Annotated in this window: 236 protein-coding genes and 4 tRNA genes (2 of these 240 running past the window's edge); 83 read left to right on the top strand and 157 right to left on the bottom strand. The window is 69.6% G+C overall.

Going from position 1 to position 222857, the window contains the following annotated elements:
- Positions 1–427, top strand: the 3' end of a protein-coding gene (gene hrpB, locus FOJ82_RS02105; protein ID WP_143936788.1) for an ATP-dependent helicase HrpB. 2138 nt of this gene lie to the left of the window's left edge; 427 of the gene's 2565 nt are visible here — the last part of the coding sequence; its start codon lies off the left edge, out of view; it ends in the stop codon at positions 425–427.
- A 71-nt stretch (positions 428–498) separates the two neighbouring features.
- Positions 499–1518 (top strand): LacI family DNA-binding transcriptional regulator, encoded by a 1020-nt coding sequence (locus tag FOJ82_RS02110; RefSeq protein ID WP_143936789.1) that lies wholly within the window; start codon positions 499–501, stop codon positions 1516–1518.
- Here FOJ82_RS02110 and FOJ82_RS02115 read toward each other — a convergent pair.
- The 5 genes from FOJ82_RS02115 to FOJ82_RS02135 form a co-directional block, all read right to left on the bottom strand.
- A complete protein-coding gene (locus FOJ82_RS02115) occupies positions 1515–2219 on the bottom strand; it encodes a YesL family protein (RefSeq protein ID WP_143936790.1) in 705 nt (234 codons plus the stop codon). The genes FOJ82_RS02110 and FOJ82_RS02115 overlap by 4 nt on opposite strands.
- On the bottom strand, positions 2201–3436 hold the full coding sequence (locus FOJ82_RS02120) for an arabinan endo-1,5-alpha-L-arabinosidase (RefSeq protein WP_143936791.1): 1236 nt from the start codon (positions 3434–3436) through the stop codon (positions 2201–2203). The genes FOJ82_RS02115 and FOJ82_RS02120 overlap by 19 nt, the downstream gene beginning before the upstream one ends.
- A 1-nt stretch (position 3437) precedes the next feature.
- Complete coding sequence (locus FOJ82_RS02125; protein WP_143936792.1) at positions 3438–4286, bottom strand: carbohydrate ABC transporter permease; 849 nt, start codon at positions 4284–4286, stop codon at positions 3438–3440.
- 3 nt (positions 4287–4289) lie between these two features.
- On the bottom strand, positions 4290–5204 hold the full coding sequence (locus FOJ82_RS02130; RefSeq protein WP_143936793.1) for a carbohydrate ABC transporter permease: 915 nt from the start codon (positions 5202–5204) through the stop codon (positions 4290–4292).
- Positions 5205–5271: 67 nt separating this feature from the next.
- On the bottom strand, positions 5272–6636 hold the full coding sequence (locus FOJ82_RS02135) for an ABC transporter substrate-binding protein (RefSeq protein WP_221932997.1): 1365 nt from the start codon (positions 6634–6636) through the stop codon (positions 5272–5274).
- 259 nt (positions 6637–6895) lie between these two features.
- Here FOJ82_RS02135 and arfA point away from each other — a divergent pair, with 259 nt between their 5' ends.
- The 8 genes from arfA to FOJ82_RS02180 all read left to right on the top strand — a co-directional run bounded on the left by arfA (position 6896) and on the right by FOJ82_RS02180 (position 17345).
- Positions 6896–8392: an arabinosylfuranosidase ArfA gene (gene arfA / locus FOJ82_RS02140; RefSeq protein ID WP_143936794.1), complete on the top strand. Its 1497-nt coding sequence runs from the start codon at positions 6896–6898 to the stop codon at positions 8390–8392.
- On the top strand, positions 8389–9402 hold the full coding sequence (locus FOJ82_RS02145; RefSeq protein ID WP_143936795.1) for an arabinan endo-1,5-alpha-L-arabinosidase: 1014 nt from the start codon (positions 8389–8391) through the stop codon (positions 9400–9402). Before arfA ends, FOJ82_RS02145 begins: the two co-directional genes overlap by 4 nt.
- A 77-nt stretch (positions 9403–9479) precedes the next feature.
- Complete coding sequence (locus FOJ82_RS02150; RefSeq protein WP_143936796.1) at positions 9480–11009, top strand: alpha-N-arabinofuranosidase; 1530 nt, start codon at positions 9480–9482, stop codon at positions 11007–11009.
- Positions 11010–11043: 34 nt separating this feature from the next.
- The gene (locus FOJ82_RS02155; protein WP_143936797.1) at positions 11044–13389 is read left to right on the top strand and encodes a LamG-like jellyroll fold domain-containing protein; all 2346 of its coding nucleotides are present in this window, start codon (positions 11044–11046) and stop codon (positions 13387–13389) included.
- An 870-nt stretch (positions 13390–14259) separates the two neighbouring features.
- Complete coding sequence (locus FOJ82_RS02165; RefSeq protein ID WP_143936798.1) at positions 14260–14628, top strand: bleomycin resistance protein; 369 nt, start codon at positions 14260–14262, stop codon at positions 14626–14628.
- A 95-nt stretch (positions 14629–14723) separates the two neighbouring features.
- Positions 14724–15686 (top strand): AEC family transporter, encoded by a 963-nt coding sequence (locus tag FOJ82_RS02170; RefSeq protein WP_143936799.1) that lies wholly within the window; start codon positions 14724–14726, stop codon positions 15684–15686.
- Between the two features lie 48 nt (positions 15687–15734).
- Positions 15735–16556, top strand: a complete 822-nt coding sequence (locus FOJ82_RS02175) for an ATP-grasp domain-containing protein (protein WP_143936800.1) — start codon at positions 15735–15737, stop codon at positions 16554–16556.
- Between the two features lie 114 nt (positions 16557–16670).
- A complete protein-coding gene (locus tag FOJ82_RS02180) occupies positions 16671–17345 on the top strand; it encodes an SDR family NAD(P)-dependent oxidoreductase (RefSeq protein WP_143936801.1) in 675 nt (224 codons plus the stop codon).
- Positions 17346–17420: 75 nt separating this feature from the next.
- On the opposite strand, the gene FOJ82_RS02185 is transcribed toward FOJ82_RS02180, so the two are convergent.
- Complete coding sequence (locus FOJ82_RS02185) at positions 17421–17621, bottom strand: hypothetical protein (protein ID WP_143936802.1); 201 nt, start codon at positions 17619–17621, stop codon at positions 17421–17423.
- Positions 17622–17849: 228 nt separating this feature from the next.
- On the opposite strand from FOJ82_RS02185, the gene FOJ82_RS02190 reads away from it, so the two are divergent.
- Together FOJ82_RS02190 and FOJ82_RS02195 are read left to right on the top strand one after the other, a co-directional pair.
- A complete protein-coding gene (locus tag FOJ82_RS02190) occupies positions 17850–18224 on the top strand; it encodes a DUF5655 domain-containing protein (protein WP_143936803.1) in 375 nt (124 codons plus the stop codon).
- Between the two features lie 51 nt (positions 18225–18275).
- Complete coding sequence (locus tag FOJ82_RS02195; protein WP_221932998.1) at positions 18276–18764, top strand: VOC family protein; 489 nt, start codon at positions 18276–18278, stop codon at positions 18762–18764.
- A 14-nt stretch (positions 18765–18778) separates the two neighbouring features.
- On the opposite strand, the gene FOJ82_RS02200 is transcribed toward FOJ82_RS02195, so the two are convergent.
- The 3 genes from FOJ82_RS02200 to FOJ82_RS02210 are packed head-to-tail and all read right to left on the bottom strand — an operon-like array spanning position 18779 to position 22011.
- Positions 18779–19774 carry a LacI family DNA-binding transcriptional regulator gene (locus tag FOJ82_RS02200; RefSeq protein ID WP_221932999.1) on the bottom strand — a complete coding sequence of 332 codons (996 nt, stop codon included), beginning with the start codon at positions 19772–19774 and terminating at the stop codon, positions 18779–18781.
- Positions 19774–21282 (bottom strand): L-arabinose isomerase, encoded by a 1509-nt coding sequence (gene araA / locus FOJ82_RS02205; RefSeq protein WP_143936804.1) that lies wholly within the window; start codon positions 21280–21282, stop codon positions 19774–19776. Before araA ends, FOJ82_RS02200 begins: the two co-directional genes overlap by 1 nt.
- Positions 21283–22011, bottom strand: a complete 729-nt coding sequence (locus FOJ82_RS02210; RefSeq protein WP_143936805.1) for an L-ribulose-5-phosphate 4-epimerase — start codon at positions 22009–22011, stop codon at positions 21283–21285. It abuts the gene before it with no gap.
- 176 nt (positions 22012–22187) lie between these two features.
- Between FOJ82_RS02210 and FOJ82_RS02215 the strand changes: the two genes are divergently transcribed.
- Positions 22188–23780: a xylulokinase gene (locus tag FOJ82_RS02215; protein ID WP_143936806.1), complete on the top strand. Its 1593-nt coding sequence runs from the start codon at positions 22188–22190 to the stop codon at positions 23778–23780.
- 25 nt (positions 23781–23805) lie between these two features.
- On the opposite strand, the gene FOJ82_RS02220 is transcribed toward FOJ82_RS02215, so the two are convergent.
- Positions 23806–24654: an acyl-CoA thioesterase gene (locus tag FOJ82_RS02220; protein WP_185975582.1), complete on the bottom strand. Its 849-nt coding sequence runs from the start codon at positions 24652–24654 to the stop codon at positions 23806–23808.
- A 2-nt stretch (positions 24655–24656) separates the two neighbouring features.
- Positions 24657–26483 carry an AMP-dependent synthetase/ligase gene (locus tag FOJ82_RS02225; RefSeq protein ID WP_143936808.1) on the bottom strand — a complete coding sequence of 609 codons (1827 nt, stop codon included), beginning with the start codon at positions 26481–26483 and terminating at the stop codon, positions 24657–24659.
- Between the two features lie 102 nt (positions 26484–26585).
- On the opposite strand from FOJ82_RS02225, the gene FOJ82_RS02230 reads away from it, so the two are divergent.
- Positions 26586–27035, top strand: coding sequence for a MarR family winged helix-turn-helix transcriptional regulator (locus FOJ82_RS02230; RefSeq protein WP_143936809.1), 450 nt, complete (start codon positions 26586–26588; stop codon positions 27033–27035).
- A 5-nt stretch (positions 27036–27040) separates the two neighbouring features.
- On the top strand, positions 27041–29857 hold the full coding sequence (locus tag FOJ82_RS02235) for an FAD-binding and (Fe-S)-binding domain-containing protein (RefSeq protein WP_143936810.1): 2817 nt from the start codon (positions 27041–27043) through the stop codon (positions 29855–29857).
- A gap of 97 nt (positions 29858–29954) precedes the next feature.
- Here the strand turns inward: FOJ82_RS02235 and arfB are convergent, their stop codons facing one another.
- The 7 genes from arfB to FOJ82_RS02270 all read right to left on the bottom strand — a co-directional run bounded on the left by arfB (position 29955) and on the right by FOJ82_RS02270 (position 38316).
- On the bottom strand, positions 29955–30419 hold the full coding sequence (arfB, locus tag FOJ82_RS02240) for an alternative ribosome rescue aminoacyl-tRNA hydrolase ArfB (RefSeq protein ID WP_143936811.1): 465 nt from the start codon (positions 30417–30419) through the stop codon (positions 29955–29957).
- A gap of 10 nt (positions 30420–30429) precedes the next feature.
- Complete coding sequence (locus tag FOJ82_RS02245) at positions 30430–31302, bottom strand: ion transporter (protein ID WP_185975583.1); 873 nt, start codon at positions 31300–31302, stop codon at positions 30430–30432.
- A 35-nt stretch (positions 31303–31337) separates the two neighbouring features.
- Positions 31338–33020 carry an energy-dependent translational throttle protein EttA gene (gene ettA, locus FOJ82_RS02250; protein ID WP_143936813.1) on the bottom strand — a complete coding sequence of 561 codons (1683 nt, stop codon included), beginning with the start codon at positions 33018–33020 and terminating at the stop codon, positions 31338–31340.
- Between the two features lie 77 nt (positions 33021–33097).
- Positions 33098–34699 (bottom strand): GTPase, encoded by a 1602-nt coding sequence (locus tag FOJ82_RS02255; RefSeq protein ID WP_143936814.1) that lies wholly within the window; start codon positions 34697–34699, stop codon positions 33098–33100.
- Positions 34699–36423: a P-loop NTPase family protein gene (locus FOJ82_RS02260; RefSeq protein WP_143936815.1), complete on the bottom strand. Its 1725-nt coding sequence runs from the start codon at positions 36421–36423 to the stop codon at positions 34699–34701. The genes FOJ82_RS02255 and FOJ82_RS02260 overlap by 1 nt, the downstream gene beginning before the upstream one ends.
- Positions 36420–37766 carry a PrsW family intramembrane metalloprotease gene (locus tag FOJ82_RS02265; RefSeq protein ID WP_143936816.1) on the bottom strand — a complete coding sequence of 449 codons (1347 nt, stop codon included), beginning with the start codon at positions 37764–37766 and terminating at the stop codon, positions 36420–36422. The genes FOJ82_RS02260 and FOJ82_RS02265 overlap by 4 nt, the downstream gene beginning before the upstream one ends.
- A 37-nt stretch (positions 37767–37803) precedes the next feature.
- Positions 37804–38316: a DedA family protein gene (locus FOJ82_RS02270; protein WP_143936817.1), complete on the bottom strand. Its 513-nt coding sequence runs from the start codon at positions 38314–38316 to the stop codon at positions 37804–37806.
- 209 nt (positions 38317–38525) lie between these two features.
- Between FOJ82_RS02270 and FOJ82_RS02275 the strand changes: the two genes are divergently transcribed.
- Positions 38526–39122: a 2'-5' RNA ligase family protein gene (locus FOJ82_RS02275; RefSeq protein ID WP_143936818.1), complete on the top strand. Its 597-nt coding sequence runs from the start codon at positions 38526–38528 to the stop codon at positions 39120–39122.
- Positions 39123–39148: 26 nt separating this feature from the next.
- Here the strand turns inward: FOJ82_RS02275 and arsC are convergent, their stop codons facing one another.
- Both arsC and FOJ82_RS02285 read right to left on the bottom strand, forming a co-directional pair.
- Positions 39149–39505, bottom strand: a complete 357-nt coding sequence (arsC, locus tag FOJ82_RS02280; RefSeq protein ID WP_143936819.1) for an arsenate reductase (glutaredoxin) — start codon at positions 39503–39505, stop codon at positions 39149–39151.
- 43 nt (positions 39506–39548) lie between these two features.
- A tRNA-Arg gene (locus FOJ82_RS02285) sits at positions 39549–39621 on the bottom strand.
- A gap of 69 nt (positions 39622–39690) precedes the next feature.
- Between FOJ82_RS02285 and orn the strand changes: the two genes are divergently transcribed.
- The 3 genes from orn to FOJ82_RS02300 all read left to right on the top strand — a co-directional run bounded on the left by orn (position 39691) and on the right by FOJ82_RS02300 (position 43204).
- A complete protein-coding gene (gene orn, locus FOJ82_RS02290; protein ID WP_143936820.1) occupies positions 39691–40320 on the top strand; it encodes an oligoribonuclease in 630 nt (209 codons plus the stop codon).
- 78 nt (positions 40321–40398) lie between these two features.
- Positions 40399–40474: transfer RNA gene (locus tag FOJ82_RS02295), tRNA-His, on the top strand.
- Positions 40475–40666: 192 nt separating this feature from the next.
- Positions 40667–43204, top strand: coding sequence for a polysaccharide lyase family 8 super-sandwich domain-containing protein (locus FOJ82_RS02300; RefSeq protein ID WP_143936821.1), 2538 nt, complete (start codon positions 40667–40669; stop codon positions 43202–43204).
- A gap of 226 nt (positions 43205–43430) precedes the next feature.
- Here FOJ82_RS02300 and FOJ82_RS02305 read toward each other — a convergent pair whose 3' ends face one another.
- Entirely contained in the window at positions 43431–44051 is a 621-nt protein-coding gene (locus FOJ82_RS02305; protein WP_143936822.1) for an alpha/beta hydrolase, read from the bottom strand.
- Positions 44052–44082: 31 nt separating this feature from the next.
- Between FOJ82_RS02305 and FOJ82_RS02310 the strand changes: the two genes are divergently transcribed.
- Genes FOJ82_RS02310 through FOJ82_RS02325 form a run of 4 tightly spaced genes read left to right on the top strand, consistent with a single transcriptional unit; the run spans position 44083 to position 47792 of the window.
- Positions 44083–44598, top strand: a complete 516-nt coding sequence (locus FOJ82_RS02310) for a GNAT family N-acetyltransferase (RefSeq protein ID WP_143936823.1) — start codon at positions 44083–44085, stop codon at positions 44596–44598.
- A gap of 22 nt (positions 44599–44620) precedes the next feature.
- Complete coding sequence (locus FOJ82_RS02315) at positions 44621–45268, top strand: TetR/AcrR family transcriptional regulator (RefSeq protein WP_185975584.1); 648 nt, start codon at positions 44621–44623, stop codon at positions 45266–45268.
- Complete coding sequence (locus FOJ82_RS02320) at positions 45265–46182, top strand: ABC transporter ATP-binding protein (protein WP_143936825.1); 918 nt, start codon at positions 45265–45267, stop codon at positions 46180–46182. Before FOJ82_RS02315 ends, FOJ82_RS02320 begins: the two co-directional genes overlap by 4 nt.
- Positions 46179–47792 (top strand): ABC transporter permease, encoded by a 1614-nt coding sequence (locus tag FOJ82_RS02325; protein ID WP_143936826.1) that lies wholly within the window; start codon positions 46179–46181, stop codon positions 47790–47792. Before FOJ82_RS02320 ends, FOJ82_RS02325 begins: the two co-directional genes overlap by 4 nt.
- Here the strand turns inward: FOJ82_RS02325 and coaBC are convergent.
- Complete coding sequence (gene coaBC / locus FOJ82_RS02330) at positions 47789–49003, bottom strand: bifunctional phosphopantothenoylcysteine decarboxylase/phosphopantothenate--cysteine ligase CoaBC (protein WP_143936827.1); 1215 nt, start codon at positions 49001–49003, stop codon at positions 47789–47791. The genes FOJ82_RS02325 and coaBC overlap by 4 nt on opposite strands.
- 14 nt (positions 49004–49017) lie before the next feature.
- On the opposite strand from coaBC, the gene FOJ82_RS02335 reads away from it, so the two are divergent.
- From FOJ82_RS02335 to FOJ82_RS02350, 4 genes are all read left to right on the top strand, one after another.
- Positions 49018–49758: an NRDE family protein gene (locus tag FOJ82_RS02335; RefSeq protein ID WP_143936828.1), complete on the top strand. Its 741-nt coding sequence runs from the start codon at positions 49018–49020 to the stop codon at positions 49756–49758.
- Positions 49759–49779: 21 nt separating this feature from the next.
- Positions 49780–49852: transfer RNA gene (locus FOJ82_RS02340), tRNA-Lys, on the top strand.
- Between the two features lie 244 nt (positions 49853–50096).
- Positions 50097–50720, top strand: coding sequence for an HNH endonuclease signature motif containing protein (locus FOJ82_RS02345; protein WP_143936829.1), 624 nt, complete (start codon positions 50097–50099; stop codon positions 50718–50720).
- Positions 50721–50833: 113 nt separating this feature from the next.
- The gene (locus FOJ82_RS02350; RefSeq protein ID WP_143936830.1) at positions 50834–51994 is read left to right on the top strand and encodes a hypothetical protein; all 1161 of its coding nucleotides are present in this window, start codon (positions 50834–50836) and stop codon (positions 51992–51994) included.
- On the opposite strand, the gene FOJ82_RS02355 is transcribed toward FOJ82_RS02350, so the two are convergent.
- Both FOJ82_RS02355 and FOJ82_RS02360 read right to left on the bottom strand, forming a co-directional pair.
- On the bottom strand, positions 51991–52287 hold the full coding sequence (locus FOJ82_RS02355) for a GroES family chaperonin (protein ID WP_143937386.1): 297 nt from the start codon (positions 52285–52287) through the stop codon (positions 51991–51993). The two genes, FOJ82_RS02350 and FOJ82_RS02355, sit on opposite strands and share 4 nt — an antisense overlap.
- Positions 52288–52310: 23 nt before the next feature.
- Positions 52311–52652: a DUF3618 domain-containing protein gene (locus tag FOJ82_RS02360; protein WP_143936831.1), complete on the bottom strand. Its 342-nt coding sequence runs from the start codon at positions 52650–52652 to the stop codon at positions 52311–52313.
- A gap of 49 nt (positions 52653–52701) precedes the next feature.
- Here FOJ82_RS02360 and FOJ82_RS02365 point away from each other — a divergent pair, with 49 nt between their 5' ends.
- Positions 52702–53181 carry a peroxiredoxin gene (locus tag FOJ82_RS02365; RefSeq protein WP_143936832.1) on the top strand — a complete coding sequence of 160 codons (480 nt, stop codon included), beginning with the start codon at positions 52702–52704 and terminating at the stop codon, positions 53179–53181.
- Positions 53174–53866, top strand: a complete 693-nt coding sequence (locus tag FOJ82_RS16930) for an IMPACT family protein (protein ID WP_143936833.1) — start codon at positions 53174–53176, stop codon at positions 53864–53866. The genes FOJ82_RS02365 and FOJ82_RS16930 overlap by 8 nt, the downstream gene beginning before the upstream one ends.
- Here the strand turns inward: FOJ82_RS16930 and FOJ82_RS02375 are convergent.
- Together FOJ82_RS02375 and FOJ82_RS02380 are read right to left on the bottom strand one after the other, a co-directional pair.
- The gene (locus FOJ82_RS02375; protein WP_143936834.1) at positions 53824–54312 is read right to left on the bottom strand and encodes an SRPBCC family protein; all 489 of its coding nucleotides are present in this window, start codon (positions 54310–54312) and stop codon (positions 53824–53826) included. The two genes, FOJ82_RS16930 and FOJ82_RS02375, sit on opposite strands and share 43 nt — an antisense overlap.
- Positions 54309–54656: an ArsR/SmtB family transcription factor gene (locus tag FOJ82_RS02380; protein ID WP_143937387.1), complete on the bottom strand. Its 348-nt coding sequence runs from the start codon at positions 54654–54656 to the stop codon at positions 54309–54311. Before FOJ82_RS02380 ends, FOJ82_RS02375 begins: the two co-directional genes overlap by 4 nt.
- Before the next feature lie 118 nt (positions 54657–54774).
- Between FOJ82_RS02380 and FOJ82_RS02385 the strand changes: the two genes are divergently transcribed.
- Positions 54775–55287: a DUF6328 family protein gene (locus FOJ82_RS02385; protein WP_185975585.1), complete on the top strand. Its 513-nt coding sequence runs from the start codon at positions 54775–54777 to the stop codon at positions 55285–55287.
- Here FOJ82_RS02385 and FOJ82_RS02390 read toward each other — a convergent pair.
- The 3 genes from FOJ82_RS02390 to thpR form a co-directional block, all read right to left on the bottom strand.
- Positions 55244–56479, bottom strand: a complete 1236-nt coding sequence (locus FOJ82_RS02390; protein ID WP_143936835.1) for an MFS transporter — start codon at positions 56477–56479, stop codon at positions 55244–55246. The genes FOJ82_RS02385 and FOJ82_RS02390 overlap by 44 nt on opposite strands.
- A gap of 1 nt (position 56480) precedes the next feature.
- Positions 56481–56562: transfer RNA gene (locus FOJ82_RS02395), tRNA-Leu, on the bottom strand.
- A 36-nt stretch (positions 56563–56598) separates the two neighbouring features.
- Entirely contained in the window at positions 56599–57159 is a 561-nt protein-coding gene (gene thpR / locus FOJ82_RS02400) for an RNA 2',3'-cyclic phosphodiesterase (RefSeq protein WP_143936836.1), read from the bottom strand.
- Positions 57160–57272: 113 nt separating this feature from the next.
- Between thpR and FOJ82_RS02405 the strand changes: the two genes are divergently transcribed.
- Complete coding sequence (locus FOJ82_RS02405; protein WP_143936837.1) at positions 57273–58076, top strand: methyltransferase domain-containing protein; 804 nt, start codon at positions 57273–57275, stop codon at positions 58074–58076.
- On the opposite strand, the gene FOJ82_RS02410 is transcribed toward FOJ82_RS02405, so the two are convergent.
- Positions 58046–59392, bottom strand: a complete 1347-nt coding sequence (locus FOJ82_RS02410) for a DNA polymerase IV (RefSeq protein ID WP_143936838.1) — start codon at positions 59390–59392, stop codon at positions 58046–58048. The two genes, FOJ82_RS02405 and FOJ82_RS02410, sit on opposite strands and share 31 nt — an antisense overlap.
- Positions 59393–59483: 91 nt before the next feature.
- Here FOJ82_RS02410 and FOJ82_RS02415 point away from each other — a divergent pair, with 91 nt between their 5' ends.
- Positions 59484–60437 (top strand): SdpI family protein, encoded by a 954-nt coding sequence (locus FOJ82_RS02415; protein WP_143936839.1) that lies wholly within the window; start codon positions 59484–59486, stop codon positions 60435–60437.
- On the opposite strand, the gene FOJ82_RS02420 is transcribed toward FOJ82_RS02415, so the two are convergent.
- Genes FOJ82_RS02420 through clpS form a run of 9 tightly spaced genes read right to left on the bottom strand, consistent with a single transcriptional unit; the run spans position 60412 to position 66030 of the window.
- Entirely contained in the window at positions 60412–61521 is a 1110-nt protein-coding gene (locus FOJ82_RS02420) for an LOG family protein (RefSeq protein WP_143936840.1), read from the bottom strand. The genes FOJ82_RS02415 and FOJ82_RS02420 overlap by 26 nt on opposite strands.
- Before the next feature lie 33 nt (positions 61522–61554).
- Positions 61555–62037 (bottom strand): dihydrofolate reductase, encoded by a 483-nt coding sequence (locus FOJ82_RS02425; RefSeq protein WP_143936841.1) that lies wholly within the window; start codon positions 62035–62037, stop codon positions 61555–61557.
- Positions 62038–62049: 12 nt separating this feature from the next.
- Positions 62050–62865 carry a thymidylate synthase gene (locus tag FOJ82_RS02430; RefSeq protein WP_143936842.1) on the bottom strand — a complete coding sequence of 272 codons (816 nt, stop codon included), beginning with the start codon at positions 62863–62865 and terminating at the stop codon, positions 62050–62052.
- A 1-nt stretch (position 62866) separates the two neighbouring features.
- Positions 62867–63472, bottom strand: coding sequence for an RdgB/HAM1 family non-canonical purine NTP pyrophosphatase (gene rdgB / locus FOJ82_RS02435; RefSeq protein WP_143936843.1), 606 nt, complete (start codon positions 63470–63472; stop codon positions 62867–62869).
- Positions 63469–64197, bottom strand: a complete 729-nt coding sequence (rph, locus tag FOJ82_RS02440; protein WP_143936844.1) for a ribonuclease PH — start codon at positions 64195–64197, stop codon at positions 63469–63471. The genes rdgB and rph overlap by 4 nt, the downstream gene beginning before the upstream one ends.
- Before the next feature lie 16 nt (positions 64198–64213).
- Positions 64214–64336, bottom strand: coding sequence for a hypothetical protein (locus FOJ82_RS16830; protein ID WP_281279915.1), 123 nt, complete (start codon positions 64334–64336; stop codon positions 64214–64216).
- Between the two features lie 28 nt (positions 64337–64364).
- The gene (gene murI, locus FOJ82_RS02445) at positions 64365–65168 is read right to left on the bottom strand and encodes a glutamate racemase (RefSeq protein WP_143936845.1); all 804 of its coding nucleotides are present in this window, start codon (positions 65166–65168) and stop codon (positions 64365–64367) included.
- A complete protein-coding gene (locus FOJ82_RS02450; RefSeq protein WP_143936846.1) occupies positions 65165–65728 on the bottom strand; it encodes a DUF2017 family protein in 564 nt (187 codons plus the stop codon). The genes murI and FOJ82_RS02450 overlap by 4 nt, the downstream gene beginning before the upstream one ends.
- On the bottom strand, positions 65725–66030 hold the full coding sequence (clpS, locus tag FOJ82_RS02455) for an ATP-dependent Clp protease adapter ClpS (protein ID WP_143936847.1): 306 nt from the start codon (positions 66028–66030) through the stop codon (positions 65725–65727). The genes FOJ82_RS02450 and clpS overlap by 4 nt, the downstream gene beginning before the upstream one ends.
- Positions 66031–66099: 69 nt before the next feature.
- Here clpS and FOJ82_RS02460 point away from each other — a divergent pair, with 69 nt between their 5' ends.
- Positions 66100–67452 (top strand): nicotinate phosphoribosyltransferase, encoded by a 1353-nt coding sequence (locus FOJ82_RS02460; protein ID WP_143936848.1) that lies wholly within the window; start codon positions 66100–66102, stop codon positions 67450–67452.
- 226 nt (positions 67453–67678) lie between these two features.
- Here FOJ82_RS02460 and malQ read toward each other — a convergent pair whose 3' ends face one another.
- Both malQ and FOJ82_RS02470 read right to left on the bottom strand, forming a co-directional pair.
- Positions 67679–69832 carry a 4-alpha-glucanotransferase gene (gene malQ, locus FOJ82_RS02465; protein WP_143936849.1) on the bottom strand — a complete coding sequence of 718 codons (2154 nt, stop codon included), beginning with the start codon at positions 69830–69832 and terminating at the stop codon, positions 67679–67681.
- Positions 69829–70539 carry an RDD family protein gene (locus FOJ82_RS02470; protein WP_143936850.1) on the bottom strand — a complete coding sequence of 237 codons (711 nt, stop codon included), beginning with the start codon at positions 70537–70539 and terminating at the stop codon, positions 69829–69831. Before FOJ82_RS02470 ends, malQ begins: the two co-directional genes overlap by 4 nt.
- Positions 70540–70636: 97 nt before the next feature.
- Here FOJ82_RS02470 and FOJ82_RS02475 point away from each other — a divergent pair, with 97 nt between their 5' ends.
- Complete coding sequence (locus tag FOJ82_RS02475; RefSeq protein WP_185975586.1) at positions 70637–71758, top strand: serine/threonine-protein kinase; 1122 nt, start codon at positions 70637–70639, stop codon at positions 71756–71758.
- A 7-nt stretch (positions 71759–71765) separates the two neighbouring features.
- Here the strand turns inward: FOJ82_RS02475 and FOJ82_RS02480 are convergent, their stop codons facing one another.
- Positions 71766–73127 carry an MFS transporter gene (locus FOJ82_RS02480; RefSeq protein WP_143936852.1) on the bottom strand — a complete coding sequence of 454 codons (1362 nt, stop codon included), beginning with the start codon at positions 73125–73127 and terminating at the stop codon, positions 71766–71768.
- Between the two features lie 26 nt (positions 73128–73153).
- Between FOJ82_RS02480 and FOJ82_RS02485 the strand changes: the two genes are divergently transcribed.
- Positions 73154–73396, top strand: coding sequence for a DUF3039 domain-containing protein (locus FOJ82_RS02485; RefSeq protein WP_143936853.1), 243 nt, complete (start codon positions 73154–73156; stop codon positions 73394–73396).
- Between the two features lie 76 nt (positions 73397–73472).
- Here FOJ82_RS02485 and ahcY read toward each other — a convergent pair whose 3' ends face one another.
- The 6 genes from ahcY to FOJ82_RS02515 are packed head-to-tail and all read right to left on the bottom strand — an operon-like array spanning position 73473 to position 78388.
- Positions 73473–74870, bottom strand: a complete 1398-nt coding sequence (gene ahcY / locus FOJ82_RS02490; RefSeq protein WP_143936854.1) for an adenosylhomocysteinase — start codon at positions 74868–74870, stop codon at positions 73473–73475.
- A 45-nt stretch (positions 74871–74915) separates the two neighbouring features.
- Positions 74916–75353 (bottom strand): type II 3-dehydroquinate dehydratase, encoded by a 438-nt coding sequence (locus FOJ82_RS02495; RefSeq protein ID WP_143936855.1) that lies wholly within the window; start codon positions 75351–75353, stop codon positions 74916–74918.
- The gene (locus FOJ82_RS02500; RefSeq protein WP_143936856.1) at positions 75350–76372 is read right to left on the bottom strand and encodes a phosphoheptose isomerase family protein; all 1023 of its coding nucleotides are present in this window, start codon (positions 76370–76372) and stop codon (positions 75350–75352) included. The genes FOJ82_RS02495 and FOJ82_RS02500 overlap by 4 nt, the downstream gene beginning before the upstream one ends.
- A 9-nt stretch (positions 76373–76381) precedes the next feature.
- Positions 76382–76573: a Trm112 family protein gene (locus FOJ82_RS02505; protein ID WP_143936857.1), complete on the bottom strand. Its 192-nt coding sequence runs from the start codon at positions 76571–76573 to the stop codon at positions 76382–76384.
- Positions 76566–77972 (bottom strand): phosphohexomutase domain-containing protein, encoded by a 1407-nt coding sequence (locus tag FOJ82_RS02510; RefSeq protein ID WP_143936858.1) that lies wholly within the window; start codon positions 77970–77972, stop codon positions 76566–76568. Before FOJ82_RS02510 ends, FOJ82_RS02505 begins: the two co-directional genes overlap by 8 nt.
- Positions 77973–78007: 35 nt before the next feature.
- A complete protein-coding gene (locus tag FOJ82_RS02515; RefSeq protein ID WP_143936859.1) occupies positions 78008–78388 on the bottom strand; it encodes a DUF3499 domain-containing protein in 381 nt (126 codons plus the stop codon).
- A 36-nt stretch (positions 78389–78424) separates the two neighbouring features.
- Between FOJ82_RS02515 and FOJ82_RS02520 the strand changes: the two genes are divergently transcribed.
- Complete coding sequence (locus FOJ82_RS02520; RefSeq protein WP_143936860.1) at positions 78425–78865, top strand: metallopeptidase family protein; 441 nt, start codon at positions 78425–78427, stop codon at positions 78863–78865.
- A 14-nt stretch (positions 78866–78879) separates the two neighbouring features.
- On the opposite strand, the gene FOJ82_RS02525 is transcribed toward FOJ82_RS02520, so the two are convergent.
- The 5 genes from FOJ82_RS02525 to FOJ82_RS02545 all read right to left on the bottom strand — a co-directional run bounded on the left by FOJ82_RS02525 (position 78880) and on the right by FOJ82_RS02545 (position 85426).
- The gene (locus FOJ82_RS02525; RefSeq protein WP_143936861.1) at positions 78880–80175 is read right to left on the bottom strand and encodes a DUF5719 family protein; all 1296 of its coding nucleotides are present in this window, start codon (positions 80173–80175) and stop codon (positions 78880–78882) included.
- Positions 80172–83210, bottom strand: coding sequence for a glycosyltransferase family 2 protein (locus tag FOJ82_RS02530; RefSeq protein WP_143936862.1), 3039 nt, complete (start codon positions 83208–83210; stop codon positions 80172–80174). The genes FOJ82_RS02525 and FOJ82_RS02530 overlap by 4 nt, the downstream gene beginning before the upstream one ends.
- 57 nt (positions 83211–83267) lie before the next feature.
- Positions 83268–83525, bottom strand: coding sequence for a WhiB family transcriptional regulator (locus FOJ82_RS02535; RefSeq protein WP_143936863.1), 258 nt, complete (start codon positions 83523–83525; stop codon positions 83268–83270).
- A 106-nt stretch (positions 83526–83631) separates the two neighbouring features.
- A complete protein-coding gene (locus tag FOJ82_RS02540) occupies positions 83632–84324 on the bottom strand; it encodes a hypothetical protein (RefSeq protein ID WP_143936864.1) in 693 nt (230 codons plus the stop codon).
- A 22-nt stretch (positions 84325–84346) separates the two neighbouring features.
- Positions 84347–85426 carry a mannose-1-phosphate guanylyltransferase gene (locus FOJ82_RS02545; RefSeq protein WP_143936865.1) on the bottom strand — a complete coding sequence of 360 codons (1080 nt, stop codon included), beginning with the start codon at positions 85424–85426 and terminating at the stop codon, positions 84347–84349.
- 36 nt (positions 85427–85462) lie between these two features.
- On the opposite strand from FOJ82_RS02545, the gene FOJ82_RS02550 reads away from it, so the two are divergent.
- Positions 85463–86128: a TIGR03089 family protein gene (locus FOJ82_RS02550; RefSeq protein ID WP_143936866.1), complete on the top strand. Its 666-nt coding sequence runs from the start codon at positions 85463–85465 to the stop codon at positions 86126–86128.
- On the opposite strand, the gene FOJ82_RS02555 is transcribed toward FOJ82_RS02550, so the two are convergent.
- Both FOJ82_RS02555 and FOJ82_RS02560 read right to left on the bottom strand, forming a co-directional pair.
- Complete coding sequence (locus FOJ82_RS02555; RefSeq protein WP_143936867.1) at positions 86129–87115, bottom strand: glycosyltransferase family 2 protein; 987 nt, start codon at positions 87113–87115, stop codon at positions 86129–86131. It abuts the gene before it with no gap.
- 10 nt (positions 87116–87125) lie between these two features.
- Positions 87126–88610, bottom strand: a complete 1485-nt coding sequence (locus tag FOJ82_RS02560) for an LCP family protein (RefSeq protein ID WP_143936868.1) — start codon at positions 88608–88610, stop codon at positions 87126–87128.
- Positions 88611–88747: 137 nt separating this feature from the next.
- Here FOJ82_RS02560 and FOJ82_RS02565 point away from each other — a divergent pair, with 137 nt between their 5' ends.
- Positions 88748–89932, top strand: a complete 1185-nt coding sequence (locus FOJ82_RS02565; RefSeq protein ID WP_185975587.1) for an LCP family protein — start codon at positions 88748–88750, stop codon at positions 89930–89932.
- A 78-nt stretch (positions 89933–90010) separates the two neighbouring features.
- Positions 90011–91570 (top strand): DUF3352 domain-containing protein, encoded by a 1560-nt coding sequence (locus FOJ82_RS02570; protein WP_143936870.1) that lies wholly within the window; start codon positions 90011–90013, stop codon positions 91568–91570.
- 66 nt (positions 91571–91636) lie between these two features.
- Here FOJ82_RS02570 and purE read toward each other — a convergent pair whose 3' ends face one another.
- The 5 genes from purE to FOJ82_RS02595 are packed head-to-tail and all read right to left on the bottom strand — an operon-like array spanning position 91637 to position 95270.
- On the bottom strand, positions 91637–92140 hold the full coding sequence (gene purE, locus FOJ82_RS02575; RefSeq protein ID WP_143936871.1) for a 5-(carboxyamino)imidazole ribonucleotide mutase: 504 nt from the start codon (positions 92138–92140) through the stop codon (positions 91637–91639).
- Positions 92133–93290 carry a 5-(carboxyamino)imidazole ribonucleotide synthase gene (locus FOJ82_RS02580; protein WP_143936872.1) on the bottom strand — a complete coding sequence of 386 codons (1158 nt, stop codon included), beginning with the start codon at positions 93288–93290 and terminating at the stop codon, positions 92133–92135. Before FOJ82_RS02580 ends, purE begins: the two co-directional genes overlap by 8 nt.
- A gap of 15 nt (positions 93291–93305) precedes the next feature.
- Positions 93306–93818 (bottom strand): PH domain-containing protein, encoded by a 513-nt coding sequence (locus FOJ82_RS02585; protein ID WP_143936873.1) that lies wholly within the window; start codon positions 93816–93818, stop codon positions 93306–93308.
- Between the two features lie 60 nt (positions 93819–93878).
- Positions 93879–94427, bottom strand: coding sequence for a type 1 glutamine amidotransferase domain-containing protein (locus FOJ82_RS02590; RefSeq protein ID WP_143936874.1), 549 nt, complete (start codon positions 94425–94427; stop codon positions 93879–93881).
- A gap of 60 nt (positions 94428–94487) precedes the next feature.
- The gene (locus FOJ82_RS02595) at positions 94488–95270 is read right to left on the bottom strand and encodes a biotin--[acetyl-CoA-carboxylase] ligase (protein ID WP_246099763.1); all 783 of its coding nucleotides are present in this window, start codon (positions 95268–95270) and stop codon (positions 94488–94490) included.
- Between the two features lie 48 nt (positions 95271–95318).
- Here FOJ82_RS02595 and FOJ82_RS02600 point away from each other — a divergent pair, with 48 nt between their 5' ends.
- The 4 genes from FOJ82_RS02600 to FOJ82_RS02615 are packed head-to-tail and all read left to right on the top strand — an operon-like array spanning position 95319 to position 98348.
- Positions 95319–96890, top strand: a complete 1572-nt coding sequence (locus tag FOJ82_RS02600) for an acyl-CoA carboxylase subunit beta (protein WP_143936876.1) — start codon at positions 95319–95321, stop codon at positions 96888–96890.
- A complete protein-coding gene (locus FOJ82_RS02605) occupies positions 96887–97084 on the top strand; it encodes an acyl-CoA carboxylase epsilon subunit (RefSeq protein WP_143936877.1) in 198 nt (65 codons plus the stop codon). The genes FOJ82_RS02600 and FOJ82_RS02605 overlap by 4 nt, the downstream gene beginning before the upstream one ends.
- Entirely contained in the window at positions 97081–97701 is a 621-nt protein-coding gene (locus FOJ82_RS02610) for a Maf family protein (protein ID WP_143936878.1), read from the top strand. Before FOJ82_RS02605 ends, FOJ82_RS02610 begins: the two co-directional genes overlap by 4 nt.
- Positions 97702–97709: 8 nt before the next feature.
- On the top strand, positions 97710–98348 hold the full coding sequence (locus FOJ82_RS02615; RefSeq protein ID WP_185975588.1) for a 2'-5' RNA ligase family protein: 639 nt from the start codon (positions 97710–97712) through the stop codon (positions 98346–98348).
- Here the strand turns inward: FOJ82_RS02615 and cobS are convergent.
- Both cobS and cobT read right to left on the bottom strand, forming a co-directional pair.
- Positions 98317–99090: an adenosylcobinamide-GDP ribazoletransferase gene (cobS, locus tag FOJ82_RS02620; protein WP_246099713.1), complete on the bottom strand. Its 774-nt coding sequence runs from the start codon at positions 99088–99090 to the stop codon at positions 98317–98319. The genes FOJ82_RS02615 and cobS overlap by 32 nt on opposite strands.
- Positions 99090–100709: a nicotinate-nucleotide--dimethylbenzimidazole phosphoribosyltransferase gene (gene cobT / locus FOJ82_RS02625; protein ID WP_342780557.1), complete on the bottom strand. Its 1620-nt coding sequence runs from the start codon at positions 100707–100709 to the stop codon at positions 99090–99092. Before cobT ends, cobS begins: the two co-directional genes overlap by 1 nt.
- 117 nt (positions 100710–100826) lie before the next feature.
- Here cobT and FOJ82_RS02630 point away from each other — a divergent pair, with 117 nt between their 5' ends.
- Both FOJ82_RS02630 and FOJ82_RS02635 read left to right on the top strand, forming a co-directional pair.
- Entirely contained in the window at positions 100827–102248 is a 1422-nt protein-coding gene (locus FOJ82_RS02630; protein ID WP_143936881.1) for a coiled-coil domain-containing protein, read from the top strand.
- Between the two features lie 2 nt (positions 102249–102250).
- Complete coding sequence (locus FOJ82_RS02635; RefSeq protein WP_143936882.1) at positions 102251–103282, top strand: coiled-coil domain-containing protein; 1032 nt, start codon at positions 102251–102253, stop codon at positions 103280–103282.
- On the opposite strand, the gene FOJ82_RS02640 is transcribed toward FOJ82_RS02635, so the two are convergent.
- Entirely contained in the window at positions 103190–103609 is a 420-nt protein-coding gene (locus FOJ82_RS02640) for a hypothetical protein (RefSeq protein WP_143936883.1), read from the bottom strand. The two genes, FOJ82_RS02635 and FOJ82_RS02640, sit on opposite strands and share 93 nt — an antisense overlap.
- A 20-nt stretch (positions 103610–103629) precedes the next feature.
- Positions 103630–104112, bottom strand: a complete 483-nt coding sequence (locus tag FOJ82_RS02645; RefSeq protein WP_143936884.1) for an NUDIX hydrolase — start codon at positions 104110–104112, stop codon at positions 103630–103632.
- 44 nt (positions 104113–104156) lie between these two features.
- On the opposite strand from FOJ82_RS02645, the gene FOJ82_RS02650 reads away from it, so the two are divergent.
- Together FOJ82_RS02650 and FOJ82_RS02655 are read left to right on the top strand one after the other, a co-directional pair.
- Complete coding sequence (locus FOJ82_RS02650; RefSeq protein WP_246099715.1) at positions 104157–105920, top strand: acetyl/propionyl/methylcrotonyl-CoA carboxylase subunit alpha; 1764 nt, start codon at positions 104157–104159, stop codon at positions 105918–105920.
- 71 nt (positions 105921–105991) lie between these two features.
- Complete coding sequence (locus FOJ82_RS02655) at positions 105992–106810, top strand: hypothetical protein (protein ID WP_143936885.1); 819 nt, start codon at positions 105992–105994, stop codon at positions 106808–106810.
- Here the strand turns inward: FOJ82_RS02655 and FOJ82_RS02660 are convergent.
- The gene (locus FOJ82_RS02660; protein ID WP_143936886.1) at positions 106807–108213 is read right to left on the bottom strand and encodes an NAD(P)H-quinone dehydrogenase; all 1407 of its coding nucleotides are present in this window, start codon (positions 108211–108213) and stop codon (positions 106807–106809) included. The two genes, FOJ82_RS02655 and FOJ82_RS02660, sit on opposite strands and share 4 nt — an antisense overlap.
- 53 nt (positions 108214–108266) lie before the next feature.
- Between FOJ82_RS02660 and FOJ82_RS02665 the strand changes: the two genes are divergently transcribed.
- Genes FOJ82_RS02665 through FOJ82_RS02680 form a run of 4 tightly spaced genes read left to right on the top strand, consistent with a single transcriptional unit; the run spans position 108267 to position 113122 of the window.
- The gene (locus FOJ82_RS02665) at positions 108267–109085 is read left to right on the top strand and encodes a purine-nucleoside phosphorylase (RefSeq protein WP_143936887.1); all 819 of its coding nucleotides are present in this window, start codon (positions 108267–108269) and stop codon (positions 109083–109085) included.
- A gap of 12 nt (positions 109086–109097) precedes the next feature.
- The gene (locus FOJ82_RS02670) at positions 109098–110747 is read left to right on the top strand and encodes a phospho-sugar mutase (protein WP_143936888.1); all 1650 of its coding nucleotides are present in this window, start codon (positions 109098–109100) and stop codon (positions 110745–110747) included.
- A 36-nt stretch (positions 110748–110783) separates the two neighbouring features.
- Positions 110784–112616: a DUF2207 domain-containing protein gene (locus FOJ82_RS02675; protein WP_143936889.1), complete on the top strand. Its 1833-nt coding sequence runs from the start codon at positions 110784–110786 to the stop codon at positions 112614–112616.
- 44 nt (positions 112617–112660) lie between these two features.
- Positions 112661–113122 (top strand): VOC family protein, encoded by a 462-nt coding sequence (locus FOJ82_RS02680; RefSeq protein WP_143936890.1) that lies wholly within the window; start codon positions 112661–112663, stop codon positions 113120–113122.
- Between the two features lie 11 nt (positions 113123–113133).
- On the opposite strand, the gene metG is transcribed toward FOJ82_RS02680, so the two are convergent.
- From metG to FOJ82_RS02775, 19 genes are all read right to left on the bottom strand, one after another.
- Positions 113134–114927, bottom strand: coding sequence for a methionine--tRNA ligase (gene metG / locus FOJ82_RS02685; protein WP_143936891.1), 1794 nt, complete (start codon positions 114925–114927; stop codon positions 113134–113136).
- A gap of 40 nt (positions 114928–114967) precedes the next feature.
- Positions 114968–115537 (bottom strand): NADPH-dependent FMN reductase, encoded by a 570-nt coding sequence (locus FOJ82_RS02690; RefSeq protein WP_143936892.1) that lies wholly within the window; start codon positions 115535–115537, stop codon positions 114968–114970.
- A 168-nt stretch (positions 115538–115705) separates the two neighbouring features.
- Positions 115706–116608, bottom strand: coding sequence for a ribonuclease HI family protein (locus tag FOJ82_RS02695; protein ID WP_143936893.1), 903 nt, complete (start codon positions 116606–116608; stop codon positions 115706–115708).
- Entirely contained in the window at positions 116605–117693 is a 1089-nt protein-coding gene (locus tag FOJ82_RS02700; RefSeq protein ID WP_143936894.1) for an adenosine deaminase, read from the bottom strand. The genes FOJ82_RS02695 and FOJ82_RS02700 overlap by 4 nt, the downstream gene beginning before the upstream one ends.
- On the bottom strand, positions 117680–119302 hold the full coding sequence (locus tag FOJ82_RS02705; protein WP_143936895.1) for a DUF2339 domain-containing protein: 1623 nt from the start codon (positions 119300–119302) through the stop codon (positions 117680–117682). The genes FOJ82_RS02700 and FOJ82_RS02705 overlap by 14 nt, the downstream gene beginning before the upstream one ends.
- A gap of 211 nt (positions 119303–119513) precedes the next feature.
- Positions 119514–119906, bottom strand: coding sequence for a cytidine deaminase (locus tag FOJ82_RS02710; RefSeq protein ID WP_143936896.1), 393 nt, complete (start codon positions 119904–119906; stop codon positions 119514–119516).
- Between the two features lie 14 nt (positions 119907–119920).
- On the bottom strand, positions 119921–121216 hold the full coding sequence (locus tag FOJ82_RS02715; protein WP_143936897.1) for an ABC transporter permease: 1296 nt from the start codon (positions 121214–121216) through the stop codon (positions 119921–119923).
- The gene (locus FOJ82_RS02720; RefSeq protein WP_143936898.1) at positions 121213–122436 is read right to left on the bottom strand and encodes an ABC transporter permease; all 1224 of its coding nucleotides are present in this window, start codon (positions 122434–122436) and stop codon (positions 121213–121215) included. The genes FOJ82_RS02715 and FOJ82_RS02720 overlap by 4 nt, the downstream gene beginning before the upstream one ends.
- Positions 122429–123970, bottom strand: a complete 1542-nt coding sequence (locus FOJ82_RS02725) for an ABC transporter ATP-binding protein (protein WP_221933000.1) — start codon at positions 123968–123970, stop codon at positions 122429–122431. The genes FOJ82_RS02720 and FOJ82_RS02725 overlap by 8 nt, the downstream gene beginning before the upstream one ends.
- Before the next feature lie 119 nt (positions 123971–124089).
- Complete coding sequence (locus tag FOJ82_RS02730; RefSeq protein WP_185975590.1) at positions 124090–125247, bottom strand: BMP family lipoprotein; 1158 nt, start codon at positions 125245–125247, stop codon at positions 124090–124092.
- Between the two features lie 94 nt (positions 125248–125341).
- Complete coding sequence (locus tag FOJ82_RS02735; RefSeq protein WP_143936900.1) at positions 125342–126550, bottom strand: phosphotransferase; 1209 nt, start codon at positions 126548–126550, stop codon at positions 125342–125344.
- Complete coding sequence (locus FOJ82_RS02740) at positions 126543–127904, bottom strand: hemolysin family protein (RefSeq protein WP_143936901.1); 1362 nt, start codon at positions 127902–127904, stop codon at positions 126543–126545. The genes FOJ82_RS02735 and FOJ82_RS02740 overlap by 8 nt, the downstream gene beginning before the upstream one ends.
- Before the next feature lie 19 nt (positions 127905–127923).
- Positions 127924–128763: a formyltetrahydrofolate deformylase gene (gene purU, locus FOJ82_RS02745; RefSeq protein ID WP_143936902.1), complete on the bottom strand. Its 840-nt coding sequence runs from the start codon at positions 128761–128763 to the stop codon at positions 127924–127926.
- Positions 128764–128841: 78 nt separating this feature from the next.
- Positions 128842–129831 (bottom strand): malate dehydrogenase, encoded by a 990-nt coding sequence (locus FOJ82_RS02750; protein ID WP_143936903.1) that lies wholly within the window; start codon positions 129829–129831, stop codon positions 128842–128844.
- A 55-nt stretch (positions 129832–129886) separates the two neighbouring features.
- Positions 129887–130180 carry a DUF3017 domain-containing protein gene (locus FOJ82_RS02755; protein ID WP_143936904.1) on the bottom strand — a complete coding sequence of 98 codons (294 nt, stop codon included), beginning with the start codon at positions 130178–130180 and terminating at the stop codon, positions 129887–129889.
- Positions 130164–131024 carry a bifunctional methylenetetrahydrofolate dehydrogenase/methenyltetrahydrofolate cyclohydrolase gene (locus tag FOJ82_RS02760; protein ID WP_143936905.1) on the bottom strand — a complete coding sequence of 287 codons (861 nt, stop codon included), beginning with the start codon at positions 131022–131024 and terminating at the stop codon, positions 130164–130166. Before FOJ82_RS02760 ends, FOJ82_RS02755 begins: the two co-directional genes overlap by 17 nt.
- A gap of 14 nt (positions 131025–131038) precedes the next feature.
- Positions 131039–132595, bottom strand: coding sequence for a bifunctional phosphoribosylaminoimidazolecarboxamide formyltransferase/IMP cyclohydrolase (purH, locus tag FOJ82_RS02765; protein ID WP_143936906.1), 1557 nt, complete (start codon positions 132593–132595; stop codon positions 131039–131041).
- A 15-nt stretch (positions 132596–132610) separates the two neighbouring features.
- Positions 132611–133192, bottom strand: a complete 582-nt coding sequence (purN, locus tag FOJ82_RS02770; RefSeq protein WP_246099717.1) for a phosphoribosylglycinamide formyltransferase — start codon at positions 133190–133192, stop codon at positions 132611–132613.
- A 10-nt stretch (positions 133193–133202) separates the two neighbouring features.
- Positions 133203–134405 carry a cell division protein PerM gene (locus tag FOJ82_RS02775; protein ID WP_143936908.1) on the bottom strand — a complete coding sequence of 401 codons (1203 nt, stop codon included), beginning with the start codon at positions 134403–134405 and terminating at the stop codon, positions 133203–133205.
- 138 nt (positions 134406–134543) lie between these two features.
- Between FOJ82_RS02775 and FOJ82_RS02785 the strand changes: the two genes are divergently transcribed.
- Positions 134544–136385: a hypothetical protein gene (locus FOJ82_RS02785; RefSeq protein WP_185975591.1), complete on the top strand. Its 1842-nt coding sequence runs from the start codon at positions 134544–134546 to the stop codon at positions 136383–136385.
- Positions 136386–136459: 74 nt separating this feature from the next.
- On the opposite strand, the gene sucD is transcribed toward FOJ82_RS02785, so the two are convergent.
- Both sucD and sucC read right to left on the bottom strand, forming a co-directional pair.
- A complete protein-coding gene (gene sucD / locus FOJ82_RS02790; protein ID WP_143936911.1) occupies positions 136460–137359 on the bottom strand; it encodes a succinate--CoA ligase subunit alpha in 900 nt (299 codons plus the stop codon).
- Positions 137360–137363: 4 nt separating this feature from the next.
- Positions 137364–138539 (bottom strand): ADP-forming succinate--CoA ligase subunit beta, encoded by a 1176-nt coding sequence (gene sucC, locus FOJ82_RS02795; RefSeq protein ID WP_143936912.1) that lies wholly within the window; start codon positions 138537–138539, stop codon positions 137364–137366.
- 197 nt (positions 138540–138736) lie between these two features.
- Here sucC and FOJ82_RS16425 point away from each other — a divergent pair, with 197 nt between their 5' ends.
- Complete coding sequence (locus FOJ82_RS16425; protein WP_221933001.1) at positions 138737–139774, top strand: M23 family metallopeptidase; 1038 nt, start codon at positions 138737–138739, stop codon at positions 139772–139774.
- A 75-nt stretch (positions 139775–139849) separates the two neighbouring features.
- Here FOJ82_RS16425 and pcrA read toward each other — a convergent pair whose 3' ends face one another.
- Positions 139850–142273 (bottom strand): DNA helicase PcrA, encoded by a 2424-nt coding sequence (pcrA, locus tag FOJ82_RS02805; RefSeq protein ID WP_143936913.1) that lies wholly within the window; start codon positions 142271–142273, stop codon positions 139850–139852.
- A gap of 34 nt (positions 142274–142307) precedes the next feature.
- On the opposite strand from pcrA, the gene FOJ82_RS02810 reads away from it, so the two are divergent.
- The gene (locus FOJ82_RS02810; RefSeq protein WP_425472473.1) at positions 142308–143549 is read left to right on the top strand and encodes a phospholipase D-like domain-containing protein; all 1242 of its coding nucleotides are present in this window, start codon (positions 142308–142310) and stop codon (positions 143547–143549) included.
- Here FOJ82_RS02810 and FOJ82_RS02815 read toward each other — a convergent pair whose 3' ends face one another.
- A complete protein-coding gene (locus tag FOJ82_RS02815; RefSeq protein ID WP_143936915.1) occupies positions 143550–143891 on the bottom strand; it encodes a hypothetical protein in 342 nt (113 codons plus the stop codon). It lies immediately after the preceding gene.
- A gap of 112 nt (positions 143892–144003) precedes the next feature.
- Here FOJ82_RS02815 and FOJ82_RS02820 point away from each other — a divergent pair, with 112 nt between their 5' ends.
- Positions 144004–144282 carry a GlsB/YeaQ/YmgE family stress response membrane protein gene (locus FOJ82_RS02820; RefSeq protein WP_143936916.1) on the top strand — a complete coding sequence of 93 codons (279 nt, stop codon included), beginning with the start codon at positions 144004–144006 and terminating at the stop codon, positions 144280–144282.
- Positions 144283–144345: 63 nt separating this feature from the next.
- Here FOJ82_RS02820 and FOJ82_RS02825 read toward each other — a convergent pair whose 3' ends face one another.
- Together FOJ82_RS02825 and FOJ82_RS02830 are read right to left on the bottom strand one after the other, a co-directional pair.
- Positions 144346–145032 carry a LuxR C-terminal-related transcriptional regulator gene (locus FOJ82_RS02825; protein WP_143936917.1) on the bottom strand — a complete coding sequence of 229 codons (687 nt, stop codon included), beginning with the start codon at positions 145030–145032 and terminating at the stop codon, positions 144346–144348.
- The gene (locus FOJ82_RS02830; RefSeq protein ID WP_185975592.1) at positions 145029–146300 is read right to left on the bottom strand and encodes an ATP-binding protein; all 1272 of its coding nucleotides are present in this window, start codon (positions 146298–146300) and stop codon (positions 145029–145031) included. The genes FOJ82_RS02825 and FOJ82_RS02830 overlap by 4 nt, the downstream gene beginning before the upstream one ends.
- A gap of 141 nt (positions 146301–146441) precedes the next feature.
- Between FOJ82_RS02830 and FOJ82_RS02835 the strand changes: the two genes are divergently transcribed.
- From FOJ82_RS02835 to FOJ82_RS02845, 3 genes are read left to right on the top strand one after another with little or no spacing between them, the layout of a single operon-like run.
- Complete coding sequence (locus FOJ82_RS02835; RefSeq protein ID WP_143936919.1) at positions 146442–147638, top strand: PspC domain-containing protein; 1197 nt, start codon at positions 146442–146444, stop codon at positions 147636–147638.
- Complete coding sequence (locus FOJ82_RS02840; RefSeq protein WP_143936920.1) at positions 147635–147832, top strand: hypothetical protein; 198 nt, start codon at positions 147635–147637, stop codon at positions 147830–147832. Before FOJ82_RS02835 ends, FOJ82_RS02840 begins: the two co-directional genes overlap by 4 nt.
- Before the next feature lie 31 nt (positions 147833–147863).
- Positions 147864–148163 carry a PspC domain-containing protein gene (locus FOJ82_RS02845; protein WP_143936921.1) on the top strand — a complete coding sequence of 100 codons (300 nt, stop codon included), beginning with the start codon at positions 147864–147866 and terminating at the stop codon, positions 148161–148163.
- Positions 148164–148208: 45 nt separating this feature from the next.
- On the opposite strand, the gene guaA is transcribed toward FOJ82_RS02845, so the two are convergent.
- Positions 148209–149762, bottom strand: coding sequence for a glutamine-hydrolyzing GMP synthase (gene guaA / locus FOJ82_RS02850; protein ID WP_143936922.1), 1554 nt, complete (start codon positions 149760–149762; stop codon positions 148209–148211).
- A gap of 96 nt (positions 149763–149858) precedes the next feature.
- On the opposite strand from guaA, the gene cysK reads away from it, so the two are divergent.
- Entirely contained in the window at positions 149859–150788 is a 930-nt protein-coding gene (cysK, locus tag FOJ82_RS02855) for a cysteine synthase A (protein WP_143936923.1), read from the top strand.
- Positions 150789–150823: 35 nt separating this feature from the next.
- Positions 150824–151342 carry a serine O-acetyltransferase gene (gene cysE, locus FOJ82_RS02860; protein WP_143937392.1) on the top strand — a complete coding sequence of 173 codons (519 nt, stop codon included), beginning with the start codon at positions 150824–150826 and terminating at the stop codon, positions 151340–151342.
- Positions 151343–151396: 54 nt separating this feature from the next.
- Here cysE and FOJ82_RS02865 read toward each other — a convergent pair whose 3' ends face one another.
- From FOJ82_RS02865 to guaB, 3 genes are read right to left on the bottom strand one after another with little or no spacing between them, the layout of a single operon-like run.
- Positions 151397–151699 carry a chorismate mutase gene (locus FOJ82_RS02865; RefSeq protein ID WP_143936924.1) on the bottom strand — a complete coding sequence of 101 codons (303 nt, stop codon included), beginning with the start codon at positions 151697–151699 and terminating at the stop codon, positions 151397–151399.
- Positions 151700–151702: 3 nt separating this feature from the next.
- A complete protein-coding gene (locus FOJ82_RS02870; protein WP_143936925.1) occupies positions 151703–152806 on the bottom strand; it encodes a GuaB3 family IMP dehydrogenase-related protein in 1104 nt (367 codons plus the stop codon).
- 22 nt (positions 152807–152828) lie between these two features.
- Entirely contained in the window at positions 152829–154343 is a 1515-nt protein-coding gene (gene guaB / locus FOJ82_RS02875) for an IMP dehydrogenase (RefSeq protein WP_143936926.1), read from the bottom strand.
- 182 nt (positions 154344–154525) lie between these two features.
- Between guaB and FOJ82_RS02880 the strand changes: the two genes are divergently transcribed.
- Positions 154526–155608 (top strand): branched-chain amino acid aminotransferase, encoded by a 1083-nt coding sequence (locus FOJ82_RS02880; protein WP_143936927.1) that lies wholly within the window; start codon positions 154526–154528, stop codon positions 155606–155608.
- Between the two features lie 64 nt (positions 155609–155672).
- Here FOJ82_RS02880 and groL read toward each other — a convergent pair whose 3' ends face one another.
- Both groL and groES read right to left on the bottom strand, forming a co-directional pair.
- Complete coding sequence (gene groL, locus FOJ82_RS02885; RefSeq protein ID WP_143936928.1) at positions 155673–157262, bottom strand: chaperonin GroEL; 1590 nt, start codon at positions 157260–157262, stop codon at positions 155673–155675.
- A 12-nt stretch (positions 157263–157274) separates the two neighbouring features.
- Positions 157275–157571, bottom strand: a complete 297-nt coding sequence (gene groES / locus FOJ82_RS02890) for a co-chaperone GroES (protein ID WP_143936929.1) — start codon at positions 157569–157571, stop codon at positions 157275–157277.
- 555 nt (positions 157572–158126) lie between these two features.
- On the opposite strand from groES, the gene FOJ82_RS02895 reads away from it, so the two are divergent.
- Positions 158127–158405 (top strand): RNA polymerase sigma factor, encoded by a 279-nt coding sequence (locus FOJ82_RS02895; protein WP_185975593.1) that lies wholly within the window; start codon positions 158127–158129, stop codon positions 158403–158405.
- A gap of 9 nt (positions 158406–158414) precedes the next feature.
- Entirely contained in the window at positions 158415–159446 is a 1032-nt protein-coding gene (locus FOJ82_RS02900) for a CU044_5270 family protein (RefSeq protein ID WP_143936931.1), read from the top strand.
- A 3-nt stretch (positions 159447–159449) separates the two neighbouring features.
- Here the strand turns inward: FOJ82_RS02900 and FOJ82_RS02905 are convergent, their stop codons facing one another.
- Positions 159450–160595, bottom strand: coding sequence for a THUMP-like domain-containing protein (locus tag FOJ82_RS02905; RefSeq protein ID WP_143936932.1), 1146 nt, complete (start codon positions 160593–160595; stop codon positions 159450–159452).
- Positions 160596–160671: 76 nt separating this feature from the next.
- Here FOJ82_RS02905 and FOJ82_RS02910 point away from each other — a divergent pair, with 76 nt between their 5' ends.
- From FOJ82_RS02910 to FOJ82_RS02925, 4 genes are read left to right on the top strand one after another with little or no spacing between them, the layout of a single operon-like run.
- A complete protein-coding gene (locus tag FOJ82_RS02910) occupies positions 160672–161052 on the top strand; it encodes an RNA-binding S4 domain-containing protein (protein WP_143936933.1) in 381 nt (126 codons plus the stop codon).
- A 25-nt stretch (positions 161053–161077) separates the two neighbouring features.
- Positions 161078–161872, top strand: a complete 795-nt coding sequence (locus tag FOJ82_RS02915; RefSeq protein ID WP_143936934.1) for an ABC transporter permease — start codon at positions 161078–161080, stop codon at positions 161870–161872.
- Complete coding sequence (locus tag FOJ82_RS02920) at positions 161865–162689, top strand: ABC transporter permease (RefSeq protein WP_246099719.1); 825 nt, start codon at positions 161865–161867, stop codon at positions 162687–162689. Before FOJ82_RS02915 ends, FOJ82_RS02920 begins: the two co-directional genes overlap by 8 nt.
- Positions 162686–163672: an ABC transporter ATP-binding protein gene (locus FOJ82_RS02925; protein ID WP_143936935.1), complete on the top strand. Its 987-nt coding sequence runs from the start codon at positions 162686–162688 to the stop codon at positions 163670–163672. The genes FOJ82_RS02920 and FOJ82_RS02925 overlap by 4 nt, the downstream gene beginning before the upstream one ends.
- A 1-nt stretch (position 163673) precedes the next feature.
- Here FOJ82_RS02925 and tsaD read toward each other — a convergent pair whose 3' ends face one another.
- The 5 genes from tsaD to FOJ82_RS16615 are packed head-to-tail and all read right to left on the bottom strand — an operon-like array spanning position 163674 to position 169033.
- Positions 163674–164720: a tRNA (adenosine(37)-N6)-threonylcarbamoyltransferase complex transferase subunit TsaD gene (gene tsaD, locus FOJ82_RS02930; protein ID WP_143936936.1), complete on the bottom strand. Its 1047-nt coding sequence runs from the start codon at positions 164718–164720 to the stop codon at positions 163674–163676.
- On the bottom strand, positions 164717–165220 hold the full coding sequence (locus tag FOJ82_RS02935) for a GNAT family N-acetyltransferase (protein ID WP_143936937.1): 504 nt from the start codon (positions 165218–165220) through the stop codon (positions 164717–164719). The genes tsaD and FOJ82_RS02935 overlap by 4 nt, the downstream gene beginning before the upstream one ends.
- Positions 165217–165861 (bottom strand): tRNA (adenosine(37)-N6)-threonylcarbamoyltransferase complex dimerization subunit type 1 TsaB, encoded by a 645-nt coding sequence (gene tsaB, locus FOJ82_RS02940; RefSeq protein ID WP_143936938.1) that lies wholly within the window; start codon positions 165859–165861, stop codon positions 165217–165219. The genes FOJ82_RS02935 and tsaB overlap by 4 nt, the downstream gene beginning before the upstream one ends.
- The gene (gene tsaE, locus FOJ82_RS02945) at positions 165858–166781 is read right to left on the bottom strand and encodes a tRNA (adenosine(37)-N6)-threonylcarbamoyltransferase complex ATPase subunit type 1 TsaE (RefSeq protein ID WP_143936939.1); all 924 of its coding nucleotides are present in this window, start codon (positions 166779–166781) and stop codon (positions 165858–165860) included. The genes tsaB and tsaE overlap by 4 nt, the downstream gene beginning before the upstream one ends.
- Before the next feature lie 23 nt (positions 166782–166804).
- On the bottom strand, positions 166805–169033 hold the full coding sequence (locus tag FOJ82_RS16615; protein ID WP_185975594.1) for a DEAD/DEAH box helicase: 2229 nt from the start codon (positions 169031–169033) through the stop codon (positions 166805–166807).
- 351 nt (positions 169034–169384) lie between these two features.
- Here FOJ82_RS16615 and FOJ82_RS02955 point away from each other — a divergent pair, with 351 nt between their 5' ends.
- Entirely contained in the window at positions 169385–170521 is a 1137-nt protein-coding gene (locus tag FOJ82_RS02955) for a glycosyltransferase family 4 protein (RefSeq protein WP_143936941.1), read from the top strand.
- A 7-nt stretch (positions 170522–170528) separates the two neighbouring features.
- Here FOJ82_RS02955 and FOJ82_RS02960 read toward each other — a convergent pair whose 3' ends face one another.
- Together FOJ82_RS02960 and FOJ82_RS02965 are read right to left on the bottom strand one after the other, a co-directional pair.
- A complete protein-coding gene (locus FOJ82_RS02960; protein WP_143936942.1) occupies positions 170529–171506 on the bottom strand; it encodes a quinone oxidoreductase family protein in 978 nt (325 codons plus the stop codon).
- A gap of 9 nt (positions 171507–171515) precedes the next feature.
- Positions 171516–172298: an ADP-dependent NAD(P)H-hydrate dehydratase gene (locus FOJ82_RS02965; protein ID WP_143936943.1), complete on the bottom strand. Its 783-nt coding sequence runs from the start codon at positions 172296–172298 to the stop codon at positions 171516–171518.
- Positions 172299–172361: 63 nt separating this feature from the next.
- Between FOJ82_RS02965 and FOJ82_RS02970 the strand changes: the two genes are divergently transcribed.
- Together FOJ82_RS02970 and FOJ82_RS02975 are read left to right on the top strand one after the other, a co-directional pair.
- Positions 172362–173450: an S-(hydroxymethyl)mycothiol dehydrogenase gene (locus FOJ82_RS02970; RefSeq protein ID WP_143936944.1), complete on the top strand. Its 1089-nt coding sequence runs from the start codon at positions 172362–172364 to the stop codon at positions 173448–173450.
- Positions 173447–174067 (top strand): MBL fold metallo-hydrolase, encoded by a 621-nt coding sequence (locus tag FOJ82_RS02975; RefSeq protein WP_143936945.1) that lies wholly within the window; start codon positions 173447–173449, stop codon positions 174065–174067. The genes FOJ82_RS02970 and FOJ82_RS02975 overlap by 4 nt, the downstream gene beginning before the upstream one ends.
- A gap of 3 nt (positions 174068–174070) precedes the next feature.
- Here FOJ82_RS02975 and FOJ82_RS02980 read toward each other — a convergent pair whose 3' ends face one another.
- Both FOJ82_RS02980 and glmS read right to left on the bottom strand, forming a co-directional pair.
- Positions 174071–174421: a holo-ACP synthase gene (locus FOJ82_RS02980; RefSeq protein WP_143936946.1), complete on the bottom strand. Its 351-nt coding sequence runs from the start codon at positions 174419–174421 to the stop codon at positions 174071–174073.
- Positions 174422–174431: 10 nt separating this feature from the next.
- Positions 174432–176273: a glutamine--fructose-6-phosphate transaminase (isomerizing) gene (gene glmS, locus FOJ82_RS02985; RefSeq protein ID WP_143936947.1), complete on the bottom strand. Its 1842-nt coding sequence runs from the start codon at positions 176271–176273 to the stop codon at positions 174432–174434.
- Positions 176274–176392: 119 nt separating this feature from the next.
- Here glmS and FOJ82_RS02990 point away from each other — a divergent pair, with 119 nt between their 5' ends.
- Positions 176393–177544, top strand: a complete 1152-nt coding sequence (locus tag FOJ82_RS02990; RefSeq protein WP_185975595.1) for a DUF2207 family protein — start codon at positions 176393–176395, stop codon at positions 177542–177544.
- 6 nt (positions 177545–177550) lie between these two features.
- On the opposite strand, the gene FOJ82_RS02995 is transcribed toward FOJ82_RS02990, so the two are convergent.
- Complete coding sequence (locus FOJ82_RS02995) at positions 177551–178528, bottom strand: NAD-dependent epimerase/dehydratase family protein (RefSeq protein WP_143936949.1); 978 nt, start codon at positions 178526–178528, stop codon at positions 177551–177553.
- A gap of 86 nt (positions 178529–178614) precedes the next feature.
- Here FOJ82_RS02995 and coaA point away from each other — a divergent pair, with 86 nt between their 5' ends.
- Both coaA and FOJ82_RS03005 read left to right on the top strand, forming a co-directional pair.
- Positions 178615–179547 carry a type I pantothenate kinase gene (gene coaA / locus FOJ82_RS03000; RefSeq protein WP_143936950.1) on the top strand — a complete coding sequence of 311 codons (933 nt, stop codon included), beginning with the start codon at positions 178615–178617 and terminating at the stop codon, positions 179545–179547.
- Between the two features lie 29 nt (positions 179548–179576).
- Positions 179577–180722 carry an AI-2E family transporter gene (locus FOJ82_RS03005; protein ID WP_143936951.1) on the top strand — a complete coding sequence of 382 codons (1146 nt, stop codon included), beginning with the start codon at positions 179577–179579 and terminating at the stop codon, positions 180720–180722.
- Between the two features lie 19 nt (positions 180723–180741).
- On the opposite strand, the gene glmM is transcribed toward FOJ82_RS03005, so the two are convergent.
- The 8 genes from glmM to FOJ82_RS03045 form a co-directional block, all read right to left on the bottom strand.
- Positions 180742–182094, bottom strand: coding sequence for a phosphoglucosamine mutase (glmM, locus tag FOJ82_RS03010; protein WP_143936952.1), 1353 nt, complete (start codon positions 182092–182094; stop codon positions 180742–180744).
- A gap of 123 nt (positions 182095–182217) precedes the next feature.
- Positions 182218–182751: a 30S ribosomal protein S9 gene (gene rpsI, locus FOJ82_RS03015; protein ID WP_143936953.1), complete on the bottom strand. Its 534-nt coding sequence runs from the start codon at positions 182749–182751 to the stop codon at positions 182218–182220.
- Between the two features lie 15 nt (positions 182752–182766).
- Complete coding sequence (rplM, locus tag FOJ82_RS03020) at positions 182767–183210, bottom strand: 50S ribosomal protein L13 (RefSeq protein WP_143936954.1); 444 nt, start codon at positions 183208–183210, stop codon at positions 182767–182769.
- 165 nt (positions 183211–183375) lie between these two features.
- Positions 183376–184068, bottom strand: coding sequence for a CE1759 family FMN reductase (locus tag FOJ82_RS03025; protein ID WP_143936955.1), 693 nt, complete (start codon positions 184066–184068; stop codon positions 183376–183378).
- Positions 184061–185218, bottom strand: coding sequence for an LLM class flavin-dependent oxidoreductase (locus tag FOJ82_RS03030; RefSeq protein WP_143936956.1), 1158 nt, complete (start codon positions 185216–185218; stop codon positions 184061–184063). The genes FOJ82_RS03025 and FOJ82_RS03030 overlap by 8 nt, the downstream gene beginning before the upstream one ends.
- Before the next feature lie 84 nt (positions 185219–185302).
- Entirely contained in the window at positions 185303–185713 is a 411-nt protein-coding gene (locus FOJ82_RS03035) for a YccF domain-containing protein (protein ID WP_143936957.1), read from the bottom strand.
- A gap of 110 nt (positions 185714–185823) precedes the next feature.
- A complete protein-coding gene (locus FOJ82_RS03040; protein ID WP_143936958.1) occupies positions 185824–186684 on the bottom strand; it encodes a VOC family protein in 861 nt (286 codons plus the stop codon).
- Positions 186685–186837: 153 nt separating this feature from the next.
- The gene (locus FOJ82_RS03045; protein WP_143936959.1) at positions 186838–187071 is read right to left on the bottom strand and encodes a hypothetical protein; all 234 of its coding nucleotides are present in this window, start codon (positions 187069–187071) and stop codon (positions 186838–186840) included.
- 108 nt (positions 187072–187179) lie between these two features.
- On the opposite strand from FOJ82_RS03045, the gene FOJ82_RS03050 reads away from it, so the two are divergent.
- The 5 genes from FOJ82_RS03050 (at position 187180) to FOJ82_RS03070 (ending at position 190339) form a co-directional block, all read left to right on the top strand.
- Positions 187180–187437, top strand: coding sequence for a histone-like protein 2 (locus tag FOJ82_RS03050; protein WP_143936960.1), 258 nt, complete (start codon positions 187180–187182; stop codon positions 187435–187437).
- Positions 187438–187538: 101 nt separating this feature from the next.
- Positions 187539–188258, top strand: coding sequence for a tRNA (guanosine(46)-N7)-methyltransferase TrmB (gene trmB, locus FOJ82_RS03055; protein ID WP_143936961.1), 720 nt, complete (start codon positions 187539–187541; stop codon positions 188256–188258).
- Positions 188255–189067, top strand: coding sequence for a tRNA pseudouridine(38-40) synthase TruA (truA, locus tag FOJ82_RS03060; protein WP_143937394.1), 813 nt, complete (start codon positions 188255–188257; stop codon positions 189065–189067). Before trmB ends, truA begins: the two co-directional genes overlap by 4 nt.
- Positions 189064–189669, top strand: a complete 606-nt coding sequence (locus tag FOJ82_RS03065; protein WP_143936962.1) for a class I SAM-dependent methyltransferase — start codon at positions 189064–189066, stop codon at positions 189667–189669. The genes truA and FOJ82_RS03065 overlap by 4 nt, the downstream gene beginning before the upstream one ends.
- 55 nt (positions 189670–189724) lie before the next feature.
- Positions 189725–190339: a superoxide dismutase gene (locus tag FOJ82_RS03070; RefSeq protein ID WP_246099722.1), complete on the top strand. Its 615-nt coding sequence runs from the start codon at positions 189725–189727 to the stop codon at positions 190337–190339.
- An 81-nt stretch (positions 190340–190420) separates the two neighbouring features.
- Here the strand turns inward: FOJ82_RS03070 and FOJ82_RS16110 are convergent, their stop codons facing one another.
- The 3 genes from FOJ82_RS16110 to FOJ82_RS16115 all read right to left on the bottom strand — a co-directional run bounded on the left by FOJ82_RS16110 (position 190421) and on the right by FOJ82_RS16115 (position 192351).
- On the bottom strand, positions 190421–190837 hold the full coding sequence (locus tag FOJ82_RS16110) for a hypothetical protein (protein ID WP_185975596.1): 417 nt from the start codon (positions 190835–190837) through the stop codon (positions 190421–190423).
- Positions 190821–191792 (bottom strand): hypothetical protein, encoded by a 972-nt coding sequence (locus FOJ82_RS16835; RefSeq protein ID WP_281279918.1) that lies wholly within the window; start codon positions 191790–191792, stop codon positions 190821–190823. Before FOJ82_RS16835 ends, FOJ82_RS16110 begins: the two co-directional genes overlap by 17 nt.
- A gap of 88 nt (positions 191793–191880) precedes the next feature.
- Positions 191881–192351 (bottom strand): hypothetical protein, encoded by a 471-nt coding sequence (locus FOJ82_RS16115; protein WP_185975597.1) that lies wholly within the window; start codon positions 192349–192351, stop codon positions 191881–191883.
- Between the two features lie 148 nt (positions 192352–192499).
- Between FOJ82_RS16115 and FOJ82_RS03090 the strand changes: the two genes are divergently transcribed.
- Positions 192500–193561 (top strand): LLM class flavin-dependent oxidoreductase, encoded by a 1062-nt coding sequence (locus FOJ82_RS03090; protein ID WP_143936965.1) that lies wholly within the window; start codon positions 192500–192502, stop codon positions 193559–193561.
- A gap of 12 nt (positions 193562–193573) precedes the next feature.
- Here the strand turns inward: FOJ82_RS03090 and FOJ82_RS03095 are convergent, their stop codons facing one another.
- The 13 genes from FOJ82_RS03095 to infA all read right to left on the bottom strand — a co-directional run bounded on the left by FOJ82_RS03095 (position 193574) and on the right by infA (position 203625).
- Positions 193574–194668: a sensor histidine kinase gene (locus FOJ82_RS03095; protein ID WP_185975598.1), complete on the bottom strand. Its 1095-nt coding sequence runs from the start codon at positions 194666–194668 to the stop codon at positions 193574–193576.
- A gap of 296 nt (positions 194669–194964) precedes the next feature.
- Positions 194965–195570: a transglutaminase-like domain-containing protein gene (locus FOJ82_RS03100; protein ID WP_143936967.1), complete on the bottom strand. Its 606-nt coding sequence runs from the start codon at positions 195568–195570 to the stop codon at positions 194965–194967.
- Complete coding sequence (locus FOJ82_RS03105) at positions 195567–196709, bottom strand: glycosyltransferase (RefSeq protein ID WP_143936968.1); 1143 nt, start codon at positions 196707–196709, stop codon at positions 195567–195569. The genes FOJ82_RS03100 and FOJ82_RS03105 overlap by 4 nt, the downstream gene beginning before the upstream one ends.
- Positions 196710–196715: 6 nt before the next feature.
- Entirely contained in the window at positions 196716–197507 is a 792-nt protein-coding gene (locus FOJ82_RS16840) for an ABC transporter ATP-binding protein (protein WP_143936969.1), read from the bottom strand.
- Positions 197507–198406: an ABC transporter permease gene (locus FOJ82_RS03115; protein WP_143936970.1), complete on the bottom strand. Its 900-nt coding sequence runs from the start codon at positions 198404–198406 to the stop codon at positions 197507–197509. The genes FOJ82_RS16840 and FOJ82_RS03115 overlap by 1 nt, the downstream gene beginning before the upstream one ends.
- A 22-nt stretch (positions 198407–198428) precedes the next feature.
- Positions 198429–199415: an ABC transporter substrate-binding protein gene (locus FOJ82_RS03120; protein WP_143936971.1), complete on the bottom strand. Its 987-nt coding sequence runs from the start codon at positions 199413–199415 to the stop codon at positions 198429–198431.
- 116 nt (positions 199416–199531) lie between these two features.
- Positions 199532–200125, bottom strand: coding sequence for a 50S ribosomal protein L17 (gene rplQ / locus FOJ82_RS03125; protein WP_143936972.1), 594 nt, complete (start codon positions 200123–200125; stop codon positions 199532–199534).
- Between the two features lie 41 nt (positions 200126–200166).
- Positions 200167–201210 (bottom strand): DNA-directed RNA polymerase subunit alpha, encoded by a 1044-nt coding sequence (locus FOJ82_RS03130; RefSeq protein WP_143936973.1) that lies wholly within the window; start codon positions 201208–201210, stop codon positions 200167–200169.
- Positions 201211–201341: 131 nt separating this feature from the next.
- Positions 201342–201947 (bottom strand): 30S ribosomal protein S4, encoded by a 606-nt coding sequence (gene rpsD / locus FOJ82_RS03135; protein ID WP_143936974.1) that lies wholly within the window; start codon positions 201945–201947, stop codon positions 201342–201344.
- Between the two features lie 32 nt (positions 201948–201979).
- Positions 201980–202390 (bottom strand): 30S ribosomal protein S11, encoded by a 411-nt coding sequence (gene rpsK / locus FOJ82_RS03140; protein WP_143936975.1) that lies wholly within the window; start codon positions 202388–202390, stop codon positions 201980–201982.
- A gap of 43 nt (positions 202391–202433) precedes the next feature.
- Positions 202434–202808: a 30S ribosomal protein S13 gene (rpsM, locus tag FOJ82_RS03145; RefSeq protein WP_143936976.1), complete on the bottom strand. Its 375-nt coding sequence runs from the start codon at positions 202806–202808 to the stop codon at positions 202434–202436.
- Between the two features lie 266 nt (positions 202809–203074).
- The gene (gene rpmJ, locus FOJ82_RS03150) at positions 203075–203188 is read right to left on the bottom strand and encodes a 50S ribosomal protein L36 (RefSeq protein WP_020575560.1); all 114 of its coding nucleotides are present in this window, start codon (positions 203186–203188) and stop codon (positions 203075–203077) included.
- A 215-nt stretch (positions 203189–203403) separates the two neighbouring features.
- Positions 203404–203625 (bottom strand): translation initiation factor IF-1, encoded by a 222-nt coding sequence (infA, locus tag FOJ82_RS03155; RefSeq protein WP_068749455.1) that lies wholly within the window; start codon positions 203623–203625, stop codon positions 203404–203406.
- A 153-nt stretch (positions 203626–203778) separates the two neighbouring features.
- Here infA and FOJ82_RS03160 point away from each other — a divergent pair, with 153 nt between their 5' ends.
- Complete coding sequence (locus FOJ82_RS03160) at positions 203779–204060, top strand: YciI family protein (protein WP_143936977.1); 282 nt, start codon at positions 203779–203781, stop codon at positions 204058–204060.
- Between the two features lie 22 nt (positions 204061–204082).
- Here the strand turns inward: FOJ82_RS03160 and FOJ82_RS03165 are convergent, their stop codons facing one another.
- The 16 genes from FOJ82_RS03165 to rplN all read right to left on the bottom strand — a co-directional run bounded on the left by FOJ82_RS03165 (position 204083) and on the right by rplN (position 214206).
- Entirely contained in the window at positions 204083–205237 is a 1155-nt protein-coding gene (locus FOJ82_RS03165) for a neutral zinc metallopeptidase (protein ID WP_143936978.1), read from the bottom strand.
- A gap of 55 nt (positions 205238–205292) precedes the next feature.
- Positions 205293–206291: a neutral zinc metallopeptidase gene (locus FOJ82_RS03170; protein WP_143936979.1), complete on the bottom strand. Its 999-nt coding sequence runs from the start codon at positions 206289–206291 to the stop codon at positions 205293–205295.
- A 312-nt stretch (positions 206292–206603) separates the two neighbouring features.
- Positions 206604–206966, bottom strand: a complete 363-nt coding sequence (locus tag FOJ82_RS03175; protein ID WP_143936980.1) for a DUF1707 SHOCT-like domain-containing protein — start codon at positions 206964–206966, stop codon at positions 206604–206606.
- Positions 206967–207005: 39 nt separating this feature from the next.
- Complete coding sequence (gene map, locus FOJ82_RS03180) at positions 207006–207836, bottom strand: type I methionyl aminopeptidase (RefSeq protein WP_281279919.1); 831 nt, start codon at positions 207834–207836, stop codon at positions 207006–207008.
- A gap of 4 nt (positions 207837–207840) precedes the next feature.
- A complete protein-coding gene (locus FOJ82_RS03185) occupies positions 207841–208440 on the bottom strand; it encodes an adenylate kinase (RefSeq protein ID WP_143936981.1) in 600 nt (199 codons plus the stop codon).
- Positions 208437–209741: a preprotein translocase subunit SecY gene (secY, locus tag FOJ82_RS03190; RefSeq protein WP_143936982.1), complete on the bottom strand. Its 1305-nt coding sequence runs from the start codon at positions 209739–209741 to the stop codon at positions 208437–208439. The genes FOJ82_RS03185 and secY overlap by 4 nt, the downstream gene beginning before the upstream one ends.
- Positions 209742–209921: 180 nt before the next feature.
- Positions 209922–210362: a 50S ribosomal protein L15 gene (rplO, locus tag FOJ82_RS03195; RefSeq protein ID WP_143936983.1), complete on the bottom strand. Its 441-nt coding sequence runs from the start codon at positions 210360–210362 to the stop codon at positions 209922–209924.
- Between the two features lie 2 nt (positions 210363–210364).
- Positions 210365–210547, bottom strand: a complete 183-nt coding sequence (gene rpmD, locus FOJ82_RS03200) for a 50S ribosomal protein L30 (protein ID WP_143936984.1) — start codon at positions 210545–210547, stop codon at positions 210365–210367.
- On the bottom strand, positions 210547–211152 hold the full coding sequence (gene rpsE / locus FOJ82_RS03205; RefSeq protein WP_143936985.1) for a 30S ribosomal protein S5: 606 nt from the start codon (positions 211150–211152) through the stop codon (positions 210547–210549). The genes rpmD and rpsE overlap by 1 nt, the downstream gene beginning before the upstream one ends.
- Positions 211153–211178: 26 nt before the next feature.
- Positions 211179–211562: a 50S ribosomal protein L18 gene (gene rplR / locus FOJ82_RS03210; RefSeq protein ID WP_143936986.1), complete on the bottom strand. Its 384-nt coding sequence runs from the start codon at positions 211560–211562 to the stop codon at positions 211179–211181.
- Positions 211562–212104, bottom strand: a complete 543-nt coding sequence (rplF, locus tag FOJ82_RS03215) for a 50S ribosomal protein L6 (protein ID WP_143936987.1) — start codon at positions 212102–212104, stop codon at positions 211562–211564. Before rplF ends, rplR begins: the two co-directional genes overlap by 1 nt.
- Positions 212105–212133: 29 nt before the next feature.
- Positions 212134–212538, bottom strand: a complete 405-nt coding sequence (gene rpsH, locus FOJ82_RS03220) for a 30S ribosomal protein S8 (protein WP_143936988.1) — start codon at positions 212536–212538, stop codon at positions 212134–212136.
- Between the two features lie 82 nt (positions 212539–212620).
- Positions 212621–212806 (bottom strand): type Z 30S ribosomal protein S14, encoded by a 186-nt coding sequence (locus FOJ82_RS03225; protein ID WP_143936989.1) that lies wholly within the window; start codon positions 212804–212806, stop codon positions 212621–212623.
- Between the two features lie 8 nt (positions 212807–212814).
- Positions 212815–213465, bottom strand: a complete 651-nt coding sequence (gene rplE, locus FOJ82_RS03230; protein ID WP_143936990.1) for a 50S ribosomal protein L5 — start codon at positions 213463–213465, stop codon at positions 212815–212817.
- Positions 213465–213836 (bottom strand): 50S ribosomal protein L24, encoded by a 372-nt coding sequence (gene rplX / locus FOJ82_RS03235; RefSeq protein ID WP_143936991.1) that lies wholly within the window; start codon positions 213834–213836, stop codon positions 213465–213467. The genes rplE and rplX overlap by 1 nt, the downstream gene beginning before the upstream one ends.
- 1 nt (position 213837) lies before the next feature.
- Positions 213838–214206 carry a 50S ribosomal protein L14 gene (gene rplN / locus FOJ82_RS03240; protein ID WP_143936992.1) on the bottom strand — a complete coding sequence of 123 codons (369 nt, stop codon included), beginning with the start codon at positions 214204–214206 and terminating at the stop codon, positions 213838–213840.
- Positions 214207–214497: 291 nt separating this feature from the next.
- Between rplN and FOJ82_RS03245 the strand changes: the two genes are divergently transcribed.
- From FOJ82_RS03245 to FOJ82_RS03255, 3 genes are read left to right on the top strand one after another with little or no spacing between them, the layout of a single operon-like run.
- Entirely contained in the window at positions 214498–215478 is a 981-nt protein-coding gene (locus FOJ82_RS03245; RefSeq protein WP_143936993.1) for a type IV toxin-antitoxin system AbiEi family antitoxin domain-containing protein, read from the top strand.
- The gene (locus FOJ82_RS03250; protein ID WP_143936994.1) at positions 215475–217451 is read left to right on the top strand and encodes a hypothetical protein; all 1977 of its coding nucleotides are present in this window, start codon (positions 215475–215477) and stop codon (positions 217449–217451) included. The genes FOJ82_RS03245 and FOJ82_RS03250 overlap by 4 nt, the downstream gene beginning before the upstream one ends.
- Positions 217448–218161 carry a class F sortase gene (locus FOJ82_RS03255; protein WP_143936995.1) on the top strand — a complete coding sequence of 238 codons (714 nt, stop codon included), beginning with the start codon at positions 217448–217450 and terminating at the stop codon, positions 218159–218161. Before FOJ82_RS03250 ends, FOJ82_RS03255 begins: the two co-directional genes overlap by 4 nt.
- Positions 218162–218215: 54 nt before the next feature.
- Here the strand turns inward: FOJ82_RS03255 and rpsQ are convergent, their stop codons facing one another.
- The 10 genes in view from rpsQ to rplC are tightly spaced (at most 39 nt apart) and all read right to left on the bottom strand, a layout consistent with a single transcriptional unit that may run on beyond the window.
- Positions 218216–218512, bottom strand: a complete 297-nt coding sequence (gene rpsQ / locus FOJ82_RS03260) for a 30S ribosomal protein S17 (RefSeq protein WP_143936996.1) — start codon at positions 218510–218512, stop codon at positions 218216–218218.
- A 2-nt stretch (positions 218513–218514) separates the two neighbouring features.
- The gene (rpmC, locus tag FOJ82_RS03265; protein ID WP_143936997.1) at positions 218515–218748 is read right to left on the bottom strand and encodes a 50S ribosomal protein L29; all 234 of its coding nucleotides are present in this window, start codon (positions 218746–218748) and stop codon (positions 218515–218517) included.
- Entirely contained in the window at positions 218748–219167 is a 420-nt protein-coding gene (gene rplP, locus FOJ82_RS03270) for a 50S ribosomal protein L16 (RefSeq protein ID WP_143936998.1), read from the bottom strand. Before rplP ends, rpmC begins: the two co-directional genes overlap by 1 nt.
- A 2-nt stretch (positions 219168–219169) precedes the next feature.
- Positions 219170–219985: a 30S ribosomal protein S3 gene (gene rpsC, locus FOJ82_RS03275; RefSeq protein ID WP_143936999.1), complete on the bottom strand. Its 816-nt coding sequence runs from the start codon at positions 219983–219985 to the stop codon at positions 219170–219172.
- A 3-nt stretch (positions 219986–219988) separates the two neighbouring features.
- Positions 219989–220390: a 50S ribosomal protein L22 gene (rplV, locus tag FOJ82_RS03280; RefSeq protein ID WP_143937000.1), complete on the bottom strand. Its 402-nt coding sequence runs from the start codon at positions 220388–220390 to the stop codon at positions 219989–219991.
- 28 nt (positions 220391–220418) lie between these two features.
- Positions 220419–220700 (bottom strand): 30S ribosomal protein S19, encoded by a 282-nt coding sequence (rpsS, locus tag FOJ82_RS03285; protein WP_143937001.1) that lies wholly within the window; start codon positions 220698–220700, stop codon positions 220419–220421.
- 18 nt (positions 220701–220718) lie between these two features.
- Positions 220719–221555, bottom strand: coding sequence for a 50S ribosomal protein L2 (rplB, locus tag FOJ82_RS03290; protein WP_143937002.1), 837 nt, complete (start codon positions 221553–221555; stop codon positions 220719–220721).
- A 39-nt stretch (positions 221556–221594) separates the two neighbouring features.
- Positions 221595–221903: a 50S ribosomal protein L23 gene (rplW, locus tag FOJ82_RS03295; protein WP_143937003.1), complete on the bottom strand. Its 309-nt coding sequence runs from the start codon at positions 221901–221903 to the stop codon at positions 221595–221597.
- A complete protein-coding gene (gene rplD, locus FOJ82_RS03300) occupies positions 221900–222604 on the bottom strand; it encodes a 50S ribosomal protein L4 (protein ID WP_143937004.1) in 705 nt (234 codons plus the stop codon). Before rplD ends, rplW begins: the two co-directional genes overlap by 4 nt.
- Positions 222601–222857, bottom strand: the final stretch of a protein-coding gene (gene rplC, locus FOJ82_RS03305; RefSeq protein ID WP_143937005.1) for a 50S ribosomal protein L3. Its footprint extends 406 nt past the window's final position; the window shows 257 of its 663 coding nt (coding positions 407–663); its start codon lies beyond the right edge, outside the window; the stop codon is at positions 222601–222603. The genes rplD and rplC overlap by 4 nt, the downstream gene beginning before the upstream one ends.

The raw sequence follows: 222857 nt of genomic DNA on the forward strand, positions 1-222857 counted from the left end.
GGCTGCGCTGCGAGCCACGTCGTCCCTGGGGTCCCTGGAAGTCGGCTCGGCGCTTCGGCGCCTGCTGCCCTGGCCGGAGGCTGGTCACCTCGACGAGCTGGTCCCCGAACGTCTCACGGTGCCGTCGGGCTCCAGCGTCCGCATCGACTACCCCGAGGCTGCCGACGGGCCACCCGTCGTCGCGGTGAAGCTGCAGGAGACCTTCGGCCTGACCAGCACGCCTCGGTTGGTGGGCGGCCGGGTACCGGTGCTGTTCCACCTGCTGTCGCCCGCCCGGCGCCCGCTGGCGGTGACCGATGACCTCGAGTCGTTCTGGAACGGGCCCTACCAGCAGGTCCGCCGCGAGATGCGCGGTCGCTACCCGAAACACCCCTGGCCCGAGGACCCCTGGGCGACCCCGGCGACGGCGCGCACCACACGCGGGTGAAGGCGGCCGTCGAGGCTCGGCCAGCTGTGAGAAGATCAGACAGTAATCGTAGTAAACGGGAGGTTCGGCGCATGGCGGCCACGATGCAGGATGTCGCGCGGCTCGCCGGGGTGTCCGCGAAAACGGTCTCCAACGTCGTGAACGACAAGCCGCATGTGAGCAAGGAGACGCGGGTCAGAGTCAGGCGGGCCATCGACAAGCTCGGCTACGAACTCAACGTGACGGCCAGGAACCTGCGCAAGGGCCGTACGGGGCTGATCGGGCTGGCGTTGCCGGAACTCAAGCTTCCCTACTTCGCCGAACTCGCCGACTCAGTGATCCGGGAGGCAGAGAAGGTGGGGTTGCGAGTACTGATAGAGCAGACCAACTCCGACCGGAACCGCGAGATCGACGTCCTGCACGGGCAACGCAGACTCACCACCGACGGCCTCCTGTTCTCCCCCCTCGCCCTCGGACAGGACGACATCCACCTGTTCAAGGTGGACTTCCCGATGGTCTTGCTGGGCGAACGGGTGTTCGGCTCGACGAACGACCACATCACCATGAGCAACGTCGAGGCCGCGCGCGCAGCCACGCGCCACCTGCTGGACTCCGGACACCGTCGGATCGCGATCGTCGGCGCCCATCCGGGAGAGAAGGTGGGCTCCGCAGCCCTTCGAGAGCGTGGCTACCGAGAAGCAATGGCCGCCGCCGGTCTCGAGGTGGACGAACGGCTGGTCAGAGCCACCGGGCTGTGGCACCGCAACACCGGGGCCGAGGCCACCGACTCCCTGATCGAGGACGGGATCGGCTTCGACGCCGTGTTCGCCCTGAACGACACCCTCGCGATGGGCGTCCTGCACAGCCTGCACTCCCACCACATCAGCGTGCCGCAACAGGTGTCGGTGATCGGCTTCGACGACATTGAGGACGCCGCCTACACCCGCCCCACACTGAGCAGCGTCTCACCCGGTCGTGAACAGATCGCGCGCAACGCCGTCGAGCTGCTCGAATTGCGGATCTCGGAGTCGAGCAAGGGTCTGGATGCCCGCAAGCCCGTCCAGCGGATCTTCGCCGACTTCGAGCTGCGATTGCGGCACTCGACCCGCTAGTCCGCAGCCATCTGCTGGAGCGACCGCTCGAGCTCTGGATCCGGGGCCACACCCGCCTGGTGGAGGCGACGGCGGGTCAGCCACGTGGTCACGAGGATCACGTATCCGGGCGCACACAACACCCCGACCACGGGCAGAATCTCCACCACCACGGTGAGCAGAGCCATGCAGGCCACCCAGACCACGGTCGCGGCGGGCGAGACGATGGGCATCACCAGCGCGGTCCTCCAAAGCCTGGCCGCTGGCATTCGGCGGGCAGCTGGGAGCATCAGCAGGCTGGCCAAGTAGCCCACGGCCACCACCAGCACCAGAGCGACCACCAGCGTCAGCACGAGCAGCACCGTCAACCAGGCGGGCCCGCCCCGGGAGAGGATCCAGAGGTCAGCTGCCAGCACGCCGAAGGCCAGGGTGGCAGGCCAGCCGACGGCGTTGGCCCGGCCGAGGTTGGCACGCCACACCTCGAAGAACTCGGCGAAGGGACGGTCGCTGGGCTCCGGCCCGGTGAGCTTGTGCAGCACAGCTCCTGCGGCGACTCCGGCGGGCAACCAACCCAGCACGATCCCGCCGGCAAGGACACCGAGGAACCAGCACAGCGTGATCTCGACCACACCGGTGAGCTTGCCCAGCCAGGACATGGCGGTGGCTGCCCAGCCGGTTTCCCGTCGGGGCCCAGACTGCGGGTTCACTCCCTGACCAGCCACACCACCACTCCCTGGGCATCGATCCCTGCGACGGCCACGCCATCGGCTTCCACGAAGAGTACGGCCTCGAGAGTATTGTCGAGCACCCTCACCTCCCCGCTGCCGGACGCGATCGGGGCCAGCTCTGCGTGCGCCAGTTGGATCCGACGGGGCCGGTGCGGAGTGGGAACGGCGGGGTCGAGGCGGTAGTACAGCCAGTGGCCCCCAAGGTCCGCCGGGGCGCTGGCCACGGGACCGCCGAAGGGCAGGGGGCTGACCAGCGGCCACCCACTGTCGGTCCACAGCAGCCGACGGACCTGCGCGAGGTGGTGCGTGGGGTCGTCTCCGTCCCGGACGTGATGCACGAGGAACGTCCCGCCATCGGTCACCAGGTGGGAGCTGTGCCCCGGTGCGGCCCACAGCGATCCATCGGGCGCCTCGTGGCCGGCAAGGATGACGGTCCCCACCTCGGCGGGCGGCTCGGAGGCATCGACCATCGCCCCGCCACAGAAGTCCGTGTAGGGGCCGGTGACCGACCGCGAGCGCGCCACCCTGACGTTGTAGGTGTCGAACAAGGAGTCGAAGGAACAGAACAGTGCGTGGGTTCCCGACGCCGGATGGAACAGCACGTGGCCGCCCTCCACCGCGCCGTTGATGGAGACCGCTCTCTGCACCACCGGCGTGCCGGCGTCGCCGGGGATGGCGGGTCGGCCGTCGGGACGCAGGGGCAGGATGCGCAGTCCACCGAAGAACGAGCCGTAGAGCAGCCAGTCTGCACCGTCGGGGTCCACGACGACGGCAGCGTCTATGGCATTGACAGGGCTGGTCGCATGGCTGGTCCGCACCACCAGCTCGCGGTGCTGCCAAGGGCCGGTGGCGTCGGGGGCGGTGGCGAGTGCGATGGTCGACGTCCGAGAGCCGAACGTACTCGCGGAGTAGTACATCCGGTACTCCTCTCCGCGTCGCACCACCTCGGGCGCCCAGATACCCGGTGCCGAACTCCACTTCGCGGCCTCCGCGGGGACGCCGTCGAAGGCATGCCCGTACCAGTCCCAATCGACCAGGTCGCGCGACTTGCGGATCTGAACGCCCACCCCGGGGGCGCCTGCGACGGCTGTGTCCGTGGAGAACATCAGCCAGCTGCCATCGCGGGCCTGCACCACCGTGGGGTCATGGGCCCCCCAGGGTCCGGGGTCGCCGCCGGTGTGCGCGTCGGCCCTCAGGTACTCGGGTTCCATGTCAGCCCTTCGTTCCGGTCAGCGCCACCGACTCGATGATCTGGCGCTGGAAGACCACGAAGATCACGAACACCGGTACGAGTGCGATCACCGATGCGGCCATGATCAGCGGGTAGTCGGTCTGGATCGCGTAGTTGGCGTTGAAGTTCGCGATCACGACCTGGAGCGTCTGCTTCTCGGGTGTGTTCAGATAGATCAGGGGCGCCAGGTAGTCGTTCCAGACAGCCATGAACCACAAGATGAACTGGGCTGCGATGGCGGGCCGGATGAGCGGCAGCACGATCGAGGCGAAGATCCGCAGGTAACCGGCGCCGTCGATCTTGGCCGCCTCCAGCAGTGAGTCCGGCACCGAGGTGAGGTACTGCCTCAGGAAGAAGATCATCATCACGTTGCCGAAGACACCGGGAACGATCAGCGGCAGCAGTGTGTCCACCCAGCCGACGTTCGCAAACATCACGAACTGCGGGATCATCAGCGTCGGGAACGGGATCATCAGGCCCGCGAGCATGAACAGGAAGATCCCGTTCTTGCCCGGCATCCGCAGTTTCGCGAACGCGAACGCTGCGAGGGTGGAGGTGATCGAGCCGACGATGGTGACCGTCAGTGAGACGATCAGCGAGTTCTTGATGCCGGCGAGCAGTGGACCGGCCGTCCACACCCGCAGGTAGTTGCTCCACTGCGGATCGGGCGGGATCCATTCGGGCGGCAGGGCGAAGACTCCCTCCTGGGTCTTCAGCGAGGTGGAGAGCATCCACAGTAGCGGTGCCACCATCACGATGCCGCCGATGAGCAGCGCGACGGCCACGATGATGTTGCCGGTCCGGTAGCGCTTCTGCGCGATTGTGGCCATGGCTCACTCCACTCCGTCGTGCGAGTTGCGGGCGTTGATCCAGAACTGGAACGCCGTGATGAGGAACACGAGCACGCCGAGCAGTACCGCCATCGCGGAGGCGTAGCCCATCGACAGGCTCGAGAAGGCCTGGCGCCAGATGTACCAGACGATGGACGCCGAGGAGAACTCGGGACCGCCCGTGGGAGTCATGATGTTGATCTCGGTGAAGATCTGGGAACCGGCGATGATGCTCGTGACCACGAGGAAGAAGGTGACCGGCTGCACCATCGGCAACGTGATGTGGAAGAACCGCCGGAAGCTACTGGCGCCGTCGAGCTCAGCGGCTTCGTACAGCGACCTCGGGACGCTCTGCAGGGCGGCGAGGTAGAGCAGCATCGAGTAGCCCAATCCCTTCCACACCGCCATGATGATGAGCGCGGGTTTGACAGTCGCCTTGTCAGCCAGCCAGTTGGGACCGTCGATGCCGACGAGTGCGAGTACCTGGTTCACGAGGCCGAAGTCACCGTTGTAGGCCCACTGCCACAGGATGGAGACAGCTGCGAGGGACGACACCACCGGCACGTAGTAGATGCTGCGGAAGAAGGCGCGCCCCGGCATCCGACGGTTCATCGCAAGGGCGAGTGCCAGCGACACCACGAGCCCGATCGGGATGCCGATCATGTAGAAGAACGTGTTGCCCAACGACTGGATGAAGTACGGGTCCGAGAAGGCCCGGACGTAGTTGGCCAGGCCGATCCACGTCGGCGCGGTCAGCATGTTCCAGTTCGTGAACGACGCGTAGATGCTGTAGAGGAACGGCCCGATCGCGAAAGCGAGGAATCCGATCAGGGGCAGGGCGATGAACGAGGCTGCGACGAGGTGTTCCCGCCGGTAGAGGCGGCTCCGGCGTCGGGGCTGTTCGGTGGTGGCACTCATGGGCGCAACCTTCCGGTAGGCGGCGTGGGGCCGGGGCCGCCCCCACGCCGGTTCGAGGTACTGGGGGTCAGATGCCCGCGTCCATGTTGGCGGCGTCCAGCTTGGCCTGCATCTGCGGCTGCAGCTGGGCCACGTAGTCGGCGGCGGTGACCTCACCGTCGAGCACCGGCTGGATGCCCACCCAGAAGTCGTCGTACCACTCGGGCGTCCAGGTGGCCGCAGCAGGTAGCGCGCGTCCGTAGTCCTCGGCGATCTGGATGAACTCCTCCTTGTTCGCCGGCGCCCCCTCGGCTTCCAGGTACTCGCCCTTCGCCATGTCCACCAGGTTGGGGATCTGGATGCCGGCCTGGTACAGCGAGCGCTGGCACTCCTCGTCCGCCGAGAGGTACATCGCGAGCTGGGTGGCGAGCTCCGCGTGCTCGGTGGAGTTGGACACCGAGATGCCCAGCGACCCCAGCCAGGTGGCGGTCTCGCCGGTCTTGCCCACGGGGTACGGGATCAGGTCCCATTCGAAGTCCAGGCCCTGGTAGGTGCTGACGTCCCACGGTCCGACGGGGAAGAACCCGATCTGACCGCGCATCCAGCGCTGGTAGGTGTCCATGGTCTGCGCCTGCTCGATGGAGGGCGTCGAGCCGTCGATGATCTGGATGTCGGCGAAGTCCTGGAGTGCCTCGGCGAACTCCGGGGTGTCGATGGTGACGGTGCGGCGTTCCTCATCGGCCCAGTCCCCTCCGTTCGACCAGACCCAAGCCTGCAGGTTCCACGCGACGTTGAGGCCGGTGCCCCATCGCTCGTCCTCGGGCGAGGTGAGCTGCTTGGCGACGTCGCGGAACTCGGCCCACGTGTACGGCTTGTCCTTGTCGGGCAGCGGGATGCCCAACTCCTCGAACATGGTCTTGTTGTAGCCGAAGGAGAACGGCCCGACGTCCTTGGGAAGGCCGTAGATGGCTCCCTGGCCGACGCGAGTGCCGTCGAAGCGGTAGGAGTCGACCCCGTACTTCCACACCTTCGAGACGTCCAGGCCTGCGGCCTCGATGTCCCCGGTGATGTCCTTGACGACGCCGGTCTTGGCGAACGCCATGACCGAGCCCTGCTCAAGGTAGAACACGTCCGGAACCTGGCCGCCGGTGATGGCAGCCTGGAGCTTGGTGCGGTACTGGTCGGCGTCGGTCACGATGACCTTGACCTTGGCGCCGGTCTGCTCCTCGAAGGCCGCGATGGCCTGGTCATAGGCCTTGCGCTCGTCCTCCCCACCCCGGAACATGTAGGTGAGCTCGACACCGGCGCCCCCACCGCCGGTGGTGCTCGAACCGGAGGACTCGCCGGAGTTTCCGTTGTTCGTGCCGTCCGCTCCACAGGCCGCGAGGCCCGTGGCCATGGCCGCGATGCCCGTGCCTGCCAGGAGTGTCCGGCGGCTGATGCTTCCCATCATGGAAGGCCCTTTCGATCGTCGTGGGCCACACACGCCGACTCCGGCGGTGCCGCCCGGCGTCCCGACTCTGGAACGCTTGAGCATGAGTATTGTCGGTAATCGATGAACCTGTCAACAGCTTGGGATAAGTGGAGACCCAGAATGTTACCGGGATCACGGGCGTCTGGCCCGCTCAAGCGCCTGTCGTTGACCTTGGGACGGCGCCATGCCATGCTTCCTTTCATCGATGAACGCATTTCCGGCGAAGGAGCCAATCAGCATGACCATCGCACGCCTGGTGATCAACCCCTCGTTCAAGGTGGGTCCCGTCCGACGACGGACCTTCGGCTCCTTCGTGGAGCATCTCGGACGCTGCGTTTATGAGGGGATCTTCGAGCCCGACCACCCCACTGCGGACGCGGACGGATTCCGCTCCGACGTGCTGGACCTGGTCCGCGAGCTGGGGATCAGCACGGTGCGCTATCCCGGGGGCAATTTCCTGTCCGGCTACCGCTGGGAGGACGGTGTGGGTCCCGTCGACCAGCGTCCCAAGCGCCTGGACCTGGCCTGGCACTCCAGCGACCCGAACACCATCGGGACCGACGAGTTCATGAAGTGGGCCGACAAGGCCGGCGTGGAACCAATGATGGCTGTCAACCTCGGCACGCGCGGCCTGCAGGAGGCTCTGGACGTCCTCGAGTACTGCAATGTGGCCGCCGACTCCCACCTGGCCGAGCAGCGTCGCAACAACGGCGCCCACGATCCGTACCGGGTGGGGCTGTGGTGCCTCGGCAACGAGATGGACGGCCCGTGGCAGATCGGTCACAAGTCCGCCGCGGAGTACGGGCGCCTCGCCGCCGAGGTGGCGCGCGGGATGCGCATGATGGATCCCGGTCTCGAATTGGTCGCCTGCGGCTCCTCCAGTCGGGCGATGCCCACCTTCGGGGAGTGGGAGCGAACGGTCCTGACCGAGGCCTGGGACCATGTCGACATGATCTCGGCACACGCCTACTACTGGGAGAAGGAGTCCGGCCTGCAGGAGTTCCTGCTGGGTGCCGAGGACATGGACCGGTTCATCGACCAGGTCGCAGCGACGGCGGACACCGTCGCGGCCGCCCGGAAGAGCGACAAGGTGATCGGGATCTCATTCGATGAGTGGAACGTCTGGTACCAGGACCGCACTCCGTCGAAGCCGCCGACGGGCGACGATTGGCCGGTGGCCCCCAACCTGCTCGAGGACACCTACAGCGTGGCAGACGCCGTGGTGGTGGGGAACCTGCTCATCTCCCTACTGCGCCACACGGACAGGGTATGGGTGGCCAACCAAGCCCAGCTCGTGAATGTGATCGCCCCCATCCGCACCGAGAAGGGTGGGAAGGCCTGGAAGCAGACCATCTTCCACCCGTTCGCCCTCACCTCCCGGCATGCCGCGGGCGAGGTGCTGCGCGTGGTCGTGGACGGCCCCACCGTGGCCAGCGAGGAGTTCGGCGAGGTGCAGGCGGTGGACGCCGTCGCCACCTGGTCGGACGATGAGTGCGTCGTGTTCCTGGTCAACCGCGACGAGTCCGCGAGCGTCACTGCTGCATGCGAGGTTCCTGCAGGCCTACGGGTGGTCGAGGCACTCACCTACGCCAACGCGGATCCCCGCTGGCACGCCAGCGCCGATGATGACACGACTGTCCTGCCCACCGCGAACGACTCTGTCCGGCTCGTCGGGACTGATCTCGAACTGGAGCTTCCGCCGATCTCGTGGACCATGGCGCGGCTCGCGCGATGAGGCAGAGGCTCGGAGTCGCACTCGTCGCGACCGCGCTGCTGGCGGCCTGCGCGCCGTCACCGGCACCCCTCGCGACGGAACTCCCCGTGACCGGCGACCTGCGCACGCACGACCCGGGGCTCGTCGTCGGGACCGATGAACATCCTTGGTTCGTGTTCTCCACCGGAGACCCGCGGGTGGGGCTGGGGGCGATCCAGGTCAGGACCTCACCCGACGGCGTGGAATGGACCTACGCGGGCGAGGCCTGGACCCCGTCGGAGGAGCCCCGTTGGGCCGTCGACGAGATCGCCGGGATCACCAACTTCTGGGCACCCGAGGTCATCGAGCACGACGGGAGCTGGTACCTCTACTACTCCGCCTCCACCTTCGGCTCCAACACCTCTGCGATCGGTCTGCGCACCGCCGAGCAACTGGACGCCACCAACCCGGCAGCAGGCTGGACCGAGCGGGGCGAGGTGATCTCCTCGGACGGCACCGTCGACTACAACGCCATCGACCCAGCCGTCCTCGTCGACGAGGACGGGACCGGCTGGATGGCCTTCGGGTCGTTCTGGGGCGGTATCCAAATGGTGGAGCTCGACTTCCCGTCGGGCCTGACCGCACCCGGAGCGAAGGTGTTCAACATCGCTAGCCGTGGCACTGCGGTCAATGCGATCGAGGCTCCTGCGCTCCTGTTCCGCGAGGGCTGGTACTACCTCTTCATGTCCTTCGACTCCTGCTGCCAGGGAACCGCCAGCACCTACAACATCAACGTCGGGCGATCCGAGGATGTCCGCGGCCCCTACATTGACGCCGACGGTGTCCCGCTGACCGACGGTGGCGGCACGCTGCTGCTGGGGACGGAGGGCAACCGGATCGGCCCGGGCGGGCAGTCCGTGTCCGAGAACCACATCGCATACCACTACTACGACGACAACCTGGGCGGGGACTTCCAGCTGGCCGTGCGCGAACTCGGTTGGACCGAGGACGGCTGGCCGGTGGTAAGCACCAATCAGCCATCCGACGACTGAGGCTCCCTGCCCACTCCCACGGGCCGACGTGAAACGATTGTTTCACCGCACTCCCATTCGCCGAGCAGAAGGAAACCATGAGCGAGACCCAGCCCTCCACAGCAGTCATCAACCTCGACGTCCCGGGCCACACCATCAGCAAGCACGTATACGGGCACTTCGCCGAGCACCTCGGGCACTGCATCTACGACGGCATCTTCGTCGGCGAGGACTCCCCGATCCCGAACGTGCGCGGGATCCGTACCGACGTCGTTGACGCGTTGAAGGCGATCGAAATCCCGAACCTCCGGTGGCCCGGTGGCTGCTTCGCCGACGAGTACCACTGGCGCGACGGCGTGGGTCCCCGCTCGGAGCGACCCACCGTGGTCAACACGCACTGGGGCGACGTCGTGGAGGACAACTCCTTCGGCACGCACGAGTTCATGGACCTGTGCGAGCAACTCGGCACCGACCCCTACATCTGTGGCAACGTCGGCTCGGGCACCGTGCGCGAGATGGCCGACTGGGTCGAGTACCTGACCCGCTCCGGATCGGCCCCGATGTCGGAGCTCCGCCGCACCAACGGCCGAGAGGAGCCCTGGAAGGTGCCGTTCTGGGGCATCGGCAACGAGTCGTGGGGGTGCGGCGGCAACATGCGCGCCGAGTACTACGCGGACCTGGCCCGTCAGTACTCCACCTACTGCCGCGAACATGACGGCAACAAGCTGTACAAGATCGCCGGTGGCGCCAACATCGACGACTACCACTGGACCGAGACGCTCATGAAGACGCTCGGGGACCTGGGCTGCGGCTGCAACCCGCGCCACTTCTTCGACGCCATCTCGCTGCACTACTACACCTACCCCGGTGAGTGGGAGCCAAAGCAGAGCGCCACCGACTTCGATGCCGAGACCTACTACGACACCATGCGCTCCGCTTGGCAAGTCGACGAGCTGCTGACCCGACATGGCAACGTGATGGACGTCTATGACCCGAGCAAGCGCATCGGCCTGGTGCTCGACGAGTGGGGCACCTGGTTCGCCGTCGAGCCCGGCACAAACCCCGGCTTCCTGTACCAGCAGAACACGATTCGCGACGCGCTGGTGGCGTCGGTCCACTTCGACTCGTTCCACCGACACGCGGACCGCTTGGTCATGGCCAATATCGCCCAGACTGTCAACGTCCTGCAGGCCGTCCTCCTCACCGACGGGGACACGCTCATCAAGACTCCCACCTACCACGTGTTCGAGATGAACAAGGGCCACCAGGATGCGCAACTGCTCCAGCTGAGCTGGATCGGCGGGGCCCTGCCCACCCGGACCGTAGGCAACCGCGAGATCCCGCTGGTCTCGGGGTCCGCCTCCACGACGGCTGGCCGAGCGCTGATCTCGTTGAGCAACCTCGACCTCGAAGCCAGCCACGAGGTCATCGTCGACCTGCGTGGCCACCGCGTCACCGACGTGGCCGGCCGCATCCTCACCGCAGGCGCCGTCCACGCACACAACACCGCAGACCAGCCCGACGCCGTCGTCCCAAGAAGCTTCGACGTCGCCAATGTCACCGACGGACGACTCGCCATCGAATTGCCCGCCCACAGCCTTGTCACCCTGGAGCTGACGCTGGGCTGACCACCCACCCTTCTCAATCCCCCTAGGAGCAACAATGATGTCGCCTGCCTCACGTCGGACCAGGGCCCTGGTGGCCCTGGCAGTCGGGGTCGCCCTCGTCGGGGCCACCCCCGCCGATGCCCGCCCGCCCGTGCCGCCCCAACCCCCTGCACCGGAGGTCTCCGATGCGACGGTGCACGATCCCGACCACATCGCGGTCGACGGCGTCCACTACGTCTTCGGCTCGCACCTACAGGTGGCTCGGAGCGACGACCTCGTCGCCTGGGAACAGGTGGCCGCGGGCGTCAACGCCGCCAACCCGATCTTCGAGGACGTCACCGAGGAGTTGTCCGAGGCCCTCGAGTGGGCGGAGACCGACTCCCTTTGGGCGCCCGACGTCACGCAACTTCCAGACGGGCGCTTCGCCATGTACTACAACGCCTGCCGGGGAGACTCACCGCGCTCCGCGATGGGACTCGCCGTCGCCGACGACGTGACGGGTCCCTACGAGGACCAGGGCATCTTCCTGAAGTCGGGGATGTGGGACCAGGAGAGCGAGGACGGCACTGTCTACGACGCCCGGGTCCACCCCAACGTCGTCGACCCCGACGTGTTCACCGACACCGACGGTCGCTGGTGGATGGTCTACGGCAGTTTCTCCGGCGGCATCTTCATCCTCGAACTGGACCCTGTCACCGGCTTCCCGCTGCCCGACCAGGGCTACGGCACCCACCTGTGGGGCGGCAACCACGCCCGCATCGAGGGGCCAACCGTGCACTACGACGCCGAGACGGGCTTCTACTACCTGTTCGTGACCTACGGCGGGCTCGACGCAGACGGCGGCTACAACGTGCGCGTCGCTCGCTCCACCGCGCCCGACGGGCCGTACCTGGACATGGCGGGCCGTAGTATGGGCGAGGTGGCGGCCGACCCGAGCAAGCCACTGTTCGACGACGTCAGCATCGCCCACACGGGCGTGAAGCTGATGGGCAACCACGAGTTCACCCGCCTGCCCGGAGACCCGGGATCCGGCCGCGGCACCGGCTACGTCTCCCCCGGTGGCAGTTCCCCCTTCACCGTGGACGGGCTGGACTACCTGGTCTTCCACACCCGTTTCCCCGGTCAGGGTGAAATCCACCAGGTCCGGGTCCACGAGATGTTCCTCGACGCCCAGGGCTGGCCGGTGCTCGCCCCGCTGCGCTATGGCGGGGACTCGTACCGCACGTCCAAGCGACACGACGCCGTCGGAACCTGGGCGGTCGTGGACCACGCCCCCAAGGACATCGACATCGACGTCCACGCTGCCCAACAGGTGACCCTCACCCAACAGGGTCTGGTCACCGGCGCGTGGACCGGCACGTGGGAGCGCGTCGGAGTCGACCGCATCCTGCTCAACCTCGACGGCGACCCGGTCACCGCGGAGTTGTCGCGCCAGTTCGACCCGGGGCGCGCCGAGTGGGTCTGGACCTTCACCGGCCTGCAGCCCGACGGCGCAGCGCTCTGGGGGGTCCGAACCGAGCACGTCAGCGCACAGGAGGCCGTCGAGCGGGTGGCCGCGGACCTGTCCGTGCCGGCGACCACCGCCACAGACCTCGACCTGCCCGTGCTGGGCACACAAGGTTCCGTCATCGCCTGGACCACTTCCATGCCCGACGTGATCTCCCCCGACGGAGAAGTCAATCGACCCGAGCAGGGCGAACCCGACGCCGTCGTCACGCTGAGTGCCACAATCGCCAACGGGGACGCCACCGCCGAGGTGGCGTTCGAGGTCACCGTGCCCGCCCGCGCCGGCACCGGTCTCGTGGCCCACTACGCCTTCGACGGTGACCTGACGAGCCCACAGACGGCATCCGGCACGGTCACGGGCCCCCTGATCGACGCCCCCGGCGGCCGGATCAGCTACGCCGAGGGAGTCGCAGGGCAAGCCGCAGTGTTCGATGGCGCCTCCGGCGTGCGACTGCCGGACGGAACGGTGCACGGACCGACGTGGTCGGTGTCGCTGTGGCTGAACCCGAGTGCGGCCACGCAGCACACCACCACCTTCTTCGCGGCCCAGAGCGCTACGTCGTGGGTGAGCCTCGTGCCACGAGGGCCGGGAAGCATGGACTCGATGGTGTGGTCGGGGACCCAGTGGTACGACGCTAGCTTCGGCCGCCAGATCCCCACCGGTGAGTGGACCCACGTCGCGTTCACGGTTGACGCCGGCGACATCGTCGCGTGGATCGACGGCGAGCGTGTGCATGAGAGCAGCGGGTTCCCCGACGTCCTCAAGGATCCCTCCGCGGTGTTCGCTCTCGGCGTGAACTGGTGGGACGTCCCGTACCAAGGGCTGTTGGACGACCTGCGGGTCTTCGACGTCGTCCTGACCGACGCAGACGTCGCGGGGTTGGCCGGGAGGTGAATGGACCCGGACGGGAGGATGAGAGTCCTGTACTGCGCCGGGCCGACGTCAGGGGCAACGCGATGTCCGGAGGTGCGTCTTGAGTGGCCTAACCACCATGGCCCAGGACACGACCGCCCTCAGTGGCAGCCTGAGGTGGCTCTGCCTTCGCACGGACGGCAGATGTCGTGACCGCGGAGCTCGTCAGGAGGATGAGAGCGCCAACTGAGATCGCGAGGGCGGAGACGGCTGCGCCCTCGAGCGCGAGGGGATGCTCGAAACACCGGAAATCGGTGGTCCCGTTGGGAAAAAACGTACCGTCGGGGCAATCCACGACCCGACGCTGCAGCAAGACAGCCCGCGCGTGACACGGCATGTCAGGATGTTGGATCCCGGTCCTCTACGCGAGGTTCAGGGGTCTCGCCGTTGGCGACCTCGTCGATCCAGTCGTTCGCCTCGTCCGACAGGTATAGCCCGACTGGACCGCCTTGGCCGACCCACCATGCATCTGCGCTGATGATGCCGCCTGCCCCGGTGATCTCTTCGACGAGATGGCCCGGGACCTCGTCCCCGTTGTTCTCCGTCAGATATTCACGGGACTGCTGCGTCAGCTTTGGCCACCACGCTTCGATGCCTCATGCCGACATCATCCATCACTGCGATGCGAGGCGCCAGATGTGGCATCTGTGAGTGGAGCGCACGGCACCGGAGACGGAGCCGACGTGACACCTCGTGCGGGTGGCGAACTTGGCTGGAGCGCTTGGCACCGGAGACGGAGCCGTGCGCACCAATCAGGGTTCTCAGATCCCGGACCAGCGTTCGGCAGAACCCCGAGACGCGGCCTGCCCGGAGGTGTTCGGGGCCCCAGGAGACTCGGTGTTACAGTCGAGAATGGTCGACCACGCCACTCCGAACCTCCCGTCCCGCAGTTTCGACGCCACGATCACGTTCTACGCCGCGCTCGGGTTCGAGATCGTCTTCCGGGACGCGGGCTGGCTTATCCTGGACAGGGGCGGCCTCATGCTGGAGTTCTTCCCAGATCCCGGTCTGAATCCTGCGTCATCTTCCTTCGGCTCTTGCCTCCGCGTGGACGACCTGGACGCTTTCTGCACTCGATGCCGCGTCGCTGGCATACCCGAGGCGACAGCGGGGTGGCCTCGGATCCAACCGGCCAGACTTGAGGCCTCCGGAATGCGGATCGCCTACCTACTCGACCCTGATGGCTCGCTGCTCCGGCTGGTTCAGAACCCGACCACGTAACCCAGGGCCCAACTCCGCAACTCCGGTTGCGAGGGGTCGCCGTCGGGACGTTGGAGGGGGCTCAATACACTTCGGACGGAGGTGTTGAGGAGACCATGGAGGTTGTTCTCGAGGTGCTTTCGAAGGTGTTGCCCATCTTCGCGTGCCTGCTGCTCGGCGCCGTCGCGGCGCGGAAACGGATCATCGGAACCGAGGGCGTCGCGGCTATCAAGACCTTGGTGGCGAGCTTCACGCTGCCCTTCGTGATCTTCGGCGCGTTCTACTCGTTGCGCCTCAGCGCAAGTACCGGAGCCATCTCGGTCGTGATCTTCGGGGTCTGCCTCGCGACGTTCGCGGTAGGGTTCTGGGTCCGGCGAATCTCCTCCGGCAAGCACAAGGAGCTGTATCCGTACCTGTTCTCGGGCTACGAGATGGGCATGCTCGGGTTCCCGCTCTACACGCTGTTGGTGGGCGGCGCGCACGTCTCGAACCTCGCGGTGTTGGACATCGGGCACGAGCTGTTCGTCTTCGGCGTCTTCGTCTCCTTCCTGCTGGCAGAGGCCGGTGACAGGATCGGGCCCGCGGCCACCGTGACTCGGGCGTTGCGCAACCCGGTCATGGTGGCGCTGCTGGCCGGGCTGCTGTTGAGCGTCACGGGTGCGGCGTCCGCGCTCGACCAGACGTTCGCCGGGCCGCTCATCCAGGACACGGCCGCCTTCATCGCGGGCCCGACCGCGGTGCTGATCCTGTTCTCCATCGGGTACGAGAGCGTCTCCACCAACGCGGCCGTCGGGCCGGCGATCCGCGTGGTGCTGGTGCGGTTGGCGGTCATGGCTCCCCTGGCGGCCCTGGTGAGCGCGGCCATCTTCGCGATCGTGCCCTTCGACCCACAGCTGTTGCTGGCCATCCTGCTGATGTTCTCGCTGCCGGCACCGTTCGTGATCCCCGTCTTCTCGAAGATCGAGGCGCACAACCACTTCGCGGCCACGGTGCTGTCCATCCACACACTCGCCACACTCCTCGTCTTCGTGCTCCTGGTGGTGTTGAACGAGACGGTCCTGAGCGCCCCGCTGGGTTGAGTGGTCAGCCCCCGCTGAGCACTCTCGGGGTGTGCGACGATCTACCTCATGCGAACGCGCGTCCTCTACGTGACCGACCTGACCTACCCGGCCAGGGGCAGGCGCTACGGCGACGAAGACATCCACCTCTCCGCGTCCCTGCGCAGGCATTTCGACGTCGCGCTGTGCCACCCGACCCAGGCCGCCGCCCTGATGGGCGCCTTCGACGTCGTCGTCGTCCGCAACTCCGGCCCAGTCCTTTCATACCAGCAGGCCTACGACGCGTTCAGGACGCAGGCACTGAACGAGGGCGCCAAGGTGTTCACCCAACTGACCGGCAAGGGCGACGCCCTCGGCAAGCAGTACCTGCTCGACCTGTACCGCCAGGGATACCCCGTGATCCCGACCGTGGACGAGCGCGCTGATCTCAGCCGCCTCCCCACCGTCGAGCGGTACGTCATCAAGCCCAAGGGGGGTGCGGACTCGGTGGGGCTTCGTGTGCTGGGCGCTGACGAGCTCGCCGGCGCGCAACTCGATGGCGTCCTGGTCCAGCCGCTGATCCCATTCGCCCATGAGGTCTCTTTCTACTTCGTGGACCGGGAGTTCCAGTACGCCCTCCACGCCCCGAACCCGGAACAGCGCTGGGACCTCGCCCCCTGCGAAGCCGGCAAGGCCGACCTCGCCTTCGCGCAACGCTTCGTCGACTGGAACGACATCGACCACGGAATCCAGCGCGTCGACGCCTGTCGGACCCGGACGGGTGAGCTGCTCCTGATGGAACTCGAGGACCTCAACCCGTACCTGTCGCTGGACCGGGTCGACGCCGCCACCCGGGAACGGTTCACCAACCGCATGGTGGCCTCCATCCAGCAGCTCTGCCCCGACGCCTGATCGGACCTGGCCGCCCTGGCGCTTCGTCCTCCGGTCCCCCCACCCCGCCCCAGTCCACCGTCGCGGCCCCAGCTACGCTCGGGGAAAGGACACCCCCTAGTGATGGAGACCACAATGGCAACGTTGGCAATCGTGGGAGCGGGCCCCGGCTTGGGCGCCGCGGTCGCGCGCAGGTTCGGGAGAGAAGGGTTCGCGATCGCACTCGTCTCGCGTGACCAGTCGAAGCTGGACGACATGGCGGCGGAACTGGTCGAGGAGGGCGTGACCGCACGCGGGTACTCAGCCGACGTGCGCGACGCCGAATCCCTGGAGGCGGCCCTCACCGCGGCGGCCGAGGACCTGGGCCCGATCACCGCTCTGCAGTACAGCCCGCTGCCGTCGCGCTCGTACCTCGAGCCGGTGCTCGACCTCACCCCCGAACTCGCCCTCGAGGCACTCCGCTTCTCGGCGCTGGGACTGATCGCCGCGGCGCGAACAGTACTGCCGGCGATGCGTGCAGCAGGCGACGGCACGATCATCCTGATCAATGGCGGCACCTCGGTGAAGTCGCGCGCCGGCTTCGCCGGGACGTCCGTGGCCTTCCCCGCCGAGAGCGCCTACGGCGAGATGCTCCACGAGGCCCTGGCCGACGAGGGCGTGCGCGTCGTGCAGCTCGTCATCCCCGGCTCGATCCCGAAGCTGCAGGTGGCCGACGGTGTGGACGGGGTCGCAGACCGCATCTGGCAGTTGCACACGACTCCCGGTGAGTTCCGGACGATGCTCATCCCCCTCGAGGAGGGCCGCGAGTAACACCAGCAAGTTCGACTGGGTCGCTGGTACTCCGTCACCCCAGGATTGCGGAGCACCAGCGAGTCATCAGCCTCCCTATGGGTTGACCACGTACAGATCGCGCACCTGATCGTTGCCCTTGGTGTTGACATGCACGTTGTAGTTCCCCACGACGTATGTGCCCGCGGCATTGTTGCCGATCTGGATGGTCTTCTCGAAGACCTCCTCGGCTCCGTCGGCGTCGGTCTCGACGAGGGTGACGAGTTCCTCCGTGGCCTGCGGGACCGTGGCCTGCAAGCCACTTTCGCCGCGGGGTCCAAATTGAACGCCGAGACGCTGTACCAGTAGTCGGTCCCCTCCTCCACCGTGAAAGTCGACGTAGCCGACACCGTCCACCGTGCCGATCAGTTCACCGGTGCTGACCTTGGCGTCCCGGCGATAGATGTTGTAGCCCTCGGCACCTTGGACAGCGCTCCAGGTGATCGTCAGGACGCAGCAACTGGTTCTGAGCGCTACGGTGATTGCATGCCAGCGGCAGAAGGCGGGCGGACGCCTGAGGAGTTCTTCGACGGCTCCCCGGACGGGCTGCGCTTGTACCGCGAGGTCGAGCAGGCGGTCCGAGCCGTCGGCGACGCGTCGGTGAGGGTGACGAAGAGCCAGATCGCGTTCCGCCGCCGGAAGGGCTTCGCCTACGTCTGGCGCCCGGACCTGTACCTGCGCAGCGACGTGCCGGCAGTGCTGTCCGTCGCCCTTCCGCACGAGGTCACCTCGACCCGGTTCAAGGAGATCGCACACCCGTCCCCGAGGGTCTGGATGCACCACCTGGAGCTACGCCGGGTCGAGGAGGTCGACGACGAGGTCCGCGCCTGGCTGGTCGCCGCACACGACAACGCAGTCTGACCCCTGCGAAGAGGCGCGGAGTCATAGTGACCCTCCACGTCGAAGGAGATGGTGAGGACAATCCCGAAGAACACGATCTGCTTGTGGTTCGACAAGGACGCCGAGGCTGCGGCCGAGTTCTACGCCTCGGTGTTCCCCGACAGTCGCGTCGGGCGGGTGTCCCGTGCGCCCGCGGACTTCCCCGGCGGGAGGGCCGGCGACGTCCTGACGGTGGAGTTCACGGTCTGCGGCGTCGAGTGCATCGGGCTGAACGGCGGGCCGGAGTTCACACACAGCGAGGCGTTCTCCTTCCAGATCGCGACCGACGACCAGGAGGAGACCGACCGCTACTGGGACGCAATCGTGGGCAACGGTGGGCAGGAGAGCGCCTGCGGTTGGTGCAAGGACAGGTGGGGCCTGTCCTGGCAGATCACCCCGCGAGCACTCACGGAGGCAGCGGCCTCTGACGCCCCGGGCGTGGCCGAGCGCGCGTTCACCGCCATGCTGACCATGACCAAGATCGACGTCGCCAGGATCGAGCAGGCGGTCGCGGGGAATTGATCCGCCGCACGGGCTCACCGGACGGAGCTGCGGACCCTCAACTCCGGCTCCAGCCGCTGCGCCACGGCCTCGGCACCGGCGATCGCGTCGACCAGCACCTCCAGCGCCTTGGCGCCGAGCTCCGCGAACGGCTGGGCGACGGTGGTCAGCGGCGGCGCGAAGAAGGCCACGCCGGCAAGGTCGTCGAAACCGACGACGCTGACCCGCCCCGGCACGTCCACCCCGGCGTCCCGCAGTGCGGCGACCAGGCCGACGGCCATGGCGTCGTTCCCGCAGAAGACGCCGTCGGGCAGGTCACCCGACTCAGCCAGCGCACGCCCGGCCTCGTACCCGCTCTCCGGACTCCAGTCCCCCTCGACCATCTCCTGCACCTCCAGACCGGTGGAGACCAGGGCGGCCCGCCATCCGCGAGCACGCGCGCGGGCGTCGAACCAGTCCTGGGGACCGGCGAGGTGCAGGACACGGCGGCAGCCGCGCTCGAGCATGTGTTCGGTGGCCAACCTGCCGCCCAGTTCCTGGTCAACCGCCACCGTGGACAGGGATGGGTCCGAGCCGTCGTCGGCCACCAGCACCACGGGGATGCCGGCGGCGTACTCGCGGGCCAGTTGCGCGACCCGCTCGCGCGGGGCCACCACGGCGATGCCCTCCACGCCGCGGTCCCGGAAGGTGCGGAACAGCGCCCTCACCTCGCCCTCGTCGTAGGTCTCGAGGGCCCCGACCAGCGTGGAGTAGCCAGCGGCGCGGGCGGCCACCTCGATACCGCCGACGGTGCTCGACGGGCCGAAGTAGGCCGCACCGGTCCAGACCACCCCGAGCAGCGCCGTCTGCTGCGTCACGAGCGCCCGGGCAGCCAGGTTCCGGCTGTACCCGAGTTCGCGCATCGCGGCGACGACACGGTCACGGGTGGCGGGCCGGACGGCCTCGGGCGTGTTCAGCACGCGCGAGACCGTCTGGTGGGAGACGCCTGCGAGCCGCGCAACCGCCATCATGCCCGGCGGCCGCGCCCGCATCAGACGCCCTGAGTCAACCGGTGGTACGCCAGCTCGAGGCGACGCTCCCGGGCGAAGCCGCGGGTCGTGGTGTCGTTGTCGATGACCGCCAGTTCCATCCCTGCCATGTCCGCCAGGTCCTCCCACATCTCACGCGTGGTGGAGGTGGTCATGCAGGTGTGGTGGGCGGCACCGGAGACGAGCCAGCACTCCGCCGAGGTGGCGAAGTCGGGCTCGGGCACCCACACCGCGCGGGCCACCGGAAGGTTCGGCAGCGGCGCGTCGGGCTCGACGTTCTCGACGACGTTCATCGTGAGGCGGAAGCGCTCGCGCATGTCGCTCATGGCGATCACCAGCGCCGGTCCGGGGTCCGCGTCGAAGACCAGGCGCACCGGGTCCTCGCGGTCCCCGATTCCCAGGGGATGGATCTCGAGCTTGGGCTTCGAGGTGGTCAGCGACGGGCAGATCTCCAGCATGTGGGCGCCGAGGATCTTCTCCTGTCCGGGGACCATGTGGTAGCAGTAGTCCTCCATCAGCGATGCTCCACCGTCGAGGCCGTGGCCCATCACCTTCGCCGCTCGGACGAGGATGGCGGTCTTCCAGTCCCCCTCGCCGCCGAAGCCGTAGCCGTCGGCCATCAGCCGCTGCACGGCGAGTCCGGGGAGCTGCTTGAGTGCGCCGAGGTCCTCGAAGTTCGTGGTGAAGGCGCCGAAGCCGCCGTCGGTGAGGAACTTGCGCATGCCGATCTCCTGGCGGGCGCCGTAGCGCAGCGACTCGTGCCGCTCACCGCCCTTGCGGAGTTCGGGTACGACGTCGTAGAGCTCCTCGTACTCGGCCACCAGGGCGTCCACGGCTGCGTCGTCGACCGCGTCCACCACGGCGACCAGGTCGTTGACGCCCCAGGTGTTGACCGAGACGCCGAGCTTCACCTCGGCCTCGGTCTTGTCGCCCTCGGTGACGGCGACGTTGCGCATATTGTCACCGAAGCGGGCCAGGCGCAGGTGGTGGAGTTCGTACCAGCCGGCGGCCGACCGGGCCCACGTGCCCACCTTGGCCTGCACGTCGGCGTTCGACGAGTGGCCGACGACGGTGCGGCGTGCCTTGCCGAGCCGGGAGACGATGTAGGCGAACTCCCTGTCGCCGTGGGCGGCCTGATTGAGGTTCATGTAGTCCATGTCGATGGTCGCCCACGGCAGCTCCTGCGCGGCCTGGGTGTGCAGGTGCAGCATCGGCTTGGTCAGCGCACCGATGCCGAGGATCCACATCTTGGCCGGGGAGAACGTGTGCATCCAGCAGATGACACCGATCACCGACTCGTCCGCGTTGGCGGCGAGCATCTCGGCACGGATGGAGTCCCGGTCCTTGAGCGTCGGGCGCCACTCGATCTCGACGGGGATGGCGTCGGCCGCGTTGAGGTTGGCCACCACCTCCTGCGACTGGGTGGCCACCTGTTCCAGCGTCTCGGGGCCGTAGAGGTCCTGGGAGCCGGTCAGGAACCAGATCTTCTTGCCGGCGAATGGGTTCTGCATTCAGTTCTCCTCATTGAGGTCCGCGGCCGGCTGGCCGTAGACGTTCTGGTAGCGGTCGTAGAGGCGGGCGACGTCGGCCTCGTCGATGCGCAGCGGCTCACCGAGCTGCCGCGAGATGTGGATGGTGCGAGCGACCTCCTCGACCATGACTGCGGCCTTCACCGCCGAGCGGGCGTCCTTGCCGATGGTGAAGGGGCCGTGGTTGGCCATCAGTACGGCCGGGCTGTTGGAGCCCCGGAGGGTCTCCACGATGCCGCGGCCGATGGAGTCGTCGCCGATCAGGGCGAACGGTCCGATCGGGATGTCCCCGCCGAACTCGTCGGCCATCATCGTCAGCACGCACGGGATGGGCTCGCGGCGCGCGGCCCACGCGGTGGCGTAGGTGGAGTGGGTGTGCACGACGCCGCCGACCTCCGGCATGTGGCTGTAGACGTAGGCGTGGGCGGCCGTGTCCGAGGAGGGGCTGAGGCTGTCGGGGGTGCCATCGACGATCTTGCGCCCGTCGAGCGTGCACACCACCATCACGTCGGCGGAGAGTTCGTCGTAGGAGACGCCCGACGGCTTGATCACGAACAGGTCGGTTCCGGGCACGCGCTCGGAGACGTTGCCCGCGGTCCAGACCACCAGCTCGTTGCGGGGCAGCTCGGCGTGCAGCGCCGCCACCTTCTCGCGGGTGGCTGCTACGGCGGCCTGCTGGTCGGCAGTCAGCTCTGACAAGACGATCGTCACTTTTCCTCCTAGGATGTGAACGCTCACATTACCATTGGGGCAGGGCGCGCGACAGGGCCCGGCAAGAACTCCTCCGCAGGGCGGCCCCGAACTGTCGGGGACGTGCGGGGACGGCTAGATTGAGCGGGAGCACCACGAGCGTCGTGGCCCGAGATCTCGAAGGAGAGGTTTGGAAAATGCAGGACTCCACAGCGCACGAGGCGATCACCGGCGGCCGCACGGCGCTTGGCATCGAGCTCGGCTCCACCCGGATCAAGGCAGTGCTGATCGGCCCGGACCACCAGCCCCTCGCCACCGGCGGCTTCGACTGGCGCTCGACGCTGGCGGACGGCATCTGGACCTATGACCTGGAGCTCGTCCGAACCGGCCTGCAGGCGGCGTACGCGGACCTTGCGGCGAACGTTCTTGCGGCCCACGGGGTGGAGCTCACCACCACCGGCGCACTCGGCGTCTCTGCGATGATGCACGGCTACGTCGCCCACGACTCCGACGGAAACCAGCTCGTCGGGTTCCGCACCTGGCAGAACACGATGACCGGCGAGGCCGCCCACGAACTGACCCAGCTTTTCCAGCACAACATCCCGCAGCGCTGGAGCGTCGCCCACCTGCGGCAGGCCATCCTCAACGGCGAGGAGCACGTCTCCCGGCTGGCCACCGTCGACACGCTCGCCTCCTGGGTGCACTCCCAGCTCTCGGGCGAGCGCAGGATCGGCGTCGGAGACGCCTCCGGCATGTTCCCCATCGCCGCCGGCACCGGCAGCTTCGACGCCGGAATGCTCGCCAAGTTCGACGAACTGGTCGCCGACAAGGGCTTCGAGTGGAAGCTTGCGGACCTCCTGCCGGAGGTGTTGCCCGCCGGTGCACCCGCCGGCTCCCTCTCCGAGGCCGGAGCCCGCCTCCTCGACCCCTCCGGGAAACTCCGCCCCGGCATCCCCATGGCACCGCCGGAGGGCGACGCCGGAACGGGCATGGTGGCCACCAACTCCGTCGCCCGACGCACCGCAAACGTCTCGGCCGGCACCAGCATCTTCGCCATGGTGGTGCTGGAGGACGCGCTGAAGGAACTGCACGAAGAGATCGACCTCGTCACCACCCCCGCCGGGGACCCCGTCGCGATGGCGCACGCCGCCAACGGTGCGCTCGACCTGCAGGCATGGGTGAACCTGTTCGGTGAGGCCGCGAAGGCCGTCGGCTCCACCATCGACGTCAACGAACTGTTCGGCGCCCTCTACCGCTCCGCCCTCGAAGGAGATCCCGACGGTGGCGGCATGCTGGCCTACAACTACCTGGCCGGCGAGCACGTCGTCGGGCTGGAGGCGGGGCGGCCCCTGTTCGTGCGCACGCCCAACAGCAACTTCACGCTCGCGAACTTCATGCGCACGCACCTGTTCTCCACCTTCGGCGCCCTCCGCGTCGGCATGGACATCCTGATCAAGGACGAGGGCGTGCAGATGGACTCGATGTTCGCCCACGGCGGCCTGTTCAAGACCAAGGGCGTCGCACAGGGGTTCCTCGCCGCCGCGATGAACACGCCCGTGTCCGTCGGCGACGTCGCGGGCGAGGGCGGTGCGTGGGGAATGGCGCTGCTCGCGGCGTTCCTCGGCTCGGGCTCCGACTCCCTGGCCGACTGGCTCGGCTCGGAGGTGTTCGCCGGAGCCGAGGTCGAGACCATGGAGCCCAATCCCTCCGACGTCGCCGGATTCGACCAGTTCATGGAGCGCTACCGCGCCGGCCTGGCGATCGAGCAGGCGGCCGTCTCCGCGCTCTGAGAGAGGGCCTGCGCGCGGCAGACCGCTAGGCCACCAGCCTCCGCTCGAGCGCCACCCGGGTGGACTCGGGCAGCGCCGTCGGCCGCAGCCGGGTGTCCGCGCACACGAGCACGGTGCGGCCCCGGTTGAACACCGTCCCGGTCCCGGGATCGACGATCTCGGACGCCAGCGTGACCGACGACGTCCCCAGCCGGACCGGTGCCGTGAGCACCGCGAACGGCTCCATCCGGTGGGTCAACTGAGCCACGTAGTCGACGTCCTGGCGCGCCACCAGCCACAGGTGCTGCGAGTCGGCCTGCCCGACGCGGGCCATCGTCGGGTCCCACTGAGCGGTGGCGACCACCCTGGCCTGCTGGATGTAGTCGTAGGTCTTGGAGTTGTTCACGTGGGCGTAGGAGTCGTGGTCACTCCAGCGCACGAACAGGTCCGTCGCACTCCCCCGCCCGTCGAGCCGTGGGGTGGCGAGTTCGCGCAGCGGTTCCACCTCCGCCAGGTGCGCGCCCAGGTACTCCCTGACGTCATCGGGGATCCGCACAGGCCGGTTGGCCCCGAAGTCGAAGGGGCACAGCACCGTGCGCGCACGCGCCACGGGCCGGTCCCCCTGCCGCAGGACGTAGGTGATCTCGAAGCGCGCCCCTCCGAGGGCCGCGACGACCAGTTCGACGTCGAGGCCCTCGGGGCGGTAGTCGATCGGGGCGAGGTACTCCACCTGGTGCCCCACCACGACGATGCCCTCGTCCAACAGCTGCGACGCCGGACCGGACTTGAAGAAGGCGACGCGCGCCTCCTGCAGGTAGTCCACGACGAGCGCGTTGTTCACGTGCCCCTGCGCGTCCAGGTCGGACCAGCGCAGGGGGCACCGGAACTCGAACAACCTCAGTCCTCCTGGGGGTACATGCCCTCGACGAGCTCTGCGTTGTTCTCGATGACCAGCTTGCGGCGGATCTTCTGGTTGGCGGTGACCGAGTCGTTGTCCACGGTGAGCTCGTGGTCCAGGATGGCGAACTTCTTCACGGTCTCCCAGCGCTCCAGGCGCGAGTTGACGTTCTCCATCTGGCGCTCGATCGAGTCCCTGATGTCGGGCAGCTGGGTGAGCTCCGCGTAGGAGAGGTGGGTGAGCTGGCGCTTCTCGGCCCACTTCTGCAGCAGCACCGGGTCCATGACCACGAGGGCGGACACGTACTTGTGCCCGTCGCCGACCGCCACGGCCTGGGAGATGTAGGGGATGTTCGCCGTGATGGCGCCCTCCACCTTCTGGGGCGCGACGTACTTGCCGCCCGAGGTCTTGAAGAGGTCCTTCTTGCGATCGGTGATGCGCAGGTTCCCCTGGGAGTCCAACTGGCCGATGTCACCGGTTGCGTACCAGCCCTCGTCGTCGATCACCTCGGCGGTCTTCTCCGGACGGTTGTGGTAGCCGGTGGTGATGATGGGGCCACGGATGAGGACCTCGCCGTCGTCGGCGATCTTCGCCTCGCAGCCCGGCAGCACCTGGCCGACGCTGCCGAACAGCGGGTCGGTGGGCAGGTTGAGGAACGCGATGGCGCTGGTCTCGGTGGCCCCGTAGCCCTCGACGATCAGGATGCCGGCGGAGTAGAACCACTCCTGGACCTGCGGGGAGAGCTTGGCCGATCCGGAGATCATGAAGCGCAGGCGGCCGCCCAGCTTCTCCTTGAGCTTGCTGAACACGAGCTTGTCGGCGAGGTTGTACTGGAACTTCAGCAGGCCGGGTAGCTCCTTGCCCGCGAGGCGGTAGGGGTGCGACTTGCGTCCAGTTGCGAACGCCCAGCGGGCGATCTTGGCCTTCAGACCGGTGTTGCCGGTGAGCACGGCGGCGCGGACCTTCTCGAAGATGCGCGGTGCGCCGCACATGAAGGTGGGCTTGACCGCCCCGAGCCCGGGGACGATCTGGTCCAGACGGCCGTCGACGGCCGAGGCGAACCCGTAGGCCAGCTGCACCGCGATCAGCGCCTTGCCGAACACGTGGCTCAAGGGCAGCCAGAGGTACTGCAGGTCGTCGGGGCTGAGGAGGTCCCAGCTCTTGGTGGCCGCACCCTCGTAGACCCACGAGGCGTGGGTCAGGCAGACGCCCTTGGGTCGCCCGGTGGTGCCCGAGGTGTAGATCAGGGTGGAGAGGGTGTCGTGGTCGGTGCTCGCGATGGCATCATCCACGGCGCTCGGGTTCTCCGCCAGCAGCGCGCGGCCGGCCTCCTTGAGCTGGGCGAGGCTGATCGTGCGCTCATCGAGGTCCACGCCGTCGGTGTCGAACACGACGATGGTGTGGACCTGCGCCGACACCTCCGGGTCCTCGTCCACCTTCGCGGCCTGCTCGGCGTCCTCCGCGACGACGACAACCGAGCCGGAGTCCTTGAGGATGTAGTCCACGTCACCGGCGGCGGTGTTCGGGTAGACGGTGGTGGTGGCGCCCGCCGCGCAGGAGATCGCGAGGTCCACGTGGATCCACTCGAGCCTCGTACCGGAGATGATCGCGACCCGCTGCTCGTGGGTGAGGCCACGGGCCAGGAGTCCCGCAGCGATGGCGTCCACCTCGTCCTTGGTCTGGGCCCAGGTGTACTTGGTCCAGTTGCCATTGCCCGCGCGATCGGGTTCCATGAACGCAACACGCTGTGGCGTCTCTGCCACACGGTTGTTGAACATTTCCCCCACGGACTTCGCGAAGCCGAGCAGCTCGTTCTGCAGAGTCATCGTCGATCCCCTCTCGTTTCCGGCACATGCTATCGGGTGCGGGCGAGCAGCGGGAGCGGGAAAACGATTGAATAATCAACCACTTTCGCGTACAATGTCCACATGGACAACACGAACTGGCTCTCTGGGGAGCAGCAGCAGGTCTGGCGCAAGTACCTGCGCGCCACGGCACGCGTCAGTCAGTTCCTGGACGCGGACCTCCGCCGCTTCGGACTGAACCTGGCCGAGTACGAGATCCTCGTCTCCCTCTCCGAGGCCGACGGGCGTCGGATGCGCATGAGTGAACTGGCGGATGCGGTGCACCAGTCGCGCTCGCGGCTCACGCACACGGTCAGCCGCCTGGAGCGCGACGGACACGTGCTTCGCGTCACCTGCGCGTCCGACGGCCGCGGCGTCTGGGCCGAGTTGACGGACAAGGGCTTCGACCTGCTGGTCGAGAGCGCCCCCCGGCACGTCGCCGCCGTCCGCAAGATCCTGGTGGACCCAGTGGCCCCCGAGGATCTCGAAGCCGTCGGGCGGGCGATGGAAGCCGTGCTGTCGGTGGCAGACTAGGGCGCATGCTCGTCGATGCCCTCACCCGCCTGCGTTCCGCCCTCGGCCAGGCCGCGGCGGTCATCGACGACTCAACGCTGACGCGAGGCCTGTACTCCTCCGACGCGTCCCTCTACCGCGTGCCGCCGCTGGCGGTGGCGCACCCGCGCACCACCGAGGAACTGATCGCGGTGGTGCGTGCCGCCCTGGAGGTGGGCATCCCGATCACCGCCCGTGGCGCGGGCACCTCGTGCGCCGGCAACGCCGTCGGCCCCGGTCTGGTGGTGGACGTCGCCAAGCACCTCAACCGCATCCACTCCATCGATCCCGAGACCGGGGTGGCCGACATCGACCCGGGCGTGGTGCAGGACGTGCTCCAGCAGGCCGCCCGGCCACACGGGCTGCGGCTCGGGCCGGACCCGTCCACCTCGTCGCGCTGCACCGTCGGCGGCATGATCGGCAACAACGCCTGCGGCCCCCGTGCACTCGGGTACGGCCGGATGGCGGACAACGTCATCGAGCTCGAGGTCATCACCGGCAAGGGCGAGCTGCTGGTCCTCGGCCGCGACGACGTGGCCGAGCTGCGCGAGCTGGTGGCCGGCAACCTCGGCACCATCCGCACCCAGTTCGGGCGCTTCACGCGGCAGGTCTCCGGCTACTCCCTGGAGCACCTCCTGCCGGAGAACAAGTTCAACCTGCCCAGGTTCTTCGCCGGCACGGAGGGGACCCTCGGCTTCATCACGCGCGCGAAGGTCCAGCTCGTCACCGACGCCCCGGAGCGAGTGGTGGTGGCCCTCGGCTACCCCACGATGCCGGACGCGGGCGACGACATCTCGAACCTGCTGCAGTTCAAGCCCGTGGCCTGCGAGGGACTGGACCGCCGCATCGTCGACGTCATCATCCGCAAGCGTGGCCCCGAGGCGATCCCCGCACTCCCCGAGGGCGACGGCTGGATGTTCATCGAGCTCGTCGGGTACGACAGGCAGGAGGTCCGCGGGCGGGCCACCGCCCTGCTCGAGCAGGCCGCCGGCACCGGCTGGCTGGTCGAGGACCCCCGCGACGTCGCCGCCCTGTGGCACGTCCGGGCCGACGGCGCCGGCCTGGCCGGGGTCAGCCTCGACAAGCCTGCCTTCGGAGGCTGGGAGGACGCCGCGGTTCCCCCGGAGAAGCTGGGCGCCTACCTGCGCGACTTCGAGGCGCTGCTGGACGAGCACGGGCTGCACGCCCTCCCCTACGGCCACTTCGGCGACGGCTGCGTGCACGCCCGCATCGACTACCCCTTCGACCTACCGGACGGCGCCGAGCGCTTCCGCGAGTTCATCCTGGCAGCGGCGGACATGGTGGCCGGACACGGCGGTTCGATGTCCGGCGAACACGGCGACGGTCGCGCCCGCTCCGAACTGCTGCCGAGGATGTACTCCCCCGAGGCTCTCGAACTCTTCCGGGCCGTGAAGCACGTCTTCGACCCGGACAACCTGATGAACCCCGGCGTGCTGGTGGACCCGGACCCGATCGACGCGAACCTGCGCATGGTCGCGGCCACCCGTTCGCCCCTGAACACCGCTGACCCAGAGTTCGTGGCCGCCGTCCACCAGTGCAGCGGCGTGGGCAAGTGCATCGCGGACAACACCGCCGCCGGCGGCGTGATGTGCCCCAGCTACCAGGCCACCCGCGACGAGAAGGACTCCACCCGCGGGCGCTCCCGGATCCTGCAGGAGATGGTGAACGGGGACCTTGTCACGGGCGGCTGGACGAGTCCCGAGGTGCACGAGGCGCTGGACCTGTGCCTGTCCTGCAAGGGCTGCGCCCGCGACTGTCCGACCGGCATCGACATGGCCGCCTACAAGGCGCGCGTCATCCACGAGACCTACAAGGGGCGCCTGCGCCCACGCAGCCACTACGCGCTCGGCTGGCTGCCGCGGTGGGGACGGCTGATCACGACGCTGCGGGGCGTCGGATCACTGATCAACGTCGTCGGGAAGGCACCCGTGCTCGGGCGCGTGCTGCGCTGGGGGGCAGGTGTGGACCACCGCCGCGAGATCCCCCGCTTCGCCAACCGCTCCGCCAAGGGGCAACTGGCCGCCATCGCGGCACCCGAACGACGCGCGATCGAGGGTCCGGACGGCAAGATCGTCCCCGGCAGCAAGGGCGAGGTCCTCGTCTGGGTGGACTCGTTCTCCGACTGCTTCGAATCCAACAACTTCGCCGCCGTGGTCAAGGTGCTCGTGCGCCTCGGTTACCAGCCCCGCGTCCTGGAGAAGACCGCCTGCTGCGGCCTGACCTGGATCTCGACCGGCCAGCTCGACGGCGCACGTCGCGAGATCCTCCGGGCTGCGGCGGAACTCGCGCCGTTCGTCGAGCGCGGGATCCCGATCGTCGGCGTCGAGCCCTCGTGCACGGCCGTGTGGCGGGGCGACGCGTTCGACATCGCCCCCGACAGCGCCGAGGTCCGCGCGTTGAACGGCAAGGTGCTGACGCTGGCGGAGTTCCTCGCCGGCGACGAGGACTTCGTCGCGCCGGACCTCTCGGGCCACACCATCGTCGCCCAGCCGCACTGCCACCATGCTTCGGTGATCGGCTGGGAGGCGGACGCCGCACTCCTGCGCGCCACCGGCGCCGACGTGCGCCGTGTCGGGGGTTGCTGCGGCCTGGCCGGCAACTTCGGTGTGGAGCTCGGCCACCACGAGGTGAGCGTGCAGGTGTTCGAGCACGACCTTGGCCCCGCCATCGAGGCCGCCCCGGACGCGATCGTGCTCGCCGACGGCTTCAGCTGCCAGACCCAGCTGCGCACCCTGGCCGACAGGGACTCGATGAGCCTGGCAGAACTCCTCGCCACCCACTGACCGCACCGCACCCCCGCCCCCCGCTGGGCAAGTAGGGCCCCACCCCCGTCGGTCGAGTAGGGCGCCCCGCGCCCGTGTCGAGACCCCCAACCCCGACTCAGGACTCGCCGTCGCGCGGCACGCGGCTGCGCAGGGACTTGACCCGCCCACGTCGCTTCTTGGCATCGAGCCGTCGACGGCGTGAGCCGGCCGTGGGGCGTGTGGCCCTGCGCTGGGGCCCGGGTGGTGCGACGGCGTCGCGCAGCAGAGCGGCGAGGCGCTCGCGCGCGGCGCGTCGGTTCCGAAGCTGCGAGCGGTGTTCGGATGCGACCACCACCAGGTTGTCGTCGACCAGCGCGTCGCCCAGCGCGGCGAGGACACGAGCGCGTTGGACGTCGGTGAGTGTCCGGGACGCGGCAGGGTTGAACAGCAGTTCCACGCGCGTGTCCGTCGTGTTCACGCCCTGCCCACCGGGCCCGGAGGAACGGCTGAACCGCTCCGCCAGTTCGGCGGCCGGGATCGCCAGGCCCTGGGGCACGCCGGGTCCGGGCGGCACCCACAGGTCGTAGGGCGAGGTCTCCATGCCCACAAGCCTACGAGTCAGGCCGGGACTGGTCCTCCTCGAGACGGCGGAGCCCGAGCACGTCCGGCCCCTCGGCCTCCGACTCCGCCTTGGCCTCGATCCTGTCGAGGAGCTGGTGCAGCTCCGCGACGGTGCGCCGCAGGTCGGCCTCGTCGCGCTCCATGTCGCGGCGCTTGTAGGCGTCGTCGAGGGAGTTGACGATGATGCCCACCATCAGGTTGACCACCACATAGGTCCCCACCAGCAGGAACACGATCACGTAGACGATCGCCCACGGCGTGATGGTGCGCAGGTCGTGCAGGATCTGGTTCCACCCCTCCAGCGTCAGCAACTCGAACAGGGTGAGCATGCCCTCGCCTATGTTGTCGAAGTAGCCCCGCATGCCCGCGGGCGTCCGGTGGCCGAACAGCATCCAGCCGATCGCCGCCCACAGGAAGCACATCATGGTGATCAGCGCGCCGAGGCTGAGGGCGGGCGGTCCGGCCCGGCGCATGCCGTCGATCAGCACCCGCGCATCCGGCATGGTCCCGATGAGCCGGGTGATGCGGAGGATCCGCACCAGACGCAGCAGCGTCACGTTGCTCGTGACCACGGGCAGGAAGCAGACGGCGACGATGGCCAGTTCGAAGCACCGGAACGGGTCCCGGCAGAACGCGAACACATTGAACCGGTACGCGGCCAGCCGGATGACCATCTCAGCCACGAAGATGCTGAGGAACACCACTTCGGCCGCCCGCAACGTCGCGCGCAGGTCCGGGGCGACGTCGTAGGTGGACACCCCGATGGTGATCGCGTTCAACACGATCACGAAGATGATGAACCCGCGGAACCAGTTGCTCTCGGCGATGCGCCCGGCGAGGCCGTGCCACGTGGTTCGCGGCACGGCCCCTCCCTCGGCGGGTTCGGCCACGGTTCGCCTCAGCGAGTGAGGCGACGGTGCGCGGTCCGGTGCGGGCGCGCGGCCTCGGCCCCGAGCCGGAGCACCTTGTTTGCCTCGTAGTCCTGGAAGTTGCCCTCGAACCAGAACCACTGCGGCACGCCGTTGTCGTCCTCGCCCTCCCAGGCGAGGATGTGGGTCGCGACGCGGTCCAGGAACCAGCGATCGTGGGAGATCACGACGGCGCAGCCGGGGAACTCGAGCAGCGCGTCCTCGAGGCTGGAGAGGGTCTCGACGTCCAGGTCGTTGGTGGGCTCGTCGAGCAGCAGGACGTTGCCGCCCTGCTTCAGGGTGAGTGCCAGGTTGAGGCGGTTGCGCTCACCACCGGATAGCACGCCCGCCTTCTTCTGCTGGTCCGGGCCCTTGAAGCCGAAGCTTGCGATGTAGGCGCGCGACGGCATCTCGAAGTTGCCGACCTTGATGAAGTCGAGCCCCTCGGAGACCACCTGCCAGACGTTGTCCTCGGGGTTGATGCCCGAACGGTTCTGGTCAACGTAGCTGAAGCTGATGGTCTCGCCCACCTTCACGGTGCCCGCGTCGGCCTCCTCCAGCCCGGTGATGGTCTTGAACAGGGTGGTCTTGCCGACGCCGTTCGGACCGATGATGCCGACGATGCCTGCGCGCGGCAGCGTGAAGGACAGGCCGTCGATCAGGACGCGGTCCCCGAAGCCCTTCTTGAGGTCCCTGACCTCGAGGACGGTGGACCCGAGGCGGGGGCCCGGCGGGATGTTGATCTCGGCGGTGTCGATCTTGCGGTTGCGGTCTGCCTCGGCCGCCATCTCCTCGTACTTGGCGAGGCGAGCCTTGCTCTTGGCCTGGCGGGCCTTCGGGGACGAGCGGACCCACTCGAGTTCGCGCTCGAGGATCTTGGCGCGCTTGGCGTCCTTCTTGCCCTCGATCTGCAGGCGCTGGCGCTTGGTCTCGAGGTAGGTGGAGTAGTTGCCCTCGTAGGGGTGGAGCTTGCCGCGGTCGATCTCGCAGATCCACTCGGCGACGTTGTCCAGGAAGTACCGGTCGTGCGTGACGGCGAGGACGGCGCCCGGGTAGGTCTTGAGGTGGCCCTCGAGCCAGTTGACGGACTCGGCGTCCAGGTGGTTGGTGGGCTCGTCGAGGAGCAGCAGGTCCGGCTGCTCGAGCAGCAGCTTGCAGAGGGCGACCCGGCGTCGCTCACCTCCGGAGAGGACGTCGACGATGGTCTCCGGCGGGGGGCACTGCAGCGCGTCCATAGCCTGGTCCAGGCGGGCGTCGATGTCCCACGCGTTGGCTGCGTCGAGCTCGGTCTGCAGGTCTCCCATCTCGGCCATGAGGGCGTCGAAGTCCGCGTCGGGCTCGGCCATCTCCTGGCCGATCTCGTCGAAGCGGCGCATCTTGTTCTTGATGTCCGCGACGGCCTCCTCGACGTTCTCCTGGACCGTCTTGCCCTCGGTGAGCGGGGGCTCCTGCAGGAGGATTCCGACGGTGGCGCCCTTTGCGAGGGCGGCGTCGCCGTTGTTGGGCTGCTCCAGCCCGGCCATGATCTTGAGCATGGTGGACTTGCCGGCACCGTTGGGGCCGACGACGCCGATCTTGGCTCCGGGGTAGAAGGACAAGGTGACGTCGTCGAGAATGACCTTCTCGCCGGCGGTCTTGCGGACCTTGTACATGGTGTAGATGAACTCAGCCACTGGGGCGCTTCTCCTTCGTCTGGGGACCGGACGACAGTATGCCAGCTAAGGGCAACCATCCCGATTCACGAGAGAACCTACCGCAGGCGCCCGACGAGTTCCCGCGCCCGTGCGTAGCGCTCGAGTTCCGCCTTCGCGGGGGCCAGGACGTCGCGTTCGGCGATGTGGGCGATCCGACGGCGCAGCACGCCCCGCGCCCGCCGTTCGGCCGAGCGCGCCCCCAACCCGACGAAGATCCGTGACCCCACCGAGAGCACCAGGCCAGCCAGCAGTCCGCCGAACACAAGCACCGTCGGCAGCGGCACCTCCACACCATTGGCCAGCGCCAGCGGCACGCCCGGCAGTGGCGGCAGCCCGAAGTAGGCGAGTACCAGGTTCGCGGTCAGCCACAGCAGGCCCACCACCACGGCGGCGACCAGGATCCACTGCAGTCCGCGCAGCAGCTGCCACCACACGGGGGTCCGCTCGGTACCGAGGTCGGCGGTGACGATGGCGCGGTCCAGGGTGTCGGGCAGGACGTCGGTGTTGGTGTGGACGGCGTCGTGCACGGACTGTCGCCATGCCTCTGGCATGCCCTCGCCGAGCTGGGTCGAGAGGGTGCGCAGGCCGGTTCGCAGTTGCGCGTCGGCCACGCCGCCCCGGGCGGGCAGCGAGCTGCGCTCGGTGATCTGCGGGGTCTCCCCCTTCGACCTGCCGCCGCCGATCCGGAGCCGCTTGAGCGGGTCGGGCCGGAAGCGGGCGAGCCACTTCACCAGTGGCCACCCCGTGGCGAGAGTGCCGCGGTGGACCATGGACCGGCGCACCGCGTCGGTGACGAGGGGGACCCCTGCGGAGGCCTCGAGGCTGCGGTTGAGCGCCGTGACGGTGCCCTGCGCAGGCGAACCGGGCCGGCCCCCGGCGGTGGCGGCGTCGAAGTCGGCGGCCAGGACGTCCACGTCCGCCCCGAGCCGGGCGGCGGTGGCGGACTTGCGGGCGGCAAGTTCCGCGAGCCGGGTCCGCAGCTCCTCGACCCCCTGTCCGGTCCTGGCGCTGGTGGCCAGCAGCGGGACGCCGTGCAGCCCGTCGCCATCGAGGAGGCGGCGCAGGTCCTTCAGGCAGGCGGCCAGCTCGTCGCGGGTGAGTCGGTCGGCCTGGTTGAGCACCACGGTGATCACGTCGCGGTGGTGCGCAAGGGGACGCAGGTAGCGCTGGTGGATGGCGGCGTCGGCGTACTTCTGCGGGTCGACCACCCACACGAACTGGTCGACGAGCCGCACCATCTTGTCGACCTCCGCATGGTGCGCCACCTCGGTGGAGTCGTGGTCGGGGAGGTCGAGCAGCACGAGGTTCTCCTGGCCCTTGTGCCGCGGCGGGACCTCGTTGCGGCGCTTGACCCCGAGCCAGTCGAGGAGTTCGACGTTCGTGGGGCCGAAGCTGACGGCGAAGGTCTCCGACGTGGTGGGACGGCGCGCACCCTCGACCGCAAGCTTCTGTCCGGCGACCGCGTTGAAGAGCGAGGACTTGCCCGAACCGGTGGCGCCCGCCAGTGCCACCACGGTCTGGGGCCCGACGCGCAGCCGCTCCCCCGCTCGCGTCGCCACCTCGCGGGCCCGCCCCGTCAGGGCCTCGGGGACGCGACCCTCGGTGGCCGCCGCGAGCTCCTCCAGGGTTTCGAGCCTGTCGCCCAGCTTGCGCGCCATCAGAAGCCCTCGGGCCGGGTGAGGTCCTCGAAGGCGCCCCGGCTGGCGGCCCGCAGCTCGTCGGCGACGGCGTCGAGCCGCGCTGCGGCGTCCGGGTCCACGGCCAGCTGGCCGAGGACCTCCTCGAAGCGCGCCAACTGGTTGGCCAGCAGTGCCTCGACTCGGGCGTCCAGGTCTGACTTGGCGCGCTGCGCGAGGCGTCGGACCGCGTCCTCCCCGAAGACCCCCTCCAGGATGCGCTGTGCCAGCAGCGACGTGCCGCCGGCGATGCCCACCTCGGCTGTGGTGAGGCCGCCCGTGGTGGCGAAGACGAGGATGATCAGCGCGGCGCCGATCGCGTTGGTCCCGAGCGCCAGGAACCTTGCCTTGACCCGCTTGCCGCGGCCCTGCTCGGAGACGAGGTCCAGGATGCCGGCCTGCCACTCGCGGATGGTGCGGGTGGCGGCATCGTTGAAGTCCGCGGTGGTGCGGGCGAGGCCCGGGGTGGCGGCGATGATGTCCCGGCCCCAGCTCGTGGTGGCCCAGCGAGCGGCGGCCTGCTCGCAGGCGGCCTGGCCGTGCTCGACGATGACGGCGGCGAGGCTGTCGCTGATCGCCACCTGCACGTCCTCGGCCTGCTGCTCGCCCCTGAACCAGCCGGTGATCCGGTCCCGCCAGGCGGAGATCTGCTTCTCGACGCCGCGCATGAACTCGCCCGTGCCGACGAAGTCCTGCCAGCGGCTCAGCACCTCGCCGCGCAGCATCGTCCCGTCGCTGGTGGCGCGGGCGATGTCGTCGCGGGCCTGCCGGAACTCCTGCTGGGCGCCCTGCCTCAGTTGTTCGACCGCGCCCAGTTGGTGGCGGGCGCCGTCGGCGAGGCTGCGCAGCTGGGGGTCGAGGGCCTGGACGGTGCCGGCGAGGGTCTGGACGGCGACGTCCGCGCGGGCCTCGCTCTGCGCCGCCAGTGAGCCGAGCCAGGACCGGATGGGCTGCACCTCGGCGGGCGGGAGCATGGCATCGCCCTCGAGCTCGTGCTCGGCGACGGCGAACAGGCGGGCGGCGTGCACGCCCCGCTCGGCGAGCATCTGCCCGAGGTGGGACTTGAGGTCCTCCATGGACTCGGGTGGGCAGCGGTTGAGGACCACGGAGACGACGGCGTTGCGGGCCGCGGCCTGGGCCAGCACCTCCCAGCCCACCAGGTCCGCGTAGCGGGCGGCCGAGGTGACGAACAGCCACAGGTCCGCCGCCTGCAGGAGCTGCCGGGCGAGCCGCCGGTTCTCGTCGTCCACCGAGTCGATGTCCGGCGCGTCCAGCACCGCCAGGCCAGCGGGCAGTCCGTCGAAGGGGACGATCTGCAGGGCGCGGGAGTCGTGGACCTCCGTGTCGCTGCGGACCAGCCCCGGCAGCGTGCGGCCGGAGCGGAACCAGGCGGCGTCGTCGGGATGGCAGACCAGCACGGGGGACTTCGTCGTGGGACGCAGCACTCCGGGCTTGGTGAGTGCCTTGCCGAGGATCGCGTTCACGAGCGTCGACTTCCCCGCGCCCGTGGAACCGCCCACGACGGCCAGCAGCGGCGCGTCGAGCTTGGCCGCCCGTGGCAGGAGGTAGTCGCGGACCTGGTTCTGGAGTGCCGTCGCCAGCTGGCGCAGGTCAGCGGCGCCGTCGAGCGGCAGGGGGTACTGGGCAGCGGGGAGCGTGGCCCCGAGGTGTTCGAGGGCCCTCGCCAGCTGCTCCGGGCCGGTCATCGCGGCGCCGGCCAGTTCCCGCCGATGCCCGAGGGCCCGGGGGCCTGCGGGGGCGGTAGATCGGTGCGGGACCTGCGCTTGCGCTCGGGCAGGATCTTCAGGCCTGCGGTGTCCGTGAGCGCCCGTGGACGCAGTTCCTCCAACTCGTGGATGATCTCGTGGGCGCGGGAGTCCCCCGCCTCGGCCACCAGTCCGCGGGTCCGGCCCTCGCGCAGGTAGGCCAGCTCGGTGATGAGCCGCATGAACCGGGCGGTCGCGAGCCACTTCTTCGGGCCGCGGAAGATGCCCGCCAGGTGCAGCTTCATGCGCTTGAAGGGCCCTGAGAAGACCACCAGGTCCCGGTCCGTGAGCCAGCCGACGCGGCGGTAGTCACCCAGCCGGCGACGGACGAGCTGCGCCTGTGCGACGACGCCGAGGACCAGGAAGAGCGTGATCACCGCGACCAGCCCCAACGCCATGTACCACTGGGTCCGGAGCGCCTCGGTCGGGTTGGTGGAGACCACACCGTTGAACAGCATGTGGCCGCCGGCCGCGACCACGAAGCCGGCCAACGGCGCGGTGACGCGCACGATCTTGCTGCGCGCGGAGAGGCCGACGGCCAGCCCGAAGGCGGTCATGATCCCGAACAGCGGGTGGCCGAACGAGGTGTAGACACCGCGGAGCATGACCAGCTCCATGACCTCGCCGAACGGGTCCTCGATGCCCACCGTGTTCGTCGCGTAGACCACCGAGCGGGCGTAGTAGATGATGTTCTCGACGAACGCGAAGCCGATGGCGGACAGTCCCGCCAGCGAGACGAGGCTGAGGCGCGAGACGAGTCGTCGTCGGAACAGGACCACCAGCAGGAACAGGACGGTGGCCTTGGTGGCCTCCTCGACGAACGGTGCGATGAAGATGGCGGCACGCGTTCCCATGTCGGCGTTGGCGTCCGTGGTGGCCATCATCTGGCCAGCCCAGGTGTTGACGTAGATGCTCATCCACGTGGAGGCGCACGCTCCCCAGCCGAAGGCCAGCAACCAGATCAGCGGGCGTTGTGGGCGGAAGCGGTCCAGCCAGAGGAAGAGCAGGAAGTAGGCGATCGCCGTCCACATCGCCCAGAAGGCACCGAAGCGCAGGGAGTCGTGGTTGAGGCCCAGCGCCACCGTGCCGTCGGGGAAAGTGGTGTCGGGATGGAGCAGTTGGTACTGGTCCCACAGGCAGTATGCGTAGAACGGGATGAGCACCAGCGCGAGCCAGAACTTCGGGCTGCGCCACATGCGCTGGTGCCACGGGCGCTGCGGGCCGGCCTTCGGCGGCAGCCCGGACAGCCAGCGGTCCCGGTTCTCGATCTGGACGGTACTCATGATGGGCAACAGCGTAGCGGCAGCACAGCCACCCCACTCAGACCGTGGCGGCCTCCACGGCGGCCCGTCGCCGACGCCTGCGCACGATCGCAACAATGACGGCGACGACCATGAGGACCAGCAGGGCGGTGAGCACAGGGTTGCCCTGAAGCGCACCGAACACGGCGCCCCAGACGGCGAAACCGACGGTGGTGTAGATCGTTGCCCAGGCCAGGGCCCCCGGGACCTGCGCGATGGTGAAGGCGATGATGCTGATGCGCATCACGCCGGCGGCGGCGATGATGAGGGTCTGGAGGCCCACGGTCAGGTAGGCGAAGGGCACCGCCGCGACGCCGAACTTGCGGATGAACCCGGCTCCCCTGCCGACGGAGTCGCCCTGCAGCCAGTCGTGGACGCGCTTGCTCCAGCCACTGGTGGGGCGAGTGCGCTTGAGCGACTGCTCGGTGATGATGCGCCCCAGCCAGTAGGTAGCCTGCCCGCGGACCATGGCGCCGAGGAAGAACAGGATGAACGTGATCCCGATTGGGAACCCGCTGAAGGCCTCCTCCATCAGGCGGCCGCTCCCGCACCCGCTGCGGTTCTGGCGTCGCGCGGTTCCGCAGAGAACTGGGGCACGGCGACCTCCTGTGTCAGTCGGGTGGGCCTGACTCTATTTCAAGCATGGCGGGGCGCGACAGCGCCCGCGGCCTGCACCCAGAGTAATCGAGCCTCGTGGGAGATCGTCCCGCGGGGTCGAGTAGGCTCCGCGCAGGAGGCAAGATGCACAGTTTCTTCGAGCAGATGGAGCCCTGGGACCGCAATGACGGCTCGCTCCACCTCTACGTCCTTCCGGACCCGTCCGTCGGCGAGAGGCTCGTTGCCGCCCAGTCGCTGTTCGCGGATCTCGATGCCCTGCCCCCGATGCCCGAGCCGTACCTGCACCTCACCCTCCAGCGGCTCGCGCAGTTCGACGACGAGCTCAAGCAGGCCGACCTGAGTCGGCTCGGCTCGGCACTCACCCAAGCCCTGTCGAGGACCGCGGCGTTCGAACTTGAGCTCGGAACTCCGCGACCCGACGAGACTGCGGTGGTGAGCACCGCCGCGCCGTCGCAGGGATGGGACGCCCTGCACGCCGCCGTCGTCTCGGGACTGGCCCAGGTGCTGCCGGGAGAGTTGCCCGCTCCCCCGCACGCACCGCACGTCTCGCTGGCCTACGCCGTCGGCGAGGTGCCCGACGACATGGTGGCCGCCCGCCTGTCCGGTGCCGGGCCCATCGGGGCGCTCCACGTCACAGAGGTCCACCTGGTCTCGGTCACGGTCCGCCCCGAGCTCGGGATCTTCGACTTCACGCACCTGGCGAACTGGGAGCTGGCCTGACCGCATCCGGCGGGGCGCAGCCGTCCTCAGCCCTCGAGGAACTCCGGCACCCGCGACTTGGGTCTTCCGATGATGGCCCTGTCACCCTTCACGAGCACGGGGCGTTGCATCAGCTCGGGATGCTCGACCAGGACCGCCACCACCTGGTCCGCAGTCGCGACGTCGTCGTCGGAGAGCCCCAACTTCGCGAACCTTGCATCGCGCCGGACGAGGTCCGTCGCAGGATCCTCGAGTTTGTCCAGCAACTCGCGCAACGCCGCTGCGTCGAGCGGCTCCTTCAGGTACTGCACGACGGCGGGCGCCACCCCGGCATCGTCGGCCGCCTCCAGCGCGGCGCGGGAGGTGGAGCAGCGGGGGTTGTGGAACACGGTCACGTCAGCCATGGGTATTGCCTACGCGGTTCCGGCTGCGGTGGCAAGCCCTCGGCGCCCCGGGCAGGACTCGAACCTGCGACCTGCTGATTAGAAGTCAGTTGCTCTATCCGCTGAGCTACCGGGGCCGGTGTCCAATGCTATTGGCTCCGGACGTGCGCTGCGAACTGTCCGCGCGTACGCATACTCTTTAGGCCATGAGTGACGAACTGGTGTGGATCGACTGCGAGATGACCGGGCTGGACCTGGTCGGCGATGCCCTGATCGAGCTTGCGGTGCTTGTCACCGACGCTGAGCTCAACGTTCTGGGCGAGGGAGTTGACATCCTCATCAAGCCCTCGGACGAGCAACTGGCCAACATGGGAGACTTCGTCCGCGAGATGCACACCAAGTCCGGACTGCTGGACCAGCTCGCCTCGGGAACGACGATGGCCGACGCGCAGGCGCAGGCCCTCGAGTACATCAAGGCCCACGTCCCCACCGCCCGCAAGGCGCCGCTGGCCGGCAACACCATCGGCACTGACCGGGCGTTCCTGGCCCGGGACATGCCCGAACTGGAGCAGTGGGTGCACTACCGCAACGTCGACGTCTCGTCGGTGAAGGAACTGGCCAGGCGCTGGTACCCGAAGGTGGTCTACCAGGCACCGGTGAAGACCGGGAACCACCGCGCGCTGTCCGACATCCAGGAGTCCATCGAGGAGTTGCGCTACTACCGCGAGGTGGTCTTCATCCCGCAGCCCGGCCCCACTTCCGCCGAGGCCCGCGCCGTCGCGGTCAAGCACCAGGGCACGCTGACGAACCCCGACGCGGCGCCGGCCTCCGCCTGAGCGGCCCGGTTTCGCTGTTCCGGCGCGGATGCGCTATCGTTGTGCGTCGCCGCTCCACACCACTGGGGCGGCAACTTGGTGGGTATAGCTCAGCTGGTAGAGCACCTGGTTGTGGTCCAGGATGTCGCGGGTTCAAGTCCCGTTACTCACCCCAGATGGGTCAGGTTGAATTCTGGCCAAGGTCACCCTTGGTCAGGTCCCAACCTGGCCCTAATTTTCTTTGCCTGGGCGCCCCGGTTCGCAGAACGTGTGATCAATCCCGGCCAAGGGTAAGCGGATTCCCATCACAGTCACTACGGTGCTTTCTGGAACCACCATCCCCCCAAACAGATGGAGGAAGATCGCAATGAAGCGCAGAACGGTCCTCAAGGGCGGAGCCGCAGCGTCTCTCGCCAGTGTCGTCGGAATCGGAGGGTGGAGCCTTCCCTCCGCCCGCGCCGACGAGGCGGACCTGCCGATGATCCTCGACAACTTCGTGGAGATCTACGCAGGCGCCGCTGCCGACCGGAGTGATCCGGCCGTCGGCAACAAGATCAGGCAGATCCAGAGCAATGCCGCTGCCCGGCTGCAGCGCATGGCAGATCCGGCAACCCTCCCCGACACCGGCGACCGGTTGTTCAGCAACCTGCCGCTCGGGACTCGGGCGGAGGGGAACTACACCAACACTTTCAGGTACCTCGCCGACATCGCTCTCGCCACCGTCACTCCCGGAACCACGCAGTTCGGCGACGCCGCGCTGCAGACCGGGGTCCTGGACGGCATCGACTGGGTGCACCGCGTCTGGTACTCCGATCAGGCCGCGGGCTACTTCGGGAACTGGTACGCATGGGAGATCGGCATCCCAACCAACCTGACCCGTGCCCTCGGCCTCCTGCACGAGCAGCTGGGCGCCCATGATCCCGACCTGCCTGCACGGTGCGTGGCGACGATGGACGCCTACCTCCGCAACGGCACCGACGGCGACGTGGACCTGGGGTCACGCTTCCACACCGGAGCCAACCTGGCCGACATCACCATGAACCGCATCGTCCAGGGCGCACTCCTGGGCGACGAGCCGCGGGTGCGCAAGGCGGTGGAGGACCAGTCGACGGTGTTCGCCACCATCGACCCGGCCAACATCGTCCACGGCAACACCGACGGCTACTACGCCGACGGTTCGTTCATCCAGCACCACACCGTGGCCTACACCGGCTCCTACGGCCGCGTCCTGTTGATGAAGGTGATGCTGAGCCTCAAGACGCTCGGGAACACCGGCTACGAGCCCGCCGAGCTGGTACCCACAGCGCAGCGGTGGATCACCGCAGGCTTCGCCCCGCTGATCTACCAGGGCTACATGATGGAGATCGTCAAGGGTCGCGCCGTCTCCCGCACCGGCACCGGCTACGCGGACGTGGTGACGGTGGTGGAGGGTGCCACGGACCTGTCCCGACACCTCGAGGGCGCCGAGGCCGACCAGATGCGCGCCTACGTCAAGTACCTGGCCACCGAGCCCCCTGCCGCTCCGAACACGAGCAGCTTCGTGTCACCGGCCACCATCGGCGCCTACGGCGACATCGTCGCCGACCCCGCGCTGGAGGCCGCCAACATCGTGCCGGAGGTCTCGCACTTCACCTTCAACGCGATGGAGCGGGACGTTCATCTGCGGCCCGGCTATGGGTTCGCCGTCGCACGCAGTTCCAGCCGGATCAGCAAGTACGAGTACATGAGCGGCGAGAACCTCCAGCCCTGGTTCCAGGCCGACGGCACCACCTACCTGTACCTGGACGGGCAGGACCAGAGTGCCCACTTCGGCACCGACTTCTACGCCACGGCCGGCGCCTACGCACTCGGCGGGGTCACCGCTCCCGTGGAGGAACGTCTCACCGTCCCGGAGTCGTACGGACGCAACTGGTACGAGAACCCGGACCACCCGCTGGAGTTCACGTCTTCCTCGGTGTCCCAGAACACCTACGTCTACTTCCCCCTCGGCACCAACGACTACTCCGGCGGTGTGCAGCTCGACGGATACGGGGTGGCGTCCATCCTGGTCGCCGACGACGTGGCCTGGCGCGACCAGCAACAGGGCATCCTGCCAGCGGACTTCGTAGCCTACCCGAACGCTCGCGGAGCCAAGTCGTACTTCATGCTGGACAACCACATCGTCGTCCTGGGAGCCGACATTGGAGACGACCACGGCCGGGCCGCCACGTCCGCCATTGATGCTCGCACCTGCCCGCCCGGGCACCGGATCGAGGTGTCCGGGCAGGGCATCGCGGGGACCACTGCGGCAGAGGGCACGGTCATGCCCTGGGCCCGGTGGGCCGACGAGACCGCGGGTGCCGCCGTGGGCTACATCGTCCTCGACGGACCGGCCGTGGAACTCGTCGACCGGCAGGCCAGCGTCGCGCGTAGCGAGATCCGGCTGAACAACAGCGGTCTGGCCGAGCGCCGGGTCGTGACGCTGGGTTACCGCCACGCCGTGGGTGCTCGGGACAGGATCGCCTACGTGCTGATGCCCGGTGCGGGAGAGGATGCGGTGAGGGCCGAGGCGGCGGAGCCGTCGGTGCGGATCCTGCGCAACGACTCGACCGTGCAGGCCGTGGAGTACGACGCCGCGAAGGTGACGGGCTATGCCTTCTTCGGCGCCGCCGAGGTGGGGCGCGTGTCCAGCGAGGCCCCCGTGACTGCGATGGTGCGCAACCTGACCGGCGGCCGCTGGCGGGTGGCTTTCAGCGACCCGATCCGCACCCAGTCCGTGCTGAAGATCGCCATGCAGGGCCGCCTCAGAAAGGTGGGCGGCGACGACGAGGTGTCGGCGACCTTCCAGCGCGGACAGACCGAGATCACGGTGGCCGCGACGGACGGGATCGGGCGCAGCTACACCGTGGAACTCGCTGCCGGCTGAACAGGCGCGGGGGGTCGAGGATGCGGCCTCGACCCCCACACGTCGTGGCCGGATCGGCGTAGGCCAACCGCTCCCTGAACAGCCTCGAGTCGAAGCCCCGCCTGGACCACTACCGCGTCCGCATCCAACCCAAGCACCCACCCTCCGCCGAGGCCGACGTAGTCGACCAGGACTACGACCTCCGCTCCACCGGATGACGCTCTGGGCGCCCCGCCCTGGGAGCTGGTCAGACGCGCTCGAGGAACGCGACGAGGTCAGTCAGCTCCTCCTGCACGATGGAGTGGCCGCGGGGGTAGTTGTGGCGTTCGACGTCGAAGTGCTCATCCAGCCACGACGCCGAGAGTGCGGCGCGCGCCTGCCCGATCACCTCGTCGAAGTCACCCAGCGTGGAGAGAACCGGCATCCGGGGCTCGCGGGCCGCCAGATCGGCGTCGCCCGACTGCGCTCCGGGATGAACGAACGAGGCGAGGTGAGAGATGGAGGCGAACCGCTCGGGCGCAAGCCTGGCGAGCTGGGTGGCGACGGCGCCGCCCTGGGAGAAGCCCAGCAGGTGGACCCGGTCGTAGTCCTGCTCCAGGTCGTCGAGCCAGGCCAGCACCGCCTTGGTGGAGGCGTCGATCAGCTCGCTGTCGTCAGGATCGGCCGCCCCGCCGAACTCGAACCAGGCGAAGCCCGGGCCGTATCGCAGCGGGGCGCGCAGGGATGCCACGGTGAACTTCGCGGGCAAATGGGGCACCAGACCAAACAGGTCGAGTTCGTTGGAGCCGAGTCCGTGCAGGAGGACCAGCAGGTCCCCGCCGGTTCCCTCGCGCCACTGCACAACGTCTGGATCAATACTGGTCGTCACGCCGCCACACTATCGGTGCGACGATTACAGGGTGCGAGTCAGCATCCGACGTCCCACCACAGCGGACCTCACCGCCCACCACGACGCCGTGACCAGGTCCCTCGACGACCTCCACCCCTGGAGCCCTTCCGAGCCGGACGAACTTGTGCGCATCCTCCAGCGCCAGTCGGACGCCTTCACCACCCGGTTGGTCTTCTGCGAGGCCGACGGCGGCCTGGTCGGGACCGTCAACATCGCCAACATCGTGCGCGGCCGGTTCCGGAACGCGAGTCTCGGCTACGAGAGCTACCGCCCCTACTCCGGGACCGGGCTCATGACGGAGGGCCTCCGACTCGTCGTGGCCCACGCCCTCGCCGCCGAGCCGGCAGGGCTGGGCCTGCACCGGGTGGAGATCAACGTGCGGCCGGAGAACGTGCGCTCCATCGCCATGGCCCAGCGGCTGGGATTCCGGCACGAGGGCTTCACCCCGCGGATGCTCTTCCTCGACGGCGCCTGGCGCGACCACGAGCGCTTCGCCTTGACCACCGAGGACCTTGAAGGTCATTGAACAGGCGTGTAGCCTATTGAACATGCGTTCAGCGCAAGAGGATCTGACCACGAAGGCCCGGATCCGCGACGCCGCCATCCTGCGGTTCGCCTCGGACGGACTCGAGGCCCCGCTGCGCGCCATCGCCGCCGATGCCGGCGTCAGCCCTGGGCTGATCATGCACCACTTCGGTTCCCGTGCCGGCCTGCGCGAGGCCTGTGACACCTACGTGCTCCAGCAGGTCAGGCACAACAAGTCGAGCGTGCTGGGCAACGCCGGCGCACCGGGAGCCATGCTCGCCCAGTTGGCCGAGGTGGAGGGCTACGCCCCGCTGGTCGGGTACACGTTGCGCTGCCTGCAGGAGGGCGGCGAGCTCACCAGGAAGTTCGTCGACGGGGTCGTCGCGGACGCCGCCGCGTACCTCGCCGACGCCGTCGCCGCCGGGACCGTGTCGCCCAGTCGGGTTCCGGAGGACAGGGCCAGGGTCCTCGCCGAGATCTCCTTGGGTTCCCTCCTGCTGCAACTGCCCACCGGGAGCGAGCCGTTCGTCCTCGAGGACCTGCCGCGCTGGCTGCGCCGCTACACCGAGCGGATCCTGCTGCCGTTCCTCGAGCTCTTCACCGAACCGCTACTGACCGACTCGACACTGCTCGACACCTACCTGGCCAACACCGACAGGAGCACGAAATGACAGACTTCGCCATCGAGGCGTCCGACCTGGTCAAGACGTTCGGCCCGACCCGCGCCCTGGACGGCTTCAACCTCCGGGTGCCCACCGGCAGCGTCACGGGGTTCCTGGGGCCCAACGGCTCCGGCAAGTCCACCACCATCCGGGTCCTGCTCGGAATGCTGCGCGCCGATTCCGGCACAGCCCGCGTACTGGGGCAGGACGCGTGGTCCGACGCAGTGGGCATCCACAGACGCGTCGCCTACGTGCCGGGCGACACCAACCTGTGGCCCAACCTGACCGGCGGGGAGGCCATCGACATCCTGACCCGGCTGCATGGTGGCGCCGACAACGCACGCCGCAGCGAGTTGCTGGAGCGCTTCGAGCTTGACCCCCGGAAGAAGGCCCGTACCTACTCCAAGGGCAACCGGCAGAAGGTGGCGCTCGTCGCCGCCCTCGCCTCGGACGCGGAACTGTTCCTCCTCGACGAGCCCACCTCCGGCCTCGACCCGCTGATGGAGGCCGTCTTCACCGACGAGGTCCGGAAGCTGCGGGCTGCTGGCCGCACGGTGCTGCTGTCCAGCCACATCCTCGCCGAGGTGGAGAAGCTGTGCGACACGGTCACCATCATTCGTGCGGGCAGGGACGTGGAGAGTGGCACCCTGGCCGAGCTGAGGCACCTCACCCGCTCGACCGTGACCGCCACCACGCACGCAACCGACGCGGCGGAGCGGTTCCAGCGCCACGAGCACGTCCACGACCTGTCCCGGGAGGACGGTCACCTGTCCTTCGACGTGGACAATTCCCACACCAGCGAGGTGCTGCGCCTCCTCGCCGACGTCGGCGTCGAGAACGTGACGATCGCCCCGCCGTCTCTCGAGGAACTGTTCATGCGCCACTACGGCGACGACGTCAGCGAGGGGGCCGGTTCCAAGTGAGCGGTTCACCATTCACCGGCACCGCCGCGCTGACGAGGCTGAACCTTCGGCTGGATCGTCTCCGGCTGGTGATCTGGGCCGTGGCCATCCTGCTGTGTGTCTGGGGCAGCGTCATCGCCCTGGACGAGGCCTTCCCCACCCAGGAGTCCCTCGACGCCCGCGGCGCCCTGCTGGGCAACCCGGCGACCATCATGATGACCGGCCCGGCGTTCCAGATGGAGCACTACACGTTCGGCGCGATGCTGGCCAATGAGCTGGGCCTCTACCTGTTCATCGCCGTCGCGATCATGGCGATCCTGCTCGCCGTGCGCCACACGAGGGCCGAGGAGGAGTCCGGCCGCCTCGAGCTGATCCGGTCGCTGCCGGTGGGCAGGTTCGCCCCGGCGACGGCGTCGATCATCACCGTCGCCGTCGCCTCCGTCCTCGCCGGGGCGGCCACCACACTCGGCCTGCTGCTGCCGGGCCTGGAGGCCGTACCCGTCGTCGACGCCGTCGCCTTCGGCGTGGCGGCCGCGGCCACCGGAATGGTGTTCGCGGGGCTCGCGACGCTGTTCGCCCAGCTGACGGAGAACACCCGCGGCGTCACCGGAATGTCCATGGCGGCGCTCGCCATCGCCTTCCTCGTGCGCGGGGTCGGCGACGTGATCAACCACTCGGGATCCTGGCTGAGCTGGCTCTCACCGTTCGCCTGGGCCCAGCAGACCCGGATGTTCGTGGACCTGCGCTGGTGGCCGCTGCTCGTCTCGCTGGCCGTCACCGTCGCCCTGTTCGCAGTGGCGGTCGCCTTCGCGCGGCGGCGCGACATCGGCGCCGGGCTTCGTCCCACACGGCCGGGACCGGCGACGGCACCCGACCGGCTCGGGAGCCCCGTCGGCCTGGCGGCGCGCCTGCTGCGTGGCGGGGTGATCGCCTGGGGCATCGGCGCATTCTTCTTCGCCGTCGCGATGGGCTCGCTGTCCGGTGAACTCGACGACATGCTCGCCTCCAACCCGCAACTGGAGGACTGGATCGCGTTGGAGGGCACGGACCTGACTGGCGAGTTCGCCACGATCATCCTCTCCTACGTGCTCGTCGCTCCCCTGGTCACCTCCGTCTCGGGGGTGTTGCGGCTGAAGTCGGAGGAGGAGGACGGGCGCGCCGAGCAATTGCTGGTGGCGGGCAACACCCGCACCGGCTACCTTCTCGGCTGGCTGGCCACGGTGGGGATCCAGACGGTGCTGCTGACGGTACTCAGCGGCCTCGGCGTCGGCCTTGGGGTGTGGGCCGGTACCGGCGAGTCGGACCGGGTCGGCGAGATGCTGCTCGCGGCAGTGGTCTTCCTACCGGCGATCCTGCTGGTGGCCGCCTTCGCCGTCGCCTGCTACGGCGCGGCACCCAGGGCGACCGGCCTCGCGTGGTTGCTGGTGGTTTGGGTCGTGCTCGTGCTGTTCCTGGGCGAGCTGCTGCGGCTGCCCGACTGGGTGAGGAACGTCTCGCCGTTCACGCACACGCCGCTGCTGCCGGGAGCCGACCTCGAGGCCGCTCCCCTGCTGGTGGTGGGCGGGATCGCGCTCGCGCTGCTGGCTATCGGCGCGCTGGGGTTCAGGCGGCGCGACATCGCGTCCCGCTAGCGGCTACCGCGGATCGTCAGGACGGCGTCCCACAGGGCGTCGGCCACCCGCCGCTTGCTGCCGTGGGAGCGGGCGATCTCCTCGTCCCGGGCGTCGAGGAACACCAGCAGGTTCTCACCCGACTCGAATCCCTTGTCCCAGCCCACCTCGTTGACGGCGAGCAGGTCCACGCCCTTGCGGCGCCGCTTCGCGCGGCCCTTCGAGAGGAGTTCCTCCTCCGTCGGTGCGGTCTCGGCCGCGAACCCGACGATGGTCTGGCCCGGCACCCGGTCCTCCACCAGGCCAGCGAGGATGTCGGGGTTCTGGACCAGGTCGAGGCTGAGGCCCTCGTCACCCTTCTTGGAGAGCTTGGTGTCCGACGTGCCGGCCACCCGGTAGTCGGCGACGGCCGCCGCCATCACCACGACGTCGGACTCGCCCGCGATCGTGACCACGGCCTCCTGCAGTTCCTGCGCGCTGCTCGCCCGGGTGAGACGCACGCGCGGGTGGGCGGCTGCGGCGTCGAGCACGCCGTCGTCGACGTGGGCCGCCACGAGCTCGACGTCGGCGCCACGCTCCGCGGCGGCCAGGGCGACTGCCGCGCCCTGCCGCCCGCTGGACCGGTTTCCCAGGAAGCGGACCGGGTCGATCGGCTCCCGCGTGCCGCCCGTGGACACGACGACGCGGAGCCCGTCGAGGTCCCCGCCGCCGGAGACGACGGCGAGGGCCCGCTCCAGCAGGTCCTCCGGCTCGGTCACCCGGCCCGGTCCGACGTCGCCGCCGGTGAGCGGGCCGTCCTCGGGGCCCACGATGACGACGCCGCGCTCGACCAGGGTGGCCACGTTGGCCTGCGTCGCGGGGTGGTTCCACATCTCGGTGTGCATCGCGGGCGCCACCACCACGGGTGCCGTGGTGGCCAGCAGCGTGGTGCCCAGCAGGTCGTCGGCGATACCTGCGGCCAGCTTCGCGATCCGGTTGGCCGTCGCGGGCGCGACGATCACCAGGTCGGCTGCCTTGCCCAGGGCGACGTGGCGCACCCGGGCGACGTCGTCGTGCACGGAGGTGGTGACGGGGTTGCGACTGATGGCCTCCCAGGTCGTGATCCCGACGAACCGCAGGGAGTCCTCGGTGGGGACCACGTGGACGTCGTGCCCACCGAGCACGAGCAGGCGCACCAGCTGGACGCTCTTGTACGCGGCGATCCCGCCCGTCACTCCGACGACTACGAACATGGCACCATCGTGCCATGTGCACAGTCATCGTCCACGTCCCCCACGACAAGGACCGGCCCACCCGAGTGCTCGCCGTCCGCGACGAGGACCCGGACCGGCCATGGCGGGCGCTCGGGGAGCACTGGTCCACCACGCACCCGGGCGTGATCGGGGTGCAGGACGCCCGGGCCGGCGGCGCGTGGCTGGCGGCGCTGCCGACTGAGGGGCGACTCGCGGTCCTGCTCAACGTCGGTGGGCCCGCGCCGCAACCCGGCCTGGCCTCCCGCGGCGAGGTGGTCCTCGACGCCGTGACCGACCGCGAGCCCGACCCGGACCGCCGCACCCAGGCCTACAACCTCGTCACCGTCGCGGGCGCGCGCGTCACGCTCACCCTCTCCGACGGCGCCACACTGACCAGCAGCGAACTCGAGCCGGGTGTGCACATGCTGGTCAACAGCGAACTCCCCAACGACGAGTCGTTCACCCGGGTGCCGCGCTGGCTGCCCGAGTTCAGGGCGGCGGCACAGCGGGCCGACGCGGCCGCCGACGGGGACTGGTTCGGGCCCTGGTTCGAGGTGCTCGAACGCTCCGGGAGACTGCCCGCCACCGACGACGCGGCCATCATCCGGGACAACCGCCCCTACGGCATCCCCACGCTGTCCCTGCTGCTCTGCACGGCCACGGTCGATGCCGACGACGTGGCCGCCGACTACCTCGAGTTCGCCCGACCGGGGGCATGGAGCACCCGATTTCCCATTTCGCCCGACAGCCAGTAAAGTTGCTTCTCGGCAAAGCAAGCACCACTAGCTCAACTGGCAGAGCAATTGACTCTTAATCAATGGGTTCAGGGTTCGAGTCCCTGGTGGTGTACAAGTACTTGGCTGGCTGGCTCTCATCTCACGCGAGGTGAGGGCCAGTTGTCGTCTCAACGGGCTGTATGCACTATTTGGACTCCCTCCGTCAAGAGAGCGTTCGGCCTCCGCTCCCGGCTTCGGCTCAAGAGCCCCAGACGGAGGAGAACTGCCTCGGACAGTCCCCCAGAGACTTGCCGGTGCTGGGGGCTAACCTTCGACGTGTCCCCCGGAGAAGGTCTCCGCGGGCGGGAGGTCGAAGCATGGTTGAAACCCGAGGCTCAGGTGGACGCGCTGATGAGGAGCCGCTGGCGGACTTGGCCCGATCGTTCCGCATGCCCCAAGCTGTCCAGATTGCGGGGCGGACGTCAAGCATCACCAACTCCTTCATCAACTCAATCATCCCGGTTGTTCCTCCCACCCCTGCTGAACTCCGCCAGGCGTTGACGATTCTCCACATGCTGGATGACGTTCGCTGCGCGTACTGCGGCGACACGTGGACAGAATGGGACCACCTCCGCCCGCTCGTGGTCAACAAGGAACCCACCGGATACATCTCCGAGATCCACAACCTCGTTCCCGCCTGCGGCAAGTGCAACCAGAGCAAAGGAAACAGGCACTGGCGCGAATGGATGTTCGGTCCCGCTGCCCTCTCGCCAAAGACCCGTGGGGTGCAGTTCCTGGAGGCCAAGGCTGAGAGGCTGGAGGCCTATGAGTCGTGGAAGCCACCAACACGTCTGGACTTCCCACAGCTTGTCGGGCGGGAGCTCTGGAACAGCCATTGGACCAACTACCGCCGCATCATCGAGCTCATGCACGAAGCCCAACTGGTTGCCACCGACATCCGTTCCACGATCCGAGAGAACTACCTCCGCAACTCGCACTGACACCTCACCAACACCCCCGCAGAGTCGGTCTGGGAGAACAAGCGGCATTCAGCAACCAACACTCGTCCGACGAGATGTCGGGGTTTCTTCGTGTTCTGGCAGGCTTGGCGGTGATGCCAGCACCTGCCCCCACCCACCCCATGCCAGTCAGCGTCCACGTCCTGCGGCACGTCTCGACGGTGTTGGTGCGGGCGGCGGCCGCTTCGGCAGTCGTCTTCCTGGTCGCGCTGCTCCTTGAGATGGCCCTCGACGACGGGCGCCTCGGGGCGGCGGGTGCCGCCCGGGCAGGGCTGGCGCGGTTCCTCGGGAACCTGTCTTTCACGGCTGGCGTCTGGGGCGTCGCCGTCGCCCTGGCGGCCGCGCAGGTCACCACCTACTTCCAGCACCGTGGCACCAGGAAGGTGCTGGACCGGATCGCACGCAGCCCCGATGCCCCTCGGGATCCTCCCGTCGCGTGGCAGCACGAGGCGGTCCGTCGGAAGCGGGCGGGTTTCGGGATGCAGCTGCTGGGTTTCCCGGTGGTCATCTTCTTCGGGTTCATCGGGGCCGTCGGCTTCTTCGTCGCCGACGAGGAGCCCGAGAACCTGTTCGCCTGGGCACTCGGCCTCAGCAGTCCGATCCTGGTGGGCCTCGGCGTCTGGATGATCGTCGCCGGCAGCCGGAAGGTGAACGGCCCGGCGCACGACCGGTGGGCCGCGGCGCCCATGAGGCCCGCGAGCGGCACCCTCACCCCCGGCGACCGAGACCAACTCCGTGGCGCGCGCCCCGGCATCGGGCGGCTTGGGCGACTGCTGGGCGTCCGCAGTGGGCTGCGCTGGGCCGCGGGCGCCACCGTCGGCCTCATCATCCTGCTCGTGGGCATCGAGCTGCCGGCGCCGGCCGTCTGGGCCGTCGTGGTCATCGGGGTACTGCTGCTCGCGATGGCGGCCATTGACGTCGCACTCTCGTGGCTGCTCAGGCCGACGCTCCTGCGGGAGGCAGCCGACCCCGACTCGCCGGCTCCCGCGCCTTCGCTGCTGCGCGTGGCGACGTCGCAGGATGTGCCCTGGCAGTCGGCGCTCGACTGGCTGTTCGCCGCTTCGGTCGCGCTGCTGGTGGTGGGCGTCGCCGGGATCCGCACCGGACCCGAGTACCCACTCAGCGACGTGTACCAACTCTTCCAGCTGGCAGCCACGGCCGGTGGCGTGGGGCTGCTCTTCCACACCTCGGGCACGTTCTCGAACCGGTCACGGATCCGGGACGAGAACGAGTTCCTGAGCCGGCGCTGGGACTAGAGGTAGAGCCCGGTGCCGCCGTCGGAGTCGCCCTCGGAGGCGACGGCGTGGATGTCACGCTCCCGCAGCAGCACGTAGGTGCGGCTGTGGAGCTCCACCTCCGCGCGCTCCTCGGGGTCGAACAGGACCCGGTCACCGGTCTCGACGGCGCGCACGTTCGGTCCGGCCGCCACCACCTTCGCCCAGGAGAGCTTGCGTCCCATCTGGACGGTCGCAGGGATCAGGATCCCGCCACCGCTGCGCCGCTCCGAGGCCGCGGCGTCAACGTCGACCAGAACCCTGTCGTGCAGCATGCGGATCGGCAGGCTGCCCTCGCTCACCTGGTAGCTTCCAGGGCCTTGCGGACCTGCGCCTGCACGCTCCTGGTCCGACGGCCGGCGACCACGTTCAGCGTCACCGCGAACACCACCACCCCGAGGACCGCTCCCCCGATGGCCAGGAGCCGGTCGGTGCGCCAGCCGTTGGCGTCCTTCACCTGTGCCTTGGCTGCCTTGAACTCGTCAGCGACGAAGCCCTTGGCCTCGTCGATGCCGCGCTTGGCGATGTTCTTGGGGTGTACCTCCTCGACGAAGTCGCCCAGCGAGTCCGCCACCCTGGCACGATTCCTTGCGAGGTCCGCCCGAATCTCTGCCACCGGGCGCGCCTTCTTGCTGGCCATCGAATCTCCTTACGTCGATCCCCCTCAGCCTAGCCCCTAGGATGGGCGCATGACTGCGCGCTTGACACAAGGCTCCAAGGCACCCGACCTGCGGCTGCCTGATTCGGAGGGCAACACCACCACGCTCGCCGACTACTCCGGTTCCTCACTCATCCTGTACTTCTACCCAGCGGCCATGACGCCCGGGTGCACCACGCAGGCCGTCGACTTCTCCGAGTCGCTGGACGCGCTGACAGACGCCGGCTACACCGTCGTGGGCGTGTCCCCGGACTCCGTCGAGCGGCTGGCGAAGTTCAAGGAGAAGTCCGACGTCGGGTTCACCCTCCTGTCGGACGCGGACAAGGAGGCCCTCAACGACTACGGGGCCTACGGCACCAAGAAGCTCTACGGCAAGGAGATCGAGGGAGTGCTCCGCTCCACGTTCGTGATCGACGTCGACGAGTCGGGCGAGGGCACCGTTCGGGTTGCCCAGTACAACGTCAAGGCCACCGGACACGTCGCGAAGCTCCGTCGCGAACTGGGTGTCTGACGGGTTCCTCACCATCGACGCCGCGCCCGGCCGCGGCGTCGACGTCGAGCTCGAGATCAAGCGCTCCCGCTTCCTGACCAGGCTGCGGCGGGTGGGCTCGGAGGATGAGGCCCGCGCGGTCGTCGAGGAGCGTCGCAGGGCGATGTTCGACGCCCGGCACCACTGCAGCGCCTTCGTGCTCGGCCCCGATGCCCGCACGGCACGCTCCTCCGACGACGGCGAACCCGCCGGCACCGCGGGCGTGCCGATGCTGGGGGTACTCAACAGCAATCGGCTCACCGACGTCGTCGCGGTGGTGACCCGCTACTTCGGTGGCATCAAGCTGGGCGCCGGCGGCCTGGTGCGTGCCTACTCCGACGCCGTCGCCCGCGCCGTCGCCGCGGTCGGGACCCGGCGGGTGGTGCGGTGCGACGTGCTGGCCGTCGAGGTCTCGGCGGCCGAGGCCGGCTCGGTGGAGTCGCAGCTGCGCGGCCTCGTGCTCCCCGACGGGACGCCCGTCACGGTCGACGGGGTGGACTGGGCCGAGCGCGCAACCATCAACCTCGCGGTGCCACGGCGGGGCCGTGAGGACTTCGACACCGCCCTCACGACCCTCTCCTCGGGAACCCTCACGGCCACTGTGGTGGCCGAGCGCTGGGTGGATCAGACCTCGCCGTCGGCGAGGAGCCGGTCCAGCTTGGCGTAGCCGTCGTTGACGCCCACCTCCATGCCCGAGGACAACCAGCCGTCGCGGGCCTCGAAGCTGTCGCACAGCGACTGCGCGTGCAGCCGCGTGATCCCGTCCCCGAGGTCCTCGAAGGTCAGCGTCTCCAGGGAGACCTGGTCCGGCATGGCCTCCCAGGTGAACGTCTGCACGATCCGGTCCTCGGAGACGGTGTGGAAGCAGCCGCGGAAGCCGTACTCCTCACCGCCGGACTCCGAGACGTAGCGCCAACTGCCACCGGTGCGGGCGTCCCACTCGATGACCCGACTGGTGATGGAGTCCGGCCCCACCCAGCGCATGAACAGGTCGGGGTCCGTGTGGGCCCTGACGAGCTGCGCCGGAGTGGCCCGGAAATCGCGCGTGGTCCTGATGATCGGTAGTTCCTTGTCGGCCTCGATCTGCGCCTCGGCCGTGGTCGTGGTGCTCATGACACCATTCCTTCCTGTTGGTGAGTCCCATCCATCTCTGCGAGCACGGCGTCGAGGCGCTGGTAGCGCTCCTCCGCCTGCCTGCGGTAGCGCTCGATCCACTTGGTCATCAGGTCGAACACCTCTGCGTCCAGGTGCACCGGACGCCTCTGCGCCTCCCGGCTGCGGGTGACCAGGCCGGCCTCCTCGAGCACCTTCAGGTGCTTGGAGACCGCCTGGATGCTCACGTCGTAGGGCTCGGCGAGCTCGCTCACGGTCGCGTCCGCGACGGTCAGCCGTGCGACGATGTCTCGCCGCGTGGGATCCGCAAGTGCCGCGAATACCCTGCTCAACTCGTCCGCCATGACCACTCCCTCGTCGTCAACCGTTTGGTTGAACACCATCCTGCGCCAGAGCCTCCCAGATTGTCAACCCTTTGGTTGAACAAGCTTTTGGGGCAGCACGTCCGAGTAGGATCGCAGGATGTCCGACGACCGGCCCACCGGCCCTGCCCGGCGCCACGAGACGCCGGGTGAGCGCCTCGACCGCAACTGGGGTGAACTCCTGCAGGAGTTCCGCGTGGCCCAGACCGGGATCCAGATCCTGTTCGGATTCCTGCTGATCCTCCCCTTCCAGGCTGGCTTCTCCGAACTCAACGCCGACCAGCGGAGGATCTACCTGCTGGTCTTCGCCTGCATGACGGTGTCAACGGTTTGCATCCTGGCCCCCGTGGCCGCCCACCGGTTGCTCTTCCGCAAACAGCTCAAGGACGAGCTGGTGAAATTCGGCGGGCGGCTGGCGAAGACGGCGCTGGCGTTCCTGGCCGGTGCCTTCACGGGCGCCGTCGGACTCATCGTCAGCATCGTCGTCGGCCCTGTCTCCGCATGGGTCAGCGCGGGCGCGACGCTGGCGGTCATCGTGGTGCTCTGGTTGGCCATTCCGCTGACAGCACTCAGGACCGCTGCCGAGTCCTCGCAGTCGCGAGCAGAAGGATGACCAGGCCGAGCAGAGCGGCGCCCAACCCCAGCCAGCGGTAGCCGAACGCCTCCATCACTCCTCCTGCCACCGCACCTCCGGCGGCGGCGGCGAGACCCATGCCCACCTCGGCCAAGCCCTGCACCGCGGCTCTCTCGTCCGGCCGCACGGCCGCTGTCAACATCGTCGATCCGGACACGAGCGTGCAGGACCAGCCCAGGCCCAGGAGGAACAGGGCCACCAGCAGCAGCGAGGACCAGCCGGCCTGGGACACTGAGGTCAGCAGCGCCGCGGCCACCAGCAGCACTCCCCCGGTCCCGGCCACCACGACGCCTCCGCGGCGGTCGACGGCCACGCCGACCAGCGGCGAGAACGCGAACATCCCGAGGATGTGGACCGACAGCACGAAGCCGATCACCTCGAGCTCGGCGTGGCCGTGGGCCATGTGAAGGGGTGTCATCCCCATCACCCCCACCATCACCACGTGACCGAGCGCGACCACCAGCGCGCCGCGGCGGGCCTGTGGGTGGGCACGCAGGACGCGCAGGCCGCGGCTGAGGGAGCCGTCGTTGTCGGCGGGGGCCGCCCCGGGGACCGCACCGGCGAGCTCGCGGGAGACCAGCAGCGGATCGGGCCGCAACCAGCGCACGATGACGACGATTCCCAATAGCAGCCCCACCAGCGCGAACAGGAAGGAGCCCGCGAGGTCGGGGACCCCGACCAGGCGTCCGAGCTCGCGGCCGGGCCCGATCAGGTTCGGCCCGAGCACGGCCCCGACGGTGGCCGCCCACACGACGATGGACAGGTCGCGGCCGCGGTGGGCGTCCTCGGCGAGGTCGGCGGCTGCGTAGCGGGACTGCCCGTTGCCCGCGGTGGCACCGCCGAAGGCCAGCATGCCGAGCACGAGGAGGGGGTAGCTGCGCAGCAGCGCGGCCGCGATGATGACAAGGGAGCCGACGGCGGCGAGGGAGTAGCTGAACCACAACCCCGGACGACGGCCCCGCGCCGCCATGATCCGCGCGGTGGGGATGGCGATCAGTGCACCTCCGAGGACCTGCGCCGTGGTCCCGAAGCCGGCGAGGGTCTCGGATCCGGTGAGGTCGTCGGCCAGGAGGACCCCCACGGACGCGCCGCTGGCCATCCCGAGACTGGTCAGGACCTGGGCACCGACGAGTGTGCGGATGACGCGACGTTGCAGTGCCTGGTCAGCCATGTACCGAAGAAGGGACTTGAACCCTCACGCCCGAAGGCACAGGAACCTAAATCCTGCGTGTCTACCAATTCCACCACTTCGGCCCGGCCCCATCCGGGGCCGTCGCCAAGCATAGGCCACTAGGCCCCGAGCGGGAATCTCTCCAGCACCTCGTAGCGGTTGCCGGGATCGGCCATGTGCGACTGCACCAGGGCCACCTCGGTGACGCGCCAGGTCCAGCCGGGGAAGGAGTCCACCACGTGGAACCACTTCGTCGCGTCGAACGGACGGCGCGCGCGGGCCAGGGTCAGGTGGCCCCGGAAGCGGCTGCCGTCCGGCGAGGCCCCGGCACGCGTGGCCGCTCCCCTGCACGAGGTGGCCAGGGCCGCCAACTGCTCGTGCCCCTCCTCCACCGACATCGCCAGCACCCGGGCCCTGGCGGGGTTCGGGAAGCACAGTGCCCCTGCCACGCCGACGTCGAAGGGACTGGAACGCGCCATGGCACCCGCCAGGTTCTCGACCAACAGGTCCAGGGCGGTGTCGGAGACCGAGGCCATGAACGCGGTGGTCAGGTGCCAGCCCTCCGGACGGGTCCAACGCCAGTACTCGATGCCCGCCTCCCGGCGCGGTTCGAGGTGACGACCCAGGTCGGCGACAACCGGTTCGGGCGGCAGGACGGCTGTGAAGAGTCTCGCTCCCATGGCGGCGAGTTTACGCGGGGCCGATTCCGCGATCCATTCACGTCCGCAAACGCCCCTGCGCGCAGTATTGTGTGCCCACGCGTGCGATCGGTTTGTTGGAGGGGGACCACGGCATGAACACGCTTCTGCCTGCTGAACGAGACCGGCTGCTGCGGGCCGCGGAACTCTACGAGCGCGAGTACGTGCCCACGGTCGGCCGGCCGATGGCCTACTGCCTGCTGTCCGCCGCCCAGCCGCGGAGCCACGAGCAGGTGCTCGACGTCGCCTGCGGCACCGGCATCGTGGCCCGGACCGCCGCCGAGGCCGTGGTGGACGTCGGCAACGTCACCGGGTTGGACCCGAGCGAGCCGATGCTGGAGGTGGCCGCCACCAAGGCTCCGAGCGGCATGAACTGGGTGCTGGGCACAGCCGAGGACATCCCGCTGGCCGACGACTCCTTCACCCTGGTTTTGTGCCTGCAGGGGCTGCAGTACTTCGCCGACAGACACAGGGCGCTGGCCGAGATCCGCCGGGTGCTGGGGCCCGGGGGGCGCTTCGCCACCCTCACCCCCGGACCAACGCCCCCGTTCATGAAGGCGATGGCAGAGGCCCTGGGCGCCCATGTGGGCCCGCACGCCGAGCGCTTCGTGGAGCGCATCTTCGAGCTGGGACAGCCCGATGAGGTGGCCGCGCTCCTGCGCGAGGCGGACTTCCACGACGTCCGCACGGAGGCCGCCACCGTCACGATCACGCTGCCGCCGCCGCGGGACACCTTCGACATGTACATCGCGGCGACGCCGCTGGCACCCATGGTGGCTGTCCTCGACGAGCCGCAGCTGCAGCGGTTGCGCGACGACTTCGTCGAGCGCTGTGCCGCCTTGGACGATCCCACCGTGCTGCTGATCGACTACGTCGTGGCGCTGGGCTCCAAGCCCTGAGGCGCGGGCAACTCCGGCAGGTCGGGGGCGGGCCGCAGTGACGGGTCGGCGGCTTCGAAGGTCCTGATGGGGCCGGGGCCTGTGTCCCTGGTCTCGAATCGCACGGTCACGCGCCCGAGCCCGGCCCCCCACACCCAGCCCCGACCGAACTCGTCGTGCTCGACGTCGGCGCCGGGATGGTAACCGTGCCCGCGCACGCCGGAGACGGCGACCTCGCTCGAGGTCTGGGTGGCCCCGACGGGCGTCTCGGACTCGTCGTCGAAGAGCTGCTCCTGGGCGGCGCGGGTGAAGTTGGAGGCGCCGATGCCGAGCAGGCGGACCCCGGCCCGGACGTCGACCTCCCGCAGCAACTCCTCACCGACGGCAGCGATCACCTCAACCCTGTCGGTGGCCCCGGCCAGGGACCGCGCCTTGGACACGGTGGTGAAGTCGCCCATCCTGACCTTGATGCTGATGGTCTTGGCGAACACCCCCGCCGCCTCCACGCGCCTCGCGACCAGCCGGGCGTCGCGGCGCAGGATGTCCTCCAGTTCGGCGCGGTCCTTGAGGTCGCTGGGGAACGTGTCCTCGGTGGAGATGGACTTCGCCTCCCGCTCGGCGACCACGGGCCGGTTGTCGCGGGCGAATGCGAGCTCCGCCAAGGCCTCCCCCGACGCCCTGCCCAGCTCGCGGACGAGTTCCCCGGGATCGGCGTGCCGGAGGTCCTCGACGGTGTGCATCCCGATGGTCACGAGCTTCTGCTCGGTGACCGGTCCGACCCCCGGGATGTTGCGCACCGGCATCGGCGCGATGAAGTCCAGCTCCTCCCCCGGCCGCACCACGCGGAACCCGTCAGGCTTGCCGTCCTCGGAGGCCAGCTTGGCGAGGAACTTGCTGCTGGCCACACCGACCGACGCCGTCAGACCGGCGGTGCGGCGGGTGAGCTCGCTGCGCAGCTCCCGGACGTGGTCCTCGACGCGTGAGAGGTCCCAGCCACTGGCTGCGAGGTCCACGAACGCCTCGTCCAGGCTCAACGGCTCCACCAATGGCGACACCTCCGCGAGGAGCGCCATCACCACGCGGGAGGACTGCCGGTAGGCGTCGAACCGGCCACCGAGGAACGCTGCGTTGGGCGCCCTTCGACGCGCCTCAGTGCCGGGCATGGCGGAGCGGACACCGAAACGCCTGGCCTCGTAGCTGGCCGTGGCCACGACCCCGCGAGGGCCCGAGCCGCCCACCACGACCGCCTTGCCCCGCAAGCTGGGCTTGTCCCGCTGCTCGACGGCGGCGAAGAAGGCGTCCAGGTCCAGGTGCAGGATGCTGGCCGTCGAACGCATGCTGCAGAGGCTACCGGTCCGCCATGGGCAGGGCCGTGTCGAACCGGCGGGTATCCTACTGGGCGAAATGGTCTTTGTCTGAGGAGCAGCAGTGACCCAGCGCAACCGCGGTCTTGTCGTCGGCATGCTGATCGCTCTGGCGGCACATCTGGTCGCCGCAGGTCTTGTCTGGAGCGTGTTCGGCCGGCTTCCCGAGTTGGTGGTCAGTCACTGGGGCCCGAACGGTCCTGACGGCTTCGTGGCCAAGGGGCACACCTTCTGGGTGCTCCTCGGCTCGCTGGGCTTCACCGTCTTGTTCACCCTGCTGGTCGCCGCAGTGACGCCGCGTGGCGAAGGGGCCACAGTCGCGGGGCTCGGGGCGGCCATGGGCGTTTTCCTGGCAGTGCTGCTCGGCGGCACGACAGTGTTGCAGTCCGGCACCACCTCCGCTGGACCGCTGGAGTTCCAATCCTGGTGGCTCCTTCCCGCAGTCACCGTCGCGATCCTCACCGGGATTGCGTCGTCGAGTCTTGTCGGTCAGGCACCACCACGGCCGAACGCCACCAGGATTCCGCCCCATTCGGCGCGTCTACCAGAGGAGGATCCGCGACGTACCTGGAACGCCATCGTTGCGTCGTCACCCGGGTTCCTGCTGATCCTGTTGCTCCCCGTCCCGGTGTTCCTCATCGTGGCCTTCGCCATGCAGGACTGGCTCCTGCCCCTCGTCTTCATGGTGCTGGTCGCGATTCCGCTGCTGGGTATGTGGCGCTGGAGAATCGGCGTCGACGCCGATGGTCTCAGCGTCGTGGGGCACCTGGGCTGGCCAAGGCTGCACCGCGGGCTGCACGAGATCGAGGAAGCGTCGGTACTCGAGCGCGTCGAGGCGATGGAGTACGGCGGACCGGGTCTGCGCATGACCTCGCAGGGTGCGCGGCTGGCGTTGCGCAGCGGCCCCGGCCTGCGTCTCGAACTGTCCGACGGCACGGACTTCATCGCCACTGTGCCAGGGGCCGACACCGCCGCTCGCACACTCAACACCCTCATCGGCGAGCAACGCGAGCGATGAGGAACTCGCCTGCTTCCTCGACAGTGTCGACCAGCCTGATGGCGTCGGCCATGGGCTTGCCGGCCGCCAGCGACGACAGCAGCGGCCAGGCGGGCAGCGTGCGCGTCCACTGCTCGACCCCGACCAGCACCAGCGGCGTGATGGTCGAGGGGTCCTCCGCGTAGTAGTTGCCCGTGACGGCCTGGAACAGTTCCTGGACCGTGCCGGCGGCGCCGGGCAGGTAGACCAGGCCGCCGCGGCAACGCTTGAGCAGGATGTCCTCGCGCAGGGCGTTGGAGCAGAACTTCGCGATCTGGGAGGCGAACACGTTGGGCGGCTCGTGGCCGTAGAACCAGGTGGGGATGCCGAGGTTGTCGGACCCGCCGGAGAACTGGGCCTTCACCTCGAACGCGACCTTGGCCCAGTCGTCGACGGAGGGGACGAACCGCGGGACCGTGGCCAGCATGCGCAGCGCCTCCGCCAGCGCCTGGGGTCCGTGCGGGGCCAGCCTCGCGCCGAGGTTGGCAGCCTCCATGGCGCCCGGTCCGCCGCCGGAGGCCACCAGCTTGCCGGCGAGCGCGAGCTGCATGCCGAGGCGTGCAGTGGCCGCGTAGCCCTCGCTCCCCCGCTGCAGGGCATGTCCGCCCATCACACCCACGACCTGGACGGGGTCCACCATGTCCAGGTAGTCGTCGAGGGCCTCCGCGATCGCATGGTCGTGCAGCGACTCGGCCAGTTGCTGGTCCAGCGACGGCTCACCCGCGGCTCCGCGCGTCCACGCGTAGCCACGGGCGTCGAGGCTGTCCTCGTAGGTTCCCGTCGGGTAGGTGTCGAACAGGTCGATGGGCGTGTACAGGTGCGCACGATAGGTGTTCAGCGGCGCGTCCGGCAGGCGCGGGAACAGCAGGGCGCCACCGGCGCGCAGGATCTGGGCGCCCTCCTCGCTCAGGCGGCAGCCCAGCACCAGGGCGCCGTCGACGCGGCAGGTCCGCAGCGCATCGTCGCGATGCCTCAGGTCGAGCGACTGCAATACCGCCCTGGACAGGTCACCGCCCGCCGCCACGGCGTCGTCGAACTGGGCGAGGGTGTCCATCTCGGTGCGCATGGCCCCGAGCCTAGTTCGCGGCCGCGGCCCGCGTCAGGTCATCGTCGGTGTGGGGCGGTACTGGACGAAGTCGAAGCCCGGCATGGGTTCGCGGGAGATCTCGGTCCACTCCCGCTGGGTCACCAGCGGGAACGTCGCGCCGCCCTCGGGCGACTGGTGGACGTGGGTCAGGTCCAGCTCGGTCAGGTAGGGCCAGGCGGCTGCGTAGATCTCCGCCCCGCCGCCGACGTAGCAGATCTTCTCCGGCGTCTGGGCGGCCAGTTCGAGGGCTTCCTCGATCGAGTGCGCCACCTCGACGCCCTCCTCGGACCAGTCCCGGTTGCGGGTGACGACGATCAGCCGGCGGTTCGGCAGCCGACGCCCGATCTGCTCGTGCGTGCGCCGCCCGAAGATCAGCGTGTTGCCGGTGGTGACCTCCTTGAACCGCTTGAAGTCCAGCGGCAGGTGCCAAAGCATGTCGTCCCCGGAGCCGATGACTCCGTTGTCCGCGACTGCGGCGATCGCAACGATGCGCACTTCTACGTCCTCCTAGACGGCGATGGGCGCCTTGATGGCGGGCGCCGGGTTGTAGTCGAGCACCTCGATGTCGGCGAGCTCGAACTCGTCGATCGCCCTGACGTCGGGGTTCAGCCGCAGGGTCGGGAGCGTTCCGGGCTTGCGGGTCAACTGCTCGGCCACCTGGTCGAAGTGGTTGGAGTAGATGTGGGCGTCACCGAAGGTGTGGACGAAGTCGCCCACCTCGAGATCGCTGACCTGCGCGACCAGGTGGGTGAGCAGGGCATAGCTGGCGATGTTGAACGGCACGCCGAGGAACAGGTCCGCGGAGCGCTGGTACAGCTGGCAGCTGAGCACCCCCCTGCCGCCCTCCTGCGCGGGTGGGGCCACGTAGAACTGGAACAGCGAGTGGCACGGCGGCAGGGCCATCTCGTCGACGTCGGCGACGTTCCACGCGCTGACGATGTGGCGGCGGGAGTCGGGCTTGGTGCGCAGGGACTCGATAAGGTTCGCGATCTGGTCGACGTGCCGGCCGTCGGGCGTGGGCCAGGAGCGCCACTGGTACCCGTAGACGGGCCCCAGGTTGCCGTCGGCGTCGGCCCACTCGTCCCAGATGGTGATCCGGTTCTCGTGCAGCCACTTGATGTTGGTCTCGCCGCGCAGGAACCACAGCAGTTCCCCGAACACGCTGCGGGTGTGGACCTTCTTCGTGGTCAGCAGCGGGAAGCCCTCGCGCAGGTCGAAGCGGAGTTGGTGCCCGAAGATGCTCCGGGTACCGGTGCCGGTGCGGTCCGACTTGTCGATGCCGGTGTCCATCACGAGCCTGAGCAGGTCCAGGTACTGCTGCATCTCAGCCCTCCTCGAGCCAGTCCACGAAAGCGCGCACCGCGTGGCCGCGGTGGCTGATGGCGTCCTTGGCCGACGGCGTCAACTCGGCCGTGGTCTGCGCGTGTCCGTCGGCGACGAAGATCGGGTCGTACCCGAAGCCGTTGGTCCCGGCCTCCGCGGTGGCGATCCGACCGGGCATCTCGCCGCGCCAGACGAGCCGCTCGCCGTCGGGAGCGACGAAGGCCAGGGCGCACACGAACCGGGCGGTGCGGCGATCCTCGGGGACGCCGTCGAGCTGCCTGAGCAGGAGCTCGAGGTTGGCCCGGTCGTCACACTCGGGCCCGGCCCAGCGGGCGGAGCGGACGCCGGGCATGCCGCCCAGTTCGTCGACCTCCAGGCCGGAGTCGTCGGCGATGGCGGCCACACCGGTCGCCGCGACGGCCGCCTCTGCCTTCAGGAAGGCATTGCCCTCGAAGGTGCGCTCGGTCTCGTCCGGGTCGGGGTAGGACGGGAAGTCCGCCAGGCCCAGGACCTGCACGTCCAGGCCGGCGGCCGCGACGACCCGGCGCAGCTCGACCAGCTTCTTGGCGTTGTTGGTGGCCAGCACCACCCGATCGGGCCGGCTCACTTCGCGAGCGCCTCCTGCTGCAGGCGGGTGAGCTCGGCGCACCCGGCCTCGCCCAGGTCGAGCAGCTGGTTGAGTTCAGCGCGTGTGAACGGCTCGCCCTCCGCGGTGCCCTGCACCTCGATGAGGGTGCCGGAGCCTGTCATCACGATGTTCATGTCGGTGCCCGCGCCGGAGTCCTCCTCGTAGTCGAGGTCCAGCAGGGGCCGGCCTCCGACGAAGCCCACGGAGATCGCGGCCACCGAGTCCTTGAGCGGCTCGCCCTTCAGCGCGCCGAGGCGGCGCAGGTGCGCGACGGCATCGGCCAGTGCGACGTACGCGCCGGTGATGGCTGCGGTTCGGGTGCCGCCGTCGGCCTGGAGGACGTCGCAGTCGAGGACGATGGTGTTCTCGCCGAGGGCCTTGTAGTCGATCACCGCACGCAGCGAGCGGCCGATCAGGCGGGAGATCTCATGGGTGCGGCCACCGATCCTGCCCTTGACGGACTCGCGGTCGCCGCGGGTGTGGGTGGCGCGCGGCAGCATCGAGTACTCGGCGGTCACCCAGCCCAGGCCGGAGTCCTTGCGCCAGCGGGGTACCCCGACGGTGACGCTCGCGGCCACGAGCACGCGGGTGCGCCCGAACTCCACGAGCACCGAGCCCTCGGCATGGTCGAGCCAGTTGCGGGTGATGCGGACTTCGCGCAGGGCGTCGGGGGTGCGGCCGTCGTGGCGGGGGGATTCAGTCATGCCCCCAAACCTATCGTCAGCCGCGTGGGCAGGTGCATCGGTCCGCGGGCGCGACGTCGCCGAGCGCGTACTCGATGTGGTCGCCGCAGCCCTGCCAGGTGGGCTTGTTGCAGGTGGGGCAGGTGATCTTGGTGCACATGGGTGCGTGGTCCTCCGGGTTGGTTCACTCAGTCGATCTTCACTCTAGCGACGTCGGTGACGAACTCCCCCAGCAGGCGCTCGCCGATGCCCTGGAAGTCCGTCGGGTCGCCGGTGGTGAGGAAGGTGCGGGTGGCCTCGCGTGGGCCCTCGTGGACGAGGCCGCGTCGGGTCAGCATGGCGAAGGCGGCCTGGGCCGCGGCCTCGGCACTGGAGACCAGGGTGACGCCGTGGCCCATCACGTAGTTGATCACGCCGCTGAGCAGCGGGTAGTGCGTGCAGCCGAGGATCAGGGTGTCGATCTCCGCCTCGCTGAGCGGGTCGAGGTACTCGCGGGCCACATCGAGGAGCTCGTCCCCGCCGGTGATGCCGGACTCGACGAACTCGACGAAGCGCGGGCACGGCCGGGTGAGGAGCTCGATGTCGGTGTTGATGGCGAAGGCGTCGTCGTAGGAGTTCGAGCGGGCGGTGGACTCGGTGCACACGACGCCGACCCGGCCACTGCGGGTGGCCGCGGCGGCGCGCCTGGCTGCCGGGAGGATCACCTCGGTGATCGGCACCGAGTAGCGTTCGCGGGCGTCGCGCAGCACCGCCGAGGAGGCCGAGTTGCAGGCGATCACCAGCGCCTTGACGTCCATCGACGCGAGGTGGTCCAGCCCCTGCAGGGCGAACTCGCGCACCTGGGCTATCGGGCGGGGCCCGTACGGCTGGCGGGCGGTGTCACCCAGGTAGATGAAGTCCTCGTTCGGCAGCTGGTCGACCAGGGCGCGCATGACCGTGAGGCCACCGAATCCCGAGTCGAAGATCCCGATGGGCCGGTTGAGGTCGTTCACAGTTCTCCTGCCCGCAGGGCCATGATGCGCGCCTCCAGCGCGTCCTCGATGAGGTATCCGAGCCAGTCGCACACGGCGACGGCGGTCGGGTTGTTGGCGACGTCGCGGCGCGTCGCCTCGGCGAGGCGGTCGGTGCTGCCGGTGAGGTCGACGTTCCACTGGGCGCGGATCGCCGACATTGTCTTCACCCAGGCGTCGATGCGCCCCATCGTGACGTAGACCACGGCGTCGTCCTCCATGGACACGTCAGCCAGCACCATCCGCGCGGCCTCGATCCGGTCGCGGGCCTGCTGGGTGATGGCGTCCCGGCGGAACTGACGTGCCTGCTCCTCGTCCTCCAGCGCCGGCGGGAACAGCCGTGCCAGCTCCGGGTCGGCCTCGACGAGCTCGTCTGGACGGTCCGCGAATTCGGCGGCGAGCTGGTCCATCGGGTCGTCGTAGTCCTCGGGCAGGAGGTCGTCCAGTCCCTCGATGTGGCGCACCACGAGTGCGCCCATCACCGAGGCGTGCCCGTCGCTGCCGTCGAACTCCCAGACCACCTCGTTGTCACCGGGCCTCATGCGCGCTCCATCGTGGCCCAGAGGGTGTAGTTCTGCATCGCCATCACGTCGCGCTCCATGGCTTCTCGGTTGCCCGTGGAGACCACGGCCTTGCCGTCGTTGTGCACCCTCAGCATCAACGTCTCGGCCTTGTCCCGGGAGTACTTGAAGTACTCCTGGAACACGTAGGTCACGTAGCTCATGAGGTTGACCGGATCATCCCAGACGATGGTGACCCACTGCTGAGCGGTCGCGGGCGCCTCCGTGGGGGCGTCGAGTACGTCGACTCCCCCTGCCTGCTCCGGTACGCCTTGCTCTGTCATTCCCCCATTCTTACAACGGTCCGGCAAACATGCACGCGCCGCGGGCTCGGGCGCCGCTAGAGTCCACCCATGACAACGGCCCTGCTGACAGACCACTACGAGCTCACCATGGTCCAGGCCGCGCTGGACGCCGGCACCGCCGACCGCCACAGCCTGTTCGACCTGTTCACCAGGCGCCTGCCCGACGGCCGCCGCTACGGCGTCGTCGCCGGTCTGGGCCGGGCAATAGAGGCCATCGAGAACTTCCGGTTCGCCGAGCCGGAGATCAGCTGGCTCCTCGAGCAGGGCGTGATCAAGGAGAACCTCGCCGAGTGGCTCTCGAACTACCGCTTCTCCGGAGACATCTGGGGCTACCCCGAGGGCGAGGTCTACTTCCCGGGCTCACCGGTGTTGAGTGTGGAGGGCTCGTTCGCGGAGTGCTGCGTGCTGGAGACCGTGCTGCTGGCCATCTACAACCACGACTCGGCCATCGCGGCCGCCGCCTCGCGCATGACGTCGATGGCCGACGGCCGCCCCTGCGCCGAGATGGGGGCGCGCCGCACGCACGAGTGGGCCGCCGTCGGCGCCGCGCGGGCCGCCTACATCGCGGGCTTCGCGGCGACGTCGAACCTCGAGGCCGGGCGCACCTGGGGCATCCCCACGATGGGCACCGCCGCGCACTCGTTCACGCTGCTGCACGACTCGGAGGAGCAGGCCTTCAAGGCGCAGCTCGCAAGCCTCGGTGAGGACACCACGCTGCTGGTGGACACCTACGACGAGGACGCCGCCATCCGGCTCGGGGTGCAGCTCACCGAGGGCCGACTGGGCGCCATCCGACTGGACTCCGGGGACCTGGGCATCATGGCCCGCCGCGCCCGCGACCTGTTGGACGACCTGGGCGCCACCGACACCCGCATCACCGTGACCTCGGACCTGGACGAGTGGCAGATCGCTGCCCTCAGCGGGGCCCCCGTCGACGGCTACGGCGTCGGCACGTCGCTGGTCACCGGGTCCGGGCACCCAACCTGCGGGTTCGTCTACAAGCTCGTGGCCCGCGCTGAATCGGCCGACCCCACCGCTCCCATGACGCCCGTGGCGAAGAAGTCCAAGGGCAAGAACACCCTCGGCGGGCGCAAGTTCGCGATGCGTCGTCGCGACGAGAAGGGGGTGGCCGAGGCCGAGGTGATCGGCATGGGCACGCCTCCCACCAACGACGGCGACGACCGGGACCTGCTGGTGGACGTGTACGAACAGGGCGAACTCGTGCACCGGCCCACACTCGAGGACGCGCGCGCCCGCCACGCGGACTCGCTGGCCGAGCTGCCCCTGGCGGCCCGCCGCATCAGCCACGGCGACCCGGCCATCGAGACGATCATCCTCGACGCCTCCGGCGACGAGACAACCAACCCCTACCAAGCGGCCCCGAACCCGGGGAACATCTAGCCTCAGGCTCGCCACGGACCGGCCGTGGACGAGGAGTGCCCCGCAGACGCAGGCCCAGAGTACGTCCTGGTCTTCCAGACCCCGGAGGGTGTGGAGGCCCGGATCTGGGCTTTCTCGGGCGGCTGTGGCGGCACGCTTGGACGAGACGCCTCTTCGGAGATCTACACCTGGCTCGCCGGCGACGTGGAAACCTCAGACCTACCCTGACCTACCCATCAACCGCAGATCATTCCCCGGACCAGCGGGAGTGGGGCTGGCGTTCCAGACCGTTCATGACTGCAGCCAGGCGGCGCGGCAGTTCGGCGGTGAAGATGTCCTCCAGCTGGACGAGCTCGCCCGTCGCGTCCCGCAGTGGGATGCGCCAGTTGGGGTACTCGTTGTGGGTGCCGGGCTGGTTCTGCGCCACCCGCTCCCCCACTGCGTCGACGAGGGCAGCCTGCAGCACCTTCGACGGCGTACGCCGCAGGTAGCGGTGCAGCGCCAGCATGACCTCCTCCGGGTCGTCCCGGTCCTGCTCGTCGAGGACGCCGTGGTCCTGCAGTTGCTGAAGCCAGGCGGCTTGCTCGGCGCGGGCGGCGGCCAACTCGTCGCCCAGTGGCTCGGTGAGGAGGCCCAGGTCGTCGCGGAGCCGGACGTGGTCACCGGCGAGGTAGCCGAGGGTGGGCGGCAGGTCGTGCGTGGTCACAGATGCCATGCAGTACTCGCGCCAGCGCTCGGCGTCGAGGGGGCCACCGTGCTCGTCGGACTCGAACCAGAGCACCGACGTGCCGAGGATGCCGCGGTCGCGCAGGTAGTCGCGCACCCAAGGCTCGACGGTGCCGAGGTCCTCCCCGACGACGAGCGCCTGGGCGCGGTGGGCCTCCAGCGCGAGGATCCCAACCATCGCCTCGTGGTTTGTGCGCACGTAGGTGCCGAACTTGGGGCCGAGGCCCTGAGGCACCCACCAGAGGCGGAACAGTCCGATGATGTGGTCGATGCGGACGCCGCCCACTCGTCGCAGCGTGGCGGCCACCATGGCGCGGAAAGGCGCGTAAGCCACCTCTTCGAGGCGGTCGGGGCGCCACGGCGGCTGGCCCCAGTCCTGGCCGGCCTGGTTGTACTGGTCCGGCGGCGCACCGACGTGCATGCCCTCGGCGAACAGGTCGCGCATCATCCAGGTTTCGGCGCCACTGCCGCTGACGCCGACGGCGAGGTCGGTCACGACACCGACGCGCATCCCCACCTCCTGTGCAACGGTCTGCGCCGCCGACAGCTGGGTGTGGGCGATCCACTGCAGCCACTCGTAGAACTCGACGCGGCCGGCGTGCGCCGCCGCGTGGTCGAGCACCGCCGGCGACGACGGGCTCCGGAACTCCTCGGGCCACTCCTGCCAGTTGGTGCCGAACTGCTCGCACAGCACGCTCCACACAGCGAAGTTCCGCAGTGCGCTGCCCTCGCGGTAGCGGAAGTCGTCGAAGGCGATGTCGCGCGCCGCGCGGCGCCCGACGCCGAACACCAGCTCCAGCGCCTCGCGCTTGGCCAGCCAGCTCCCGTTCCGGTCGATGACCGAGGGGTCCGAGTCCTTGGCCAACGTGGCGCGCATCCGGCGGATCCGCTGCCGTGCGTTCGGGTCGAGGTCGGCGAACTCCGGGACGGACTCGGGGTGGATGTAGATGGGGTTCACGAAGCGTCGGCTGGCTGGCAGGTAGGGCGACGGCTCCATCGGTGCGGTGGGTTCGGCCGCGTGCAGCGGGTTGATCAGCACGTAGCCGGCGAACTGGCGCGTGCCCGACCAGGTGATCAGGTCGGCCAGGTCGGTCAGGTCGCCCATCCCCCACGAGCGCTCGGAGCGCACGCTGTAGAGCTGGGTGGCATAACCCCAGATCCGCTCGTCGCGCATGGCAGCCGGGAACCCGAGGAAGCGGGGGGTGACGATCAGGGAGGCCTGCGAGACGCCCTCGGTGCCGGTGGCGACGAGGGTGTGGTAGCCCAGCGGGATGTCCTCCGGGACGACGAAGGTGGCCTCACCGCGCGGTGCGCCGTCGATCTGGGTGTCGGGCACCTGGTTGTCGGTCTGGCCGAGCGGGCGCCGTTCCCCGGACTCGAGCACGACCTGCACGTCGACACTCGTGCCGGCCGGCACGTGCACCGGGAAGGACTTGACCTCACCCTCGCGGATGACGGTGCAGGGCGGCAGGACGCGGCGCCAGTAGTCCTGGTGCCGACGCGCACGGGCCTCGTCGCGCTCGGCCTGGGTGCCGGCGGCGACGCCGAGGGCGCCGAGCACGGTGATGATGGTCTCGGCGGGGATGAGGGTGTGGCGGCCCTTCCAGTCCCAGAACTCCCGGGCGATCCCGTAGTCGTCGGCGAGCTCGGCCAGCCCCTCGGGTAGCTCGTTCACTTCTTGACCACCACGGTCTTGGCCGCGAGGTCGTGCAGGGTCTGCCGGTTGCGGTTGAACAGCGGCATCAGTGCGTTGACCAGGCCCAGCACCGGCACCTGGAACAGGATGACGGCGAGGATGCCTCGCACGGCCGAGGTGCCCCAGCCGATCCTCCCGAGGCTGTGGTCGCCCTCGCGCACCACCCGCAGGCCGCACGCGAGCTGTCCGACGGTCCCGCCGGCGGTGGCCACCAGCACCACCCGGTAGGCCGCCGTCAGCGCCATCACCACGAGCAGGTATCCGAAGTAGTCGGACAACAGCCCCTGGGGAAAGGCGGGCAACGTGGTTGAGCCGCGCTCCGCCTCGGCGAGCACGTCGTAGGACCACTGCTCCAGCGTGACCATGGCGTCGCCCAGCAGGAACGACTGCACCATCGCGAACGGGATCAACAACACGAGGGAATCAACGATGCTGGCCAGCACGCGCCACCACCAGCCCGCGAGCCTCGCGGGCCCGTGGGTGCCAGCCGCACCGGGCGCGTAGCCGTAGGGCTGCTGGGCGTGGCCCTGCTGCCACTGGGCCTGCTGGGGCTGGGCGGTCCCGTGGAGTCCACCGGTGGGCCTCGTCACCTGGGACCAGGTCCCCCCGTCCCAGTAGCGCTCGTCGCCGGAGCCGGCGGGATCGGGGTACCAGCCGGCGGGCGGCTGGTGGGAGGTCTGGCTCATGCGCACAAGGATGCCAACATATTCCGCCGATCGCCACGCGCGACGGACACACGCGGTGTTTACCGCCGCGGACCATTCATGGGCGACAATGACAACAATGGAAATGATCGGACGCTACAGGGTCACCGGACGCATCGGGTCCGGCTCGTTCGCGACCGTCTACCGCGGCCAGGACGACAGCCTCGAGGTGGCCGTGGCCATCAAGGTGCTGGCCGACAACTGGGCCGGCAACGACGACGTCCGCGCCCGCTTCCTCGCCGAGGCCCGGCTGCTGCGTCGCCTCGCCGACGAGCGCGTCGTGCGGGTCTACGACATCGGCACCACCGATCGCAACCAGCCCTACTTCGTGATGGACCTCGCCGACGGCGGCTCGCTGGAGTCACTGCGCAAGCGGCTGGTCGCGCCGGGGCTGGCCCTGCGGCTGTGCGCGGAGGCCTGCCGGGCACTCGACGTGCTGCACCGCAACCAACTCGTGCACCGCGACGTCACCCCGGGCAACATCCTGCTGTCCAACGGCCCCGGCGGGGTGCGCGTGATGCTGGCGGACCTCGGCGTCGCGAAGTCCCTGCTGGATGAGTACCGCGACACGATGACCGCCGGCACCCCCGCCTACATGGCGCCCGAGCAGGCGCGCTCGACGCAGCTGGACCAGCGCTCGGACCTCTACTCGATCGCCTGCGTGACCTACGCCATGCTGACCGGACGGCCCCCGTTCCCCGCCAAGTCGCTGCAGGAGGTCCTGGACCGCAACCCCGCCATCCCGCCGCAGCCGATCGCAGCGCAGCTCGGCGCACCGCCCCTGCTCGACGCGGTGCTGGCCTCGGCGTTGTCGGTGGATCCCAACCGCCGCCCCCAGACCGCGCTCCAACTGGCCGATGCGCTGGACCGGCTCGCGGACGCGCTGCCGGGCGGGGACGAGTTCCGGCCACGCAGGATGGCGGCCTCCCACAACCCCGGCACCCCCGCGTCGGCGCCCTCGATGCCCAACGCGCCCGCCCCGTCGGTGGTGGCCGTCAGCGGTGGGCACCAGTCGGGCAGCCTGCACCCGCGCTCGCAGACGCCGATGGTGATGCTGGACAACTACATCGGCAAGGACCGCTACCGCCCCAAAAAGTCGAAGGAGCGGCACTCGCCGCTGTTCTACGCGTGGGTGGTGCTGAGCGCCGCGGCCCTGCTGGGCCTGACGATGTGGGCCACGATCCACTTCCTAACCACCTGAGCACCGCTCAGGCAGGATCCTTGAGCGACGAGTTGGCAATCGGCCCGATCCGGAAGCTCGCAACCAGACCGAGCACGCAGAAGGCCGTGAGGACGAGGAAGACGGTCAGGAAGCTGGCCTGCAGGTTGGGCAGGAGGGCCGCGTAGAGGGCTCCTGCGACCCCCGTCATCAAGGCGTTGCCCAGTCCCTCGGCGAGTTGCAGCCCCGAGTTGTTGGCACCCTGCTCGTGCGGGCCGGACAGGTCCATCGTGGCCACTGCGGTACTGGGCAGCTGGACACCCATGCCGAGGCCGGCGAACAGCCACCCGGCCAACGCGACCCCGACGGGCCAGTCGAGGGCGATGAACCCGACGACCACCAGCAGGGCGAAGATCACCAGGGCGGTGCCGATGCTGATCAGCTGGTCGCGTCGCAGCCGGATCCAGGGCCGGGCCTGCGCCCAGGCCCCGAGCGACCACGAGACGCTGCCGATGGTCAGGATGAGCCCCGCCTCGAGCGGTGTCAGGCCCCGCAGCTCCTGCAGCACCAGCAGCATGAACGCCTCCGCCGCGAAGAAGCTGCCGGCCTGCAGCGCGCGGGAGGCGACCACTGCACCCAGTCCCCGACCCAGGAGATTGATGGCCTTGGGCATCACCCTGCGCAGGCCGACCACCAGAGCGATCAGTCCGACGACGACGGCGGCCACGCTCCAGGCTCCCAGCCCCTCCCCACCGAGCTGGACGAAGCCCGGGGCGAGCGCCACGGCGGCGACGGCCCACCAGGGAACCCGTCCCGTTCCCCGGCCCGGCCGGAAGTGCGCCTGCACCCGCCGCATCGACGGCAACGCCAGAGCGGCGGCAACCAGCAGGAAGGGGATCATCAGCGCGAACACGAGGTGCCAGGAGATGGTGGTCAGCCAGGCCGCCACGGGTGGCCCCACGAAGGCGGGCAGGAGCCAGATGAAGCTGATCCAGCCCAGCACCGTCGCCCGCTCCGGGCCGGAGAACACCAGCGCGATGGTGACGTAGAGCGAGAGCGTCAGGCCGCCCGCGCCGAGGCCCTGCAGGAAGCGAGCCAGGAACAGCACCCAGACGTTGCCCGCGAAGGTGGCCAGGGCCAGCCCGGCGAGGAACAGCAGGAACCCTGCCAGCATCGGGGGCAGCGGGCCGTTGCGGTCGGCGACCCGGCCCGCGAGGATCGTCGCCAGCAGCTGGCCGATGACGAACGTCGAGAACGCCCACGCGTACAGCTGGGACGCGTCGAACTCGGCCATGATCGTCGGCATGGCGGTGGCGATGCCGATCATCTCGAACGCCACCCCGAAGACGCTCAGGAACAGGCCCAGCAGCAGCTTCCTGCGACCCGGCATCGGCTCGCGTGTGTCCTCCATCGCCCCTCCGGCTTAGAATCGGTCCCATGAGCGAACTCGCCCCAGGCTCCCAGACTGTCATCGACGAACGTACCGAACAGTTCGAGGATGGTGACCACGAGCGATTCTCGCACTATGTGCCGAAGGACAAGCTGATGAAGGCCATGGTGACGGGAACCCCCGTCGTCGCGTTGTGCGGGAAGGTCTGGGTACCCACCAAGAATCCGGACAAGTACCCGGTGTGCCCGGAGTGCAAGGAGATCTGGCAGTCCCTGAATCCCGGGAAGTGAACGACGGACCGTCGAGCGAAGCGCGCTTGGTTCGTCGGAACAGGTAGTCGCGCGAGCGCAGCGAGCCCGGCGCTCCTCAGTATCGGTAGTGGTCGGACTTGTAGGGGCCGGAGACCTCGATGCCGAGGTAGTCGGCCTGCTCCTGCGTGAGCTCGGTGAGCTCCACCCCGAGTGCTGCCAGGTGCAGCCGCGCGACCTCCTCGTCCAACTTCTTCGGCAGCGTGTACACGCCCACGGGGTACTCCTCGCGGCGGGTGAACAGCTCGATCTGGGCGAGCACCTGGTTGGTGAACGAGTTGCTCATCACGAACGAGGGGTGGCCGGTGGCGTTGCCGAGGTTCAGCAGGCGCCCCTCGGACAGCACGAGGATGGCGTGGCCGTCGGGGAAGGTCCACTTGTCCACCTGCGGCTTGATGTTGGTCCGGGTGACGCCCTCGAACGCGGCCAGACCGGCCATGTCGATCTCGTTGTCGAAGTGGCCGATGTTGCCGACGATCGCCTGGTGCTTCATCCGGGACATCTGCTCGGCGGTGATGACGTGGTAGGCGCCGGTGGCGGTGATGAAGATGTCGGCAGTGTCCACCACGGAGTCCAGGTGGGCCACCTGGAAGCCGTCCATGGCGGCCTGCAGCGCGCAGATCGGGTCGATCTCGGTGATGATGACCCGGGCGCCCTGGCCGCGCAGTGACTCGGCGCACCCCTTGCCGACGTCGCCGTAGCCGCACACGACCGCGACCTTGCCGCCGATGAGGACGTCGGTGGCGCGGTTGATGCCGTCCACCAGGGAGTGGCGGCAGCCGTACTTGTTGTCGAACTTGGACTTGGTGACCGAGTCGTTGACGTTGATTCCGGGGAACAGCAGCTTGCCGTCGCGGGCCATCTCGTAGAGGCGCATGACGCCGGTGGTGGTCTCCTCCGTGACGCCCTGGATGGAGTCGGCGATGGCCCTCCAGTCCACGTTGCCGTGGTCCTCGCGCAGGGCAGCCTTGACGACGCGGAACTCCTCGGAGTCCGACGCCTCGTCCGCGGGCACGGCTCCGGCCTCCTGCGCCCAGACGCCCTGGTGCACGAGCAGGGTGGCGTCGCCGCCGTCGTCGAGGATCATGTTCGGCAGCCGGCCGTCGGGCCACTGCAGGATCTGGCGGGTGCACCACCAGTACTCCTCCAGGCTCTCGCCCTTCCACGCGAAGACAGGGATGCCGGCTGCGGCGATGGCCGCGGCGGCGTGGTCCTGGGTGGAGAAGATGTTGCACGACGCCCACCGCACCTCGGCGCCCAGCGCCACGAGGGTCTCGATCAGGACCGCGGTCTGGATGGTCATGTGCAGCGAGCCGGCGATCCGGGCGCCTGTCAGGGGCTTGGAGTCGCCGTAGCGCTCCCGCATGGCCATCAGGCCGGGCATCTCGTGCTCGGCGAGCTCGATCTCCTTGCGTCCGAACTCGGCCAGGGACAGGTCTGCTACTCGGTAATCCACGCGGGCGAGTCTATCCCGTCAAACCGTCGAGCGAAGCGAGCTCCGCTACCCGGAGACGCGGAGCGCCGCCACGTGCCTCAGAGCCAGGTCGTAGCCGCCCAGCCCGAGGCCGGCGATGACGCCGGTGGCGTACGGGGACACGACAAGGTGCTTTCGGAAGTCCTCGCGGGCGTGCACGTTGCTGATGTGGACCTCCACGACGAGCCCGACCTGCGCGACGGCGTCGGCGACGGCGATGCTGTAGTGGCTCCAGGCCGCCGGGTTGAGCACCACGGGCAGGTCCTCGTCGGCGGCCCGGCCGAGCCAGTCGAGCATCTCGCCCTCGTGGTTGGTCTGGTGCACCTCCACGTCGAGGCCGAGGGCCGCACCGGTGGAGACGAGGTGCTCGGCCAGCTGCGAGTGCGTGGTCGAGCCGTAGATCTCCGGCTGGCGGCTGCCGAGCCTGCCGAGGTTGGGACCGTTGAGGACCAGGACCTTTGTCATGAGGAGGAGTTTAGGCCGATGCCCAGGTAGGCAGCGGCGTAGCGTCCATGCTGCAGGAGCGTGACGTAGCGCTCGACGTCGGAGCTCTCCAGGCCCGGTTCGCCGGAGGAGATGGAGCACACCCGGACCCCGACGGACTCGGCGATGTTGCTGAGCCGCCGCGCGACGCCGTTGAGCCGGTCCGGCACCTTGTCCTCGTCCAGCAGCATCAGGACCGGGGGTGCCTCGACGTCGGACAGGTACGGGTCCTCGAACGGGTCGCGTGGCGTGACGGCGCGCAGGATGGTCTCGAGCTCGTCGGCGTCGGCCGCGAGGGCCGGCCGGCCGCTGGCGCGGCGCATGGCCTCGGCGATCCGCCGGGAGGCGCGGGCGGCCAGCACCGTGCCGCCCCAGACCAGGGGCAGGCCCTCCGCGAGCCCGATGGCGCAGTCCTTGGCGGGGTTGCTGCCGATCTCGTGGAACGGCGAGCACAGGCCCGCCACCAGGTCGGCCGCGTCGGCCACCTGCTCCGGCTCGAACGCCGGACCCAGCTCCCGCTGCCCCAACAGTCCCAGCACGGCCACGGCGGCGGCCATCGGGTCGGCGTCAGTGGCGGGAACCACGGTGGTGGCGCTCGAGGACGCGGCGGCCCCCAGGGTGGAGTCGGCCGGGGCCGCGACGATGATGGTGGCGCCGCGCCGGGCGGCCTCACCCGCGCAGTCGACCTCCCAGGGGCTGGCGTCGTGGTTGCCGAGGATGATGACCAGGTCCAGCGGACCGACCCAGGCGGGCAGCGAGGGGCCGGGCCACGCCATGAACGGCACCGGGCACACGGGCTCCAGCACGGCCCGCACCAGCCGGGCCTCCTGCCCGATCACGAGCACTCCGCGGGGCCGGTCGGCGCCGTCGATGTCGCCGAGCGGCTCGGACATGGTGGCGCGACGGATCCTGGCACCGGTCTCCGCCAGCCAGCGCAGCGCCGGGGAGTCCTGCACCTCCGGGGCCTCGAGGCGAGCGTCGTCGAAGGACGGACGGGTCATGTTCGGCCCCTACCGGGTGCTGCGTGCGCGGTCGATGAGCAGGACCGGGATGCGGTCCTCGACGGGGTAGGCCAGCCCGCAGTCCTGGCCGGTGCACACCAGTTCCGACTCGTCGTAGTCGACGGCGAACTTGGAGTGGCACGCGGGACAGGCCGCGATCTCCAGGAACTCCGGTGAAAGGTCCATGTTCTGCTCACCCATTGTGGTTCTCCCGTTCAGTTGCCTGCGCACCCAAATCTAGTCCGCCCGATGCAGCCGCCACCAGTGCCAGCACCTCGTCGCGGAGAGCCGCCATCCGATCGGCGGTTCGGGCCTCGACGTTGAGCCGGAGCAGGGGCTCGGTGTTGCTCGGCCGCAGGTTGAGCCACCAGCCCTCGTCGGCGTTGGCGATGGTGAGGCCGTCGGTGTCGTCGCGCTCGCCCCGCCCCTGGAAGGCGGCCGCCACCGCCGCCTGGCAGGCAGCGGCGTCGGCGACGGTTGAGTTCAACTCACCGGAGCGGTGGTAGCCGTCGAACTCCTCGGCGAGCTTCGACAGCGGCTCGCCGGAGGCCCGCAGCAGCTCGATGACGTGCAGGGCGGCAAGCATGCCGGTGTCGGCGGACCAGAAGTCGCGGAAGTAGTAGTGCGCGGAGTGCTCGCCGCCGAAGATCGCGTTCTCCTCGGCCATCATGGCCTTCACGTAGGTGTGCCCCACGCGGGACTTCACCAACCGCCCCTTGTCCCCCACCGCCTCGCCGACGGCCCACGACGTGATCGTGTTGGTGACGATCGTGCCGCCAGGCTCCTTGCGCAGTTCGGCCAGCGCGATCATCGCGGTCACCACGGACGGGTCCACGACGTCGCCGCGCTCGTCGATGATGAAGCAGCGGTCCGCGTCGCCGTCGAACACCAGGCCGAGGTCGGCTCCGCTCTCGCGCACGGCCGCCCGGGCGTCGGTCAGGTTCTCCGGTTCCAGCGGGTTCGCCGGGTGGTTGGGGAAGGTGCCGTCGAGCTCCAGGAAGAGCCCGACGACATCCAGCCGGCGACCGGCGAGCGCGCTGGTGACGGTGTGGCCGGCCATGCCGTTGCCGGCGTCCACAACCACGCGCAGGTCCCTGCCCTCCCCCGGGGGCACGAGCGCGGAGAGCTTCTCGGCGTAGGCCGCCAGGGTCTCGAGCACACGGTACCCGCCGGTGGCCTCCCCACCGATCTCGACGGTGGCCGCGCGGTCGCGGAGCCTCGCTGTGAAGTCTGGGGGTACGGGTCGGGCATCGGCCAGGCAGAACTTGATGCCGTTGTAGTCTGCCGGGTTGTGGCTGGCCGTGAACTGCACGCCGGGCTCCGAGAGCCATCCGGAGGCGAACCAGAGCTGGTCGGTGGAGGTGAGGCCGACGTCCACCACGCCGGCGCCGGCACGGCGGGCGCCGTCGGCGAAGGCGAGTGACAGTTCGCGGCCGAGGACGCGCATGTCTCGCCCCATCACGAACTCGCGGCCCCGCAACTCCAGCAGTTCGACGAAGGCGGCCCCCATTGCGCGGGCGCCGTCTGCGTCCCACTGGGGATGGTCGCCGACCACGACGCCTCGGATGTCGTTGGCCTTGAAGATCTCGGGTTCAAGCACTCCCGAAGCCTACTTGGTCACGGCCCGGGCGTGGGTCAGTCGAGGCTCGGCAGCAGCCGCAGGTGGCCCGGACGGCGCGGCTCCTCAGCGGTGTTGTGGCCGGCGGCGGGCAGCGCCGGAGCGGGCTCCAGCTCGTCGTGGCGCAGGCCGATGGCGCGCACCGCGTCCGCGAGGGCGAGGAGGTCGTCGTCGTCCTCCGCCGTGCGCGTGGCGCCGGGCGCGTCGTCCAGCGGGAGTCGGATGACCTCCCAGCCGCGGGGGACGCTGGTGCGTTCGGCGTGGGAGCCGCACAGGTCGTGGGCGCCGGGGACACGGGCTGCGGCGAGGGGGCCGAGCACCGCCGTCTGGTCGGCGTAGACGTAGGTCAGTGTGGCCACCGCCGGTGAGTGGCAAGCGGTCCTGGAGCAAAGGCGCACCCGGACAACCTAGCCTCCCCGGGCTAGAGTTGGCGCATGCCACGCAGCCGGGACCGACATGGACGGGGAATCAGGGGTCCCTTGGCGCTGCCGCACGCCTGGTCCAGGCGCCCGGTGCCGCTGAGCCGCCCCAGCCGCACGGAGTTCTTCAACGAGTGCGTCACGTCGGCGATGGCGGAGATCGCGGACGTCAACCCGGAGGCACTCGACGGCGTGATCGTCGGGGTGGAGGACGTGCCGCACTTCAACGTCAACTGGTCCGGGGACCGGGTCCCGATGTCGGCCGCACTTGAGCCCAGCCGGGGCCGCAAGGCGCAGATCGTGATCTACGAACGCCCCCTCGAGCACCGCGCCAACACGCGCGAGGAGCTGCGGCGGCTGGTGCACCGCACGATCGTCGAGCAACTGAGCGCCCTGACCGGTCTGGACATCGACCAGCTCACCGACTTCGACATCGACGACTACTGGGACGACTGACCCGCCCTGGTCTCCTAGTCCAGGGACGGGTCGAGCTCGGCGTCGAGGGGTTCGACCTCCGCGACGCCGCTGGGCTGGAGCGGCACCACGGCCATGCCGGCGCCGTCGAGGTAGGTGACGGCGCCGACCACCGCGGAGTCCGCGCGCACCTCCACGAGCTGCCCCTTGGGAGCGCTGACGGCAAGTGGCACCGTGACCGTGCGGCCAGCGGGCACGGCGATCTCCGTCTCGGTCTCCTCCCCGCCCACGACGGCGTGCCGGAGCGTGACCGTGACTTCGTCGCCGGCCGAGGCCAGTTGCAGCACTCCTGCCGCGGGCACGAACGCTGCCATCTCGGTGCCAGGTTCGGACGGGGCCACGAACGCCTGCTCCGAGACGAGCGTGCCGGCCGGGTCCAGCAGGGTGGGGCCCGTCACGACGGCGGCCCCGATCTCGGCGTCGGAGGTGATCCGCAGCGCCGTGGCCTCGCCCGCCAGGGAGCCGCCGAGGGGGACGGCCAGCGTGCCGCCGGCCGGGATGCTGAGGTCGCTGCCGCCCTGCGGGGTGTACTCGGCGGTGGCGCCGAGCGCGGTGACGTCCACCGTGGCCCGGGCGGACGTCGCGTTGGCCAGCAGGACGGTCGCGTTGCCGGCGCCCAGCGGGATCCCCGCCACCAGGTGCTCGGTGGCGGGTTGGAAGGCTGTGGCCGAGTCCATGGCCGTGGCGGCCGTGGTGCGGGCGATGACGGTGGCCCGGCCGCGGCTGGCGCTGAAGCCGACGGCGATCGGTCCGGGCCGGTCCGTCAGCACGGACAGGGCGATCACGCGGCTCGAGTTTGGCGCCACCGCGATGCCGCGTGCACCCAGCGCGGTGATCTCGCCCTCGGTGCCGTAGAGCGTCAGGTCGACCGCCGTCTCGCCCTGGTCCGAGTTCACCACGAGGAGTTCCGTCTCGGCCGCGGTGGGAACGAGCAGCATCCCCTCCGCGAGGGCCGGTCCGCAGGGGGTCCAGGACTTCGTGGTGCCGATGGCGTTCAGGTAGCCGCCAACGAGGGAGCCGGTGCCGGTCAGCACGACGGGCTCGGTCTGGTCGCCGAGCACCACCTCGCCACCGACGGCCGAGCCGGACTCGCCCAGCCCGCCCATGGCCTCGACCCCGGAGGCGAACACGACGCCCGCTCCCCCCGTGGGGAGGCAGACCACCTTGTTGTCCTGAGGTGGCGCCACCCGTGTCACTCGCGGCAGGGCGGCCGGGCTGACCGTGGTGATGCCGAGCACGAGGGCGACGATCGCCGCCACGTACCCGAGGGTCTCGAGGATTCTCCTGGTCATTGCGCCACCCTCCTGGCAGTCGCGCCGCCGCCGAGCGTGGGGGCAGCCAGGGCGGCGATCGCCAGCAGCACGAGCCCCTGCCAGGCCACCCATCCCCAAGCCGGGCGCAGGGAGTACTCGAACTGGCCGTGCACGCCCTCGGGCACCTCGAACGTCACGGCAGGTCGGCCCGTCGCCACCGGCACCTGTTCACCGCCCACCGTTGCCTGCCAGCGCACGTCGGCCTCCTCTGCCAGCAGCACGTGCCGGGTCCCGTCACCCTCGGGGACGACACCGTCGGACAGCGGCACGTTGCCGTCGCTGACCACCAGTTGCGCCCGGCTCACGAGGCCGAGGACGGTCCAGACCACCGTCTCCTCGTCGGCCGCGGCGCGCGCCAGGCCCGAGGCGTTGCCGATGGCCGCCAGCCGTTCCTGGTTGAAGCCCCTCATCCACACGTGGCTGACTCCCAGCGACGAGAGTTGCTGGGCCAGGTCCTCGGGCGCGTCTCCACCGCTGAAGGACTGCACCAGCCCGGCGAACTGCGGGCCGAAGGTGCCGGAGGGGTTGCGCTCGCCGCTACCCCACGTCGGCTGTGACCGGTCGACGACGTTCCAGGCCAGGCTCTGCGCGTCGACCAGTTCGATCATCAGGACGCGGGTGTCCCGCTCCGAGGCGACGACGTCGCGCACGTAGCCCGGCAGCTGCGACGGGTTCTGTCCCACGGGCCCGCGGAACCCGATCCAGCCCCAGGTCCCGACCGCGAGGACCGCGACGAGCGCCAGGACGGCGAGCACCGCCCTCAGCCCGCCGGTGGAGCCTCCCTCGGTTTCCCGGCGCACGTGGGGGGTGAGGACCGCCACGAGCAGCGCGCCCACCACCAGCAGCGCCCAGCCGGACAGCAGGGCGCGTGACTCGCCGCCATGGACCTGGAGGGACAGCCGGGACAGGGCCACGCCGGCGAGCAACGGCAGACCGATGGACAGCGCGGCCACGAGCCTGGTGCGTGCGTTGGTCATCCGAACCATCGCCACGAGGGCCAACAGCCCCAGCGCGCCGAAGAACACGAGGTTTGCCCACAGCGGCAGGCCCGACGGCAGGATCCGCCCGGCGAGGGTGGCGCTGGAGGCGGGCGGGTAGGCCGGCCAGGCCAGCGGGTCGGCGCCGGTGAGGATGCGTCCGGGCCAGCGCAGCAGGGTCGGCAGCCAGGGCAGCATGAACAGCCATGGCACTCCGACCGCCACCAGCAGGTCGGCCCAGCGGTGCCTGTCGCGCGCCAGCCACACCAGCCCTGCGACGGTGGCCAGCGGCAGCGCGATCGGCCACGCCACCGCGCAGGCCAGGAGCCAGAAGGCCGCACCGGCCGGCGCGCGCAGGCGCTCGGCCCCGGTGGCGGTGTTGACCGCCACCCGATGGCTGCTGCGGGCCAGGAGGGGGCCCGCGATGCCCAGCACCATGCCGGACATGTCACCGGCGGTGACGATCCCGAGCAGGATGATCGCGCCGGCCCACGTCGCGCCGCCGACGGCCGAGACCGTGCGCCCGGCACCAAACTGCTTGAGGAGGCGGTGCGCCGAGAAGGCGGCGAGCAGCGGTACCAGGAGCAGCGCGGCGAAGGCGAACCAGTGGGGACTGCCCAGGGCGAACGTGGAGAAGAAGGCGTTGAAGCCGAGCCAGGGCGCATTGCCCCCCGGCACCCCGACGACCGGGGTCAGGAAAGCCGACCAGGCCTCGACCAGGTTGGCGGGCGCGGCGAGCATGCCACCGCCGGAGACCTGCCCGGAGCCCAGCAGGGTCCGTCCCGCGACGAGTCCGGCGACGAGGACCACGACGAACAGCACCACCAGGGGCGAGGTGATCCTGCGGACGCGGCGGCCGCTGCCGGCGAAGTCGTCGCCGGTGAGCTCGTCGATCCCGGTTTCCCCCTCCGAGGTTGCGGTCACGTCGCGGTAGCGCTCGGCGACTGCGTTTCCGAACCGGTCGAACGCGTTGCGGACGCTCCAGAACCGGTCCGGAAGGATGCCGGACAGGTCGACGTCGCCAGATGGGACCGAGCGCTCCCGCAGGGCCCTGGTGGCCGCGCCACCGCGGAGGAACCTTGCGGCCGCGCGCAACTCTGCGCCCGCCCTGGACGGGGACTTCAGCGCCAGGAAGCCGAGTGCCCGCAGTCCGCTGCCCACCACGAGCGCCGCCGGGCCGGTCGGTTCCTGGCCCCGGGCGGCGACCACGCGCATCGCGGCCAGGCGGTCGGCCTCGTGTGAGGTCCGGGCGATTCCCGGCACGCGCTCCCCCGTGCGCCCGGCCTGCCGGTGGGTGAGGGCGGCGTCGGGCCAGGTGGTGGCCACGTGTCCGGCCTCGGCGGCGCGCCAGCCGAGGTCGACGCCGTCGCGGTGCAGCGGCACCTCGGGGGCCAGTCCCCCCAGTTCGCGCCAGAGGTCGCCGCGCACCAGGAGACCGGCGGTCGAGCCGCCCAGCACCGGCTCGGGCGCCTCCTGCTGCTGGTCGACGTCGCCCTCGTCGACGCTGAGCACCCGACGGCCGCTTCGGGTGATGCTCTGGCCCACCTCGGCCACGGTCTCCGGGTAGTTGCGTCGTCGCGGCTGCAGGAGCTTCGGGAACAGCAGGGACGCGCCAGTGGACCGGACGCCCAGCAGGAGTTGGGCGAGGGCGTCGGGGCGTGGGGCGGAGTCGTCGTGCAGCAGCCAGACCCACTCCGGGGTGCCGGCCCCGATCCCCAGGTCGACGGCCTGGCCGAAGCCGAAGGCGGCATCACCGTCGACCAGCTCGTAAATGACACCCTCGGCGAGGGCTGCCTCGAGCAGGGCGCGGCTGCCGTCGGTCGAGCCGTTGTCGACGGCGACGATGCGGCCCGGGCGGGGTTCCAGCCGGGCCAGGCTCAGCAGTTGGCGGGCCAGCCACTCGTGGGCGTTGTGGACCACCATGACGGCGGTCACGGATTCCGGGTCGACCTCCGGGTGTTCGAGGACGTCCTCGTCCTCAGCGGCCCAGGACCACAGGTCCGCGAGGCCAACCACCGGTTCGTCGTTGCTGGACAACCACAGCTCCCATCGTCGAATTGCTCAGCCGACGATAGCCGACGAACGCGACGGGACTCAGCCGGCCGCGCGCTTCAGCTTGCGACGCTCCCGCTCGGAGAGCCCGCCCCAGATCCCGAACCTCTCGTCGTTGGCCAGTGCGTACTCGAGGCACTCCGTCTTGACGGTGCAGCCCTGGCAGACTTTCTTGGCCTCCCTCGTCGATCCGCCCTTCTCGGGGAAGAACGCTTCCGGGTCGGTCTGTGCGCACAGCGCCTCTTCCTGCCAGGCGAATGCACCCTCCGGTTCCGTCACCAGAGAAAAAATGTCGTCCACTTGCTGCCTCCCTTCAGAACTAGTTGCCCCAAATTACACACGTGTCATTCGGCAACGTCAAGCGGATTCCCGGAATCGGCCCGTTCCTCGGCGTGTTGGGTTGACGTCAGCGTCGCCGGGGAGGCCGCAGCAGCGTCCCGTCGGGGTCGTCCTCGTTCTTGCGCGGCCAGGGCGTGCTGCCCCGGTGCCAGGCCACGGCCCCGGTGGCCCGACGCTCGGGAGGGCCGGCTGCGGGCGTCACGCCGGAGACCGGGTGCGGCGCGGCCGGGGCCGAGGGGCTCACCGGCCGGGGCAGGCGCCCGGACAGGTGCGTGGAGACGGCCTCCGGGGCGGACGCGGGGCTCGGGGCAAGGGCGGGACTCGGCCCGCTGACGGGCCCGGACGCCCGGCGCACCTCGAGGCGGGCGGCGACGAACTCCATGGCCGCCCAGACGGCCAGGGTGAGGCCGAGCACGATCCCCGAAACCACCCCGAGCACGGTGCCCAGCGAGACGGCCCCGGTGTCGGTGAGGACGATTCCCGCCACGAGTCCGACCCGTACCAGGGAGAAGACGGAGGCGCCGACGGCAGTGGCACCCTTCACGGTCACCGACCGGGCGCTGGGGCGCAACAGCGTCGCGAACACCACGGCCAGCGTCACGGGAACGAAGGCCGTGGGCCCACCCGCCGCGGCGATCCCCGTCGGGTCCGCTGCCACCAGGAAATGGATGATCCCACCGAGTTCGAGCACGCCCAGGGTCAGGAAGACCAGCGGGAGGGCATGCTGCGCAGCCTCCAGTGGGCTCGATCTCCAGAGCACAGCGGCACCGTTTCCTTTCCGGTCAGGAGAAGTCTGCACCATGGGTGGTTCGCACCAGCTCGACGAGTTCCTTCACCCGTTCGGCGTCGGCGAGCGGGGTCACCAGTGTCGCCCCGGGCGTGTGGACCACGAGCGTGTCGCGCAGGCCCATGGTGCCCACCACGTGTGCCTCGGGTTCGGTGTTGATGACGATGCAGCCTGAGGTGTCGAGGTTCACGACCCTGCCGTCGACGCGGTTGCCGTGCTCGTCGGTGGCGAAGTCCTCGGCCAACGCCACGAAGCCGCCGACGTCGCGCCAGGTCACGTCCAGGCCGACGGCCACCACCGTAGCATCGGTCTCGCCGCGCGAGACCGGCTCCATCACGGCGTAGTCGACCGAGGTCTTCTCCAGCGTCGGGAACACCTCGTCGAGGGTTCCTGGATCGGCGACGATGCGGCGCACCTTGGACGCCGTCTCGGGCAGCAGCACGTCGAGCTGTTCCAGCAGGGTGGCCGCCCGCCACACGAACATGCCGGCGTTCCACCAGTACTCGCCGCTTTCGAGGTACTGCCGAGCAAGTTCCAGCTCGGGCTTCTCCTTGAAGGAGCTGAGGCGGTGGACCCCCTCGAACCCCGCCAGCGGCTCGGCGCGGTGGAGGTAGCCGTAGCCGGTGTGCGGCGAGGTGGGCACGATGCCCAGCGTGACGAGCGCGCTCGGGTGCGCATCGACGACGTCGAATGCCACCCGCAGGCAGCGCTGGTACTCGTCGACGGGCGAGATCAGCTGGTCTGCGGTGACCATCGCCACCACCGCCTCGGGGTCCCGGGCGGCGAGCACGGCGGCGGACCAGGCGACCGCGTTGAGCGAGTCCCGGCCCACCGGCTCGCCGAGGATGTTGGCGGCCGGCAGCTCCGGGAGCTGGGCCGCGACGACGTCCGCGTAGTCGCGCGAGGTGCAGGTCAGGATGTTGGCGTCGGGCACCAGCCCGGACAGCCGCTCGTAGGCCAGGCGCAGCAGGCTCTTGCCGTTGAAGAGCTCCAGGAGCTGTTTTGGGGTGCCCTTGCGGGACAGCGGCCAGAGTCTGGTGCCGGACCCGCCGGCCATGATGACGACGTATCGCATTGGTCAACCGTATCCAACCGGGCCTACGATCAGCAGATGGCCATTTCAGCGTTGCAGCGCCGGGTCGCCACCGACCCCGCCCGCCCCCTGTTCATCCACTACGACGGGGAGGCCGGCTCACGCATCGAGCTCTCCGCGAAGACCTTCGCCAACTGGGTGGACAAGACCTGCAACTTCCTCGACACCCTCGGCGTCGAGCCGGGCGAGTCCGTGCGGGTCGAGCTCGCCAACACCCACCCCGGGCACTGGGTGACGATGGTCTGGGTGGCGGCCTGCTGGCAGCGTGCCTGCACCGTGACCACCGACGGGGACGACGTCGCCCTCGCGGTGGCCGGGCCCGACGCGTTCGCCTACCGGGTGCCCACCGTGGCCTGTTCCCTGCACCCGCTCGGGCTCGCGTTCGAGGAGGTGCCTGAGAACTGCACCGACTACGCCGAGGTGTTCTCCGAGCCCGACGTGCACGCGGCCGAGCCCACGTCCCCGGCCCAGCTGGCCTGGACGCCGGACGTGACGTTCGCCTCGCTGGCGACGGCCGAGACCCGCGGCGAGGCGGCGCTGTTCGTCGATCCCCGGCCCGGTTGGGGCACGATGCGCAGGCTGCTGGTGGCGCCGCTGCTGGGTGGGGGCTCCACCGTCGTGGTCACCAACGGCGACGACGCCCTCGTCGAGCGGGTCCGCCGCGACGAGCAGATCCGGGACTGACTAGCGGTCCGCGACGCCGCGCAGGAAGCCGGCGCCCCAGCACACATGCATGGTCGCCAGCACCAGCGGTAGGCGCAGCCGGGCCGCAGGGCTCAGGCCCTTCATCGTGGCGGTGGACGCCAGCAGGAACGCTGCATACACCGCCGGTGCGAGCAGTCCGACCACCAGGAGCCGGTTGCGCAGCACCAGCCCGAGCACGCCGGCGACCAGGCCGACGGCCAGTCCGGAGACCGCCACGGGCGGCGCCAGGTAGCGCGGGCTGACTGTCTCCGGGTGTCGGCGCGCCACCTCGCGGCGCCACTGCCCGGTGGTCCAGAACTGCCTGGCCAGTGCCCTCAGGGAGGAACGCGGGCGGTAGAGCACGGTCAGCTCCGGGGTGAACCAGACCAGGTGGCCCGCCTGCCGGAGCCGGTAGTTCAACTCCCAGTCCTGGGCACGGTGCATCGTCTCGTCGAAGCCGCCGATGGCCGCCAGCGCCTCCCGGCGGAAGGCGCCGAGGAACACCGTCGGCGCCGGTCCGGCGGGGGTGTCTTCCAGATGGAACCCACCGCCCCCGAGCCCGAGGCGCGAGTTGTAGGCGGCCGCGACCGCCTCCTCGAACGGGGTCTCCCCCCGGGCGTCCATCCGCCCGCCGACGTTGGCGGCGCCGGTCTCCTGCAGCAGGCGCACGGCGGTGGCGAGGTAGCCCTCGCTCAGCTCGCCGTGGCCGTCGACGCGCACCAGGATGTCGTGCATCGCGGCGGCGATGGCGATGTTGAGCCCTGCCGGGGTGGCCCCCGAAGGGTTCTCCACCACGTGGACGTGGCTCTCGCCGGCCGCTATCCGGGTGGCCACCTCCCAGGTCCTGTCCTCACTGGGGCCCACGGCCAGCACCACCTCGACGTCGCCGTCGTAGTCCTGCTCCAGCACGCGGGCCACCGCGCGTTCGAGGTGCCGCTCCTCGTTGCGAACGGGCATGATCACGCTCACGCCGGGGAAATCCACCATGGGCAACAACCTAGCTGGCGCGGCAGATCCAGGTCGATTCCTCCTCGGCCGTCTCCTCCTCGGACGCGGTCGACCCTGCGGCCGCCGGGGTGGTGGGGGCATCGTCGGTCGCGGCGGCCGACGTCGGGGCGGGCTCGGGGTCGTCGGCTGGCTCGGGCTGGGCCGGCTCGCTGGTGGCGGGCGTCGTGGCCGGCTGCGTCGGAGCCTGGTCGTCCAGCGCCTCGGAGGCAGCGATGGTCTCGACGACGGTGCTGCGGATGAGTTCCAGGTCCGGGTCCGCCGTGACGATCAGCGGCGGGGTCATGTTCACCGAGACGATGTCCAGGTCCTTGGCCCGGAGCGCCAGCTCGGCGAGTTCGGCGACGTGGCCGGCGCCGACGTCGGTGCGCAGGATGTCCTTGCCAGCCTCTGAGAGTTCGAGGAACTGGGTGGCCACCAGGCCCGGGTCGAGCTGCTTGGCCATGGCGGACATGACGCACTTCTGCCGCACCATGCGCTCGTAGTCGCTCGAGTCGTGCCGGGAGCGGGCGTACCAGAGCGCGTGGTAGCCGTCGAGGTGGATGCCGTCGCCCGGCTCGATGTAGCCGCTCACCTTCGAGCCGCCGCCACCGATCGGGACGCGCACGTTGCTGTCCAGCGTGATGCCGCCCATGGCCTCCACCAGGGACTTGAAGCCGCCCATGTCCACCATCGCGTAGTAGTTGATCTCGATGCCGAGGGTGGCCGAGACCACCTCCTTGGTGGCGACGAGCCCGGCGTCCTGGCCGGGGTAGAGGTCCGCATGTTCCTCACCGAGGGTGTGCACGCCGTTGATCATGCAGGCGTTCTCCTCGCACTTGTAGCCGTCGGGGTAGAGCTCGTGCAGCGGCGAGGACTCGGGGAACGGGGCTCCCTGCAGGTTGCGCGGGAGGCCGAACAGCACGGTGCGCCCGGTCTCGGCGTCGACGGAGGCGACGTTGATGGAGTCTGGTCGAAGGCCCTCGCGCCCGTCGGCGCCGTCGACGCCGAGCAGCAGGACGTTGTAGCGGCCGGCCTTCTCCTGCGCATCGCCGCCGCCACGGAAGACGTCCGAGACGTTGGAGACGGCGGTCAGGGCGCTGGCCACCAGGTTGGTGCCGAACCCGGCGGCCACCACCAGTGACAGGCACGAGACCGTCAGCAGCAGGCGGTTGTTGCGCGCGAGCCGCGGCGGGTCGGCGAGGCGCCACGCGTCGAGCAGCAGCAGGGCCCAGCAACCGAAAAGCACCCAGGCCACCGCCTTCAGCGTGGGCGCCAGCGCAGGGCTCAGGAGCACTCCGACGGTGGCGCCGCGGAACAGCAGCAGCCCCAGTCCCGCCAGGAGCGCCAGCCCGACGAGCACCGCCCAGCTGCGCATGATCCAACGGCCGACGCCACGGTGGCCCGCGACGTACTGCGCGGAGCCGGGCAGGACTGCGGACATCAGGATCAGTCCCACTGCTCGGCGGTTCTTCAAGCGCGCTTCGGCATCGCTCACGGGTACTCCTCGGGGAAGGCGGTGTCGGTGAAAGCCTGCCCCCTCGGGCCGATGCCATGTCGGGGGCGCGCCGGGGAACCACCCGATTCGCCCGCCCTGCCGCCCCCGGTAGGCTGGTGCGCCGGGCAGGAGGAACATTGAACGACAAGCGCTCCCAGGAAGACATCAACTGGCTCTACCGGCGCGAGCCGGAACCAGAGGAGACGCGCGTCTTCACGCCGGAGGAGGTCGCGAGGATGAACCCCTCGCAGCGCGGACCCGCACCGGCCGACCCCAGCAGCTTCCAGTACCGCGGCGAGCCCATCCAGGCTCCGCCGACGGCCGCGCCGGGACGCACCAGGCGGTCGCGCCGCTCGCTGCGCACCAAGCGGAGGCACCCGGTTCGGAACTTCTTCCTGGTGCTGTTCCTGGCCTGGTTCGCCTTCATGCTGGGCACTCCGGTGTTCGCGTGGACCGCAGGCACCGTCGTCGACACCGTCCCCGAGGGGGAGCGGCCCGCTGAGCAGCCGGGCAACACCGTCCTGCTGGTGGGCTCCGACGCCCGCGACGACCTCACGCCCGAGGAGCGCAGCAGGCTCGGCACCGGTTCGTCCGAGGGCCGGCGCACGGACACGATGATGCTGCTCCACACGCCGCCGTCGGGCAGGGCGGCGCTGGTCTCCCTCCCCCGGGACTCCTACGTCCCCATCCCCGGCCACGGGAGCAACAAGCTCAACGCGGCCTACTCCTTCGGTGGCGCGGAACTGCTGGTGGCCACCATCGAGGCCAACACCGGGATCCGCATCGACGGCTACCTCGAGATCGGCATGCTCGGGCTCGTGGACACCGTCGACGCCGTGGGGGGCATCGAGGTCTGCCCCGCGGAGGCCATCAACGACAAGGACTCCCACCTCGAACTCCAAGCCGGCTGCCAGGTGGTCGACGGCGTCACCGCCCTCGGCTACGCCCGCATGCGCAAGCAGGACCCCCGCGGCGACCTCGGCCGCATCGAGCGGCAGCGCGAAGTCATCGGCAAGGTGGTCTCCAAGGCGGCCAACCCCGTCCACCTGCTGAACCCGCTCACCTACTGGAGCCTGAACATGGCCGTCTCCAACTCGGTCGCCCGCGGCGAGGAGACCGGACCGGGCCAGCTGTTCAGCGTCGCCACGGGATTCTTCAGCACCGCCCTCGGCTCGGGCTACAGCCTCACCGTGCCCGTGTCCGACCCCGCCGCGAGCACCAGCGCAGGCTCGGCCGTCATCTGGGACGAGGCCGCCAGCGAGGAGCTGTTCGAGGGCATCCGGACGGGCCAGACCGACGGGTTCGAGAAATTCGAGCGCTGATCCAACCACAATTCACTGACCCGCGCAGCCGATACGCTGAAATTCGTTGGACAAATTCATGAACCCAGGAGGAACCCTGTGAGTGACAACCAGATGCCGGGCAACTGGCAGCCCAACCCCCAAGGCCCCCAGGGCCCCGTCCACCAGCAGGGAAATCCCCAACAGTTCGGCCCCCAGGGCCAGCCGCCGCAGCCCCAGGGCCAGCAGTACCCGCCGCAGCAGGGATACGCCCCCCAGGGTTACGCGCCGCAGGGCCAGCAGGCCCCGGTGAAGAAGAAGTCCCGCACCCCGATCATCGTGGCCGCCGTCGTCGCGGTCGCGCTGGTGGTCGGTGGCGGCTTCCTCGCGTTCGCGCTCCTCGGCGGCTCTACCCCGGCCGCGGCCAAGGGCCTGCCTGCGGACTCGTTGGCAGCCGTCGAGCTGAACCTCAACCCGTCGGCCGGCCAGAAGCTGGCCGTGAAGGACTTCGCCGAGAAGTTCCCCGAACTTGCCAGCGAGGTGGGCGACGTCGAGGGTGACTACAAGAAGGCCCTGTGGGAACTGATCCCCGACTCCGAGGACAAGCCCGACTACGACACCGAGATCAAGCCCTGGCTCGGCGACTCGCTGGCCCTGGCCATCCTGGACGTCGAGGCCGAGGAGTTCGTGGTCTCAGTCCAGGTCACCGACGAGGACGCCGCCCGCGCCTTCGCCGAGGCCGAGTTCGAGGGCAGCTCCGTGGAGTTCATCGACGACCTGATGATCGTCTCGGAGGCCGACGCACCCGCCGACGTCGAGGCCATCAGGTCCGCCTCGCTCGCCGACGACGAGACCTACACCGCCGACATGGCCAAGCTCGGCGCCGACCACCTCGTGACCGCCTGGGCGTCCGAGGAGTTCATCAACCAGGCCATCGAGGCCTCCGAGGGCGAGGTCGGCATCGAGACGGCTGGCTTCTCCGCCCACGGCGCCGCCGGCATCAAGATCTCCGACGGCATGGCGGTCCTGCGCGGCGTCAGCCTGTCCAGCCAGGAGATCGGCGATGCCGAACTGGCCGGCGACTTCGTCAGCTCGCTGCCCGCGGGCGGCCTCGGGGTGCTGGCCTCCGCGTTCAGCGCCGAGTCGATCGACCTCCTGTGGCAGCAGCTGCAGCCCATGTACGAGCAGGATCCCTCCATGTTCGACGCCTTCGGCGTCTCCTCTGCCGACGACCTGGGTGCCGTGGTCGGCAACCAGCTCGCCCTCACCTTCGGGTGGCAGGGCGAGGAGCCCCAGATCGGCATCAAGGTGTCCACCGACGACCCGGCCAAGCACCAGGAGGTGCTGGAGACCATCGCCAGTGGCATCGGCATCCCGGGGGTCCAGCACAGCACCGACGGCGACACCGTCCACACCACCTGGGGAATGAGCCCCGACGAGCTCGCCAACCCTGCCGAGACCCTCGGCGACAACGAGGCCTTCGGCGACGTGACGGAGACCTCCGGCGACACGCAGTCGGTGCTGTGGGTCGACGTCCCCGCCCTGCTGTCCAACGAGGCCCTCGGCCTCGGCAACAGCGAGGAGGCGAAGTACCTGGAGCCGATCAGCGGCGTGGGCATCTCCGGCTCCACCCTGGACGACGGCTACGCCGAGTTCTTCGTGCGGGTGGGCACCAAGTAGGCCCCTCCCCCGAGCAGCAGTGGCCCCGACGGTTCGCCGTCGGGGCCACTGCTTCGTCACGGGGAACTAGCGCTGCGTCGCCTCGCGGACCCTGGCGCCCTTGGCGTGGGCGGCGTCGCGCAGGGACGCCTGGAAGGCCACCATCTGCCGCTGCAGGGCGGGGTCGGATGCGCCGAGGATGCGCACTGCCAGCAGGCCGGCGTTGCGGGAGTTCCCGATGGACACGGTCGCGACCGGGACACCGGCGGGCATCTGGACGATCGACAGCAACGAGTCCATGCCGTCGAGGTGCTTCAACGCCACGGGCACACCGATCACGGGCAGCGGGGTCAGGGCCGCGAGCATGCCGGGCAGGTGGGCCGCTCCGCCGGCGCCGGCAATGACGACCCGGATGCCGCGACCGTGGGCCCCGCGCCCGAAGTCGACCATCTCGTCGGGCATGCGGTGGGCGGAGACGACGTCGGCCTCCCAGGCGACCCCGAACTCATCGAGGGCGGCGCCCGCGGCCTCCATCGTCGGCCAGTCCGAGTCCGACCCCATCACGATTGAAACGAGCGGGTTCTCAGGCATTGCGGTCTCCCATCAGGTAGCCGGCGGCGTGCCGGGCGCGACGCAGCGCGTCCTCGAGGTCGTCCGAACAGGTGGTGACGTGCCCGACCTTGCGACCGGGGGTGACGGGCTTGCCGTACAGGTGCACGCGCACCTTGCGGTCCCGCGCGAAGACGTGCAGCAGCGCGCCGGTGAGGTCGGTCTCGGTGCCGCCGAGGACGTTGGTCATCACGACGTGACGGGCGCGCAGCTCGGGCGAGCCCAGCGGCAGGTCGAGCACCGCGCGCAGGTGGTTCTCGAACTGGCTGGTCTCGGCGCCGTCGATGGTCCAGTGCCCGGTGTTGTGGGGCCGCATCGCCAGCTCGTTGACCACGATCCGGCCATCGCGGGCCTGCATCAGTTCCACCGCCAGCAGCCCGACGACGTCGAGCTCGCCCGCGATCCGCAGCGCGAGCTGCTGGAGCTCCGTCGCCGTCGCCTCCGGCAGGCCCGGGGCTGGCGTGATGGTCTCGGCGCAGACCCCGTTGGCCTGGCGCGTCTCGCTGATTGGGTACGCCACGGCCTGGCCCGAGGGTGAGCGGGCGACGATGGCGGAGAGCTCGCGGGTGAAGTCGATGAACTCCTCGGCGACGATCACCACGGGCTCCCCCGCCGAGGTCTCCTTCTTGTTGGCGAAGGGCTCCTGGGCGTCGGCGGGGCCGTCGAGCTTCCAGACCCCCTTGCCGTCGTAGCCGCCGCGAGAGGTCTTGGCGATGATGGGCCAGCCGTTCTCGTCACCGAAGGCGACGAGGTCCTCGGCGTCCTCGCAGATCGCGAACCGCGGGCACGGGATCCCGAGACTGGTGAGCCGCTTGCGCATCAGGGCCTTGTCCTGGGCGTGCGAGAGGGCGTCCGGACCGGGGCGCACGGCCACCACCTGTTCCAGTTCGTGGAGGTGCCGCGTGGGGACGTGCTCGTGGTCGAAGGTGACGGCGTCGACGCCGTCGGCGAAGGCCAGCAGGTCAGCCAGATGGTCCTGGTCACCGACGGTGGTGAGGGGGATCACCTGCGCGGCGGAGTTGCCCGCCGCCTCCGAGAGCAGGGCGACATCGACGCCCAGGCTGATGGCAGCCTGTTGCATCATGCGCGCCAGCTGGCCGCCTCCGATGATCCCGATGCGATACCGATCCACCCCACGAGCGTAGCGTCACTCGTCGCTGGGCAGCGCCTCTCGCCCGTCCTCTGGAGCGAACAGCAGCTCGTTGATCAGGACGTGTACCTTCTGCACCCCGGGGACGTCCGGCAGCACGAGCGGGTTGCCGGCGGCGGTCTCGAGGACCAGGGTGCCGCAACCCAGCATCCGGTCCAGGAGGTGGCGCTCGGTGTTGACGTTGTTGATGCGACGCAGCGGGAGGTCGTGGCCCTTCTTGTGCAGGATGCCCCTGCGCGTGATGATGCGCCGGTTGGTGATGGTGTAGGTGCTGGTGAGCCAGCGCAGGAACGGCAGCAGGACGATCCAGACCACCAGCGCGGCGAACAGGGCCACCAACACCCACACCGTCCAGGGCCGGCCCTCGGGTGGCAGCGCAGCCAACCCGAGACCGAGGCCGGCCGAGAACACGATCAGGGCCGCGGCGGGCGTGATCAACGCCTTGCCGTGCGTGCGCATCGAGTCGATGACCTGCTCGTCGCGACCCAGTTCACCCTTGCTGATTCCCATGCCACGAAGTCTCGCACGCGGACTGCGAACAGGACTCCGCGCCACACGGGCCGGTGCCGATCAGGCGGTCTGGCCCTCGTGGACGCCCTCGGCGAACTCCTCCACCAGCTTCGCGTTGAAGGCGGGCAGGTCGTCGGGGGTACGGCTGGAGACCAGCCCCTGGTCCACGACGACCTCCTCGTCCACCCAGTTGGCACCGGCGTTGCCCAGGTCGGTGCGCAGGCTCGGGTAGGAGGTGATCCTGCGGCCATCCAGGACGCCGGCGTCGGCGAGGATCCACGCGCCGTGGCAGATGACCCCGACGGGCTTGCCCGCGTCGAAGAAGGCTCGCGTGAACCGGACGGAATCGGTGTCGGTGCGCAGGTGGTCGGCATTGACGACGCCGCCCGGCAGGACGAGGGCGTCGAAGTCGGCCGCATCGGCTGACGCGCTGGCGAGGTCCACCCCCTGGGTGTGGCCCTTCTTGCCCTCGATCGAGCCGGACTCGGGGGACACGAGCGTGGCTGCGGCACCGGCGGCCGTGACGGCCTCCCACGGGCTCGTCAGCTCGCTGTCCTCGTAACCGTTGGTGAGCAGGAACGCGATCTTCTTGCCGGTCAGGTCAGACATCAGCTTCTCCTTTTCCTTGCGGTCGGTCGAGGTTCCAACCTACGCGCCGACGGGTCACGTTCAAGGACGCAGGCGCGCGTGCACGACGTCGCCGGCTGCGAACGCCTGGATCCCCGAGTCGGTCTCCACCAGGAGCCGGCCCACGTCGTCCACCCCGTGGCCCCGCCCGGCCACGTTGCGGCGCTCGTCCACGACGACCTGCAGGTCGGCTCCCACCGACGAGCACCGGGCCTCGTACTCGGCGCGCAGGTTGCCCGCCTCCTGCCATCTGGCGTAGTAGCGCTCGAAGTGGCGCAGGATCGTCGTCACCACCCGGTTCTGGTCCGTGTCCATGTCCTCCAGCAGCAGCGAGGTGGCTGTCGACACCGGCAGCTCGTCCTCCCCCAACGAGATGTTGACTCCCATGCCGACGACGGCGCAGGCCCCGTCCGGGCGCTGCACCACCTCCGAGAGGATCCCGCACACCTTTCGACCCCCGACCAGGACGTCGTTGGGCCACTTCAGCTCGACGCGGTCCGGATCGGGCGCGAGTTCCGCCAGGGCAGTGGAGACCGCGAGCCCTGCCAGCAGGGACAGCCATCCCCACTGTGGGAAGGCGGGTCGGGGCTGCAGCAGCACTGACACGGCCACCGACCTGCCCGCCGGGCTGGCCCAGCTCCGGTCGCGGCGGCCGCGGCCGGCGGTCTGCTCTGAGGCCACGAGCACCAGGCCGGGGGCGGCCCCGTCGCGGGCCGCCGCCGCCAGGTCTGCGTTGGTGGAGCCGGTGCTCGGCACCACCTGCACCTGGCGCCACGACGTCGCGGCTCCGAGTGCGGCGGTGATGGCGGCGGCGTCGGGGAGCATCGATCTCACACCTGCAGCCTACGGCCGCCAGCGATAGGCTCTCGGGACATGGACCCCGACATCCACACCACTGCAGGCAAGCTGGCCGACCTGGACCGCCGGATCGACCAGGCGGTGCACGCCGGCTCCGCCGCGGCGGTGGAGCGACAGCACGCCAAGGGGAAGCTGACGGCCAGGGAGCGGGTGCTGGCGCTGCTCGACGAGGACAGCTTCAGCGAGCTCGACGAGTTCGCCCGCCACCGCACCACGTCCTTCGGGATGGCGGAGCGACGCCCCTACGGCGACGGTGTGATAACCGGCACCGGCACCGTCGAGGGTCGCCCCGTGTGCGTGTTCAGCCAGGACGTCACCGTCTTCGGGGGTGCGCTCGGGGAGGTCTACGGCACGAAGATCGTGAAGGTGATGGACCTCGCCATGCGGACCGGCGTGCCGCTGATCGGCATCAACGAGGGCGGCGGCGCCCGCATCCAGGAGGGCGTGGTCTCCCTGGCCCTCTACGGCGAGATCTTCCGCCGCAACACCCGCGCCTCCGGGGTGATCCCCCAGATCTCATTGATCATGGGCCCGGCCGCCGGGGGCCACGTCTACTCCCCTGCCCTGACGGATTTCACGGTGATGGTGGACCAGACCTCACAGATGTTCATCACGGGCCCCGACGTGATCCGCACCGTCACGGGCGAGGAGGTGACGATGGAGGAGCTCGGAGGCGCCCGCACCCACAGCTCCAGGTCGGGCAACTCCCACTACCTGGCCCACGACGAGGCGGACGCGCTGGAGTTCGTCCGCGACCTGCTGTCCCACCTGCCGCAGAACAACCTCGAGGACCCACCCGTCCACGACTCCCCTGCCCTCCCCGACGTGACGGACGAGGACCGCGAACTGGACGCCCTCGTGCCCGACGGCGCGAACCAGCCCTACGACATGCACCAGGTGGTCCGCACTGTCCTGGACGACGGCGAGTTCCTCGAGGTCCACGAACTGTTCGCGCGAAACATGATCGTCGGCTTCGGCCGGGTCGACGGGCGCAGCGTGGGCGTCGTCGGGAACCAGCCGCTGGTGCTGGCAGGATGCCTCGACATCGACGCCTCCGAGAAGGCCGCCCGCTTCGTGCGCACGTGTGACGCGTTCAACATCCCGGTGATCACGTTCGTCGACGTGCCCGGCTTCCTCCCGGGGGTGGACCAGGAGCACCAGGGCATCATCCGCCGTGGCGCGAAGCTGATCTACGCCTACTCGGAGGCGACGGTGCCGCTGCTCACGGTCATCACGCGCAAGGCCTACGGCGGCGCCTACCTCGTGATGGGCTCCAAGAGCCTCGGCGCGGACGTGAACCTCGCCTGGCCGACGGCGCAGATCGCGGTGATGGGCGCGCAGGGTGCCGTGGGAGTCCTGTACAAGAAGGACCTCGCCGCCGCGGAGGACCCGGAGGCGCTGCGCCGGCAGCTGATGGACTCCTACGACGAGGAGTTGGCCAACCCGTGGATCGCGGCCGAGCGCGGCTACGTCGACCGGGTGATCCATCCCCACCAGACTCGCGCCGAGGTGGTCCGGGCGCTGCGGCTGCTGCGCACGAAGCGCGACTCGCTCCCACCCAAGAAGCATGGGAACATCCCGCTGTGAGCACGAAGTTCGAGGTCATCGGTCAGGTCCCCGACGACGAGGCGACGGCTGCCCTCGTCGCGCTGGCCGCGCGCGCCGGCGCACCCCCCGACGAACCTCCCACCCCCGGCCACTGGAACTCACGCCACCGAGCACTGCGCGTCCCGCTCCCCCGCGGCCGCGACGCTTGGCGACTATCAGTCAGGACACCATGAACACACCGCGCTTCATCCTCGCCTCCCGCTCCCCCGGCCGGCTGCGCCTGCTGCGACAGGCCGGCCTGGACCCGGAGGTGCTCGTCTCCGGCTTCGACGAGAGCCAGGTCATCGAGACCGACTCCGCCAGGCTGGCGCTGGCGCTCGCGGAGGCCAAGGGCACGTCGGTGCTGGACCAGGTCGAGGGCGACGCCATCCTCGTGGCGTGCGACTCGGTCCTGGAGTTCGAGGGCAGGCCGCGCGGCAAGCCGGGCACCCCTGCCAGCGCCGCCGAGCAGTGGCGTCGGATGCGGGGCCGCCAGGGCGTCCTCCACACCGGCCACTACGTCTGGGTGCGGCGCGGTGACGAGGAGGTCTCGACCAAGCGCGTGGGCAGCACCGTGGTCAAGTTCGCGGACCTGGCCGACGACGAGATCCACGCCTACACCCACAGCGGTGAGCCCCTCTGGGTGGCCGGCTCGTTCACGATCGACGGCCTGGGCGGCGCCTACCTGACCGGCATCGAGGGCGACCCCCACAACGTCGTCGGCATCTCCCTGCCGCTGATGCGCCAGATGCTGCTCGACCTCGGGATCGTGTGGCACGAGCTGTGGCGCCCCGACGCCGTCGGGCACTGACTCCGGTGGTGCCCAGCCACACCGTCGCCTGCAGGGACAGGGACTTCGTCGAGTGGCACGGCGGTCGGAGCCACGCAGTGGCGTGGGCGCTGGAACTGGACCACCCCGACCTGCGCCGCACCCTGGCAGCGGCCAGGGCTGCACTGGAGGGCTACCTGCTGCGCGGCTACCTGCGGCAGCCGCACGTGACGCTCGCCTACGCCGGACTGGTGGGCCCCGGTGGGGACGAGTACGGCACCGCCCGGCTCGACGCCGACCTCGCGCTGCTGCGCCGGCTGGCCGCCGGCCCGGTCAAGCTGCGCGCCACCGGCTGGGGCAGCTTCCCGATGGTCCCCTACCTCGAGCTGGCCGACGACTGGCTGCCGCACGCGCACGGGGTGCTGACCCACGGGGCCCCGGAGGAGCACGAGATGGCCTACGTGCCGCACGTCACCGTCGGCCACTACGGCGGGCGGTGGCCCATGGCAGAACCGCTGGGACTGCTGCGGGAGGTCCCCGCCGTCGGCGACTGGGTGGTGCCGGAAATCTCGCTGGTGCGATTCCGCACCGCCAGGATCGCCGGCCCGCTGGACGTGGTGGGCCGGCTCGACCTCGCCACGGGGGCGTGGACCCTGATCAACGCGGGATGGCTGCAGCCAGGGCGGTGAGCACCAGGAAAACCGCCTGGCCCAGCTCGACGAGCGAGCCGAAGGTGTCCCCGGTCATGCCACCCAGCCGTCGGTCGAGGTGCCGGTGCCAGAGCCACGCGGCAGCCAGCGCTGCGACGGCCGATCCCGCGAAGACGGCGGCGCCGCGCCAGCCGTCTGCCAGCAGGCCTGCCGCAGCGGAGACCAGCAGCACCGCGACGGTGTTGGTGACGGCAGCGGCCGGTGACGTGACGCCCGTGAACAGGGCCCCGAAGCCACCGCTGCGGGCTGCCGTCCCTCCGCTGGCGTGCACGACGCCGAGCCGGCCCACCATCGCCGCCGCGGCCAGTGCCGACGGCGCTGCCCACTGGGACGACCCGGCGAGCGAGGCGAGGGCCGCGACGTCCAGCAGGAGCACGAACAAGACGGTCACCACGCCCATCGGGCCGATGTCCGAGCGGCGCATCACCGCCAGCGCCTCGACGGCGGGCCTGCGGGAGCCCAGTCCGTCGGCGGTGTCGGCGACGCCGTCGAGGTGGAGGGCCCCGGTCAGGACCGCGAGGGCGGCCACGCCCAGCACTGCGGGGAGCCACCCGGCACCGGTGAGGCCGGTCAGCCACACCACCAGCGCAGCCAGCCCACCCACGACGAGCCCGACCCACGGCAGCGCGGCCATCATGCGGCCGGCGCCGTCGCGGTCGATCTCGGTGTGCGGTGCCGGCAGGACGGTGAAGGTCCCCAGCGCCGCCAGGAGTGCGCGCACTACTTGATCCTGCGGGTGATCCCCGCCACGGCGTGCCAGACCTCGTCGCACACGGCGGCCAGTTCGGCGTTCAGCCGGCCGAGCTCGTCGCGGAAGAGCCGGCCGGACGCGGTCGCCGGGACGATCCCGGAGCCCACCTCGTTGGTGACCAGCACCACCTCTCGGGCCGTCTCCCGGAGCGCGGTGAGCAGCTCGTCGGTGCGGTGCCGCAGCGGGGCACGCCAGGCGTCTTCGGCGGTGTCCCAGGCCCCCAGTTCGTCGAGCACGCGCGTCAGCCACACCGAGACGCAGTCGACGAGCACCGGGGCGGTCTCCCGGCTGCGGAGCACGTCGGCGACATCGGTGGTCTCGACGGTCCTCCAGTCCTCGGGTCTGCGCTCGCGGTGCAGTTCGAGGCGGCGGCGCCACTCGGGGTCGTCCACGTCGGCACGAGACGTCGCGACGTAGTCCACGGGCCCGCGGCTGCCGAGCCGGTCCTCGGCCCAGCGGGACTTGCCGGAGCGGGCCCCGCCCGTGACCAGGACGGTGCCTCGACGGCGAGCGGGGACGGGCTCATCCTCCTGCGCGCCGGCGACGATCCCGGCGTCGTCGAACGTGGCCATCTCCCGCAGGATCCGGGCGGCGGCCTGCACCGTCGGCAGCGCCAGTGCGGCACCGGTGCCCTCCCCGAGTCGGAGCCCGAGGTCCACCAGGGGTGACAGGCCGAGGTGGGCCAGGGCGGCCCGGACACCCGGCTCGGCCCCGGCATGGCCGGAGAGCAGGTAGCCGGCGGCCTCGGGGACCAGTGCCACGGCGACGCACGCCGCCGAGCAGGCGATCACGCCGTCCAGGACCACCGGAACCCCGGCGGCCGCGCCGCCCAGCACGAACCCGGCCAGCGCCGCGTGCTCGAGTCCACCCACTGCCGCGAGCACTCCGAGGGCGTCGGCCGGGTCCGGACGGTGCAGGGCCAGCGCGGCCTGGATGACCATCGTCTTGGTGGCCAGCATGGCGTCGTCGGACCCGGCGCCGCGCCCGGTCACCTCGGCCGCCCCGAGCCCCGTGAAAACGGCGATCAACGCGCTGGCCGGCGTGGTGTTCCCGATGCCCATCTCCCCCGTCAGCAGGCAGCGGGCGCCGGCCTCGACGGCCTCACGCGCGGCCTCGATGCCGACCTCCATCGCCCGCTGGGCCTCGTCGCGGGTGAGTGCGGGCTCGACGGTGAGGTCACGGGTGCCGAGGCGAACGTTGCGATTTCGGATCCGCGGATCCGCGGCGTAGTTGGTGGCGACGCCGACGTCGGTGAGCAGGACTTCGGCGCCGATCTGGCGGGCCAGGACGTTGATGGCCGCGCCCCCCGCGGCGATGTTGGCGAGCATCTGGGCCGTCACCTCCTGCGGCCAGGGCGTCACCCCCTGCGCGACGACGCCGTGGTCGCCTGCGAAGAGGCCGACGGTGGCGGGCTCGGGCACCGGCGGCGGGCACCCTCCGGCGATGGCCGCGAGCCGGTTGCCGACCGTCTCCACGAGGCCGAGGCTGCCGCTGGGCTTGGTCAGCCGCCCCTGGGCGGCCTCCGCCGCGGCCAGGGCTTCCGCGGAGACGGGACGGATGGACTCGACGGTGCTTGTCAGGAGGGACACGAGCGCAATTGTGCCGTACGCCCGACGTGTCCGTCTGACGGCCCAGGTGGTGACCCTGGCGCACCTTTCGTGAGAGACTGCGCGCATGGTCCTGTCTCGCATCCACGGCACCGCCCGATGAAGGACTTCCCCGACGCGAACCTGAGCGGCGCAACCCACTCGCCACTGGGTGAGGTGGGCAATCGGGCGACCGCGATCCTGGACCGCGCCCAGCGCATGGCGGACCAGCTGCGGACCGAGGCGCGCCAGGAGGCGGCGGACGTCCGCGAACGGCACGCCGCCGCGAAGGAGGAGGCCGCCGACCTCGCCACCGCCAACGCGGCCGCCCGGGCGGAGCTGGCCGAGTCGCGGGAGGCTGCCCGCCAGCGGCTGGAGCGTGCCGACGACGAGGCCCGCGAGGCCATGCGCGAGGCGAGCGTCGCCGCCGCCCGACTCGTCGCCGAGACCGAGCAGACCTGTGAGCAACTGCGCACCAACTCCGCGGCCGACGCCGAGACCATCCTGCGCCGGGCCCACGAGCGGGCCGCCGAGGTGCTGGCCGAGGCGGAGGCGGAGGCGCACCGGCAGCGCGCGACCCTCGCCGCGGCACTCGCCGACTTCGAACGGGAGCTCGCGGAACGGGAGCGGGCGGCGGCCTACGCCATCGGCCAGCGGCGGGCCGAGACCGACGAGGCCGTCGCCTCGCAGCTCTCCCGCGCCCGGGTGGAGGCCGACGAGCTGTTGGCCAGGGCCCGCGCCGACGCGGAGCAGTTGCGCGTGGACACCGTCGAGTGGCGCCACGCCGAGGTGGGCGACGCCCTGGAGCGGCTGGCCGCCGCCGAGCGGGAGCGCGACGAGCTGCATGCCCGCGCCGAGGCCGAGGCCCACGAGGTGCTGGACCAGGCCAAGGCGCAACTGCACTGGACCGAGCAGACGATGGCCGACCTGCGCACCGGGGTGGGAGCCGAGCTGGATGCGCAGCGCCGCGCGGTGGCCCAGGAGCTGCGACAGCTTCGCGAGCGGGAGACCGCCGAGCTGGACGCGTTCACCGCCTCCCGCCGCCACGAGCTGGCCACCCTGGAGGCGGAGTCCGCCGCGGACGTGGCCGACGCGGAGGAACGCGTCCGCATGCTGCAGGCGGCGGCAGAGGCCGAGTCGAGGCGCGTGCGCGAGGGCGCCCAGGAGGAGGCGGCCAGACTGCTCGCGGACGCCGCCGCCGACGCCACCGAGGCCCGCGATCGCGCCGAGCGGGTGCTGGACTCGGCCCGCGAGGAGGCCCGCAACATCCGCGAGCAGAGCCTGGCGGAGCTGAAGTCGCTGCACGGGAACCACTACTCGCAGTTGAAGGCGGACCGGGAGGCGGCCACCGCACTGGTCGCGCGGGCGCGGGTGGAGGCTGACGAGATCCGCCGGGAGGCCCGGGAGCGGCTGGAGGAGGCCCGGACCGAGGTCGAGATGCTCTCGAACCGCAGGGCCGAGATCACGGCACAGTTGGGGAAGCTTTCCGGGGTGATCGAGGCGCTGGCCGTCCCGGGTGAACAGACAGGAACTGAGGACTGACAATGACCGAATCCTTCAACACCGTCCGGCGCGGCTACGACCCCGCGCAGGTCGACGACACCGTCCGCCGGATGCGGCAGACGCACTCCGCGGCACTGCAGGAGGCCGCCGAGAAGACGGTGGAGATCAATCGTCTCGAGGCCGGGCTCGAGGATGCGACGGCGCAGGCGGCCGTCCTCCGCGACCAGGTGGCCGAGCTCCAGGACCAGCTGGCGCAGCTGTCCTCGGCCCGCAGCGGCCCCCTCAACTACGCCGACCTCGGCCCACGCATCTCCCAGATCCTGACCCTCGCCGACGAGGAGGCCGACGAACTGCGCGCCAAGGCCGCCGCACAGGCCGAGGAACTGGTCTCCGACGCGCGGACCGAGGCCGAGCGCCTCCGCACCGCGGCCGAGAACCACTCGGGCGAGACCCGCTCCCGAACCGACTCCGAGGCCGCCCGCATCCTGGAACAGGCCCGCCGCGAGGCCGACGACCTGCTGGACCACGCCGACCGCGAGGCCTCCGCCCGCCGCCGCGAGGCCGAGGCGGTCCACGAGCAGCAGCGCGCCGCCTCGGCAGCCGCCGCCGCGGACTTCGAGCAGACCCTGGCCACCCGGCGAGACCGGGCGGCTGCGGAGTTCGCCGCCCAGATGGCCACCCACGAGAAGGCCCTGGCGGCCGCCTCCGAGCAGCTGGAGGAGACCGAGGAGCGGGCCACCCAGCTGCTTCGTGACGCACACGCGGACGCGGAGGCGGAGCGCGAGAAGGCCTCCGCCGAGGCCCAGCAGCTGCTGGACAACGCCCGCATCCACGCCGAGCGCGTCAGGAGGGACTCCGAGCGCGAACTGCAGGCCCTGGCCGCCCGACGCGACTCGATCACCGAACAGCTCACCAACGTGCGCCAGATGCTGACCACGCTCGGCGGAGGGGCGCTCGCCGCCGCCGTCGAGACGCAGGCCTCAGGAGCCGGCGTCGTTGCGGATGCTGAGGGCGGCGAGTCGGCCGCTGACGGTGAAGGCGCCGCGGAGCTCGCCTCGCTCGAAGAGCAGTGAGTACTGCCCGTCGGCGGTGACCGTCCAGCCGTCGGCGGGGAGGGACTGCCTCAGGAACGCGTTCAGGTCCGCCCCGCCGGGTGCCGTGAAGACGGCGACGACGGTGTTGGCCTGGTCCACCTTGTCCTCGATGATCGAGGATCCGGGGACCATGAACCCCTCGGGGGCGTGCTGGTACCCGTAGCTGGCCAGCGCCACCGCGCCGTCGGGCACCTCGTGGGCGGCAGGGCTGGGTGCCGGCGGGCTGGGCTCGGGGCTCGACTGGACCTCGGAGCCGCAATCGGCGAGCAACAGGCACGTGAGGGCAACGAGCATCCGACGGGTCACGGCCTGAACTGTACCCGGGATCAGAGCCTGTCCAGGATGTGGCCGGCCGGAGCGAGCGCGGCCCGCACCCCGGCCTCCACGTCGTCGCGGCGGGGCCTCGGCAGGGCGTCGACGGGGAACCAGCCCACGTCGGTGGCCTCGTCGTCGCCGACGCGTGCCTCACCCGAGACCCAGCGGGCCGCGTAGCCGTGGTCGAGGAATTGGCACTGGTCGCCGTTGGGATAGGTGACGGGGTCCCCGACCGTGAGCCACAGCATCCGACCCACCTCGATCACCACGCTCGCCTCCTCCAGTGCCTCGCGCCGCAGCGTCTCGACGGGGTGCTCGCCCGGGTCGATGATGCCGGAGACCAGCGCCCAGTCCCCCGTGTCCGAGCGCCGGATGAGCAGCACCTCCGGTCCGCTGCCGCCGTCGCGGAGGATGACGGCCGCAGCACCGCTGAGCCACAGCGGCGCGGTTCCGACGTGCGAGCGGAGCTGCGCGATGAATTCTGGGATCGGCATACCCGAACGCTACCGCCCGTCCCCGGATGGCTAGACTCCGCGACGTGGGCGAACACATAATCTCGAAGGTCCTGGTGGCCAACCGCGGCGAGATCGCGGTGCGCGTGGCGCGTGCGGCGCGCGACGCAGCCGTCCTGTCCGTGGCGGTCTACGCCGAACAGGACGCCGATGCCCTGTTCGTGCGGCTCGCCGACGAGGCGTTCGCGCTCGGCGGCTCGACGCCGGCCGAGTCCTACCTCGACATCGACAAGCTGCTCGCGGTGGCGGCCCGCTCCGGCGCCGACGCCGTGCACCCCGGCTACGGCTTCCTGGCGGAGAACGCCGCGTTCGCACGGGCCGTCATCGACGCCGGACTCGTATGGATCGGCCCCCCGCCGGAGGCCATCGAGGCGCTGGGCGACAAGGTCCGGGCCCGTCACATCGCGCAGCGCGTGGGCGCACCGTTGGTGCCCGGCACCGCGGACCCCGTCTCCGACGCCGACGAGGTGGTCGCCTTTGCCCGGGAGTTCGGTCTGCCCGTGGCGATCAAGGCCGCCTACGGCGGTGGGGGACGTGGCCTCAAGGTGGCCCGGACCCTCGAGGAGGTGCCGGAGCTGTTCGCGTCCGCCACCCGCGAGGCCGTGACCGCCTTCGGCCGGGGCGAGTGCTTCGTCGAGCGCTACCTCGACCGGCCGCGCCACGTCGAGACCCAGTGCCTCGCCGACGCCCATGGCAACGTCGTGGTGGTCTCCACCCGGGACTGCTCGCTGCAGCGCCGCCACCAGAAACTGGTGGAGGAGGCGCCGGCACCGTTCCTCAGCGACGAGCAGGAACGGCTCCTGCGGTCCTCGAGCAAGGCCATCCTGACCGAGGCGGGCTACGTCGGGGCCGGGACGTGCGAGTTCCTCGTCGGCCTCGACGGGACCATCTCGTTCCTCGAGGTGAACACCCGCCTGCAGGTGGAGCACCCGGTGACCGAGGAGGTCACCGGCATCGACCTGGTGCGCGAGATGTTCCGGATCGCCGACGGCGAGGAACTCGGCTACGACGACCCGCCGGTACGGGGCCACGCCATCGAGTTCCGCATCAACGCCGAGGACCCCGGCAACAACTTCATGCCCTCCCCGGGTACGCTGACGCATTGGCACGCCCCCTCCGGGCCCGGGGTCCGGGTGGACGAGGGCTACCACGCGGGCATGACCGTGCCCGGCGCGTTCGACTCCCTCGTTGCGAAGGTGGTCGTCACCGGCGCCGACAGGCAGCAGGCCATCGAGCGCTCGCGACGCGCACTGGCCGAGCTCGAGGTCGGGGGGATGCCCACCGTCGCACCCTTCCACCGCGCGGTGCTGGCAGACCCGGCGTTCACCGCAACCGACGGCCACTTCGGGGTGCACACCCGCTGGATCGAGACCGAGTTCGACGGCGGACTCGAGCCGTGGTCCGGAACGGCGTCCGGGGCGCCGGAGTCCGCCGGGCGCGAGACCGTGGTGGTGGAGGTCAACGGCCGCCGGATGGAGGTCAGCCTGCCGGCTGGGTTCGGCGGGGGCCCCGCGTCTCGTCCCGGTCGCACGTCGAAGCGGGGCCGGGGCAGCAGGATCACCTCGGTGAACGGCACCGCGCTGACCGCGCCGATGCAGGGCACCGTCGTGAAGGTGCTGGTCTCGGACGGTGACGTCGTGGAGGCGGGCCAGCCCGTGGCGGTGGTGGAGGCCATGAAGATGGAGCAGCCCCTGCCCGCGCACCGCTCCGGGGTGGTCTCCGGCCTGGCGATCTCGGCGGGCCAGCCCCTGTCTGCGGGCACCGTCGTGTGCGAGGTCGTCGATCCCTGACGTGGAGGGCGTTGACCCGGGGAGTAATCTGGGTCTCCAGTGGTCCCTGAGGAAAGCGCGGGTGCAGGCATATGGAGTTCATCTTCGTGGTGATCCTGATCGCGCTCGTGCTCGGGCCCCTGACAGGGGCGGGGATGCGGGCGCGGGGTCGTCACCTCGGCCACGGCGGCCCGCCCCCGAACTCGCTCTACGGCCCGCAGCAGCCGCGGATGCTCCAGAACCCCTATGCGGGCTTCGGCCAGGGGGCGCCCGGCATGCAGGGTTTCACGCAGGGCTACCAACAGCCCGAACAACCGCTCAGTGACGCGTCGCGCAACTCCGTGGACCAGGACATCACGCGCTTCGGGGGCGAACTGCGCGACCTCGACCTGGACGTGGTCGGGATCGAGCTCAGCGCAGAGGCGCAGGCCGACTACACCAAGGCGCTGGACGCCTACGAGAACGCCAAGCAGTCACTGCGCAACGCCGAGTACGACTCCGACGCCACCCACATCACCCACATCCTCGAGGAGGGGCGCTACGCGATCGAGTGCGTGAAGTCCCGCGCCCACGGGCGGGGCCTGCCCGAGCGTCGCCCCCCTTGCTTCTTCAACCCTGCCCACGGCCCGTCCGTCGCCGATGTCGAGTGGGTCCCCGACGGCGGCGTCAGCCGCCAGGTGCCGGCCTGCGCCTTGGACGCGGCCCGCGTGCAGTCGGGCGCCAGCCCGCACATCCGGATGGTGCCCATGGTCGGCGGCCAGCTGGTCCCCTACTGGGAGGACAGCCGCCAGGCCGCCTGGGCGCGCGGCTACTACGAGCCCTACGGGATGGATCCGGCGATCCGCCAGCTCACGCAGGGCGCGCTGATGATCGGCGGCTTCAGCCTGCTGATGGGCCTGTTCGACGACTAGCTGGTCAGTACGTCCGGCTGGTGGTGGTGCAGCCGTCGGGCGGCTTCCGACAGCGAGCCCGTCATCGACGGGTAGACGGTGAACGCGGCGCTGAACCTGTCGACGTCCATCCGCAGCCCCACCGCGATGGAGACGGCGTGGATCAGCTCCGACGCGTACGGTGCCACGACGACGCCGCCCATGATGATCCCGGTGGTCGGCAGGCAGAAGAGCTTGACGAAACCGTCGGTGAAGCCCTGCATCTTTGCCCGGGCGTTGCCGCCCAGCGGGAGCAGCACCGACGCCACCCGAACGTCGCCCGCGTCCACCTGCGCCTGCGTGATGCCCACCGTGGCGATCTCGGGCGCGGTGAACACGTTCGATGAGACCTGGCCGAGGTCCAGTGGGGCGACGGCGTCGCCCAGGGCGTGCCACATCGCGATCCGACCCTGCATGGCGGCGACGGAGGCGAGCGCGAACACGCCCGTGACGTCGCCGGCCGCATAGATGTAGCGGACACTCGAGCGGGAGACGCGGTCGACCATGATGTGCCCGGACCGTGAGAGCCGGACCCCTCGCTCCTCGAGGCCGATGTCGCTGGTGTTCGGGACGGCTCCCACGGCCATCAGGCAGTGCGATCCCCTGACCTCGCGGCCGTCGGTGAGCGTGACCACCACGCCGTCGTCCTCGACGCGGGCGGCCTCCGCACGGGACTCGCTCATGATCTCCATGCCGCGGTTCTTGAAGGCGCGCTGCAGCACGTTGGCTGCGTCCTGGTCCTCGCCGGGCAGCACCTGGCTGCGGGAGGAGACCAGCACGACGTCGACGCCGAGCGCGTCGTAGGCGGAGGCGAACTCGGCCCCGGTGACACCTGAGCCCACCACGATCAGTCGTTCCGGCAGCTCCTCCAGGTGGTAGAGCTGCTTCCAGTTGAGGATGCGCTCACCGTCGCACCGGGCCTCCGGCAGCTCACGCGGCGTGGTGCCCGTGGCGACGAGGACGACGTCGGCCTCGATCTCGTGCTCGCCGCTGTCAGTGGTGACGGCCACCTTGTGGTGGCCCGAGATCCGGGCGGTGCCGCGGACCATGTTGACGCCCTCCCGGTCGAGCCGGGAGCGGATGTCGTGGGACTGCGCCGTGGCGAGGTCCCGGACGCGGGCGTTGAGCTGGGCCAGGTCGACGTGGATGGCGCTGCCCAGGTCGTCGTCGCCCTCGAAGTGCAGGCCGAGCTCGGAGGCACGCTGCATGGTGCTCATCACCTCGGCGGTCGCGATCAGCGTCTTCGACGGCACGCAGTCGGTCAGGACCGCCGCACCACCGAGCCCGTCGCGTTCGATCAGGGTGACGTCGCCACCCAGCTGGCTCCCCACCAGCGCCGCCTCGTACCCGCCGGGTCCTCCACCGATGATCACTACCTTCGTCACGCCCTCCATCCTTTCACAGCACGCGCTGGCCGAGGTCACACTAGGCTGGCGGCGTGAGCACAGCAGCAACAGGATCCACAGACCCCAAGCAGGCCGCGCGCGACGCCGCCGGCTTCCTCGCGGACACCCTCGGGGTGGCCTCGATCGACATCGCGCTCGTCCTCGGCTCCGGCTGGTCCTCCGGCGCGGACCAGCTCGGCGAGCCACTGGGACAGGTCGCGCTCGGCGACGTCCCGGGATTCAGCAAGCCCGTGGTCAGCGGCCACGGTGGCGAGCTGCGCGTGGTGCGCACCACGGCCGGGAAGGTGGCCGCCATCTTCACGGGCCGCACCCACTACTACGAGGGTCGGGGCGTCGAGCCGGTCGTGCACGGGGTCCGCACTGCGGCCGCCTGGGGTGCCGCGACGCTGGTGCTGACCAACGGCTGTGGCGGGCTCAACCCGGCGTGGGCGCCGGGCACCGTCGTCCTGATCGGCGACCACATCAACCTCACCGGCGCCACTCCCCTGCGCGGCGCCACCTTCATCGACATGACCGAGGCCTACTCCAGGCGGCTGCGCGCCCTGGCCCACCGCGTCGACGACTCCCTCCCCGAGGGCGTCTACGTGCAGTTCAGCGGTCCCCAGTACGAGACCCCCGCCGAGGTGCGGATGGCCGGGGCGCTGGGTGGCGACCTCGTCGGCATGTCCACCACTCTGGAGACCATCGCCGCCCGGGAGGCGGGGCTTGAGGTCCTCGGGCTGTCGCTGGTCACGAACGCTGCCGCCGGCCTCGGTGGGGCGGACCTCGACCACACCGAGGTGCTGCAGGCCGGCAGGGACGCCGGGCCGCGGCTGGCCGGACTGCTTTCCGGCATCGTCGGAGTGCTGTAGGAGGGCCCGGAGATGATCGACGCAGTGCTCGCACACGCCCGCGACTGGCTCGCCGAGGACCCGGATCCTGACACCGTGGCCGAACTCCAGGGCCTGTTGTCGGCCGCCGAGGGGGGCGACCAGGACGCCCTCGCGGAGCTCCGCACCGCCTTCGCCGGCCCGCTCGAGTTCGGCACCGCGGGCTTGCGCGGCAGGATCGGCCCCGGACCGGCACAGATGAACCGCGTGGTCGTCGGCCAGGCAGCCGCCGGTTTCGCGGCCTGGCTGACCCAGCAGGGCCTCGCCGGAGGCAAGGTCCTGATCGGGTTCGACGCCCGCCGCAAGTCCGACGAGTTCGCACGGGAGACGGCTGAGATCTTCGCCGGCGCGGGCTTCGAGCCCCTCGTCACCGAAGGCCCCACCCCCACGCCCGTCGTCGCCTTCGGGATCCAGCACCTGGGGTGTGTGGCCGGCATCGTCGTGACCGCCTCCCACAACCCGCCCGAGGACAACGGTTACAAGGTCTACCTGGGCGACGGCTCCCAGATCGTCCCGCCCGTCGACGGCGAGATCTCCGAGTGCATCCGCAAGGTCACGCCACAACTCCTGGGCGTGCTGGAGCGGGACGCGAGCTTCCGGAGGGTCGGCGACGAACTCCTCGCGGCCTATGTCGAGCGCGCCGCCTCCCTCGTGCCCGCCGACGCGCCCCGCGAACTGACGTGGGTGCACACCGCGATGCACGGCGTCGGGGCCGCGCCCATGCGTGCGGTCGCGCACGGCGCCGGTTTCCCCGCCCCGCTGGAGGTGGCGGAGCAGGCCGAGCCGGATGCGGCCTTCCCCACCGTCGCGTTCCCCAACCCGGAGGAGAAGGGCGCGATCGACCTGGCCCTCGCGCTGGCCGAGCGGCAGGGCGCCGACGTCGTGGTGGCCAACGACCCCGACGCCGACCGCTGCGCCGTGGCCGCCGTCGTCGACGGCCGGTGGCGGATGCTGACCGGCGACGAACTGGGGGGTCTCCTCGGCGACTACGCCATCCGGCGCGAGGTCCCCGGCCAGTTCGCCAACTCCGTGGTGTCCTCCACACTGCTGCGCGACCTGGCCGCCGCGGCCGGACGCGAGCACCGCACCACGCTCACCGGGTTCAAGTGGATCGGGAGGGTGCCGGACCTCGCCTTCGGGTACGAGGAGGCCATCGGCTACTGCTGCGACTCGGCCGCCGTGCCGGACAAGGACGGACTCACCGCGGCCCTCACCGTGCTGCGCCTCGTCGCCGAGCTGAAGGCCGGGGGCCGCACCCTGGCCGACCGGCTCGACGAGATCGTCGCCACCCACGGCCTGCACGCCACCAGCCAACTCTCGGTCCGCGTCGATGAGTTGTCGGTGATCACAGACGCCATGGCGAGGCTGCGGGCCGAGCCGCCGTCGCTGCTGCTGGGCGAGCCGGTGGCCGTGACGGACCTGTCGGCCGGCACTCAGGAGCTGCCCCCCACCGACGCCGTCGAGCTGACGGGGCGCCGCCTCCACGTCGTCGCCCGCCCCTCGGGCACCGAACCGAAGCTGAAGTGCTACCTGGAGGTCGTCCTGACACCGCAGGAGTCCGCCGACGTCGCGGCCGCCCGCGCCCGGGCGGAGGCCGAACTGGAACGGCTGCGCGCCGAGATGGCGGCCGCGCTGGGGATCTGACGTCGGGCTGGTTGGCATCGCCGGTACGCTTGTCCCATGAGAGCGTTGCGTGCTGTCCTGGCTTCACTGGTGATCGGCCTGTTTGGGGTGGTGGCGCTCGTGGCGCCGGCCGCGGCGGACGAGGGCGCCCCCTACACGCAGTTCCACACCACGGTGGACCTGAGCGAGGACGGCGTGGCCCACGTCACGATCGAGATGACCCTTGACTTCGGCCAGCGCAGCGGCCGCGGACCACTGATCGACCTGGTGGACCGGCAGGCCGACGGCCAGAACCCCGACGAGTGGTACTCGTTCCCCATCTCCGACATCGAGGTCACCTCCTCCACCGGGGCCCGCACCGACACCCTGGTGGAACGCGGTGGCGGACACGTCACGATCCGCGTCGGGGAGGAGGACACGGTCTACCGGAGCCCGCAGTCCTACACGGTCAGCTACAACGTCGAGGGCCTGATCGTCTCCGACCACCCGGAGTCAGGGATGGACGAGTTCAACTGGACCCCGATCTCGACAGCGATGGCGAGCGCCATGAGCGACGTCCAGTTCACCGTGAACGGCCCCGCCGACGTCTCGCAGACCGCCTGCTTCCACGGCGCGAACTTCGGCACCGAGTGCACCAGCAACTCCTCCGGCGGCACCGCCACCTACAGCGTCGGCGACCTGGCCCCGGGCGAGCCCGTACAGATCGTCGCCGGGTTCCCGGCCGGCACCTTCGGCGGTGTCGAGCAGATCAAGACCCGCCGCGTCCACCCGGGCAACATGTTCGAGGTGAACGCGGGCACGGGGATCGCCACGGGCATCCTCGGCATCGGCGCCATCGCCGCCCTGGTCGGCATCAGCCGCCGCCACGCCCGCGACGAGGTCTACCTGGGCCTCACCCCCGGCCTCACCCCGAAGGAGGGCGAGAAGGGCAGGACCGGCGTCAGGTCCGGCAGGCAGAACGTCGCCGTCGCGTTCCAGCCCCCGAAGGGCGCGCGCCCCGGCGAGATCGGCACCCTGATGGACACCACGGCGGACAGCATCGACGTCTCCGCCACCCTCATCGACCTCGCGGTCCGCGGCCACATGAAGATCCAGGCCACCGACGAGCGGGGCACCGGGCACGTCCTCACCCGGACGCCGAACCGCGCCGACGAGCTCGTCAAGTACGAGTCGAAGCTGTTGGAGGCCGTCTTCGCCCACGGCGACAGCGTCGGCATGCGCGAGCTCTCCGACGCCGAGTACCACGCGGTCCAGCCCAAGACCAAGGAGCGCCTCTACAAGCGCGTCGTAGACCTCGGCTGGTTCAAGAAGAACCCGAACCATGCCCAGCTGACGCCGATGATCGGCGGCATCGCCCTGGCCATCGCCGGCGCGATCCTCACCTTCGCCCTCGCCCAGATCGGCTGGGGGCTCGTGGGCCTGCCCGTCATCGTCATCGGCATCGGCCTGATGGTGATGTCCAGCAAGTTCCGCACCCGCTCGGCCAGGGGATCCGCGGTGCTGGCACAGGCCAAGGGCTTCGAGCTGTACCTGCGCACCGCGGAGGCCGACCAGATCAAGTTCGAGGAGGGCATCGACGTGTTCAGTCGCTACCTGCCCTACGCGATGATCTTCGGCGTCGCGGACCGCTGGGCGAAGATCTTCGCCGACCTCGGCGCCCGCGGCGTCTACGAGCCGGACCTCAGCTGGTACTACGGCGCCAACCTGTACAACTACGCGTTCTTCTCGATGAGCCTGAACAACTTCAGCCACGACTTCAACCAGGTGATGAGCCAGGCCGCCAGCGCCAACATGCAGGCGCAGATGGCGTCCTCGGGCTCCTCGGGTGGCTCCGGCTTCTCAGGCGGCGGCGGCTTCTCCGGCGGTGGCGGAAGCTTCGGCTCCTGGTGAGCTTCGGCCTGCACGGCCGACGCCCCCTGTGACACTCTGGGTGCATGGCTGCGAGGATCCAACTCACGTTCGACGCCCATTCGCCGCAGGTGCTGGGCCTCTTCTGGGCCGACCTGCTCGGCTACGCGGTGGACCCGCCCCCCGGCGGACGGATCGGCACTCCCGAGGAGACGCTGCAGGCCTGGTTCCGGGCGCTGGAGGAGATGGGGGTGCCGGAGTCCGAGTGGGACTCACGCTTCGCTCTCGTCGATCCCGACGGCGTCGGTCCGCGGGTCTTCTTCCAGCGGGTCCCCGAGCCGAAGACCGCGAAGAACCGCCTCCACATCGACGTCAGGGCGGCCGAGGGGTTGTCCGGGGACGAGCGGATGGCGGCTCTCGAGCGGGAGTGCGAGCGGCTGCTCACCCTGGGCGCCACACGGCTGAGGCGGCACGAACCCGCCCCGCCGCTGAGTGCCGGCTGGATCGTGATGTCCGACCCTGAGGGCAACGAGTTCTGCCTGGACTGACCCTCGCCGGCTCAGGCCTCGGTGGTGATCGGAGCCCAGCTGGGTCCGGTCTCGGCCAGCTTCTCGTCCACCTTCGCGAACAGCGGGGACGGCTTGGCCAGGGGGGTGCCGGCGACGATCGGGCGGGACTCCCACACCGCCTGCTCCGAAGCGTAGTCGCCCTGCAGGATCGGGTAGTCGAGGCCCTCCTCGGAGACCTCCACCAGCTCCGGCAGCGCGGCCCAGGTGCCCTGGTTGCCGAGCGCCTCGTGGATCTGCTGGGCGGCGTGCGGCATGAACGGGGTCAGCAGCGTGTTGCAGTCGCTGACCACCTGCAGGGCGACGTGCAGGACGGTGTCGCGGCGTCCGGGCTGGTCCTTCAGCTTCCACGGCTCCATGTCCGAGAGGTACTTGTTGGCCAGGCCGACGATGCGCATGGCCTCGGTGATGCCCAGCTTGAAGCGACGTGCCGCCAGGTGCGCACCCACGACGTCGAAGGCCTTGCGCGCCTCTGCCAGGATCTCCTGGTCCTCGGCCGTGAGCTCGTCGGCCTCGGGGATCGCACCGTTGTTCTTGTGGGCCATGGAGATGGAACGGTTGACGAGGTTGCCCCACTCGTTGGCGAGCTCGAAGTTGATGCGGCGGACGAACTCCTCCCAGGTGAAGTCCGTGTCCTGGTTCTCGGGACCGGCGACGGCGATGTAGTAGCGCAGCGCGTCGGGGCCGAACTCGGCGAGGAAGTCGCCGACGAAGATGGAGGCGCCGCGCGAACTGGCGACCTTGGAGCCCTTCATGGTGAGGAACTCCGAGGAGACCACCTCGGTGGGCAGCTGCAGCTCGCCGAGGGCCGCGTGGACGTCGCCGCCCACCTCGCCCTGGCCGTTGGCGCCGAGCAGGATGCTGGGCCAGATCACGGAGTGGAAGACGATGTTGTCCTTGCCCATGAAGTAGAACGACTGCGCGGTCTCCGCGTTCCACCACTTGCGCCAGGCCTCCGGGTCGCCGCTGCGGCGGGCCCACTCGATGGAGGCCGACAGGTAGCCGATGACCGCGTCGAACCACACGTAGATGCGCTTCATGGCGGCGTCGCGCCAGCCGTCGAGGGGGACGGGGACGCCCCAGTCGAGGTCGCGCGTGATGGCGCGCGGACGCAGGTCGGCCAGCAGGTTGTGGCTGAACTTGAGGACGTTGGGGCGCCAGTCCTTGCGCGTGTCGAGCCACTCCCCCAGCTTCTCGGCGGTCTTGGGCAGGTCGAGGAAGAAGTGCTCGGTCTCGACGAACTTGGGCGCCTCGCCGTTGATCCGGGAGCGCGGGTCGATGAGGTCGGCCGGGTCGAGCTGGTTGCCGCAGTTGTCGCACTGGTCGCCGCGGGCGCCGTCGAAGCCGCAGATCGGGCAGGTGCCCTCGATGAAGCGGTCCGGCAGGGTGCGGCCCGTGGAGGGCGAGATGGCGCCCATCTGGGTCTTCGCCACCACGTAGCCGTTGTCGTGCAGGGCCGTGAACACCTCCTGCACCACGCGGTAGTGGTTCGGGGTTGTCGTGCGCGTGTAGAGGTCGTAGGACAGGCCCAGTCCCTGCAGGTCCGTGGCGATGATGCGGTGGTACTTGTCCGCACACTCCCGGGCCGTCAGGCCCTCCTGCTCCGCCTTGACCTGGATGGCGGTGCCGTGCTCGTCGGTGCCGGAGACCATCAGCACGTTGTGGCCGCTCATCCGCATGAAGCGGGAGAACACGTCGGAGGGCACACCGAAGCCCGAGACGTGTCCGATGTGACGGGGGCCATTGGCGTAGGGCCAGGCGACGGCAGCAAGAACATCAGCACACATGCGCGACATCCTATCGCTGCCGGACCCGGCCCCCGAACCATCAACCCCTGGGCAGCACCGTCAGCACGCGTTCGACGTGCTCGCGGAACTCCGCCATGTAGGCGGTCAGGACCGCGCCGAGCTCCTCGTCGTTGATCTCACCGCTGTCGCTGATGGCGTCGGTGCGCAGGTGGATGTAGGCCTCCGGCGCCGTCATCAGCCTGGCGTTGCAGAACGCCATCACCGCCCGCAGGCTCTGCTGGGCCACGGCGGTCCCGATGCTCCCGATGGAGGCCCCGATGATGCCGACCGGCACGTGGTCGAACGAGTTCTCACCCCATGGCCGCGAGGCCCAGTCGATGGCGTTCTTGAGCGCTCCCGGCACCGAGCGGTTGTACTCGGGGGTGACGAACAGGAGCGCCTGCACCCCGGCGATCGCGTCCTTGAGCGCGCGGCCCTCCGGGGGATAGTCGGAGTCGTGGTCCGGCGAGTACAGCGGCAGGTCCTTGATACCGATCTCGGTGAACTCGAGGTCCGGCGGTGCCACTTTGAGCAGTGCCTTGGACAGCAGCCTGTTGATCGAGGTGGACGAGAGGCTGCCGACGAAGTAGCCAACCTTGTATGCGGCCATGCGTGATTCCCTTCTCCTGGTCCCCCGGTACGCCCGGGCTGGGCGGGAGACCGACTCTACGCCGATGCCCCCGGCCGGATCCGGATTCGGTCGACATGGGGCGATGGCATCGGTCCTCACCCGTCGACAGGACCGACGAGGCCCTGGCGGTGCTGCGCCGACTGGCCGCTACTGCTGGGCAGTGACCTGCGCGAAGCGCAGCTTCCAGCCCGCCGGGGTCTTCTGCCACAGGTTGAAGCGGAGCCGCCGCTGCTTGTCTCCCTGCAGCCAGCGCACCCCGACCAGGGACTCGGAGTAGGCGTCCATGGCGAGCACCTCGAACTCAGGCGACGTCTCACGCCAGGCCCCGTGGTCGGCGGCAATGACCTCGCCGTCGACGCCGTGGGCCACGAAGTCGGGGTGCAGCAGTTCCGCCAGCCTCGCGGCGTCGGTGCGGACGTCGTCGGAGAGCAACTGCCTCGTCGCGGCCAGCAGGGCGGCCTTCACCCGAGGACTCGCGGAGCCCGGGGTCGTGGGGCCGGGTTCGGCGTCGGGTTCCTCGAGTTGGAACAGGGCGGGTGTCTCCTCCACCGAGTTGGGCGCGAACACCTGCGAGCGGGCCTTCGCGTCGGCGGCCGGGAAACCGGGTCCGACGTCGGGCTCCCGGCCCTGCATGAACGCCGTGGCAGCTGCCCGCGCGCGCTCGTCGGCGGCCTCGTTCATGACGTGCCCGGCGTGGCCCTTGACCCACTCGAACGTGACGTCGCGGCCCTGGAGCGCCTCGTCGAGCTGCTTCATGAGCTCCACGTTGAGGACGGGCTTGCCGTCGCCCTTCTTCCAGCCGCGCCGCTTCCAGCCCGGCAGCCACTTGGTGAGCGAGTTGATGACGTACTGGGAGTCGGCGAGGATGCGCAGCGGTTCCCCGGTGTGCGCGGTCGACTGCAGCAGGTCGAGCACGGCCATCAGCTCGCCCATGTTGTTGGTGCCGTGGTCCCAGCCCCCGGCGGCCCAGATGTCGTCGCTGATGTACCAGGCCCAACCAGCCGGGCCGGGGTTCGAGAGGGCTGACCCGTCGCAGGCTGCGACGATCACGAGTCCCAGCCAGCGCGGAAGGCGGTGTAGGACGGCTTGATGATGCCCTGGATGAGGGCCACCCGCTCGTCGTGCGGCAGGAACGCCGCGTTCATCGCGTTGAGCGTGGCGCGCTCGACGTCGTCGATCCCCCAGCCGAGGTCGGTCACGAGGCGCTCGAACTCGCGGCTCATGGTCGTGGCGCTCTGCAGGCGGTTGTCGCAGTTGATGGTGACGTTGAATCCGAGCTTCCAGAGAGTCCCGACGGGATGCTCCGCGATGGTGTCGGCGATGCCGGTCTGCAGGTTCGACGACGGCGCCACCTCCAGCGGGATCTGTGCGTCGCGGACGTAGGAGGCCAGGCGCCCGAGCCGCGCGCGTCCCTGTTCGTCGCGGGTGATGTCCTCCACGATCCGCACGCCGTGGCCGATCCTGTTCGCGTGGCACAGCTGGATGGCCTCCCACATCGACTCGGGCCCGGAGGCCTCCCCCGCGTGGATCGTGTAGAAGACGGATGCGCGCCGCAGGTACTCGAACGCCTCCCGGAAGCGTGAGGGCGGGAAGCCGTCCTCGGCGCCGGCGATGTCGAAGCCGGCCACGCCCTGGTCGCGGTACTCGACCGCGAGCTCGGCGATGGCGAGCGTCGGCTCACCGTGGCGCATTGAGGTCACCAGCTGGCGGGCGACGATGGCGTGCCCCGACGCCTCTGCCTCGGCCATCCCGGAGTCAAGGCCGTCGCGGACCGCCTCGACGACCTCACCGAGGGTCAGTCCCTGGCCCAGGTGCTGCTCGGGGGCGTAGCGCGCCTCCGCGTAGACGACCCCGTCGAGGGCCTGGTCGAGCACGAACTCGTGGGCGACGCGCTTGATCTGCTCCGCGGTCTGCATGGCAGCGACGGTGTGGTCGAACGTCTCGAGGTAGCGCACCAGCGTGCCGGAGTCGGCGGCCTCGAAGAACCACCTGCGCAGCTCTTCCGGATCGGTCGTCGGCAGCTCGTGGCCGTTGGCGGCGCAGTGCTCGATCACGGTCTGTGGGCGCAGGCCCCCGTCGAGGTGGTCGTGCAGCGCCACCTTCGGCAGTCCGCGCAGGTCGTCAATGCTGAGCATCTGGTCCTCCTTCAGGGCCGTACCAGCGCTGCGCCGGCGGAGGGCCGGGCTGCTGGTGCTGGGGTGGTGGCACGGGCTGCTGCCCGGGCCGGAACTGGGGTGGCGGGCCGGGGTGCTGCGGCGGGGCTGCGGACGAGGCCTGCTGCAGTCCCCTGCGTTGCCGCAGGAACGCGATGCCCATCATGAGGACACCACAGCCGAGGAAGACGGCCACGCGGGGGATGCCGCCGAGGAGTTGCATGTCGAACAGTACGAGCTTGCCGGCGGCCGCCACGGCGATGATGGCCGCGACCGTCAGGTCGGCTGCCGGGTTGGTGCTGCGGCGCCGCACTGCGATCGCGGCAGCCACGAGCATCCAGCAGACGGATGCGAGGGCGTGCCCCGCCAGGAACCCGCCGTTCGTGTCGCCGAACTGCCGGCCCAGCCAGGCGCCACCGATCACCACGGCGTAGCCGGCGAGGTAGAGGCCGACCAGCAATCGGATGGCGTCGGGAACCGGTGAGGGCGGCCCGTGCCGGAACACCATGATGGCCACCCCCAGCACGCTGAGCAGTACCGCCTGCAGGAGCACGACGGGCACGGCCAGCACGGCCTCGGGGTCCCCCCAGACGCCGAGGCTGGCCTCGATGGTGGCGAAGAAGGCCAGGAACGTGGGGACGCCGCGGATCAGACCCGAGAACAGCCGCCGTCGGGCCAGCGGCCGGAGTTGGACCACGATCGCCAGCACCACCAACACCATGTGCTCGACCGGGGAGTCGACCAGACCGACGAGCAGCGAGACGGCCAGTGCGGAGACCGATACGGTCAGGAACAGGTCCTGGCTTCGGTTCGGGTCAGGCCGGGCACCCTCGGGCACCGGTAGCGCGACGGCCAGCAGGCACCCGGCCCCGGCCACCAGCAGCGAGAGCCACGGCACGACGGCGTCGCCCGCGAGGGCACCGCCCCAGGCCCCGACGAACAACAGCAGGAGGACGGGCCATGGCTGTCGGGCAACGGGGAGGGCGCGTTGGAAACCGACGAGGTGGACGCCGACCGCGAGGGCCGAGCCGAGCATCAGGTAGGTGGGCAGTCCGGAGGTGAAGGAGACGGGTGTGACCACCATCTGGAGCAGGAAGGCCACCGACACCAGGACCTGCTGGTTCGCCCACGGACGCGCGATGGTGGCCGCCAACAGCAGCGCCGGCGCGAACACCGCGGCCGGGGACCCCTGGAAGACGACCGCCCCGACGAACACGAGCCACGCCAGCCAGACCAGCGCGTTGCCCAGGTGCCATCGCCGGATGACGAGGGCGGCCAGCGCCAGGGCGACGCTCGCCAGCAGGACTCCGAGCCAGCCGGGCAGTCCTTCCTCCCGCTCGGCCCCCATCGCCGACCACGTGGCCAAGGCACCGGAGACGACGACCAACGGCGCGATCAGCCCGTTGGCGCCGGTGCGCCAGGCCAGCACGAGAGTGACGACGCCCAGGCCGAGGGCGAATGCGTAGGTGAGGACGGCCGCCCCCAGCTCGAATGCCATGCCCAGCAGCAGCACCAGCCCGGCCAGGGTGACGGCGGCACCGAGGCTGTACAGCAGGGCCTGCCCGCGGGCCTCGCGCTGCTCCGGGGTCACCCGTGGCCGAGGTCGGCCCGGCTCCCAACCGGGTGGCAGCCACTGCCTCGGCCAATCGGGAGGCGGCACCCAGTCGGCCGGCGGCTGCCAACCCGCTGGCGGCGACCACCCGGGTGGTGGCACCCAACCCGGCGGCGGAGCCCATCCGGGTGGTGGCGGCGGGTAGCGGTACGCGGGCATGGCTCCCAAGCTATCGGTTCGGGCAGCCAACCTACTGGAGGTGTTGGGGCCCGAACGCCTGGGGCAGCACGTCGTCGAGCGTGCGGATGCCCTCCGGGGTCTCCATCACGAGCTCGGGGCCCCCGAACTCGTAGAGCAGTTGGCGGCAGCGCCCGCACGGCATCAGTACGTCGCCGTTGCCATCCACGCAGGTGAACCGCACCAGTCGGCCTCCCCCGCCGAGGGCGAGGGCCGAGACCAACCCGCACTCTGCGCACAGGGTGACGCCGTAGCTGGCGTTCTCCACGTTGCAGCCGGACACGACACGACCGTCGTCGACCACTGCGGCGGCGCCGACGGGGTACCTCGAGTACGGCACGTAGGCACGCTGCGACGCCTCCACGGCGGTGGCGCGCAACGAGTCCCAGTCGAACTCCTCGGACATCTGGACCTCCCCTGTCAGGATGACTTGATGAATGGCTGGCCGTCGGCCGCGGGTCCGCGGACCCGCCCGACGAGACCGGCGACGGCGATGATCGTGGCCACGTACGGCAGCATCAGCAGGAAGGTGCTGTCGATGGGGCTGCCGAGCGGGTTCAGCGTCTGGCCGAGCTGCGTGACGAAGCCGAAGAACAGCGCCATCAATGCGGCCAGCACGGGGTGCCAGCGGCCCATGATGAGGGCCGCCAGCGCGATGAAGCCGTTGCCCACGGTCAGGTCCGGCCGGAACGCGCCGGTGGAGCCGATCGTGAAGTAGGCGCCACCCAGCCCCGCCATCACGCCGCCCAGGAGCACGGATGCGGACTTGGTCCACACCACGTTGATGCCGACGGTGTCGGCGGCGTGCGGGTGCTCACCCACGGAGCGCACGCGCAGGCCCCACTTGGTCTTGAACAGCAGGAACCAGGAGACCGGGACCGCCAGGATGGCGATGTAGGCCAGCGCCGTCTGGTTGAACAGGATCGGCCCCAGGAAGGGGATCCTGTCCAGGAGCGGGATGGCGATCCGCGGCATGATCGGCACCGCGTTGTACCTGCCCACGTCGGAGCTGACCAGCTGCTTGAACAGGAAGCCGGTGAGCCCGGAGGCCAGCAGGTTGATAACGACGCCGAGGATGACGTGGTCCATCAGGTACTTCAGGCTGAACAGCGCCAGGACGGCCGCCATCGCCACACCGGCGAGCACGCCGGCGAACAGCCCGGCGAGCAGCGACTTGGTGAGCGAGGCGGTGATGCCGGCCGCGAAGGCGGCGGTCAGGAACTGGCCCTCGATCGCGACGTTCACGACGCCTGCACGCTCGGAGAACACGCCGCACAGCGCTCCCAGCACCAAGGGCGTGGCCACCGCGAGGGTGCCACGCAACTGGTTCGTGAGCGTGAACGGCAGCGTGCTGCCGGCGGCCACCCAGGTGACGAACCCGAGTACCACGGCCACACCGGCGAGGATGCCCAGGATCCTGCGGACCCGGCCGGCCCCACGATTGGCCAGGAACGCCACGGCGGCGGCGAGCACCAGCACGGCGCAGATCGCGACTGTGACGGTGCCGGGCAGCGGGATCACGGGCAGCTGCACCGCGTCGAACGCGTCCGACAGCGCGATCCTGGCAACACCGTCGGAGGAGAACACGGCCCACACCAGCAGCAGCCCCACCACTAGCAGCAGCCCACCGGTGGAGAGCCGCTGGACGCGGTCCTGGCCCGCCTCGACCGCGGCCACGTTGTCGGTGCCGAGCGACCCTGTTTGCGTCGCGGTCATGCCGAGACCTCCTTCTTCGACTTCGGGGCCGAGGCGGGCCTGGCCGAGCGCCGATCCCGCAGCGCCGGCACCAGCCAGGTGACGAACTTGGGTGCTGCCACGAACAGCACGATCAGGGCCTGGATCAGGGCGGTGAGCTCCGAGGGGGTCTGCGCCTCCGCGCTCATCGTCAGGCCGCCGGCCTTCATGGCTCCGAACAGCAGGCCGGCACCGACGATGCCCAGCGGCCGCGACCGGCCCAGCAGCGCCACGGTGATGGCGTCGAAGCCGACGCCGCCCACGATGCCGGAGGACAGCTGCGGTGGATAACTGGTCAGCAGGGTGGGCGCCAGGACCATCTGCGCCCCGGCCAGACCGGCCAGCCCACCGGCCAGTGACATGGCGACGATCGTGACGCGGCCGACGCTCATGCCCGCCGTCTCAGCAGCGTGCGGATTGTGTCCCACGGCCCGGATCTGGAAGCCGAGGGTGGTGCGTTCGAGGAGCCACCAGACGGCGAAGGCTGCGAGCAGGGCGAGCAGGAAGCCCACGTGCAGGCGCGTGCCCGCCAGCCTGGGCAGCACGGCTGTCCACTCCACCTGCGGGGAGATCGGGTCCGTTCGGCCGGGCATCTGGAACAGGGGCGTGATGAGGAAGTAGCCGAGCAGGCCACCGGCGATGTGGTTCAGCATGATGGTGCTGATCACCTCATGGGCGCCCGTGCGGGCCTTCAGGAAGCCTGCGATCCCGCCCCACGCCGCACCGAAGGCGATCGCGCAGATCAGGGCCAGCGGGATGTGCAGCGCCATCGGGACCCCGGTGAGGCTGAACCCGATCCAGGCGCCGACGATGGCGCCCCAGATGGCCTGCCCCTGGCCGCCGATGTTGAACAGGCCCGCACGGAACGCGAGCCCGACGCCGAGACCGGCGCAGATCAGCGGCGTGGCCTGCGCGGTGGTCTCCGTGACGGCTCCCCAGGAGCCAAGCGACCCGCGGATCAGCGCGCCGAACGCAAGGACGACCTTGTCCCAGGCCGCGCCCAGGGCATCGCCCGGGCGGCTGAAGAAGTAGGCGAACTTGCTCACGACGTTCGGGTCCGAGACCACCATCACCACGGCACCGACCAGGAAGGCCAGCACCAGGGCGATCAGGGTGGTCGCCACCCCGACCCAGCGCCGGCTGCGGGGCGCCGTTCCCGGCGCCACCGTGACGACCTTCTCGGCCGCACTCTCCTCAGTCATCGCTGGCCTCCTCGGTGCCCTCGTCCTGCCTGATGCCGGCCATCATCAGGCCCAGCACCTCTCGTGGCGTGTCCGGTGGGACGACCCCCACGATCCCGCCCCGGTACATCACGGCGATCCGGTCCGCGAGGGACTCGACCTCGTCGAGCTCGGTGGAGACGATCAGCACTGCGGTGCCGCGGTCGCGCTCCTCGATGATGCGCTTGTGCAGGAACTCGATGGCGCCGACGTCGACGCCGCGGGTGGGTTGGTTGGCGATCAGCAGGCTGAGCGGCCGCGAGAGCTCGCGCGCCAGCACCACCTTCTGCTGGTTGCCACCGGAGAGGGCCTTGACGAACTGGTCCTCCCCCGAGGTGCGGATGTCGAACTCCTCGATCCGCTCCTTCGCGTTGCGGGAGATGTCCTTGAGCTTCAGGTTGCCCGAGTTCGCGAACTCCTGCGGCCGGTTCAGCACCAGGTTCTCGGCGATCGAGAAGTCGCCGACGAACCCGTCGCGCTGCCGGTCCTCGGGCACGAAGCCGAGGCCGGCGGCGATGGTCTGTTTCGGGGGCGCGTGGGTGATGTCCACGCCATCGAGGGTCGCGGTACCGGCCACTACGGGCAGGGTCCCCAGCAGGGCGGCGGCGAGCTCGCTCTGGCCGTTGCCCTGGACACCGGCGACGCAGAGCACCTCGCCCCCCTCGACGGTCAGGTCGAGGTGGTCGACGACGATGTGGCCCGCATGGTCGGCGACCGTGAATCCCTCCAGCACGAGGCGCTCGCCGGAGCGCTGTGGCTGGTCCTTGTCCACCTTCAGGTTCACGGCCCGTCCCACCATGAGTTCGGCCAGCTCGGACTCGGAAGCGCTGGGCTCCGCCCGACCGACCACCTTGCCGCGGCGGATGACCGTGATGTCGTCGGCGACGGCACGGACCTCGCGCAGCTTGTGGGTGATGAAGCAGATGGCGCGGCCCTCGTCACGCAGGGCGCGCATGATCTCCATCAGTTCGTCGATCTCCTGCGGCGTGAGCACCGCCGTCGGCTCGTCGAAGACCAGGTAGTGGGCGTCGTTGGCCAGCGCCTTGAGGATCTCGACCCGCTGCTGGACGCCCACGGGCAGGTTCTCCACGAGCGCGTCGGGATCGACGTCGAGCTTGTAGCGGTCCGAGAGCTCGCGGACCTTCTTCCGGGCGGCACCCAGGTCGAGCAGCCCGAAGCTGCCCGGCTCGCGGCCCAGGACGAGGTTCTCGGCGACGGTGAACACGGGGATGAGCATGAAGTGCTGGTGCACCATGCCGATGCCGGCCGCCATCGCCTTCTTGGAGCTGGTCAGGTGCAGTTCGCGGTCACCGATGCTGATGGTGCCGTCGTCGGCTTCCAGGAGCCCGTACAGGATGTTCATCAGCGTCGACTTGCCGGCGCCGTTCTCGCCCAAGAGGCAGTGGATCCGGCCGGGGACGAGGTCCACCGTGATGCTGTCGTTGGCCGTCAGCGCGCCGAAGCGTTTGGTGATGCCCTCGAGCCGCAACACCTGGTCAGTGACCGTGGCTGTCACATGTCCTCCTGATAACGGGCCGCCGTTGGCCGTGGGTTTGGAACTGGTAGCAATTCAAGCAAATGGAGGGCCTGAGCGGGAGCGGACTCCCGATCAGGCCCTCCACAGGTTGGATCAGATCACTTCGGCTGTGCCGTCGAGGTGATGACGATGTCACCGGAGATGATGTCGGCGGTGAGCTGGTCGAGCTCCGCCTTCAGTTCGTCGGAGACCTTGTCCTCGAACTCGTTGAACGGGGAGAGACCGGTGCCCTCGTTCTCCAGGGTCCCGACGAACGGGTCCGAGGTGAGCTCGCCGGCCATGGAGGCCTGGATGGCCTCGAAGACCGCCACGTCCATGCCCTTGTAGACCGAGGTGATGATCGAGGAGCAGTACTCGGCAGCGGAGATGCAGCCGTCGGTGTCCACCCAGATGGCGTTGACCTTGCCACCGGAGGCCTGGGCGGCCTGCAGGCCACCGAGCCCGGCCGGGCCGGCCACGGGGAGGATGATGTCGGCGCCCTGGGCGATCAGGGTGTTGGCGGTGTCGCGGCCACCGGCCTGGTTCTGGAACGGGTCGTCGCCGGGGACGAACTGGCCGTCCTGGGTCTCCGCGTTCCAGCCGATGACGTTGACGTCGGTGCCCTTGACCTCGTTGTGGTGGGCCACGCCCTGCGCGAAGCCGTCCATGAAGATCGTCACGGTCGGGATCTTGGCGCCACCGAAGGTGCCGACGGTGCCGGTCTCGGACATGGCGGCGGCGAGGTAGCCGGCGAGGAAGGAGGACTCGGCCGTGTTGAAGATCAGGCCCTTGGCGTTGTCGACGCCCTCGAAGGAGGAGTTGTCGACGATGGCGAAGTCGACCTCGGGGTTCTGCTTGGCGGCGGCCTCGGTGGCGGTGGCGAGCAGGAAGCCGACGGTGACCACGATGTTGCAGTTCGCGCCGATCATTGCCTGGACGTTGGGCGCGAAGTCGGACTCGGCGTTCGACTCGATCTCAGCGGTCTCGATGCCGAGGTCGTCGCGTGCCTGGAGGAGTCCGTTGTAGGCGGTCTCGTTGAAGGACTTGTCGTCGAAGCCGCCCGAGTCGGAGACCATGCAGGCCTTGAAGTCGGTGGCGGCGGCGGTCTCGGTGGTGGTCTCCTCCGCGGTGGTGGTCTCCTCCGTGGTGGGCTCCTCCGCGACGGTGTCGGAAACGGAAGGCTCCGTGGTCGTCTCCGGCGGGGCTTCCGCACACGCGGTGAGCGCGAGTGCGCTCGCGCCGAGGACGGCGGCAAGCTTGAACAGGTTCTTCTTCACTTCAGATCCTCCTGAGGCTGATGGGCTACCTGAAGATACTGCGCCCTATATAGCGAATGCACACCGACCCGCCAATCGTTACCGACCTGCAATCTCAGGCCACCTGCCTGACAAGCGCAAGGGCCGAGCGGACCATCTGTCGCGTGGTCTCCTGCCAGTTGGGTTCCTGCCCCCGGTAGGGGCCGGTGGCGAGGCTGATGACCACCGCCGCGGCCCGCAGCCGCAACTCGAGGGGGTCCACGCGCTCGTCGAAGACCGGCACCCAGCGGGCGAGGAGATCGCGCACCTTGGCCGCCTGCTGCGGGTTCATCCGCTGGATCGTGGACAGGTGGGCGATCAGGCAGGCCAGGTCGTCGGCGCGGCGGCCGGGACCGATGGTGTCGACGTCGAGGATCCCGACCAGGCGGCCGTCGGCCACGCGCAGCTGCCCCTCGTGGAAGTCGCCGTGGGTGGGCTCGTCACCGGGCGGGTAGCCAGCGAGTCCGGCGGTGATCGTGCGGCTCGCCCAGTCGAGGTCCGGACCCACGTCGGGCAGCGCAGCCGTGACCATGCCCGCGTAGTGCGCCACGGCGTCGGACCAGGGTGGCCGGCGCTCCAGCTCGGAGACCGAGGCGGGCATCGCGTCCAGCGCGCCGATCAGCTGCTCCGCCGTGCACGGGTCGCCCGGCTCGAAGATCGCCTTGGCCATCGCCCTGCCGGGGAGCTCCCGCAGCATCATCAGGTTGTCCGTGGTGTGCAGCGCCACCTCGGGCGCGGGCACGCCGGCGGCGCGCAGCATCAGGTGCTTGCCCAGGACGTCGCTGAACAGCTTGGGCCGCAACACCTTGATGTAGAAGACCTCACGCGGGTCGTTGACCACGAGCTTCACCACGGCCCGACGCCGCGGTCGGTAGCCGATCATGGTCAGGCTGAGCTGCTCCGCCGTGACGGGACGGCCGAGCGTGTTCTCCTCGTTGAGCAGGGTGGCGAGCTGGTCCGGGAAGGCCGCCCTCGGCAGGCCGGGGAGGTCCGGGTCGTTGGGGTAGATCCACACTGCCACCTCACGGTTGCCGTCGGCGAAGATCTCGGCATTGGCGTCGGACTCGACCAGTTCCCCCGAGCGTGCGCTGACCCCCAGCAACTCGCTGCGGTCACCGTAGGGCCAGCGCACCTGCGCCAGGTAGGTCGCGGTGGTGGAGTGCTCCGGGTTGGTGTCCACGTGGTCCAGCGACCAGTTGAGCATCTGGCCGCCCGCGTGCTCCACCGCGACGCGCAGCAGCGGCTCCACGTCGGGACCGGTCAGCAGCCTCGAGCCGTCATCCATCCGAGACCCCCTCCTGCTGCGCCGGCTCCAGGCCGACAGCGGGGTCGGTGCCCCTGATCACCGTGAGCCGGGCGGCTCGGCGGCCGTCCAGCTCCGAGACGACGAACGTGAACGACATCCCGACGGCTCCCTCCTCCGGTACCGGCCCCGTGCTCTCGAGCGCGACGGTGACGCGGTCCCCGACGGCCGGCAGCCGCCCGAGCCTGGACATCACGTAGCCGGCCACGGTGTCGTAGGGGCCCTCCGGGATCACGTGCCCGCTGGCCTCGGCGAACTCCTCGATGGTGGTGAGGCCGTCGATGCGGTTCACCTCGTCGACGATGGTCTCCCCCACGACGTCGTACTCGTCGGTGATGTCGCCGATGATCTCCTCGATCAGGTCCTCCATGGTCACGATGCCGGCGGTGCCCCCGTACTCGTCACGGACGATGGCCATGTGGGCGCCGGCGGCCCGCATGGAGCTGAGTGCGCGCAGGATGCGGACGGTCTCGGGGAGGCTGAGGATGGGACGCACGATCGAGCGCAGCTCGCCCCGGCGGGCCGCGCCCTCGAGGTCCATCAGGTCCCGCACGTGCAGGAATCCGATCACCCGGTCGACCGAGCCGTCGGTCACGGGGTAGCGCGAGTGGGGGGCGCCGCGGACCTCGCGGTAGGCGCGCTGCACCGGCATGTCCGCCGGCAGGAAGGTCACCTCGGTGCGCGGCACCATCACCTCGCGCAGGCTGTGCTCCCCGGCGTCGAAGACCTCGTCGACGATGCTGCGCTCGACGCTGCCGAGACTGTGGGAGCCGGCCACGATGGCGCGCAGCTCCTCGTTGCTGACCTCGTCCCTGGCCTGCTTCGGGTCGCCCCCGAGGAGCCGGACCAGCAGGTTGGTGGACACCCCCAGGAGCCAGATCACGGGGCGCATCACGGTCGCGATCCCCGACACCAGCGGGGCCAGCGCCAGCGCGAAGCCCTCGGCGCGCTGCATCGCCAGACGCTTGGCGGTGAGCTCGCCCACGACGATGGAGAAGTAGGAGATCACCACCGTGATCACCACGAGGGAGACCGTCCCTGCGATCGGCTCCGGGAGTCCCCACTCGACCAGCACCGGCGAGAGCCGGTCCGCGAGCGTGGCGCCACCGAAGGCCGCGGAGAGGAATCCCGCCAGCGTGACCCCGATCTGCACCGCGGACAGGAACAGGTTCGGGTTGCTGGTCAGGTTCTCGATCGCCCGGCCACGCTTGCCGCGGGTGGCGAGCTGCTTCACCTGGCTGTCGCGCAGGCTGACCAGCGCCATCTCGGCCGCGGCGAACACGCCACCGATGAGGATGAACAGCAGGATCAGTGCCGCGTCCGCCAGGACGCTCATGTCCACGCCTTCCGACGGGTCATCGGAAGATCACCGTTCGGTTGGCGTCGGCCAGCACCCGGTGCTCGGCGAACAGGCGCACGGCCTCCGCCAGGGTCTGGGACTCCTGGTTCTGGCCCTTGCGCACCAGCTTCGCCACCGACATGGTGTGGTCCACCCGCACGACGTTCTGCTCGATGATCGGCCCCTCGTCCAGGTCACTGGTCACGAAGTGGGCCGTCGCCCCGATCAGCTTCACGCCGCGGGTGTGGGCCTGCCGGTAGGGGTTGGCGCCCTTGAATCCCGGCAGGAACGAGTGGTGGATGTTGATCGCCCGGCCTGCGAGGAAGGCACACAGCTCCGGGCTGAGGATCTGCATGTAGCGCGCCAGCACGACGAGTTCGATGTCCTGCTCCTCGACGACGCGGCGCACCTCGGCCTCGAAGTCGGCCTTGGTCTCGGGCGTGACCGCGCGGTGGGTGAACGGGACGTCGTAGAAGCCGGCCAGGTCCGCCAGCACGTCGTGGTTTGCCATGATGCCGCGTACGTCGATGGGCAGCTCCCCGCCGCGCCAGCGGAACAGGAGGTCGTTGACGGCATGTGCGGCCTTCGACGCCAGCAGCAGCGTCCGCACGGGCTCCCGCGAACCGTGCACCTCGAACGTTGCCCCGAAGCCCGCGGTGGCCGCGGCCACGGCGTCGCGCAGTCGCTCCGCGTCGGGGGCGTCGAGCTGGATCCTGGTGAAGAACTCACCGGAGTCCGGCGAGGAGAACTGCTGCAGCTCCGTGATGTTCCCACCCGCCTCGACGATGGCGCCGGTGATGGCGTGGACGATCCCGGGGCGGTCGGGGCACTGCAGTGTCAGGACTAGGTCGAGCATGCCGAGAACTCTAGTGGGTGGCGCACGTGCAAAGAGCCCCGACGGACGCGTGTCCGTCGGGGCTCCTCCTGCCGGGACTCAGATCAGGCCGAGCTCCGTGACGGCGTTGCGCTCCTCCACCAGCTCGGCGACGGAGGCGTCGATCCGCGCGCGACTGAAGTCGTTGATCTCCAGGCCCTGGACGATCTCGTACTTGCCGTCGGTGACGGTGCAGGGGAACGAGGAGATGATGCCCTCCGGCACTCCGTAGGAGCCGTCGGACGGGACGGACATGGAGACCCAGTCGCCCTCGGGGGTGCCGAGCACCCAGTCGCGCATGTGCTCGACGGTGGCGTTGGCTGCGGACGCGGCCGACGAGAGGCCGCGGGCCTCGATGATCTCGGCGCCGCGCTTGGCCACCTTGGGGATGAAGGTGCCCTCGATCCAGGCCTGGTCGTCCACGACCTCTGCGGCGGACCTGTCGCCGATGCGGGCGTTGAACAGGTCCGGGTACTGGGTGGCCGAGTGGTTGCCCCAGATGGTCATGTGCGAGATGTCGGAGACGGCCACCCCGGTCTTCGCGGCGAGCTGGCTCAGTGCCCGGTTGTGGTCCAGGCGTGTCAGGGCGTTGAAGCGCTCCGCGGGGATGTCGGGGGCGTTCTTCGAGGCGATCAGCGCGTTGGTGTTGGCCGGGTTGCCCGTGATGAGCACCTTGACGTCGTCGGCGGCGACGGCGTTCAGTGCCTTGCCCTGGGCGGTGAAGATGGCGCCGTTGGCCGACAGCAGGTCGCTGCGCTCCATGCCGGCCTTGCGTGGCATGGCACCCACGAGCATGGCGAGGTTCACGCCGTCGAAGACCTTGTTCGGGTCGTCGCCGATCTCGATGCCCGCCAGGTTCGGGAACGCGCAGTCGTCGAGCTCCATGACGACGCCCTCGAGCGCCTTCAGCGCCGGGGTGATCTCGAGGAGGCGCAGTTCAATCGGGCGGTCACCGAGCAGGGAGCCGCTGGCGATGCGGAACAGCAGGCTGTAGCAGATCTGGCCGGCGGCGCCGGTCACGGCAATCTTGACGGGAGCCTCTGTGCTCACGGGGAACCTCTTTCAGGGTTGTTCGGTTGTTGGGTTCGTTCCCGACGATACCGCCCTAGGGCGTGCCGGGCACCACCAGGGCCAGCGTCGCGATGGCGCCGCCGAGCAGGGCCATTCCGGCCACGTCGATCCACCGGCGGCGCACCACCAGCAGACCCGCGATCCGGTCCGGCAGCACCAGCCGCAGGAACGCCGCCAGCCAGAGCGCGGCAGCGATCACGAAGGGGCCCCTGCGCCAGCTCCCGACCGAGATCAGCACGACGCCGACGACGGCCACCGCCACCGCCAGCAGCAGCGGCCAGAGGTTGGACGGGAGCTCCTCGGCCGGCTTGTCAGGCCTGTCCGGCATGCAGCGCTTCCGCCCGGTCGACCACGTTGGACAGCAGCATGGCGCGGGTCATCGGACCCACACCGCCGGGGTTCGGCGTGACCCAGGAGGCCTTGTCCCACACATCGGGGGCGAGGTCGCCCACGGTCTTGCCGTCCACGCGCGAGACGCCGACGTCGACGCAGACGGCGCCGTCGGCGATCATGTCCGCGGTGATCATGCCGGGGACGCCGGCCGCTGCCACCACGATGTCGGCCATCCGGGTGTGCGAGGCCAGGTCCCGGGTGCCGGTGTGGCACAGCGTGACGGTCGCGTTCTCGCTGCGACGGGTGAGAATCAGTCCGAGGGGGCGCCCGACCGTGATGCCTCGGCCGACGACGACCACCTCGGCACCCTTCCAGTCCACGCCGTGGCGGCGCAGCAGTTCCACGATCCCACGGGGCGTGCACGGCAGGGTGGCGGGCTCACCCAGCACCAGCTTGCCGAGGTTGATCGGGTGCAGGCCGTCGGCGTCCTTGTCTGGATCGATCAGCGACAGTGCCCAGTTCTCGTCCAGGTGTCTCGGGATCGGCAGCTGCACGATGTAGCCGGTGCACGCCGGGTCGGTGTTCAGGGCGTCGATCGCCTGCTCCAGCTGCTGCGCGGTGGTGTCCTCGGGCAGCTCCACCTGGATCGAGTGGATGCCCACCTCCTCGCAGTCGCGGTGCTTCATCCGCACGTAGTTCTGGCTGGCCGGGTCGGAGCCCACGAGCACGGTCGCCAGCCCGGGGATGACGCCGTCCGCGCTGAGCGCGGCGACGCGTTCCTTCAGCTCGGCCTTGATGTTCGCGGCGGTGACCTTGCCGTCGAGTCGCTTCGCAGTCATGTCCCAGGTGCCTCTCAGTGGAAGAAGTGGCGGGTGCCGGTGAGGTAGAGCGCCACGCCGTTGGCCTTGCAGAGCTCGATGGTCTCCTCGTCGCGGATGGAGCCGCCCGGCTGCACGATCGCCCTGACGCCGCCCTCGATCAGGATCTGCGGTCCGTCGCTGAACGGGAAGAACGCGTCCGAGGCGGCCACGGAACCGGCGGCCCGATCCCCGGCGCGCTCGACCGCGAGCCGGCAGGAGTCGACGCGGTTGACCTGGCCCATGCCGACGCCGACGGACGCCCCGCCGGAGGCGAGGAGGATGGCGTTGGACTTCACGGAACGGCAGGCGCGCCAGGCGAACTCGAGGTCGGCGAGGGTGGCCTCGTCGACGGCGTCACCGGCGGCGAGGGTCCAGTTGGCGGGGGCGTCGCCCTCGGCGTCGATGCGGTCCGGCTGCTGCAGCAGTGCGCCACCGCTGATCGGCTGCAGGGTGCGCTCGCGGTGGACGTAGGCCGGCGCCTTGAGGAGCCGGATGTTCTTCTTGCGGGAGAGGATCTCGAGGGCACCCTCCTCGAAGTCGGGCGCGATCACCACCTCGGTGAAGATGTCCTTCACGGTCTCGGCCATGGCCACCGTGACCGGGCGGTTGGTGGCGATGACGCCGCCGAAGGCGGAGACCGGGTCGCACTCGTGGGCCTTGCGGTGGGCATCGGCGACGTCCGCGCCCACGGCGATGCCGCAGGGGTTGGCGTGCTTGACGATGGCCACGCAGGGCTCGTCGAAGTCGTGGGCGGCGCGGTAGGCGGCGTCACCGTCGGTGTAGTTGTTGTAGCTCATCGGCTTGCCGTGCAGCAGTTCGGCCTGCGTGATGCCCGCGGGCCCGGAGTCGTAGGAGTAGAGCGCGGCAGCCTGGTGGGAGTTCTCCCCGTAGCGCAGCGAGGAGACCTTGTCCCACGTGCCACCCACCCACGCGGGGAAGCCGTCGTCGGCCTGCTCGACGACGTTTCGCGCCATCCAGTTGGCGACGGCGACGTCGTAGGCGGCGGTGTGGCGGAAAGCCGCAGCCGCGAGCTCCTTGCGGGCGGCGAGGGTGAATCCGCCCTCGGCCAGGGCCGAGCGCACACCGTCGTACTGCGCCGGGGAGGTGACCACGGCCACCGACGGGTGGTTCTTGGCGGCAGCGCGCACCATGGTGGGCCCGCCGATGTCGATCTGCTCGACGCACTCGTCCTCGCTCGCTCCCGAGGCGACGGTGGCGGCGAACGGGTAGAGGTTGACCACGACGACGTCGAACGGGGCCACGTCGAGTTCCTCGAGCTGGCGGACGTGGTCGTCGAGGCGTCGGTCCGCGAGGATGCCGGCGTGCACCTTCGGGTGCAGGGTCTTGACGCGGCCGTCCAGGCACTCGGGGAAGCCCGTGAGCTCCTCGACTCGGGTGACCGGGATACCGGCGGCGGCGACCCTGGAGGCGGTGGAGCCGGTGGAGACGATTTCGACCCCCGCCTGGTGCAGTGCGCCGGCGAGCTCCTCGAGGCCGGTCTTGTCGTAGACGGACACGAGTGCCCTGCGCAGCGGGATCAGGTTGGTCATCGAATCTCTTTCCATTCAGTTGCTTGCCCCGGTGCCGGAGGGCCAGTCCCGCACCGCCTGCACGAAGAGTCGGCGCTCCACCACCTTGATGCGTTCGTGGAGGCTCGCGACGTCGTCATCGGCCAGGACGTCGACGGCTTCCTGCAGCAGGATCCTACCGGTGTCCACCCCCTCGTCCACGACGAAGACGGTGGCGCCCGAGACCTTCACACCGGCCCGCAGCGCGTCGCGGGGACCGTGCATGCCGGGGAAGCTGGGCAGGAGCGCGGGGTGGGTGTTGATGGTGCGGCCGCCGAAGTCGGCCAGGAAGGCCTCCCCCACCAGCTTCATGAAGCCGGCCGAGGCCACCAGGTCCGGATTGAAGCGGGCCACGATGTCGCGCAGCTCGACGTCCCAGGCGGCCCTGTCGGAGCCCTTGGCGAAGGGGTGGGCGAAGGCGGGAATGCCAGCGCGGCGGGCTCGCTCGAGGCCCTCGCACTCCGACCTGTCGGCGACGACGGCCACCACCTGCGCGTCCACCTCGCCGGCCCCGATGGCGTCGAGCAATGCCTGGAACAGGGTTCCCGACCCGGACAACAGCACGACGACTCTCTTCACGGCGGCAATCCTACGCAGGAGTGGCCGCGGGGCGCCTCAGCAGTCCCAGCACCAGCCCGGCCAGCAGCCCCGACAGGCCGAGCACGCTGGGCGCGACGACGAGTACGTCGAGCAGTTCGGGTCCCAGGTGGGACAGGCGCGACTCACCCAGTCCGCCGGAGGAGACCGAGCACAGCAGCACCACCAGCAACCCGGCGGCCACGCCGGACAGGCCGCCGACGGCGGCGGTCTCGTCGAAGCGGGCACGGGGGCGTCGCGCCACCACCAGGGCAGCGGCGAGGACGCCCGCGGCCACGCCGACCAGCAGCCAGGCGAAGGTGGTCTCGGGCGCCAGCCCCGGCTCCGGGATGCCGCCGAGCACCGGGATCGCGGGCAGGAAGCCGACGTCGGTGACGTTCAGGTTGAGCAGTGAGCCGTCGCCGAGGGTGATGCCGCCCCCGAGCGCCCACGCCGTCCCCCACAGGGCCAGGTTCGGGAGGTAGAGCAGCTGCACGATCACCAGCAGGATGGTGCCGGCCAGGTCGGGCTGCAGCGCGTCGTGGATGGCCGCCACCCGGTCCTGGTGCAGGAACAGGGTGCTGCCGATCACCGCGGCGCCGCCGGCGAGGCACAGCAGCAGCGCGGAGCCCATCGCGACGGGCACGGCACGCAGCCACGCGGGCCAGGTCCTGCGGGGGTCGTGCTCGATGGCGCGGCTGGCTCCCCAGAAGCCCGCCAGCGCGCCCACCACCAAGCCGCCGAGACCGGCGCGCCAGGCGTGGGCGCCGCCGTCGACGGCCATCCCGACGAGCAGCAGCGTGCCAGCCTGGACGAGTGCGAAGGCCCCGGTGACCCTGAGCACCAGGGACTGGCCGTCAACCCACAGCGCCCCGGTGTCGTCGGGTGTGGCCTGGCGCCGCGCGAGCTGGCGCGCCGCCATGGCGGCCACCGGCTGGCCGAGCAGCACGAGCACGAGCGTCAGGGTGAGCGGCGTGAGGGTGACGAGTTGGCCCCCGATCACCACCGGGGCGCCGAAGGCGAGCAGCAGCACCTGGGTGGCCAGCTCGAGTGCGGAGGTGAGGTCGGCCTCGGGAGAGTTCACCCAGCCCAGCAGCGATGCCCCCGCCATCAGCAACCAGCCCGCGGCCACGACCGCGACCGCTCCGACGACGGCCACCAGCCACCAGGGCCAGCTCGGCTCCCGAGCCGGCACGTCGCCCGTGGGCTCATCCACGTCGACCGCAATGGTGCGATGCCGTGAGGTGCGTTCTGCCACGAGCCCATCTCCCAATCCCAATCAGACCTGCCCCCGGGTCACCGGGTACGCTGTTGCAACGAATGTAGGTCCCAGGCAACGAGTTGGAGGTGCAACGTGTCCGAGAGCGGGAGCAATCGCCCGAGGCGGGCCGCCGCCTCCGAACCGCAGGACCTCCGGGAACCGAACGCGGCCGACGATACACCGGCCCCGGGCGTCAGCCCGGCCCGACGCGGCGCGCCCGCGGAAGTCGGCTCCCCCGCCACGCCGGACGAGCCGCCCCTCGACGGTCACGAGGCGGTCGACGCGGAGGACTCGCCCCCCATCTTCCGCTCCTCCCCCGTGAACCCGTTCGCGCGTCCCGGCAGCGCCAGCGCCGGGGTGCCCGTCTCCGAGCCGGTGCTGCCGCCGCGCGACTTCGAGGACCTGGACGCACCCACCGAGGGGCGCCGCATCAGCGGGCTCACGCCCGCCGCCTTCGGTGATCCTGCGCCGGCGCCGCGACGCTCCGCCGTCAGCTCCATCACGCCGCCCGAGGACGAGATGATCCCGGCACCCGCCGCACTCACCGGGGGCGGGGACGGGCCGGACGGAACCCACACCCCGGGCGGCCCCGGCGGGTCGGGCGGCACCGGCGGCAACGGCGGCTCCGGCAGCTGGTTCGAGCACCACCGTCGCACGATCCTGATCTGGGTCGTGGGTGCCATCGTGGCGGCACTGGTGATCGTGCTCGGGGCCTACCTGATCACGCGCACCACCACCGGGACCGAGTCCCCCACGCCGACCGTCCCCACGCAGTCGCCGTCGCCGTCCGAGTCGAGCTCCCCGGTGCCGGACGCCTCAGTGGAGAACCTGATGACGGTCGCCGACGCGGAGCTCGTGGTCGCCGACGCCTCGTGGGTGGAGATCGACACCGCCGAGGACAGGGCCGAGGCCGTGGCCAACGCTGCCTGCCTCAGCAGCGAGCGCGACGACGTCAACCCGACCCAGACCTTCCAGCGCACCCTGGGCACCTCCGACGACGACATGCTGGCCGCGATGCACCAGGTGGACGTCTACGCCAACGTCGAGGCCGCCACCCAGGTCCAGGCGCAGCGGGTGGCCAGCCTGGCCGCCTGCGATGAGGTGCCCGCGCGCATCATCGGCTCCCTGGCCGTGCACGGCCTGGCAGACGAGGCCCAGCAGCTCACGATCGCCTACGAGAACGACCCCACCCAGTTCCACACCGTGCTGCTGCTGCGCAACGGACGCGCGCTGACGATCGTCGACGTGACCCGAGACGGAAGCCCGGTTCCAGCCCAACAGGTGAGCGCCGGAGTGGAACGGTCGATCGCGGAAATGTGTGAGCGCACCGATGGCGCCTGCCCGAGCACTGCCTCCTTCGGGGAGACCGTCCCGCCGCCTTCGCCGCCGGAGGGCTGGTTGATCACCGCGGACCTGCCGCGCATCACGCCCGGCACCGGTGCGTGGACCGCCAGCGAGCCCGGCGAGCTGACCAGCCAGGGCATGAACTGCGAGAACCTCCCGCTGGCCACCGAGCCCGGACCGACGGCCCGCCTGCAGCGGACCTACCTCCTCACGCAGGACGCAGCGGCACCCGCCGGCTTCGGCATGGACGAGATGGTCTTCGAGTTCGAGACCCCTGAGGCCGCCGGGGCGTTCGTCACTAAGCTCGGCAACAACATCGCCACCTGCAAGGACCGCGTCCTGACCGCGACGGTCACGGAGCTGCCGGGGATCTCCGGCGTGGGGGCCGACAACGCCGCGCTCTCGGCCAGGTCCTTCCTGGTCCAGCAGGCCACCTCCGACGACACCTCCGTGCTCTACCAGCTCTCCGTGGTGGTCACCGGCCAGAAGGTCGCCTACCTGCTGACCACCGTCACCGAGGACTTCAGGTTCAGCGACGAACAGTTCGCCGGAGTCGTCCGCCGGGTCGGCGAACGCCTCACCCAGGGCTGACGGGCACAGGAACGGAAAACCGCTGGGCGGCCGGTCCGGGGACCGACCGCCCAGCGGTCTGGTTCAGCGCTCGTTCAGGCGGACTGCTTGTGGCGCAGTTCCGCGATGACGCCGCGGGCCAGTTCCGCGGCCTGGCTCGGGGTCTCGCCGACGCGAACGCCGGCGGCCTCCAGGGCCTCCTTCTTCGCGGCCGCGGTGCCTTGGCTGCCCGTGATGATGGCACCGGCGTGGCCCATCGTCTTGCCCGTGGGCGCGGTGAAGCCCGCCACGTAGCCGATTACCGGCTTCGTGATGTTCTCCTTGATGTAGGCCGCGGCCCGCTCCTCGGCGTCGCCACCGATCTCGCCGATCATGACGATGACGTCGGTCTCCGGGTCCTCCTCGAAGGCCTGCAGGCAGTCGATGTGGGAGGTGCCGATGACCGGGTCGCCACCGATCCCGACGGCGGTCGAGAAGCCGTGGTCACGCAGTTCGAACATCATCTGGTAGGTCAGCGTGCCGGACTTCGAGACCAGGCCGATGCGGCCGGCGCCCGCGATGTGGGCGGGGATGATGCCGACGTTGGACTTCCCGGGCGAGATCAGGCCGGGGCAGTTCGGGCCGACGACGCGGGTCCTGCTGCTCTTGGCGGCCTGGTGGAACTCCAGCGAGTCACGAACGGGGATGCCCTCGGTGATCACCACGCACAGCTCGATGCCGGCCTCCACCGCCTCGAGCACGGCGGCCTTGGCGAACTTCGGCGGCACGAAGACGACCGAGACGTTGGCCTGCGTGGCCTCGATGGCCTCGGACACGGACCCGAACACGGGCACCGGATCCTCCTCGAACAGGACGGACTCGCCGCCCTTGCCGGGGGTGACGCCACCGACGACGCGGGTTCCGGACATGATCATGCGCTGGGTGTGCTTGCGGCCCTCACGGCCGGTCATGCCCTGGACGATCACACGGGAGGACTCGTTGATGAAGATTGCCATGGTGTCAGTTCCTCTCGCTCGCGAGCTTGGCGGCGGCGCTGGCGGCGCCGTCCATCGTCGACTCGACCGTGATCAACGGGTGGTTGGCCTCCTCGAGGATGGCCTTGCCCACCTCGACGGCGTTGCCGTCCAGACGGACGACGATCGGCAGCTTGGCCTCGTCGCCGAGCACCTCGAGGGCGGTCACGATGCCGTGTGCGACGTCGTTGCAGGCGGTGATACCGCCGAAGACGTTCACGAACACCGACTTGACCTGCGGGTCGCTCATGATGATGCGCAGCCCGTTGGCCATGACGGTGGATGAGGCGCCACCGCCGATGTCGAGGAAGTTCGCGGGCCTCGGCGAACCGGGCAGGTCCTTGCCTGCGCCGGCGACGACGTCCAGCGTGCTCATGACGAGTCCGGCGCCGTTGCCGATGATGCCGACGGAGCCGTCGAGCTTGACGTAGTTGAGGTCGAGCTCCTTGGCCTGGCGCTCCAGGTCCACGTCACCGGAGGATGCCTCGTAGGCATCCCAGCCGGGGTGGCGGAACGATGCGTTCGCGTCCAGGGTGACCTTGCCGTCGAGGGCGAGGACCTGGCCGGAGCCGGTCTTGACGAGGGGGTTGACCTCGACGAGCGTGGCGTCGGAGTTGCGGAACGCCACCCACAGCTTCTCCAGTACGGCACCGACGGCGGCGCGGTCGCCCTCCGGGAAGCCCGACTTCTCCACGATCTCCGCGGCCACCTCGGCGGTGACCCCCTCCACGGGGTGCAGCGGCAGCTTCACGAGTGCCTCGGGGCGTTCAACGGCCAACTGCTCGATGTCCATGCCACCCTCGGTGCTGCACATGGCGAGGTAGGAGCCGTTGGCCCGGTCCAGGAGGATCGAGAAGTAGTACTCCTCGGCGATGTCGGCGCCGGGGCTGAGCATGACCTGCTCGACGACGTGGCCCTTGATGTCCAGCCCGAGGATCTCGGAGGCCACCTGCTCCACCTCGTCGGCGCTGCGGGCCAGCTTGACCCCGCCTGCCTTGCCGCGCCCACCGACACGGACCTGTGCCTTGACGACGGCGACCTGGGTCCCCAGCCTCTCGTAGGCTTCTCGTGCTTCCCGTGGCGTGCTTGCCACGAGGCCTGGCAGGACAGGTACTCCGAATGACTCGAAGAGGTCCCTGGCCTGGAACTCGAGGAGATCCACCTTGACTCCAATCCGTGCGAACGCGTTGCTGTTTCTACTACCCTGGACACACTAGCGCTCGCCACCTCCCTGGGCCCAACGGTCGACCGTCGGCGAAGACGTCCTCCGCAATCCGGACACGAGTTTGAGAAAATCCTGAGAATTGCTAAGGTTTCTCCGGACGTACCCCACAACAGTGACCTGGAGACGCTTTGAACATGAGGAAGACCACCCGAAACCCTCGCCGGGCTGCAGCGGTCGACCCCATCAGCTCCACCCCCGAAACCGACACTGACGTAGAGGTCGTGCTCGAGGATGCCCCCAGGGCGGCACGACGCCGCCGGGTGTCCCGCCTCGGCCGCGGAGTCGTCGGTGCCACCCTCGCAGGCGTGCTCGCCGCAGGCTCACTGTTCGGATTCGCCTTCTCCCAGCGCGGTGCCTCCGAGGACTTCTCCTCCGAGGAGCTCTCGGTCGAGGTCGCCATCCCCGAGGCCGCCGCCGCAGCCGCGGCCCAGGGTTTCGCGGACCGCACCCAGGATGCCTCCCGCAACGCCGTCCGCTCCGGACTGACCGGCGCCGTCGCGGGCGAGGCCGCCAAGACCCGCGAGGAGATCCTCGAGAGCTCCATCGAGGGGGCCCAGGAGGTCATGACCGAGTCGGCGCGCCAGCAGCGCGACGCGGAAATGGACGCGGACATGGAACTCGTCGCCGCCCAGGCGGACAAGCTGAAGAAGGAGGCCGAGGAGGCCCAGCGCCGCCTCGAGGAGGCCCGCAAGGCCGCCGTCGGCCTGGACCCGGACCACGTCATCTCCAACGACGACCTCGCCGCAGCCACCTCCGGCGGCGCCTCGATGCCGGTCAAGTCGAACGGCTTCCGCATGGGTGCCAGCTTCGGCCAGCGCGGCTCGTGGTCGCGCTACCACACGGGCCAGGACTTCCCGGCCCCGGTCGGCACCCCCATCTACGCGGCCGCCTCCGGCATCGTGCTCTCCCCCACTTCGGGCGGATGGGCCGGGATCAATGTCGTGATCCAGCACAGCAACGGCGGCGCCACGCTGTACGCCCACATGTCCAAGCGCGTCGTCCGCCCCGGTGAGGCGGTGACCGCCGGCCAGCTGATCGGCTACGTGGGCAACACCGGCCGCTCCTTCGGGGCCCACCTGCACTTCGAGTACTACAAGCCCGGTGTCACCCCCGGCGACGTGTACAGCGCTTCCAACCCGATGAGCTTCCTGCGCAGCCTCGGCGTCAACTGAGAACACCGCGCACCTGAGCAACCCCCGGTCTGTCCGACCGGGGGTTCTTGCGTCAGTGGCGGCGTCGCCGCCGCGTCAGAGCTTCTCCATCGGGGCGTGAGCGAGGCTGAGCCGCTTCTTGCCGGCAGAGCCGAAGTCGACGTCGGCCTTGGCCCTGTCGCCGAAGCCGTCGACGCCGACCACGGTGCCCATGCCGAACATCGAGTGCAGGACCTTGTCCCCCACCTCCACCGCGGCCACCTTCTTCACCGGCGCGGAACCTGAGCCGAAACTCTGCATCGCGGTGGTCGTCTGGCGGTTTCGCGTGGCCGACGACGCGGCCCAGTTGGTGATGGCGTCGCCGGTGCGCTGCCAGTCCAACACGTGGGCGGGGATCTCCTTGATGAAGCGGGACTCCGGCGCGTACTGCGGAGACCCGAATACCGTGCGCACGGCTGAGCGCGACAGGTAGAGCCGCTTGCGGGCACGGGTGATGCCGACGTAGGCCAACCGCCGCTCCTCCTCCAGTTCGTCGTTGTCGGAGAAGGCCCGCTGGTGCGGGAAGATCCCCTCCTCCATCCCGGTCAGGAAGACGGTGTCGAACTCGAGTCCCTTGGCCGTGTGGAGCGTCATCAGCGTGACCACGCCCTTCTCGTCGTCGGCGTCGGGCACCTGGTCGGAGTCCGCCACCAGCGCGATCCGCTCCAGGAAGGCTGCGAGCGAGTCGTCGGGCTCTGGCATCCCTGCCACCAGGGAGGACGTCTCGGCCTCGTCGAGGTCGACGGTGTTGGCAGAGGCCACGAACTCCGCGGCCACGCTGACCAGCTCGTCGAGGTTCTCCAGCCGCGTCTCGTCCTGTGGGTCGGTGGAGGCACGCAGCTCCGGCACGTAGCCGGAGTCCATCAGGATGGACGTGAGGATCTCGTCCGCCGGCACCCCGGCGGCGACCTTGGCCCGGTGGATGTTCATCACGTCCACGAAACCCTGGATCTGCTTTGCGGAGCGGGTGGCCAGGGAGGGGGCCTCGTCGGATCGCTGCAGCGCGTCGAAGAACGTCAGCTGCTCGGCGGTGGCGAGGGCGGAGATGGCGGCCTCCGCCCGGTCCCCGATGCCCCGCTTGGGGACGTTCAGGATGCGCCGAACCGACACGTCGTCGGCCGGGTTCACGATGGCGCGCAGGTACGCGATGGCGTCCCGGATCTCCCGGCGCTCGTAGAACCGCACGCCGCCGACCACCTTGTACGGGAGGCCGACCCGGATGAAGACCTCCTCCAGCGCGCGCGACTGGGAGTTGGTGCGGTAGAACACTGCCGTGTCCCCGTACCGGGAGTCACCGGCGTCCGAGAGCCTGTCGATCTCGGTGGCGACGAACTGGGCCTCGTCGTGCTCGGTGTCGGCGACGTAGCCGACGATGAGCTCGCCCTCCCCCAGTTCGGACCACAGGTGCTTCTCGCGCCTGCCCTGGTTGCGGGAGATGACCGCGTTGGCGGCGGTGAGCACGTTCTGGCAGGACCGGTAGTTCTGGTCGAGCACCACCGTCGTCGCCCCTGGGAAGTCCTCCTCGAAGTCGAGGATGTTGCGGATGGTGGCACCACGGAAGGCGTAGATCGACTGGTCGGAGTCGCCCACCACCATCAGCTCGGCAGGCTCGACCACCGGGGTGCCCTCGACCGAGCTCTGGGTCTCCTCGCCGCACAGCTGGCGCACCAGTTCGTACTGGGCGTGGTTGGTGTCCTGGTACTCGTCGACCAGGACATGGCGGAATCGGCGCCGGTACTTCTCACGCACGTCCGGGAACGCCTTGAACAGGTTCACGGTGGTCTGGATCAGGTCGTCGAAGTCCAGGGCGTTCGCGGCGGCCAGGCGGGTCTGGTACTCGCGGTAGGCCTCGGCCTGCTTGCGCGCCTTGGGACCGGCCGCCTGCTCGAGCGCGGTCTCGAAGTCCACGAGCTCGTTCTTGTGGTTGCTGACCGCGTTCATGAGGCTGCGCACGGGGTACTGCTTCGGGTCCAACTCGAGATCGCGGCACACCAGCGACATCAGGCGCTTGGCGTCGGTGTCGTCGTAGATCGAGAAGCTCTTGGAGATGCCGAAGCGGTCGATGTCGGTGCGCAGGATCCGCACGCAGGCGGAGTGGAAGGTCGAGACCCACATCAGCTTGGCCCGGTTGCCGACGAGGTCCATCACGCGGTGCCGCATCTCGGCCGCGGCCTTGTTCGTGAACGTGATGGCCAGGATGGAGCCCGGGTGGACGTTGCGCTGGCTCACGAGGTGGGCGATGCGGCGGGTGAGCACCCTGGTCTTGCCGGACCCGGCACCGGCCACCACCAGGACCGGGGAGCCCGCGTGCAGGACCGCCTGCCGCTGCGGAGGGTTCAGGCCGGCGAGCAGTTCGTCCTCGTCGATGTGCCTGCCCCTGGGGGCGGCGGCGCGGTCCTGCGCAGGCGCCTCGGCCCTTGGGTTGGCGGGGGCGTCGGGCTGGAAGACGGCGAAGAGGTCGGGGAAAAGGGAGTCACTCATGTCGACCGCCCAGCCTACCTCGCCCTCCACTAAGCTGACGCCCATGAGACGGGCACTGACAACACTGCGAAGGGTGCTGCCCTGGGTGGCCGTCTCCCTGTTCCTGGCTCAGTTCTCCGCGATGGTCGGGCTCACGGCCTACGAGTCGCTGCGGAAGAAGTACCGCAAGCTGCGCAGGTTCCCCCACACCGCGCCTCAACCGATCCCGGTTGCCGACAACGAGGTCACGGTCTACACCTACGGCGAGGACCTCTACCGGGACATGCTGCAGGCCATCAACGAGGCCGAGACGGTGATCCACTTCGAGACCTACATCTGGAAGGGCGACTCCACCGGCCTGGAGTTCAAGCAGGCGCTCGTGAACGCGGCCGACCGCGGCGTGCAGGTCAACGTGATCTGGGACGAGTTCGCGAACCTCGTCGTGCCCCGCGCCTTCTACCGCCTGCCGCCCAACATCCGTGTCCTGCGCCATCCGGCCTTCCCGCGGCCCTGGAGCCCGAAGCAGTGGGGCCGCGACCACCGCAAGCTCCTCGTCGTGGACCGAAGGGTGGGCTTCATCGGCGGCTACAACATCGGCAAGCTCTACGCGACGGGGTGGCGCGACACCCACGCCCGCGTCGTCGGTCCCGACGTCGCCGAGCTGGAGAACGCGTTCGTCGACTTCTGGAACGACCACAACCGCCGTGGCAAGCAGCCCGAACTGGCCAATGACATGGTGCGCAGCTGGCAGACGCCGCTGGTCCTGCACCGCAACACGCCCCGGATCTCCGTCTACCCGATCCGCAACATGTACCTGGAGGCCATCGACAGGGCCCAGGACCGGATCTGGCTCACCCATGCCTACCTGATCCCCGACGACGACCTGGTCACGGCGCTGCGCCAGGCGGTGAAGCGTGGCGTGGACGTGCGGATCATCGTGCCCGCGAAGTCCAACCACGTCGTGGCCGACTGGCTCTCGCGGGGCTTCTACACGGAGTTGCTCTCGTCCGGGATCCGGCTGTTCCTCTACCAAGGGGCGATGGTGCACTCGAAGACCGCCACCATCGACGGCTCGTGGGCGACCATCGGCACCGCGAACCTGGACAGGTTGAGCCTGCTGGGCAACTACGAGGTGAACCTTGAGGTGATCGACGGCGACGTGGCCGCCCACATGGAACACGTGTTCCTCGTGGACGAGTCCAACACCGTCGAGATCACCCTCGAGGGGTGGCGGCAGCGGTCGCTGGGCAAGAAGCTGACGGAGCAGCTGCTGAGTCCGCTCCGCCCGCTCTTCTGATCACCAGAAGACGGCGATGCCCGCGTTCAGCAGGGTGAGGGCGAACACGCCCCAGAAGACGCCGTCCGAGACCTTGTCCTTCTTGCGGTTCATCAGCACGAGGACGAGGATGACGACGAGCACGAGGCTCTTGATCCCGATCTTCATGTGGTTGACGTCGCCGTCGCCCATCTCCGCGAAGCCGACGAGGATGAGGCCGGTGACGACCTGGGTGAGCGCGCCATGGAACATGGCCGCGTTGATCTTGCGGTTGGGGCCCTTCAGCTGGGTGAATGCTCCCCCGAAGAGGGCTGCGAAGCCGATGAAATGCAACAGGACGAACACGTTCGACAGGATCTCCATGTCCAGAGGCTATCGGCTGCGCGCAACGGAGCACCAACCGGGAAACCAGCTGCGACACGCCTGAAATGCCCGTTTCCCGGCGCTTGACCCCCCGGGGGTGCATGCTGGATACATGTTGTGGACACTGATTATCTGGATCATCGTTGGACTCATTGCCGGCGCAATCGCCAAGGCGATCATGCCCGGCAAGCAAGGTGGTGGCTGGCTGGCCACCATCATCCTCGGAATCATCGGTGCCTTCGTGGGCGGCCTCCTCGGTTCGCTCATCTTTGAGGGTGAACTCGATTTCGGGCGTCCAGAGCTCTCCTTCGGAGGCATCATCACCGCGGTCATCGGTGCGCTGGTTGTCCTGGCCATCTACGGATGGGTCACCAAGCGCAAGGCTGTCTGACCGAGCCGCAACAACCGAACATGAAGGAGGGGGCCCGCGATCCGCGGGCCCCCTCCTTCATCATCAGACCAGGTGGCGGTCAGTCGCCCACTTCGTGAGCTGGTGGCGGTTGCTGAGTTGCAGCTTGCGCAGCACGCTGGAGACGTGAGTCTCCACAGTCTTGATCGAGATGAACAGCTCGCGGGCAACCTCCTTGTAGGAGTAGCCGCGCGCGATCAGCTTCAGCACCTCGCGCTCGCGGGCGCTCAAGCGGTCCAGTTCCTCGTCGATGGAGGAGATGTCCACGGCGCCGGAGAAGGCGTCCAGGACGAACCCGGCCAGTCGCGGCGAGAACACCGCGTCCCCGGAGGCGACGCGCTGCATGCCCTCGACCAGTTCATCGGAGGAGATGGACTTCGTGACGTAGCCACGGGCACCCGCACGGATGACTCCGATGACGTCCTCGGCGGCGTCGGAGACTGACAGCGCGAGGAACTTGACGTCGGGGACGACCTTCGAGACCTGCTTGATCACCTCTGCCCCGCCCCCTCCCGGCAGGTGCACGTCCAGCAGCACCACGTCCGGGACGGTGTCCACGATGGCCTTGACCGCGGTGGCGACGTCCTCGCCCTCGCCGACGATCCGGCACAGCCCGCCGATCTCGTGGCGGACACCTGCCCGGAACATGGCGTGGTCGTCGACGAGGACCACCCGTAGCTCGCTGAGTGGGACGACGGGGCTCTCCGTCGCCTCCGGTGGCTCCTGGCTCATCGAATCATCTCCAGCTTGACCTCGGTGCCCTCGCCCGGGGCCGTGCGGATCCGGGCTCTGCCCCCGCTGCGTTCCATGCGGGCACGGATCGATTCTTTCACGCCCTGCCGGTCCGAGCCAATGGTTGCCGGATCGAAACCCTTGCCACGGTCGCGGACGAAGACCTCCACGCGGTCCGGCTCCACCTCCGCGTACACGTCGATGCGCGCGGCGCCCGAGTGCTTCCCGGCGTTCGTGACGGCCTCCCTGGCGGCGTGGACGAGGGGCTCGGTCACGTCGTCGACGTCCATGTCCCCGACGCAGACCACCTCCACGGTGATCTCGGGGAAGAGTTCCTCGGCGTCGGCGCGGATCTTCTCCAGCGACCCCTTCAGGGTCTGGGAGCGGGTCGGCTCGCCGTAGAGCCAGGTCCGCAGCTCGCGCTCCTGGCGCCGCGCGAGGGAGGCGACGGTGGCCGAGTCGTCGGCCTGGCGTTGGATGAGCGCGAGGGTCTGCAGGACCGAGTCGTGCAGGTGCGCCGCCATGTCGGAGCGGGCCTCGGCGCGCATTCGTTTCTGCTCCTCGATCCGGACCCGCTGCCGCATCCGGTACAGCCACGGGGCGGCCACGATCAGCAGGCCACCGACGAGGGCGGCCGAGGCGCCCAGCACGCTGGGCAGTTCGGACAGCCCGATCTGGGAGGCCAGTATCCAGCTGCTGCCCAGACCCACCAGCAGCAGGCCACCGATCAGGCGGGCGATGCTGGCGGCCCCGGACCCACGGGTGAGCCGGCGCCAGATGCTGCCGTCGGTCACGGCGCTGCCCGAGTTGCTGGAACGATCCGCCTGCAGCCACAGGATCACGACCCCGATGCCGGCCAGCAGCAGCGGCCAGAAGTAGCCCGAGGGGATGAACAGTCCTCCGCTGACGAGCAGCCACAGGATGCCTGCGACGACGAACCCGACCGACATGATGACGCCGACGTCGACGGGGGTGGACTGTCGCTGGTGGGGCTCGGGGCGCATCCCGCGCCGGGTGGCGGTCTCCAGCCCGGCAGCCTGCGCCACCGGCATCCCGGAGGGCACCAGCAGCCACATCAGTGCGTAGAGGAGCACGCCGAGGCCGTCGATGAAGCCCAGCAGGATGAATGCCGCCCGCACCCAACCGGTGCGGACGCCCAGGTGTGCGGCAAGTCCGGCGGCGACGCCCGCGACGGCCTTGCGCGAGGGGTCGCGGCGCAGCAGCGGGGTCCGTGGCGCAGGCAGGCGGGCAGGGGTCTGAGTTTCCATGTCACCGCCAACACTGGCACGCACACGCGTGCAAGGACAGCGGACCGGGCGCAGTTCAGGGCTTTTGGCGGCAGAGTTCAGGGTCCGGATCAGGGACGGTCCCGATGGTTGCGGCGGCGCCCGTGCACCAGACTTGTGGACATGAACTCCCTCGTCGACCTCGGCACGCTGGACCATCGCCTGGTCGGACTCCAGCGCCCGAACGGCACCACCTTCACCAGTGGGCTGTGCCGTGCAGTCGCCGCACGGGTCGGGATCGACGTCCTGCTGGTTCGGCTCGCGGTGGTCGCCCTGGTGTTCGCCGCCGGGCTGGGGCTGGTCCTCTACGCCTGGGCCACGCTCCTCACACCGCGCGAGGGTCGGGTGGCCCCGATCAGGCGGCTCGTCCCGGCCTTCGAGCGCTGGCCCCGTAACACCCAAGTGGTCGTCATCGGCGCCAGTAGCCTCGTGGTGGTCCTCGCCCTCGCCTCGCAGGGCAACTTCTCACTCTTCCCGGCCATCGTGGTGGTCGCTGTCTTCCTGCTGATGCGCCGGCGTGCGATCCGCGCCGGCTCCGCCCACCCGGGCACGGGCCAGCACCCCGCCGCCGCGTGGCACGACGCAGCAGCACCGACGGCGCCGCCGCCGACGACCGCCACCACCATCGAGGAGTGGCGCTCCCGCCTGGCCGCCCACGCCAGCATCCGCACCGGCCCGGCCGACCCGCTGCCCGTCGTCGACCTGTACGGACCCGATCCCGATCCCGCGCCCGGTCCCAACCCGGCACCCGCTCACCCGCAGGCGCCCGTGTCGTGGTGGGGCGCCGTCCTCGTGGTCCTGCTCAGCGGTGGCGCAGCCTCTGCCGCGTTCGCGTTCGGGCTGTCACCCACCTGGCTGTGGGCCTGCGTCCTCGGTACCGGGGTGGCCGGGGCGACGATGCTCTTCTGGGCGCTGTTGGTGCGCTCCCGCCGACTGCCCGTGGTCGTGCTCGTGCTGGCCCTCGGCGTCGGGGCCACGTCGAGCTGGATGGTCACGGAGCGATCGGAACCCGCCGAGCGGGTCGCGGTGGAGACAGGCACGCAGGATCTCACCTACGAGTTCATCGCGAACACCGGCGTGGTCGACCTGTCGGACCTCGACCTGGACGACGCGTCCACCATCACGGTCGAGGCCAACCTGTCCAGCGTGCGGGTCGTCCTGCCCGCCGAGCCCATCCGCTTCACGCAGGACGCGGAGATGTCACAGGTGGACGTCGTCCACCCGAGCTCCAGAACCGCCGACGAGGAGCGTCCGCGCAGCAGCGCGACGCTCGTCATCAACGCGGTGATGAGCACCGTCGAGGTGGAGTACCTGTCATGAACAAGACACCGCGCATCGACGTCGCCACGCTCGTCACGGGCCTCACCCTGATCGGCTTCGCCGTACTCGGTGGGCTCGTCGCCTGGGGTCACACCCTGATCCGGCCGGCCAGCCTGTGGTTCGCACTGGTGCTGCTGGCCTCCGGCTCCATCGGCCTGGCGGTCTCACTGACCAGGCGCGACGACCGCCACTGAACCGAAACGACCAACCACCAAGGATGGAACAATGAATCTCGACAGAAGGGACTCGAGCATGAAGCTCCAGCGAATTGATGAAGGCAAGTGGATCGCGGGTGTGGCCACCGGCCTGTCCGCGAAGCTGGGAATCGACGTGACCATCGTGCGAATCGTCTTCGCAGCGATCTCCGTCTTCTGGGGAGGCGGCATCGCCCTCTACGTCCTGCTGTGGCTCATCATGCCCCGGCCGGCCGGCGGCACCGTCGCCGAGGAGAGCATCTCCCGGGCGCAGCGCTGGTACAAGGACAACAAGCGCGGCGGCAACGGCGGCAGCGGCTACGACATCTGAGCGGCCGTCGCCCCCCGAGAGCCCTCGGTCACCGACCGGGTGGGGTCACTCCCACTCGATGGTGCCCGGGGGCTTGCTCGTGATGTCCACCACCACCCGGTTGATCTCTGGGCACTCGTTCGTGATCCGGGTCGAGATCTTCTCCAGGACCTCGTAGGGCAGCTTCGCCCAGTCCGCGGTCATGGCGTCGTCGGAGACGACGGGACGCAGCACGATCGGGTGGCCGTAGGTGCGCCCGTCGCCCTGGACGCCGACGGAGCGGACGTCGGCCAGCAGCACGACCGGGAACTGCCAGATCTCGCGGTCCAGGCGCGCCGCGGTCAGCTCGTGGCGCGCGATGGCGTCGGCCTGGCGCAGGATATCCAGCCGTTCGGCGGTGACCTCGCCGATGATGCGGATGCCGAGCCCGGGGCCGGGGAACGGGTGGCGCCACACCATGGCTTCTGGCAGGCCCAGCTGGGCGCCGACCGCGCGCACCTCGTCCTTGAACATCGTGCGCAGCGGCTCGATGAGGGTGAACTGCAGGTCGTCGGGCAGACCGCCGACGTTGTGGTGGCTCTTGATGTTGGCGGCGCCGGAACCGCCTCCGGACTCGACGACGTCAGGGTAGAGGGTGCCCTGGACGAGGAAGTCGATGCCCCTCTCCCCCGCCAGCTGGGCAGCGGTGGCCTCGAACGTGCGGATGAACTCGCGGCCGATGATCTTGCGCTTCTCCTCCGGGTCGGTCACCCCGGAGAGGGCCCCGAGGAAGCGCTCCTTCTCGTCGGCCACGACCAGGTCGACCCCGGTGACGCGCACGAAGTCCTCCTTGACCTGCTCCGCCTCGCCCTCGCGGAGGAGCCCGTGGTCGACGAACACGCACGTGAGCTGGGAGCCGATGGCCTCCTGCACGAGTGCGGCGGCGACGGCGGAGTCCACGCCGCCCGAGAGCGCGCACAGGACGCGGCGGTCACCGACGGTCTCGCGGATCTGCTCGATCGACTCCGCGACGATGTTGGCCGAGGTCCAGTCGGGGGTCAGACCGGCCAGGTCGAACAGGAAGCGCTCGAGCACCTGCTGGCCCCACTGCGAGTGGATGACCTCCGGGTGCCACTGCACGCCGGCGAGCTTGCGCTCCCGGTCCTCGAACGCGGCCACCGGGGCCCCGGCGGTGCGGGCCAGGACGTCGAATCCCTCGGGTGCGCGGGAGACGGAGTCGCCATGGCTCATCCAGACGTTGAGCGTGTTCGGGAGGCTCGCCAGCAGGCAGCCACTGTCCTGGATGGACAGGGAGGTGCGCCCGTACTCGCGCTGCCCGGTCTTGGCGACGGTGCCGCCGAGTGCCTTGGCCATGGACTGGAAGCCGTAGCAGATGCCCAGGACCGGAACCCCGGCGCGGAGCAGCTCCGGATCGAGCTGCGGGGCTCCCTCGGCGTAGACCGACGAGGGTCCGCCCGAGAGGATGATCGCCGACGGCTTGCGCGCCAAGATCTCCTCCGTGGACGTGCCGGAGTCCACGATCTCGGAGTAGACGGATGCCTCACGGACGCGGCGCGCGATGAGCTGCGCGTACTGGGCACCGTAGTCGACTACGAGGACCAGGTCATGGTGGGAGATCATGCCAGCGATTCTAGGGCTTCGGGACTGGGCCCAGAAAATCATGGCCACTGGAAGAGAATCTCGGAATAATCCCCGCACCCCCTATGTTCTTCGGACATGACCATCTACTCCGATGCAACGGCCCTCATCGGCCGCACTCCCCTCGTAAAGATCAACCACCTCGCAGGCGACAACGCGAACGTCGTCGCGAAGTTGGAGTTCTACAACCCTGCAAGCTCCGTGAAGGACCGCATCGGCGTGGCCATCGTGGAGGCGGCGGAGAAGGCCGGCGCACTGCAGCCCGGCGGCACCATCGTCGAAGGCACCAGCGGCAACACCGGCATCGCGCTCGCGATGGTTGGCGCGGCCAAGGGCTACAACGTCGTCCTGGTGATGCCCGAGACCATGTCCAAGGAGCGCCGCGCGGTGCTGCGCGCATTCGGCGCCGAGCTCATCCTCACCCCCGGCCCGCTGGGCATGAAGGGAGCCGTGGAGAAGGCCGCCGAGGTCGCCGAGGAGCGCGGCGGCATCGTCGCCAGCCAGTTCGCCAACCCGGCCAACGTCGACATCCACCGCCGCACCACGGCCGAGGAGATCTGGAACGACACCGACGGCAACGTCGACATCGTCGTCGTCGGCATCGGCACGGGGGGCACCATCTCCGGGGTCGGCCAGGTCCTCAAGGAGCGCAAGCCCGAGGTGAAGATCGTGGCGGTCGAGCCCGAGGAGTCGGCGATCCTGTCCGGCAACCCGGCGGGCCCCCACAAGATCCAGGGCCTCGGCGCCAACTTCATCCCCGAGATCCTCGACCGTTCGGTCATCGACGAGGTGCTGCCGCGCAACATCGACCAGGCGCTAGACTTCTCACGTCGTTCCGCGAAGGAGGAGGGCCTGTTCGTGGGCATCTCGTCCGGGGCAGCCCTGGCCGCGGCCGCAGAGGTCGCGAACCGTCCCGAGAACGCCGGCAAGAACATCGTCGTGGTCCTGCCCGACTCCGGTGATCGCTACCTGTCCACCATTCTCTTCGAAGGACTCCTCGACCAGTGACGTTCATCAGCCGCCTCAAGCTTGTCACCGCCCGGATGTCGGAGGACCTCGACGCAGCCATGCGCGAGGACCCGGCAGCGCGGAGCAAGCTCGAGGTGGCTGTGGCGTACCCGGGCATCCACGCGGTCTGGATCCACCGCATCGCGCACGCGCTGTGGAGCCGCTCGACAGCCCTGCAGCCGGTGGCGCGCATCATCAGCCAGATCGCACGGACCCTCACCGGCATCGAGATCCATCCAGGTGCCGTGATCGGCCGCCGGTTCTTCATCGACCACGGCATGGGCGTTGTCATCGGCGAGACCGCGGTCGTCGGCGACGACGTGCTGATGTACCACCAGGTGACGCTGGGTGGCCGGGCCCGCGGCCGGTTCAAGCGGCACCCGACGATCGGGGACCGGGTACTGCTCGGCGCAGGCGCGAAGATCATCGGCAACATCCACGTCGGCGACGACGCGAAGATCGGCGCCAACGCCCTGGTCGTCAAGGACGTGGCGGCAGAAGCGGTCGTCATCGGCATCCCGAGCCAGCTGCACGACGGCGACGTCATAGCCTGAGCAAGATGCGAGGAGAGCCCGGTCCGAATCGGACCGGGCTCTCCTCGTCGGGTCTCAGTCCCGGCGTTCCTTGGCGATCTGCTCGTGGTGGCGGACCACCTCGGCGACGATGAAGTTCTGGAACTTCTCCGCGAGTTCGGGATCCAGCTCGGCATCGATCGCCAACGCCCGCAGCCGACGGATCTGCGCAGCCTCCCGCTCCGGATCAGCCGGCGGCAGTCCGGCGGCGGCCTTCAGCCGACCGACGCGCTGCGTCACCTTGAACCGCTCCGCCAACAGGTGGACGAGCGCGGAGTCCATGTTGTCGATGCTCCCGCGCAGCTCGGACAGCGCCCTGAGCGCCTCTTCCCGGTCCATGGCTCAGTGGACGAGCAGGTCGATGCGCTGGAAGGACTTGACGTCGGTGTAGCCCGTGAGGGCCATGGCCTTGCGCAGCCCCCCGACGAGATTCATGGTGCCGTCCGGCACGTGTGAGGGGCCCGAGACGACCTCCTCGAAGGAACCCACCTGGTCGAAGAAGACACGCTCGCCGCGGGGCAACTTCTCGTGCCAGGCCTCGGGACCCCAGTGCCAGCCCCGACCGGGCGCCTCGGTGGCGCGCGCCAGCGGGGAGCCAACCATGACGGCGTCGGCCCCGCACGCGATGGCCTTGGCGATGTCACCGGAACGCCCGACGGCGCCGTCGGCGATGAGGTGGACGTAGCGGCCCCCGGACTCCTCGAGGTAGTCACGACGGGCCTCGGCGAGGTCCGCGACGGCCGAGGCCATCGGCACCTCGATGCCGAGCACCGAGCGGGTGGTGTGGGTGGCCCCGCCGCCGAAACCGACGAGCACGCCGGCGGCACCGGCACGCATCAGGTGCAGGCCCATCCGGTAGGTGGCGCAGCCGCCGACCAGCACGGGGGTGTCGAGGCGGTAGATGAAGTCCTTGAGGTTCAGCGAGTCCTCGCCGCCGTCGACGTGCTCGGCGGAGACGGTGGTGCCGCGGATGACGAAGAAGTCCATCGGGGAGCGCTCGATGACCTCCGCGAACTGCTGCGTCCGTGCGGGAGAGAGCGCACCGGCCACGGGCACGCCGGCCTCGCGGATCTCCGTCAGGCGCTGCTCGATCAGCTCGGGCTTGATCGGCTCCGAGTAGATCTGCTGCATGCGACGGGTGGCGGTGACCTGGTCCATGGTGGCGGTCAGCTGCTCGTACTGGCTGGTGGGGTCCTCGTAGCGGGTCCACAGTCCCTCGAGGTTGAGGACGCCGAGGCCGCCCAGCTGCCCCATCCGGATGGCGGTGGCAGGGGACATCACCGAGTCCATCGGCGCCGCCACGATGGGCGCGTCGAAGGTCACGGCGTCGATGCGCCACGACAGGTCCACCTCGGACTCGCTTCGGGTGCGGCGGGCAGGGGCGATGGCGACGTCGTCGAAGCTGTAGGCGCGGTTGACGCCCTTGCTGCGTCCAAACTCGTACATGCGGAAGTTCTCTCCTGGTTGGTCAGCGCGACCAGTAGTTGGGCGCCTCGGCTGTCAGCTGGATGTCGTGCGGATGGGATTCTCGCAGACCGGCGGCCGTGATGCGGACGAATCGGCCACGCTCCTGCAACTCCGGGACGGTCCGGGCGCCGGAGTAGAACATCGCCTGCCGGACGCCACCGACGAGCTGGTACGCGACCGCGGCCAGCGGGCCGCGGTAGGCCACCTGGCCCTCGATGCCCTCCGGGATCAGCTTGTCGTCGCTGCTGACGTCGCCCTGGAAGTAGCGGTCCTTGGAGTAGGACGCCTTCCGGCCACGGGCCGCCATCGCGCCCAGCGAACCCATGCCGCGGTAGGACTTGAACTGCTTGCCGTTGATGAAGACGAGCTCGCCGGGGCTCTCCTCGCAACCGGCCAGCAGGGAGCCGAGCATCACCGAGCTCGCGCCGGCCACCAGGGCCTTGGCGATGTCGCCGGAGTACTGGAGTCCGCCGTCGCCGATGAGCGGGACACCGGCGGGCCTGCAGGCACGGGCGGCGTCGTGGATGGCTGTTACCTGCGGCACGCCGACACCGGCGACCACGCGCGTGGTGCAGATCGAGCCCGGACCCACGCCGACCTTGACGCCGTCGACACCAGCCTCCACCAGGGCGCGGGCGCCCTCGTAGGTGGCGACGTTGCCTCCGATGATGTCGACCTCGCTCGCGCTCGGTTCCGCCTTGAGCCGCCGGATCATGTCGACGACGCCGCGGCTGTGGCCGTGTGCGGTGTCGACGATGATGGCGTCGACGCCCTCCTCGATGAGCGCCATGGCGCGGTCCCACGAGTCGCCGAAGAAGCCGACGGCCGCGCCGACGCGCAGTCGGCCGGAGGGGTCCTTGGTGGCGTTGGGGTACTGGTCGGCCTTGACGAAGTCCTTGAGGGTGATGAGTCCCTTCAGGCGGCCGTTGCCATCGACGATGGGCAGCTTCTCGATCTTGTGCTGGGCCAGCAGGCCCATAGCGTCGTCGTTGGAGATGCCCTCGGGCGCGGTAACCAGCGGCTGCTTGGTCATGACCTCGGCGACGCGGCGCTCGCCGTCGGTCTCGAACCTGAGGTCGCGGTTGGTGATGATGCCGACCAGGGCACCATCGGCGTCCACGACGGGGACGCCGGAGATCCGGTAGGTGGCGCAGAGCTCGTCGACCTCACGCAGGGTGGCGTCGGGGCCGATGGTGATGGGCTCGATGACCATCCCCGCCTCCGAGCGCTTCACCTGGTCCACCATGTGCGCCTGGGCCTCGATGGACATGTTGCGGTGCAGGATTCCCATGCCCCCCTCGCGCGCCATCGAGATGGCCATGCGCGTCTCGGTCACGGTGTCCATGGCCGCGCTCACGAGCGGGATGTTCAGCGTGATCCGCTTGCTCAGCTGGGTCTGCGTGTGGGCCTCCGACGGAATCACGTCGGATTCGTTCGGCTGCAGCAGCACGTCGTCGAAAGTGAGCCCGAGCGCCTCGAAGGGGCCTGGGACTCCGGAGCCAGTGAGTGCGGACAAAGTGTGGGTCTCCTCCCGGGTCGGACCTGTCCGATACTACCCCGCGCGCGGTGGCCCTCCGACCAAGCCCACTGCCAGTGGAACCGTGCCCGTCGGGGGGCCCGGTCGCGTCGGGCCGCCGGGACAGGGCAAGCTACATACGGGCACCGACGCCGACTCGTCGGCTGCGCAGGAAGGCAGGCATGAGCACATTCACCATTGAGAGCGGATCCGGACGCAGCGCGACGGTCAGGGAGGAGATCCTCGCCGACCCCGGTTTCGGCAGCAACTTCAGCGACCACATGTCGCGCATCGACTGGACCGCGGAGGAGGGTTGGCACGGCCACCGGGTGGAGCCTTATGCGCCGTTCGTGCTGGATCCGGCCAGTGCCGTGCTGCACTACGCCCAGGAGGCCTTCGAGGGACTCAAGGCCTACTCCCACTCAAACGGCTCCGTGTGGCGGTTCCGGGCGGAGGTGAACGCCGAGCGGTTCCAGCGCTCCTGCCGTCGCCTCGGGCTGCCCGAACTGCCCGTCGACGACTTCCTGGCCAGCGTCGACGAACTCGTGCGCATCGATCGCGAATGGCTCCCCCGCGGCGCCGAGCAGAGCCTCTACCTGCGCCCGTTCATGGTGGCCGTCAGCCCGAACCTGTCGGTCAAGCCGGCCACGCGGGTCACCTACGCCGTGATCGCGAGCCCGTCGGGAGCGTACTTCGGCGGCAGCGGCGTCCAGCCCGTGGACATCTGGTTCACCCGCGACTTCAGCAGGGCTGCCCCCGGCGGCACCGGGGCGGCCAAGTGCGGCGGCAACTACGCCGCCTCGATGCTCGCGCAGCGGGAGGCAGAGGCGCACGGCTGCTCACAGGTCGGCTTCGTCGACGCCACCGAGCACAAGTACGTGGAGGAGCTCGGCGGCATGAACCTGTTCGTCGCCACCGCCGACGGGGCGCTCACGACGCCCGCGCTGACCGACACCATCCTCGAGGGGGTCACGCGCTCCGCGGTCATCCGGCTGGCCCGCGACCGGGGACTCGACGTGAGCGAGCGCCGCATCACCCTGGACGAGCTGTACGAGGGGATCGACTCCGGGCGCGTGACGGAGGTGTTCGCGTGCGGGACCGCGGCCGTGATCACCCCCGTCGCATCGCTGCGGGACGCCGCCGGCGAGCACGTGGTCAACGGCCGTGAGCCCGGCCGGGTGACCCTCGAACTGCGGCGCCGGCTCACCGACATCCAGTACGGGCTGCAGCCTGACCCGCACGGCTGGATGCACCGGATCGCCTGAGGCAAGACCAAAGGGGCCCCACCGCCGAGCGGTGGGGCCCCTTCGCTTCTCGGCAGGGAGCCGATCAGTTGTCTTCGTCGGTCTCCGGCTTGTCCACCACGAGGGTCTCGGTGGTGAGCAGCAGGGAGGCGATCGAGGCGGCGTTGGCGAGGGCCGAACGGGTCACCTTGACGGGGTCGATGACACCGTTCTCGATGAGGTTCTGGTACTCGCCGATCTTGGCGTTGTAGCCGTGGCCGGTCTCCATGCCCGCAACCTGGGTGGTGATGACGTAGCCCGCCTCGCCACCGTTCTCCGCGATCCAGCGCAGCGGCTCGGCGAGGGACTTGGCAACGACCCGGACGCCGGTGAGCTCGTCACCGGTCAGGCCGAGGCCGTCGGCCAGCACCTTGCCGGCGTGGATGAGCGCGGAGCCGCCACCGGCGACGATGCCCTCCTCGATGGCTGCACGAGTCGCCGAGACGGCGTCCTCGATGCGGTGCTTCTTCTCCTTGAGCTCCACCTCGGTGGCAGCGCCCACCTTGATGACGCACACGCCGCCGGCCAGCTTCGCGACGCGCTCCTGGAGCTTCTCGCGATCCCAGTCGGAGTCGGTGCGCGCGATCTCGGCGTTCAGCTGGGCCACGCGGCCCTGGACGTCGGCATGCTCGCCAGCGCCGTCGACGATGGTGGTGTTGTCCTTCGTCACGACGATGCGGCGGGCGCGACCGAGCACCTCGAGGCCGACCTGGTCCAGCTTGAGGCCGACCTCTGCGGCGACGACCTGGCCACCGGTCAGGATGGCGATGTCCTCGAGCATGGCCTTGCGGCGGTCACCGAAGGCCGGGGCCTTGACTGCCACAGAGGTGAACGTGCCCTTGATCTTGTTGACCACGAGCGTGCTGAGCGCCTCGCCGTCGACGTCCTCGGCCACGATGAACAGCGTGCCCTTGGCGCCGATGACCTTCTCCAGCAGCGGCAGGAGGTCGTTCATCGACGAGATCTTGCCCGAGTGGATCAGGATGTACGGGTCGTCGAGCACGGCCTCCATGCGGTCCGCGTCGGTGACGAAGTACGGCGAGAGGTAGCCCTTGTCGAACTGCATGCCCTCGGTGAACTCGAGTTCGGTGCCGAGTGTGTTGGACTCGTCGACGGTGATGACGCCGTCCTTGCCGACCTTGTCGAACGCGTCGGCGATCAGGGTGCCGATCTCCTCGTCACGCGAGGAGATGGTGGCCACGGACGCCATGTCGGCGGTGGTGTCGACGGGGCGGGCGTTCTCACGCAGACGCCCGACGACAGCCTCCACGGCCTTGTCGATGCCGCGCTTGAGGCCGACGGGGTTGCCGCCCGCGGTGACCGCGCGCAGGCCCTCGTGGACCAGTGCCTGGGCCAGCACCGTCGCGGTGGTGGTTCCGTCACCGGCCACGTCGTTGGTCTTGGTGGCGACTTCCTTGGCCAGCTGGGCGCCGAGATCCTCGTACGGATCGTCGAGCTCCACCTCCTTGGCGACGGTGACACCGTCGTTGGTGATGGTGGGGGCGCCCCACTTCTTGTCCAGGACGACGTAGCGTCCCTTCGGGCCGAGGGTCACCTTGACAGTGTTGGCGAGGATGTCCACGCCGCGCTCGAGCGAGCGGCGAGCGTCCTCGTTGAACTGAAGGATCTTTGCCATTGGGTGAGGTCCTTACTTGGAGACTACGGCGAGGATGTCACGGGCGTTGAGGAGCAGGAGCTCCTTGCCGTCGTACTTGACCTCGGTGCCGCCGTACTTGGAGAAGATGACGACGTCACCCTCGGCGACGTCCAGCGGGACGCGCTGTCCGTTGTCGTCGATGCGGCCGGGCCCGGTGGCCACGACGCGGCCCTCCTGCGGCTTCTCCTTGGCGGTGTCCGGAATGACCAGACCCGAAGCAGTGGTCTGGACAGCCTCCAGCGGCTCGACGAGGACGCGGTCCTCGAGCGGCTTGATCGTGCTTGCCACGTCAAACCCCTTTCTGTGGTTTCCCGGCAGTGCCGGATGAGTTTCGGTCTGAGTGTCCGGACGCCGTCGCGGTGCCGCCCGGGCGTTGGCACCCGACGGGGCCGAGTGCCAAGTCCCAAGCTATACCCCAGTTAGCACTCAGGCAAGTGGAGTGCCAACGCGTTCGCGGGGCGTGGTTGCGCGCCACCTGGAACAGCCAGGCCAGGGGTGCGTCGGGCACCCGCGTCGCGCCGACGCCACGCCGTCGCGAACACCTCGGCGACGACGTCTGCTGGCCTTCGCCGTGCGACGCGTGGGGCACGACTGCGCCGAGGAAGTGTGAGCAACGAACCGCTCCTCGCCGGGCCCCCAATCGCGACAGCAACAGGCGGGGGGCACCGGGTGCCCTCCCCGACGAGAGATTCGGCGGGTCGGGTAGAGGTGTGACGGCTGGGGCCCCAGCCGGGAACAATCCAAGAACCGGGACCACCGCTGGCTGGAGGCGCTCTTCGACGCGCACCACCGTACTGCACGAGTACCGGTCGAAGGGCCGCCGCTCCCGGTTGCAGGACCCTGTTGGCCCTCCACCGGCCGGACACTGCCGACGACCACAGCCGCGTCGAGGTGGACTCGGTGCTGGACCACCTCTCTCCCGACGACGCCGAGATCCTGCGGCTCACCATCTGGGAGGAACTCACCCCCTCCGAGATCGCCGAGGTGCTCGACATCAGCCCCGGTGCCGCCCGCAACCGCCTGATGCGCGCCCGCGCCAAGGCCCAACGAATCCACGAGTTGTCCTCGTCCGACGACGAACCCGAACCTGCCTCCGGCTGGCAGCCGGAGCCACTGATTTAAGGAGCCACCATGAACCAGACATTCGAGGAACTCATGAGGACAGCTGATCCGGCACGCGACGTCGGCCCCCTCCCCCCGGCGCGCCGCGCCGCTGTCCTGGAGGCAGCGACCACCGCACGGCCCGTCCCGATCCGGCCCGGCCGCCGGCCGCTGAGGTGGGTGGCTGCCGCAGCCGCGTTGGCGTTCGTGGGTGGCGCAGCCGCGCTCCAGTTCAGGGGCACCCCCGCAGCCGAGGCACGGGCGGACGAAGTACTCGAGACCGCCGCCATCAACGCGACCGATCCCGCAGTCACACCCGGCCAGTACTGGGCGGTCACCACGTCGACGACAGGGGTGATGGGGGTGTGCGAGACCGAGAGCAACGAGGACTGCTACAACGGCTACGTGTACCGCAGCACCCGAACCGACTACATCGAGGTGACCGGATCACTGCCGAGTTGGCACGTGGACGGCGAGATCGAGGTGGTCGAGGTCCTCGACGAAAGGGCTGCGAATCCACTCCACCCTGACCCCAACGTGTGGACCACGAATCTCGCCCCCAACGACTTCCCGGGCGGCTGGCAGCAGACGTCGCCGGCCTGGCTCGCCGCACTCCCACGAGACCATGAGCTCCTCAGGGAGCGGCTCTACGCCGAGAGTGCGCAGGGCAACGACAAGTCCGCATTCACCTATGCCACGGACCTGCTCCGGAGCGGTCTCGTCCCCGCAGACCTCCGGGCCTCGCTGTTCGAGGTGATCGCCTCCATCCCCGGCACGATCGTCACCGAGGAGGTGGCCACCGTCGACAGCAGGGAGGGCGTTGCGATCGGGAGGATCGAGGACGGGGAGGTGAAGTCCGAGATCATCATCGATCCCGAGGTCGGCCAGGTGATCGCCGAGCGGGGCTACAGCGAGGACCCGGTGGTCAGGCAGTGGGATCTGGGCACCACCTATGACCGCCGACTGGTGGACTCCATCCCGCAGGAGGTCTCCGAGATTGCAGTCCGGCAGGTCTGCACCCCGCCCACCAGCGACAATGCAACCACCTGTGAGGTCGAGTAGTCCTCAGAGCCGGTTGGCCACCACTGCGACGGCGCCGTTCGGGGTCCGGGTGAGCACCAGCGTTGCGCTCCCGGGCCCCGACGGCTTGAGCTTGCGGCGCAGGTGCGCGGGGTCGACGTCGATGCCCCGTACCTTGATCTCCAAGGTCCCGATCCGCTGTTCCCGCACGTGGGCCCTGATGGCCTTGGCGTCGTAGGGCAGGACGGCGGTCACCTCGAAGCAATCGGCCAGCGGGGTGTCCACCGCCTCGTCGCTGGATAGGTAGGCGAGGTGTGGGTCGACCAGCCAGACGTCCTGCCCGGGCGCCACCTCGGCGACCAGCCCGGCCCGGATGACCGCGTTGTCCGGTTCGAGGAGGTACTTGCCCACCTCCCGGACCTCCAGTTCGCGCGGGGTCTCGGGGGCCCTGAGTTCCACGGGTTCGGCCGCGCCCCTCGGGAACACGATCGCCGAGTAGCCCGCGGGCTCCCGGTTCCAGAGCGAGACCTCGACCACCGACCCCTGCTCCGAGACCCAGGTGGCGGCGACGCCGTCGGGGATCAGCTCCTTCGGAAGCCCGGGACCGAGCTTCACACAGGTGAAGTGGTCCCCGGCGAGGTAGTGCTCCACCAGGGACCACGGGGGCGTGAAGTCCGCGACGTCCCAGGTACGGCCGCGGGCGGTCCTGCGGGCCGGGTCGAGGAAGACACCGTGCCCCTGTGGAACCTCCACGTCCTCGGCCAGTGCCCGGGCCACGGGCGCACCGCCGACGAGGGCGAGGTTCGCCGTCGCGTAGGCCGCGGTGGTGGCGTCGGCCTCTACGCCGTGGGCCGTGAGTCCCTCCTGCTGGAACGCCATGGCGTCGGCCCCCAGTCCGCAGCCGAGGTCCCAGACCTCGATAACGCCCGCCCCGGCGAACCGTCGCGCCCGCCACGCGGCGACGGCCGGTCGGGTGGCCTGCTGCAGCCCGTCGGAGGTGAGGAACATCTCGTCGGCGCGCGGGAACTTGTCCCGGGCGCGACGCCGCAGCGCCACCTGGGTCAGCGCCTCGGCTGCCAACTCGGGAGGGAACTCGCGCCGCAGGCGTTCGGCGGCGCCGAGCGACGTCGGGTCCCGCTCGGCGGCCGCGGCCGCGAGGGCGGCCCGTCCCCGCTCGGTCAGAATCTCCACGTACCCACCGTAGGCGGTGGTGACGCCGTTCCGGTTCCGGCCCCGCCAGTACGCTTGGACGGGACGAGGAGGCGAAGTGACGAGGCTGGACGTGTGGTTGTGGTCGGTGCGGCTGTTCAAGACGCGCTCCTTGGCCACCAACGCGGTCAAGGGCGGCCACGTCCGCCTGAACGGCGACCCGGTGAAGCCGGCGCACTCCGTGAAGCCCGGGGACAGGGTCAGCGTGAAGGAGCCCGGCTGGGTACGCGAGTTCGAGGTGGTGGAACTGCTCAAGAAGCGCGTCGGCGCCCCCGTGGCGGTGAAGGCCTACCTCGACCACTCCCCCGAGCGCCCCGCCCACCTGTCCAACCCGGTGGCCCGCCGCGACCGGGGCGCCGGCCGCCCCACCAAGCGGGACCGGCGCGCGATCGACAAGTTGATGGGACTGCACGACCCGTACGCGTCGGACGAGGACTGAGCGGCCCGGCGAGTAGACTCGGCCGGTGCTCGCCCACGGAAGGATCATCGCCGCCTCCTTCCGGCAGTACTCCACCTACCGGATGGCCACCGCCGCCGGAGTGTTCACGAACACTGTCTTCGGGTTCATCCGCGCCTCCATCATGTTCGCCGCCATCGCTGCGGCCGGCGGCGAGCTGGGCGGGTACACCGCGCTCCAGGCCGCCACCTACGTGTGGCTCGGACAGGCCCTGCTCGCGCCGGTGGAGGCGTTCGGGACCAGGGAGGTCTCGCAGCGCGTCCACCAGGGCGACGTCGCCGTCGACCTGCTGCGCCCCATCGGTTTCCTGTCCCTCTACTACGCGCAGAAGCTGGGCCGCGCCGGCTTCCTCGTACTGGGCCGCGGGATCCCGCCCCTGGTGGTCGGTGCCCTGGTCACGGGTCTGGCCCTGCCGGAGGATCCCCGTTCCTACCTCCTGGGTGCCGTGTCGGTGCTGCTGGCCATCACGGTCGCCTTCATGGCGGACATGATGCTCAACCTGGCCGCGTTCTGGGTGATCGAGACCCGCGGGCTCAGCGTCGTGTACCTCGCGGTGATGAACCTGCTCTCGGGGTTCCTGATCCCGATCGTCTGGTTCCCCGACTGGCTGCTCGGCATCGCCCGGGCCACGCCGTTCCCCTCGATGATCCAGACGCCGATCGACACCCTCTCGGGTCGGGTGCCGCCGGCAGAGGCGTTGCCGCTGGTGGGGACGCAGCTGGTCTGGGTCCTCGCACTGGCCTCAGGGGCCAGCCTGATGCTGCGCGCCGGGCAGCGCAGGTTGGAGGTGCAGGGTGGCTGAGTCCACGGACCGTCCGGTCTCGCTGCCGCGGATGGTGGCGACGCTGTACGGGTCGCGCATCCGCTCCCAGGCGAGCTTCCGCACCAGCTTCGTGGCCGACGTGCTGGGCCAGGTCCTGATCGTCGGCACCGAGTTCCTCGAGCTGTGGGTGATCCTCGCCCAGGTGGGGGTCCTCGGCGGCATGGACCTGACCCAGGTCGCCGTCGTCTACGGGCTGGGCGCGCTGGCCTTCGGTACCGCGGACCTGTTCTTCGGCGAGATCGACGGGCTGTCCAACCTCGTCCGCAGCGGGAAACTCGAGACCCTGCTGGTACGGCCCGTTCCCGTGCTGCTGCAGCTCTCCAGCCTCGACCTGTCCCTGCGCAGGATCGGGCCGATCGGGGTGGGTCTGGCCATGTACGTCACAGCGCTCAACCTGTCCGGCTTCGCGCCCGGTCCGGCGGAGCTGCTGCTCGCGGTCGTCGCGCCACTGGCGGGAGCGGCGGTGTTCGGCGCCCTGCTGACGATGGCGGGCGCCATGCAGTTCTGGCTCGTCGACGGCCGCGAGTTCGCCAACGCGTTCACCTATGGCGGAAACTACGTCGCCACCACCCCCGGCGCGGTGTTCTCGTTGCCGTTGCGCGCGTTCTTCACCTTCGTGATCCCGGCCACGCTCGTGGCCTACACCCCGACCCTCGCGCTCCTCGACCTGCCCGGCCCGGCGCTGCTGCCGCAGTGGTCAGGCTGGTTGGGGCTGCCCGCGGCCGCAGTCCTGTGGCTCGTGGCAGCGCTGCTGTGGCGCGCGGGGGTCCGCAGATACACAGGAGCAGGCGGATGAGCACACCAGAGGACGTCCCGGCGATCTCGTTGCAGGACCTGAGTCGTGAGTACGTGGTCCGCACCCGGCGGCCGGGCAGGCTCGGTCGCACCCGTGGAGTCGTGCGCGCCGTCGACGGCATCACCCTCGACGTCGCCGCTGGCGAGTCCGTCGGCTTCGTGGGCGCCAACGGTGCCGGCAAGTCCACCACCATCAAGATGATGACCGGCATCCTCCAGCCCACCGGCGGAGGTTTGCGCGTGCTCGGTCGCAGCCCCGTGCCGGAGCGTCGGCAACTGGCGCGCGAGGTGGGCGTGGTGTTCGGGCAGCGCTCGCAGCTGTGGTGGGACCTGCCGCTGCGGGACTCCTACGGGATCCTCGCGGCCATGCACAGGCTGACTCCCGCCCAGCACGAGTCGCGGCTGGCCCGCCTGGTGGTGGGGCTGGACCTCTCGGGCTTCCTCGACCGGCCGGTGCGCCAACTCTCGCTCGGACAGCGGATGCGCGGCGAGCTCGCCGCCGCCCTCCTGCACTCGCCCCGGCTTGTGATCCTCGACGAGCCGACGATCGGCCTGGACATGGTCTCGAAGGAAGGCCTGCGCCGCTTCCTGCGGCAGGACCGCGCCGAGCGGGGCACCACGTTGTTCCTGACCACCCATGACATGACCGACGTGGAGCGGCTCTGCGACCGGCTCGTCGTCGTGAACTCCGGCACCGTCGCCTACGACGGTGCGCTCGACGGGTTCCGCGAGGCACTCGGGGCTCCGCGGGAACTGGTGGTTGACCTGGCCGAACCCCGCCGGGAGATCTCTGTTCCCGACGGCGTCACCGTCATGGCCGTGGAGGCCGACGGCATCCGGCACCGCATCCAGTTCAACGGAGGCGAGCACAAGGTGCCAGCCCTGCTGGCCCACATCGGCGCCCAGGCCGAGATCGCGGACCTGACGCTGGGCGAGCCGGCGATCGAGGACCTGGTGCGGGAGATCTACGCCCGGGGGCGCTGAACTACCGGACGACGACCGTGGAGACCGGCAGGCTCGAGTGGCCGCCGAAGTCCATCGGCGACGGCGCCAGTCCGGCCCGGACCACCTCGGAGCCGACGGCGGCGATCATCGCGCCGTTGTCGGTGCACAGTCCGGGGCGGGGACGGCGAAGTTCGATGCCAACGGCGTTGGCACGCTCCTCCAGCAGGGTCCGGAGCCGCGAGTTCGCCGCCACTCCCCCACCCAGCAGGATGGTCCCGGTGCCGTGGTGCTGCGCCGCGTCGACGGCCTTGGACGTCAGCACATCGCACACCGCCTCCTGGAAGCTGGCCGCCACGTCCGCCACCGGCACGTCGAGTCCGTCGAGGCGGCGCTGTTCCACCCACCGGGCGACCGCGGTCTTGAGCCCGGAGAAGCTGAAGTCGAAGCGGTGCTCGACCAGGTCGTGGCGGGCGGTCAGGCCACGCGGGAAACGGATGGCCCTGGGGTCACCGTCGGCGGCGATCCGGTCTATCACGGGGCCGCCGGGGTAGCTCAGCCCGAGCAGGCGGGCCACCTTGTCGTAGGCCTCGCCCGCGGCGTCGTCGATCGTGGAGCCCACCTCGACGATGTCGGTCGCGATGTCTTCCACGTGCAGCAGCGAGGTGTGGCCGCCGGAGACGAGCAGAGCCGTGCTGGGCATGGGCAGCTCACCGTGGTCGAGCAGGTCCACCGCGACGTGGCCGACCAGGTGGTTGACGCCGTAGAGGGGCTTGTCCAGGTACGCGGCGAGGGCCTTGGCTGCGGAGATGCCCACCAGCAGCGCCCCCATCAGGCCCGGGCCGGCGGTGACGGCGACGGCGTCCACCTCGGCGAGGTCGACGTCGGCGGTCTCGGCCGCCCGCCGCAGGGTCGGAATGATGGCGGACAGGTGGGCCCGGCTCGCCACCTCGGGCACGACACCGCCGAAGCGGACGTGCAGGTCCACCGAGCTGGCCACCTCGTTGGCGAGCAGTTCCCGGCCGCGGACGATGCCGATGCCGGTCTCGTCGCAGGAGGACTCGATGCCGATGATCAAGGGCTCGCTCACTGGGCCACCTCCGTTCCCCAGGCGCCGACGGCGTCGAGATCCAGACCCGTCAGCACCAGTTCCATCACCAGTGCGTGCGCGCCGGCGGCGTAGTAGTCGCGGCGTTCCCCGATCACGAGGAAGCCGAGGTCGCTGTAGAACGCCACCGCAGCGGCGTTGTCGTGGCGTACCTCCAGCAGCAGCCTCGAGGCACCCGAGCCCTTCGCCCAGTGCAGGCCGGTCACCACCATCACCCGCGCGAAGCCACGACGACGGTGCTGTTCAGCCACCACCACCCGGTGCAGGTCGGCGGTGTCCCCGACCAGCTGGAACGTCGCGGCCCCGACGAGGTCGCAGGAGCGGCCGTCGAGGTCGCTCAGGTGTGCGGCCAGCACCAGCCTGTCGGCGGCGGCCAGTTCGTCGGACCAGAGCTGATCGTTCCAGCGCTCGCCCGCCGGGAAACCCGTCTCGAGCGCGACGATCCCGGGCAGGTCGTCGCGGGTCGCGGTCTCGATGTTCATCGCCTCACTCGCAGCCTCGGCAGGGTGGACTTCGGTGGCCCACCCACGGTGGCGTCGGCCGGGCGGAGGTAGTAGGGCTCGTCCCCGGCCGGGGGCAGCTCCCCCCAGCGGGCCGCCATCACGGACGGGTCGAGGACCGTCGGCCCCTCGGAGTCCCAGTCCAGGTCCGGACGGAACTTGTCCGGGACCGGACCACCAACGGGCAGCTCAGGCAGCTCGCCCGGCGCGGTGACCCGAGGTTCGCCGATGCGTCGGCCGGCCACGTAGCGCGCCCAGTACAGCTCGCTGCGGCGGGCGTCGGAGGCCACCACGAACTCGGCGGGTGCCGTCACGCCCCACTGCAGCGCGAGGACGTCGAGCGAGCAGACGCCGTGCGGCTGCCTGCCCGCGAGTTCGGCCAGCGTCCAGGCGGCCGCGACACCGACGCGCAGTCCGGTGAAGGGACCCGGTCCCATGCCGACGACGAACTCATCGACGTCGGTCAGCACCACGTGCCGCGCGCACAGTTCCTGCACGGCCGGGACCAGCGCCTCGGCGTGCGCCCGGGTGTCGGGCACCACCGTGAAGGCGACGGGCACGCCGTCGTGGGCGAGACCGACGGCCACGTGGAACGAGGTGTCGATCGCTAGGGTCCAGGTCATCGCAGCTCCCTGAGCGGTTCCAGGGCGTCGGCCCAGCGTGGTCCGACGCCGTCGAGCAGCACCGTGCGCACGTCGTCGCCCTCGCTGCGTTCGATGGTGATCTCGAGCCTGTCGTCGGCCAGCCACTCCGCCATGCCCTCGCCCCACTCCACCATGGTGACGGAGTCCGCGAGGGACTCGTCGAGGTCGATGTCGGCTAGTTCGGCGCCGCCGCCGAGGCGGTAGGCGTCGACGTGCACGAAGGACGGGCCGTCGGCGGTGGCCTCGTGGAAGCGGGAGATGATGAAAGTCGGCGAGGTGACCTGCCCGTCGACGTGCAGCCCCTCCCCGATGCCCTGGGCGAGTGTGGTCTTGCCGGCCCCGAGCCCGCCCGTGGCGATGATCACGTCGCCCTTGTGCAGCAGGGCCGCGATCCGCAGTCCGAGCCGGTGCATGTCCCGGGCGGTCGGGACGTCGATGAGGAGCGGCAGCGGACGCGCCAGGACGTAGCCGTCCTCAGCCTCGCGCACGACGCGGAAGCCGTGGCGCTGCCACCAGGCCAGCAGCTCGGGGAACTCGCGGCGGCTCAGCAGTTCGACGGTGCGGCAGCCGAGGTCGGAGGCCACGGACGCGGCGCCCTCGATCAGCTGGTGCGCATGCCCCGATCCGGAGTGCTCCGGCAGCACGCTGACCCGTCGGAACGTGGCGACGTCGCCGTCCACGCTGACCAGCAGGCAGGCGATCAGTTCCCCGTCGAGCTCCAGGCAGACACCGTGGCCGTCCCGGATCGCGGACTCGATGTCTGCAACGGTGTCGGACAGCGCCGCAGCCGGCGGATCCACCGGCCTCCGGGCCGCGAAGGCGGTCCGGATGACCTCGAACATTGCAGCGGCGTCCCCCGCGGCTGCGAGCCGGAGGGACGCCTCAGGAGAAGCATTCATAGGGAGACGATTCTACCCCTGCATCACCAGTTGTCGCGACGACGACCCTGCCCGCGGTAGCCACCGCTGCGACCGCCGCGGCTGCCGCCGAAGCCGCCGCGCTTGGGGCCACGACGCTGCTGCTGCTTGGGTGCGATGATCCGCTGGAAGTCGTCCTCGGCGATGGGCGTCTCGGAGACGGTGCGTGCGCCCGTCGCCTCGCGGAGTTCCACGCTGCCCGGCTGGACCTGGATGGGCGTGGCGCGCACACCGGCCTGGTCCGCGATCCGGCGGACCTGCTTGCGCTGGTGCGGCAGCACGACGCTGACGACGGCGCCGCTCTCACCTGCGCGGGCGGTGCGTCCGGCGCGGTGCAGGTAGTCCTTGGGGCCCATCGGCGGGTCAACCTGCAGCACGAGGGTGATGTCGTCGACGTGGATGCCGCGGGCGGCGACGTCGGTGGCCACCAGGACCTTGAGCTTGTCCTCCTTGTAGGCCTCGAGCACCCGGGCGCGGGCGCCCTGGGTGAGGCCACCGTGGAGGGCGCCGGCGAGCACGCCGGCCTCACGGAGCTGGCCGGCGATGCGGTCCGCGCCCATCTGGGTGCGGGCGAAGATCAGCGTCTTGGCCTCGCGGTTGGCGATCTCGGCGGTCACCAGGTTCTTGTGGTGCGGCGCCAGCTCGAGGAAGTGGTGCGTCATCGTCGTGACGGAGGCCTGGCCGGAGTCGACCTCGTGGGTGACGGGGTCGGACAGGTACTGGCGCACCAGACGGTCGACGGCGCGGTCCAGGGTGGCGGAGAACAGGAGTCGCTGGCTGCCCGCGGGGGTGGCGTCGAGGAGCGTGGAGACATCCGGCAGGAAGCCGAGGTCGCTCATGTGGTCGGCCTCGTCGAGGATGGTCACCTGGACCTGGGAGAGGTCCGCGGCACCCTGCTCGAGGAGGTCGATCAGGCGGCCGGGGGTGGCCACGACGATGTCCACGCCGCGCTCGAAGGCGCGGATCTGCGGACCGTAGGACATGCCACCGGCGATGAGCGTGAGGTCCAGCCCGACTGAGGCGGCCAGCGGGGACAGGTTGTCCGCGATCTGGAGCGCGAGCTCACGGGTGGGGGTCAGGATCAGCGCACGGGGCGAACCCACTGCTTCGCCCTGCGAGAGCCGGGTCAGCGTCGGCAGCCCGAAGGCGAGGGTCTTGCCGGAGCCGGTGCGGCCACGGCCGAGGACGTCGCGGCCGGCGATCGCGTCGGCGATCGTGGCGCTCTGGATCGGGAAGGGCTCCACGATCCCCTTCGACGCGAGGGTGGCGACGATGGGCAGCGCGACGCCGAGCTCGGCGAAGCCGGACTTCTCGTCGGCCTCGGAGACCTGGAGATCCTGCGCCTCGGCGGCCTGCCAGCTCATCTGGTCGGCCTCGGGGGCGCCGCCGTCGAAGTCACGGGGACCCGAGTCGCGCCAGGAGTTGTTGTGCTCGCGGTGGTGCTTGCGGGGGGCGTGGTCGTGGAAGTCGCGGGCGGGGCCACGACGGTCACGGCCCTCGCCGGAATCGGCGAAGTGGCGCTTGTTCGGACGGTCCGAGCGGTCGTCGTTCCACTTGTTGCGGGGACGCTCGTCACGGTTGTTGCTGGGCCCGCGGTCGTCCCGGTTCCAGGGACGACGCTCGTCGCGCCCACCGCGGTCGTCACGGTTGAACGGGCGGCGGTCGTCGCGGGCGGGACCGCGCTCGGCGCGGTCGTCACTCCACTTGTTGCGGGGGCGCTCGTCCCTGTTGAAGGGCCGACGGTCGTCGCGGTTGAAGGGCCGACGGTCGTCGCGGTTGAAGCCGCGGTCACCGCGCTCGTCGCGGTTGAAGCCGCGGTCGTCACGGTTGAACGGACGACGATCATCGCGGCCGGGACCGCGCTCGGCGCGGTCGTCGCGGCCGGTGGGGCGGCGGTCGTCGCGGTTGAAGCCGCGCTCACCACGATCGTCGCGGCTCCATGGGCGACGCTCGTCGCGCTTGGGACCGCGGTCATCGCGGAAGGTGCTGCGACGCTCGGGGTTGAATGAGCGCTCGCCGCGGTCGTCGCGGGTGAAGCTGCGCTCGCCGCGATCGTCGCGGGCGAAGGTGCGCTTGTCGCCGTCGCGGTTGAAACCGCGGGTCTCGCCGTCGCGGCTGTTCTGGCCACCGCGGGTGCGTGGGCCGTGGCCGCGGGCGGCGCGCTCAGTCGAGCTCCAGCGCTTCTTGGGGGTGCCGTCGGCCTTGTGTGACTTTGCAGCCTTCTTCTTGGGCATGGCCATGATGTATGGGTCCTTCGTGTTTCGAGGCGGGCCCAGCAACTGTTGCGCTGGGCGTGGCGCGTCTCGTCACATCACGAATATCAAACACAAGACGGCCGGTGGACGCGCCGCAGTGGGGCGCATCGCTTGGTGCTGGCTGGGGGCGGTTCAATGTCCGCGAGCCCCGGGAAGATCTCTGATACCGAAGCCAGGTCGGGATCCGTCGACCAGAGTGGCCGACCTGTCCACCTTACCCTGCCCCAGCCGATTCTCCCAAACCGGGTGCCACCCACTGCTCACGGACCGTTCACCCGCAGTTGGCCTTCCCTTCGCGGATCGGTCACCTGCGGGACTAGAATCGAAGATGTGCGAGTCGCAGTTGTGGCGGAGTCCTTCCTCCCGCAGGTCAATGGCGTGACCAATTCCGTCCTGCGGACGCTGGACCATCTCCGCGAGAACGGGCACGAGGCGATGGTGATCGCGCCCGCCGACGGGGACCGGACTCCCGGCCAATACCGCGGCTTCCCGGTCCACGTCATGAGCTCGATCGGCCTTCCCGGCTACGACATCGTCCGCGTGGTCACCACCCCGTCGTACTACCTCGAGAAGCTGCTGGCGGACTTCCGGCCCGACGTGGTGCACCTGGCCGCTCCGATCATCCTCGGCTACAAGGCGGCGACCGTGGCCGCGAAGTTGGGCATCCCGATGGTGGGCATCTACCAGACCGAGGTGCCCTCCTACGCGGCCCGGTACGGCTTTCCCCAGCTCGAGTCCCTGTTCTGGCACCACCTACGCCAGGTGCACTCGCTGGCCACCTTGAACTTCGCCCCGTCGACGTTCGCACGGGACCAGTTGCTGGCCCACGACATCCCTCGGGTCGGGGTCTGGGCCCGCGGGGTGGATTCGGTCCGGTTCAGCCCGCTGAAGCGCTCGGAGGAACTGCGTCGGCGGCTGGCCCCCGAGGGCCAGCGGTTGATCGGCTACATGGGACGACTCGCCAGCGAGAAGCAGGTGGCGGACCTCGCGGTGCTGTGCGACGTCCCCAACACGCGGCTGGTGGTCATCGGGGAGGGGCCGGAGCGGCGGCGGCTCGAGCAGTTGCTGCCCGGCGCGAGGTTCACGGGCCAGCTCTCGGGTGAGGAGCAGGCAGCCACGCTCGCGTCGCTGGACCTGTTCGTCCACACGGGCGAGCTGGAGACCTTCTGCCAGTCGATCCAGGAGGCCAAGGCCTCGGGTTTGCCGGTGGTCGCGCCGCGCCGTGGTGGGCCGATCGACCTGGTGGACCAGTCCCGCACCGGCTGGCTCTACCGGCCCGGTGACCTGGCGGCCCTGCGCGGACACGTCGTCGACCTGATCGGCGACGACGCCAAGCGGCGCGCGTTCGGCGTCGCCGCGCGCCACTCGACCCTCGACCGGACCTGGACGAACCTCTGCTCGGAGTTGGTGGACCACTACCGGGAGGCCACCCGCCTGTCCGTGCGGCGCCGCGTGGGCGTCGTCTGAGCCCCGCTCAGGGGATGAGGACCAGCTTCCCGGTGGTCCGTCGTCCCTCCAGCGCGTCGTACGCCTCGGCGGCCCGCGCGAATGGGAAGCGACCGCCGATGGACAGTTCCACAGCCCCGGTACGGATCCACTCGAACAGCTCCGCGGAGCGGGAGAGGAACTCGTCGCGCTCCTCCACGTAGTGCGCCAGAGAGGGGCGCGTCACGTACACCGACCCGGCCGAGTTGAGGCGCTGCAGGTCGAACGGCGGCACCTGCCCGCTGGCGCCGCCGAACAGCACCAGCATCCCGCGCCTGCGCAGCGAGGCCAGGGACGCGTCGAAGGTGTCCTTCCCGACGCCGTCGTAGGCGACGTGGACGCCGCCGCCGGCGGCCTCACGGATCGCCGCGGCGAGGTCGCCGACCTCCCGGTAGTTGATGGTGTGCCGCGCTCCCCTGCCGCGGGCGATCGCGAGCTTCTCCTCGCTGCCGGCCGTCGCGACGACGATGCCCCCACGGTTGCGGATCATCTGCACCAGCAACTGCCCCACCCCGCCGGCCGCGGCGTGCACCAGCGCCACGTCGCCCTCGCGCACCGGGTAGGTGGAGGTGACCAGGTAGTGGGCGGTCAGGCCCTGCAGCATCGCGGCCGCCGCGTCGACGAGGTCCACCCCGTCCGGGACGGGGACCACTTTCGCGGCCGGCACGTTCACGAGCGTGGCCTGGCTGGAGCCGGACTGGCCCCACGCCACCCGGTCCCCCACGGCGACGTCTTCGACGCCCGCGCCCACCGCCACCACGGTGCCCGAGCCCTCGTTGCCGAGGACGAACGGCGTCGGCGTCGGGTAGACGCCCTGCCGCACGTAGACGTCGTAGAAGTTCACGCCCGCGGCCGCGAGCTCGACCTGGACCTCACCGGGGGCGGGTTCGGGAACCTCGCGCTCCAGGACCTCCAGGACCGAGGTGTCCCCGGGCTCGGTGACGACTACCGCGCGTGCTGTACTCATGGTCCCACCCTACGACTGGGGAAACAGCCTTCCCAGGACGTCCGCGAATCCCTCGGCCAGCCGGTCGGGCGGGTGCGGACCCGGGAACGCGACGGCTGCCATCGCCTGAAGCGACGCCGCGAGCAGGCCCGCGCGCTCAGCCCCCACCCCGGCGGCGAGCAACGCGCCGCACGCGCCGGCGAGGACGTCGCCGGAGCCTGCCTGGGCGGTCCACGAGGGGCCGCCGACCGCCGTGCTGACGGCCCCCTCGGGGGTGCAGACGTACTGGGTGGGTCCCTTCAACAGCACGGTCGCCCCGTAGTGCTCGGCTGCCTCCCGCGCATGCTCAGCCGGCTCGGCCTCCACCCGCCTGCGCTCGGTCCCCAGGAGCCGGGCGAGTTCCCCGGCGTGTGGGGTCAGCAGGCAGTCGGCCGGCAGCTCGTCGGGCAGCAGCCCCAGTGCATCCGCGTCGACCACGAGGGGGACGCCGCGCTCGAGCGCGGCGTCCATGCGTGCCTGTGCGGCTCCCTCGCCCCACCCCGAGCCGAGAACCATCGCCTGCACCCGCCCGTCGGCCGTCACGACGCTCGGGAACCGCAGGAGCACCAGCCGCGCCGGAGCCTCCCCGAGGTAGCGGACCATGCCCGCGCCCGCGTGCAGGGCACCCGCGCAGCCGAGGAGGGCAGCGCCCGGGTACTGCTGCGAACCGGTGTCCAGACCGACGACGCCGCGGCTGTACTTGTCGCTGTCCACGCGCGGGACCGGCCACCAGCGTTCGACGTCTTCCGGGGTTGTCGACGTGATCTCGTCCATGGCCCCAGTCAACCACCGCCGGTGGCTATGGTGGGTCCAACCGGCGATGAGGAGGAAGCTGCGATGATGCACAGGGTCAGGGGTGTCGTGGTCCACGGCAAGGGCGAACCGGTCTCGGTGGAGACGATCCTGGTGCCCGATCCCGGGCCGGGCGAGGCGCTGGTGGACATCCTGACCTGCGGGGTCTGCCACACGGACCTCGCCTACCAGCAGGGCGGCATCAACGACGAGTACCCGTTCCTGCTCGGCCACGAGGCCACCGGTGTGGTGGCCGCCGTCGGTGACGACGTGACGGAGGTGGCCGTCGGGGACAGGGTGATCCTGAACTGGCGGGCCGTGTGCGGCCAGTGCCGCGCCTGCCGCCGCGGCGAGCCCCAGTACTGCTTCGACACCCACAACGCCACCCAGAAGATGACGCTCGAGGACGGGACCGTCCTCAGCCCCGCGCTCGGGATCGGCGCGTTCGCAGAGAAGACCCTCGTGGCCGCGGGACAGTGCACGCGGGTCAGCGAGGCCGCGGACCCCGCCGCGGTGGGGCTGCTCGGCTGCGGCGTCATGGCGGGAATCGGGGCTGCCATGAACACCGGCGGGGTGCAGCACGGCGACTCAGTGGCCGTCATCGGCTGCGGTGGGGTGGGCACGGCGGCCGTCGCAGGAGCGAGGCTGGCCGGGGCCACCACGATCATCGCCGTCGACATCGACGACGACAAGCTGGCCAGGACCCGAAACTTCGGGGCCACCCACACGATCAACTCGCGCAACCAGGACCCGGTGGCGGCCATCCGGGAGCTGACCGGCGGCAACGGCGCCGACGTCGTGATCGAGGCGGTCGGAAGACCCGAGACGTACGAACAGGCCTTCTACGCACGGGACCTGGCGGGGGTCGTGGTGCTGGTGGGGGTACCGACCCCGGACATGAAAATAGAGCTGCCCTTGCTGGAGGTGTTCGGCCGCGGGGGTGCCCTCAAGTCCTCCTGGTACGGCGACTGCCTCCCCTCGCGCGACTTCCCCATGTTGGTGCAGCACTACCTCAACGGGAACCTGGACCTCGACGGCTTCGTCACCGAGCGGATCGGCATCGACGACGTCGAGGCCGCGTTCGAGAAGATGCACACCGGCAACGTCCTGCGTTCGGTGGTGGAGATCTCATGAGGATCCAGAACGCGGTCACCTCCGGCACCTTCTCACTCGACGGCGGCACCTGGGAGGTGGACAACAACGTCTGGGTGGTGGGCGACGACCACGAGTGCGTCATCATCGACGCACCGCACGACCCGGGGCCGATCCTCGAGGTGGTCGGGGACCGCACGGTCCTGGGCATCCTGCTGACCCACGCCCACGACGACCACATCGGGGCCGCCCTCGCACTCCGGGATGCCACCGACGCACCCGTGCACCTCAACGCGGCCGACCGGATGCTGTGGGACCGGGTGCACGACGAGGCCCCGGACGCCGAGGTGGCCGACGGAGACCGCTTCACGGTGGCCGGCGCCGACCTCCTGGCGCTGCACACCCCGGGGCACTCCCCCGGCTCGACCAGCTACCTGCTGGCGGCCGAGTCGACCGTGTTCACCGGGGACACCCTGTTCAAGGGTGGTCCGGGCGCGACGGGGCGCTCGTTCAGCGACTTCCCGACGATCATCTCCTCGATCAGGGAGAAGCTCCTCACGCTGCCGCCGGAGACGGTGGTGCGCACCGGCCATGGCGACTCGACCACGATCGGCGACGAGGCCCCCCACCTCGAGGAGTGGATCTCCCGCGGGCACTGATCCTCAGGCCTCGCAGACCACCATCGCGGTCGCGAACCCGCCATCATGGGAGATCGACAGGTGCAGCCGCTCGATCCCCAGTTCCGCCACGCGGGCAGCGACGGTCCCCGAGACCACGAAGCTCGGAACCCCGTGATCGGACTTGACCACCTCGCAGTCGAGCCAGCGCATGCCGCCGGGCGACTGCAGTGCCTTGGCCAGCGCCTCCTTGGCCGCGAAGCGCGCGGCCTGGGACTGGATGGACAGCTGGCGCTCCGATGGTGTCAGCAGTCGCTCCCGCAGGCCCGGGCGACGCTCCAGCATGGCCTGGAAACGCTCCACCACGCACAGGTCAGTGCCGACGCCCACGATCATGCGTCGCAGCCTATTCGACGGTGACGGACTTCGCGAGGTTGCGGGGCTGGTCCACGTCGTGGCCCTTCAGGGTGGCCAGTTCGCAGGCGAACAACTGCAGCGGCAGGATCGCCAGCAGCGGCTGGACGAGGGTCGAGACCTTCGGGAGGGGGATGAACACCTCGGCGTGCGCGCGCGCCTGGTCGTCGTCGGCGTCTCCGAGCACGATGGTCTTCGCACCGCGTGCCCGCACCTCGGCGATGTTGGAGATCACCTTGTCGCGCAGCTGGTCGCGCCCGCGCGGGGGGACCACCACGAAGATCGGCAGGTCCTGGGAGACGAGCGCGATGGGACCGTGCTTGAGCTCACCGGCGGCGAAGCCCTCGGCGTGGATGTAGGCGAGCTCCTTGAGCTTCAGGGCACCCTCGAGGGCCACCGGGTAGCCGACGTGGCGACCCAGGAACAGCACCGAGGTGGCGTCCTTGAGCTGCTCGGCCAGCTCCAGCACGCCCTGTCGCTCGTCGAGGAGTTGCTGCAGTGCGGCGGGCATGCGCTCCAGCTCGGCGAGCAGCGCAGCGATCTCGTCGCCGTACTTCATCCCGCGCACCTGCGCGAGGTAGAGGCCGAGGAGGTAGCAGGCCACCAGCTGGGTGGTGAAACCCTTCGTGGAGGCGACGCCGATCTCGGGTCCGGCGTGGGTGTAGATGACTGCGTCGGACTCGCGCGGGATGGTGGCGCCGTTGGTGTTGCAGATCGCGATCACCTTCGCCTGCTGCTCGCGGGCGTGGCGGATCGCCATCAGGGTGTCGGCGGTCTCCCCCGACTGGGAGATCGTGACCACCAGGGTCATCGGGTCGATGATCGGGTCGCGGTAGCGGAACTCGCTGGCCAGCTCCACCTCGCAGGGGATCCGCGTCCAGTGCTCGATGGCGTACTTGGCGACCAGGCCGGCGTAGAAGGCGGTGCCGCAGGCGACGATGACGATCTTATTCACGCGGCGCAGCAGCTCGGGGCTCATCCGGAGCTCGTCGAGCACCAGCTCGCCACGCTCGTTCAGCCGGCCGAGCAGCGTGTCGGCCACGGCCTTCGGCTGCTCGAAGATCTCCTTGCGCATGAACCAGTCGAAGCCCTGCTTCTGCGCGGCCTCGAGGTCCCAGTCCACACGGAACTCGGTGGTCTCGGCGGGGCCGCCGTCGAAGTCGGTGACGTTGACGCCGTCCCGGGTGAGCTCCACGATCTGGTCCTGGCCCAGCTCGATGGCGTCGCGGGTGTGTTCGATGAACGCGGCGACGTCGGAGGCGAGGAAGTACTCGCCCTCGCCGACGCCCACCACCAGCGGGGAGTTCCGGCGGGCCGCGACGATGCGGTCGGGGTCCTGCGCGTCGACGGCCACCAGCGTGAAGGCACCGTCGAGACGGGCCACCGCCCGGCGCATGGCCTCGACCAGGTCCGCGCCCGCCTTGACCTCGTTCGCGATCAGGTGGGCGGCGACCTCGGAGTCGGTCTCGGAGGTGAAGATGGCGCCGGCGGCCTCGAGTTCCGTCCGCAGCGGGGCGTGGTTCTCGATGATGCCGTTGTGCACGATCGCAACCCGCTCCTCCGCGACGTGCGGGTGGGAGTTCGCGTCGGTGGGCGCGCCGTGGGTGGCCCAGCGGGTGTGCCCGATGGCGGTGCCGGTACGCGGCACCGGGTTCTGCTCGATCTCGGCGGCGAGATTGGCGATCTTGCCCTGCTTCTTGCGCCACTCCAGCCGGCCGTCGCCGGCGAGCGCTATGCCCGCCGAGTCGTAGCCCCGGTACTCCAACCGGCGCAGGCCGGCGAGCACGATTTCAAGTCCGTCACGGTCACCCAGGTACCCAACAATTCCACACACGCGGACAACCGTACAGCACCGATGAGCGATTCTTGACATTCGCGCGCCGGGCGCTCGTGCGCTGTCGCCACGGGTCGGCGGCCGTCCCCGTGACCGGCCGCGCGGCTAGCCTACAAGGCGTGCCCGATCCATTCGAAGTCATCGCCTTCCTCCTGATCGCAGCGGTTCCGGTACTTGTCGGCCTGTTGATCGCGGGCATCGCCCGCGCGGTCGCGAACCGGCTGCCGGCCTCCCCCGTCGTGGAGTTCCTCCCGCCGCAGGAGGGCAGCATCTTCGAGCACGCTCTGGCGGTCCGGGCGGACCGACGCGTGCTCACGGCGGCGCTCATCGAACTCGCCGTGCAGGGCAAGGCGCGAGTGCTCACCACCGACGGCCGGCGCGGGCCGGTGGCCGTGCAGGTGAGACCCGGCGCAGCGCTCACTGGGGAGCAGCGCGAGTTCCTGCGGGCCTTCCGGCCATCGCACATGGGGCCGCGCCAGGAACGCCGCTACCTGAGGGCACTGGGCGATCTCGGGATCGAGTCCGCGAGCCTCGCGGAGGCGCCGGAGGTCTTCTTCGTCCGGGGGCACGGCACCTTCCGCCGTCACAGGCGCCGCCACCTGAGTGAGTTCCTGGACAACACCCGCAGGCGTATGACCTCCGACGGCTACACCCGCCGCAACCCCATTTCGGTGCACCTGGTTCTGCTCTCGCTGCTGTTCCTGGCAGTTCTCGTGGTGGGCCTGGTGCTGCTGCTCGGGGCGGTGGTGGACGGATCCTGGCTGGGCGCCGTGGCCGTGGTGGCCGAGGTGGCCCTGGTGTTCTGGGTCCTGACGATCGCACCCGGGCCGCTGCTGCGGTTCACCGACCGAGGCAGAGAGCTGCGCCGCCACCTGGCGGGCCTGCGCTCCTACATGGAGTTGGCCGAGCAGGAACGGCTCCGCGTGCTCCAGTCACCGGAGGGCGCCCTGCGCACTCCCGCGGGGGCGCTGACCGTGGGCGGGCAGGTGCTGGGGCTGGAGGCGCAGCCGGTGGCGGGCGACCCGGTGGCCCAGTCCAGGCTCGACCGGTTCGTGCTGACCGAGAAGCTGCTGCCCTATGCCGTGCTCTTCCGGCAGGAGAAGCAGTGGAGCAAGGAGTTCGAGCGGCTGGGTGGCGGCGTGAACGTCTCACAGCACATGCGCATGCTGGGGACGACCTTCGAGACCACCGTCGCGGTGGTGCAGGCGATCGCCATCGTCATCGAGGTCATCCGCCTCGTCGGTGGCCTGCTCTCGCTGTTCCGCAACTGAACGGGCTCACTGGCCCTCGGCCAGGAACAGCTCAGCGGTCTCGGTGATGGAGTCGTCGGTGTTGCGGGGCCGCCAGTCGAGTTCCCGGCGCGCCCGCGAACTGTCGTGCACCACTTCCGTCTCGGAGCCGATCGGTGGCCGATCCTGCTTTGGCGCCAACCAACCCACGACGGTGGCCCTCCATCCGGACAGCTCGGTGGTGGGAACGTTTCTGGCCCGCTCCCCCAGCCGGTCGCGAAGGACCCGCGCGATCTCGATCATCCAGTAGAACTCTCCCGGCAGCAGGTACCGCCCCGACGCCCTTGGGTTCACCAGGGCCGAGACGTGCGCGTGCGCCACGTCACGGACGTCCACCACCTCCACGCCCCGCCTCGGGACGTCGCCGGCGCGGCCGTGGATCAGGTCACCGACGACCCAGAGCCGGTCCAGGCCGCCCTCGCCCACCGGCGAGCCGACCATGTGCCCGGGCAGCAGCGTGACCAGGTCGACACCGAGCCGCTCAGCAGCCTCGACGGCGGCCCGCTCCACCGCCGCGGCGATCGCGCCGTCGCCGTCGGTGTCGGTCGGATCGGTCCAGACGGACTCGTCGGAGCTGGTGGACCCGTCGGCCGGTCTCGCGGCGCCGATGGTGGAGGTGAGCACGACGCGCTGCACCCCTGCGGCCCGCGCCGCCTCCAGCACCCGCAGGGCCACCCGCTGGTTGACCCCGGACTCCGACTCACGGGCGGCCACGTGGCCGGTGTGGAGCACGTAGGTCGCCCCCCTGGCGGCATCGGCCCAGCCGGCGTCGGCCAGCGGGTCCAGCACGACGGTCTCCAGCTTCCCCGCAACCCCGACCCTCGCCGAGACGGCTCCCAGGATCTCGGGGACCGCAGCCACCGACGGCGCCACGGCCCGCACCCGCAGGCCCCGGCGGATGGCCTCGACGATGCACCACTGCGCCAGGTACCCGACGCCATCAGTGACCAGAACCAGTGCCGACATGCCGCAAAGCTAGCGCAGTGCGTTGTGGGCGCGGGGCCGCTGTTAGGCTTTGGCCCCAAACCAATGACATCGCGAAAGGGTGGACGGTGGCTCGTCCCTACGTACTGCTGCGCAGAAGGGCCTGGGCGGCATTGGCCGACAACACCCAGATCGCCCTCGACGAAGGGACACTCGAGCGACTGCGCGGCCTCGGTGACCCGACCTCGCGCGACGACGTGCGGGAGATCTACCGGCCGCTGACCCAGTTGCTGCACCTCTACATGGCCAACACCGGCAACCTCGTCAAGGACAGCAACCGGTTCCTCAACCTCAAGGTGCGCCGGACCCCGTTCGTGATCGGCGTCGCGGGCTCGGTGGCGGTCGGCAAGTCGACCACCTCTCGCGTGCTCCAGGAACTGTTGCGCCGCGCCCCCGGCCATCCGAAGGTCGACCTCGTCACCACCGACGGCTTCCTCCACCCGAACGAGGAACTGATCCGGCGCGGGCTGCTGGAGCGCAAGGGCTTCCCCGAGTCCTACAACCGGCGAGCGCTGCTGAAGTTCGTCACGGACGTGAAGTCCGGCGTGCCGTCCGTGAGCGCCCCGGTCTACAGCCACATGGTCTACGACATCGTCCCGGACGAGCACATCGTCGTCGAGAGCCCGGACATCCTGATCGTCGAGGGCCTCAACGTCCTCCAGCCGGCCAGGGTCGACTCCGAGGGCCGCGCCGGGGTGGCCGTGAGCGACTTCTTCGACTTCACCGTCTTCGTCGACGCGGCCGAGGCCGACATCAAGACCTGGTTCCTGGACCGGTTCATGCAGCTGCGAGCCACCGCCTTTCGCGACGAGCGCAGCTTCTTCCGTCGCCTCACCGAGATCTCCGACGAGGAGGCCGTGGCGCGGGGCAGCCACATCTGGGAGTCCATCAACGGGCCGAACCTGCGCCAGAACATCGCCCCCACCCGGGAGCGCGCAACCGCGGTGCTGCGCAAGGGTGCCGACCACAGCGTCGAGACGATCGCGATTCGCAAGCTGTAGGACCCGCCCCTGTCCCTAGACTGCCGACCATGGCAGACGAACCCGAGCTCGTGCCCGCGGACCAGCAAGTCACCGCCCCCGTCCGACGACGGCCCCGCAAGCTGGTGGCTGCCAGCCTGAGCAATCCGTTCGCCTGGGGGTTCCTGGCGACCTTCGGCGGCCTGGTGGCGATCTGGCTGGGCGGCGCCCTGTCGTCCCTGGCCACGGTTCTGATCTCGGTGGGAGTGGCGCTGTTCATCGCCATGGCGCTCGACCCGCTGGTGCGATGGTTGGAGCGCCACAGGCTGAGCCGCGGCCTGGCTATCGGCGTCGTGTTCCTGCTGTTCGCGATCGTAGTGGCGGCCCTCCTTGCCCTCGTCATCCCGACCGCCGTGATCCAGATCACCGAGTTCGCGAAGTCGTTCCCGAGGTACCTGACCGACATCCAGGACACCGCGTGGTTCCAGCGGATCGTGGAGACCACGGGCCAGGAGGAGGTCTACGAGGGGATCATCTCCAGTGTCCGGGACTGGATCTCCAACCCGGCCAACATCCTCGCGATCGGCGGCGGCGCCCTGGCCGTCGGATCGGGCCTGGTCAACGGGGTTTCCGGCACCCTGATCGTGCTGGTCCTGACGCTGTACTTCCTCGCCTCGCTGAACACCTTCAAGGGGGCGATCGTGCGCACCGCACCGGCGTACGGCCGGCCACAGGTTGCCCGCCTCACCGAGCAACTCACCTCGTCGGTGGGCAGCTACGTCTCGGGCATGGCGATCCTGGCGTTCTGCAACGCGGTGTTCACGCTGGTCCTGATGACGAAGCTGGGCGTGCCCTTCGCTCCCCTGCTGGCCGTCCTGGCGCTGTTCATCACGATGATCCCGATGATCGGTTCGGTGGCGTTCTGGGTGATCGCCTCCGTGGTCTCCCTGCTCACCATCGGCTGGCTCGGCCTGGTCTTCGTCGGGGTCTACTTCGCCTACATGCAGGTCGAGGCCTACGTGATGACGCCGCGCGCGATGTCCAAGGCGGTCTCCATCCCCGGCTCCCTGGTGCTGATCGGAGCCATGGTGGGCGGCACCCTGCTCGGCCTGCTCGGCGCGCTGGTCGCCGTGCCCGTGACGGCCTCGATCCTCACGATCTACAAGGAGGTGTTCCTGCCCCGGCAGGACGCCAAGCTGGTCCCGGACGACGACTGAGGCCGCCGGGAGTGCCGGGTCAGCGCCCCAACCGGACTCGAACCTTGTCGGAGAGCCGGTCGGCGATCTCCCGCGCCTGCTCAACGGTCGGCGCCTCGACCATGACGCGCACGAGGGGCTCGGTGCCCGAGGGGCGCAGCAGGACGCGGCCGGACGAGCCGAGCTCCTCCGCGGCCGCGGCGACGGCGCCAGTCACCTCCGTGTCGATGCCGGCGCGCAGCTTGTCCACGTTCCCGACGTTGACCACCACCTGCGGAAGCACCTCCATCACGGATGCGAGTTCCTTGAGGGTCTTGCCCGTCTGGGCCATCCGGGCGGCCAGGTGCAGGCCGGTGAGGACCCCGTCGCCGGTGTTGGCGAACTCGCTGAGGATCACGTGTCCCGACTGCTCGCCGCCGAGCGCGAAGCCGTTGGCGTTCATGGACTCCAGCACGTAGCGGTCGCCCACCTTGGTGCGGTCCACCTTGATGCCGTGGGCCGCCATGGCGTTGGTGAGGCCGAGGTTGCTCATCACGGTGGCCACGACGGTGTCCGCGTGCAGTTTGTGGTTCTCGGCGAGTTCGAGCGCGAGGATCGCGAGGATCTGGTCCCCGTCCACGACGTTGCCCTCGTGGTCGACGGCCAGGCAGCGGTCGGCGTCGCCGTCGAGGCCGATCCCGAGGTCGGCGCCGGTCTCACGCACCTTCTCCCGCAGGGATCCGAGGTGCGTGGAGCCGCAGTTGTCGTTGATGTTCAGGCCGTCCGGCTCGGCGTGGATGGCGACCACGTCGGCGCCCTGTGCCGCGAACGCGCTCGGCCCGGTCATCGCGGCCGCCCCGTTGGCGCAGTCGACGACCACCTTGATCCCGTGCAGCGAGCCCTCGTTCCCGAGGGACCCCACGAGGTGTGCCACGTAGGCCTCCACCATGCCGTAGTCGGCCCGGATGCGGCCGACGTCGGCCCCGGTGGGACGGTTCCACTCCTCGCCCATCCGCTTCTCGATCGCGTCCTCGAGGAAGTCGTCGAGCTTCACCCCGCCCTTGGAGAAGAACTTGATGCCGTTGTCGGGCATGGCGTTGTGCGAGGCCGAGATCATGACGCCGAGGTCCGCGTCCATCTCGTTGACGAGGTGCGCGACGGCCGGCGTGGGCAACACCCCGAGGCGGACGACGTCGATCCCTGCGGAGGCGAGACCTGCGACGACGGCGGCCTCAAGGAACTCCCCGCTGGCGCGCGGGTCGCGGCCCACCAGGGCGGTGGCACGGCGGCCGTTGAAGACACCGGCCTCCCCCAGGATGTGGGCTGCCGCGACCGACAGGTCGAGGGCCAGTTCTGCAGTGAGTTCGACGTTGGCCCTGCCACGAACGCCGTCGGTTCCGAAGAGTCTTTCCATGCGCGCCACTCTAGTGGCGCACACTGGGATTGAGCGATTTCACCCACCGTGGGGCAATGCAACAGTCCCCGCCGGCTGGGCCGACGGGGACTGGAGCGGAAGTTGCTGCAGAGCAGCGCTGGATCAGCGCTTGCTGTACTGGGGCGCCTTGCGGGCCTTCTTGAGTCCGGCCTTCTTGCGCTCCTTGATGCGGGCGTCGCGGGACAGCATGCCGGCCTTCTTCAGGGCGGGGCGGCTGGCCTCGGCGTCCACGGCGTTGAGCGCACGGGCCACGCCCAGACGCAGGGCGCCGGCCTGGCCGGTGATGCCGCCGCCGTCGATGCGGGCGATGACGTCGTAGGCGTCCACCACGCCGGCGGTGGCGAACGGGTCGCTCACGAGCTGCTGGTGCACCTTGTTCGGGAAGTAGTCGTCCAGGGTGCGGCCGTTGATGGTCCACTTGCCGGAGCCCGGGGTGATCCGGACGCGGGCGACGGCCTCCTTGCGGCGGCCGGTGGCGGCACCGGGGGCGACGACTGCCTGGCGGGCGGACTCGCCGGAGGCGGTGGCCGGGTTCGAGTCGGAGCGGTAGGCGATCTCGCGATCCTGCTCGTCCGTGAACGGCTTGATCTCGTCGCCGACGGTCTCTTCGACTTCAGCGGTCTGGGTCTCAGTCATTTGTCAGTCCTCGGCTCACTGTGCGATCTGGGTGATCTCGAAGGGCTGCGGCTTCTGCGCAGCGTGCGGGTGCTCCGGGCCGGAGTAGACCTTGAGCTTGCTGATCAGCTGGCGGCTCAGCTTGTTCTTGGGGAGCATGCCCCAGACAGCCTTCTCGACGGCCTTGCGCGGGTCCTTGGCGAGCAGGTCGCCGATGGAGATCGACTTCAGGCCTCCGGGGGTACCGGTGTGGCTGTAGCGGAGCGAGTCCTCGCGCTTGTTGCCGGAAAGGGCGATCTTGGAAGCGTTGACGACGACGACGAAGTCACCGCCATCGACGTGGGGTGCGAACGTCGGCTTGTGCTTGCCGCGCAGCAGCGTGGCCACCTGGGTGGCGAGACGGCCAAGGATGACGTCTTCAGCATCAATCACATGCCAGTTCCGGGCGATCTCGCCTGGCTTTGGGGTGTACGTGGACACGGACGCAGACCAACTTCCATACGTTGTCAACAAAATGTGGTGATTGCGCAGCGGGCTGACCCGGTGAATCCACCAGGAGCCGACACGGCGCGCAACAGCTACCGATCTTACGTCCGATCGCCCTCGTCGTCAAAACGGGGCGACCGGAGGCCGCCGGGCGACGGCTCAGGAACCCGGGCCCCGGAGGAGGTTCTTGAACGAGACCACCTCGAGGGGTTTGGGCTCCCCCCGGGAACGCCGTGGCCGCGGCTTGAGCCGGGCCACGACGGAGGCGAAGTCCTCGCCGGCATCGAGGATACGCGACTGCAACGGGCTGGTGCGGCTGGACTCGGCCGCCCCCACCACCTCACCCCAGTCGTCGGAGGCCGCGAAGACGGCCGTCGGGATGGTCTTGGCCTTCAGGTACCCGAACAGCGGACGCATGGCGTTGTCGATCATCAGGGAGTGTCGTGACGTGCCGCCGGTGGCCCCGAGCAGGACGGGGACGTTCACGATTCCCTGGTCGTCGACGAGATCCCAGAAGGACTTGAACAGACCCGAGTAGGTGGCCTTGAACGTCGGGGCGGTGGTGATGATCCCGTCGGCCTGCTCGACCTGGTCGATGGCATCGGCCAGCGCCGGGGAGTTGTTGTGCGTGACCAGTGCGTCGGAGATGGCGGTGGCCAGCTCGCGCAGCTCGATGACGTGCACCTCGGGGACGATCCCCTCCTGCGACAGCGCCGCGGTGGCGGCCTCGGTCAGCCGGTCCGCGAGCAGCCTCGTCGAGGACGGGTCCCCCAGACCGCCCGCGACGACGGCGATGTGGCGCGCCTCGGGCGTGAACGGGTCCGTGTTCACCGGGGCGAAGCCGTCACTCACCGCGACCCTCGCTCTCCTGCTCGTCGATCCACGCCTGCGAGCCCTCCCGACCGCCGGGCACCGGCTGCTCGCCACGACGGCGGCGCTCCACGAGCCACTCGTGCGTTGGCGCCTCGGGGACGTCGTCGGGCTTGAGCGCCGCGAACTCCCTGCGGAGCACGGGCAGCACCTCGGAGCCGAAGAGGTCGAGCTGCTCGAGCACCTTCTTCAGGGGCAGGCCGGCATGGTCGATGAGGAACATCTGCCGCTGGTAGTCGCCAACCCAGTCACGGAACGTCAGCGTGCGCTCGATGACCTGCTGCGGGGAGCCGACCGTGAGCGGGGTCATGCGGCTGAAGTCCTCCAGGGAGGGGCCGTGGCCGTAGACGGGCGCGTTGTCGAAGTACGGGCGGAACTCGCGCACCGCGTCCTGGGAGTTCCTGGCCATGTAGGCCTGACCGCCCAGCGCCACGAACGCCTGGTGACGCTGGCCGTGGCCGTAGTACTCGTAGCGCTGGCGGTAGAGGCTCACCATCTGCTTGACGTGCTCGAAGTTCCAGAAGATGTTGTTGTGGAAGAAGCCGTCGCCGTAGTAGGCGGCCTGCTCCGCGATTTCGGGCGAACGGATCGAACCGTGCCACACGAACGGGGCGACGCCGTCGAGGGGCTGCGGGGTGACCGTGAAGCCCTGCAGGGGCGTGCGGAACTGTCCGCGCCAGTCCACGGCGTCCTCGTTCCACAGCCGGTACAGCAGGTGGTAGTTCTCGACGGCCAGCGGGATGCCCTGGCGGATGTCCTTGCCGAACCACGGATACACCGGGCCGGTGTTGCCGCGCCCCATCGTGAGGTCCAGGCGGCCGCCCGCGAGGTGCTGCAGGTAGGAGTAGTCCTCCGCGATCCGGACGGGATCGGTGGTGGTGATCAGCGTCGTGGCGGTGGAGAGCTGCAGCTTCTCGGTCTGTGCGGCGAGGTAGCTGAGCAGCACCGGCGGGCTCGCGGGCGCCACGAACGGCGGGTTGTGGTGCTGGCCGGTGGCGAAGACCTCGAAGCCCACCTCCTCGGCGTGCCGGGCGATCGCGATCGTGTTGCGGATGCGCTCGTTCTCGGTTGGGGTGGTGCCGTCGGTGGGGTCCTGGGTGATGTCCCCGATGGTGAAGACTCCGAACTGCATGGTGCTCCTGCCGTATCTCGTATCGTTGTTGAAAGTTAAACTATCATGTCCAACGCACGTTCCGCAGGTTTGTTCCCCGTCGGTTCAGATCGAGTGCAGGGGGCGCTGGCCTGGGTGCAGCGACCCGCGGTCCACGATCCGCTTGCCGAAGGGGAAGCACGTGACGGGGATCATCTTCAGGTTCACCACGGCGTCCAGGATCCCGATGACGGTCAGCGACTGCGCGATGGCAGTGGCGACATGGGCCAGCGCCAGCCACCAACCCGCGACGAGGAACCAGATCACGTTGCCGATACCGGACACCACACCAGCGTCAGGACGCTGCACGACGGCCTTGCCGAAGGGCCACAGGACGTAGCGCGCCATCCGGAAGGAGGCGATGCCGAACGGGATCGTGATGATGAACACGCAGGCGATGATGCCTGCGAGGAAGTAGAGCGCGGCGAGCCAGATACCGCCGAACATCAACCAGATGACGTTTAGAATGGTGCGCATGGGACTCCCTGCCTTCGGGCGCGAACTGTCCCTTCCGAGCCTACGCGCGCACACCCGCCCCCACATCGGGAATCCCCCGGGTCGACACCTGAACCGACACCCCGAGCACGTCAGCCGACGCGCAGCCTGAGCTCGTTGCGCCAGGGGTCGAGCACCGTGAGGCTGCCCCCATCGAGGGTGGAGTCGACGCCTCGGGCCTCGAGACGGTCCCGGGCGGCGAGGAGCTCGTCCTCGGTCGGGACGATGATGTCGACGACACCCATGCCGAGGGTGTTGAGGCGCGGGCCCGCCCCCGCGGAGTTCCACACGTTCATCGCCATGTGGTGGTGGTAGCCCCCCGCGGAGACGAACAGCGCCGAGCTGCCGAACTCCGCCGTGGCGTCGAAGCCCAGCGTGTCGACGTAGAAGTCCCTGGCCGAGGCGACGTCGCCCACCTGGAGGTGGACGTGCCCCAGCACACCGGAGAGGTCGCCGTCGGCGTAGTTGGTACGCACGAAGTCGACCGGGTCGAGCCACAGCGTGGCCATCTGCACCTGCCCGTTGTCCCACCTCCACTCGTCGCGGGGGCGATCGTGGTAGAGCTCCACACCGTTGCCCTCGGGGTCGGTGAAGTAGAAGGCGCGCGAGACCAGGTGGTCGCCGGCGCCGGTGTAGGTCTGCGGAACCTTGGTGAGCATCGACTCCATCGACCTCGCGAGCGCGGCGGCCGAGTCGAACAGGACCGCGGTGTGGAACAGGCCTGCGTCACCGGAGCGCCCCGGGCGCAGATCCTTCGCCTCCGACAGGCGCAGCACCTCAGTGCCGCCGAGCCCGAGCACCGCGGCTCCAGGCTCCGTGCGCAACGGGACCAGCCCGACGCCCTCGGTGTAGTACCTGACCATCGTCTCCATGTCGCGCACCCGGAGTTCGAGGCGATCCATGGTGGTGCCCGCTGCGAGCCGGCCTGCCGAGTGCTGTGTTCCTGTGTTCATGCCCGTGACCTCCTGAAGGGTTGACGCTTCAAGTATTCCATGAGGTACAAGATTCAACAAGACCGGTGCCCCGGTTTGGCCACGCAGGGAGCGAGACGGCACAGCACGACCCTCGACCAGGACCTCGCGGCATCAGCCGGCCGGCGGGCTGGCTCAGTCCCCCGCTTCGGCCAGCGCGCGCTTCACGCCTGGCTTGAACCGCTGCTGAGCGCCCTGTTTCGTGAGGCCGTAGAGCTCACCGATGCGCGACCAGGAGACACCGGCCTCCCGCGCGGAGAGCACGGCAGCACGCTCGGCCGCCTCGGCCGACTCCCGACCCGCGCGCGCCTGATCCAGCTCGGCCAACGCCTCCGTCTTCGAGCCATCGCCCGACTGCTTCCTCGCCATGCCCCGAATCGTATCCACAACACGCCTGCGTCAACCAGAGGTTGACAGCCACAGGGGTGAGTGGTTGAGTGATGTCAACATTCCGTTGACCAGACAAGGAGGCCACCAGTGGCCAAGAAGAAGGACGCCAAGAAGGCTGACAAGGTTGAGGACAAGAAGAAGGACGTGAAGGCAGCCAAGGCCAAGTCGGCCGAGAAGGCAGCATCGAAGTCCTCGAAGAAGAAGGACGCACCCAAGAAGGTCGCAGCCAAGAAGGACTCCTCCAAGGCGGCCAAGAAGAAGGACGCACCCAAGAAGGTCGCGGCCAAGAAGGACTCCGCCAAGGCGGACAAGATGTCGGCGAAGAAGTCGTCCAAGAAGAAGTGAACCGAAGGGGCGCGCCGCCCCGTTCGATCGAGCAGGCCGGTCACCGACTCGTCGGGCCGGCCTGCGGTCGTTCCCGGCGACGTCCACGATAGGCTCGGGCAGTGGTCAACAAGGTATCCCGCCCGCACCGCGGCGTCGTCAGTTTCGTGCGCCGCAGCACCCGCATGAACGAGTCCCAGCAGAAGGCGTGGGAACGCCTGGCGCCGAGGTTCGTCGTCGACGTCCCCGCGGCAGAACTGGATACCTCCGTGGCCGATGACGCCCACGTCGACTGGGACGCGGCGTTCGGGCGCACCGCCCCCCGGATCGTCGAGATCGGCTCGGGCAACGGGGAGTCGCTGGTGGCGATGGCCGCCGCCAGACCGGAGACCGACTTCATCGCCTTCGAGGTCTTCGAGCCGGCGGTGGCCTCCACCCTGGGACGGATGGGCCGCGAGGGTGTGGACAACATCCGCGTCGTCCTCGCCGACGGCGCTCGCGGGCTCGAGGTGCTCTTCGGGTCCGGCGTACTGGACGAGGTCTGGACGTTCTTCGCCGACCCCTGGCACAAGACCCGCCACCACAAGCGCCGCTTGGTCAACCCGGGATTCGCCGACGTCGTCGCCGACCGGCTCGCCCCCGACGGACTGTGGCGGCTGGCGACCGACTGGGAGGACTACGCGCTCTGGCAGCGGGAGGTCCTGGACGCCCACCCAAGCCTGGTCAACGTCCACGGCGACTGGGCACCGAGGTTCGCCGAGCGCCCCGTGACCAAGTACGAGGCCCGCGGGCTCGCAGCCGGGCGCGAGGTGCACGACCTCACCTACCGGAAGCGCACCTGATGCGCTGGCGGATCGACCTCGCCTACGACGGCACCGACTTCCGTGGCTGGGCACTCCAGCCCGGGCACCGGACCGTGCAGGGGGTGTTGGAGGGCCACATCGCACAGGTGCTGCGCCTAGCCGAACGGCCCGCCCTGGTGGTGGCGGGTCGCACCGACGCCGGCGTTCACGCCGCCGCGCAGGTCTGCCACGTGGACCTCGACGGTGACGAGGACATCGCAGCCACCCTCCTGCGCCGGCTCACCCGCGTGCTGCCGGACGACGTCGTGGTGCGCCGCGTCTCCCCCGCACCGGCGGGCTTCGAGGCCCGCTTCTCCGCGCTCTGGCGCCGCTACTGCTACCGACTCGTGGACACCGACCACTCCCCAGACCCCCTGCAACGCCACCGCGTGGCACCCGTCCGCCACCCCGTCGACGTGGAACTCTTCAACGAGGCCGCCGGGCTCCTGCGCGGGCTGCGTGACTTCGCTGCCTTCTGCAAGCCCCGCGAGCGCGCCACCACCATCCGGGACCTGCGCGAGGTCTCGGCCACCCGGACCAGCGACGGCGTCGTCGAGGTGCACCTGCTGGCGGATGCGTTCTGCCACTCGATGGTGCGCTCGGTGGTGGGGGCGCTGACGGCCGTGGCCGGAAGGCGTCGCAGCATGGAGTGGTTGGCCGATGCCAGCGCAAGCACCACCCGCCACAACGAGATCCTCGTGATGCCCGCGCGAGGGCTCACGCTGGAGGAGGTCGGCTACCCCGCCGACGACGAACTCGCCGTCCGCGCCGAGCAGGCGCGGGCCGTGCGGACCCTGGAGGACCGATGAGCCACTACTTCACCAACGACGCAGGCCCGATGGTCACCCGCGAGGTGGACGCGACGATCTTCGGCATCGACCACACGTTCACCACCGCCAACGGGGTCTTCTCAGGCAGCCGGCTGGACCTGGGCACCAGCGTGCTGCTGCGCACCGTCGCACCGCCCCAGGAGGGTCACGTGCTCGACCTGGGTTGCGGTTTCGGGCCGATCGCAGTTGGGGTGGCCGCCGCGTCCCCCGGGGTCACCGTCGACGCCGTCGACGTGAACGAACGCGCCCTGCTCCTCACCGAGCGCAACGCCGAGGCCGCTGGGGTGGCCGCGCGCGTGGCGGCCAGGCTCCCCCACGAAGTCGGGGAGAGGACCACCTACGACCAGATCTGGTCCAACCCGCCCATCCGGATCGGCAAGGAGGCCTTGCACGACCTGCTGCTGCACTGGCTCCCCCGGCTCAAGCCGGAGGGAACGGCCTGGCTCGTGGTCAGCAAGAACCTCGGCGCCGACTCGCTCGCCGTCTGGCTGACCGAGCAGGGTTGGCCAACAGCGAAACTGGCCTCGGCCAAGGGGTTCCGCATCCTGAAGACCACGCACCGTTTGGACCCGGATGCCTAGGATGGGCAGGGAACGCGCGGTGACACCGCGGAACGACGGAGAAGGGACAAGCAAAGTGAACTACACACTGCCGGATCTGGACTACGACTACGGTGCGCTCGCGCCGCACATCGCCCCCGAGATCATGGAGCTGCACCACAGCAAGCACCATGCCACCTACGTCAAGGGCGCCAACACCGCCCTCGAGCAGCTGGCCGAGGCCCGCGCCAACGGCGCCCTCGGCAACGTCAACAAGCTGGAAAAGGACCTGGCCTTCCACCTCGGCGGCCACATCAACCACTCCGTGTTCTGGAAGAACATGTCCCCGGACGGCGGTGGCCGCCCCGAGGGTGAGGTCGCTGCAGCCATCGACGAGTTCTTCGGCGGCTTCGACGCCTTCCAGGCCCACTTCAACGCCGTCGCCAACGGCGTGCAGGGCTCCGGCTGGTCCATGCTCGTCTGGGACACCTTGGGCCAGCGCCTCAACGTGAACCAGCTGTTCGACCAGCAGGGCAACCTGCCGTCGGGGCAGATCTCGCTGCTCCAGCTCGACATGTGGGAGCACGCCTACTACCTGCAGTACAAGAACGTGAAGGGCGACTACGTCGATGCGTGGTGGAACGTCGTGAACTGGAACGACGTCGCCGAGCGCCTCACCAAGGCGAAGGCAGCCTCCGCAGCCCTCGCCTGACTCAGTCGAGAGTCCAACCGGCCCCGGTCCATCACGGACCGGGGCCGGCTTGTCTCACGGGGCCGACGCCACCTCAGCGGGTCACTCGTCAGCCTCGACGGTGGGTACCTCCTCGGGCTCGAGCGAGGGCGTCGACTCAGGCGTGGGCGTCGACTCAGGCTCCGGCGTCGGTTCTGGCGTGGGCGTCGACTCAGGCGTGGGCGTCGACTCAGGCTCTGGCGTCGGCTCCGGCGTCGGTTCCGGCGTGGGCGTCGGCTCCGGCGTCGGTTCCGGCGTGGGCGTCGTCGGCTCAGGCGTGGGCGTGGGCTTCGGCTCGGGCGTGGGCGTCGGCTCCGGCGTCGGCTCGGGCAGCGTGCTGGCCGTGATGCTGCTGACGTCGGAGTAGTGACGCACTCCGTCGACGATCCGGTACGCACGTGCACTGAGCACGTACTCGGTGCCGGGCTGCAGGCCGGAGAACTTGAAGCCGGGGTCGGGATCGTCACAGGGCGCCGTCATGAAGCCACCGTGGTCGTACCAGTCGGCGAACGACCCACCCAGGAACTCGTAGCCGATGTCGGGGTTGCACACCCCGTTGGACTCCGGCGCGCGGTCCACGACGATGCTGATCGTCGTGGTCGTCCGGTTGACGGGACCGCGCATCGGGGGCGGAGATGATCGCCGGCTCCCCGGTCGGGGTGGGCGACGGCGAGGCCGTGGGTTCACCCGTGGGCCTGGGAGTGGGCGACGGCGTGGGGTCGGTGCCCGCTTCGCCCAGGGCGGTGGCCGTGAGTGAGGACGCCGACGAGAACTGAGCCTTCACGCCATCTACGAGTCGGTAGGCGCGGACCTGCAGGTCGTAGGTGGTGCCGTGCGAGAGTCCGGAGAACTTGTAGCCCGGGTCCGGGTTCGTGCATGCACTGCCGCTGAAGCCTCCGGCGTCGACCCAGCCGGCGCCGCGGTTGAACTCGTACCCGATGTCGGCCTGGCAGACGCCGTCGGACTCGGCCGGACGGACGAACCGCACGCTGATGGTGGTGAGCGTCCGGTTGGTCGGTCCGTGGATACCCGGCGCGGACAGGGCGTTCGGGTCGGCCGTCGGCTCGGGGCTCGGGTCGGGGGTTGGCTCCCCTGTCGGTTCGCCGGTGGGCGTGGCAGTCGGTTCCGGAGTGGGAGTCGGTTCGGCAGTGGGTGTCGGGGTCGGCTCCGGCGCGGCATCGCCCAGGGTGGTGCCGCTGATGCTGGCGACCGGCGAGTACTCGGCCTTCACGCCGTCGACCACCAGGTACGCGCGAATACTCAGCTCGTAGTTGGTCCCGGAGGCCAGTGCCTTGAACTTGTAGCCGGGATCGGGGTTGTCGCAGGCGTTGCCGCTGAAGGTTCCCGCGTCCGTCCAGGTGGCGCCGTGGCTGAACTCGTAGCCGATGTCGGCGCGACAGACGCCGAGCGACTCCGCGACCCGGTCGAAGCGCACGCTGATGGTGCTGGTGGTCCGGTTCGTCGGACCGTGCAGCCGTGGCGCCGAAAGGCCCGCCGGGTCCGGAGAGGCGGTGGGGGTCGGCTCAGCCGTCGGATCCCCCGTCGGCTCGGGCGTGGGCGTCGGCTCCGGCGTGGGCGTCGGCTCTGGAGTCCTCCCCCAAGGTGGTCCCCGTGAGCGTGCTCGGCTGCGAGAAGTCCACCTTGGCACCGTCGACGAGGCGGTAGGCGCGCACGCTCAACCGGTAGGTGGTCCCGGAAGCGAGGTTCTTGAACTTGTAACCCGGGTCCGGGTTGTCGCACGCGTTGCCGCCGAACATCCCGCCCTCAAGCCAGCCGGAACCGCTGTTGAACTCGTAGCCGATGTCCGTCTGGCAGGTCCCTGCGGACTCCACGACCCTGTCGAAGCGCAAACTGATGGTGCTTGTCGTCCGGTTGGTCGGTCCGTACAGCGTCACGGCGGTCAGCTCTGCGGCACTGGCCGTGTGCGGTGTCATCGCCAGCCAACTGACGGCCAGCGCGAGTGCGGCGATGATTCCCAGCAGCGTTCGCCCCATGGCCGTTCCCCGGCCCGATGGGCATGCATACTTCCCAGCGATGTCGTTCATGGTTCCCCCGATCCGTCGACACCTGCGCAGAGTCTTTACCCAAGCGATCCTCCTGTCAACGTCCCTTGCCGTCGTGGACCCGGCATAGGCTGGCCACATGGCGCTGAGCACGGAACGACACACTGACCACCTCGAGTTCGGACTGCACACCTTCGGTGACATCACCAACGGTCCCGACGGCGAGCGGCTGCCGCACCCGCAGGTGCTGCGGAACCTGGTGGAGGAGGGCGTCCTGGCCGACAGGGTGGGCGTCGACGTCATCGGCATCGGAGAGCACCACCGTGCCGACTTCGCGGTCTCCGCCCCCGACGTCGTGCTCTCGGCCATCGCGGCCCGCACCAGCAACATCAAGCTGATCTCGGCCGTGACCGTGCTGTCCTCGGACGACCCGATCCGGGTGTACCAGCGGTTCGCCACCATCGACGGCATCTCCTCGGGCCGTGCGGAGGTCTCTCTGGGACGGGGCTCGTTCATCGAGTCCTTCCCACTGTTCGGCCACGACCTGTCCGACTACGAGGACCTGTTCAACGAGAAGCTCGACCTCTTCGCGGCCCTGCGCGCAGAGGACGCGGTCACGTGGTCCGGGCAGACCCGGCCCCCGCTCACCGAGCAGCGCGTCTTCCCCACCACCGACCACGAGTTCGGGCTGCCCACCTGGGTGGCCGTTGGTGGCACCCCTGCATCCGTCGTCCGGGCTGCGAAGTACGGGCTCGGCCTGGAACTGGCGATCATCGGCGGGGCCCCCTCGAGGTTCCAGCCGTTCACGGAGTTGTTCCACAAGGCGCTGGCGCAGTTCGGGCACGGCGAGCGCCGCATCGCCGTCCACTCCCACGGCTTCGTGGCCGAGACCGACGACGAGGCGGCGGACCTCTACTGGCCGCACTACGCCGAGAACATGACGCGCATCGGCCGGGAACGCGGCTGGCCGCCGGCGAGCCGCGCCCAGTTCGAACAGGAGATCCACCACGGCGCCCTCCACCTCGGCTCGCCGGAGACCGTGGCACGCAAGATCGCCACGACGGTCAGGGAGCTGGGCGCGACCCGATTCGGCATGAAGTACGGCGCCGGGACGCTCCCCCACGAGGACATGATGCGCAGCATCGAGCTCTACGGCACGAGGGTGAAACCACTGGTGCTGGAACTCCTCGCCGAGGACTGATCGAGCCCGACCTCAGTTGGCGGGTGTCTGCGCCCGCGACGGCATGGGCAGCACGACCTCGCAGATCCACATCCCGTCGACCTCCTTGGAGTGCACGCTCCCCCCGAGGGTTGAAGCCCGCTCCTTCATCGCCCGCAGCCCCAGCCGCGTCGGGGATCCGGTGCCGCCCCGGCCCGGCAGGTTGGAGACCATCATCTCCAACGCGTCGGCCGTGCGTTCGACGGTCACCAGGCAGGGCGCCTGGGCGGAGCCGTGCTTGGCGACGTTGTGCAGCGCCTCCTGCAGGATGCGGCCGGCAGCCGTGTCGACGCCCGGGGCCAACTCGCCCACGAGCGCCGCACGTGCCTGCACCGTGAACCCGAGCGAGCGCAGTTCGTGCGTGCCGGACTTGAGGGCGGACTCGAGCGAGATCTCCGGAACGGTGTTGCGGTTGGCACCGCCAAGCAGGCGGGCGACCTCCCGGACGGCTTGGTTCGCCGAGCGGGCACGCTCGGCGAGCGACTCCAGTTGCTCGGGTGAAGCCGTCCCGGAGTGGTTGGCCGCCTCCGCCTGCATCACCAACATCGACAGGTCCCGACAGACGGAGTCGTGCAGTTCGAGTGCCAGTTCCAGCTGCTGGCGGCGGTACCTGGCGGCGAGTCGCGCCGCCTCATTGCGGGAGGCGGCCCGCATGCCGAGGCCGATGCCCCAGATGATGGCGTACAGGACGAGCCAGGTCAGGACGATGCCGAAGGGGTCCGCCTGGTCACCCGCGAGCCTGAAGCTGGTGATCCAGCCGACCCCGACGTTGATCGCGGTGACGATCACGGCCAGCGGGATTTTGTCACGCCGGATCGCCGTCAGTGCGGGAAGCATCAGGAGGTAGGTGGACACACCGGCGGAGACCGGGTCGACGGTGAGCAGCAGGACCGAGACGGCGAGCGCGGCGGCGATCCCGATCCGCAGCCACCTCAGGGTGAGTAGGACCGCCGCCAGCGCGGCCAGGTCCACGACGACGCTGGCGACAGGAATGCGCCCACTGAGTCCGGCCTGGAGCGAGAGCGCGGTGATCAGGGCGGCGACGACGATCTCGACCCACCCCCCACGCAGCTGCCGCAGGCTGTTCACGGGGCCAAGTCTAGGGTCAACACGTCGGAAAAGCCCGGAATGTTCACGGACGTCACCGGCTGGTCGGGAGCAATACACGATTCTCGTGGAAGTTGTTGGTTTCTCAGGGCACACTGGAGGGGTGAAGACACTCATTGTTGGTGTAGCTCTGACCCTCGTCGGCTCACTCTCGCCCGCCCCTGCCGCGGCGGCGATACAGGGTGACATCGTCCGGCCGCAGGGTTGGTGTCAGGTGATTCCGTGGATGCCCATGTGTCCACCGATGAACCGGTGAGGCGGACGAACTCGTCCGCCGTTCAGTCACGCCGCCGGTAGATCCACGGCGCGACATCCCGGCCGGTCAGCCATGCCCGCCACACGCCGAACGTGATGAACGGGACCAGGCCCAGGCCAACGGTGTAGGGCGTGCTGCGCCTGTACGCCAGTTCCTCGCTAACCGGCACGAAGCCAACCTCGCCCAGTCTGTTCGTGCTGCGCGACGCGCACGCATCCAGCCAACGCCCCTCCAGATTCACCTTCACCCAACTGTGGCTCGAGTAGAACCACGGGTGGCGCCAGCCCCGGACCCGTGCGGCGTGCACGCGCCGGACCTCGAAGCCGAGGGCACGCAGCACCTGGGCCAGGATCGCGTTGTACTGGTGCGACCAGCCACGACCGTTGGCCAGTGCGGTCTCCGGCGACTCCCACAGGTGCCACACGGAGTGCTGGGGGAAGCCCTCGTTGACGGCGGCGATCGCGGCGTCGGCCAGTTCCCGTCCCTCCAGGCCGGATGACCGCAGCCGGGCCAGGATGCCGCCGAGACTCCGATCGGGGCCGCTCCGCCCCGGCCGGGGGGCGCCCGCGATCCCGCCCGCCACCGCGACACCGGCGAGCACCGCCAGGTCGGTCAACTTGATCCTCATGTCCGCCTCCTGCGTCGACTCTCGAACCCGCCCAGGGACTGGTAGGGGGCCCGCTCGGCCAGTTCCTCGTGCAACGCCAGCATGCGCTCGACGGTGTGGGACCAGTTGTAGGCCTCGGCGCGGCGGCGCGCCGCGGCTCTCAAGTCCGGTCCCAGACGGGGCACGAGGGACTCGACGGCGTCGGCCAGGGCCGCCGGGTCCGGCGGTCCCTGCGCCCCCGAGTTCTCGTCGACCAGTTCGCTGGCCCCACCCCGGTTGGCGGTTACCACGGGGGTGCCGCAGGCCATCGCCTCCAGCACCGCGAGCCCGAAGGTCTCCGAGGGGCACACCGAGAGCGAGACGTCGCTCCGGGCGAACCGCCCGGCTACCTCCTGCCGGCCGTCGACGAAGCCGTGGAAGAACACGGGCGCATCGCCGGCCAGAACGCGCAGCTCCTCGAGGTCCGGACCGGTGCCGTACACGTCCAGGCGGACCCGGCGTCCCCTCCGGTGCAACTCCACGGCGGTGGCCACGGCCAGTTGCGGGCTCTTCTCGTGGCTGAGCCTGCCGATGTAGCAGAGCTTCAGGACGCCGTCGTCAGCCGGTTCCCCCGCAGCCGGGTTGAAGGTCTCGAGGTCCACCCCGAGTGGCACCAACTCGAGTCTGGCGCCGATGCCGTCGAACTCCTCGGCAGCGAACCGGGAGGTGACCACCACGGCGTCGAACTCCTTCGCGAGGCGCCGGTTGAGGGCCCCCACCGTCGCCTCCACCCCGAGGCCCCTGCGCAGCCAGTCCGTCAGCATCTCGGAGAGCCGCTCGTGGCTGAACAGCACTGAGCCGACCCCACGCCGGGACGCCCAGCGGCCGGCCGGGGAGAGCGTCCACTTGTCCGAGACCTCGATCGAGTCCGGACGGAACCTTGCCAGCACGTCGAGGGCCCGCCAGGGCTTGAAGATCATCCGGTACTGCGGCGTCAGCCGCGGCGCGCGCACGAAGACGTGGATGCCGGACGACGTCTCCATCACCTCGTCCCGGGGTCCCGGTGAGACGAAGATCCGCTCGTGGCCCGCGTCGACGTACCCCTCGGCCAGCTTGTCGATGACCACCTTCATGCCTCCCGAGGTGGGTCCCACGAAGTTGGCCAGCTGGGCGATGCGCATGCTCGATCAGTCCAGCAACGTGCGGTCCGACAGGGAGGCTCCCTTGATCCGGCCGAACTCTGCGAGCAGGTTCTCGGGCGTCGTGGTCCGCTTGCGCTCCTCGTCGACCTCCAGGACGATCTCGCCCTCGTGCATCATGATCAGCCGGTTGCCGAGCTCGATCGCCTGGTGCATGTTGTGCGTCACCATCAAGGCCGTCAGGTTGTGGCGCTCGACGGCTTCCTTGGTCAGGCGTGTGATCAGCTCGGCACGGGATGGGTCGAGCGCGGCCGTGTGCTCGTCGAGGAGGAGGATCGAAGGCTCCAGGTAGGTTGCCATCAACAGGCTCAGGGCCTGCCGCTGGCCGCCGGAGAGCATGCCCACCCGCAGCTGGAGCCGGTCCTCCAGCCCGAGCTCGAGAGTCGCGAGTGCCTCGCGGAAGACGTCGCGGCGATCCTTGGTCACGGCCATCCTGAGCCCACGGGACTTGCCGCGGTGGAAGGCGATGGCGAGGTTCTCCTCGATGGTCAGGTGGGGGCTGGTGCCCGCCATGGGGTCCTGGAACACCCTGGAGACCCAGCGGGCGCGCCGGTGCTCGGGCAACTGGGAGACGTCGAGGTCGTCGATCAGGACGGCCCCCTCCTCCGCCCGGTACCGGCCGGCGATGACGTTGAGGAGCGTGGACTTGCCGGCGCCGTTGGAGCCGATCACCGTGACGAAGTCGCCCTCGACGAGGCTGAGGCTCAGCCGGCGCAGGGCGACCCGCTCGTTGTTGGTGCCGGGGAAGAACTTCTTGGTGACCGAATCGATCTTGAGCATCAGCTGACACCTGCCTCTGCGACTCGGCGGCGCCGCATCCGCGCGCGCATCGCCTTGACTGCCGGGACCTGGGGCACCACGAGCGCGACCACGACCAGTACCGCGGACACGAGCTTCATGTCGTTCGGGTTCAGGTTGGCGTTGAGCGCGAGTTGGATCACCACCCGATAGATCACGGAGCCCGCCATCGCCGCGAGGATCGCCTGCCAGACCGCGGTCATCCCGAACAGCGCCTGGCCTATGATCACCGAGGCGAGGCCCGCGACGATCAGGCCGATCCCCATCGAGATGTCCGCGTAGCCCTGGTACTGCGCCAGCAGCGAGCCGCACAGCGCCACGAGCCCGTTGGACAGCGCGAGCCCGACGATCTTGGCCGTGCCGGTGTTGATGCCCTGGCTGCGGGCCATCAGTTCGTTGTCCCCCGTCGCCCGCAGGGCGACGCCGTAGCCGGTTCCGAGGAACCAGTAGAGGATGGCTCCGATGGCGACGGCTCCCACTGTGAGGAACCCGGCGCTGCCCCACGTGCCGAGCAGCCCTGCCTCCCGCAGTGGCGTCATGATGGTGGACTCCCGCAGCAGCGGTACGTTCGACTTGCCCATGATGCGCAGGTTGATGGAGTACAGCGCGATCTGCGTCAGGATGCCCGCCAGCAGCGGGTTGATGTTGCCCAGCACGTGCAGCAGCCCCGTCACCACTCCGGCGAGCACGCCCGAGAGCGTACCCGCGAGCATCGCAACCGCCACGGGCACGTCGGAGATGATCAGCACGGCGGTGACGGCCGCGCCGGTGGTGTAGGAGCCGTCGATGGTGAGGTCCGGGAAGTCCAGGACGCGATAGGTGAGATAGACCCCCACGGCCATCACCGCGTAGAGGAGTCCCAGCTCGACTGCTGTGATCATGGCCTGTGGGGTTCCGTCTGGGTCAGAAGGTGTTGCCGGCGCGCTCGACGACCGCGTCGGGGATGGTCACGCCCATGCGCTCGGCGGCGTCCGGGTTGATGCTCAGCATGAACTCCTCCTGGACCCGGACCGGCATCTCCGCAGGCTCGGAGCCCTCGAGGATCTCGATCGCCATGATGGCCGCGTCGCGTCCCTGCTGCTCGTAGTCGACGGTGAGGGATGCGATGGCGCCGCGCTCGACGGAGCCCTCGTCCGAGGACACCACTGGCAGCCCGCTGCCCTCGGCGACCTGCAGCAGCGCCTCGATGGCGGCCACGACGTTGTTGTCGGTGGGCACGTAGAACGCGTCGACGTCGAGGGACTCGGCGGCCTGCTGCACCTCCGAGGAGTTGGACACGGCTGCCTTCTCAATGGTCAGGCCGAGTTCGGCCGCAGCCGCCTCGGCGGCCTCCACCTGCACCTCGGAGTTGATCTCACCCGAGGAGTACACGATGCCGACGGTCTTGACGTCGGGCGCGATCTCGAGGAGCAGCTCCAGCTGGCCGTCGACGGGGTTCATGTCCGAAACGCCGGTGACGTTGCCCCCGGGCGCGTCCCAGCTCGCCACGAGCTCGGCGGCGACGGGGTCGGTGACGGCTGCGAAGACCACCGGCTGCTCCGGGATCACCTGGGCGACGGCCTGGGCGGCCGGGGTGGCGATGGCCAGGACGAGGTCCTTCTCGTCCTGGGCGAACTGGTTGGCGATCTGGGTCAGCGTCGCCTGGTCCGCCTCCGGGTTCTGGACCTCGACGTTGATGGTGTCGCCGTCGACGTAGCCTGCAGCCTCGAGCTCCGCGATGAACCCGGTCTGGACGGCGTCGAGGGCGTCGTGCGAGACGTACTGCACGATGCCGATCTCGAGTGGGGAGTCGCCGCTGGGCGTCTCCTGGTTCCCCTCGGCGCCACCGCAGGCGGTCAGGGCGAGTGCGGCGGCGGCGCTGGTGGCAACGAAGTACTTGCGGAGGTTCATGCGGGTTTCCTGTTCTGCGATGAGACTGTCGCGTCGGCCTGCACGGACTCTACCGCAACGAGAAGGAGGGACCCGGCGGATGCCGGGCCCCTCCTGGGCGTGAACTGCTCAGCAGGTCACTTCTCGTCTGCAGCCTCTTCGGTGGCTTCCTCGGACGTGGTCGCCCCAGCCTCGGCCGTGGGCTCCTCGACGTCGGCGGCCTCGGTGGCCTCGACCTCTTCGGTGTCCTCCACTGCGGGGGCCTCTTCCTCGGACTTGGTGGCCTTGGACTTGGACTTCGACTCGGCCTTGGGCGCCTCGGACTTGGCAGCGGCGCGCGGGGCCTTGGCGCGGTTGGCGCGAGACTCCTCCACCGACTCGGTGATGACCTCGATGATGGCCATCGGGGCGTTGTCACCCTTGCGGGGGCCGATCTTCGTGATGCGGGTGTAACCGCCCTCACGTCCCTCGAGAGCAGGTGCGATCTCGGCGAACAGCGTGTGCACCACGGACTGGTCGGTGATCGACTGCAGCACCAGACGACGCGAGGCGAGATCGCCGCGCTTGGCCTTGGTGATCAGCTTCTCGGCCAGGGGCTGCACGCGGCGGGCCTTGGTCTCGGTGGTGGTGACGCGGCCGTGCTCGAAGAGCTGGGTGGCCAGGTTGCGCAGGATGATGCGCTCGTGGGTGGGGCTACCGCCCAGGCGGGGTCCCTTGGTTGGCTTCGGCATGAAGGTATCTCTTTCGGTTCAGTCCGAGCAGTGCTCGGGGATCAGTACTGCTCGGTCTCGGTGAGGTCGTCCTCGGCCTCGTCGGCTCCGGCCTCGTCCTCGTTCTCCTCGTCGTAGGCCTCGATGACCTGCAGCGGATCGAAGTCCGGGGCGGAGTCACGCAGGGCGAGCCCAAGGTTGTGGAGGGTGACCTTCACCTCGAGGATCGACTTGGAGCCGAAGTTGCGGATGTCGAGGAGGTCCTCCTCGCTGCGGGCGACGAGCTCGCCGACGGTGTGGATACCTTCGCGCTTCAGGCAGTTGTAGGAGCGCACGGACAGGTCCAACTCCTCCACCGGGAGGCTCAGCGACTCCGCGATCTGCTCGTCGACGGGCGACGGGCCGATCTCGATGCCCTCTGCGGCGACGTTGAGCTCGCGGGCCAGCCCGAACAGCTCGACGAGCGTGGTGCCGGCAGAGGCGATGGCGTCACGAGGAGCCATCGAGGGCTTGGTCTCGACATCGATGATCAGGCGGTCGAAGTCGGTGCGCTGGGCCACGCGGGTGGCCTCCACCTTGTAGGTGACCTTCAGCACCGGCGAGTAGATCGAGTCCACGGGGATGCGACCGATCTCGGCCTCGGGGTCCTTGTTCTGGACGCTCGAGACGTAGCCACGGCCGCGCTCCACGACGAGCTCCATCTCGAGCTTGCCGTTGTCGTTGAGGGTGGCGATGTGGAGTTCCGGGTTGTGGATCTCGACGCCGGCCGGGGGCTGGATGTCACCGGCGGTGACGGCTCCGGCGCCGGACTTGCGCAGGTACATGACCACGGGCTCGTCCTCCTCCGAGGACAGGACGAGTCCCTTGAGGTTCAGGATGATCTCGGTGACGTCCTCGACGACACCCTCCACGGTGGAGAACTCGTGCTGGTTGCCCTCGACCTTGACGCTGGTCACCGAGGCTCCTGGGATGGACGAGAGCAGGGTGCGGCGCAGGGAGTTGCCGAGGGTGTAGCCGAAGCCGGGCTCGAGGGGCTCGATGATGAACTTCGAGCGGAACTCGGAGACCGACTCCTCGGAGAGGATGGGTCGCTGTGCGATGAGCATTTGTTTCCTTCCCGCGCCGACCACTATTTGAGGGCGCGAAACCCGGCAGGGAACCACTCCCTGCCGGACGGGCCCGAGGGCCCAAGATGGGGCCGGTCGACTCAGGCGTCAACCGGCCCCACGGGGAGCTGCTACTTGGAGTAGAGCTCGACGATCATCTGCTCCTGGACGTCCACGACGATCTGCTCGCGGACGGGGAGCTGGTGGACCAGGATGCGCATCCGGTTCGGACGAGCCTCCAGCCAACCCGGGACGGAACGCTCGCCGTGGGTCTCACGGGCGACGACCAGCGGGTGCAGGTTCAGCGACTTCTCGGCGACGTCGATGATGTCGTGCGGCTTGACGCGGAACGACGGCACGTTCACGCGCTGGCCGTTGACCAGGAAGTGGCCGTGCACGACGAGCTGGCGGGCCTGGCGACGGGTCGACGCGAAACCTGCGCGGTACACGACGTTGTCCAGACGCGACTCGAGGATCTGGAGGAGCTTCTCACCGGTCTTGCCGGGGTGGCGGTCAGCTTCCTCGTAGTAGCGACGGAACTGCTTCTCCAGCACTCCGTACGCGAAACGAGCCTTCTGCTTCTCCTTGAGCTGCAGCGAGTACTCGGAGTCCTTCGTGCGGCCACGGCCGTGGACGCCCGGAGGGTAGGGGCGGCGTTCAAACGCCTGGTCATTGCCAACGAGGTCCGTGCCGAGGCGACGGGACTTCTTGGTCATTGGGCCGGTGTAACGAGCCATTTTCTTTCAGTCCTTTTCTAGTCTCGGGCGGATCAGACGCGACGGCGCTTGGGCGGGCGGCAGCCGTTGTGCGGCACCGGCGTCACGTCGGAGATGGTTCCGACCTCGAGGCCGACGGCGCCCAGCGAGCGAATCGCGGTCTCACGGCCCGAGCCGGGGCCCTTGACGAACACGTCGACGCGCTTCATGCCGTGCTCCATGGCACGACGGCCAGCGGCCTCGGCGGCCATCTGGGCGGCGAAGGGGGTCGACTTGCGCGAGCCCTTGAAGCCGACGGTGCCGGCGGAGGCCCATGCGATCACGGCGCCGTTGGGGTCCGTGATGGAAATGATGGTGTTGTTGAAGGTGCTCTTGATGTGAGCCTGGCCCGCGAGGACGTTCTTCTTCTCCTTGCGGCGCACCTTCGTCTTGGCGGCGGATGCCTTGCGGCTTGCAGTAGCCATAAGTCTTGGTTTCTCCTGTGTCCTGTTTCAGCTCACCCGGGGGTCAGCGTGCCTTCTTCTTGCCGGCAACTGCCTTCTTCTTGCCCTTGCGTGTGCGGGCATTGGTGCGGGTGCGCTGGCCACGAACGGGCAGGCCGCTGCGGTGGCGACGACCCTGGTAGTTGCCGATCTCGACCTTGCGGCGGATGTCGGCTGCGACGCTACGGCGAAGGTCACCTTCGATTTCGTAGTTGCCTTCGATGTGGTCGCGGAGGGCGACGAGCTGGTCGTCGTTGAGCTCGTGGACACGGAGGTCGCCACTGATACCAGTGGCGGCGAGGGTCTCGGCGGCGCGGGTACGTCCGACGCCGAAGATGTAGGTGAGTGCGACTTCCAGGCGCTTTTCGCGCGGGAGGTCAACACCAGCGAGGCGTGCCATCAGGCGGTTACCTTTCATTGGTTTCGGTCCTGGCCCTGCGTACAGGGACCGGTCTGCGGACCGCGAAGGTGTGCGGCGTGAAGCTTCCCCGCTTGCCTTGCGGAGGTGACTACCTCCGACGGGGCCCCGGCCTTCGTCCGGGGGTGGGAGCCCACTCCGTGAGGAGTCGGACCCTTGCGTTCACGTGGTTTGTGTTGAGTTGTGTCGGGCGGGGTGGGCGTGCGCCCGTTCCGCGATGTTCTGTCGAGAACCGGACAGCGCTGGGCTCAGCCCTGGCGCTGCTTGTGACGAGGGTTCTCGCAGATCACCATCACACGACCGTGCCGGCGGATGACCTTGCACTTGTCGCAGATCTTCTTGACGCTCGGCTGAACCTTCATTCGAGCAACCTTTTCAATCGGCGATGAGGGTCCGGGGACCCCAATCAGTGGTGGATGAACTCGGCCCTTGTCCCGGCACCGCACGCGCAGGCGCGACTTGGTGACCGGATGTTGGACCGACAGACCACTTTACGCCAAAACCGCCCGGTTCCCCAAATCCCCGGGAATGCGAAACGCCCGGCGGACGGCCGGGCGTTCATCTCCAGGACTGCTGGTCACTTGTGACGGTAGACGATGCGTCCTCGGGTCAGGTCGTAGGGGGAGAGTTCCACGACCACGCGGTCCGCAGGGAGGATGCGGATGTAGTGCTGCCGCATCTTGCCGCTGATCGTGGTCAGGACCTTGTGGCCGTTGGCGAGCTCAACGCGGAACATCGCGTTGGGCAGTGCCTCGACCACGGTGCCCTCGAGCTCGAGGGCTCCTTCTTTCTTCGCCATATGCTCTCAATCTTCGCTCGGACCCCGGTGCGCCGGGGCATTCCGGCCAGAAGAATTCCAGCCCGTCTCGGATATTTTACGCTCCCCCGCGGCGTTTCCAAAATCTCGGTCCGGATCCGGGCCACCCGGGGCCCGGATCGGTAGCGTTGGGGCATGAACCTCTACGCAGTCGAGTACTCCTACGTGACCGACGCCGCCGCACTGGACGAGCACCGTCCGGCCCACCGAGAGTTCCTCCGGGCGCTGCTGCCGACGCCGCTGGTGGTGGCCGGGGCCTACCAGGAGGCCGACTCCCCCGGTGCCCTGCTGCTCGTGCGCGCGGACAGCGACGCGGAGGTGGAGCAGCTGCTGGACGAGGACCCCTTCTGGCAGCGCAAGCTGATCACGCAGCGTCGCGTCCGGTTGTGGAATCCCGGGATCGGGACCGTCCAGTAGCCGGTCGCGGCGCAGGGGCAAGCTAGCGGACCCACTCGGAGCCGACGAGCCAGGTGTTGCACTCGGCCGCGTGGTCGCCGTAGAAACCACGCATCCCCCAGTAGGCCAGTGAATCCTTGCTGCCGTGGATGCCGTCGTCGAGGAAGCTGCGCAGGTGTGGCTCCAGGTGGTCGAACGACTCCTGTGTGAGGACGTGGGAGCGGTCCTTGCGCAGCATGCCCATGGAGAAGCAGGTGGCCTGGATCTCCAGGCGCCGCCAGACCTCGTCACCGCCCGGCAGGTCGCCCGTCACGGCATAGAACCCACCGAGAGCCTGCAGGTGGTGGCCGTACTCGTGCCCCACCAGGTCCTTGGCCCAGATCGGGTCGTACGCGGTGCCCAGGAGGAGGTCCTCCCCGAGGTAGATGGCTCCCCCGCCCGCGGAGCAGTAGAAGGCCGGGGCGGTGCTCGTCCCGCATGGTGAACTCACGGTGGAGCCCTCGTAGTAGTGGTGCGGGATCTCGTGGCTCGGGAGTCCGAGTGCGTCCAGGACGGGTCCCCAGGCCGACTGCACACACGCCAGCTGTGCTGTGGTGTGCTCCTGGAGCGTGGCCATGTCCTCCACGTACGCCGGCTCGGGGCAGCCCTCGGAGACCGGGAACCGGGCCGTGTACAGGTCGGACTGCTGCACCCTCACCCAGGCGGGGTCGGTGGAGTGGGGCGGTGGCAGCTCCCCGAAGTCGCGGGCCGGGGGCTGGAACGGCTCGGGCTCCGGCGGCGGCTCGGGCGCCGGATCCGGTTCGGGATCGGGTTCGGGTGTGGTCGGGGTCGGCTCGGGGGCGACGGTGGTGGCGACCACGGTCGTGGTCGCCGTCGGTTCGGAGACCACCGCCGAGACGCCGAGCAGGCCCAGCAGCAGGCCCGGGACCACCACCAGGACGACCATGGCGATCCCGCAGCCGAGCAGGAGGCCGCCACCACGCCTGCGCGCTGCCGTGCCGCGGGTGTGGTGCTGCGGTGCACGCCACCCGTGGGAAGCCGCGTGTGGCGAGGGCTGCCGGAAGCGGCCGTCGAACCCGAACGAGGAGTTCTGGAAGGTCCCGGGGCCCGGTTCGGGTCGAAACCCCGGCGGGGGCGGTCCGGGGCTCGGGATGGTGCCGGGGCCGGGCGCCGACCACGATCCGTCAGGGCGACTCACTCGGGGATCCTCTCGGGGTGGGCCTGTCGGGGACCAAGTGTGCCCCGCTGGGGGCTCAGGAGACGTGGGCCGACTCGACGGCCCACGTGTTGCAGTCGTTCAGGGTCTCCGCGTACAGGCCGCGCGTGCCCCAGTAGCGCAGCGACTCCCGGCTCCCGTGGACGCCATCGACCAGCATGGTCTCCAGACGCGCCTGCCAGCTGTCGTAGTCCTCCTGCCCGAACTCGAAGCTGCGGTTGTGGTAGGTCATCATGGCCGACCAACAGGTGGCCTGCAGCTCGGAGCGGCGCTCGACGTCGTCGGTGGCAACCACCTGCTGCTTGGCGGCGGTGAGGCCCGCGAGGCTCTGGATGTGGTGGCCGTACTCGTGGTTGACCATCTCGTTCACCGAGAGGTCCCACTTCTGCGCCATCGCGAAGTGGTCACCGCCGAAGTAGGCGGTGCCGTCGCCGGCGGAACAGTAGAAGGCGGGTGCCTCGAGGTAGCCGCACTCGCTCTTGGAACCCTTCCCGGGGTAGAACTCCACGGCCGGCTCCACGGTTGACCAGCCCATGGCCTCGTACACGGGGACCCAGGCTGCGTGCACGCACGTCCACTGCTCGCGGACCGTGCCGCGGTACTCGGCCTCGGTCTGCACCGTCGCCGGGTCCGGGCAGTCCAGCAGCGTCACCGGGTTCTGTCCGTACACGTCCGCGACCTGGAGGCGCGCCCAGTACTCGTCCGCCGCCTCCAGTTGGGGCAGCGGCTCCCAGACGCGCTCGGGCAGCGTCCAGCTCCGCCCCCCGGGGTCTGCCATGGTCCCCTGCTGGGTGGGCTCCGCGGGACGGCCGGGCTGCCTGTCCCCCGGGCTCTGCGACCTTGAGGTGGCCTGGTTCGCGGTCGGCGTCGGCGTCACGCTCGCGACGCTGTCGCTCGCCATCTCGGAGCCGCTGGGCAAGCCACGGATACCGACCAGCACCAGAGCGATCACCACCACGAGGGCGAGCGTTGCCGCCATGAGCCGGGTGGGCAGGTTGCGCCGCCGGCGGGCGGAGGGGTTGCCGGTGGCGAGCACCGGTCTCGAGCCCGTCGGAGAGGGCCACGAGGTGGGCCTTGGAGCACTCGGACGGTATACGTCGGGTCGGGTTGCCGGGGGCTGCTGCCCCACGGCCGGGTCCGTGGGCTCGTGGTCCCGCGGGGTACCGGCGAACACCCAACCGGGCCTTGGTCGCGGTCCGGGGCGAGGTAGGCCGGCGCGCGGCGGCGTCAGGGGGCTCCGGGGCACCCCGTCACCGTTGTCACCCCCCGACCAGCCGGCCGGGCTGCTTGGTCCTTGCGCCATTTCCTCACCCCCTCGCTGGTTCGTTCACGTCGGTTCCCGGTGGGCTCAGAAGATCAGTACGGCCAGCACGCCGAGGACGAACAGGAGCACGAGCACGCCACCGGCAGCCATCATCGTGGGCACGAGCACGTTGCGGGACTGGGTCACCTCGCCGGCGGGGGCCGAGCCGGCGCTCACGATGGCGGGCGTGTTGTCGGCGGCTGCGGGCAGCTTCTCCACGACGGGGACCAGTTCGCCCAGACTGCGGGCGGCGTAGACGACGTCCAAGGAGGACATGTAGTCGTCCTGAGACATCCGGCCGTCCGCGTACGCGTCCGAAAGTCTCTGCGTGATGGACTCTCGCTCCTGCTCCTCCACGGGCTCGTCCGGCCGTTGCAGGTACTTCGAGGACGGAGGGAGGCTTGTCATGACGTCAATTCTAGGTCAGTGGGTGGCGCACGCCGGCGCTCAGTCTCCGAGGGGTCCGAAGTCTACCCCGCGAGCGGTGAGTTCGGCCTCGCCGCCGTCCGGGGCGGTGAGCACCCACAGCCCCTTCGGGGTGATGGCCACGGTGTGCTCCCAGTGGGCGCCTCGGGACCCGTCGCGGCTGACCACGGTCCAGTCGTCCTCGCAGATCGAGGTCTGGTGCAGACCGAGGGTGAGCATCGGCTCGATGCATATGGTCATGCCGACGCCGAGCCGCGGCGTGGGGCGGCGGCGCGCGTAGTTGGGCACGTCCGGTTCCATGTGCATCTCGGTGCCGATGCCGTGTCCGGTGTACTCACGAAGCGTGCCGTAGCGACGTGGCTGCGCCAGCACGAAGTCCTCGATCGCGCGGGAGACGTCGTTGACGCGGCCCCCGTCGCGGGTCGCGGCGATACCGGCCCACATCGAGCCACGGGTGACCTCGATCAGTGTCTCGTCCTCGGCGGCACCCGTCCCGAGGATGAAGGTGCGTGCGGCGTCGCCGTGCCAGCCGCCGACGACGGCACCGAAGTCCACGGAGACGACGTCGCCCTCGTCCAGCACCCGGCTGCCGGGCATGCCGTGCACGAGTTCCTCGTTCACCGAGATGCAGGCCACGCCGTTGAAGGGGGTGCCGTACTCCGCCCCGTAGCCGAGGAAGTTCGAGGAGGCGCCGGCGCGGCGCAGGACCTCCCGACCGACCTCGTCGAGCTCGGCGGTGGTCATGCCGACCACGGCCGCGTCCTGCATGGCCTGGAGGCCCTCGGCCACCACGAGCCCTGCGCGACGCATGAGTTTCAGTTCATCGGTGGACTTCACCTGGATGGTGGCCACCCGATCAGTCCTCCGTCGAGAAGGGGAAGTCCTGCTCCCCCCGGGCCTCGACCGCTGAGAGCATGCGCTCGCGCACCTCGTCCACCGTGCCGGTGCCCTCGACGTCGACCAGCACGCCCTGCTTCTCGTAGTGGAACAGCAGGGGCGCGGTCTGGCCCGCGTAGACCTCCATCCGGCGACGGATGGTGTCCTCGTTGTCATCCGCACGGCCCTCGATGTTGGCACGCTCCAGCAGGCGCTCCACCAGGACCTCCGGCTCGACGACCAGCGACACGACGGCGTCGATCTGTTGGCCCTTCTCGGCGAGGTGCTTGTCGAGGAAGTGGACCTGGTGCATGGTCCGGGGGAAGCCGTCCAGCAGGAAGCCGTCGGCGCAGTCGGGCTCGGCCAGTCGGCTCGCGACGATGTCCTCGGTGACCTCGTCGGGGACGTACTCCCCGGCGTCGATCAGTTCCTTGACCTTGACCCCCAGCGGAGTCTGCCGCTTGATGTGGTCGCGAAAGATGTCACCGGTGGAGATGGCAGGCACCCCGTAGCGGCCGGCCAGCGCTGTGGCCTGGGTGCCCTTGCCGGCCCCCGGTGCTCCCATGATGAGGAGCCTCATCGCAGGAAGCCCTCGTAGTTCCGCTGCTGGAGCTGGCTCTCGATGCGCTTGACCGTGTCAAGGGCCACACCGACGATGATCAGGATGGACACGCCGCCGAACGGGAAGTTCTCAGCGGCACCCATCGACATGAAGGCCACGGTGGGCACCAGGGCGATGACGGCGAGGTAGAGCGAGCCGGGCGCGGTGAGGCGGCTCAGCACGTAGGCGAGGTAGCGCTCGGTGGGCTTGCCGGCACGCACGCCGGGGATGAAGCCGCCGTACTTCTTCATGTTGTCCGAGACCTCTTCGGGGTTGAAGGTGATCGAGACGTAGAAGTAGGTGAAGGCGATGATCAGGACGAACATGGCCACCGAGTACCAGGTGCTGCTGGTGGTGAAGTTGACCGCGATCCACTGGCCCAGGGCACTCTCCGGACGGAACGTGGAGTAGAGCACCGGCAGGTACAGGATCGACGACGCGAAGATGACGGGGATCACGCCTGCCTGGTTGACCTTCAACGGGATGTAGGTGGTGGAGCCGCCGACGAGGCGCTGGCCAACCATCCGCTTGGCGTACTGCACAGGGATGCGGCGCTGGCCCTGCTCCATGAACACGATGCCCAGCATCACCAACAGGCCGATGGCCAGCACCAGGAAGAACAGGAACCAGCCGGTGGCGCCGGGGTTGGCCTGCTTGATGCTCCACATGCCGGCGGGGAAGCTCGCGGCGATCTGGGTGAAGATCATCAGGGACATGCCGTTGCCGATGCCACGGTCGGTGATGAGCTCGCCGAGCCACATGATGACGACGGTGCCCGCGGTCATCACCATGACCATGACGACGAGCGGGAAGATGTCCTGGGAGTACAGGATGCCGTCGCAGCCGGGGAACAGCTGCCCGGTGCGCGCCAGCGTGACGAACGCCGTCGAGTTCAGCACCGCGAGGACCACCGTGAGGTAGCGCGTGTACTGGGTGATCTTCTGCGTCCCGGCGGCGCCCTCCTTCTTGAGGGTCTCCAGACGCGGGATCACGACGACGAGCAGCTGCAGGATGATCGATGCGGTGATGTAGGGCATGATGCCCAGCGCGAAGACCGTCAGCTGCAGCAGAGCCCCACCTGAGAACAGGTTGATCATGGAGTAGAGCCCGGCGGCATCACCCTGACCGGCCAGCGCGATGCACTGGTCGATCCGCGAGATGTTCACGTTGGGCGATGGCACGGTCGATCCAAGGCGGAACAGCGCGATGATTCCGAGCGTGAAGAAGATCTTCTTGCGCAGTTCCGGCGTCTTGAACGCGTTTGCGAAGGCGGAGAGCATCCGGCCCCACTTTCATTTCCAGGTACGTCATCTGTGGCTGCCGACGGCAGGCAACCAAGGCAGCCTATCAAGCAGCGACCGCCGGACCCAACCGACGATCACCGCCCGGACACAGAAGTGGCCGACACCCTGGGGTATCGGCCACTTCCGGCTTGTGTTCCTACGGAGTCCGGGAAGGGCTCAGAGCTCGGTGATCGAGCCTCCGGCCTTCTCCAGCTTCTCCTTGGCAGACGCGGAGTACGCGTGCGCGGTCACGTTGATCGCAACGTCGATGTCACCGTTGCCGAGCACCTTGACGAGCGAGCCGTCACGGACGGCACCTGCCTCGACGAGGTCCTCGACGGTCACGGTGCCACCCTTGGGGAAGAGCTCCCCGAGGCGGGCGACGTTGACGACCTGGTACTCGACGCGGAACGGGTTCTTGAAGCCCTTCAGCTTCGGAATCCGCATGTGCATCGGCATCTGGCCGCCCTCGAAGTTGGCGGGGACGTTCTTGCGAGCTCCCGTGCCCTTCGTGCCGCGACCAGCGGTCTTGCCCTTGGAGCCCTCACCGCGGCCGACACGAGTCTTCTCGGTCTTGGCACCGGGGGCAGGGCGCAGGTGGTGAAGCTTGAGCGCCATGATTACTTGACCTCTTCCACAACAACGAGGTGGGCGACGGTCCTGACCATGCCGACGACCTCGGGACGGTCCTCACGGACCACCGAGTCACCGACGCGCTTGAGACCGAGGGTGCGAAGCGTGTCCTTCTGGTTCTGCTTGCTGCCCACTCCGGACTTCGTCTGGGTGATCTTGAGTTCGGCCATCAGCTGGCCACCTCCTTGCGAGCGCGGAGCATCGCCGCCGGGGCGACATCCTCCACGGGGAGCCCGCGACGCTTTGCGACCGCCTCGGGCTCTTCGAGCTGCTTGAGCGCATCGACCGTCGCGTGCACGACGTTGATCGCGTTCGCGGAGCCGAGGGACTTGGACAGCACGTCGTGCACGCCAGCGCACTCCAGGACCGCACGGGCGGAGCCGCCTGCGATCACACCGGTACCGGGGGAAGCGGGACGCAGCAGCACGACGCCGCCGGCCTTCTCACCCTGGACCCAGTGCGGGATCGTCTTCTGGATCATCGGGACGCGGAAGAAGTTCTTCTTCGCCTCCTCGACACCCTTGGAGATCGCCGCGGGCACTTCCTTGGCCTTGCCGTAGCCGACGCCGACGGTGCCTTCACCGTCGCCGACCACCACGAGGGCGGTGAAGCTGAAGCGACGACCACCCTGCACGACCTTGGCGACGCGGTTGATGGCAACCACCCGCTCGATGTACTGGTCCTTGTTGTCCTTGGGAGCCTGGCCACGACGATCGTCACGGCCACGACGCTCACCGCTGCCACGGCCGGAGCCGCGCTGCTGGGTTTCACTCATCGTGTTCCCTTACCTTTCGTCGATTGTCAGAATCCGAGACCTGCTTCGCGCGCTGCGTCAGCGAGCGCGGCGATGCGGCCGTGGTACTTGTTGCCTGCGCGGTCGAAGACGACGTCCTCGACACCGGCCTGCTTCGCGCGCTCGGCGATCAGCTCGCCGACCTTGCGGGCCTTGTCGGACTTGTCCGCGGTCAGTGCGCGGAGGTCCGCCTCCATGGTCGATGCCGACGCGAGCGTCTTGCCCTCGACGTCGTCGATCACCTGGACGAAGAGGTGACGCGCAGAGCGCGTGACGACGAGACGGGGACGCTCGGCGGAACCGTGGATGCGCTTGCGTCCACGCAGCTGGCGGCGGGCCCGAGAAGCAGTCTTCGGGGCCAGGCCCTTGCGCTGTCCCAGCGAGATAGCCATTACTTACCAGCCTTTCCGGCCTTGCGGCGGACCTGCTCGCCCGCGTAGCGGACACCCTTGCCCTTGTAGGGCTCGGGCTTGCGGAGCTTGCGGATGTTCGCAGCCGTCTCACCGACGAGCTGCTTGTCGACGCCACTCACCGCGAACTTGGTGGGCGACTCGACGGTGAACGTGACACCCTCGGGGGCGTCGATCACCACGGGGTGGGAGAAGCCGAGCGCGAACTCGAGCTGCTTGGGGCCCTTGGCGATGACGCGGTAACCGACGCCGACGATCTCGAGCTTGCGCTCGTAGCCCTCGGTGACACCGATGACCATGTTGTTGACCAGCGTGCGGGTCAGACCGTGCAGCGAGCGGTTCTCACGCTCGTCGTTGGGACGGGAGACCTGGATCTCGCCAGCCTCGTTCTTCTCAATGGTGAGCGGTTCGGCAATCGTCAGCTGAAGGTTGCCCTTGGGGCCCTTCACGTCGACGTTGCGACCGTCAAGCTTCACCTCGACACCGGCGGGAACGGTGATCGGGAGCCTGCCAATTCGTGACATTTTCGATTCTCCTTTTCAGTTCCGGCCGGTCACCAGACGTAGGCGAGTACTTCGCCGCCCACGGACTTGGCGTTTGCTTGCTTGTCGGTCAGCAGACCCTGCGAGGTGGAGATGATGGCGACACCGAGGCCACCGAGCACCTTCGGCAGTGCGTTGGCCTTCGCGTAGACGCGCAGGCCCGGCTTGCTGATTCGCTTGAGGCCTGCGATGGAGCGCTCGCGGGAGTCCCCGTACTTGAGGGTCACCTTGAGGACCTTGCCCACCTGCCCCTCGACCTCGTCGAGTTCGAAGTTGGAGATGTAGCCCTCCGCCTTCAGGATTTCTGCGATGCCGACCTTGATCTTCGACGACGGCATGGTCGTCGAGTCCAGGTAAGCCTGATTTGCGTTGCGGACACGCGTGAGCATGTCTGCGATCGGATCAGTCATTGTCATGGCTGTTGAACTTCTTTCTCACACCGGTTTCCGAGCTTTGTGCGGACCTGGCGCGTTGGAAATCTTGTAGTGGGGTCGATCCTCACCAGGACGACTTGGTGATGCCGGGAAGCTCGCCGGCATGGGCCAGTTCGCGAAGGCAGATCCGGCACAGGCCGAACTTGCGGTAAACCGACTTGGGACGACCGCAGCGCTTGCAGCGGGTGTATGCACGCACGCCGAACTTGGGGGTGCGGGACTGCTTGACCTTGAGTCCTGTCTTTGCCATGTGTCAGCTCACTTCTTCTTCTTGGCGTAGTACGCGGGTCCACGCTTGGCGCGGGCCTTCTTGGGATCGTCCACAGCCTTGAAGGGGAAGCCGAGATGCTTCAGCAGAGCGCGGCCCTCCTCGTCGTTGGTCGCGGTGGTGACGAACGTGATGTCCATGCCGCGGACGCGGTCGATCTTGTCCTGGTCGATCTCGAGGAACATGACCTGCTCGCTCAGACCGAAGGTGTAGTTGCCGTTGCCGTCGAACTGGCGGCCGTTGAGCCCGCGGAAGTCGCGGATTCGGGGCAGGGCCAGCGTCAGCAGGCGGTCGGCGAACTCCCACATGCGGTCGCCGCGGAGGGTGACGTGGCAGCCGATGGGCTGGCCCTCGCGCAGCTTGAACTGTGCGATGGACTTGCGTGCCTTGGTGACCGCGGGCTTCTGGCCGGTGATGGCCGTCAGGTCGCGGATCGCGCCGTCGATGATCTTGGAGTCGCGAGCCGCGTCGCCGACACCCATGTTGACCACGATCTTCACGAGACCGGGGATCTGCATGGTGTTGGCGTAGCCGAACTCCTCGTTCAGCGCCTTGGCGATCTCCTCGCGGTACTTCTTCTTCAGGCGGGGGATCTCGGTGCTCTTGGGGGTCTGGGTGGCCTCGATGGTGTCGGTGCTCATCAGATCTCCTTCCCGGTCTTGCGGGCGACGCGCTTGCTGCGGAACGCCTTGTACTCGGTTCCGTCGGCGCGCTTCTTCATGACCTCTTCGCGCTCGTAGCCCACGCGGGTGACAACTTCCTTGCCGTCCACCTTGGTGACGAGCTGGACGTTGGAGACGTGGATCGGGGCCTCGGCCGAGATGATGCCGCCCTCGATGCGACGGCCGCCGGCGCCCTGGGACTCCCGACGGTGACGCTTCATGATGTTGACGCCCTCGACGACGACGCGCTGGTCCTCGACGTGGACGGCGATGATCTCGCCGACAACACCCTTGTCCTTGCCTGCGATGACCATGACGCGGTCACCCTTCTTGACGTGCAGGGATGCCATTTCAGATCACCTCGGGTGCCAGGGAAATGATGCGCATGAACTTCCGCTCGCGCAGCTCACGGGCCACGGGGCCGAAGATGCGGGTTCCGCGGGGTTCGCCGTCGGCCTTGAGGATGACGGCTGCGTTCTCATCGAACTTGATGTAGGAACCGTCGGCGCGGCGACGTTCCTTGCTGGTGCGCACTACGACAGCCTTGACGACCTCGCCCTTCTTGACGTTGCCGCCGGGGATTGCGTCCTTGACCGTGGCGACAATGGTGTCACCGACGTAGGCGTAACGACGCTTCGTGCCACCGAGAACACGGATGCAAAGGATCTCCTTGGCACCAGTGTTGTCGGCGACCTTCAGTCGCGACTCCTGCTGGATCATTGTTTCTCCTCCGTCCGACTGGTTCCCGCGAGGGGGCCTGTGTCGGAACTTGTGATGAACCCCCTGGATTTTGCCAGGAGGCGCCCCGAACCAGGGGTACGGGGTTCCGTCGCCCGGGAAAGGTCCCCGAGCACGCGAGTACCCGGGCACAGACCCAAGACAACTTGACAAGCGTACATCACCCAACCCAAGCCGATGAAATCGACCGTGGTGGCGCCTCCCCCGGCGGGTTCTCCACAGGGAGGGCGTCGGCGTGACGGATCGGGGCGGCCGGCAACCAGAGTCTGGGGTATGACTGACTACAAGGTACTTCCACCGCCTCTGGTGACCCACGCCGGTCTCCGGGGAGGCGTGTTCACCAACTCCGACGCGACTCGCTTCGGCCTGCGCGGGTTCACCGCGGCGCTGCGCTCCGGGGAGTGTTTCCGGGTCCACCCCGGGCTCTACAGCCTCCATCCCGAACTGGACGTCGCCGGCCGCATCTGGGCCGGGCTCAAGCTCGGTGGCCCGGCGGCCACCCTGGGGCTCGGCGCGGCCGCCTGGGTTCGGGGGCAGGGACCGGAACCCGATGTCATCGACGTCTGGTGCGGACGGCGCAACCTGAAGGACCGGGGCCCGTGGCGGTTCCACAGCGGAGAGCCCGACGAGGTGCAGTCCTGCGAGGCCGTGGACGAGGCCTTCGGCAGGTTCCTGCTGTCCCCGACCGCAGACGCCGGTCTCGCGCGGAAACTGGCGGGCCGGGCCCTCAGGCTCCGGGACCGGGAGCGGTTCCTGGAACTTTGCACCGCCCCCCGGGCCGAGGGACGCAGCGCCTTCGAGACCGCTCTCAACCGCGACGTCCTGCTGGCGCACGGGCTGCCTCTGCTGGAGTGGGCCCCGCTGCCCGACGGCACGCAGCACTCCGTGCGGGCGGCCCTGTTCGGCGTCGACGTCAACCTGCACTTCGACGGGTCGCTCACCGGGCGCAACCTGCGGCCGAGCTACGGGTGGATGGGCCGACCACACCACGACGACCCGGAGGAGCCGCAACTGTTCGGCTGGCCGGACGTCCTCGAGACACCCTGCCTCGTCGCCGGCAAGATTGCGCGGCGGCTGCGGGCGCGCGCCTGGCAGGGCGAGGTCCTCGACTGCCGCAACTGCACGCTGTCCCCCTCCGCGTTCAGCATGATGCGCGAGGAGGACGGCCGCAGCCTGACCGAGTGCCCCACCTGCGGCTCGCAACTGGTCCAGCTCTGGCGCATGCCCGAACGCAGGGAGGCCGCGCTCCGATGAGACCCGACTGGAGAACCCCGCTGTCGGCGGTGGTCGTCCTCGTGCTCGGCCTGGCCCTGCTCCCCTCGGCGGCGGGTGCGCGGTCCCAGGACGGGGACCTGGCCGGCTCCGGCCACCCGATGCCCACCCGCTCCCACCCCGAGCACTGGTACGGCGCCAAGAAGCTGGGCGAGGTGACCGCCTACTGCATCGACCTGAACTCCGGCCCGCCGCGGGAGGCGAGCGCCTGGACCGAGTACACCAACTACACGCTCCACCGCCAGACCGGCTGGGGCGGCCCCCGGGGGGAGCACGGCAACGGAACCCGCAAGACGCTGGTGGCCGAACTGGCCGAACTGTCCTGGATCCTGCACGAGACCGGCCCCTCCCCCAGTCCGGACGTCGGCGCAGCGGTGGAGCACGCCGTCCGGCTGCGGACGCTCGACGGCACGGCGCAGGAGCGGAAGGAGGCGGACCGGTGGTCGGCCGTGTCAGGGGCACATCCCGGCACGGTCACCGAGTTCGAGCGCCTGCAGCGGGAGGCCGACGCCTTCGCCGGTCCGTACACCCTGGACATCAGGTGGAACCGGCGCCCTTCGTCGTCCAACGCGACCGGCGAGCTGGCCATCAGGGTGCTTGCCGCCTCCGGCGCGCAGGTGCCCGGGCGACACGTCACCACTCGTGGCAGCGGAGCGCTGGAGGTCACCTCGACCACCCGCAGCACCGGCCCGGAGGGCACGACCCGCGTGTGGGTGCAACTGCCCGTTCCGTCCGATCGGGCCGTCACCGGCGCCCTCGACGTCGAGGTCTCCGGTCTGCCCGGTCCCCGGCCGCGGCTCTTCGTCCCGAGGGAGAAGACGATCCAGCGCATGATCGCGGCTCCTGAACCGGTCACGATGTCGTGGCGAGACGAGATCCACCTCGAGCCCGAACCATGGCGCCCCACCGTCACAACCCGGACCAGGGACGTCATCGCATCCGCGGGTGGGGCGGCCGTCGACGTGGTCACCGTGGCCGGGGGTAGGCCCGGTCACGGGTTCTCCGGCCAGAGCACGCTCCTCGGACCCTTCGGCACGCTCGAGGAGCTCGCGGCGGCATCCCCGGACACCGCACCAAGTGTCGGGGTCGCCACGTTCACCGGAACCTATGACGACGAGGGGTCCGCCGAGGTGCACACGAGCGCCCTCGAGTTCCCCGGACCCGGGTACTACTCGTGGCGGGAGCGCTTGGACGAGGCCGAACTGGTGCTGTCCCCCGAGCCGCCCTCCTGGCCGCAACTGTCGGAGACCAGCGTCGTGCTCGCACCGTCCGTGAGCTCCGAGCTGGTGGTCACGGGCGCCCCACGACTGGGCGCGACGGTCTCCGACACCCTCCGCGTGGCGGGGTTGCCGGACGGGCGTGAGGTACCGGGTTCGGAGGTACCCCTGCTGGTCCATGCCTCGGGTGAACTCCTGGGGCCCATGCCCCCGGTCGAGACCGAGGGTGGACAGACCTGCGACGCCGTCGACTGGCGGGGAGCACCGGTCGCGGCGACGTACGAGGACGTAGAGTTGCCCGGGCCGGTTCTCGAGGGGCTCCTGCGGACGAAGCTGGAGGACCCCGGCTGCTACACCGCGACGGCCCTGCTCAGCGTCAGCCACGCGGGCGGTGTGGTGGCCGAGGTCATGCATGGGCCCGGACTGGCCAGCCAGAGCGTCCTGGTCCCCGATCCACCCCGGGAGACTCCGCCTCCGGTTGTCCCGACACCTCCGACCGGCCCGACCCCACCTGTGGCGACCTCGCCACCACCCACAGCGACCACCCCTCCCGCCGAAGTGCCCCCGCCGGTGCCCACTCCGCCGCCAGTCACAGCGCCGCCTCCGGAGCCGGAGACCCCGCGCATCAACTCGGGAGCCCCCATCCGGGAGGTGCGCTGGCAGCTGGTGCACGTCGGCCTCGCGATCGGTCTGCTGGCATTCGCGACGCGGGTCCGAAGGTCGGGGCGCAGGCCGTGACCGCACCTCGGAGGGCGGCACCGCCGGTGGGGCGTTCCCCGTCAACCCGGCTGCTCGACTGGTGCCGGACGGCGTGGCAGCCCGCCGCCCTGGCCGCGGCAGCGTGCCTCGTGGTGGCCGGACTCTGGCCCGGGCCAAGTCAGCCACCGGCGCCCGCTCCCGAGGCCCCCGGCGCACAGGTCACGGCACCGGTCCGCCCCTCGGCCGGGAAGCCCGAGGAGACGACATCCGCCCCGGGCGACGGGACGACCCCGGCTCCGACCGCGACGGTGGCCCCTGCCACCCCCTCGCCCCGGCTGATGGTGGCCTCGTTGGGGATCTCCGCACCGGTGCGGGAGGTGGGCGTCGTGGGCCAGGAGCTGGAGGTCCCCGAGGATCCGGGTGAGGTCGGCATCTGGCGCGACGGTGCCCGGCCCGGCGATGACGCGGGGACCGTCCTGGTGACCGGCCACGTGAGCTGGGACGGGCGGCGTGGAGCGCTGTGGTCGTTGGCCGCCGCAGGCCCCGGAGACATCATCGACCTGCTCACCCCTGACGGGGACGCCTCCCGGTGGCGCGTGGTCTCGATCGACCGGCTGCCCCGGGACGCCGACCACCCGGAACTGTTCACCACCGACGGGCAGCATCGCCTGGTGGTCGTGACGTGTGGCGGCCCGGTGGTCGACGGCCACTACCGCGACCTGGTGCAGGTGGTCGCCGTCCGGAAATGACGAGAGGGCCCCGGGATCCATCCCGGGGCCCTCTGCGTCGGTTCTACGAGTGCGTCACTTGGCGCGCTCGGTGACCTCGACCAGACGCCAACGCTTGGTGGCGGACAGCGGACGGGTCTCCATGACGCGGACACGGTCGCCGATGCCGGCGCTGTTCTCCTCGTCGTGGGCCTTCAGCCGCGTGGTCTTGGTCATGACCTTGCCGTAGAGCGGGTGCTTGACGCGGTCCTCGACGGCGACGACGATGGTCTTGTCCATCTTGTCGCTGACGACGATGCCCGCGAGCACCTTGCGGCGGCCACGCTCGGTGGTCTCGGCCGTGGTGGCCTCGGTGGTGGATTCTTCACTCATGGTTACTTCTCCTCAACAGCCGGCTCGTCGACAATGCCGAGGTTGCGCTCCTGCAGCACGGTGTAGATGCGTGCGATGTCCTTGCGGACCTCGCGGAGACGTCCGTGCGACTCCAGCTGGCCGGTGGCAGCCTGGAATCGGAGACCGAACAGTTCTTCCTTGAGCTCCACGACCTTGCCGTTGAGCTGGTCACGCGACAGGCCACGCAGATCGTGGGCAGTCAATGACTTGGGCATCAGATGTCACCTGCTTCGCGCTTGATGAAGCGTGCCTTGAAGGGCAGCTTGTGGATGGCCAGGCGCAGCGCCTCGCGGGCGACGTCCTCGGGGACGCCGGACAGCTCGAACAGCACGCGGCCGGGCTTGATGTTGGCGACCCACCACTCGGGCGAGCCCTTGCCGGAACCCATGCGGGTTTCGGCGGGCTTCTTCGTGAGGGGGCGGTCCGGGTACACGTTGATCCAGACCTTGCCGCCACGCTTCATGTGGCGGGTCATGGCGATACGAGCGGACTCGATCTGACGGTTCGTCAGGTACGAGGACTCGAGCGCCTGGATTCCGAAGTCACCGAAGGTCAGCTTGGTGCCGCCCTTGGCCATCCCGTTGCGCTTGGGGTGGTGCTGCTTGCGGAACTTAACTCGACGAGGAATCAGCATGCTCAGGCTCCTGCGTTCTCGCTGGCGGGTGCAGCCTCGGCCGGGGCCTGGGCTGCATCGGCGCGACGGCGACCGCCGCGCTCAGGACGGTCACCGCGGCCCTCGCCGCGGCCGGGGCGACGGCCGGGGCGTCCGCCACGGCCACCGGGGGCTGCGTTGCGGGCTGCCTTCTGGGCAGCGCGCTCGGCGCGGGTACCGGTGACGTCACCCTTGTAGATCCAGACCTTCACGCCGATCCGGCCGAAGGTCGTGCGGGCCTCGTAGAAGCCGTAGTCGATGTCGGCGCGGAGGGTGTGCAGCGGGACACGGCCCTCGCGGTAGCCCTCGGAGCGCGACATCTCGGCGCCACCGAGACGACCGGAGCACTTGATGCGGATGCCCTGGGCACCTGCACGCATGGCGGTCTGCTGCGCCTTGCGCATCGCACGGCGGAACGCCACACGGGCGCCCAGCTGCTCGGCGACGCCCTGTGCGACCAGCTGCGCATCGATCTCGGGGTTCTTGACCTCGAGGATGTTCAGCTGAACCTGCTTGCCGGTCATCTTCTCAAGTGCACCGCGGACACGCTCCGCCTCGGCGCCGTTGCGGCCGATGACGATGCCCGGACGCGCGGCGTGCAGGAAGAGGGTCACACGCTCGGAACGACGCTCGATCTCGATCGAGGAGATGCCGGCGCGCTCGAGGTTCTTCGTGAGGTACTCACGAATCTTGATGTCCTCTTCCACGTACTCGGCGTACTTCTTCTCCGAGTACCAACGCGTGGTGTGGTCGGTGGTGATGCCGAGACGGAAACCGTTCGGGTTGATCTTCTGGCCCATAACTCAGGCTCCCTTCGTCTCACGGGGCTCGACAACCACAGTGATGTGTGAACCGCGCTTGAGGATGCGGCTCGCGGACCCCTTGGCTCGGGGACGGATACGTCGGAGGGTGACGCCCTCGTCGACGAACGCCTGGGAGATGTACAGCTCCTCAGTGCGCAGGTCCTCTGCGCTCTCGGCGTTGGCGACGGCGGATGCGACCACCTTGTAGACCGGCTCGGAAGCGGCCTGCGGCGCGAACTTCAGCGCGGTGAGCGCCTCTGCGACGTCCATACCGCGGACCAGGTCGATGACACGGCGCACCTTGGTGGGGCTCATCCGGACGTGCTTCGCGACGGCGAAGGATCCGGGACGATCACCCAGCAGGATGTCGCGACGACGGCTGTTGCCGTTTTCGTTGCTCATTGTGAAATCAATTCCTTCTCTGCCGGCCTCAGCGGCGGCGGGCCTTCTTGTCGTCCTTCACGTGCCCCTTGAAGGTACGCGTGGGGGCGAACTCGCCCAGCTTGTGGCCGATCATCGCCTCGGTGACGAACACCGGGATGTGCTTGCGACCGTCATGCACGGCAATGGTGTGACCCAGCATGTCCGGAACGATCATCGAACGGCGCGACCAGGTCTTGATCACGTTCTTGGTGCCCTTTTCGTTCTGGACGTCTACCTTCTTCTGAAGGTGGTCGTCAACGAAGGGGCCCTTCTTAAGGCTGCGTGGCATATTTCCTCAGGCTCCCTATCAGCGCTTCTTGCCGGTCTTGCGGCGACGGACGATCAGACGGCTGCTCGCCTTGTTCTTGTCACGGGTGCGGCCTTCCTTCTTGCCCCAGGGGGACACAGGATGACGGCCACCGGAGGTGCGACCCTCGCCACCACCATGGGGGTGGTCGATCGGGTTCATGACCACGCCGCGGACGGTCGGGCGGACGCCCTTCCAACGCTTGCGGCCGGCCTTGCCCCAGTTGATGTTCGACTGCTCGGCGTTGCCCACCGTTCCGATGGTGGCGCGGCAGCGGACGTCCACCATGCGCATCTCGCCCGAGGGCATGCGCAGGGTGGCGTACTTGCCCTCGCGGGCGACCAGCTGGATGGAGGCACCGGCCGAGCGGCCGAGCTTGGCTCCACCGCCGGGGCGGAGCTCCACAGCGTGGACGGTGGTGCCGACGGGGATCTGACGCAGTTCCAGGTTGTTGCCCGGCTTGATGTCAGCACCCTGACCGGCAGCGATGATCGTGCCCTGGGTCAGGCCGTTCGGCGCGATGATGTAGCGCTTCTCGCCGTCCACGTAGTGGAGCAGGGCGATACGGGCGGTACGGTTCGGGTCGTACTCGATGTGAGCGACCTTGGCCGGGACCCCGTCCTTGTCGTAGCGCTTGAAATCGATGATTCGGTAAGCCTGCTTGTGCCCACCGCCGATGTGGCGGGTGGTGATGCGGCCGGTGTTGTTGCGACCACCGGTCTTCGGCTTGGGAGCGAGCAGCGACTTCTCAGGAGTCGAGCGGGTGAGCTCGACGAAGTCGGACACGCTGGAGCCGCGACGACCTGGCGTGGTCGGCTTGTACTTGCGGATAGCCATGAGGAATCAGTCCTTGTCTTGTCTTCTTCGCACTCGGGCTCAGGAGCCCGAGCCCCCGAAGATGTCGATGGATTCGCCCTCGGCGACGGTCACGATGGCGCGCTTGGTGTCGGCCTTCTTGCCGACTCCGAAACGCGTACGGCGACGCTTGCCTTCGCGGTTGAGCGTGTTGACGGAGGTGACCTTGACGTCGAAGATGGCCTCGATGGCGATCTTGATCTCGGTCTTGTTGGCGTCCGGGGCGACGATGAAGGTGTACTTGCCCTCGTCGAGCAGGTTGTAGCTCTTCTCGCTCACGACCGGGCGCAGGATGATGTCGCGGTGGTCACGGATCTTGAGGTCGGTCACTTCTTGTTCTCCTTGCCATCGGCCTGGTCGGCCTCGGACTCGGTGGCCTCGGCCTCGACGGCCTCGGAACCGGCGGGGTTCACGAACGCTGCGAGCGCGGCGGAGGTGAACACGATGTTGTCGGCCGCGAGCACGTCGTAGGTGTTCAACTGGTCGACCGCGAGCACGTGGACGGTGTCCACGTTGCGCAGCGACAACCATGCGACGTCCTCGAAGCGGTCGAGCACGACGAGCACCTTGGAGAGCTCACCCAGCGCGGCGAGCGTGTTCAGCGCTGCCTTGGTGCTGGGGACGTCACCCGAGACGAGCTCGGAGACGACGTGGACCTGACCGTCGCGGGCCCGGTCGGACAGGGCGCCACGCAGGGCGGCGGCCACCATCTTCTTGGGGGTGCGCTGGGCGTAGTCGCGCGGCTGCGGACCGTGGACCGTGCCACCGCCGACCCAGATCGGGGAACGACGCGAGCCGTGACGGGCGCGGCCGGTGCCCTTCTGGCGCCAGGGCTTGATGCCACCGCCGCGAACCTCGCCGCGGGTCTTGGTGGAGTGGGTTCCCTGACGGGCGGCAGCGAGCTGCGCCACGACCACCTGGTGGATCAGGGGAATGTTGGTCTGGACGTCGAACAGGTCACCGGGGAGGTCGACCTTGCCGGCCTTCTTGCCCTTCGCGTCGATGACGTCAACGGTGCGTGCTTCGCTCATGCTGCATCACCCTTCTTGGCTGCGGTGCGCACGACGACGAGCGAGCCCTTGTTGCCGGGGACCGCTCCGCGGACCAGCAGCAGCCCGCGCTCAACGTCGACGGCGTGGATCTTGAGGTTCTGGACCGTCACCTTGTCGTTGCCCATGCGGCCAGCCATGCGGAGGCCCTTGAACACGCGGCCGGGGGTGGAGGCGCCACCGATCGAGCCGGGCGAGCGGTGCTTGCGGTGCACACCGTGCGAGGCGCGCAGAC

Source organism: Tessaracoccus rhinocerotis (assembly GCF_007197885.1).
GTDB lineage: Bacteria > Actinomycetota > Actinomycetes > Propionibacteriales > Propionibacteriaceae > Arachnia > Arachnia rhinocerotis.

Excerpts from the sequence above, each read along its gene's own strand:
- FOJ82_RS02845 (WP_143936921.1), top strand. The coding sequence starts at position 147,864 with ATGAATCTCGACAGAAGGGACTCGAGCATGAAGCTCCAGCGAATTGAT.
- FOJ82_RS02680 (WP_143936890.1), top strand. The coding sequence starts at position 112,661 with ATGGCTGCGAGGATCCAACTCACGTTCGACGCCCATTCGCCGCAGGTG.
- rplR (WP_143936986.1), bottom strand. The coding sequence starts at position 211,562 with ATGGCTATCTCGCTGGGACAGCGCAAGGGCCTGGCCCCGAAGACTGCT.
- clpS (WP_143936847.1), bottom strand. The coding sequence starts at position 66,030 with ATGACAGAGCAAGGCGTACCGGAGCAGGCAGGGGGAGTCGACGTACTC.
- FOJ82_RS02675 (WP_143936889.1), top strand. The coding sequence starts at position 110,784 with ATGAGAGCGTTGCGTGCTGTCCTGGCTTCACTGGTGATCGGCCTGTTT.
- rpsD (WP_143936974.1), bottom strand. The coding sequence starts at position 201,947 with ATGGCTCGTTACACCGGCCCAATGACCAAGAAGTCCCGTCGCCTCGGC.
- FOJ82_RS02150 (WP_143936796.1), top strand. The coding sequence starts at position 9,480 with ATGAGCGAGACCCAGCCCTCCACAGCAGTCATCAACCTCGACGTCCCG.
- rplQ (WP_143936972.1), bottom strand. The coding sequence starts at position 200,125 with ATGCCGAAGCCAACCAAGGGACCCCGCCTGGGCGGTAGCCCCACCCAC.
- FOJ82_RS02165 (WP_143936798.1), top strand. The coding sequence starts at position 14,260 with ATGGTCGACCACGCCACTCCGAACCTCCCGTCCCGCAGTTTCGACGCC.
- FOJ82_RS03175 (WP_143936980.1), bottom strand. The coding sequence starts at position 206,966 with ATGACAAGCCTCCCTCCGTCCTCGAAGTACCTGCAACGGCCGGACGAG.
- rph (WP_143936844.1), bottom strand. The coding sequence starts at position 64,197 with ATGACTGAATCCCCCCGCCACGACGGCCGCACCCCCGACGCCCTGCGC.
- pcrA (WP_143936913.1), bottom strand. The coding sequence starts at position 142,273 with ATGAGTGACTCCCTTTTCCCCGACCTCTTCGCCGTCTTCCAGCCCGAC.
- arsC (WP_143936819.1), bottom strand. The coding sequence starts at position 39,505 with ATGGCTGACGTGACCGTGTTCCACAACCCCCGCTGCTCCACCTCCCGC.
- FOJ82_RS02230 (WP_143936809.1), top strand. The coding sequence starts at position 26,586 with ATGGACAACACGAACTGGCTCTCTGGGGAGCAGCAGCAGGTCTGGCGC.
- FOJ82_RS02975 (WP_143936945.1), top strand. The coding sequence starts at position 173,447 with ATGAGGATCCAGAACGCGGTCACCTCCGGCACCTTCTCACTCGACGGC.
- rplF (WP_143936987.1), bottom strand. The coding sequence starts at position 212,104 with ATGTCACGAATTGGCAGGCTCCCGATCACCGTTCCCGCCGGTGTCGAG.
- FOJ82_RS02375 (WP_143936834.1), bottom strand. The coding sequence starts at position 54,312 with ATGAGCACCACGACCACGGCCGAGGCGCAGATCGAGGCCGACAAGGAA.
- FOJ82_RS16115 (WP_185975597.1), bottom strand. The coding sequence starts at position 192,351 with ATGGGGCGAACGCTGCTGGGAATCATCGCCGCACTCGCGCTGGCCGTC.
- FOJ82_RS02355 (WP_143937386.1), bottom strand. The coding sequence starts at position 52,287 with ATGCTGCACGACAGGGTTCTGGTCGACGTTGACGCCGCGGCCTCGGAG.
- rpsH (WP_143936988.1), bottom strand. The coding sequence starts at position 212,538 with ATGACAATGACTGATCCGATCGCAGACATGCTCACGCGTGTCCGCAAC.
- rpsS (WP_143937001.1), bottom strand. The coding sequence starts at position 220,700 with ATGCCACGCAGCCTTAAGAAGGGCCCCTTCGTTGACGACCACCTTCAG.
- FOJ82_RS02670 (WP_143936888.1), top strand. The coding sequence starts at position 109,098 with ATGATCGACGCAGTGCTCGCACACGCCCGCGACTGGCTCGCCGAGGAC.
- cysE (WP_143937392.1), top strand. The coding sequence starts at position 150,824 with ATGTCGGAGGACCTCGACGCAGCCATGCGCGAGGACCCGGCAGCGCGG.
- FOJ82_RS02420 (WP_143936840.1), bottom strand. The coding sequence starts at position 61,521 with ATGCGCACCGAGATGGACACCCTCGCCCAGTTCGACGACGCCGTGGCG.
- FOJ82_RS03130 (WP_143936973.1), bottom strand. The coding sequence starts at position 201,210 with ATGCTCATCGCACAGCGACCCATCCTCTCCGAGGAGTCGGTCTCCGAG.
- FOJ82_RS02300 (WP_143936821.1), top strand. The coding sequence starts at position 40,667 with ATGAAGCGCAGAACGGTCCTCAAGGGCGGAGCCGCAGCGTCTCTCGCC.
- FOJ82_RS02485 (WP_143936853.1), top strand. The coding sequence starts at position 73,154 with ATGAGCGAACTCGCCCCAGGCTCCCAGACTGTCATCGACGAACGTACC.
- rplB (WP_143937002.1), bottom strand. The coding sequence starts at position 221,555 with ATGGCTATCCGCAAGTACAAGCCGACCACGCCAGGTCGTCGCGGCTCC.
- FOJ82_RS02690 (WP_143936892.1), bottom strand. The coding sequence starts at position 115,537 with ATGGCCGCATACAAGGTTGGCTACTTCGTCGGCAGCCTCTCGTCCACC.
- FOJ82_RS02130 (WP_143936793.1), bottom strand. The coding sequence starts at position 5,204 with ATGAGTGCCACCACCGAACAGCCCCGACGCCGGAGCCGCCTCTACCGG.
- FOJ82_RS16840 (WP_143936969.1), bottom strand. The coding sequence starts at position 197,507 with ATGCTCAAGATCGATTCGGTCACCAAGAAGTTCTTCCCCGGCACCAAC.
- FOJ82_RS03090 (WP_143936965.1), top strand. The coding sequence starts at position 192,500 with ATGGCGCTGAGCACGGAACGACACACTGACCACCTCGAGTTCGGACTG.
- FOJ82_RS02925 (WP_143936935.1), top strand. The coding sequence starts at position 162,686 with ATGAGCACACCAGAGGACGTCCCGGCGATCTCGTTGCAGGACCTGAGT.
- coaBC (WP_143936827.1), bottom strand. The coding sequence starts at position 49,003 with ATGTTCGTAGTCGTCGGAGTGACGGGCGGGATCGCCGCGTACAAGAGC.
- FOJ82_RS02215 (WP_143936806.1), top strand. The coding sequence starts at position 22,188 with ATGCAGGACTCCACAGCGCACGAGGCGATCACCGGCGGCCGCACGGCG.
- FOJ82_RS02275 (WP_143936818.1), top strand. The coding sequence starts at position 38,526 with ATGCACAGTTTCTTCGAGCAGATGGAGCCCTGGGACCGCAATGACGGC.
- FOJ82_RS02170 (WP_143936799.1), top strand. The coding sequence starts at position 14,724 with ATGGAGGTTGTTCTCGAGGTGCTTTCGAAGGTGTTGCCCATCTTCGCG.
- cysK (WP_143936923.1), top strand. The coding sequence starts at position 149,859 with ATGACCATCTACTCCGATGCAACGGCCCTCATCGGCCGCACTCCCCTC.
- FOJ82_RS02740 (WP_143936901.1), bottom strand. The coding sequence starts at position 127,904 with ATGAGCGTCCTGGCGGACGCGGCACTGATCCTGCTGTTCATCCTCATC.
- FOJ82_RS02595 (WP_246099763.1), bottom strand. The coding sequence starts at position 95,270 with ATGCTCCCCGACGCCGCCGCCATCACCGCCGCACTCGGAGCCGCGACG.
- FOJ82_RS03250 (WP_143936994.1), top strand. The coding sequence starts at position 215,475 with ATGAGACCCGACTGGAGAACCCCGCTGTCGGCGGTGGTCGTCCTCGTG.
- purH (WP_143936906.1), bottom strand. The coding sequence starts at position 132,595 with ATGACCAACCTGATCCCGCTGCGCAGGGCACTCGTGTCCGTCTACGAC.
- FOJ82_RS02700 (WP_143936894.1), bottom strand. The coding sequence starts at position 117,693 with ATGCTCAGCATTGACGACCTGCGCGGACTGCCGAAGGTGGCGCTGCAC.
- FOJ82_RS02600 (WP_143936876.1), top strand. The coding sequence starts at position 95,319 with ATGGACCCCGACATCCACACCACTGCAGGCAAGCTGGCCGACCTGGAC.
- FOJ82_RS02715 (WP_143936897.1), bottom strand. The coding sequence starts at position 121,216 with ATGACCGCGACGCAAACAGGGTCGCTCGGCACCGACAACGTGGCCGCG.
- FOJ82_RS02590 (WP_143936874.1), bottom strand. The coding sequence starts at position 94,427 with ATGTCTGACCTGACCGGCAAGAAGATCGCGTTCCTGCTCACCAACGGT.
- FOJ82_RS02390 (WP_143936835.1), bottom strand. The coding sequence starts at position 56,479 with ATGGCTGACCAGGCACTGCAACGTCGCGTCATCCGCACACTCGTCGGT.
- FOJ82_RS02970 (WP_143936944.1), top strand. The coding sequence starts at position 172,362 with ATGATGCACAGGGTCAGGGGTGTCGTGGTCCACGGCAAGGGCGAACCG.
- FOJ82_RS16830 (WP_281279915.1), bottom strand. The coding sequence starts at position 64,336 with ATGTGCACCAAGATCACCTGCCCCACCTGCAACAAGCCCACCTGGCAG.
- FOJ82_RS02815 (WP_143936915.1), bottom strand. The coding sequence starts at position 143,891 with ATGGAGATCCTGTCGAACGTGTTCGTCCTGTTGCATTTCATCGGCTTC.
- FOJ82_RS03245 (WP_143936993.1), top strand. The coding sequence starts at position 214,498 with ATGACTGACTACAAGGTACTTCCACCGCCTCTGGTGACCCACGCCGGT.
- rpsK (WP_143936975.1), bottom strand. The coding sequence starts at position 202,390 with ATGGCTACTGCAAGCCGCAAGGCATCCGCCGCCAAGACGAAGGTGCGC.
- FOJ82_RS02315 (WP_185975584.1), top strand. The coding sequence starts at position 44,621 with ATGCGTTCAGCGCAAGAGGATCTGACCACGAAGGCCCGGATCCGCGAC.
- FOJ82_RS03105 (WP_143936968.1), bottom strand. The coding sequence starts at position 196,709 with ATGCGCATCGCCCAGCTGGCCAACTTCGTGGGACCCACCTCGGGAGGC.
- FOJ82_RS02550 (WP_143936866.1), top strand. The coding sequence starts at position 85,463 with ATGGCCATTTCAGCGTTGCAGCGCCGGGTCGCCACCGACCCCGCCCGC.
- FOJ82_RS02935 (WP_143936937.1), bottom strand. The coding sequence starts at position 165,220 with ATGAACATCGAGACCGCGACCCGCGACGACCTGCCCGGGATCGTCGCG.
- FOJ82_RS02265 (WP_143936816.1), bottom strand. The coding sequence starts at position 37,766 with ATGAGTACCGTCCAGATCGAGAACCGGGACCGCTGGCTGTCCGGGCTG.
- FOJ82_RS02175 (WP_143936800.1), top strand. The coding sequence starts at position 15,735 with ATGCGAACGCGCGTCCTCTACGTGACCGACCTGACCTACCCGGCCAGG.
- FOJ82_RS02840 (WP_143936920.1), top strand. The coding sequence starts at position 147,635 with ATGAACAAGACACCGCGCATCGACGTCGCCACGCTCGTCACGGGCCTC.
- FOJ82_RS02635 (WP_143936882.1), top strand. The coding sequence starts at position 102,251 with ATGACCGAATCCTTCAACACCGTCCGGCGCGGCTACGACCCCGCGCAG.
- FOJ82_RS02630 (WP_143936881.1), top strand. The coding sequence starts at position 100,827 with ATGAAGGACTTCCCCGACGCGAACCTGAGCGGCGCAACCCACTCGCCA.
- FOJ82_RS02155 (WP_143936797.1), top strand. The coding sequence starts at position 11,044 with ATGATGTCGCCTGCCTCACGTCGGACCAGGGCCCTGGTGGCCCTGGCA.
- FOJ82_RS02410 (WP_143936838.1), bottom strand. The coding sequence starts at position 59,392 with ATGCGTTCGACGGCCAGCATCCTGCACCTGGACCTGGACGCCTTCTTC.
- FOJ82_RS03225 (WP_143936989.1), bottom strand. The coding sequence starts at position 212,806 with ATGGCAAAGACAGGACTCAAGGTCAAGCAGTCCCGCACCCCCAAGTTC.
- rplN (WP_143936992.1), bottom strand. The coding sequence starts at position 214,206 with ATGATCCAGCAGGAGTCGCGACTGAAGGTCGCCGACAACACTGGTGCC.
- FOJ82_RS02145 (WP_143936795.1), top strand. The coding sequence starts at position 8,389 with ATGAGGCAGAGGCTCGGAGTCGCACTCGTCGCGACCGCGCTGCTGGCG.
- FOJ82_RS03035 (WP_143936957.1), bottom strand. The coding sequence starts at position 185,713 with ATGCGCACCATTCTAAACGTCATCTGGTTGATGTTCGGCGGTATCTGG.
- FOJ82_RS02960 (WP_143936942.1), bottom strand. The coding sequence starts at position 171,506 with ATGAGTACAGCACGCGCGGTAGTCGTCACCGAGCCCGGGGACACCTCG.
- FOJ82_RS02735 (WP_143936900.1), bottom strand. The coding sequence starts at position 126,550 with ATGGATGACGGCTCGAGGCTGCTGACCGGTCCCGACGTGGAGCCGCTG.
- rplD (WP_143937004.1), bottom strand. The coding sequence starts at position 222,604 with ATGAGCGAAGCACGCACCGTTGACGTCATCGACGCGAAGGGCAAGAAG.
- FOJ82_RS03005 (WP_143936951.1), top strand. The coding sequence starts at position 179,577 with ATGGCAGACGAACCCGAGCTCGTGCCCGCGGACCAGCAAGTCACCGCC.
- purE (WP_143936871.1), bottom strand. The coding sequence starts at position 92,140 with ATGCCTGAGAACCCGCTCGTTTCAATCGTGATGGGGTCGGACTCGGAC.
- FOJ82_RS02135 (WP_221932997.1), bottom strand. The coding sequence starts at position 6,636 with ATGATGGGAAGCATCAGCCGCCGGACACTCCTGGCAGGCACGGGCATC.
- FOJ82_RS02360 (WP_143936831.1), bottom strand. The coding sequence starts at position 52,652 with ATGGCCAGCAAGAAGGCGCGCCCGGTGGCAGAGATTCGGGCGGACCTC.
- FOJ82_RS02190 (WP_143936803.1), top strand. The coding sequence starts at position 17,850 with ATGCCAGCGGCAGAAGGCGGGCGGACGCCTGAGGAGTTCTTCGACGGC.
- orn (WP_143936820.1), top strand. The coding sequence starts at position 39,691 with ATGAGTGACGAACTGGTGTGGATCGACTGCGAGATGACCGGGCTGGAC.
- FOJ82_RS02880 (WP_143936927.1), top strand. The coding sequence starts at position 154,526 with ATGAGCACATTCACCATTGAGAGCGGATCCGGACGCAGCGCGACGGTC.
- FOJ82_RS02260 (WP_143936815.1), bottom strand. The coding sequence starts at position 36,423 with ATGACCGGCCCGGAGCAGCTGGCGAGGGCCCTCGAACACCTCGGGGCC.
- FOJ82_RS02270 (WP_143936817.1), bottom strand. The coding sequence starts at position 38,316 with ATGGAGGAGGCCTTCAGCGGGTTCCCAATCGGGATCACGTTCATCCTG.
- FOJ82_RS02900 (WP_143936931.1), top strand. The coding sequence starts at position 158,415 with ATGAACCAGACATTCGAGGAACTCATGAGGACAGCTGATCCGGCACGC.
- FOJ82_RS02450 (WP_143936846.1), bottom strand. The coding sequence starts at position 65,728 with ATGAGGCCCGGTGACAACGAGGTGGTCTGGGAGTTCGACGGCAGCGAC.
- rplX (WP_143936991.1), bottom strand. The coding sequence starts at position 213,836 with ATGGCATCCCTGCACGTCAAGAAGGGTGACCGCGTCATGGTCATCGCA.
- FOJ82_RS03045 (WP_143936959.1), bottom strand. The coding sequence starts at position 187,071 with ATGGCGAGGAAGCAGTCGGGCGATGGCTCGAAGACGGAGGCGTTGGCC.
- FOJ82_RS02480 (WP_143936852.1), bottom strand. The coding sequence starts at position 73,127 with ATGGAGGACACACGCGAGCCGATGCCGGGTCGCAGGAAGCTGCTGCTG.
- FOJ82_RS03185 (WP_143936981.1), bottom strand. The coding sequence starts at position 208,440 with ATGAGGCTCCTCATCATGGGAGCACCGGGGGCCGGCAAGGGCACCCAG.
- rpmD (WP_143936984.1), bottom strand. The coding sequence starts at position 210,547 with ATGGCCGAACTCAAGATCACCCAGACGAAGTCCGGAGTGGGCAGCAAG.
- FOJ82_RS03160 (WP_143936977.1), top strand. The coding sequence starts at position 203,779 with ATGAACCTCTACGCAGTCGAGTACTCCTACGTGACCGACGCCGCCGCA.
- FOJ82_RS02610 (WP_143936878.1), top strand. The coding sequence starts at position 97,081 with ATGAACACACCGCGCTTCATCCTCGCCTCCCGCTCCCCCGGCCGGCTG.
- FOJ82_RS02720 (WP_143936898.1), bottom strand. The coding sequence starts at position 122,436 with ATGACTGAGGAGAGTGCGGCCGAGAAGGTCGTCACGGTGGCGCCGGGA.
- FOJ82_RS02555 (WP_143936867.1), bottom strand. The coding sequence starts at position 87,115 with ATGGTGGATTTCCCCGGCGTGAGCGTGATCATGCCCGTTCGCAACGAG.
- tsaB (WP_143936938.1), bottom strand. The coding sequence starts at position 165,861 with ATGACCTGGACCCTAGCGATCGACACCTCGTTCCACGTGGCCGTCGGT.
- rpsC (WP_143936999.1), bottom strand. The coding sequence starts at position 219,985 with ATGGGCCAGAAGATCAACCCGAACGGTTTCCGTCTCGGCATCACCACC.
- rpsQ (WP_143936996.1), bottom strand. The coding sequence starts at position 218,512 with ATGAGTGAAGAATCCACCACCGAGGCCACCACGGCCGAGACCACCGAG.
- FOJ82_RS02405 (WP_143936837.1), top strand. The coding sequence starts at position 57,273 with ATGAACACGCTTCTGCCTGCTGAACGAGACCGGCTGCTGCGGGCCGCG.
- FOJ82_RS02825 (WP_143936917.1), bottom strand. The coding sequence starts at position 145,032 with ATGAGCCAGGAGCCACCGGAGGCGACGGAGAGCCCCGTCGTCCCACTC.
- metG (WP_143936891.1), bottom strand. The coding sequence starts at position 114,927 with ATGTGTGCTGATGTTCTTGCTGCCGTCGCCTGGCCCTACGCCAATGGC.
- FOJ82_RS03115 (WP_143936970.1), bottom strand. The coding sequence starts at position 198,406 with ATGATCACAGCAGTCGAGCTGGGACTCCTCTACGCGGTGATGGCCGTG.
- rpmC (WP_143936997.1), bottom strand. The coding sequence starts at position 218,748 with ATGCCCAAGTCATTGACTGCCCACGATCTGCGTGGCCTGTCGCGTGAC.
- FOJ82_RS02475 (WP_185975586.1), top strand. The coding sequence starts at position 70,637 with ATGGAAATGATCGGACGCTACAGGGTCACCGGACGCATCGGGTCCGGC.
- FOJ82_RS02365 (WP_143936832.1), top strand. The coding sequence starts at position 52,702 with ATGACTGCGCGCTTGACACAAGGCTCCAAGGCACCCGACCTGCGGCTG.
- FOJ82_RS02645 (WP_143936884.1), bottom strand. The coding sequence starts at position 104,112 with ATGCCGATCCCAGAATTCATCGCGCAGCTCCGCTCGCACGTCGGAACC.
- tsaE (WP_143936939.1), bottom strand. The coding sequence starts at position 166,781 with ATGAATGCTTCTCCTGAGGCGTCCCTCCGGCTCGCAGCCGCGGGGGAC.
- FOJ82_RS02385 (WP_185975585.1), top strand. The coding sequence starts at position 54,775 with ATGTCCGACGACCGGCCCACCGGCCCTGCCCGGCGCCACGAGACGCCG.
- infA (WP_068749455.1), bottom strand. The coding sequence starts at position 203,625 with ATGGCGAAGAAAGAAGGAGCCCTCGAGCTCGAGGGCACCGTGGTCGAG.
- FOJ82_RS02545 (WP_143936865.1), bottom strand. The coding sequence starts at position 85,426 with ATGCGATACGTCGTCATCATGGCCGGCGGGTCCGGCACCAGACTCTGG.
- FOJ82_RS02200 (WP_221932999.1), bottom strand. The coding sequence starts at position 19,774 with ATGCGGGCGCGGCCGCCGGGCATGATGGCGGTTGCGCGGCTCGCAGGC.
- FOJ82_RS02865 (WP_143936924.1), bottom strand. The coding sequence starts at position 151,699 with ATGGACCGGGAAGAGGCGCTCAGGGCGCTGTCCGAGCTGCGCGGGAGC.
- FOJ82_RS02180 (WP_143936801.1), top strand. The coding sequence starts at position 16,671 with ATGGCAACGTTGGCAATCGTGGGAGCGGGCCCCGGCTTGGGCGCCGCG.
- FOJ82_RS03100 (WP_143936967.1), bottom strand. The coding sequence starts at position 195,570 with ATGAGGATCAAGTTGACCGACCTGGCGGTGCTCGCCGGTGTCGCGGTG.
- FOJ82_RS02110 (WP_143936789.1), top strand. The coding sequence starts at position 499 with ATGGCGGCCACGATGCAGGATGTCGCGCGGCTCGCCGGGGTGTCCGCG.
- FOJ82_RS03065 (WP_143936962.1), top strand. The coding sequence starts at position 189,064 with ATGAGCCACTACTTCACCAACGACGCAGGCCCGATGGTCACCCGCGAG.
- purU (WP_143936902.1), bottom strand. The coding sequence starts at position 128,763 with ATGCTCGACCTAGTCCTGACACTGCAGTGCCCCGACCGCCCCGGGATC.
- guaA (WP_143936922.1), bottom strand. The coding sequence starts at position 149,762 with ATGATCTCCCACCATGACCTGGTCCTCGTAGTCGACTACGGTGCCCAG.
- FOJ82_RS02470 (WP_143936850.1), bottom strand. The coding sequence starts at position 70,539 with ATGAGCCAGACCTCCCACCAGCCGCCCGCCGGCTGGTACCCCGATCCC.
- FOJ82_RS02525 (WP_143936861.1), bottom strand. The coding sequence starts at position 80,175 with ATGACCAGGAGAATCCTCGAGACCCTCGGGTACGTGGCGGCGATCGTC.
- FOJ82_RS02655 (WP_143936885.1), top strand. The coding sequence starts at position 105,992 with ATGGAGTTCATCTTCGTGGTGATCCTGATCGCGCTCGTGCTCGGGCCC.
- araA (WP_143936804.1), bottom strand. The coding sequence starts at position 21,282 with ATGCAGAACCCATTCGCCGGCAAGAAGATCTGGTTCCTGACCGGCTCC.
- FOJ82_RS02255 (WP_143936814.1), bottom strand. The coding sequence starts at position 34,699 with ATGGCGCGCAAGCTGGGCGACAGGCTCGAAACCCTGGAGGAGCTCGCG.
- FOJ82_RS02235 (WP_143936810.1), top strand. The coding sequence starts at position 27,041 with ATGCTCGTCGATGCCCTCACCCGCCTGCGTTCCGCCCTCGGCCAGGCC.
- FOJ82_RS16110 (WP_185975596.1), bottom strand. The coding sequence starts at position 190,837 with ATGACGGCGCCCTGTGACGATCCCGACCCCGGCTTCAAGTTCTCCGGC.
- FOJ82_RS02760 (WP_143936905.1), bottom strand. The coding sequence starts at position 131,024 with ATGACTGCGAAGCGACTCGACGGCAAGGTCACCGCCGCGAACATCAAG.
- FOJ82_RS02830 (WP_185975592.1), bottom strand. The coding sequence starts at position 146,300 with ATGGAAACTCAGACCCCTGCCCGCCTGCCTGCGCCACGGACCCCGCTG.
- FOJ82_RS02995 (WP_143936949.1), bottom strand. The coding sequence starts at position 178,528 with ATGTCGGCACTGGTTCTGGTCACTGATGGCGTCGGGTACCTGGCGCAG.
- FOJ82_RS02755 (WP_143936904.1), bottom strand. The coding sequence starts at position 130,180 with ATGCCGGACAGGCCTGACAAGCCGGCCGAGGAGCTCCCGTCCAACCTC.
- FOJ82_RS02125 (WP_143936792.1), bottom strand. The coding sequence starts at position 4,286 with ATGGCCACAATCGCGCAGAAGCGCTACCGGACCGGCAACATCATCGTG.
- thpR (WP_143936836.1), bottom strand. The coding sequence starts at position 57,159 with ATGGGAGCGAGACTCTTCACAGCCGTCCTGCCGCCCGAACCGGTTGTC.
- rplP (WP_143936998.1), bottom strand. The coding sequence starts at position 219,167 with ATGCTGATTCCTCGTCGAGTTAAGTTCCGCAAGCAGCACCACCCCAAG.
- FOJ82_RS02505 (WP_143936857.1), bottom strand. The coding sequence starts at position 76,573 with ATGGGTGAGCAGAACATGGACCTTTCACCGGAGTTCCTGGAGATCGCG.
- FOJ82_RS16425 (WP_221933001.1), top strand. The coding sequence starts at position 138,737 with ATGAGGAAGACCACCCGAAACCCTCGCCGGGCTGCAGCGGTCGACCCC.
- arfB (WP_143936811.1), bottom strand. The coding sequence starts at position 30,419 with ATGGAGACCTCGCCCTACGACCTGTGGGTGCCGCCCGGACCCGGCGTG.
- FOJ82_RS02965 (WP_143936943.1), bottom strand. The coding sequence starts at position 172,298 with ATGGACGAGATCACGTCGACAACCCCGGAAGACGTCGAACGCTGGTGG.
- FOJ82_RS02520 (WP_143936860.1), top strand. The coding sequence starts at position 78,425 with ATGCCACGCAGCCGGGACCGACATGGACGGGGAATCAGGGGTCCCTTG.
- FOJ82_RS02350 (WP_143936830.1), top strand. The coding sequence starts at position 50,834 with ATGCCAGCACCTGCCCCCACCCACCCCATGCCAGTCAGCGTCCACGTC.
- rplE (WP_143936990.1), bottom strand. The coding sequence starts at position 213,465 with ATGAGCACCGACACCATCGAGGCCACCCAGACCCCCAAGAGCACCGAG.
- rpmJ (WP_020575560.1), bottom strand. The coding sequence starts at position 203,188 with ATGAAGGTTCAGCCGAGCGTCAAGAAGATCTGCGACAAGTGCAAGGTC.
- FOJ82_RS16615 (WP_185975594.1), bottom strand. The coding sequence starts at position 169,033 with ATGCCCAAGAAGAAGGCTGCAAAGTCACACAAGGCCGACGGCACCCCC.
- FOJ82_RS02980 (WP_143936946.1), bottom strand. The coding sequence starts at position 174,421 with ATGATCGTGGGCGTCGGCACTGACCTGTGCGTGGTGGAGCGTTTCCAG.
- FOJ82_RS02710 (WP_143936896.1), bottom strand. The coding sequence starts at position 119,906 with ATGTCCGAGGAGTTCGACTGGGACTCGTTGCGCGCCACCGCCGTGGAG.
- rpsM (WP_143936976.1), bottom strand. The coding sequence starts at position 202,808 with ATGGCACGCCTCGCTGGTGTTGACCTCCCGCGCGAAAAGCGCCTGGAA.
- FOJ82_RS02460 (WP_143936848.1), top strand. The coding sequence starts at position 66,100 with ATGACAACGGCCCTGCTGACAGACCACTACGAGCTCACCATGGTCCAG.
- glmM (WP_143936952.1), bottom strand. The coding sequence starts at position 182,094 with ATGGAAAGACTCTTCGGAACCGACGGCGTTCGTGGCAGGGCCAACGTC.
- rpsI (WP_143936953.1), bottom strand. The coding sequence starts at position 182,751 with ATGACTGAGACCCAGACCGCTGAAGTCGAAGAGACCGTCGGCGACGAG.
- arfA (WP_143936794.1), top strand. The coding sequence starts at position 6,896 with ATGACCATCGCACGCCTGGTGATCAACCCCTCGTTCAAGGTGGGTCCC.
- secY (WP_143936982.1), bottom strand. The coding sequence starts at position 209,741 with ATGCTCTCCGCCTTCGCAAACGCGTTCAAGACGCCGGAACTGCGCAAG.
- rplV (WP_143937000.1), bottom strand. The coding sequence starts at position 220,390 with ATGAGCAACGAAAACGGCAACAGCCGTCGTCGCGACATCCTGCTGGGT.
- FOJ82_RS02870 (WP_143936925.1), bottom strand. The coding sequence starts at position 152,806 with ATGTACGAGTTTGGACGCAGCAAGGGCGTCAACCGCGCCTACAGCTTC.
- FOJ82_RS02225 (WP_143936808.1), bottom strand. The coding sequence starts at position 26,483 with ATGACTCTGCAGAACGAGCTGCTCGGCTTCGCGAAGTCCGTGGGGGAA.
- FOJ82_RS02835 (WP_143936919.1), top strand. The coding sequence starts at position 146,442 with ATGAACTCCCTCGTCGACCTCGGCACGCTGGACCATCGCCTGGTCGGA.
- FOJ82_RS02430 (WP_143936842.1), bottom strand. The coding sequence starts at position 62,865 with ATGCAGCAGTACCTGGACCTGCTCAGGCTCGTGATGGACACCGGCATC.
- FOJ82_RS02120 (WP_143936791.1), bottom strand. The coding sequence starts at position 3,436 with ATGGAACCCGAGTACCTGAGGGCCGACGCGCACACCGGCGGCGACCCC.
- FOJ82_RS02320 (WP_143936825.1), top strand. The coding sequence starts at position 45,265 with ATGACAGACTTCGCCATCGAGGCGTCCGACCTGGTCAAGACGTTCGGC.
- FOJ82_RS03120 (WP_143936971.1), bottom strand. The coding sequence starts at position 199,415 with ATGAACCTCCGCAAGTACTTCGTTGCCACCAGCGCCGCCGCCGCACTC.
- sucD (WP_143936911.1), bottom strand. The coding sequence starts at position 137,359 with ATGGCAATCTTCATCAACGAGTCCTCCCGTGTGATCGTCCAGGGCATG.
- FOJ82_RS03040 (WP_143936958.1), bottom strand. The coding sequence starts at position 186,684 with ATGAACACAGGAACACAGCACTCGGCAGGCCGGCTCGCAGCGGGCACC.
- rplO (WP_143936983.1), bottom strand. The coding sequence starts at position 210,362 with ATGGCGCTCAAGCTTCACCACCTGCGCCCTGCCCCCGGTGCCAAGACC.
- groL (WP_143936928.1), bottom strand. The coding sequence starts at position 157,262 with ATGGCAAAGATCCTTCAGTTCAACGAGGACGCTCGCCGCTCGCTCGAG.
- FOJ82_RS03030 (WP_143936956.1), bottom strand. The coding sequence starts at position 185,218 with ATGCAGTTCGGAGTCTTCACCATCGGGGACATCACCCAGGACCCCACC.
- FOJ82_RS02335 (WP_143936828.1), top strand. The coding sequence starts at position 49,018 with ATGTGCACAGTCATCGTCCACGTCCCCCACGACAAGGACCGGCCCACC.
- FOJ82_RS02820 (WP_143936916.1), top strand. The coding sequence starts at position 144,004 with ATGTTGTGGACACTGATTATCTGGATCATCGTTGGACTCATTGCCGGC.
- FOJ82_RS02495 (WP_143936855.1), bottom strand. The coding sequence starts at position 75,353 with ATGACAAAGGTCCTGGTCCTCAACGGTCCCAACCTCGGCAGGCTCGGC.
- FOJ82_RS02500 (WP_143936856.1), bottom strand. The coding sequence starts at position 76,372 with ATGACCCGTCCGTCCTTCGACGACGCTCGCCTCGAGGCCCCGGAGGTG.
- rpsE (WP_143936985.1), bottom strand. The coding sequence starts at position 211,152 with ATGAGTGAAACCCAGCAGCGCGGCTCCGGCCGTGGCAGCGGTGAGCGT.
- FOJ82_RS02345 (WP_143936829.1), top strand. The coding sequence starts at position 50,097 with ATGGTTGAAACCCGAGGCTCAGGTGGACGCGCTGATGAGGAGCCGCTG.
- FOJ82_RS02380 (WP_143937387.1), bottom strand. The coding sequence starts at position 54,656 with ATGGCGGACGAGTTGAGCAGGGTATTCGCGGCACTTGCGGATCCCACG.
- FOJ82_RS02585 (WP_143936873.1), bottom strand. The coding sequence starts at position 93,818 with ATGGGAATCAGCAAGGGTGAACTGGGTCGCGACGAGCAGGTCATCGAC.